Source organism: Bacillus sp. CPT56D-587-MTF, from assembly GCF_058792335.1.
In genome coordinates, this window is record NZ_JBYTEF010000001.1 from 889174 (window position 1) to 1119859 (window position 230686).

244 protein-coding genes, 1 tRNA gene, 7 pseudogenes, 1 riboswitch and 3 other annotated features (2 of these 256 running past the window's edge) are annotated in these 230686 nt (G+C 35.6%); of the genes and pseudogenes, 172 read left to right on the forward strand and 80 right to left on the reverse strand.

What is annotated here, in order from left to right; all coding sequences use genetic code 11:
• The 3 genes from AC3WVZ_RS04620 to AC3WVZ_RS04630 all read right to left on the reverse strand — a co-directional run.
• On the reverse strand, positions 1 to 469 hold the 5' portion of the coding sequence (locus AC3WVZ_RS04620; RefSeq protein ID WP_000360645.1) for a ClpXP adapter SpxH family protein. Its footprint begins 425 nt before the window's first position; 469 of the gene's 894 nt are visible here — the first part of the coding sequence; its start codon is at positions 467 to 469; its stop codon lies beyond the left edge, outside the window.
• Positions 469 to 867 carry a globin domain-containing protein gene (locus AC3WVZ_RS04625; protein WP_000043390.1) on the reverse strand — a complete coding sequence of 133 codons (399 nt, stop codon included), beginning with the start codon at positions 865 to 867 and terminating at the stop codon, positions 469 to 471. The genes AC3WVZ_RS04620 and AC3WVZ_RS04625 overlap by 1 nt, the downstream gene beginning before the upstream one ends.
• 168 nt (positions 868 to 1035) lie before the next feature.
• Positions 1036 to 1614, reverse strand: a complete 579-nt coding sequence (locus AC3WVZ_RS04630) for a CYTH domain-containing protein (protein ID WP_000191116.1) — start codon at positions 1612 to 1614, stop codon at positions 1036 to 1038.
• 144 nt (positions 1615 to 1758) lie between these two features.
• Between AC3WVZ_RS04630 and AC3WVZ_RS04635 the strand changes: the two genes are divergently transcribed.
• Positions 1759 to 2130 carry a UPF0738 family protein gene (locus tag AC3WVZ_RS04635; protein ID WP_001180003.1) on the forward strand — a complete coding sequence of 124 codons (372 nt, stop codon included), beginning with the start codon at positions 1759 to 1761 and terminating at the stop codon, positions 2128 to 2130.
• Positions 2131 to 2177: 47 nt separating this feature from the next.
• On the opposite strand, the gene AC3WVZ_RS04640 is transcribed toward AC3WVZ_RS04635, so the two are convergent.
• The 3 genes from AC3WVZ_RS04640 to AC3WVZ_RS04650 form a co-directional block, all read right to left on the reverse strand.
• On the reverse strand, positions 2178 to 3338 hold the full coding sequence (locus AC3WVZ_RS04640; protein ID WP_061656786.1) for a site-specific integrase: 1161 nt from the start codon (positions 3336 to 3338) through the stop codon (positions 2178 to 2180).
• Positions 3339 to 3405: 67 nt separating this feature from the next.
• On the reverse strand, positions 3406 to 3831 hold the full coding sequence (locus AC3WVZ_RS04645) for an ImmA/IrrE family metallo-endopeptidase (RefSeq protein ID WP_065481962.1): 426 nt from the start codon (positions 3829 to 3831) through the stop codon (positions 3406 to 3408).
• A 15-nt stretch (positions 3832 to 3846) separates the two neighbouring features.
• Positions 3847 to 4269 carry a helix-turn-helix domain-containing protein gene (locus AC3WVZ_RS04650; protein WP_061656788.1) on the reverse strand — a complete coding sequence of 141 codons (423 nt, stop codon included), beginning with the start codon at positions 4267 to 4269 and terminating at the stop codon, positions 3847 to 3849.
• Between the two features lie 273 nt (positions 4270 to 4542).
• On the opposite strand from AC3WVZ_RS04650, the gene AC3WVZ_RS04655 reads away from it, so the two are divergent.
• From AC3WVZ_RS04655 to AC3WVZ_RS04710, 12 genes are all read left to right on the forward strand, one after another.
• The gene (locus AC3WVZ_RS04655; RefSeq protein ID WP_061656789.1) at positions 4543 to 4728 is read left to right on the forward strand and encodes a helix-turn-helix domain-containing protein; all 186 of its coding nucleotides are present in this window, start codon (positions 4543 to 4545) and stop codon (positions 4726 to 4728) included.
• Entirely contained in the window at positions 4728 to 5000 is a 273-nt protein-coding gene (locus AC3WVZ_RS04660; RefSeq protein ID WP_061656790.1) for a DUF771 domain-containing protein, read from the forward strand. Before AC3WVZ_RS04655 ends, AC3WVZ_RS04660 begins: the two co-directional genes overlap by 1 nt.
• A gap of 56 nt (positions 5001 to 5056) precedes the next feature.
• On the forward strand, positions 5057 to 5224 hold the full coding sequence (locus tag AC3WVZ_RS04665; protein WP_233936095.1) for a hypothetical protein: 168 nt from the start codon (positions 5057 to 5059) through the stop codon (positions 5222 to 5224).
• Complete coding sequence (locus tag AC3WVZ_RS04670) at positions 5225 to 5575, forward strand: YqaI family protein (RefSeq protein ID WP_006919349.1); 351 nt, start codon at positions 5225 to 5227, stop codon at positions 5573 to 5575.
• Between the two features lie 297 nt (positions 5576 to 5872).
• A complete protein-coding gene (locus tag AC3WVZ_RS04675) occupies positions 5873 to 6049 on the forward strand; it encodes a hypothetical protein (protein WP_233936097.1) in 177 nt (58 codons plus the stop codon).
• Positions 6046 to 6237, forward strand: coding sequence for a hypothetical protein (locus AC3WVZ_RS04680; protein WP_098214351.1), 192 nt, complete (start codon positions 6046 to 6048; stop codon positions 6235 to 6237). Before AC3WVZ_RS04675 ends, AC3WVZ_RS04680 begins: the two co-directional genes overlap by 4 nt.
• Before the next feature lie 5 nt (positions 6238 to 6242).
• Positions 6243 to 6914 (forward strand): AAA family ATPase, encoded by a 672-nt coding sequence (locus AC3WVZ_RS04685; protein ID WP_098214350.1) that lies wholly within the window; start codon positions 6243 to 6245, stop codon positions 6912 to 6914.
• A gap of 20 nt (positions 6915 to 6934) precedes the next feature.
• A complete protein-coding gene (locus tag AC3WVZ_RS04690) occupies positions 6935 to 7411 on the forward strand; it encodes a DUF669 domain-containing protein (protein WP_023521065.1) in 477 nt (158 codons plus the stop codon).
• A gap of 72 nt (positions 7412 to 7483) precedes the next feature.
• Positions 7484 to 9712, forward strand: a complete 2229-nt coding sequence (locus tag AC3WVZ_RS04695) for a phage/plasmid primase, P4 family (protein ID WP_233936099.1) — start codon at positions 7484 to 7486, stop codon at positions 9710 to 9712.
• Positions 9713 to 9982: 270 nt separating this feature from the next.
• Positions 9983 to 10207: a primase-like DNA-binding domain-containing protein gene (locus tag AC3WVZ_RS04700; protein WP_023523441.1), complete on the forward strand. Its 225-nt coding sequence runs from the start codon at positions 9983 to 9985 to the stop codon at positions 10205 to 10207.
• Complete coding sequence (locus AC3WVZ_RS04705; RefSeq protein ID WP_098214347.1) at positions 10195 to 10629, forward strand: hypothetical protein; 435 nt, start codon at positions 10195 to 10197, stop codon at positions 10627 to 10629. The genes AC3WVZ_RS04700 and AC3WVZ_RS04705 overlap by 13 nt, the downstream gene beginning before the upstream one ends.
• Complete coding sequence (locus AC3WVZ_RS04710) at positions 10626 to 11165, forward strand: ERCC4 domain-containing protein (RefSeq protein WP_233936101.1); 540 nt, start codon at positions 10626 to 10628, stop codon at positions 11163 to 11165. The genes AC3WVZ_RS04705 and AC3WVZ_RS04710 overlap by 4 nt, the downstream gene beginning before the upstream one ends.
• 449 nt (positions 11166 to 11614) lie before the next feature.
• Here the strand turns inward: AC3WVZ_RS04710 and exsF (AC3WVZ_RS04715) are convergent, their stop codons facing one another.
• Complete coding sequence (gene exsF, locus AC3WVZ_RS04715; RefSeq protein WP_233936102.1) at positions 11615 to 12124, reverse strand: exosporium protein ExsF; 510 nt, start codon at positions 12122 to 12124, stop codon at positions 11615 to 11617.
• A gap of 484 nt (positions 12125 to 12608) precedes the next feature.
• Between exsF (AC3WVZ_RS04715) and AC3WVZ_RS04720 the strand changes: the two genes are divergently transcribed.
• The 17 genes from AC3WVZ_RS04720 (at position 12609) to AC3WVZ_RS04800 (ending at position 25447) form a co-directional block, all read left to right on the forward strand.
• Positions 12609 to 12746 (forward strand): hypothetical protein, encoded by a 138-nt coding sequence (locus tag AC3WVZ_RS04720; RefSeq protein WP_233936104.1) that lies wholly within the window; start codon positions 12609 to 12611, stop codon positions 12744 to 12746.
• Between the two features lie 159 nt (positions 12747 to 12905).
• Positions 12906 to 13292, forward strand: coding sequence for a DUF1492 domain-containing protein (locus tag AC3WVZ_RS04725; RefSeq protein WP_233936555.1), 387 nt, complete (start codon positions 12906 to 12908; stop codon positions 13290 to 13292).
• Between the two features lie 1563 nt (positions 13293 to 14855).
• Entirely contained in the window at positions 14856 to 15068 is a 213-nt protein-coding gene (locus tag AC3WVZ_RS04730) for a hypothetical protein (RefSeq protein WP_078187446.1), read from the forward strand.
• A 544-nt stretch (positions 15069 to 15612) separates the two neighbouring features.
• A complete protein-coding gene (locus tag AC3WVZ_RS04735; RefSeq protein WP_061656728.1) occupies positions 15613 to 15921 on the forward strand; it encodes a hypothetical protein in 309 nt (102 codons plus the stop codon).
• Between the two features lie 15 nt (positions 15922 to 15936).
• Positions 15937 to 16272 carry an HNH endonuclease gene (locus tag AC3WVZ_RS04740; protein WP_078187444.1) on the forward strand — a complete coding sequence of 112 codons (336 nt, stop codon included), beginning with the start codon at positions 15937 to 15939 and terminating at the stop codon, positions 16270 to 16272.
• 120 nt (positions 16273 to 16392) lie between these two features.
• Complete coding sequence (locus tag AC3WVZ_RS04745; protein WP_425594304.1) at positions 16393 to 16716, forward strand: P27 family phage terminase small subunit; 324 nt, start codon at positions 16393 to 16395, stop codon at positions 16714 to 16716.
• The gene (locus AC3WVZ_RS04750; protein WP_233936105.1) at positions 16713 to 18380 is read left to right on the forward strand and encodes a terminase TerL endonuclease subunit; all 1668 of its coding nucleotides are present in this window, start codon (positions 16713 to 16715) and stop codon (positions 18378 to 18380) included. The genes AC3WVZ_RS04745 and AC3WVZ_RS04750 overlap by 4 nt, the downstream gene beginning before the upstream one ends.
• 8 nt (positions 18381 to 18388) lie before the next feature.
• On the forward strand, positions 18389 to 19552 hold the full coding sequence (locus tag AC3WVZ_RS04755; protein WP_233936106.1) for a phage portal protein: 1164 nt from the start codon (positions 18389 to 18391) through the stop codon (positions 19550 to 19552).
• Entirely contained in the window at positions 19536 to 20318 is a 783-nt protein-coding gene (locus AC3WVZ_RS04760) for a head maturation protease, ClpP-related (RefSeq protein ID WP_233936108.1), read from the forward strand. The genes AC3WVZ_RS04755 and AC3WVZ_RS04760 overlap by 17 nt, the downstream gene beginning before the upstream one ends.
• 3 nt (positions 20319 to 20321) lie before the next feature.
• A complete protein-coding gene (locus tag AC3WVZ_RS04765) occupies positions 20322 to 21476 on the forward strand; it encodes a phage major capsid protein (protein ID WP_233936109.1) in 1155 nt (384 codons plus the stop codon).
• A 5-nt stretch (positions 21477 to 21481) separates the two neighbouring features.
• Positions 21482 to 21775, forward strand: a complete 294-nt coding sequence (locus AC3WVZ_RS04770) for a hypothetical protein (protein WP_233936110.1) — start codon at positions 21482 to 21484, stop codon at positions 21773 to 21775.
• A 1-nt stretch (position 21776) separates the two neighbouring features.
• Entirely contained in the window at positions 21777 to 22127 is a 351-nt protein-coding gene (locus AC3WVZ_RS04775; protein WP_233936112.1) for a phage head closure protein, read from the forward strand.
• Between the two features lies 1 nt (position 22128).
• The gene (locus tag AC3WVZ_RS04780) at positions 22129 to 22473 is read left to right on the forward strand and encodes an HK97 gp10 family phage protein (protein ID WP_006914602.1); all 345 of its coding nucleotides are present in this window, start codon (positions 22129 to 22131) and stop codon (positions 22471 to 22473) included.
• Entirely contained in the window at positions 22470 to 22802 is a 333-nt protein-coding gene (locus AC3WVZ_RS04785; RefSeq protein WP_233936114.1) for a hypothetical protein, read from the forward strand. The genes AC3WVZ_RS04780 and AC3WVZ_RS04785 overlap by 4 nt, the downstream gene beginning before the upstream one ends.
• Positions 22803 to 23399, forward strand: coding sequence for a major tail protein (locus AC3WVZ_RS04790; RefSeq protein ID WP_233936115.1), 597 nt, complete (start codon positions 22803 to 22805; stop codon positions 23397 to 23399).
• Positions 23400 to 23405: 6 nt separating this feature from the next.
• Positions 23406 to 23750 carry a hypothetical protein gene (locus AC3WVZ_RS04795; RefSeq protein WP_233936116.1) on the forward strand — a complete coding sequence of 115 codons (345 nt, stop codon included), beginning with the start codon at positions 23406 to 23408 and terminating at the stop codon, positions 23748 to 23750.
• 233 nt (positions 23751 to 23983) lie between these two features.
• Positions 23984 to 25447 (forward strand): hypothetical protein, encoded by a 1464-nt coding sequence (locus tag AC3WVZ_RS04800; protein WP_233936117.1) that lies wholly within the window; start codon positions 23984 to 23986, stop codon positions 25445 to 25447.
• Between the two features lie 301 nt (positions 25448 to 25748).
• Here the strand turns inward: AC3WVZ_RS04800 and AC3WVZ_RS04805 are convergent, their stop codons facing one another.
• Positions 25749 to 25967, reverse strand: a complete 219-nt coding sequence (locus AC3WVZ_RS04805) for a hypothetical protein (RefSeq protein WP_233936118.1) — start codon at positions 25965 to 25967, stop codon at positions 25749 to 25751.
• On the opposite strand from AC3WVZ_RS04805, the gene AC3WVZ_RS04810 reads away from it, so the two are divergent.
• From AC3WVZ_RS04810 to AC3WVZ_RS04835, 6 genes and pseudogenes are all read left to right on the forward strand, one after another.
• The gene (locus AC3WVZ_RS04810) at positions 25966 to 27945 is read left to right on the forward strand and encodes a phage tail protein (RefSeq protein ID WP_233936119.1); all 1980 of its coding nucleotides are present in this window, start codon (positions 25966 to 25968) and stop codon (positions 27943 to 27945) included. The two genes, AC3WVZ_RS04805 and AC3WVZ_RS04810, sit on opposite strands and share 2 nt — an antisense overlap.
• A gap of 36 nt (positions 27946 to 27981) precedes the next feature.
• Entirely contained in the window at positions 27982 to 29457 is a 1476-nt protein-coding gene (locus AC3WVZ_RS04815) for a distal tail protein Dit (protein WP_233936120.1), read from the forward strand.
• Complete coding sequence (locus AC3WVZ_RS04820; protein WP_233936121.1) at positions 29454 to 33512, forward strand: phage tail spike protein; 4059 nt, start codon at positions 29454 to 29456, stop codon at positions 33510 to 33512. Before AC3WVZ_RS04815 ends, AC3WVZ_RS04820 begins: the two co-directional genes overlap by 4 nt.
• A gap of 36 nt (positions 33513 to 33548) precedes the next feature.
• A pseudogene (locus AC3WVZ_RS04825) lies at positions 33549 to 33784 on the forward strand (hemolysin XhlA family protein).
• Complete coding sequence (locus AC3WVZ_RS04830; RefSeq protein ID WP_233936123.1) at positions 33784 to 34023, forward strand: holin; 240 nt, start codon at positions 33784 to 33786, stop codon at positions 34021 to 34023. The pseudogene AC3WVZ_RS04825 and the gene AC3WVZ_RS04830 overlap by 1 nt, the downstream one beginning before the upstream one ends.
• The gene (locus AC3WVZ_RS04835; protein WP_233936125.1) at positions 34020 to 35084 is read left to right on the forward strand and encodes an N-acetylmuramoyl-L-alanine amidase; all 1065 of its coding nucleotides are present in this window, start codon (positions 34020 to 34022) and stop codon (positions 35082 to 35084) included. The genes AC3WVZ_RS04830 and AC3WVZ_RS04835 overlap by 4 nt, the downstream gene beginning before the upstream one ends.
• 57 nt (positions 35085 to 35141) lie before the next feature.
• On the opposite strand, the gene AC3WVZ_RS04840 is transcribed toward AC3WVZ_RS04835, so the two are convergent.
• From AC3WVZ_RS04840 to AC3WVZ_RS04865, 6 genes are all read right to left on the reverse strand, one after another.
• Complete coding sequence (locus tag AC3WVZ_RS04840) at positions 35142 to 35408, reverse strand: hypothetical protein (RefSeq protein ID WP_233936127.1); 267 nt, start codon at positions 35406 to 35408, stop codon at positions 35142 to 35144.
• A gap of 296 nt (positions 35409 to 35704) precedes the next feature.
• The gene (locus AC3WVZ_RS04845) at positions 35705 to 35986 is read right to left on the reverse strand and encodes a hypothetical protein (protein WP_086387130.1); all 282 of its coding nucleotides are present in this window, start codon (positions 35984 to 35986) and stop codon (positions 35705 to 35707) included.
• 28 nt (positions 35987 to 36014) lie between these two features.
• A complete protein-coding gene (locus AC3WVZ_RS04850) occupies positions 36015 to 36659 on the reverse strand; it encodes an ATP-binding cassette domain-containing protein (protein WP_233936128.1) in 645 nt (214 codons plus the stop codon).
• A gap of 47 nt (positions 36660 to 36706) precedes the next feature.
• Entirely contained in the window at positions 36707 to 37237 is a 531-nt protein-coding gene (locus AC3WVZ_RS04855) for a stage II sporulation protein M (protein WP_233936130.1), read from the reverse strand.
• A 4-nt stretch (positions 37238 to 37241) separates the two neighbouring features.
• Positions 37242 to 38891, reverse strand: coding sequence for a hypothetical protein (locus AC3WVZ_RS04860; RefSeq protein ID WP_233936131.1), 1650 nt, complete (start codon positions 38889 to 38891; stop codon positions 37242 to 37244).
• 134 nt (positions 38892 to 39025) lie between these two features.
• Positions 39026 to 39247 carry an uberolysin/carnocyclin family circular bacteriocin gene (locus tag AC3WVZ_RS04865; protein WP_233936133.1) on the reverse strand — a complete coding sequence of 74 codons (222 nt, stop codon included), beginning with the start codon at positions 39245 to 39247 and terminating at the stop codon, positions 39026 to 39028.
• Between the two features lie 211 nt (positions 39248 to 39458).
• Here AC3WVZ_RS04865 and AC3WVZ_RS04870 point away from each other — a divergent pair, with 211 nt between their 5' ends.
• From AC3WVZ_RS04870 to yknW, 4 genes are all read left to right on the forward strand, one after another.
• Entirely contained in the window at positions 39459 to 40652 is a 1194-nt protein-coding gene (locus AC3WVZ_RS04870) for an efflux RND transporter periplasmic adaptor subunit (protein WP_233936134.1), read from the forward strand.
• Positions 40649 to 41329, forward strand: coding sequence for an ABC transporter ATP-binding protein (locus AC3WVZ_RS04875; RefSeq protein ID WP_000631619.1), 681 nt, complete (start codon positions 40649 to 40651; stop codon positions 41327 to 41329). The genes AC3WVZ_RS04870 and AC3WVZ_RS04875 overlap by 4 nt, the downstream gene beginning before the upstream one ends.
• Positions 41326 to 42525, forward strand: coding sequence for an ABC transporter permease (locus tag AC3WVZ_RS04880; RefSeq protein ID WP_233936136.1), 1200 nt, complete (start codon positions 41326 to 41328; stop codon positions 42523 to 42525). The genes AC3WVZ_RS04875 and AC3WVZ_RS04880 overlap by 4 nt, the downstream gene beginning before the upstream one ends.
• 112 nt (positions 42526 to 42637) lie before the next feature.
• On the forward strand, positions 42638 to 43336 hold the full coding sequence (gene yknW / locus AC3WVZ_RS04885; RefSeq protein ID WP_233936137.1) for a YknW family membrane protein: 699 nt from the start codon (positions 42638 to 42640) through the stop codon (positions 43334 to 43336).
• A 134-nt stretch (positions 43337 to 43470) separates the two neighbouring features.
• Here the strand turns inward: yknW and AC3WVZ_RS04890 are convergent, their stop codons facing one another.
• Positions 43471 to 44298, reverse strand: coding sequence for a helix-turn-helix domain-containing protein (locus AC3WVZ_RS04890; RefSeq protein ID WP_233936139.1), 828 nt, complete (start codon positions 44296 to 44298; stop codon positions 43471 to 43473).
• Between the two features lie 421 nt (positions 44299 to 44719).
• Here AC3WVZ_RS04890 and yjbM point away from each other — a divergent pair, with 421 nt between their 5' ends.
• Genes yjbM through AC3WVZ_RS04905 form a run of 3 tightly spaced genes read left to right on the forward strand, consistent with a single transcriptional unit; the run spans position 44720 to position 47082 of the window.
• A complete protein-coding gene (gene yjbM / locus AC3WVZ_RS04895) occupies positions 44720 to 45358 on the forward strand; it encodes a GTP diphosphokinase (protein ID WP_001081482.1) in 639 nt (212 codons plus the stop codon).
• Positions 45359 to 45376: 18 nt separating this feature from the next.
• On the forward strand, positions 45377 to 46174 hold the full coding sequence (locus AC3WVZ_RS04900) for an NAD kinase (protein ID WP_000673190.1): 798 nt from the start codon (positions 45377 to 45379) through the stop codon (positions 46172 to 46174).
• 14 nt (positions 46175 to 46188) lie between these two features.
• Positions 46189 to 47082 carry an RluA family pseudouridine synthase gene (locus tag AC3WVZ_RS04905; RefSeq protein ID WP_001079134.1) on the forward strand — a complete coding sequence of 298 codons (894 nt, stop codon included), beginning with the start codon at positions 46189 to 46191 and terminating at the stop codon, positions 47080 to 47082.
• A gap of 48 nt (positions 47083 to 47130) precedes the next feature.
• Here the strand turns inward: AC3WVZ_RS04905 and AC3WVZ_RS04910 are convergent, their stop codons facing one another.
• The 7 genes from AC3WVZ_RS04910 to AC3WVZ_RS04940 form a co-directional block, all read right to left on the reverse strand.
• Positions 47131 to 48519 carry a peptidase G2 autoproteolytic cleavage domain-containing protein gene (locus AC3WVZ_RS04910; RefSeq protein WP_000730518.1) on the reverse strand — a complete coding sequence of 463 codons (1389 nt, stop codon included), beginning with the start codon at positions 48517 to 48519 and terminating at the stop codon, positions 47131 to 47133.
• A gap of 136 nt (positions 48520 to 48655) precedes the next feature.
• A complete protein-coding gene (gene prpE / locus AC3WVZ_RS04915) occupies positions 48656 to 49396 on the reverse strand; it encodes a bis(5'-nucleosyl)-tetraphosphatase PrpE (RefSeq protein ID WP_098583311.1) in 741 nt (246 codons plus the stop codon).
• 76 nt (positions 49397 to 49472) lie between these two features.
• Entirely contained in the window at positions 49473 to 50633 is a 1161-nt protein-coding gene (locus AC3WVZ_RS04920; RefSeq protein ID WP_000654702.1) for an FtsW/RodA/SpoVE family cell cycle protein, read from the reverse strand.
• Positions 50634 to 50871: 238 nt separating this feature from the next.
• On the reverse strand, positions 50872 to 51798 hold the full coding sequence (locus AC3WVZ_RS04925) for a glycosyltransferase family 2 protein (protein WP_000980807.1): 927 nt from the start codon (positions 51796 to 51798) through the stop codon (positions 50872 to 50874).
• 13 nt (positions 51799 to 51811) lie between these two features.
• Entirely contained in the window at positions 51812 to 52564 is a 753-nt protein-coding gene (locus tag AC3WVZ_RS04930) for a class I SAM-dependent methyltransferase (RefSeq protein ID WP_001288765.1), read from the reverse strand.
• 182 nt (positions 52565 to 52746) lie between these two features.
• Positions 52747 to 53592 (reverse strand): TylF/MycF family methyltransferase, encoded by an 846-nt coding sequence (locus tag AC3WVZ_RS04935; protein WP_000444381.1) that lies wholly within the window; start codon positions 53590 to 53592, stop codon positions 52747 to 52749.
• A 122-nt stretch (positions 53593 to 53714) separates the two neighbouring features.
• The gene (locus AC3WVZ_RS04940; protein ID WP_233936141.1) at positions 53715 to 54548 is read right to left on the reverse strand and encodes a BclA C-terminal domain-containing protein; all 834 of its coding nucleotides are present in this window, start codon (positions 54546 to 54548) and stop codon (positions 53715 to 53717) included.
• 165 nt (positions 54549 to 54713) lie between these two features.
• On the opposite strand from AC3WVZ_RS04940, the gene AC3WVZ_RS04945 reads away from it, so the two are divergent.
• The 4 genes from AC3WVZ_RS04945 (at position 54714) to AC3WVZ_RS04960 (ending at position 58090) form a co-directional block, all read left to right on the forward strand.
• Positions 54714 to 55811, forward strand: coding sequence for a glycosyltransferase (locus AC3WVZ_RS04945; RefSeq protein WP_050228929.1), 1098 nt, complete (start codon positions 54714 to 54716; stop codon positions 55809 to 55811).
• A 211-nt stretch (positions 55812 to 56022) separates the two neighbouring features.
• Positions 56023 to 56712 carry a class I SAM-dependent methyltransferase gene (locus tag AC3WVZ_RS04950; RefSeq protein WP_233936143.1) on the forward strand — a complete coding sequence of 230 codons (690 nt, stop codon included), beginning with the start codon at positions 56023 to 56025 and terminating at the stop codon, positions 56710 to 56712.
• Complete coding sequence (locus AC3WVZ_RS04955) at positions 56709 to 57395, forward strand: glycosyltransferase family protein (protein ID WP_025709871.1); 687 nt, start codon at positions 56709 to 56711, stop codon at positions 57393 to 57395. The genes AC3WVZ_RS04950 and AC3WVZ_RS04955 overlap by 4 nt, the downstream gene beginning before the upstream one ends.
• A 14-nt stretch (positions 57396 to 57409) precedes the next feature.
• Entirely contained in the window at positions 57410 to 58090 is a 681-nt protein-coding gene (locus tag AC3WVZ_RS04960; protein WP_060634678.1) for a glycosyltransferase family protein, read from the forward strand.
• A gap of 147 nt (positions 58091 to 58237) precedes the next feature.
• Here AC3WVZ_RS04960 and AC3WVZ_RS04965 read toward each other — a convergent pair whose 3' ends face one another.
• Positions 58238 to 59467 (reverse strand): IS110 family RNA-guided transposase, encoded by a 1230-nt coding sequence (locus AC3WVZ_RS04965; protein WP_103655522.1) that lies wholly within the window; start codon positions 59465 to 59467, stop codon positions 58238 to 58240.
• A gap of 370 nt (positions 59468 to 59837) precedes the next feature.
• On the opposite strand from AC3WVZ_RS04965, the gene AC3WVZ_RS04970 reads away from it, so the two are divergent.
• From AC3WVZ_RS04970 to AC3WVZ_RS04995, 6 genes are all read left to right on the forward strand, one after another.
• A complete protein-coding gene (locus tag AC3WVZ_RS04970; RefSeq protein ID WP_000676156.1) occupies positions 59838 to 60575 on the forward strand; it encodes a sugar phosphate nucleotidyltransferase in 738 nt (245 codons plus the stop codon).
• A gap of 8 nt (positions 60576 to 60583) precedes the next feature.
• A complete protein-coding gene (rfbC, locus tag AC3WVZ_RS04975) occupies positions 60584 to 61129 on the forward strand; it encodes a dTDP-4-dehydrorhamnose 3,5-epimerase (protein ID WP_000869416.1) in 546 nt (181 codons plus the stop codon).
• 15 nt (positions 61130 to 61144) lie between these two features.
• On the forward strand, positions 61145 to 62113 hold the full coding sequence (rfbB, locus tag AC3WVZ_RS04980) for a dTDP-glucose 4,6-dehydratase (protein ID WP_001024160.1): 969 nt from the start codon (positions 61145 to 61147) through the stop codon (positions 62111 to 62113).
• A gap of 15 nt (positions 62114 to 62128) precedes the next feature.
• Positions 62129 to 62983 (forward strand): dTDP-4-dehydrorhamnose reductase, encoded by an 855-nt coding sequence (gene rfbD, locus AC3WVZ_RS04985; protein WP_000664653.1) that lies wholly within the window; start codon positions 62129 to 62131, stop codon positions 62981 to 62983.
• 108 nt (positions 62984 to 63091) lie between these two features.
• Complete coding sequence (gene fabI / locus AC3WVZ_RS04990) at positions 63092 to 63862, forward strand: enoyl-ACP reductase FabI (RefSeq protein ID WP_000421886.1); 771 nt, start codon at positions 63092 to 63094, stop codon at positions 63860 to 63862.
• Between the two features lie 141 nt (positions 63863 to 64003).
• Positions 64004 to 64552: a spore coat CotO family protein gene (locus tag AC3WVZ_RS04995; protein WP_072770188.1), complete on the forward strand. Its 549-nt coding sequence runs from the start codon at positions 64004 to 64006 to the stop codon at positions 64550 to 64552.
• Between the two features lie 48 nt (positions 64553 to 64600).
• On the opposite strand, the gene exsY is transcribed toward AC3WVZ_RS04995, so the two are convergent.
• The gene (gene exsY, locus AC3WVZ_RS05000) at positions 64601 to 65065 is read right to left on the reverse strand and encodes an exosporium assembly protein ExsY (RefSeq protein WP_001277744.1); all 465 of its coding nucleotides are present in this window, start codon (positions 65063 to 65065) and stop codon (positions 64601 to 64603) included.
• Positions 65066 to 65190: 125 nt separating this feature from the next.
• Here exsY and AC3WVZ_RS05005 point away from each other — a divergent pair, with 125 nt between their 5' ends.
• Positions 65191 to 65550, forward strand: a complete 360-nt coding sequence (locus tag AC3WVZ_RS05005) for a DUF1360 domain-containing protein (RefSeq protein WP_000899662.1) — start codon at positions 65191 to 65193, stop codon at positions 65548 to 65550.
• 101 nt (positions 65551 to 65651) lie between these two features.
• Complete coding sequence (locus AC3WVZ_RS05010; RefSeq protein WP_029948404.1) at positions 65652 to 65837, forward strand: hypothetical protein; 186 nt, start codon at positions 65652 to 65654, stop codon at positions 65835 to 65837.
• Between the two features lie 75 nt (positions 65838 to 65912).
• On the opposite strand, the gene exsF (AC3WVZ_RS05015) is transcribed toward AC3WVZ_RS05010, so the two are convergent.
• From exsF (AC3WVZ_RS05015) to AC3WVZ_RS05040, 6 genes are all read right to left on the reverse strand, one after another.
• A complete protein-coding gene (gene exsF, locus AC3WVZ_RS05015) occupies positions 65913 to 66416 on the reverse strand; it encodes an exosporium protein ExsF (RefSeq protein WP_000492939.1) in 504 nt (167 codons plus the stop codon).
• Between the two features lie 167 nt (positions 66417 to 66583).
• Positions 66584 to 67051 (reverse strand): spore coat protein CotY, encoded by a 468-nt coding sequence (cotY, locus tag AC3WVZ_RS05020; protein WP_001277719.1) that lies wholly within the window; start codon positions 67049 to 67051, stop codon positions 66584 to 66586.
• A 143-nt stretch (positions 67052 to 67194) separates the two neighbouring features.
• Positions 67195 to 69261 (reverse strand): ATP-dependent helicase, encoded by a 2067-nt coding sequence (locus AC3WVZ_RS05025; protein ID WP_000191199.1) that lies wholly within the window; start codon positions 69259 to 69261, stop codon positions 67195 to 67197.
• 100 nt (positions 69262 to 69361) lie between these two features.
• Positions 69362 to 69784, reverse strand: coding sequence for a GNAT family N-acetyltransferase (locus AC3WVZ_RS05030; RefSeq protein ID WP_000543297.1), 423 nt, complete (start codon positions 69782 to 69784; stop codon positions 69362 to 69364).
• A 1-nt stretch (position 69785) separates the two neighbouring features.
• The gene (locus tag AC3WVZ_RS05035; RefSeq protein WP_000765863.1) at positions 69786 to 70304 is read right to left on the reverse strand and encodes a YjcG family protein; all 519 of its coding nucleotides are present in this window, start codon (positions 70302 to 70304) and stop codon (positions 69786 to 69788) included.
• A 93-nt stretch (positions 70305 to 70397) separates the two neighbouring features.
• The gene (locus AC3WVZ_RS05040; protein WP_233936144.1) at positions 70398 to 71129 is read right to left on the reverse strand and encodes an alpha/beta hydrolase; all 732 of its coding nucleotides are present in this window, start codon (positions 71127 to 71129) and stop codon (positions 70398 to 70400) included.
• A 203-nt stretch (positions 71130 to 71332) separates the two neighbouring features.
• Between AC3WVZ_RS05040 and AC3WVZ_RS05045 the strand changes: the two genes are divergently transcribed.
• From AC3WVZ_RS05045 to AC3WVZ_RS05055, 3 genes and pseudogenes are all read left to right on the forward strand, one after another.
• Entirely contained in the window at positions 71333 to 72244 is a 912-nt protein-coding gene (locus AC3WVZ_RS05045; protein ID WP_000806939.1) for a DMT family transporter, read from the forward strand.
• 76 nt (positions 72245 to 72320) lie between these two features.
• Positions 72321 to 72717 (forward strand): annotated as a pseudogene (locus AC3WVZ_RS05050) (PH domain-containing protein).
• A gap of 127 nt (positions 72718 to 72844) precedes the next feature.
• Positions 72845 to 74214: pseudogene (locus tag AC3WVZ_RS05055) on the forward strand (IS1182-like element ISBth7 family transposase); the annotation flags it as partial.
• A gap of 92 nt (positions 74215 to 74306) precedes the next feature.
• Here the strand turns inward: AC3WVZ_RS05055 and AC3WVZ_RS05060 are convergent.
• Both AC3WVZ_RS05060 and putP read right to left on the reverse strand, forming a co-directional pair.
• The gene (locus AC3WVZ_RS05060) at positions 74307 to 74705 is read right to left on the reverse strand and encodes an Ig-like domain-containing protein (protein WP_000878731.1); all 399 of its coding nucleotides are present in this window, start codon (positions 74703 to 74705) and stop codon (positions 74307 to 74309) included.
• Positions 74706 to 74860: 155 nt separating this feature from the next.
• The gene (gene putP, locus AC3WVZ_RS05065; protein WP_000107208.1) at positions 74861 to 76339 is read right to left on the reverse strand and encodes a sodium/proline symporter PutP; all 1479 of its coding nucleotides are present in this window, start codon (positions 76337 to 76339) and stop codon (positions 74861 to 74863) included.
• Between the two features lie 306 nt (positions 76340 to 76645).
• Positions 76646 to 76883: a binding site (T-box leader), on the forward strand.
• A 42-nt stretch (positions 76884 to 76925) separates the two neighbouring features.
• Positions 76926 to 77170, forward strand: a binding site (T-box leader).
• 52 nt (positions 77171 to 77222) lie between these two features.
• On the opposite strand from putP, the gene trpE reads away from it, so the two are divergent.
• The 10 genes from trpE (at position 77223) to AC3WVZ_RS05115 (ending at position 86412) form a co-directional block, all read left to right on the forward strand.
• Positions 77223 to 78641, forward strand: a complete 1419-nt coding sequence (gene trpE, locus AC3WVZ_RS05070) for an anthranilate synthase component I (RefSeq protein ID WP_053564996.1) — start codon at positions 77223 to 77225, stop codon at positions 78639 to 78641.
• Entirely contained in the window at positions 78638 to 79225 is a 588-nt protein-coding gene (locus AC3WVZ_RS05075; RefSeq protein WP_233936145.1) for an aminodeoxychorismate/anthranilate synthase component II, read from the forward strand. The genes trpE and AC3WVZ_RS05075 overlap by 4 nt, the downstream gene beginning before the upstream one ends.
• Positions 79222 to 80247 carry an anthranilate phosphoribosyltransferase gene (gene trpD / locus AC3WVZ_RS05080; RefSeq protein ID WP_139847274.1) on the forward strand — a complete coding sequence of 342 codons (1026 nt, stop codon included), beginning with the start codon at positions 79222 to 79224 and terminating at the stop codon, positions 80245 to 80247. The genes AC3WVZ_RS05075 and trpD overlap by 4 nt, the downstream gene beginning before the upstream one ends.
• Before the next feature lies 1 nt (position 80248).
• Complete coding sequence (trpC, locus tag AC3WVZ_RS05085; protein ID WP_000536678.1) at positions 80249 to 81010, forward strand: indole-3-glycerol phosphate synthase TrpC; 762 nt, start codon at positions 80249 to 80251, stop codon at positions 81008 to 81010.
• Positions 81007 to 81621: a phosphoribosylanthranilate isomerase gene (locus AC3WVZ_RS05090; RefSeq protein ID WP_233936146.1), complete on the forward strand. Its 615-nt coding sequence runs from the start codon at positions 81007 to 81009 to the stop codon at positions 81619 to 81621. The genes trpC and AC3WVZ_RS05090 overlap by 4 nt, the downstream gene beginning before the upstream one ends.
• Positions 81618 to 82811: a tryptophan synthase subunit beta gene (gene trpB / locus AC3WVZ_RS05095; RefSeq protein WP_001105035.1), complete on the forward strand. Its 1194-nt coding sequence runs from the start codon at positions 81618 to 81620 to the stop codon at positions 82809 to 82811. The genes AC3WVZ_RS05090 and trpB overlap by 4 nt, the downstream gene beginning before the upstream one ends.
• A gap of 3 nt (positions 82812 to 82814) precedes the next feature.
• On the forward strand, positions 82815 to 83591 hold the full coding sequence (gene trpA / locus AC3WVZ_RS05100; protein WP_000537825.1) for a tryptophan synthase subunit alpha: 777 nt from the start codon (positions 82815 to 82817) through the stop codon (positions 83589 to 83591).
• A 73-nt stretch (positions 83592 to 83664) separates the two neighbouring features.
• Complete coding sequence (locus AC3WVZ_RS05105) at positions 83665 to 84024, forward strand: DUF4029 domain-containing protein (RefSeq protein ID WP_000946131.1); 360 nt, start codon at positions 83665 to 83667, stop codon at positions 84022 to 84024.
• Positions 84025 to 84138: 114 nt separating this feature from the next.
• Positions 84139 to 85638: an L-lactate permease gene (locus tag AC3WVZ_RS05110; protein ID WP_167316550.1), complete on the forward strand. Its 1500-nt coding sequence runs from the start codon at positions 84139 to 84141 to the stop codon at positions 85636 to 85638.
• 90 nt (positions 85639 to 85728) lie between these two features.
• A complete protein-coding gene (locus AC3WVZ_RS05115) occupies positions 85729 to 86412 on the forward strand; it encodes a DUF2278 family protein (RefSeq protein ID WP_017657926.1) in 684 nt (227 codons plus the stop codon).
• Positions 86413 to 86426: 14 nt separating this feature from the next.
• Here AC3WVZ_RS05115 and AC3WVZ_RS05120 read toward each other — a convergent pair whose 3' ends face one another.
• Entirely contained in the window at positions 86427 to 87260 is an 834-nt protein-coding gene (locus tag AC3WVZ_RS05120; RefSeq protein ID WP_233936147.1) for a hypothetical protein, read from the reverse strand.
• Between the two features lie 195 nt (positions 87261 to 87455).
• Between AC3WVZ_RS05120 and AC3WVZ_RS05125 the strand changes: the two genes are divergently transcribed.
• The gene (locus tag AC3WVZ_RS05125) at positions 87456 to 88241 is read left to right on the forward strand and encodes a zinc ribbon domain-containing protein (RefSeq protein ID WP_050279596.1); all 786 of its coding nucleotides are present in this window, start codon (positions 87456 to 87458) and stop codon (positions 88239 to 88241) included.
• A gap of 19 nt (positions 88242 to 88260) precedes the next feature.
• The gene (locus tag AC3WVZ_RS05130; RefSeq protein ID WP_063220253.1) at positions 88261 to 89496 is read left to right on the forward strand and encodes a TcaA 3rd/4th domain-containing protein; all 1236 of its coding nucleotides are present in this window, start codon (positions 88261 to 88263) and stop codon (positions 89494 to 89496) included.
• Positions 89497 to 89541: 45 nt separating this feature from the next.
• On the opposite strand, the gene AC3WVZ_RS05135 is transcribed toward AC3WVZ_RS05130, so the two are convergent.
• The gene (locus AC3WVZ_RS05135) at positions 89542 to 89973 is read right to left on the reverse strand and encodes a hypothetical protein (protein ID WP_000332407.1); all 432 of its coding nucleotides are present in this window, start codon (positions 89971 to 89973) and stop codon (positions 89542 to 89544) included.
• A 197-nt stretch (positions 89974 to 90170) separates the two neighbouring features.
• Between AC3WVZ_RS05135 and AC3WVZ_RS05140 the strand changes: the two genes are divergently transcribed.
• On the forward strand, positions 90171 to 91505 hold the full coding sequence (locus AC3WVZ_RS05140) for a CoA-disulfide reductase (RefSeq protein WP_233936148.1): 1335 nt from the start codon (positions 90171 to 90173) through the stop codon (positions 91503 to 91505).
• Positions 91506 to 91664: 159 nt separating this feature from the next.
• Positions 91665 to 92075 (forward strand): DUF3908 family protein, encoded by a 411-nt coding sequence (locus tag AC3WVZ_RS05145; protein ID WP_000996782.1) that lies wholly within the window; start codon positions 91665 to 91667, stop codon positions 92073 to 92075.
• A gap of 30 nt (positions 92076 to 92105) precedes the next feature.
• Here AC3WVZ_RS05145 and AC3WVZ_RS05150 read toward each other — a convergent pair whose 3' ends face one another.
• From AC3WVZ_RS05150 to odhA, 5 genes are all read right to left on the reverse strand, one after another.
• The gene (locus AC3WVZ_RS05150) at positions 92106 to 93647 is read right to left on the reverse strand and encodes a SagB family peptide dehydrogenase (RefSeq protein ID WP_065212153.1); all 1542 of its coding nucleotides are present in this window, start codon (positions 93645 to 93647) and stop codon (positions 92106 to 92108) included.
• 15 nt (positions 93648 to 93662) lie between these two features.
• Positions 93663 to 95612, reverse strand: a complete 1950-nt coding sequence (locus AC3WVZ_RS05155; RefSeq protein WP_142408542.1) for a TOMM precursor leader peptide-binding protein — start codon at positions 95610 to 95612, stop codon at positions 93663 to 93665.
• Positions 95609 to 97528 (reverse strand): putative thiazole-containing bacteriocin maturation protein, encoded by a 1920-nt coding sequence (locus AC3WVZ_RS05160; protein ID WP_142408541.1) that lies wholly within the window; start codon positions 97526 to 97528, stop codon positions 95609 to 95611. Before AC3WVZ_RS05160 ends, AC3WVZ_RS05155 begins: the two co-directional genes overlap by 4 nt.
• A gap of 124 nt (positions 97529 to 97652) precedes the next feature.
• Positions 97653 to 98915, reverse strand: coding sequence for a 2-oxoglutarate dehydrogenase complex dihydrolipoyllysine-residue succinyltransferase (gene odhB / locus AC3WVZ_RS05165; protein ID WP_000569891.1), 1263 nt, complete (start codon positions 98913 to 98915; stop codon positions 97653 to 97655).
• A gap of 133 nt (positions 98916 to 99048) precedes the next feature.
• The gene (odhA, locus tag AC3WVZ_RS05170; protein ID WP_000197120.1) at positions 99049 to 101916 is read right to left on the reverse strand and encodes a 2-oxoglutarate dehydrogenase E1 component; all 2868 of its coding nucleotides are present in this window, start codon (positions 101914 to 101916) and stop codon (positions 99049 to 99051) included.
• An 823-nt stretch (positions 101917 to 102739) separates the two neighbouring features.
• Here odhA and AC3WVZ_RS05175 point away from each other — a divergent pair.
• From AC3WVZ_RS05175 to AC3WVZ_RS05205, 7 genes and pseudogenes are all read left to right on the forward strand, one after another.
• Positions 102740 to 102949, forward strand: coding sequence for a helix-turn-helix transcriptional regulator (locus tag AC3WVZ_RS05175; RefSeq protein ID WP_000428513.1), 210 nt, complete (start codon positions 102740 to 102742; stop codon positions 102947 to 102949).
• Between the two features lie 2 nt (positions 102950 to 102951).
• Positions 102952 to 103329: a hypothetical protein gene (locus tag AC3WVZ_RS05180; protein ID WP_001109895.1), complete on the forward strand. Its 378-nt coding sequence runs from the start codon at positions 102952 to 102954 to the stop codon at positions 103327 to 103329.
• A 28-nt stretch (positions 103330 to 103357) separates the two neighbouring features.
• Positions 103358 to 103540 carry a DUF3976 domain-containing protein gene (locus AC3WVZ_RS05185; protein ID WP_001178303.1) on the forward strand — a complete coding sequence of 61 codons (183 nt, stop codon included), beginning with the start codon at positions 103358 to 103360 and terminating at the stop codon, positions 103538 to 103540.
• A 133-nt stretch (positions 103541 to 103673) separates the two neighbouring features.
• Positions 103674 to 104036, forward strand: a complete 363-nt coding sequence (locus AC3WVZ_RS05190) for a hypothetical protein (RefSeq protein ID WP_100651231.1) — start codon at positions 103674 to 103676, stop codon at positions 104034 to 104036.
• A 16-nt stretch (positions 104037 to 104052) separates the two neighbouring features.
• Positions 104053 to 104301: pseudogene (locus AC3WVZ_RS05195) on the forward strand (hypothetical protein).
• Between the two features lie 81 nt (positions 104302 to 104382).
• Positions 104383 to 104928, forward strand: a complete 546-nt coding sequence (locus tag AC3WVZ_RS05200) for a hypothetical protein (RefSeq protein WP_001267334.1) — start codon at positions 104383 to 104385, stop codon at positions 104926 to 104928.
• Positions 104929 to 105086: 158 nt separating this feature from the next.
• Positions 105087 to 105683, forward strand: a complete 597-nt coding sequence (locus tag AC3WVZ_RS05205) for a DUF5105 domain-containing protein (protein ID WP_233936149.1) — start codon at positions 105087 to 105089, stop codon at positions 105681 to 105683.
• A 64-nt stretch (positions 105684 to 105747) separates the two neighbouring features.
• On the opposite strand, the gene AC3WVZ_RS05210 is transcribed toward AC3WVZ_RS05205, so the two are convergent.
• Both AC3WVZ_RS05210 and AC3WVZ_RS05215 read right to left on the reverse strand, forming a co-directional pair.
• Positions 105748 to 105820, reverse strand: a tRNA-Val gene (locus AC3WVZ_RS05210).
• Between the two features lie 270 nt (positions 105821 to 106090).
• Complete coding sequence (locus tag AC3WVZ_RS05215) at positions 106091 to 106558, reverse strand: hypothetical protein (protein WP_000643274.1); 468 nt, start codon at positions 106556 to 106558, stop codon at positions 106091 to 106093.
• Between the two features lie 880 nt (positions 106559 to 107438).
• On the opposite strand from AC3WVZ_RS05215, the gene AC3WVZ_RS05220 reads away from it, so the two are divergent.
• On the forward strand, positions 107439 to 108146 hold the full coding sequence (locus AC3WVZ_RS05220; protein WP_233936150.1) for an IS6 family transposase: 708 nt from the start codon (positions 107439 to 107441) through the stop codon (positions 108144 to 108146).
• A 280-nt stretch (positions 108147 to 108426) separates the two neighbouring features.
• Here AC3WVZ_RS05220 and AC3WVZ_RS05225 read toward each other — a convergent pair whose 3' ends face one another.
• On the reverse strand, positions 108427 to 109182 hold the full coding sequence (locus AC3WVZ_RS05225) for a class I SAM-dependent methyltransferase (protein ID WP_000858654.1): 756 nt from the start codon (positions 109180 to 109182) through the stop codon (positions 108427 to 108429).
• A gap of 521 nt (positions 109183 to 109703) precedes the next feature.
• Here AC3WVZ_RS05225 and AC3WVZ_RS05230 point away from each other — a divergent pair.
• From AC3WVZ_RS05230 to calY, 6 genes are all read left to right on the forward strand, one after another.
• A complete protein-coding gene (locus AC3WVZ_RS05230; protein ID WP_000251856.1) occupies positions 109704 to 109931 on the forward strand; it encodes a hypothetical protein in 228 nt (75 codons plus the stop codon).
• Positions 109932 to 110082: 151 nt separating this feature from the next.
• Positions 110083 to 111369 (forward strand): D-alanyl-D-alanine carboxypeptidase family protein, encoded by a 1287-nt coding sequence (locus AC3WVZ_RS05235; protein WP_233936152.1) that lies wholly within the window; start codon positions 110083 to 110085, stop codon positions 111367 to 111369.
• Between the two features lie 190 nt (positions 111370 to 111559).
• Positions 111560 to 112129 (forward strand): signal peptidase I SipW, encoded by a 570-nt coding sequence (gene sipW, locus AC3WVZ_RS05240; RefSeq protein WP_000767792.1) that lies wholly within the window; start codon positions 111560 to 111562, stop codon positions 112127 to 112129.
• Positions 112130 to 112189: 60 nt separating this feature from the next.
• A complete protein-coding gene (locus tag AC3WVZ_RS05245; RefSeq protein WP_000172852.1) occupies positions 112190 to 112777 on the forward strand; it encodes a CalY family protein in 588 nt (195 codons plus the stop codon).
• Between the two features lie 134 nt (positions 112778 to 112911).
• Complete coding sequence (locus AC3WVZ_RS05250) at positions 112912 to 113754, forward strand: DUF4047 domain-containing protein (protein ID WP_233936154.1); 843 nt, start codon at positions 112912 to 112914, stop codon at positions 113752 to 113754.
• Positions 113755 to 114138: 384 nt separating this feature from the next.
• Complete coding sequence (gene calY / locus AC3WVZ_RS05255; RefSeq protein WP_000053713.1) at positions 114139 to 114732, forward strand: biofilm matrix protein CalY; 594 nt, start codon at positions 114139 to 114141, stop codon at positions 114730 to 114732.
• 72 nt (positions 114733 to 114804) lie between these two features.
• Here the strand turns inward: calY and AC3WVZ_RS05260 are convergent, their stop codons facing one another.
• Both AC3WVZ_RS05260 and AC3WVZ_RS05265 read right to left on the reverse strand, forming a co-directional pair.
• Positions 114805 to 115128 carry a helix-turn-helix domain-containing protein gene (locus AC3WVZ_RS05260; protein WP_000578885.1) on the reverse strand — a complete coding sequence of 108 codons (324 nt, stop codon included), beginning with the start codon at positions 115126 to 115128 and terminating at the stop codon, positions 114805 to 114807.
• Between the two features lie 79 nt (positions 115129 to 115207).
• Positions 115208 to 115342 (reverse strand): anti-repressor SinI family protein, encoded by a 135-nt coding sequence (locus tag AC3WVZ_RS05265; RefSeq protein WP_000276219.1) that lies wholly within the window; start codon positions 115340 to 115342, stop codon positions 115208 to 115210.
• A gap of 342 nt (positions 115343 to 115684) precedes the next feature.
• On the opposite strand from AC3WVZ_RS05265, the gene inhA1 reads away from it, so the two are divergent.
• From inhA1 to AC3WVZ_RS05320, 11 genes are all read left to right on the forward strand, one after another.
• Complete coding sequence (gene inhA1, locus AC3WVZ_RS05270) at positions 115685 to 118075, forward strand: M6 family metalloprotease immune inhibitor InhA1 (protein WP_233936156.1); 2391 nt, start codon at positions 115685 to 115687, stop codon at positions 118073 to 118075.
• 171 nt (positions 118076 to 118246) lie between these two features.
• Positions 118247 to 119614, forward strand: a complete 1368-nt coding sequence (locus tag AC3WVZ_RS05275; protein WP_233936158.1) for an aldehyde dehydrogenase — start codon at positions 118247 to 118249, stop codon at positions 119612 to 119614.
• A 241-nt stretch (positions 119615 to 119855) separates the two neighbouring features.
• On the forward strand, positions 119856 to 120839 hold the full coding sequence (gene potA, locus AC3WVZ_RS05280) for a spermidine/putrescine ABC transporter ATP-binding protein PotA (protein WP_000720333.1): 984 nt from the start codon (positions 119856 to 119858) through the stop codon (positions 120837 to 120839).
• A complete protein-coding gene (gene potB / locus AC3WVZ_RS05285; RefSeq protein ID WP_000715500.1) occupies positions 120836 to 121684 on the forward strand; it encodes a spermidine/putrescine ABC transporter permease PotB in 849 nt (282 codons plus the stop codon). The genes potA and potB overlap by 4 nt, the downstream gene beginning before the upstream one ends.
• 6 nt (positions 121685 to 121690) lie before the next feature.
• Positions 121691 to 122491, forward strand: coding sequence for a spermidine/putrescine ABC transporter permease PotC (gene potC / locus AC3WVZ_RS05290; protein WP_000714192.1), 801 nt, complete (start codon positions 121691 to 121693; stop codon positions 122489 to 122491).
• Between the two features lie 38 nt (positions 122492 to 122529).
• Complete coding sequence (gene potD / locus AC3WVZ_RS05295; protein WP_000772484.1) at positions 122530 to 123579, forward strand: spermidine/putrescine ABC transporter substrate-binding protein PotD; 1050 nt, start codon at positions 122530 to 122532, stop codon at positions 123577 to 123579.
• Between the two features lie 59 nt (positions 123580 to 123638).
• Positions 123639 to 124286 carry a phosphatase PAP2 family protein gene (locus AC3WVZ_RS05300; protein ID WP_000727792.1) on the forward strand — a complete coding sequence of 216 codons (648 nt, stop codon included), beginning with the start codon at positions 123639 to 123641 and terminating at the stop codon, positions 124284 to 124286.
• Between the two features lie 110 nt (positions 124287 to 124396).
• The gene (locus AC3WVZ_RS05305; protein WP_000856407.1) at positions 124397 to 126589 is read left to right on the forward strand and encodes an MMPL family transporter; all 2193 of its coding nucleotides are present in this window, start codon (positions 124397 to 124399) and stop codon (positions 126587 to 126589) included.
• A 101-nt stretch (positions 126590 to 126690) separates the two neighbouring features.
• Positions 126691 to 127107 (forward strand): YodN-related protein, encoded by a 417-nt coding sequence (locus AC3WVZ_RS05310; RefSeq protein WP_000490301.1) that lies wholly within the window; start codon positions 126691 to 126693, stop codon positions 127105 to 127107.
• A gap of 100 nt (positions 127108 to 127207) precedes the next feature.
• Entirely contained in the window at positions 127208 to 128131 is a 924-nt protein-coding gene (locus AC3WVZ_RS05315; protein WP_000448350.1) for an RluA family pseudouridine synthase, read from the forward strand.
• Positions 128132 to 128222: 91 nt separating this feature from the next.
• Positions 128223 to 128834, forward strand: coding sequence for a DUF1648 domain-containing protein (locus tag AC3WVZ_RS05320; RefSeq protein ID WP_006917704.1), 612 nt, complete (start codon positions 128223 to 128225; stop codon positions 128832 to 128834).
• 40 nt (positions 128835 to 128874) lie between these two features.
• Here the strand turns inward: AC3WVZ_RS05320 and AC3WVZ_RS05325 are convergent, their stop codons facing one another.
• From AC3WVZ_RS05325 to AC3WVZ_RS05340, 4 genes are all read right to left on the reverse strand, one after another.
• On the reverse strand, positions 128875 to 129702 hold the full coding sequence (locus AC3WVZ_RS05325) for a CAP domain-containing protein (RefSeq protein WP_227077969.1): 828 nt from the start codon (positions 129700 to 129702) through the stop codon (positions 128875 to 128877).
• 455 nt (positions 129703 to 130157) lie between these two features.
• Positions 130158 to 131486: a (Fe-S)-binding protein gene (locus tag AC3WVZ_RS05330; RefSeq protein ID WP_233936160.1), complete on the reverse strand. Its 1329-nt coding sequence runs from the start codon at positions 131484 to 131486 to the stop codon at positions 130158 to 130160.
• A complete protein-coding gene (gene glcD, locus AC3WVZ_RS05335; RefSeq protein ID WP_000890755.1) occupies positions 131483 to 132895 on the reverse strand; it encodes a glycolate oxidase subunit GlcD in 1413 nt (470 codons plus the stop codon). The genes AC3WVZ_RS05330 and glcD overlap by 4 nt, the downstream gene beginning before the upstream one ends.
• Before the next feature lie 117 nt (positions 132896 to 133012).
• A complete protein-coding gene (locus AC3WVZ_RS05340) occupies positions 133013 to 134128 on the reverse strand; it encodes a CdaR family transcriptional regulator (protein ID WP_000898641.1) in 1116 nt (371 codons plus the stop codon).
• Between the two features lie 136 nt (positions 134129 to 134264).
• On the opposite strand from AC3WVZ_RS05340, the gene AC3WVZ_RS05345 reads away from it, so the two are divergent.
• The 9 genes from AC3WVZ_RS05345 to AC3WVZ_RS05385 all read left to right on the forward strand — a co-directional run bounded on the left by AC3WVZ_RS05345 (position 134265) and on the right by AC3WVZ_RS05385 (position 142576).
• A complete protein-coding gene (locus AC3WVZ_RS05345) occupies positions 134265 to 135239 on the forward strand; it encodes a YncE family protein (RefSeq protein ID WP_233936162.1) in 975 nt (324 codons plus the stop codon).
• Positions 135232 to 135903, forward strand: a complete 672-nt coding sequence (locus AC3WVZ_RS05350) for a response regulator transcription factor (protein ID WP_001046398.1) — start codon at positions 135232 to 135234, stop codon at positions 135901 to 135903. The genes AC3WVZ_RS05345 and AC3WVZ_RS05350 overlap by 8 nt, the downstream gene beginning before the upstream one ends.
• 3 nt (positions 135904 to 135906) lie before the next feature.
• Positions 135907 to 137307: a sensor histidine kinase gene (locus AC3WVZ_RS05355; protein ID WP_000494796.1), complete on the forward strand. Its 1401-nt coding sequence runs from the start codon at positions 135907 to 135909 to the stop codon at positions 137305 to 137307.
• Positions 137308 to 137688: 381 nt separating this feature from the next.
• Entirely contained in the window at positions 137689 to 138378 is a 690-nt protein-coding gene (locus AC3WVZ_RS05360) for a FadR/GntR family transcriptional regulator (RefSeq protein WP_254904515.1), read from the forward strand.
• Between the two features lie 168 nt (positions 138379 to 138546).
• Positions 138547 to 139266 (forward strand): (Fe-S)-binding protein, encoded by a 720-nt coding sequence (locus tag AC3WVZ_RS05365; RefSeq protein ID WP_000869148.1) that lies wholly within the window; start codon positions 138547 to 138549, stop codon positions 139264 to 139266.
• Between the two features lie 16 nt (positions 139267 to 139282).
• Complete coding sequence (locus AC3WVZ_RS05370) at positions 139283 to 140704, forward strand: LutB/LldF family L-lactate oxidation iron-sulfur protein (RefSeq protein WP_233936164.1); 1422 nt, start codon at positions 139283 to 139285, stop codon at positions 140702 to 140704.
• Positions 140704 to 141414, forward strand: a complete 711-nt coding sequence (locus AC3WVZ_RS05375) for a LutC/YkgG family protein (RefSeq protein ID WP_233936165.1) — start codon at positions 140704 to 140706, stop codon at positions 141412 to 141414. The genes AC3WVZ_RS05370 and AC3WVZ_RS05375 overlap by 1 nt, the downstream gene beginning before the upstream one ends.
• A 113-nt stretch (positions 141415 to 141527) precedes the next feature.
• Positions 141528 to 142250, forward strand: coding sequence for a prepilin peptidase (locus tag AC3WVZ_RS05380; RefSeq protein WP_016124301.1), 723 nt, complete (start codon positions 141528 to 141530; stop codon positions 142248 to 142250).
• A gap of 14 nt (positions 142251 to 142264) precedes the next feature.
• The gene (locus tag AC3WVZ_RS05385; protein ID WP_001103770.1) at positions 142265 to 142576 is read left to right on the forward strand and encodes a cyclic-phosphate processing receiver domain-containing protein; all 312 of its coding nucleotides are present in this window, start codon (positions 142265 to 142267) and stop codon (positions 142574 to 142576) included.
• Between the two features lie 27 nt (positions 142577 to 142603).
• Here AC3WVZ_RS05385 and AC3WVZ_RS05390 read toward each other — a convergent pair whose 3' ends face one another.
• From AC3WVZ_RS05390 to phaQ, 7 genes are all read right to left on the reverse strand, one after another.
• Positions 142604 to 143455, reverse strand: a complete 852-nt coding sequence (locus AC3WVZ_RS05390; protein ID WP_000893025.1) for a formate/nitrite transporter family protein — start codon at positions 143453 to 143455, stop codon at positions 142604 to 142606.
• A 202-nt stretch (positions 143456 to 143657) separates the two neighbouring features.
• Complete coding sequence (locus AC3WVZ_RS05395; protein ID WP_000383314.1) at positions 143658 to 144452, reverse strand: TerC family protein; 795 nt, start codon at positions 144450 to 144452, stop codon at positions 143658 to 143660.
• Between the two features lie 295 nt (positions 144453 to 144747).
• Positions 144748 to 146067, reverse strand: a complete 1320-nt coding sequence (locus AC3WVZ_RS05400) for a TrkH family potassium uptake protein (RefSeq protein WP_233936167.1) — start codon at positions 146065 to 146067, stop codon at positions 144748 to 144750.
• Between the two features lie 109 nt (positions 146068 to 146176).
• Positions 146177 to 146362, reverse strand: a complete 186-nt coding sequence (locus tag AC3WVZ_RS05405; RefSeq protein ID WP_000241212.1) for an alpha/beta-type small acid-soluble spore protein — start codon at positions 146360 to 146362, stop codon at positions 146177 to 146179.
• 152 nt (positions 146363 to 146514) lie between these two features.
• Positions 146515 to 146958: a MaoC family dehydratase gene (locus AC3WVZ_RS05410; protein ID WP_001067916.1), complete on the reverse strand. Its 444-nt coding sequence runs from the start codon at positions 146956 to 146958 to the stop codon at positions 146515 to 146517.
• Between the two features lie 101 nt (positions 146959 to 147059).
• On the reverse strand, positions 147060 to 147584 hold the full coding sequence (phaP, locus tag AC3WVZ_RS05415) for a polyhydroxyalkanoic acid inclusion protein PhaP (protein WP_000448594.1): 525 nt from the start codon (positions 147582 to 147584) through the stop codon (positions 147060 to 147062).
• A gap of 42 nt (positions 147585 to 147626) precedes the next feature.
• The gene (phaQ, locus tag AC3WVZ_RS05420) at positions 147627 to 148079 is read right to left on the reverse strand and encodes a poly-beta-hydroxybutyrate-responsive repressor (protein WP_000939955.1); all 453 of its coding nucleotides are present in this window, start codon (positions 148077 to 148079) and stop codon (positions 147627 to 147629) included.
• A gap of 198 nt (positions 148080 to 148277) precedes the next feature.
• On the opposite strand from phaQ, the gene phaR reads away from it, so the two are divergent.
• The 5 genes from phaR to AC3WVZ_RS05445 all read left to right on the forward strand — a co-directional run bounded on the left by phaR (position 148278) and on the right by AC3WVZ_RS05445 (position 153488).
• Positions 148278 to 148760, forward strand: a complete 483-nt coding sequence (phaR, locus tag AC3WVZ_RS05425; protein WP_000566942.1) for a polyhydroxyalkanoic acid synthase subunit PhaR — start codon at positions 148278 to 148280, stop codon at positions 148758 to 148760.
• 150 nt (positions 148761 to 148910) lie between these two features.
• Positions 148911 to 149654 carry an acetoacetyl-CoA reductase gene (locus AC3WVZ_RS05430; protein ID WP_000250409.1) on the forward strand — a complete coding sequence of 248 codons (744 nt, stop codon included), beginning with the start codon at positions 148911 to 148913 and terminating at the stop codon, positions 149652 to 149654.
• Between the two features lie 84 nt (positions 149655 to 149738).
• On the forward strand, positions 149739 to 150824 hold the full coding sequence (gene phaC / locus AC3WVZ_RS05435) for a class III poly(R)-hydroxyalkanoic acid synthase subunit PhaC (RefSeq protein WP_000206336.1): 1086 nt from the start codon (positions 149739 to 149741) through the stop codon (positions 150822 to 150824).
• A gap of 94 nt (positions 150825 to 150918) precedes the next feature.
• Entirely contained in the window at positions 150919 to 152115 is a 1197-nt protein-coding gene (locus AC3WVZ_RS05440; RefSeq protein WP_000772575.1) for an NAD(P)/FAD-dependent oxidoreductase, read from the forward strand.
• A gap of 23 nt (positions 152116 to 152138) precedes the next feature.
• Positions 152139 to 153488: a TrkH family potassium uptake protein gene (locus tag AC3WVZ_RS05445; protein WP_001204705.1), complete on the forward strand. Its 1350-nt coding sequence runs from the start codon at positions 152139 to 152141 to the stop codon at positions 153486 to 153488.
• Positions 153489 to 153526: 38 nt separating this feature from the next.
• Here the strand turns inward: AC3WVZ_RS05445 and AC3WVZ_RS05450 are convergent, their stop codons facing one another.
• Positions 153527 to 153862 carry a DUF3905 domain-containing protein gene (locus AC3WVZ_RS05450; RefSeq protein ID WP_000726025.1) on the reverse strand — a complete coding sequence of 112 codons (336 nt, stop codon included), beginning with the start codon at positions 153860 to 153862 and terminating at the stop codon, positions 153527 to 153529.
• Positions 153863 to 154010: 148 nt separating this feature from the next.
• On the opposite strand from AC3WVZ_RS05450, the gene ykzP reads away from it, so the two are divergent.
• The 13 genes and pseudogenes from ykzP to cbpA all read left to right on the forward strand — a co-directional run bounded on the left by ykzP (position 154011) and on the right by cbpA (position 169828).
• Complete coding sequence (ykzP, locus tag AC3WVZ_RS05455; protein WP_000240799.1) at positions 154011 to 154163, forward strand: protein YkzP; 153 nt, start codon at positions 154011 to 154013, stop codon at positions 154161 to 154163.
• A gap of 229 nt (positions 154164 to 154392) precedes the next feature.
• Positions 154393 to 155469 carry a putative 2-aminoethylphosphonate ABC transporter substrate-binding protein gene (locus tag AC3WVZ_RS05460; RefSeq protein ID WP_000750893.1) on the forward strand — a complete coding sequence of 359 codons (1077 nt, stop codon included), beginning with the start codon at positions 154393 to 154395 and terminating at the stop codon, positions 155467 to 155469.
• Between the two features lie 19 nt (positions 155470 to 155488).
• Positions 155489 to 156490 (forward strand): putative 2-aminoethylphosphonate ABC transporter ATP-binding protein, encoded by a 1002-nt coding sequence (locus tag AC3WVZ_RS05465; protein ID WP_233936169.1) that lies wholly within the window; start codon positions 155489 to 155491, stop codon positions 156488 to 156490.
• Complete coding sequence (locus AC3WVZ_RS05470; RefSeq protein ID WP_233936171.1) at positions 156491 to 158248, forward strand: putative 2-aminoethylphosphonate ABC transporter permease subunit; 1758 nt, start codon at positions 156491 to 156493, stop codon at positions 158246 to 158248.
• A gap of 21 nt (positions 158249 to 158269) precedes the next feature.
• The gene (gene phnX, locus AC3WVZ_RS05475; protein WP_000687397.1) at positions 158270 to 159064 is read left to right on the forward strand and encodes a phosphonoacetaldehyde hydrolase; all 795 of its coding nucleotides are present in this window, start codon (positions 158270 to 158272) and stop codon (positions 159062 to 159064) included.
• Between the two features lie 15 nt (positions 159065 to 159079).
• Positions 159080 to 160177, forward strand: coding sequence for a 2-aminoethylphosphonate--pyruvate transaminase (gene phnW / locus AC3WVZ_RS05480; protein WP_065381900.1), 1098 nt, complete (start codon positions 159080 to 159082; stop codon positions 160175 to 160177).
• Positions 160174 to 161358 carry a saccharopine dehydrogenase family protein gene (locus tag AC3WVZ_RS05485; RefSeq protein WP_233936173.1) on the forward strand — a complete coding sequence of 395 codons (1185 nt, stop codon included), beginning with the start codon at positions 160174 to 160176 and terminating at the stop codon, positions 161356 to 161358. Before phnW ends, AC3WVZ_RS05485 begins: the two co-directional genes overlap by 4 nt.
• Positions 161359 to 161398: 40 nt before the next feature.
• A complete protein-coding gene (locus tag AC3WVZ_RS05490) occupies positions 161399 to 162181 on the forward strand; it encodes a DeoR/GlpR family DNA-binding transcription regulator (protein ID WP_000117666.1) in 783 nt (260 codons plus the stop codon).
• A gap of 402 nt (positions 162182 to 162583) precedes the next feature.
• Positions 162584 to 163953 (forward strand): annotated as a pseudogene (locus AC3WVZ_RS05495) (IS1182-like element ISBth7 family transposase); the annotation flags it as partial.
• 238 nt (positions 163954 to 164191) lie between these two features.
• Complete coding sequence (locus AC3WVZ_RS05500) at positions 164192 to 166492, forward strand: NEAT domain-containing leucine-rich repeat protein (protein ID WP_025921764.1); 2301 nt, start codon at positions 164192 to 164194, stop codon at positions 166490 to 166492.
• Between the two features lie 117 nt (positions 166493 to 166609).
• A complete protein-coding gene (gene tnpC, locus AC3WVZ_RS05505) occupies positions 166610 to 168013 on the forward strand; it encodes an IS66 family transposase (RefSeq protein ID WP_100910632.1) in 1404 nt (467 codons plus the stop codon).
• Between the two features lie 435 nt (positions 168014 to 168448).
• Positions 168449 to 169078: a class II aldolase/adducin family protein gene (locus AC3WVZ_RS05510; protein ID WP_000896006.1), complete on the forward strand. Its 630-nt coding sequence runs from the start codon at positions 168449 to 168451 to the stop codon at positions 169076 to 169078.
• A gap of 126 nt (positions 169079 to 169204) precedes the next feature.
• Positions 169205 to 169828 (forward strand): cyclic di-AMP binding protein CbpA, encoded by a 624-nt coding sequence (cbpA, locus tag AC3WVZ_RS05515; protein ID WP_001264208.1) that lies wholly within the window; start codon positions 169205 to 169207, stop codon positions 169826 to 169828.
• Positions 169829 to 170011: 183 nt separating this feature from the next.
• Here the strand turns inward: cbpA and AC3WVZ_RS05520 are convergent, their stop codons facing one another.
• Entirely contained in the window at positions 170012 to 170782 is a 771-nt protein-coding gene (locus AC3WVZ_RS05520) for a divergent polysaccharide deacetylase family protein (protein ID WP_001234107.1), read from the reverse strand.
• Between the two features lie 475 nt (positions 170783 to 171257).
• Between AC3WVZ_RS05520 and AC3WVZ_RS05525 the strand changes: the two genes are divergently transcribed.
• Positions 171258 to 171539, forward strand: coding sequence for an aspartyl-phosphate phosphatase Spo0E family protein (locus AC3WVZ_RS05525; protein ID WP_000495536.1), 282 nt, complete (start codon positions 171258 to 171260; stop codon positions 171537 to 171539).
• A 29-nt stretch (positions 171540 to 171568) separates the two neighbouring features.
• On the opposite strand, the gene AC3WVZ_RS05530 is transcribed toward AC3WVZ_RS05525, so the two are convergent.
• The gene (locus tag AC3WVZ_RS05530) at positions 171569 to 173065 is read right to left on the reverse strand and encodes a DUF3149 domain-containing protein (protein WP_000865068.1); all 1497 of its coding nucleotides are present in this window, start codon (positions 173063 to 173065) and stop codon (positions 171569 to 171571) included.
• 195 nt (positions 173066 to 173260) lie between these two features.
• Between AC3WVZ_RS05530 and AC3WVZ_RS05535 the strand changes: the two genes are divergently transcribed.
• From AC3WVZ_RS05535 to AC3WVZ_RS05550, 4 genes are all read left to right on the forward strand, one after another.
• Entirely contained in the window at positions 173261 to 173707 is a 447-nt protein-coding gene (locus AC3WVZ_RS05535) for a MarR family winged helix-turn-helix transcriptional regulator (RefSeq protein WP_000203336.1), read from the forward strand.
• Between the two features lie 156 nt (positions 173708 to 173863).
• Positions 173864 to 175558: a M3 family oligoendopeptidase gene (locus tag AC3WVZ_RS05540; RefSeq protein ID WP_000008577.1), complete on the forward strand. Its 1695-nt coding sequence runs from the start codon at positions 173864 to 173866 to the stop codon at positions 175556 to 175558.
• A 137-nt stretch (positions 175559 to 175695) separates the two neighbouring features.
• Entirely contained in the window at positions 175696 to 176229 is a 534-nt protein-coding gene (locus AC3WVZ_RS05545) for a DinB family protein (protein ID WP_000941961.1), read from the forward strand.
• Positions 176230 to 176337: 108 nt separating this feature from the next.
• On the forward strand, positions 176338 to 176454 hold the full coding sequence (locus AC3WVZ_RS05550) for a DUF6254 family protein (RefSeq protein WP_000038355.1): 117 nt from the start codon (positions 176338 to 176340) through the stop codon (positions 176452 to 176454).
• Between the two features lie 11 nt (positions 176455 to 176465).
• On the opposite strand, the gene kinB is transcribed toward AC3WVZ_RS05550, so the two are convergent.
• A complete protein-coding gene (kinB, locus tag AC3WVZ_RS05555; RefSeq protein WP_000964154.1) occupies positions 176466 to 177674 on the reverse strand; it encodes a sporulation sensor histidine kinase KinB in 1209 nt (402 codons plus the stop codon).
• A 206-nt stretch (positions 177675 to 177880) separates the two neighbouring features.
• Positions 177881 to 177924: riboswitch (PreQ1 riboswitch) on the forward strand.
• Between the two features lie 93 nt (positions 177925 to 178017).
• On the opposite strand from kinB, the gene queC reads away from it, so the two are divergent.
• Genes queC through queF form a run of 4 tightly spaced genes read left to right on the forward strand, consistent with a single transcriptional unit; the run spans position 178018 to position 180396 of the window.
• The gene (gene queC, locus AC3WVZ_RS05560; protein ID WP_227077966.1) at positions 178018 to 178680 is read left to right on the forward strand and encodes a 7-cyano-7-deazaguanine synthase QueC; all 663 of its coding nucleotides are present in this window, start codon (positions 178018 to 178020) and stop codon (positions 178678 to 178680) included.
• Positions 178680 to 179171 carry a 6-carboxytetrahydropterin synthase QueD gene (gene queD, locus AC3WVZ_RS05565; protein ID WP_000368414.1) on the forward strand — a complete coding sequence of 164 codons (492 nt, stop codon included), beginning with the start codon at positions 178680 to 178682 and terminating at the stop codon, positions 179169 to 179171. Before queC ends, queD begins: the two co-directional genes overlap by 1 nt.
• Positions 179164 to 179880 carry a 7-carboxy-7-deazaguanine synthase QueE gene (gene queE, locus AC3WVZ_RS05570; protein ID WP_000036294.1) on the forward strand — a complete coding sequence of 239 codons (717 nt, stop codon included), beginning with the start codon at positions 179164 to 179166 and terminating at the stop codon, positions 179878 to 179880. Before queD ends, queE begins: the two co-directional genes overlap by 8 nt.
• Positions 179881 to 179898: 18 nt before the next feature.
• Positions 179899 to 180396: a preQ(1) synthase gene (gene queF, locus AC3WVZ_RS05575; RefSeq protein WP_001986050.1), complete on the forward strand. Its 498-nt coding sequence runs from the start codon at positions 179899 to 179901 to the stop codon at positions 180394 to 180396.
• A 48-nt stretch (positions 180397 to 180444) separates the two neighbouring features.
• On the opposite strand, the gene AC3WVZ_RS05580 is transcribed toward queF, so the two are convergent.
• Positions 180445 to 180630 (reverse strand): YkvS family protein, encoded by a 186-nt coding sequence (locus tag AC3WVZ_RS05580; protein WP_233936174.1) that lies wholly within the window; start codon positions 180628 to 180630, stop codon positions 180445 to 180447.
• 257 nt (positions 180631 to 180887) lie between these two features.
• Between AC3WVZ_RS05580 and AC3WVZ_RS05585 the strand changes: the two genes are divergently transcribed.
• The 3 genes from AC3WVZ_RS05585 to AC3WVZ_RS05595 all read left to right on the forward strand — a co-directional run bounded on the left by AC3WVZ_RS05585 (position 180888) and on the right by AC3WVZ_RS05595 (position 183330).
• Positions 180888 to 181046, forward strand: coding sequence for a hypothetical protein (locus AC3WVZ_RS05585; RefSeq protein ID WP_000971063.1), 159 nt, complete (start codon positions 180888 to 180890; stop codon positions 181044 to 181046).
• Positions 181047 to 181134: 88 nt separating this feature from the next.
• Positions 181135 to 181737 carry a hypothetical protein gene (locus AC3WVZ_RS05590; protein ID WP_000703101.1) on the forward strand — a complete coding sequence of 201 codons (603 nt, stop codon included), beginning with the start codon at positions 181135 to 181137 and terminating at the stop codon, positions 181735 to 181737.
• 130 nt (positions 181738 to 181867) lie between these two features.
• Positions 181868 to 183330, forward strand: a protein-coding gene (locus tag AC3WVZ_RS05595) for an IS1182-like element ISBth7 family transposase (RefSeq protein ID WP_425594305.1) whose coding sequence is annotated in 2 segments (ribosomal slippage) — positions 181868 to 182429 and positions 182429 to 183330 — 1464 coding nt in all. Because the reading frame shifts where the segments join, the coding sequence is not laid out codon by codon here.
• A 36-nt stretch (positions 183331 to 183366) separates the two neighbouring features.
• Here the strand turns inward: AC3WVZ_RS05595 and AC3WVZ_RS05600 are convergent.
• Positions 183367 to 183945, reverse strand: coding sequence for a GNAT family N-acetyltransferase (locus tag AC3WVZ_RS05600; protein WP_000619542.1), 579 nt, complete (start codon positions 183943 to 183945; stop codon positions 183367 to 183369).
• A 334-nt stretch (positions 183946 to 184279) separates the two neighbouring features.
• Here AC3WVZ_RS05600 and ykzS point away from each other — a divergent pair, with 334 nt between their 5' ends.
• The 11 genes from ykzS to AC3WVZ_RS05655 all read left to right on the forward strand — a co-directional run bounded on the left by ykzS (position 184280) and on the right by AC3WVZ_RS05655 (position 193839).
• Positions 184280 to 184474 (forward strand): protein YkzS, encoded by a 195-nt coding sequence (gene ykzS / locus AC3WVZ_RS05605; protein WP_000356684.1) that lies wholly within the window; start codon positions 184280 to 184282, stop codon positions 184472 to 184474.
• A gap of 100 nt (positions 184475 to 184574) precedes the next feature.
• The gene (locus AC3WVZ_RS05610; RefSeq protein WP_227077965.1) at positions 184575 to 184892 is read left to right on the forward strand and encodes a hypothetical protein; all 318 of its coding nucleotides are present in this window, start codon (positions 184575 to 184577) and stop codon (positions 184890 to 184892) included.
• 477 nt (positions 184893 to 185369) lie between these two features.
• Positions 185370 to 185729 carry a class Ib ribonucleoside-diphosphate reductase assembly flavoprotein NrdI gene (gene nrdI / locus AC3WVZ_RS05615; RefSeq protein WP_000959447.1) on the forward strand — a complete coding sequence of 120 codons (360 nt, stop codon included), beginning with the start codon at positions 185370 to 185372 and terminating at the stop codon, positions 185727 to 185729.
• Positions 185716 to 187800, forward strand: coding sequence for a class 1b ribonucleoside-diphosphate reductase subunit alpha (gene nrdE / locus AC3WVZ_RS05620; RefSeq protein ID WP_001215839.1), 2085 nt, complete (start codon positions 185716 to 185718; stop codon positions 187798 to 187800). The genes nrdI and nrdE overlap by 14 nt, the downstream gene beginning before the upstream one ends.
• A gap of 81 nt (positions 187801 to 187881) precedes the next feature.
• Positions 187882 to 188850, forward strand: a complete 969-nt coding sequence (gene nrdF / locus AC3WVZ_RS05625) for a class 1b ribonucleoside-diphosphate reductase subunit beta (RefSeq protein WP_001203029.1) — start codon at positions 187882 to 187884, stop codon at positions 188848 to 188850.
• Positions 188851 to 189066: 216 nt separating this feature from the next.
• Positions 189067 to 189447, forward strand: coding sequence for a GntR family transcriptional regulator (locus tag AC3WVZ_RS05630; protein ID WP_000687512.1), 381 nt, complete (start codon positions 189067 to 189069; stop codon positions 189445 to 189447).
• Complete coding sequence (locus tag AC3WVZ_RS05635) at positions 189444 to 190142, forward strand: ABC transporter ATP-binding protein (RefSeq protein ID WP_000137738.1); 699 nt, start codon at positions 189444 to 189446, stop codon at positions 190140 to 190142. The genes AC3WVZ_RS05630 and AC3WVZ_RS05635 overlap by 4 nt, the downstream gene beginning before the upstream one ends.
• Positions 190139 to 190930: an ABC transporter permease gene (locus tag AC3WVZ_RS05640; RefSeq protein ID WP_000080432.1), complete on the forward strand. Its 792-nt coding sequence runs from the start codon at positions 190139 to 190141 to the stop codon at positions 190928 to 190930. Before AC3WVZ_RS05635 ends, AC3WVZ_RS05640 begins: the two co-directional genes overlap by 4 nt.
• 14 nt (positions 190931 to 190944) lie before the next feature.
• Positions 190945 to 191847 carry an ABC transporter ATP-binding protein gene (locus AC3WVZ_RS05645; RefSeq protein ID WP_000528788.1) on the forward strand — a complete coding sequence of 301 codons (903 nt, stop codon included), beginning with the start codon at positions 190945 to 190947 and terminating at the stop codon, positions 191845 to 191847.
• On the forward strand, positions 191847 to 192623 hold the full coding sequence (locus tag AC3WVZ_RS05650; protein ID WP_000475456.1) for an ABC transporter permease: 777 nt from the start codon (positions 191847 to 191849) through the stop codon (positions 192621 to 192623). The genes AC3WVZ_RS05645 and AC3WVZ_RS05650 overlap by 1 nt, the downstream gene beginning before the upstream one ends.
• Positions 192624 to 192825: 202 nt before the next feature.
• Positions 192826 to 193839 carry a CPBP family intramembrane glutamic endopeptidase gene (locus AC3WVZ_RS05655; RefSeq protein WP_233936175.1) on the forward strand — a complete coding sequence of 338 codons (1014 nt, stop codon included), beginning with the start codon at positions 192826 to 192828 and terminating at the stop codon, positions 193837 to 193839.
• A 28-nt stretch (positions 193840 to 193867) separates the two neighbouring features.
• Here AC3WVZ_RS05655 and AC3WVZ_RS05660 read toward each other — a convergent pair whose 3' ends face one another.
• Positions 193868 to 194050 (reverse strand): DUF3913 family protein, encoded by a 183-nt coding sequence (locus AC3WVZ_RS05660; RefSeq protein WP_000707107.1) that lies wholly within the window; start codon positions 194048 to 194050, stop codon positions 193868 to 193870.
• 100 nt (positions 194051 to 194150) lie between these two features.
• Positions 194151 to 194603, reverse strand: coding sequence for an Lrp/AsnC family transcriptional regulator (locus AC3WVZ_RS05665; protein ID WP_001175498.1), 453 nt, complete (start codon positions 194601 to 194603; stop codon positions 194151 to 194153).
• 123 nt (positions 194604 to 194726) lie between these two features.
• Here AC3WVZ_RS05665 and AC3WVZ_RS05670 point away from each other — a divergent pair, with 123 nt between their 5' ends.
• From AC3WVZ_RS05670 to AC3WVZ_RS05680, 3 genes are all read left to right on the forward strand, one after another.
• Positions 194727 to 195140 carry a carboxymuconolactone decarboxylase family protein gene (locus AC3WVZ_RS05670; protein WP_233936176.1) on the forward strand — a complete coding sequence of 138 codons (414 nt, stop codon included), beginning with the start codon at positions 194727 to 194729 and terminating at the stop codon, positions 195138 to 195140.
• 10 nt (positions 195141 to 195150) lie between these two features.
• Positions 195151 to 195705 carry a cysteine hydrolase family protein gene (locus tag AC3WVZ_RS05675; protein WP_000184430.1) on the forward strand — a complete coding sequence of 185 codons (555 nt, stop codon included), beginning with the start codon at positions 195151 to 195153 and terminating at the stop codon, positions 195703 to 195705.
• Between the two features lie 86 nt (positions 195706 to 195791).
• On the forward strand, positions 195792 to 196187 hold the full coding sequence (locus tag AC3WVZ_RS05680) for an SseB family protein (RefSeq protein WP_233936177.1): 396 nt from the start codon (positions 195792 to 195794) through the stop codon (positions 196185 to 196187).
• Positions 196188 to 196307: 120 nt separating this feature from the next.
• Here AC3WVZ_RS05680 and AC3WVZ_RS05685 read toward each other — a convergent pair.
• Positions 196308 to 197677 (reverse strand): annotated as a pseudogene (locus AC3WVZ_RS05685) (IS1182-like element ISBth7 family transposase); the annotation flags it as partial.
• A 133-nt stretch (positions 197678 to 197810) separates the two neighbouring features.
• The gene (locus AC3WVZ_RS05690; RefSeq protein WP_000640079.1) at positions 197811 to 198731 is read right to left on the reverse strand and encodes a S66 peptidase family protein; all 921 of its coding nucleotides are present in this window, start codon (positions 198729 to 198731) and stop codon (positions 197811 to 197813) included.
• Between the two features lie 115 nt (positions 198732 to 198846).
• On the opposite strand from AC3WVZ_RS05690, the gene AC3WVZ_RS05695 reads away from it, so the two are divergent.
• A complete protein-coding gene (locus AC3WVZ_RS05695) occupies positions 198847 to 199935 on the forward strand; it encodes an NAD(P)H-dependent flavin oxidoreductase (RefSeq protein WP_000495279.1) in 1089 nt (362 codons plus the stop codon).
• Between the two features lie 21 nt (positions 199936 to 199956).
• Here the strand turns inward: AC3WVZ_RS05695 and dltD are convergent, their stop codons facing one another.
• From dltD to AC3WVZ_RS05720, 5 genes are all read right to left on the reverse strand, one after another.
• Positions 199957 to 201132, reverse strand: coding sequence for a D-alanyl-lipoteichoic acid biosynthesis protein DltD (gene dltD, locus AC3WVZ_RS05700; protein ID WP_001030268.1), 1176 nt, complete (start codon positions 201130 to 201132; stop codon positions 199957 to 199959).
• On the reverse strand, positions 201129 to 201368 hold the full coding sequence (dltC, locus tag AC3WVZ_RS05705; protein ID WP_000807310.1) for a D-alanine--poly(phosphoribitol) ligase subunit DltC: 240 nt from the start codon (positions 201366 to 201368) through the stop codon (positions 201129 to 201131). Before dltC ends, dltD begins: the two co-directional genes overlap by 4 nt.
• A 68-nt stretch (positions 201369 to 201436) precedes the next feature.
• Entirely contained in the window at positions 201437 to 202612 is a 1176-nt protein-coding gene (gene dltB, locus AC3WVZ_RS05710) for a D-alanyl-lipoteichoic acid biosynthesis protein DltB (RefSeq protein WP_233936178.1), read from the reverse strand.
• The gene (dltA, locus tag AC3WVZ_RS05715) at positions 202609 to 204123 is read right to left on the reverse strand and encodes a D-alanine--poly(phosphoribitol) ligase subunit DltA (RefSeq protein ID WP_000770505.1); all 1515 of its coding nucleotides are present in this window, start codon (positions 204121 to 204123) and stop codon (positions 202609 to 202611) included. Before dltA ends, dltB begins: the two co-directional genes overlap by 4 nt.
• Before the next feature lie 12 nt (positions 204124 to 204135).
• Positions 204136 to 204282 (reverse strand): teichoic acid D-Ala incorporation-associated protein DltX, encoded by a 147-nt coding sequence (locus tag AC3WVZ_RS05720; protein ID WP_000440293.1) that lies wholly within the window; start codon positions 204280 to 204282, stop codon positions 204136 to 204138.
• 337 nt (positions 204283 to 204619) lie between these two features.
• Between AC3WVZ_RS05720 and amaA the strand changes: the two genes are divergently transcribed.
• The 5 genes from amaA (at position 204620) to AC3WVZ_RS05745 (ending at position 207774) form a co-directional block, all read left to right on the forward strand.
• Positions 204620 to 205789 carry an N-acyl-aliphatic-L-amino acid amidohydrolase gene (gene amaA, locus AC3WVZ_RS05725; protein WP_001082783.1) on the forward strand — a complete coding sequence of 390 codons (1170 nt, stop codon included), beginning with the start codon at positions 204620 to 204622 and terminating at the stop codon, positions 205787 to 205789.
• Between the two features lie 224 nt (positions 205790 to 206013).
• On the forward strand, positions 206014 to 206190 hold the full coding sequence (locus AC3WVZ_RS05730; protein ID WP_016124310.1) for a hypothetical protein: 177 nt from the start codon (positions 206014 to 206016) through the stop codon (positions 206188 to 206190).
• Positions 206183 to 206629: a flavodoxin gene (locus AC3WVZ_RS05735; RefSeq protein WP_000041153.1), complete on the forward strand. Its 447-nt coding sequence runs from the start codon at positions 206183 to 206185 to the stop codon at positions 206627 to 206629. Before AC3WVZ_RS05730 ends, AC3WVZ_RS05735 begins: the two co-directional genes overlap by 8 nt.
• A 24-nt stretch (positions 206630 to 206653) precedes the next feature.
• Complete coding sequence (locus AC3WVZ_RS05740) at positions 206654 to 207427, forward strand: hypothetical protein (protein WP_000544570.1); 774 nt, start codon at positions 206654 to 206656, stop codon at positions 207425 to 207427.
• Positions 207428 to 207612: 185 nt separating this feature from the next.
• Positions 207613 to 207774 carry a hypothetical protein gene (locus AC3WVZ_RS05745; protein ID WP_000651086.1) on the forward strand — a complete coding sequence of 54 codons (162 nt, stop codon included), beginning with the start codon at positions 207613 to 207615 and terminating at the stop codon, positions 207772 to 207774.
• A 2-nt stretch (positions 207775 to 207776) separates the two neighbouring features.
• On the opposite strand, the gene AC3WVZ_RS05750 is transcribed toward AC3WVZ_RS05745, so the two are convergent.
• A complete protein-coding gene (locus tag AC3WVZ_RS05750; RefSeq protein ID WP_000378984.1) occupies positions 207777 to 208679 on the reverse strand; it encodes an aminoglycoside phosphotransferase family protein in 903 nt (300 codons plus the stop codon).
• Between the two features lie 83 nt (positions 208680 to 208762).
• Here AC3WVZ_RS05750 and AC3WVZ_RS05755 point away from each other — a divergent pair, with 83 nt between their 5' ends.
• Positions 208763 to 209281 (forward strand): biotin transporter BioY, encoded by a 519-nt coding sequence (locus tag AC3WVZ_RS05755; protein WP_233936179.1) that lies wholly within the window; start codon positions 208763 to 208765, stop codon positions 209279 to 209281.
• A gap of 81 nt (positions 209282 to 209362) precedes the next feature.
• Here the strand turns inward: AC3WVZ_RS05755 and AC3WVZ_RS05760 are convergent, their stop codons facing one another.
• From AC3WVZ_RS05760 to AC3WVZ_RS05770, 3 genes are all read right to left on the reverse strand, one after another.
• Positions 209363 to 209512 (reverse strand): hypothetical protein, encoded by a 150-nt coding sequence (locus AC3WVZ_RS05760; protein WP_000743734.1) that lies wholly within the window; start codon positions 209510 to 209512, stop codon positions 209363 to 209365.
• Between the two features lie 18 nt (positions 209513 to 209530).
• Positions 209531 to 209704: a hypothetical protein gene (locus AC3WVZ_RS05765; protein WP_000341062.1), complete on the reverse strand. Its 174-nt coding sequence runs from the start codon at positions 209702 to 209704 to the stop codon at positions 209531 to 209533.
• 76 nt (positions 209705 to 209780) lie between these two features.
• A complete protein-coding gene (locus tag AC3WVZ_RS05770; RefSeq protein WP_000665547.1) occupies positions 209781 to 211139 on the reverse strand; it encodes an MATE family efflux transporter in 1359 nt (452 codons plus the stop codon).
• Between the two features lie 186 nt (positions 211140 to 211325).
• On the opposite strand from AC3WVZ_RS05770, the gene uppP reads away from it, so the two are divergent.
• A complete protein-coding gene (gene uppP, locus AC3WVZ_RS05775) occupies positions 211326 to 212117 on the forward strand; it encodes a bacitracin resistance undecaprenyl-diphosphatase (protein ID WP_000796253.1) in 792 nt (263 codons plus the stop codon).
• Positions 212118 to 212148: 31 nt separating this feature from the next.
• Here the strand turns inward: uppP and AC3WVZ_RS05780 are convergent, their stop codons facing one another.
• Positions 212149 to 212736 carry a thioredoxin family protein gene (locus tag AC3WVZ_RS05780; RefSeq protein ID WP_002040836.1) on the reverse strand — a complete coding sequence of 196 codons (588 nt, stop codon included), beginning with the start codon at positions 212734 to 212736 and terminating at the stop codon, positions 212149 to 212151.
• Positions 212737 to 212769: 33 nt separating this feature from the next.
• Positions 212770 to 213200 (reverse strand): annotated as a pseudogene (locus tag AC3WVZ_RS05785) (YrvL family regulatory protein).
• Between the two features lie 161 nt (positions 213201 to 213361).
• Between AC3WVZ_RS05785 and AC3WVZ_RS05790 the strand changes: the two are divergent.
• Both AC3WVZ_RS05790 and AC3WVZ_RS05795 read left to right on the forward strand, forming a co-directional pair.
• Positions 213362 to 213781, forward strand: coding sequence for a MarR family winged helix-turn-helix transcriptional regulator (locus AC3WVZ_RS05790; RefSeq protein WP_000081434.1), 420 nt, complete (start codon positions 213362 to 213364; stop codon positions 213779 to 213781).
• A 155-nt stretch (positions 213782 to 213936) separates the two neighbouring features.
• Entirely contained in the window at positions 213937 to 214092 is a 156-nt protein-coding gene (locus AC3WVZ_RS05795) for a hypothetical protein (protein WP_000184928.1), read from the forward strand.
• A 23-nt stretch (positions 214093 to 214115) separates the two neighbouring features.
• Here AC3WVZ_RS05795 and AC3WVZ_RS05800 read toward each other — a convergent pair whose 3' ends face one another.
• Complete coding sequence (locus tag AC3WVZ_RS05800) at positions 214116 to 215351, reverse strand: dicarboxylate/amino acid:cation symporter (RefSeq protein ID WP_000814802.1); 1236 nt, start codon at positions 215349 to 215351, stop codon at positions 214116 to 214118.
• Positions 215352 to 216524: 1173 nt separating this feature from the next.
• Between AC3WVZ_RS05800 and AC3WVZ_RS05805 the strand changes: the two genes are divergently transcribed.
• Complete coding sequence (locus AC3WVZ_RS05805; RefSeq protein WP_233936181.1) at positions 216525 to 217868, forward strand: TrkH family potassium uptake protein; 1344 nt, start codon at positions 216525 to 216527, stop codon at positions 217866 to 217868.
• Positions 217869 to 217903: 35 nt separating this feature from the next.
• On the opposite strand, the gene AC3WVZ_RS05810 is transcribed toward AC3WVZ_RS05805, so the two are convergent.
• Complete coding sequence (locus AC3WVZ_RS05810; RefSeq protein ID WP_000136542.1) at positions 217904 to 218278, reverse strand: hypothetical protein; 375 nt, start codon at positions 218276 to 218278, stop codon at positions 217904 to 217906.
• Positions 218279 to 218466: 188 nt separating this feature from the next.
• Here AC3WVZ_RS05810 and ytfJ point away from each other — a divergent pair, with 188 nt between their 5' ends.
• Positions 218467 to 218934 carry a GerW family sporulation protein gene (ytfJ, locus tag AC3WVZ_RS05815; RefSeq protein ID WP_233936183.1) on the forward strand — a complete coding sequence of 156 codons (468 nt, stop codon included), beginning with the start codon at positions 218467 to 218469 and terminating at the stop codon, positions 218932 to 218934.
• A 108-nt stretch (positions 218935 to 219042) separates the two neighbouring features.
• The gene (locus AC3WVZ_RS05820; protein WP_000608227.1) at positions 219043 to 219132 is read left to right on the forward strand and encodes a hypothetical protein; all 90 of its coding nucleotides are present in this window, start codon (positions 219043 to 219045) and stop codon (positions 219130 to 219132) included.
• A gap of 352 nt (positions 219133 to 219484) precedes the next feature.
• On the opposite strand, the gene AC3WVZ_RS05825 is transcribed toward AC3WVZ_RS05820, so the two are convergent.
• Together AC3WVZ_RS05825 and AC3WVZ_RS05830 are read right to left on the reverse strand one after the other, a co-directional pair.
• The gene (locus AC3WVZ_RS05825) at positions 219485 to 219724 is read right to left on the reverse strand and encodes a YkuS family protein (RefSeq protein ID WP_000101022.1); all 240 of its coding nucleotides are present in this window, start codon (positions 219722 to 219724) and stop codon (positions 219485 to 219487) included.
• Positions 219725 to 219806: 82 nt separating this feature from the next.
• Entirely contained in the window at positions 219807 to 220046 is a 240-nt protein-coding gene (locus AC3WVZ_RS05830; protein ID WP_233936185.1) for a DUF3911 family protein, read from the reverse strand.
• Between the two features lie 414 nt (positions 220047 to 220460).
• Between AC3WVZ_RS05830 and ilvE the strand changes: the two genes are divergently transcribed.
• The 9 genes from ilvE to AC3WVZ_RS05875 form a co-directional block, all read left to right on the forward strand.
• Positions 220461 to 221357, forward strand: coding sequence for a branched-chain-amino-acid transaminase (ilvE, locus tag AC3WVZ_RS05835; RefSeq protein WP_001005486.1), 897 nt, complete (start codon positions 220461 to 220463; stop codon positions 221355 to 221357).
• A 15-nt stretch (positions 221358 to 221372) separates the two neighbouring features.
• Positions 221373 to 221600: a binding site (T-box leader), on the forward strand.
• A 72-nt stretch (positions 221601 to 221672) separates the two neighbouring features.
• A complete protein-coding gene (ilvB, locus tag AC3WVZ_RS05840) occupies positions 221673 to 223373 on the forward strand; it encodes an acetolactate synthase large subunit (protein ID WP_142408228.1) in 1701 nt (566 codons plus the stop codon).
• Entirely contained in the window at positions 223370 to 223879 is a 510-nt protein-coding gene (gene ilvN, locus AC3WVZ_RS05845) for an acetolactate synthase small subunit (RefSeq protein ID WP_000822952.1), read from the forward strand. The genes ilvB and ilvN overlap by 4 nt, the downstream gene beginning before the upstream one ends.
• Positions 223880 to 223905: 26 nt before the next feature.
• Positions 223906 to 224916, forward strand: coding sequence for a ketol-acid reductoisomerase (gene ilvC, locus AC3WVZ_RS05850; protein ID WP_001151740.1), 1011 nt, complete (start codon positions 223906 to 223908; stop codon positions 224914 to 224916).
• Position 224917: 1 nt separating this feature from the next.
• On the forward strand, positions 224918 to 226438 hold the full coding sequence (gene leuA, locus AC3WVZ_RS05855) for a 2-isopropylmalate synthase (protein WP_233936186.1): 1521 nt from the start codon (positions 224918 to 224920) through the stop codon (positions 226436 to 226438).
• 77 nt (positions 226439 to 226515) lie between these two features.
• The gene (gene leuB, locus AC3WVZ_RS05860; RefSeq protein WP_233936187.1) at positions 226516 to 227580 is read left to right on the forward strand and encodes a 3-isopropylmalate dehydrogenase; all 1065 of its coding nucleotides are present in this window, start codon (positions 226516 to 226518) and stop codon (positions 227578 to 227580) included.
• Positions 227580 to 228974 (forward strand): 3-isopropylmalate dehydratase large subunit, encoded by a 1395-nt coding sequence (gene leuC, locus AC3WVZ_RS05865; protein WP_000518109.1) that lies wholly within the window; start codon positions 227580 to 227582, stop codon positions 228972 to 228974. Before leuB ends, leuC begins: the two co-directional genes overlap by 1 nt.
• Complete coding sequence (gene leuD, locus AC3WVZ_RS05870) at positions 228952 to 229533, forward strand: 3-isopropylmalate dehydratase small subunit (protein WP_000433187.1); 582 nt, start codon at positions 228952 to 228954, stop codon at positions 229531 to 229533. The genes leuC and leuD overlap by 23 nt, the downstream gene beginning before the upstream one ends.
• A 310-nt stretch (positions 229534 to 229843) precedes the next feature.
• Positions 229844 to 230686: the 5' portion of an ATP phosphoribosyltransferase regulatory subunit gene (locus AC3WVZ_RS05875; RefSeq protein WP_000170300.1), read on the forward strand. 420 nt of this gene lie beyond the right edge of the window; only the first 843 of its 1263 coding nucleotides appear in the window; the start codon lies at positions 229844 to 229846; its stop codon lies beyond the right edge, outside the window.

Genomic DNA, 230686 nt, shown 5'->3' on the forward strand with positions numbered 1-230686 from the left:
TGCTATCTTTCGCACATGCAAGTAATAGTTCGCAGTCAGGGTTTGATACATTTTCAAGGAAAATGTATTCTTGGAGTTTTCGCAAAAACTTCGAACCTGCTTTTCGGCCTTGCAACTCCGCTGCCTTAATTGCCATCGAAACTAAATATGGTGTTGACGATGCTTCTTGCATATGTACCTTTCCATCACATGAAAAACCTTGTAAACTGGTTGTCTTTTCCCACACAAATCGAATATTAGCAGGTTTATTCCATTTGTGTGAGGAAGCGTTCGTTCCATCCACTTTTCCTGTTACGATATGACGAATAGAGAAGTATTTCCCGTATTCAAGCCATAGTTTAATAATAAAAGGCTCAATTTCCCAGCAATCTTTACAAAGTGGATCAATAAATAAATATGCTTCTACAGACTTATGCTCGCATGCGGAAGGAGATGGCATATTTATATGCTTTGCTTCCTGCTTATCCATTACACTTCACCTGTTTCGTTTGGAGTATTAACCATATGCTGAGCGGTTAATGCTAAACGTTCAAAAACAAACTCTCTTATATGACCATGAACTCCAGTATCATCCATTGCTTGCTCCATACATGATAGCCAAGCCTCTGCTCGTTTTGGAGTAATCTCAAACGGAAGATGGCGTGCCCTTAACATAGGATGACCATGTTCTTCAGTGTACAAATTAGGACCACCTAAATATTGTGTTAAAAATTGCTTCTGCTTCCTAGCGGTTTCTGTTAAATCTTCCGGGAAGATGGGAGATAAGTCAGGGTGTTTACTGACATAGGAATAAAATGTATCTACTAATATTGCAATGCATTGTTCACCGCCAATTCCTTCAAATGGTGTCATCGGTTGCTTGCTCATCCTTTATAAACTCCTTTTTCCATGAAATGTATATCTATTGTAGCAATGGAATGTTCGAGAGGGCAAATAAACAGCTTTCTCAAAGATTCTTTGCTTATTCTACGGGTGTAAACTTTTTTAGTGAGATGTATCCACTAGTGAAACATATTCACTAGTGGAATTTTCACTTTAGCGTGCTTTTTTTTGTTTGGCAAGGAAAAAGCGTTTTACTTTGTTATTTGTATGGCGAACAGGTATGTTATGTTGCGTTAATAAATGAATAAATGCAGCTTTTCCTGTTTCTTCATCTTGTACTTCAAATTCAATTTCATAATCATCGTGATTGTAATAGAAACTATGATCAAAGACAAGCGTTCCGCCTTTAAATAATGTTTCTGCTCTTTCTGTTGTTAAACTACCCATATATGTTAAAGCAGAAACAGGAATTTGTAATTTGTGTAATTGATCTACTACTGCTCCTTGAATGATTGTGTTTGTTTCCATCATCATTTTTGCTTCGTCTTCTGTTACGACTTGATGCGTTTCTAATAAACCGATTTCTGCAGGTTGTTTCAACGTTAACGTATAAGTTGCTCCTTTATGACGAATACGAAGTGCAGAGCCAGCTTCTTTTAACGAGAAGTCAGGTGTTTCAAAGTAGTGATTCACTTGTTTTGTAAATGCTTCAATAGAAAACGATTTACATAATGTATCGAATTCTTCTTTTGTAACGATATTTTTGAATTCAATTTCAATTTCTTGTGTCATTGTATAATCTCCTTTTGAAAAATAATTCTTTACACATTATCGCTTTTTCATAAATTTGGTTCAATGTTTTATTTGTTTGCGCCCATGTTATGATACAATAATACTGTTAAGTAAGACAGGAAGTTGAGATGGAGGAGTTAGAGCATGCAAAATAAAATCCAAGTTAAGAGCGTAGAAAAGAGAGAGAATGCTCTTATTTTTTGTGCGGAAAATAGTGAAATAGAGGTAAAGGAGTTAAGTGCGCGTAATCACGTACTTGTAGACTCAGACAATTTATCATTTTTATATATCTTAGAAAATGAATCATCTTTCATTTATGTAAGTATTCCGCACACATGCTGGGAAGCAATGCATGAAGCGATGAATAACGATGTGGTTATGTTCGTTCGCGTGAATGACATTGAAATGGAATTAGAAGGATTAAAAGAAGAAGTAGAATATTTAGTTGAAAATATTGAAGGTAATGCAAATTACGGAGAAGAATTAGTAACTGCTGTAGAAAAAGTATTTCTATAAGCAAATGGCTAGAGCGATTGTAGGCAAGCACTTTTGTAGTTTTAAAATTATTGCTTGCCCACAATTTGCCCACGAGATTTTAAAAATTGATCGTATTGGTCTACGGATGTTTCGTCCATTGATTTTGTAACATGTAGATATACGTTGGCTGTCATGTCTATTGTGGCATGCCCCAAACGTTCAGAAACATATTTGATATTTGCTCCACTTTGAAGTAAGTGTACAGCATGAGTGTGTCTAAATCCATGTAAGGTTATATATTTTAAATTCCCTTCTTTACAGGCCCTTTGCAGGAAACATAACACGGGTGCGGGGAGCATGCAGGCGTTGTCCTCATGTGTGAAAATAAAATGGTAATCTGCATAGTAGTCTCCGTATTTTAAAATATTTTGGGCTTGCTGATTTCTTATTTGTTCTAGTAAATTTAGGGTGGTCGTATCTAATGACAAAATGCGGTTACTACTTTTGTTTTTTGGGGGCCCAAAAGCAATAGATTGACTCCTTTTCACAGATAGTAATGTTTTGTTAATAGTTAAGGTTCTTTTTTGAAAATTTACATCGGTCCATTGTAAAGCTAAACATTCGCCAATCCGTAAGCCTGTCCTTGATAAAAACATAAATAACGAATAATATTTAAATGATTTTTTTTTGTGTAAAATAAAATCTAAAAACTCTTGCAATTCGTCTATATCATAACATTTAATTTCATTTTGTACAGAGGTAATTTGAAGTGCTTTCATTTGGATTTTATCAGTAGGATTTTTATTTATGATATTGAGTTCCATCATAGCTATATTGAGCGCGCCATGAATAGTAGCATGTATCACATTCACAGTTTGTTTATGCAGTTTTATAAGCAATTTATTAATAAATTGTTGGTAGCGGACCCGAGTTAAGTCTTTGATTTTGGTACTTCCGAATTCAGGTAATATATATTTTCTAATGTTTTTATGGTATGCATAATATGTTCGTGGAGAGATGTTGCCCTTTTTATATGTGTCTAACCATTCGTACATATAATCGTGAAATGTAATATTGTTGTCTTGCATGTTTACTCCGTTTGCTATTTTTTCTTCTATTTTTGCAGCTGCTAATTGAGCTTCTTTTTTTGTTTTAAATCCTCCTTTGGAGGTTTCTTTGAATTTCCCCATTTCTTTATATCGAATGCGATATTCCCATTTATCATTACGTTTTCTAAAACTAGCCATTATGTTCACTCCATTCAAATTTTATAAAAATGCTCCTCTTGTTAGAGATAAAATTGTAGAGCTATCTTTAAATAAATCTATCCATTTGTGTAGGTATTCCATAGTGCTGTAATAATTCTTGCTTTGTTTGTATGTAGTAATCATGATGACTTCCATCGATAAGAAATCTCGTTGCAAAATAGTTTGCTTCAGCTTCTATACGAATTTCAGAACAAAGAGATACCGTGGATAGTTTAGGTGTATTTTCATCTGGATGAAATAAAGCGTGCCCCAATTCGTGAAAACAAGTGAAGATTTGATTCTGATATGAAAGTCGTTCGTTAATATGTATAAAAGGGATACGAGATATTTTGTGGTAGTATCCATAAATATCCCCCAAGGATTCTGTGATAACGACTATGCCTTTTGCTTCAGCAATAAGGAACGGATCTCTGGTGTTATATTGTCTAAGTAGCTTGTCTATTGCTAAGTTAATTTGCTGTTTGGAAACCAATTAGATCCACTCCAGTCATTCTTCGTTTCTATATTTTTTAGGTGTAAATTTCTTTTTAGCCATTTCTTTTCCTAATCTCAGAGAATTTTCTAAAGAAATAATTAAAAGCTGTTTTGTTTCTTCTGACATCGGTTCGGAGTCTTTAGAGAATGCGAGTGCATCTGCGTTGCTCATATCCGCTATTAATGCTTCTAATTGCTTTTGAATATCTTTTTCATCTTTTTCGGTAAGCTCCCAATATTGTTTTTTTGTTCTACCTAGTAAGTAATCTATCGAAACGTCAAAGTAGTCAGCCACTTTTTGTACACGTTCAACGGAAGGAGTTCTTTTTTTCCATTGGTAAATGGTGTTTTGACCAAATCCTAAATCTTCTTCTAACTTAGATACAGATATATCTTTCTTTTGGCAAAGTTGTTTTATGATTTCTGTAATTCCCATTAGATCAACCCTTTCAACTAGTACAGAGTTGTTTATCCAATAAGTTAGTTATAATTGTTGACAACTAACTTATTGGATAATATACTTTGTACATGAGCTACTTATTTAGCTGTTGAAACACTACAAAGAAAAGCAGATAAATCACGTTCCCCAACGTTTAAGTGCTACAAGTGTAGGTTTATTTAGCTATGACTTTATTTTATTCAATAAGTTAGTTCGAGTCAATAGAAAGCTAAAAATTTAGCTTATAAAATTAAAAAAGGAGTTAGCTTTATGGATAAAACATTCGGAAAAAAAGTTAAAACATGGCTGATAATTAATGATATGAAGCAAAAGGACCTAGCAGAAATGTTAGATATTTCGAATCCTTATTTATCGGACATTCTTTTAGGGAAGAGGGAGGGAAAGAAAGTAAAGGAAAAAATCATGAAAATTTTAGAAATAAAGGAGGCTTCATAATGACGGCGACGGTACAAGTCATTATTGATGATAGTTATGTGCAAAAAGAAGTTTCTCGTCAAGTAAATGAGCGTTTGGTAGACATGGGAATTGGCACTTGGTGGGATATGAAAAGACTTCAATATGAAACGAGTAGAAGTTATGACTGGTTAATGGAGTATGTGGTCTATGACTTACGGGTGCAAGGATTTGCGAAACAAAAGAATAATCGATGGTTATTTAAAGCACAAGAAATGAAAGAGTTTCTGACCAAATTTTATGATGAATTGTAAGAAAGAATCAGGAATTTAGCAAGAAATAATGAATGGAAATGAGAGAAGGGGCAAATATGAATAGGGTGTTATTCGCAAGTAAATTAATGAAAGCATCGGATGTTGTAAAAAGATGTGCAGAAATGAGAAATAATTCAGCGTTATTACTTATTACTGAATTAGAAGCAAAGTGTCAGCTAAGGGAAATGAACCGTAAGGTTTCAAATCGAAGGGAGGTGAATTAATTGAAGGAGATAACACTAGTTTTTAAATCAGGAGTTAAAACAAGTTTTACAGTAGAGCAATTTAAAACATTTAAAAATAGTTTTGGATTTTTATCAGGAATTGAATATGAAGGTGCAACTCCGACAGTACCATTCCACATTAGTTTGAGTAATATCGATGCAATATTTGTGAAAGACATTGGTGGAAAGGAATCCACTAAAGAACCTGATCATCCAATTGAAGATTTCTATGGCTGTGGAATTAAGCAAGATGATAAGTATTTTATGTTTGGCCAGGATGCTGTACTTGAAGGGAATCTAACGAATTACTTAATTGCAGAACAGAATGTTGAATGTTTTCGAGCTGTATAAAAGGAGAAACCGCCAGTTGGGGCTGACGGCCTAATAAAAACACATGTTGAGGTCATTATAGCATGAAATGAATGCATGTAAAGGAGTGAACGATCATAATTGAAAATCCAATGATTATAGGAAATCCAAATGATTCAGCGATAACGAATGTTATGGGGCATTGTGCGAGTTGCAATAAGGAAATCTACTGCGGTGAAGAGTACTTGGATTTTGAAGGTGATTGTATACACAATTCAACAGAATGCGTTAAGGAATACGTTGTTGTACATTCTACCCAAAAGATAGCAGGTGAATGAAATGAACTTACAACAAAAGATTGAAAGTGAGATATCCATTTTAAGGCGTCTAATTGATCGATACAAACTTTGTGGTGATTCGGAATCCATTTGTATGGTGATTGCCTATGAATATGGATTGCAGGCGTTGATAGAAGCAAATGAAATGAGTAAACAAAAAGAGGTGCTGCCGTTTTGAATGGTGGAATTGAAGAACTAGAAAAGTCATTAATTGTGGAACAACGAAGGTTAAGTGAACACAAAAGAGAGTTAGAAAGGCTAATAGAAAAGAAACCGATTGTGGAACAAAATATTTGGAACACGGAAAGTAAAATTTTTGATTTGGAAGCTTCTATTTTTGTTTTGAAAAGCATGGCGAAGGAGTGAATCAATTGGAAATCACAAACGGTGCTGCCATTACCAAAAGTAAAAAAGCAAAAATCATTATCTATTCAAAGCCAGGTAACGGTAAAACAACGGTTGCTGGATTGTTACCAGGTAAAACATTAGTCTTGGATATTGATGGGACAAGCCAAGTTTTAGAAGGATATGAAAATGTAGATGTAGCTAAAATTGATGGTGAAAATCCACATGATAGCATCCTACAATTTTATGCATTAGCAAAAGCAAATATCGCTAAATACGATAACATCTTTGTTGATAATTTAACGCATTACCAAAAGTTATGGTTACTTAAAAAAGGTGAAAATACGAAAAGTGGTATGCCGGAATTAAAGGATTACGCTTTACTAGATAACCATCTTTTAAAGGTAGTAGAAACGTTTAACTCATTAGATGCAAATGTTATTTTTACAGCTTGGGAAACAACAAGAAATATCATTCATGATGATGGGCAGCAATATACACAATTCATTCCAGATATTCGGGATAAAATCGTCAATCATATTATGGGAATTGTTCATGTGGTTGGTCAATTGGTTAAAAAGGCAGATGGTACAAGAGGATTTGTTTTAGAAGGTAATCAAAGTGTTTTTGCTAAGAACCATCTCGATGTGCGGAAAGGCTGTATACAAGAAGAATTAATCGTGTCATCCACAAACTAATAAACAGGGGGAAATAAATAATGAGTTTCTTTAAATTTGATGAAACAAACGTAAATACAGGTTTTGAATTAGTTGCTGAAGGTAAATATGAAGCGGTAATTGTAAATGCGGAAGCTGGCAAAACACAAGCTGGTAAAGATAAATTATCGATAGATTTTGAAATTCGAAGTGATGTAACACAACATCATCAGGGAGCAAAAGTGCTGTATAACATGTTTACGTTCGAACATGAGGTTTCGGTTAGAATCGTCAATTCTTTATTAAAAGCATGTGGCTTTGGAAATCATCATGCTTTCGCATCTGCTGAAGATATGGGGAAACAACTTCTCAATAAGAATCTACAAATCACAGTAAAACATGAAGAGTACGATAAGATTGTGGATGGTCAAAAACAAAAACGTACGGTAGCCAAGGCAAAATATTATGATGTGTCGGACGTAAATCCGATAACAAGTGGTCCAGCAGTAACAGTCGGTGATGATATGTTACCGTTTTAAATAACTACATAGAGAGGTTGGTTTGTACCGACTTCTCTTTTTTATATCTTAAAAGGCTAACCGGAGGTTGTAATGAAAAAGAATCCATACAATTTTAATGAGATATCAACAGAGCTGAAAAGCTTACCGCAGTGGGTGCTTTGGCGCAAAGAAGAGAGAAATGGAAAACCGACGAAGATACCTTATCAAGCCAACGGCGAAATGGCGCAAGCAAATAATAGGCGTACATGGTCGACATTTGCAACAGCGGTCAAGTTTTATTTAGAAGGAGATTATGACGGAATAGGGTTCGTGTTCAGCAGGCAGGATAACTATATAGGAATAGATATTGATAAGTGTGTTGTGGCCGGAAAAACAAATACTTTTGCAACAGAAATTATCGATACAGTAGACAGTTATACAGAGTTTTCACCATCAGGAAAAGGTATCCACATAATTATCAAAGGGAACCTTCCACAATTTGTTTTAGGTACTGGAAGGAAGAATACCAAGCATGGTTTAGAAATTTACTCATACGGACGATTCTTCACATTCACTGGAAATCGAGAAAATTCTAATGATGTGTATGATCGTACGGATGAATTAGCAGAAGTGTTTGAACAGTATTTCGATGATAGTGACATACAAGGTCGCGTAAATTTAGCATCATTTGAAAAAGATGAAATCAAAATTTCAAATGATGCTTTATGGGAGAAAATGTTCCGTAGTAAAAATGGCGATGAAATTCGCTCATTATACAATGGAAGCCTAATTAATGAAGATCATTCGGCAAGTGACCTTTCTCTATGTAACCATTTAGCATTTTGGACAGGGAAATCAGCAACACGAATGGATTCCATGTTTCGTGAAACGAGCTTAATACGTGATAAATGGGACGTTATCCATTTCAGAGATACAAATGAAACATATGGGGAAAGAACGATAGCAACGGCTATTTCATCTACTTCTTCCACAATTCTAGATTATAAGCAACCATTCGATGAATTTTCATTTAATTTTATAAGTGAAGATGTAGCTGAAGTTGTGGAAGACAAACCAAAAAGGAAATTTAAACTAACGGAACTTGGAAATGCGGAACGTATTGCTTACGAATACGGCCATGTAATTAAATTCGTTCATGATATCGGTTGGTATATATGGGATGGAAAACGATGGAGAGTGGATACGAAGAAAGAAATTGAAAGAATTACAGCAAAAGTTCTCCGTAGTCTTTCTAAATCAGAAGATGAATCGGAAATAAAATGGGCACGTATGTGTGAGCGTAGAAATGTAAGAATGAATAGTATCAAAGATCTTATGCCATTGGTCCCAGGAGCGCGTGAAGATTTTGATAGCCATAAATATTTATTCAATGTTGCAAATGGAATGGTAGACTTACAGACGGGGCAGCTTCGTCCGCATGATCGGGAGGTATATCTATCGAAAATCACCAATGTTACATTTGATGAGCAAGCGAAATGTCCAGAGTGGATGAAGTTTTTAGAACAAATTTTTCAGGGGAATCAAGAGTTGATGGAATATATGCAACGATTGATTGGCTATTCTCTTACTGGAGAAATTGCCGAGCAAATCATGGTCTTCTTAATCGGTGGAGGTTCTAACGGAAAATCAACTTTTATCAATATCATTAAGGACCTTATGGGTGATTATGGAAGACAAGCGAAGTCCGATACTTTTATCAAGAAGAAAGAAACAGGAGCGAATAATGATATTGCTAGGTTGGCTGGGGCCCGGTTTGTATCCGCCATCGAAAGTGAAGATGGGGAGCAACTCTCAGAGACCTTTGTCAAGCAAATAACAGGTGGTGAGCCTGTATTAGCAAGGTTCTTAAGACAAGAGTTTTTCGAGTTCATACCTGAATTTAAAGTTTTCTTCACTACAAATCATAAGCCGGTTATAAAAGGTGTGGATGAAGGGATTTGGAGACGTATTCGTTTGATTCCATTCAATCTACAGCTACCTAAAGAAAAACGTGATAAGAAATTGCCAGAAAAACTAAGTCTTGAAATGCCAGGCATACTAAATTGGGCGATTGAAGGTTGTTTGAAGTGGCAGCAGTCAGGTTTAAATGATCCGGCGATTGTTAGGAAAGCCACAGGTGATTACAAAGAAGAAATGGATATACTTGGTCCATTTATGTTTGAGTGTTGTTTTAAAAGAGAGCGTGGCAACAGAAATAAGTATTACATCAAAGGTGTTACTTTAATAGACCGAAATAATACTGATAAGCAATCAAAGTTACTGGAAAACGAAGAAAATAGTGAGAATGTTACTAAAAGTAACAAATTTAAAATCTCATAAAAAACCTTATGTATCAAGGGTTAAAGATGCTTTTTCTATTCTTTTTGTTACTTTTGTTATTAAATATTACCTTCTAAAAAAATAATATATATATTCTATTAGGAGCCTACAAGGAATTTTTAGATAACACCAATAACACGAAACACTTCAATCCCTTGTGGCTGTAAGTCTTGTGATGTGTTACTAAATGAAAAAAAGCGTGATTTATGGTGTTTTTTGAGTGGGAAAAGGTCATTTTAGTAACAGGCTGGGTAATGGAGGTGGGTTATTATGAAAAAGTTTATAGAAGAAAATACCGAACGAGATATTAAAAGTTTTGAGTTAACTGATGACTTATATAAACGTTATTTGAAATATTGTGAAACGTATGATTTGGAATCTATTAGTAGAAGAAGCTTTAGTTATCAATTGAGTAAAGAACGAATCGGAGCATACCACAAGTTTAGAAATAAACCAGCAAGGTGGGGAGTGAAACTACTGCCATGCAAGTATTGAAAATTGTATCAGATATTTGGAAAGCGGGTGCGAATATTTATTTGGATCCGAGCGATGACCGAATGGGAATAACGAGACAAAACTTAATCTCAACGGAAGTGATGCAAGCTGCAGAACAACATTTTCAGGAAATCCATACATGGTTTCAATCCTGGAAGAATGAAAGTGTCGAGGACATCACCATGTTGAAGATTTTGTATCAATTCTGTGGATGGCAGCATAATCAAAAATTACATGACTGGTTACGAGCTGATGTAGATTCCTTACAACTCTTTTATGACTGGACGATTGTACTTGCGGAGAATGGTTGGACAGACATCTATGAAGACTATCGTCCATTTAAAAATGATAAATCGGTTGTAATGTCAAGAAAGATATATGAACGTGCGGTTATACATGTGAAGAAAGGAGTATGGAATTGATCAGTTATCGTTATACAGACACGGAAATACACAACATTCTTAAAACACTCACGATTGTAATTGATACTCGTGAAAACGTAAATGGCCATATTCGCGATTATTTACATCAAAAGGGAGTCCCTATGAAAAATCAAAAATTAGATACAGGTGATTATGGTTGCATGATTCCGAAAAATGAAGAACTGGGAATACCTCGTGATATCTATTTAGATAGCCGAGTAGAACGAAAGGCCCACATGGATGAGATCACAGGGAACTTACAAAAAAATACGCAAACAGCGTTTGAAAATGAATTGATTCGTTCAAAGGACATTCCATTCACTCTAATTGTGGAGGACCTACATGGATACGAAAAGATGCTACAAGGGAAGTATCATTCCAAATATAATCCACTAGCGTTACTGGGAAGGCTAAATACATTTAAAGCAAAATACGGTTTTGAAATCGTGTATTTGGATAAGAAATTCAGTGGGAATTGGATTTATCATCATTTTTATTATCAAGCGAAACATTACTTTAAATTGGGGGCTTTTTAGGAGATAAAAAAGAGGACCCTTACATGGGTCCCAAGAGAGGAAATTAAGTGAATCGCAAATTCAAAAAATTGGCGTATGAATAGTATATCCAAAGTATAAAAATATATGCAACAAAGCAGCTAGCAAATGCTAACTGCCCAGTTGATAAGAGGAATTTCGTTAAATCAGGTCTCAGTTTTCAATAGATTCAGCTATTCACCGGCTTATGGATAGTATGAATCAAACTTAAAATTTTTATACAGAGTGATAAACCATGTAAGTATCTATAGATGTATGATTAGTACAATCTGTAAAGTTAGCAGAAGTTGCTAATCATACGGCATCTTAATTGTCTGCATATATAAGGAGATTCAAGAGGGGAAAAATAGGCAGAGTGCATAAATGACTTGTAAAGTAATCGGATTGTATAACGATGAAAGAATTTTAAGATTCGGTAGGATGGAACAAAATTAGGATGAGCCTAGTTGTATGACGGTCAATGCTGCAGCACGGATGTCTACAGTTCCAATCAATTCAACTGGTACAATTTGAATTAGGTCACCAGGATTTAAATTAATAAGAATAACACCACTGGATACGTCTACTTCACCAGTACCAATAACGTTAGAGCGAACGGCTGTACCTGATCCAGGAATAATGTTAGCTGGTGTACTTAATGATAAGAAGAAACGACCAGCTTCTGGTGCGGTAGGGACGTTATCAAGACTAACTGTTAATGTATAACTGATTTGATAAATACCAGCTCGTAGAATTTGAATGCCATCTCCGACACTTCCTGTATCATGTATTACAGGAACAGTAATACTTGGGTTTGGAGTTACGCTAGGTAATAGTAATGGTGTGAATAGTGAAGCAAGTTGAGGTGCAGAAGCATTGAAAGCAAAACCGAAGGCTGGTAGTGCGCTAGCTGCTGTCGGCTTGCAATCGATTTTAGTAAATTCACAATCAGAAGAGAACATGTTTTCACTCCTTTATTTTTCTGTTTTTAGTTAAAACAATAGATGTTTTTTGTTCTAGAAAATGAGTATATGAGTGAAATGAAAAAGAGTAACTTCTCAAAGGCTTACTTATTGGTTTATTTCACCACATTATAATGTATGCTAATTTTTTGAAATAGAAACACATGTATGATTTATCCAAAAAAAATTGAAAGGGAGAGGAAGGAATGCTTTGCACCTTATTGAAGGTATGCAAATAAAAACGAGGTCCAAATTAAGAGCTCAAAGAGGGAAATGAGTGGATTGTAAATGCAAAAAAATGGTTCCAGATTAATATTGCCACATGATAAAAAATATACAACGCAACAAAGAAACTCGCATAAGCAAGCTGCTCAGTCGAAACTTGTAAGCAAAGAAAATGGTTTCGGCGTTTCACGGATACAGGTAATACAGCCTAGAGATAGTATGAATCGAATTGAATAATTTATATCGGGAGGAAAAAGAAATGACCGTATCTACAGATTTTTTATTGACATTATCGGAGAAGTTAACAGAAATCGCAGACAATACAGCCGATTTGGAAACGGCAGCGGAACTAGAAAAGCTCACTCATCAAATCGACGAAAGAATCAGAAACACTTAAATTTTTCGCGCGACTGATCAGGGAACAAAATAAAAGCTCAATTCGAAGGAGATAGACCGATAGAAACCTAGTGAATTGAGGTTTGAAATCACTGTAGGTATATCGGGGGAATAAAGGCGCTTAGAAGGGGGGAGTTTAGTGAAGAGAGGTGAATTGTCGTTGTTCAATTGGCTGAAAGAATATCAAAGATTAGGAGAGAATATTTCATATTTAGAATATAACCTAGACAAAACAAAATCGGAATTAAAGCGTTGGATTTATGGTGATTTACAAGACGTCCGTTTAACTGCTGGATCAGAAGGTACAAAGGTAGAAGAACGTATTGCTGCAATTGAATATGAATTAGCCTATAAAATGAATGATGTATACGATTTAAAACAAATCATTGGTAAATTTAAGGGATTGGATCATCAAATATTGAAGATGAAATATGTAGATGGAATGACATTAGAACAGATTGCGTACGATTTAGATTATAGTCCCTATTATATTAAGCGTAAGCATGCTGAAATAAGAAAGGTTATCCAGTTTATGGATGCACTATAAAGGGTTACTTTTAGGTGAGGTACTTTGTGGGTAACGAAACTCTTGTAAAAATGAGTTATAGTAATAACATAGACATTTAATGAAAGAGAAGCTAACGCCTGACTATTCATTTTTTAAAGAAACAAGATAGCGTACCAATAGGCGAATAAACAGAGCCAGCTGATTGTAAGGCGATGTATTAGATTACTTTCAAGATAGGCTCCTTTCGCAGTAGTATGTTGTGTATAAGGTAAGGTGTGAAGTACGGGGGTTAGCTGTAACATATTTTGGCGTATACAATCCATGAAAAAATGAGGAGTATGAAAAGAAAAACTAGATAGTGAGTAATTTTCATGGCAGCGTCCTTTTTCAGAACAGTATAGGTGAAGGAAAGAAGAATGCAAGCATATATAAGTGTGGTGGGTTATTCTAGATGAAAGGTATTCTGTGCATTCTTCAACCTTCGGAATAGAAATGAGAGGAAGAATGACGGATATCATTTGGTACGATACACGAGTGGGTATAAGCACATGCAGTGCACCAATTTGATGGTAGGTTCTTCCTCTATTTGTATTATGGACTTTGAATTGGTTTTTAATACCAATAAAAATAAATCAATAAAAAAAGGCGAATGAAATCGCTTCTTCTTTACATGGGTACCAAGAAATGCAATAGAGCGTGTTCATATACTATATTATAACTTTGGTTATGTAAAAAAACGAGTACGTGTGCCAGCGTACCCATTTTTTTGAATTTACAGTCACTATTACTGTTATGTGTGTGAGTCATGAACAAATAATAGTTCGAAAAGTAAGGGTTCAAGATAATATATGTAAATGAGTGGGGAATGGAACTAAAGGACAAAATAAATATGGTTTTTAAAACCAAAAAATATCGATAGTCTTATCATATGACGTTAATTGCACGCTTATTTTTTCTTTATTTACCAAAAATATAGAACTTTTTAAAGGGATAAGCATATATTAAAGTGTAGGACAACACCTATTGATGGTGCTTTTTCTAGAAACCTTCCTTTCGATATAGATTATGTAAGAGCGGCCATTCTTTGGTAGCTCTCTTTTTCTTTAAATTAAATAGATCCATGCTCATTTTGGATGGAGTATGGAAAATAAAAGAACAGCCAAATTATGTTGTGATACATAATCTGGCTGTTCAGTGTGTGAATAGATAGTGAAAAACATAAATACCTTCGTAGGGGGAAGGATTATGTTTGATTGTAACTTTATACTAGCATGGATTTGTTAATAAGGTCATCTAAGAAATGGCATGTAATAAAGGTAAAATAAAGTTGGATGAAGAGCGACTGTATGATGATAAAGAGGAACCTTATGAATTGAGATACAAGCACGCTCGTCATCCACCTAAATGGAAAAGCTGAAGGGGAACATATGTATTTGATGCCATAGGGTGTTGTAAGAATGAGATATGAAAAAGAGAGTATCTTTACATATGTTCTTTATTCGTACTCTTAGTATAGGAAGTGGTTTGGGTTTTTATACCAATTGAGTATACGAGTTGAAGCATCCATTCGAGTGCTTTATTTTGGATAAGGAGTGAGAACAAATGAAACTAACTAAACAGGAACAGGCGGTTGCGATTGGTACATTCATTTCACTGTTAGGGCAAGAGCTTGTAAATGAGCGTATTGATAAACGACAACTAGAGAGTGTAATTCCCATTTTTAATGAATTGGAAGATAACACAACACCAAAGCAAAGAAGAGAAGCGATGGTTAGCTTGTTAGATAAAACTATGGATGAACTTCTGAAGGAATAATAAAAAAAGCACAGTTACCGTATCAATTGTGGATGATAAGTAACTGTGCAAATAGAGAAACAGAAAGGTTTGATATAACTTGTATGTGATATCAAATATGATTAAGAGATTATTATTATAACATGAGGAATATACAATGGAATTGACAAAAATGTCCTTGGCAAGGACAACGTGAGAGAAGATACTCCAGTGTGGATGGAAGTCTATTTCTTGTTAGGAAACCTAAATATGTAAAGAATGGAAAAGGAATAAAGAATGACTGTATAATTGTAACAAAAGAAAATATGGTTTAGTTTTAATGTGAATTACACAGTACGTTCCTTATCCTTCATGAAGTGACTGAAAGGATGAAGCGCATACATATTCATACATTTCAAAGATGTAGAATAGCTAATTGGGGTCATTCAATGTACAAAGCCGTAGTGAAAGTTCTTCATCCACTCTTATTATTTGTTAGTTTTGGTTTTGTATACCAATAAAAATGAATATAAATTAACAAATACCCAAATGGTATTGGAATGAGAACAGATAAGGAGTGGAGAAGATGGAACATATTGAAACAGAGGTACAAAAGAAAATTGATGCGCTCGGTCTAAGTCCTTTGGACGATATAATTTATCATAGATATTTTAAAAATCGAACGGTAGTAGAAATGGATGAACTTCAGTTTAAATATTATAAAATGTATGGTCAACAACCTATGTTCTATTCAATGACTCATCTTATGGATTCGACAATAGAAGAATTAGTAAAGAATGATGAAAAGAATCAAAAACAATTCAATCCTTCCTTTTTTATGAGATTAAAAAGAAGGGTTGATAGATGGTTGTTTAGAGGAGTAGTTCGAAAGTAGAGTGGTAAAGAGAGAATGAGAGAATATAAAACAAAACAACAAAAACGTAAGTTCTATGACAGTAGGGCATGGAAACAATTGCGAGAAGAAGTAAAAAAGCGAGACAATTATGAGTGTCAGGAATGTAAACGAAATGGTCGTGTACAAACTGATACCAATGAGTACAGTGAGCGTGCCAAGCGTAAGAAGATTCAACTCGTTGTCCATCATATAAAAGAACTAGGACATCATCCAGAACTTGCATTAGAAATAGATAACTTAGAAACAGTCTGTGTGGATTGCCATAATAAAGAACACGGTAGAACATTCAAAAAGAAACCGAACAAATGGGAAAACGATGAAAAGTGGTGAAAATGATTCAGGGATAAGGCCCCCGGTTCGAAGGTTGGGCTTTTTTTCGTCTAAGGGGCACCGGAGGAGGGGGTTAACTGTCAGGTTTTTTTGCTAAATTTACGCACGTAAGGGGGGGTGGTGACTGTGAAGAACAAAGCGAAAGTAAAAAGAGAACTATTAAATCGAATAGATGAAGAAAATAGCATTCAAGTTGAGAAGGTTGAGAGGTATTTAAACCTCTTAGAATTGTACTATCAATTGGATGAAGCTATTGAAGAGTTTGGAACAATGATTACTACAATTAACGGATCGCAAAAGTTCACCAAACCAAACCCAGCGATTGCGGAGAAAAATAAAATTAACAGTTCATTAATTGCATTAGGAAAGGATTTAGGATTAGATTTTAATCCTCCTAAGATTGATAATTCTAATACTGGATATAGCAAAAGTGATTTAACATGATTAAGCAAAAGTATGTGGAAGAATACATTGAGTTTTATCGATCCGGAAAGGTAAAGTTCAACAAAGAGAGAGAACTGTTAATTAATTATCTAGAAAAATACGTTTTAAACAGAGACGATTTGTATTTTGATGATGAAATGATTCAGGATTGTATCAACTTCGGTGAGAAGTGGTATTTTCCATTGCAGCCATTTCAAAAATTCTTAATAGCATTCGTCTTTTTATTTTATAAGAAAAATGGACGTGTATTTTATCGCAAATTCCTGTGGATGTTAGGACGTGGTGGCGGTAAAAACGGTCTGATTTCTGTTATTATTCACTTTTTAATTAGTGAGTTACATGGCATTCCAGAGTATAACATTTCAGTAGTTGCGAATAGTGAAGAGCAAGCGAAAACAAGTCCTGACGAATTGCATAAATGCGTAAAGAAAAATGAGGTTTTACAGAGAGCGTTTAAAACCACATTAACTCAAACTGTTTCAAAGGCTACTGAAAGTATACTAAAGTTTAGAACTTCCAACGGGGATACAAAAGACGGTTTGCGTGATGGTGCAGTTGTATTTGATGAAATACATCAATATGAAAGTAATAAAGACGTTCGCGTCCATATCAGCGGCTTAGGCAAAAAGAAAAACCCTCGTGAATTTTATATTGGTACAGATGGTTATGTACGAGATGGCTTTTTAGATAAACAAAAAGAAAAAGCTAGGAAGGTTTTAAATGGTGAAGCTCGTCCTAATGCCGTATTTCCTTTTATCTGTAAGCTTAATGATGAAAAGGAAGTTGATGATATTGATAATTGGGAATTAGCTAATCCTATGTTATCGCAGCCGCTAAGCGAATATGCTGAGGGATTACTTGAAACGATAAAGGAAGAATATGAAGATTTAGAGGATGATCCAAGTAACCGAGAAGAATTTATGACAAAGCGTATGAACTTACCAGTTACAAATCTAGAACGATCTGTTGCAAAATGGTCAGAGATTCTTGCTACAAACCGTCCATTCCCTGATTTATATGCTCAAGAATGCATAGGAGCGTTAGACTTTGCGAGTATTCGAGATTTCGCAGCATGTGGTCTTTTATTTAGACAAAATGGTGAGTACATTTTTAAAACGCATTCCTTTGTGCGTAAAGAATTTGTTGATATTTATTATGGTTATTCTAAAAAAGCTGGAGAGTATAAAAAACAAAAATTTGCTCCTATAAAAGATTGGGAAGAGCAAGGTCTACTAACAGTTGTGGATGAACCAACTATTAATCCTCAACACATTGTTGATTGGTTTGTAGAAATGCGAGAACAATATGGAATTAAAAAGATTATAGCTGATAACTTCAGAATGGAAGCAATAAGGCCATTATTAGTAGCAGAAGGGTTTGAAATAGAAGTTATACGAAACCCGAAAGCAATTCATAGTTTATTAGCTCCACGTATTGAAATGGCATTTGCAAATAAACAAATTGTTTTTGAGGATAATCCGTTAATGCGTTGGTATACGCAAAATGTGTTGGTTGTTATCAAAAGTGATGGAAATAAAATATACGAAAAGAAAGAGCCTGTTCGTAGAAAAACAGATGGGTTCCAATGTTTTGTTCATGCTCTTTATAGGGCGGATGAGATACAAGAAGCAACTGACTTTGTTATAGGTAACATTAAATTCTAATAAAGGGGGTGATAATCATTGGATGGTTAGGTTCAGTATTTAAAAGAAATAAAGAATTAGAATTCATGCTGGATCTGGACATAATAACTGATACAGCAAACAGGCTTCATATGAAACGATTGGCGATTGATACATGCGTTTCATTTTTAGGAAGGACAATTAGTCAATCTGAATTTAGAGTAAGAAATGGTAAAGCATGTAAGAAGGATGAGCTTTATTATCGATTAAATGTAAGACCAAACAAGAATATGACCGCAAGTACCTTTTGGGAAAGGTTTGTTCGCAAACTTATTTATGATAATGAGTGTTTAGTCATACAAGCAGATGATGGTGATTTACTTATTGCAGATGGATTCCAACATAATGAGTATGCTGTGTTTGAAGATACCTTTACTGATGTAAGGGTAAAAGATTATACGTTTAAGAGAAGTTTTAAGCAAAGCGAAGTTATTCATTTGAAGTATCGGAATGATAAATTAACCCCACTTATTGATGGATTATTTGCAGATTATGGGGATTTGTTCGGCAGAATATTAAACTCTCAAAAACGTAAAAATCAAGTTCGTGGAACAGTTGATATGGATATGATTGGTGCTAAAACTGAGGAACAAATAGCAAAATTACAAGAGTTTATAGACAACATGTATAAGTCAATTGGTTCGAAAGATATAGCTATTGTTCCACAGCAAAAAGGTATTCATTATAACGAGATATACAATGGTGTTGCAAATGGTCCAAGTGTGGAAGAAATCAATAAAGTAACAAATGGTTTCTTGAATCAAGTAGCTATGGCAATTGGTATTCCTATAGCTCTGATATATGGTGAAATGGCTGATGTAGAAAAGCAAACGAAAAATTATATGCTTTTCACAGTACGACCATTATTAAAAAAGCTATCTGATGAAGCGAACGTTAAATTCTTTGAAATGAGTGAATATCTTTTAGGACGAAAAATTGAGGTTAAGGCTGTTTCCTATCAAAGTATATTTGAACTTGCGACAAGTATTGATAAACTCATTTCTTCAAGTGCATTTACAGGGAATGAAATTCGTTCGGAAGTAGATTATGAAGAGTCGGATGATCCAAACCTGAATATCCATCATATTACGAAGAACTATACAAAATTAAATGAATCTGAAGGGAGTGAGAAAGAAAATGACGGTGAAAATTGACGTGAAAGGACCAATTATTTCGAATGATGAAGCTTGGATTTATGATTGGTTTGAAATGGATGCTGCAAGCCCAGGTGAAATTTCAAAAGAACTAACTAATGCCAATGGTGATGATTTAATTGTATCGATTAACAGTCCTGGTGGTTATGTACACGAAGGATCAGAAATTTATACAGCATTAAAAAATTATCCTGGTAACGTGGAAGTTCAAATTGTTGGTTTGGCTGCAAGTGCGGCTTCTGTTATTGCGATGGCTGGTGATAAAGTCCGAATTTCACCTACAGCACAAATTATGATTCACAATGCTTCTATGTGGAATGGTGGAGATCATCGTGATATGGAAAAAGCTGCTGAAATGTTGAAAACAACTGATCGAGCAATTGTAAACGCCTATGTCATTAAAAGTGGTAAATCAGAAGAGGAACTACTTCATATGATGGCTGAAGAAACTTGGATGGGTCCACAACAAGCATTAGAAAATAATTTTGTGGATGAAATCATGTTTATGGATAATCAGGTTAAAATGACAGCGTCAGCTTCTACTGCTGCCATGCTTCCACAAAAGGTAATCGATGGTTTTAGAAATGGAACAATGAACAAGAGCCAAGGGATTACAAAAAAAGATTTAAATGCAGCGTTATCAGGTTTGAAAAATGAAATTCTGAATGATTTACAAACAAATATAAATCCAAAAGAGCCTATTCAAAAGCCTGTTCATACAAAACAGAATTTGAGTACGCTCTTTTTAACTTTAGGAGGAAAATAAAATATGGTTATTAAGTTTAATAATTTTGAAGAGAAGAAACTAGCTTTCGCGAAAGCAACACAAGAAGGTACAGCGGAAGAACAATCAGCAGCGTTAAATTCCATGATTGAAGCACTTGCTACAGATGTTCGTTCAGATATTTTAAATCAAGTGAATGAATCAATGGTAGATCGTTCTATTATGCAATCTCGCGGTGCTAATGTGCTAATAAGTGAAGAAATGAAGTTCTTTAATGCTGTTGTTGAAGATGGCGGTTTTAAATCTACTGAAACTTTACCTAAGACAACACAAGAGAGAATTTTTGATGATTTAGTTCAAGGTCATCCGTTACTAGAGCATATCGGCTTAGAGAATCTAGGAGCCGTGACAGAATTTATTTATGGAGATCCAGAGGGTGCAGCTGTATGGGGACCGTTATTTGGTGATATTAAAGGACAATTAAATGCTACATTCCGAAAAGAGTCAATTACTCAACTGAAATTAACAGCATTTATTCCATTAGCAAATGATATGTTGAAGCTTGGTCCAGTATGGGTGGAACGATATGTTCGTACTATGATTACAGAAGCGATGTCAGTAGGTTTAGAGCGTGGTTTTGTAGTAGGGACAGGTAAAGAAGAACCAATTGGGTTATTAAAAGATCCTAGCGGAAGTGTAGTGAATGGAGTATATCCAGATAAAAAGCCAGCAGGAACTTTAACGTTTGAACCAGGTCGTAAAACAATTAATGAATTAAAAGGCGTGGTCAAATTATTGGCTAAAAAATTAACCCCTGATGGTAAAACAGATGCAGATCGACCAAAAAATATTGCTGGTAAAGTAGTTATGGTAACAAATCCATTTGATACTTTTGATATTCAAGCAAATGCTACGATTCAAAATGCGGCAGGTGTATATGTAACGAGCTTACCTTTTAATCCAATCCCAACAGAATCTGTATTTGTACCTCAAGGACAAGTGGTTTTCTTTGTTAAAGGGGAATACATTGCAGCGATGGGTGGAACAGAGCCGATCAAGAAGTATGAAGAAACATTAGCTTTAGAAGATGCAACTGTTTATATTGCTAAACAATATGCTACAGGTAAACCAAAGGATAAATACACTTCACAAGTTTATACATTAAAGCTTGAAGAAGTAACCCCACCAACACAAGGGTGATGTGAATGAATACAGTAATTTCGAATGAAATATTACAGCAATTCAAAGATAGGATGCACTTAGGGGATGAGGAAGACGACAACCTAAAGCGCATCCTTTCTACGTCTAACAAGGCGTTACTTAGGGTTTGTGGGAATTATGATTTAAATAAAGACGAGGAGTTCAAAGAATTAGTCTTTGAACGTTCTCGTTATGTTTATAACGATGCATTAGAGTATTTTGACAAGAATTTTTTAAGTCAGATTAATAGTTTAGGTGTCGATAAAGCTTTAGAAGAAATTAAATTGGACGGTGATTAATATGCGTCCTTTTCAGTATAAAAAACCATTGAATACAGGTGATTTCAGGAATCGAATCAGCATTGAACAACCTGTAGTAATAAAAGATGAATTAAACCAAGTAATTGAAACATCTTGGCAAGAATTAAAGAAAGCCTGGTCAATGATAAAAACGGTGAAAGGTTCTGAGTACATTGAAGCTTCAGCTTCCCAAGCTACACGGATTTATCGTTTTGTGATTCCTTTTACTTCTGATATTACAGAAGTAATGCGAATCAATATGAAAGGTCGTATCTTTGATATTATCGAACCGCCAATGAATGATGATGAAATGTATCAAACATTGACTATTATCGCAAAGGAGCATACTTAATATGAATGATTTTGCGAGTGAGATTGCTAGAGAATTACAAAGATATGCGAATGTTGTGGAAGAAACCTTAGAAAATGAAATCGATGAAGTAGGAGATATTGCTGTAGATAAATTAAAGCAAAAAAGTCCTAAAAAAACAGGTGCTTATCGTAAAGGATGGCGTAAGAAAAAAGAAGGTAAAGGTGTTGTTCTTCATAATACACAAGGGCAACTAACACACCTTTTAGAAAAAGGACATGCGAAAGTTGGCGGTGGACGTGTTCCAGCACAGGTGCATATCCGCCCAGTTGAAGAGTATGTAATTGATGAATTGCCAAGACGTATCGAAAGGGCGGTTCAACAATGACATTAGTTGAATTAACAAAAATTCTTGAAGCTACAGGTTATCCTGTGGCTTATTCGCATTTCACAGCAACGCCAGGTAATCCTGTACCAAGTCCTCCGTATATGTGTTTTCTTGCTGATGGATCAGCAAACCTAATGGCAGACAACAAAGTGTATCACAAAATAAATGATGTAATTATTGAACTTTACACAACAAGAAAAAACTTAGTTGCAGAAGCCAAACTTGAAAAAGTCCTAGACGATCATGAGATTCCTTATGACACACCAATTGAAGGGATTATTGAATCAGAAAATATGTATCAGAAAATATACGAAATGAGGTTGATATAAATGAGTAAAGAAAATAAAGTTACATTCGGTTTGAAAAATGTATATTACGTACCATTTGATATTAAAGATTTCTTAGTTACATTTGGGACACCAATTCCATTACCTGGTGGAGTTGAACTAACATTTGAGCCACGCGGTGATTTAATTGAATTCTATGCAGATGACATGCTTTATTACGCGGCAAGTAATAATCAGGGTTACGATGGAACATTAAGTATTGCTACTATCCCAGAAAAATTTGCTATTGATGCGTTAGGCGAACAATTAGATGAGACAGATGGTGTATTAAATGAAATAGCTGATGCGAAAGGGAAACCATTTGCACTACTATTTGAATTCGATGGCGATATAAACGCTACTCGACATGTTATGTATAACTGTGCAGCGAGTCGTCCAACAATTGCATCTAAAACAAAAACAAATTCAGCCGAACCAAATACAAATGAACTGAAGTTTGTTTCTAGTCCAATTGTTTTAGCTCCTGGTGGAAGACCAATGGTTAAAACAAAAACAACATCTAAAACAACTCAAGCAATTTATGATAATTGGTACAAAGAAGTATATGTTAAAAAACCAGCAGCACCAAAAGGAGCGTAATAGTAAATGGAAAAGACAATTACAGTAGATGGTCAAGATATTCGTTTGAAAAGTACAGGAGGGACACCAGTCCGATTTAAAGCGCAATTTGGAAAGGATTATTTTGCACAACTTCTTAAGTTAGCGCCACTTGGGAAAATCGATATGGAAAATCTAGATCCAAGTAAGTTAGATAGTGTGGATTTCGAAGTATTTTATAATCTTGTTTGGACTATGGCGAAAACAGCTGATCCAAAGATACCAGAGCCAATGGCATGGTTAGATTCATTTGATGAATTCCCAATCATCGAAATCTTAGAAGATATTCAAGATATGATAGCTTCCACAATTCAATCTAAAAAAAAGTTGTAGATAGCAATAATAATAGTCAACAAGGAGCGAATCAGGGTGATGTTTTCACCACTGAGACGTTCCTTGTTTTGTGTTATAAATGCAAACTTACAAAAGCGGATTTAGAAGATATGACAATTGGTATGTGCCTTGATTATATCGATGAATATTTAGAAATGCAGAAGCCACCACAAGAAAAAACACGGAAAGCAACGCAAGCAGACTTTAATAGTTTCTAAAGAAGAGGTGAGAAAATGGCGGGGAAAATTAAAGGAATTACGATAGAAATTGGTGGGAATACAGAGCCGTTACAAAATGCTTTAAAGGATGTAAATAAACGAAGTAATGATTTAACCAAAGAATTAAAAGATGTTGAACGTCTTTTGAAATTTAATCCAGGTAATGTTGAAGCATTAGCACAAAAACAACAATTACTTACACAAGCAATTGAAAATACAACACAAAAGCTAGATAAATTGAAGGCAGCAGAACAACAGGTACAAGCTCAGTTTCAAAACGGAAAGATTTTTGAAGAACAATATCGTGCGTTTAGGCGTGAAATTGAATTTACAGAAGGGTCGCTTAATGGTCTGAAAAATAAGCTTGGAAATATGAAGGCTGAACAAGACAGCGTAGCAAGTTCAACAAGGCAATTGGAAACATTATTTAGAGCTACAGGTAAAAGTGTTGATGATTTTGCAGGAGCGTTAGGAAATCGTCTTGTGAATGCAATTAAAAGTGGTACGGCTACCAGTAGGCAGTTAGATCAAGCGATTGGTCTTATTGGCCGTGAAGCATTGGGAGCGGAAGCTGATATTGAAAAGTTACAACGTGCGCTTCGTTCTGTTGATGATGGTAATTCAATACAACAAGTTCGAAATGATTTAAGGGACCTTTCGCGTGAAGCTGAAAGAGCAGGAAAAAGCTTCAAAGAATTAGATATCGGTTTAGAAAATATGTTAGGTGGAGCGATGGCCGCTGGGGGCATCTCAGGTGTAATTGAAAAGGCTCTTGATACGTCAAAATTAAAAACGAAAATTGATGTAACTTTTGAAGTACCAGCATCATCTAAGAAATCAGTTGAACAAGCTGTACGAGGAATTGAAGCGTATGGTGTAGATGTGGAAGAAGCGCTGGAAGGTACACGTAGACAATGGGCTTTAAATAAAACCGTAAGCGATACAGCTAATACGTCAATCGTAAAAGGTGCAGCAGCAATTACTACAGCTTATGCTGGTATTGATTTTACTGAGTTAATTCAAGAATCGAATGAAATTGGGAATGAATTAGGGATAACTAATGAAAGTGCACTAGCATTAACAAATTCTCTTTTAAAAATGGGATTCCCACCTGAGCAATTAGATATTATCGCTGAATATGGCGGTCAATTAACGCGAGCTGGTTATACAGCTGAAGAAGTACAAGCAATTATGGCAGCGGGTGTTGATACAGGAACTTGGAATATCGATAACTTATTAGATGGACTGAAAGAAGGGCGTATCAAAGCAGCTGAATTTGGGCAGGGTGTCGATAAGTCGATGAAAGAAGCTCTGGAAGGCACAAAAATTTCTGCTGATCAGTTAGAAAAATGGGGGCAATCTGTAGCAAAAGGTGGTAAAGAAGGCTCAACCGCTATGACAAGTATCGCTAAAGCTTTAAATGAAGTTGAAAATGAAACAAAGCGAAATGAGATTGGTGTAAAACTTTTCGGTAGATGATAAATTGTGCCGAAGTAAAATCGCGGTATGAAGCAAGAAGGGTGAGATTCCTGACTTGAACCGAAGGCTATACGAAGTATAGTCAGGGGCAGAGCATAGAGGGTGAAAAGATATAATCCCTCCACGAGACCGCGACACTTATTAGTGAAAACGTATGCCGAGCTTGCATGAATAGGAAGTGCAAGAAGTAGAGGATAAAAAACCTTTACGATAACAAAATGACAATGTTTGAAGATCAAGGACAAAACATTATAGATACATTGTTAAATGCTCAAGGTAAAGTTATAGATTTAAACGTGAGTCAAGAAGAGTTAAATGCAATGATTAAGAAAATGGATGCAAGTCCAGCTGTAAAGTTCCAAAAAGCAATGGGTGACTTAAAAATGGCACTTGAGCCACTTTTGGGTATTGTAGCTAATATTATTGGAGCTTTTGCAAGTTGGATTTCAGCGCATCCAGCATTAGCCGCAGCATTAACAACTGTTGCTGTAGCATTAGGAATATTAATTGGAGCTTGCATGGCCTTAGCCCCGGTATTTGTCACCTTATCCAGTATAGCTGGAATTGCAGGTGTAAGTATTGGGGCTGTTGCTGGTCCAGTTGCATTAGTGGTAGGTGGATTTATAGCCGCCACCGCAGCGATAGTTGGATTGGTAATCGGAATTAAAAAGTTGTGGCAAACAAATGAAGGTTTTAAAAATAGTATCACTGGCGTAATAAGTGGAATACAAAGTTTTATCGATATCTTAGTAGCGTTAGGTAAATATCTATTTTGGACAGCGGCAGATGGTGATCACTTAAATGATTGGATCACACACTTACCGAAAGGATTCCAGGATGCGGCTGAAATAATAGGACTGGCAGTAAGTAAAATACGTGAAGCATGTCTTCATCTTTTTGATGCTGTGAAAGCTGTTTTTTCAGGAGATTTTAGCCAATTAGGAGAGATTTTTAAGACAATTGGCCCTTCTATAGCGGGAGCGATTATTGGTGGGCTTCCTGGTGTTCTCATCTCGGTATCTCGTTATTTGCCAGCGATAGCAGAGTATTTGAATGCAAACTCCGGAATTATTCTTGAAACCATAACAAATATTTTTACCAATATAGCTAACTTTGTAACAACAGCATTACCGCAATTTCTTGAAGTCGGATCTCAAATGATTTCAAGTTTTGTGAATGGTTTGGTTGTAGCGGCTCCAATTATCCTTGAAGCCATTGTTGGAATCATTAATACAATTTCACAAATGATTGCAACTTATCTTCCTATGATTGTTCAAACGGGAATCCAAATTATTCAAACCTTAATTTTCGGAATTGTACAGGTTTTACCTACTCTTATCGAGACGGGACTTCAATTAATTATGACTTTAATTAATGGAATTATGCAGATGATTCCGCAATTAATACCAATAGCTGTAACGATTATAGAAACCATTATTAATGGAATTATGTCATTTTTACCACAGTTAATTGAAATAGGAATAAATTTATTAGTTTCGCTAATCACAGGTATTACACAAGCTTTACCTATGATCGGTTTAGCAATTATTACAGTCATTACAACTTTGATTGAAGCAATTACGTCAAATTTACCAATGATTATTGAAGCTGGTGTTAAAGTTTTAATTAGCTTAATAGATGGAATCATTAAAATGCTACCGCAATTAATAGATTTAGCGATAAATCTTATAACGAAAATAGCAGATACATTACTAGCAAACTTACCTAAAATAATTGAATCCGGTATAAAAATTCTAATGGCTATTATCGATGGGATTGTAAAAGCCTTACCACAGCTTATTAACGCAGCCTTAGATTTAATTGTTAAAATAGCATCCACATTAATTGCGAATTTACCAAAGATACTTGAAGCAGGTATAAAAATTTTGCTTATGTTAATTGCAGGGATTGTCCAAGTCTTACCACAGTTAATTGGGGCATTAATAAAAGGTATTGTAAGCATGGTGGGACAGTTAGGTTCTACAATTGTGACTGATATTATACCGAAGATTGTTGATACTTTAAGAAAGATCGACTTATTTAAGATAGGTAAAGATATAATAAGTGGATTGATAGACGGTTTAGGAAGTATGGCTGGAAAAGTGTTAGATAAGGTAAAATCCATCGGTAGCAGTATTTTAGATGGTTTTACTGGATTCTTTGACATTCACAGTCCATCAAGATTAATGAGAGATCAAGTTGGTAAGCATATTGGAGCTGGTCTTGCGATTGGTATGGAAAACTCAATCGGCATAATAAACCGCGCATCTCAAGCAATGAGCGAAGCAGCAGTACCGACAGTTAATGTTGGCAATATAGGATTACAAGCTAACGGATTATATCAAGGTCAAGGGGTAAATGGTGAATTTGCAGTCCCAGGTGGTGGACTAGCAATTGAAGTGCCTGTAATTTTAGAAGGAAGAGAAGTTGCGCGGGGTACTTATCGATATACAACCGAGTATCAAGATAGAGAAGTAAAAAGAAACTCAGACTTTTAGGTTTGGGTTTATTTTATAAAGAAACGGGGTGTCAAAATGAGCTCTTTTACATTCAACAATCAACGAAAAGAATATATCCAAATAGAAAAAGGATGGAGTCCACCAACATGGGCACCTCTAAAACGTAATTTCTTAAAAACACCTGGATATCCAGGCGCAAGATTATTAGGAACGGATACAGATCCTCGTCCGCTTCCTGTCCCTGTAGGAATTATCGTTCCAGATGGAACGGATTTAGAAACGTTAAAAGAAGAAATAGCAGCATGGTTAATTACAGAAGAAGCAGTTGAGCTAGTATTTGATGCAACTCCTGATCGAACATATTTAGCTATAATTGATGAAGATTTTAATCCTGATGATTTCGTTACGTTAGGTAAAGGTACTTTGAAATTTATTTGTCCAATGCCTTATAAATTAGGACCTACTCGAACAGTAGATTTTCAAACAGGTGCGCTTGGGTTAACAGCAAATGTTCAAAACAAAGGAACTGTTCATTCTAATCCTATTATCGAGGTTAACATTACGAAACCAAACACTTTTTTAGATGTATGGTTCGGCGGAGTATCCTTAAGTGATCGAGATTATTTTCGTATCGGTAGGCCACTAAAAACTGTTGAAAAGCCTGTAGAAAGGAATCAACGTATTGTATGGGATGAAATGGCTACTACGGTCGGATGGAGTAAAGTCAGCTCAATGGAAGATGGTGAGCCAGTTGGCGAAATGAAATCAGATAAATATCAATTTTATTGTTCTGATTTTGGTACTGGAACAGGTAAAGGGTGGCATGGTGCAGCTGTTAAAAAGAGTATACCTGGTGGCCCAGTTCAAGATTTTATTATGCAAGCCTACGTTACTTGTAAGAGTAAGAAAATCAATGAAATGGGAAGAGTCGAGATAGCAATACTCGATGAAAATAGTAAGGTACTTTCAAAAATTGCTATGAACGATCTCTATTGGCAAGCCGAACAAAATTTTGGAACGATGGTTATTGGATACGATAATAAGCCAGGGAAAACAGGATTGATTTATGAAAGCGGTGATTATCCGAATACATGGAATCAATATTTTGGTCGATTGTGGATAGCTAGAACAGGAAACGTATGGGAAGCGTATATTTCAAAATTCCTTCCTGGGACAGAAAAAGATGATTCAGAACGTTTCGCAAGGTGGACTGATGAAAATAACTATCACATGGAAAAAGCAGCTCAAATACAGATTAGCATTATGCAATGGCAAGATGTACCGCCAGTAGAAGCGATGTCAGTTAGTGATTTAAAGTTTTGGAAAGTAAATTTAAATACGAAAAACACACCACCTTATATAGTAGATGTTGGTGATAAAGTCGTAATTGATACAGAAAACAGTCATGTAACGATTGAGGGAAAGGATGCAATTAATATGAAGGATATTTTTAGTAATTTCCCTGTCATTAATAAAGGTATGAATACACTAGAAATTATGCCTTCTGATATCGGAACAGCAAAGGTTACATATAGGGAGCGATTTAGATGAGAACACCAAGTGGAGTCTTGCATGTTATTGATTTTAAAACGAGTCAAATCGTTTCAGCTATACAACCAAAAGATTATTGGGATGATAAACGTCATTGGGAAATCAAGAATAATATCGATACTTTAGAGTTTAAAGTATTTGCTAACACGACATATGCAGCAACACTTATGCAACAAAATTTAGTATTAAAAGAAGTAAGGGATGGGCGTATTGTTCCGTATATAATCACTGAAGTAGAAAAAGACCCTAACGATAGATCCGCAATTACTTATGCATCAGGTGCATGGATTAATCTTGCTAAAGATGACTATATTCGTCCACAGAAAATTGAAGGTAAGACAGTAAATGAATTTATGGATATTGCTCTTATAGGGACAAAATGGAAGCGCGGTAAAACGGAGTATGCTGGATTTCATTCTATGACTATTGACGAATTTATAGATCCACTGAGTTTCTTAAAAAAGATTGCTTCCCTATTTGAACTAGAAATTATATACCGTGTTGAAGTGGTTGGTTCTCAAATTGCAGGTTGGTATGTAGACATGGTGAAAAAAAGAGGAAGAGAGGCAGGAAAGGAAGTCACGCTAGGTAAAGATTTAGTTGGAATCAAACGTATTGAGAACTCACAAAACATTTGTACAGCTTTAATCGGCTTTATCAAAAAAGAAGGTGGAGAAGTTCTCACTATTGCAGATATAAACAAAGGTATGCCATATATTGTAGATAGCGATGCCTTTCAACGTTGGAACGAAAAAGGGAAACATAAATTTGGATTTTACACACCAGAAACAGAACAAGATATTACACCAGAACGTTTATTGACTCTTATGAAAACAGAGTTAGCAAAACGTGTGAATACCTCTATTTCTTATGATGTTCAAGCACAAAGTATAGGCCATGTATTTGGATTATCTCACGAGTTAATCAATGAAGGAGATACAATCCGAATTAAAGATGTTGGATTTACACCTAAGCTTTATTTAGAAGCAAGGGCAATTGCTGGTGATGAATCACATACGAATCCGTTGCAAGATAAATACTCATTTGGCGATTACCGTGAGATTACAGATTCAAGCGAAGAATTACGAAAGATTTATAATCGTATTCTTAGTTCACTAGGAAGTAAGCAAGAACTGATAAATCAGTTAGATAAATTAGTGAAAGATGCAAATGAAACAGCTAGTGATGCTAAGAAAGAATCCGAAGCAGCGAAAACATTGGCTGAAAAAGTGCAAGAGAATCTTAAAAATAACACGATAGAAATAATTGAAGCTAAGAATCCACCGACAACAGGACTTAAACCTTATAAAACACTTTGGCGTGATATTAGTAATGGGAAGCCTGGTATTTTGAAAATATGGACAGGCACAGCTTGGGAATCGGTTGTACCTGATGTAGAATTTGTTAAAAAAGAAACATTAGATCAGGTGAATAAAGATATCGAAAACACAAAAACAGAGTTGAATAAAAAAGTTCAAGAAGCACAAAATCAAGCAACAGGACAATTCAACGAAGTGCAGGAAGGTTTACAAGGTGTCAGGCGTACAATTTCTAATATCGAAAATAAACAAGGTGAAATCGATAAGAAAGTAACTAAGTTTGAACAGGATTCTAATGGATTTAAAATTTCTATTGAATCGTTAACGAAAAAAGATACTAATATCAGCAATAAATTAAATACAGTCGAACAAACTGTAGAAGGTACAAAGAAGACTATTTTTGAAGTGCAGCAAACAACTAATGATCTAAAGAAAACCACAACTGAAGTTAAAGAACAAGCAGGAAAGATTAGTGAAAAATTAACAACTGTAGAAACAAAGGTTAATAGCGATAAAGCTGGTGGACGTAATCTGTTATTAGATTCAAATTCTAAATACGAAAAAACAGATTATTTAATCAATATATTTTCTCTAACTGAAAATTTTGTTGCAGGTGAGGAATATACTTTTGTAATTAAAGGGAGTGTACCTGCAGGTCAAAAGTTTGGTATTTGGATGAATGGCGGGTCTAGTAATGTTGGATATGCAACAAGTGTTTATGCGAATGGAACTACCTATGTAACTTTTAAAGCTGTAGCAGCAACGAGTGGTAATGAAAGAAAGTTGAGTCTGTATAACTTTCCAAGTAACACTACAAAATCCGTTGTAGAATGGGTCGCTTTATATAAAGGTAATAAGCCACAGGATTGGACGCCAGCTCCAGAAAATCAAGTAACGAATGATGAATTCACTAAAAAAACAACCGAGATTGAAAAAAGTGTGGATGGTGTAAAAAATACTGTATCTAAGGTGCAGAATAGTCAAGATGGATTCGAAAAGCGCATGACTACAGTGGAACAAACAGCAACTGGATTATCTTCCACAGTAAGCAATTTAAATAATGTAGTATCAGATCAAGGGAAAAAGCTTACTGATGCAAATTCAAAACTTGAACAACAGGCAACAGCAATCGGTGCAAAAGTTGAGCTTAAACAAGTAGAAGATTATGTTGCTGGATTTAAGATACCTGAGTTGAAGCAAACAGTTGATAAAAACAAACAAGATTTATTAGGCGAATTAGCTAACAAGCTTGCGACTGATCAATTTAATCAAAAAATGACTTTAATTGATAACCGCTTTACTATCAATGAACAGGGTATTAATGCCTCGGCCAAAAAGACAGAGGTATATACAAAAGAGCAAGCAAATGGGCAATTTGCCACATCATCTTATGTAAGAGATATGGAAACCCGTCTTCAGTTAACTGAAAAGGGCGTTAGTATATCTGTAAAAGAAAATGATGTAATCGCAGCATTCAATATGAGTAAAGAGAACATTACTTTGAATGCTAATAGGATTAACTTAGTAGGTTTTATTACAGCGAATCATATCAAAGGAAAAGTTTTAGAAGGAGTAACACTTAAAACGAGTGGAAACAGATTTGTTGAAATAAATAAGCAAGACATGAAGATTTTCGATTTAGATAAGCCACGTGGTTATATAGGATTTATGGAAACAAATGATGGAAGTATTCAACCCTCATTAGTCCTTGGTTCTGATAATAGAAAATACGCTGGTACAGGATCATTTTATATTTATCAAGTCATGCCGCGAATGAATGGAGTCGATCAACCTTCTAAAGCGTATGCAAAATTTGGGGTTTCTAAAGGAGAAAATGCAGAAGGTACTAATATTTGGTCAAATTATATTCAAATGCAGAATGACGGTGGACATCTGAGCGTATATTCAGATGGACAATTTCGTTTTCAAAACTTGAATGATATTATTTTTGAATCTGAAGGATGGGCTCCAGGATATGGTTACTTCTCTGTGACTACAACTGAACCGCATATTTTTAACAATAACAAGGGACAGTTTACTTTCAAAAGAAAAGGCAGTGACTATAAAATACATTTCATAAACGGCGCCACCGATCATGATTTAATCATGGGTAATGCAATGATAAGATCAAGTTTTGTACAAGGTTATAACAACGGATTACAGATTAAAGATATGATGGGCCAAGGATGGAAAGATATAGAATTAAGAACGCTACGAGCGCAAGAAAATGTAAGTGCTAATGGTCAAATGTGGGCGAAAGCATTTAATCCTACATCAGCTAGGAATATGAAAGAAAATATAAAAGATATTCCTTTCTCAGCTCTTGATAAAATCATGAGTTTAGCTATCAAACAGTACAACTTCAAGGACGACGTGTATGATCTGTATCAAATGCGTGTGAACAAGCCGGAAGAACAAACAGAACCATATACAACAAAAGAAATTGAAACGTATTTCGGTATGATTGCAGATGATACGGAAGATATATTTACAGATAAAGAGAAACGGGCCATTAATTTATATAATACTGTTTCTATTCTTATTGCAGCCTTTCAACAGATGTATTATGAATTTATATCTTTAAATGAGCAGGTTAAGCAGAATGCTGATGAGTTAAATGTAGTTAAAGAAGAAAATAAACAACTGAAAGAACAAGTTACTACATTAACAAGTCAAGTTGCGACATTAACAGATTTAGTTCAAAAATTAATAAATGAAAAACCAGAGCAGCCATAAGCTGGTCTTTTTTATTGCCTAAAAGGGGTTGTCAAAGTGGAAGGATTACAAGATATACGAAGTGATGTTCAAGAAATAAAGCAAGATATTAAGGACATTCGCTTAGAGATTAAAAGTTTAGAAATGCGGACAACAGGTAACGAGAAAGACATTATCAATATCAACAAACAGTTAGATAAAATCAGCGCCAATACTACCTGGATTTTACGACTTATAGTTGGCGGAATTGTTGGTGGCATTCTCACTTTCTTAATGAGGGAGGTGGTATGTAATGTTTGAAATTACTGTAATGATTGGAATTGTAGTCGGTCTTTCACAGATTGGAAAAACCATTGGATTACAAACAAAATATGTTCCGTTATTAAATGTAACGCTTGGCATTATGCTAGGCGTTTTATTTATGGGCGGAGATATCAAAACAAATGTATTTCAAGGAATCATCATTGGACTGTCAGCAAGTGGATTATTTGACCACACAAAAATTATGGAAAAGGATGTTGATGCTAAATGAAAAAGACAATGAAACATATTACCTCGTTACTTATGATTCTAGTACTTGCTGTTACTTTTGCTACAAGTGCTTTTGCTGATCGAACACTGATTATTCCGGATTTACCGAAACAATCATACCGTTATGGTGTGGGTGCATATGAGGGTGTTGTAGCTCATTCGACAGCCACTCCAGAAGCTCCAGCTATTAACATTCAAAAATATGAGTCTCGTACATGGAGAAACGCATTTGTTCACTATGCAGTCGATTGGAACGAAACAATCCAAATTGCGGATACAAAGTACATTGCTTATGGTGGTGGACCTGCTGCGAATAAACGATTTGTGCATGTAGAATTATGCGAAACAGCGGACTATACAAAATTCAAACGTTCATATGAAAAATATGTAAAACTTTTAGCGGAAATTTTAAAAGATAACAAGATATCTGTAGAAAAAGGATTGTGGACACATAGCGATGTAACTCATCACCTTGGTGGTACAGATCATGAAGATCCAATTGATTACTTACAGTCTCATGGCATTTCAGAAGCTCAATTTAGAGCAGATGTAAAACGAGCATACAATAATTCTGGTGTAGATGTTTCTGTCCCTGAAAAGCAATCTAAACCAGCAGAAGTACCGACAGCAGTAACAGACGGTATCGCCTATATTGAAGGTTACTACGTTAACTTACGTAAAGGACCAGGTACAAGCTATTCTAAGATTCGTCAATTAAACAAACCAGAATCTTATATTGTATGGGCGGAAAAGGATGGTTGGTTAAATCTCGGTGGAGATCAGTGGATTAAGAACGATCCATCTTATGTGAAGTTTAATAAGAAAAGCACAGTAGATTCTTCTATTGTTGGAAAGCGTGTTGTATCTAAAGTTAACAACCTACGTTTCTATGAAGATCCATCTTGGCAGGATAAACATGTGGCTGGTTCTGTTGATGCAGAATTAGGATTTACAATTGATGCGAAAGTAAATGTAGATGGTTCTCCGCAATATAAAGTACACAATAGCAAAGGCAAAACATATTATGTAACTGTAAATGAAGCTTATGTATATGTAAAGTAAAAAAATAAAACCGGCTCTTAATTGAGTCGGTTTTTTGTATTTCTATGTAATTAGAATTTACATTCCCATAATTTTTTTATAAAAAGCTTCAGCCTGTTCTTCTCCGTCATCTAATAAATTCAAATATTCATCAAAAAAGTCAAAAATGACCGCAACTTGATGTTCGCGTAACTTCATATGATTGACAACGTACATCGTACCTCTAGCGGCAAGATCATCGGAGTATGTCTTCTTTTTACTCATCCATTCTTTCCACATTGTTAATGCACGTTCAATACATTGTTTATCTGCAGCGAAACGTTCCAATTCCCATTTCATTAACATTATGTTCAGCTCCTATGCTTTTTAAATTAAGTAAATCATACTAAAATAAGCAGCAATTTGTAAATATCACATATTCCAAAAGTCAGAGGCTAGTGTATCCAGCTTCACATGAAGAATAGCCTTTAATTGTTTTCATGACAGCTGGACGTCTCAGTTGAGTAAATGGCTTTGGTTGTTTCTATAGCTATAGTTGTCCACAACTCGATGAGAGGGGAAAAGCTGGTAATAGGAATATGGTGAATAAAAGTAACCGGATTTACTCATTATATATTTATCTGTTTAGTAGTGAACTGAGGCTAGAAAATAAAATAAGAAACAAAGGCAATAAACATTAAACCAGTAAGAATTACACGCATCCAATTTATTAATATTGATTCAGTATCTTTTAATAGTTTATTTTGAATCCAAAAGCACACAAAAAAGACGATAATAATAACGATTCTATTGTGTTGTATACTAAATTTATTTAGCAAATAGTCACCTAGATAAGAGCTCTCATTAATTTTAATGCTCATTAATATACATAAATACATAATTAATCCTGAAAATACAGCGAAAGTTAGCTTTAATTTATTCATTTTTCAATCCCCCTTTATGAAAACTATTTTATATTTTTTCCTCTTTAAGATTTCTCTCATGCAAAACTAGAACTCTAGTGGCTAATTTAGCGCTTATTTCAGAAAGATGTGAGGTGAACAGAATAATAGAACCTTCGCTTGCTTTCTGTTTAAGAATATCGATAGCTAATTTTTGAGCATCACTATCAAATGCTGAAAGTGGTTCATCAAGCAGAATAATTGATGATTTACGTGCTAATACAGCAGACCAATACAATTTATGTTTCATCCCTAGTGAATACTCCTGTACAAATTGACCTAGAGCATGATTCATTTGAAATTCATTTATCATCTTAAGGAATGAGCTTGAAAATTGCTTTTGATCTACATTAAATAGTTGTTGTAAAAAATCTGCATTTTCTGTTCCTGTTAAATAATTAAATAAATAAGGTTCTGCAGGTATATATGTTAAATTTGCTAATATTTCTTTTCTATTTTCAATCAATTTCCCTTTGAAAGAAATTGTACTTTCAGCATTAATTAGTTGTGCAATTATACGTAGTAATGTAGTTTTTCCGCATCCATTGTCTCCTTTTAGCCAAATGATGTCACCAGGGTTGGCTGAAAATGAAATGTTTTCTAGTAATTTAAGATTTTTATCATATCTAAAATTTAAATTTTGCATATAAAACATTTTTACTCTCCTTTAAATAGAATCTCATGAATAATGTAAGATAAAACTTATAATGCGAACATAGTTTCCATGCATCCTGCAATTATTAATAAAAGTGTAATTATTATTGGTACAGGTATTATTTCTCTTTTTAATAAATTGAAATCAATCCCTCTCTTTTTGATACTTTGAAATATGAATCCCCAAATCATATATGGGTATAAACATGATAATAAAATGGCAGGTATCTCAAAAACTCCATGAGGGAGAAAAGCTGTGAAAATTTCTAAAGCCATATCATTTTGAACCATTACAGCAAGTACAATACCTATTAATGAGCCATTCAGAACTAGCAAAATTAAACTACCGATTCCATAAGTGATTATCCCTAATCCAATAGAAATCATTGATTGATTCATATTATGAGAAAAATAATGAAACCATGAATAGCTAGGTGGATCCGGTGGAAAAGGATTATGATGCCGTTGAAAAATACCTCCCCAAAAACAAGCAGCTAAAAAAATCAATGTAATAAATGCAAACTTTCTAGAATATTTAGACCAAATACTTTGAAATAATTTATTTTGTTCACTCTTCATTTCATTACACACCTATCTTCTTCCTTTTCTTTTTAGAGAAAAAGAAACTAAATCCCCATACAATGATTAGCATCATAAAAATATCATAGAAGAACGTTCTTCCTAATGAATGCTCAAGAAATATTCCTATAAAGAAAACAATGAATAACAGACCATTTATGATTCGTTTCGGGATAGTAAAGAAATATTGAAGAACTTTCGTTTCATAAGTATCTAAACGAATCATAAATATATTTTCATAATCAAACCGACTGCATAATTGTAGCCAATAAGTTGATAAAATACAGCTCACGAAAGAAAGTAACCAACCACCAATAATTCCTATACATAATTCGAGAATTGAACCGTCCATAATTAAAAAGCCAATCATAAATATAACACTAATTATTAATTGTAGTGGGCACAATAATATCATTAATAATTTTTGTTTACTTTCCATATATTGTTTATCTGAAAAGAATGGAGTTAATTTCACTAAATCTATTTGTCTCAATTCACTTGATGGATGAAGGATAGGATAATTCCATAACCATAACCAAATAGTCTGAGAAATTGCAATCCAACATATAAACCAAAATCCTAATATGAAGTTTGTGAAGTTAGCTAGATTTCCGATGAAAAATATTGAAAATCCCACAATTGAACAAAAAGCGGGTGGGATAAGCAAGAATGTTTTTTGAGAAATCTTTGTATGTATGATTAATCTTTCAAGAATTATTAAATCTCTACATATCCATGGATCGTTAGAATAAACTATTTTACCTAGCCATTGATAAAACTTAAAAATATCACTTTTAGATTTTTTTAAGGCAAGTGTATTACGTTTTTCTGTAAAATTCTTCTCGTTAGAATAATAAACAAAATAAAAGACCGTCATAACCAAATAACCAATGATACCCATACCTAAGATGTAATAAACCCAATCATGGTGAACCGCCTTTAATAATGTTTGAAAATGATTAATAAACACTAATTCAATATGCTTTGAAAAGGTAGAAAATGTTTTAAATATTCCTTGGCTATAGATATTCCTTGGAATGGGTTCTTTGATTAAAGGAAGAAATAGCGATTTAATGATTAACCAAATTCCTGCTGATATTAAAATTACCCTTAATAAATAAAAACTTTCATTATACTTTGTCTTGCGAACCTCAGTATCCCAAGACTGTAATATTGCTTTCTTCAATCTTGAAAAGTAAATTGATGAAATTAACATGACCCAACAAATAATAAAGAAAACACCAATGATAAAATTAGGAGAAACTTTTATTATGATATATACTCCCATAGCTTGTAACATAAATTCATGAACCCAGAACATAATTACTTCAGCTAATAATGTTACATTTAGAAGTTGATTTTGATTATATTGAGACTGCCACAGTGTATCGATTAATGGATTATTACTAATACGATTTGAATTTTGTCTGGCCATTGAACTAGGGAGAATGAAATTAAACAAGAGCACAGCAAATATGATCCAGGTTCTAACTGTATCATTGGTAATACTTTCAAAGAAAAAGACAAAAAATAAAAAGAAAATATTTTGCGATAAAAGTATTATAATCCAATTTAATATTGTAGGTAATTTCAATCCTAGCTTTGTTCTTAACTTCTCATTCATACCTGAAAAGTCTTGCCTAAGTTGTTCCAAAATAATATTTCTCAAAATAATTTTGTAGAAAATTCAAAAAACCGCCTTTCTGTATATGAAAATATATTGGAATAGGGGAGAGATATAATTATCTCCCCCCTAAGTAATAAAAGTATGATTGCGATAATAAGAGCTTACCAAACAACTGCAGCAGCTTTCATATCTTTTTTGATGTATTCCTTAATAGTAAAGATTGCAACGTCAACTGTAGCAGCTGCAATAGATAAACCACCTGCTGAAATAATTGCAGCAATTGTTGATGCTGCGATGATGCCATAACCTACTGAATCAACTGCATTAACGATTGCCTCTCCCATTGGTTTACCTACACCAAAGAATCCCATAGCCTCAAACATTCTAAGCACCTCCTTTTAAAAAATATAATGTATGTAAGTCGCGAACTTAAAAACTATATCATACAAATCTTTAATCAAAAACAATTAAAAAGTATATTGATAAAGGTCAAAAAATATGAACATCTTGAAAAAAATTAGGATAAAATTAAGAATTGGTTTTGTTTTAACATGCATGATTTTAAAGAAACTTATCAATTAAAGGAGGCCTATTATGCAATTAACTATCATTCCCCATCCAAAACGGAAGAAAAAATGGATTATTATCGGAGTTATTGCACTAATTGTTATTGTAGCGGCAATTAATATTTTTGTTATGCAAGGTAAGAAGAAGGGGGCATCAACAAATGCTGATGCTGTAAGTTTTGAGAAAGTGACAGAGCGTAAGTTGAATAATACAAAGTTAATTTCTGGTCAGGTGAAGCCTGGTAATATCGAAAGCTTCTATGCAGATCCGGCCAAAGGAAAAGTGAAAGATATTGAGGTAAAAGAAGGGCAAGAGGTAGAAAAAGGTACGAAGTTATTCTCTTATGACAATGAAGAGATTAACCTTCAAATGAAGCAAGCTGAGCTTGATCAGAAGATGGCAGATATGCGTTATGATCAAGGAAAGAAAAAGATTGATTCGCTCAAGAAAGAAATTAAGAAGGCAAAAGATAGCGGAGCTGGGAAAGAAGTAACAGATCCGATGGAAGAGCAAGTAAACGAATTAGAGATTGCTCAAAAGACAACTGATCTTGAGAAAGAAAAAGGGAAGTTGCAGAAAGAAGAGTTAAGTAAGAAGCAGAAAGAGCTTACGATTTATAGTAATTTCGCTGGTGTTGTTCAAAAGTTAGATAAAGATGCGGCACAAAGTTCATCTCAAGCGTTAGGTGGTCAAGGAAAATCGTTTTTACAAGTAGCTTCTAAAGACCCATTCCAAGTTCAAGGTACGTTAACTGAGCTTCAGAAGTCACAAATTCAAAAGGATCAAACATTCAATGTAACAGCGAAAGCAAATAATAAGAAGAAGTGGACAGGTAAGATTACAGAGGTAAGTGAGTTCCCAACGAGTGCAGAGATGGCGCAAGCTGGCGGCATGGGTGAAGCAACTCAAAATATGTCTCAGTATACATATAAAGCAAGTCTTGATAGTCAAGACGGTTTATCTCCAGGTTACCACGTTTCTCTGCAAGTAAACTTAGAGAATAAGACGATGATTGCTGTTCCAAGTAAAAGCATTGTAGAAAAAGGCGAGGATGCATTTGTTTATGTTGAGGAAAAAGGGAAGCTTCGTAAACAAAATGTGAAAAAAGGTTCTACTGATGGAGACTGGACAGAGGTTGTAGAAGGCGTAACAGTGGGGCAAAAGGTGGTTAAAAATCCTTCCGACGATGTGTATGACGGAATGGAAGTGAAAGAGAAATGATTACGTTAAATAATATTGCTAAAACATATTATCAAGGAAAATTGGCGGTGCCGATTTTGCATGGTATTAGTTTAACGATTCAGAGCGGTGAGTTCGTTTCGATTATGGGACCGTCTGGTTCTGGTAAGTCAACGCTTATGAATATTATTGGTTGCTTAGATCGTCCAACAGAAGGCGAATATAAGCTGAATGACGTGAATATCTTAACAGCAGACGAGTCAAAGCTTGCTTTAATTCGTAATGAATATATTGGGTTTGTATTTCAGCACTTTAATTTACTGCCTCGTCTTTCCGCGGTGGAAAATGTTGAGCTTCCGCTCGTATATGGTGGTGTGAAGAAAGCGGAGCGTCGTAAGCGCGCTTTGGAGGCGTTAGGTAAAGTTGGATTGGCAGATCGCGTGCATCATTTACCGAACGAATTGTCAGGTGGACAGAAGCAACGTGTAGCGATTGCAAGAGCGATTGCAAATAATCCGACGTTCATTATGGCCGATGAACCAACTGGTGCACTTGATACGAAGTCTGGTGAGCAAGTTATGGATATTTTCACGAAGCTTAATGCAGAAGGCACAACAATTGTTATGGTTACGCATGAAGAGGAAGTAGCAGCGTATTCTTCCCGCCGCATTGTACTGCGGGACGGGAAAGTTACAGAAGATAGAAGGTGTGCGGTATGAGTTTACTAGATAGTATAAAAATTGCCCTCTCTTCTATTTTAGCTCATAAATTGCGTTCAGCTCTTACGATGCTCGGTATTATTATCGGGGTAGGTTCAATTATTACTGTCGTTGCGATTGGGCAAGGCGGGGAAGCTGCATTGAAATCGCAGTTTGTTGGGGCAGGTAATCAAACGGTTCCGATTCATTATAGTGCAGATATAAACGATCCTTTTGGTATGGGAATGGTAGAAGCACCGAAGATAACTGAAGAAGACATTTTTGAAATTAAAAAAATTCCAGAAATCGCACATGTGGTAACAACAAATTCAACCATGGAACCACTGGATATTGAAGATAAAAAAGAAATGGTGAGTATTACTGGATTAGATAGTGAGTACTTTGCAGTAAATAAAGTAAAGTTGTTAAAGGGACGTTCTTTACAAGAATCAGATGTGGATCAAGGTAATAACGTTGTCATGATTAGTAAACAAATGGAAGAAAAGGTGTTTAAGGATACCAATCCAGTCGGTAAAATTATTGAAATGAAAGGTCAACCGATGCAAATTATTGGTGTCTACAAATCAGATAATGAGTTTATGGGAATGGGACCATCAGAAGCACTAGTGCCAATTTCATTATGGCCGACACTGTATGGAAAAGATGAAATTCAAAATATTTCTGTTCAAGCAAAAAATGTAGATAATCTAGAAAAAGCAGGTAAAAAAGCTGCAGATGTTTTAAATAGTCGTAAACCGACTGATGCAACTGGTAAATACGAAGTTATGAATTTAAAAAAAATTCAAGAAGGTATTTCGAAGATGACCGGTATTATGACAATGATCATCGGTGGTATCGCTGGTATTTCATTAGTCGTTGGTGGAATTGGTGTTATGAACATCATGCTTGTATCTGTAACGGAGCGTACGCGTGAAATTGGTGTACGTAAAGCACTCGGGGCAACGCGTAGTAAAATTTTATTACAGTTTTTAATTGAAGCAGTTATGTTAACACTTCTAGGTGGTTTAATCGGAATTGGTCTTGGTTATGGCGGAGCGTATATCGTTTCTACATTCGCAAAATGGCCACCACTCGTTTCATGGGAAGTTGTCGTTGGAGGCGTACTGTTCTCGATGACACTCGGTATTATTTTCGGATTAATTCCAGCGAACAAAGCTGCGAAATTAGATCCAATTGAAGCATTGCGTTATGAATAATTAATAGTGTAGTAGAACTACACATTACCGTTCTAGTGGGCGGTTCGTAGCCTCTTGCGAGGAAGTGAACCGCCCGTTAGAACGGGTTATATAAATAGAGGGAGGCGTTATAATGGAAGCCAATATTAATACGCAAGATGTAGGTGCGAAGAAGCCATCATTATTAGGAATGATTACTTCTCCAGGTGAGCAATTTGAGAGAATGAAGGCGAGCGAGAAAGTTTGGGGTATGTTCTTTTTAGTTACATTGTTACAAGGGCTTGTAGGTGGTTTGACAACATATGTTGTGAACACGTCACCTGAAATGATTAAAATGCAGAAAGAATTAGGTGAACTTGCTGGTAAGGGTTCAATAACATCAGAAGTTATTTATGGAATTGGATCTGGTTTTGTTGGAGCGATGATTGGAGCGCTATTTGTAGTGGCTATTTATAAAGTATTTATGATGTTCTTTGGAAATGATACGTCTTATAAGAAGTTATTAACGATTGTTGTATATACTAATATTATTCTTATTATTGGTGGACTTATTAATGGTATTATAGCCCTAATTTTAGATGGTGGAGCAACCCAGTATACAAGTTTAGGACCATTATTTGACCAAGGTTCACTTGCATATGGAATAGGTAATACAATTGAATTGTTCTATTTATGGAATTTGGTTTTAATTTGGTTAGGGTTACAAATTACAGCTGGATTAAGTAAAGTGAAAGCAGCTATTCCAATTATTGTTTTATTCATTATTAAAGCGGTATTCTTAGCAGCAATTTTGGTATTAATAGCTAAGTTTTTACCAGGTATGCCAATATAAATAAATTATATGTATTATAAATAAGTTCAGTGAAAATTAGCAATATTATTAACCGGTGCTTTAATATAAAATGTGCCGGTTAATTTGTCTTCGAATGATGTTTAAATGTAGGTAATCTTGTGGAGAACAGATACTCAAATAATAAATGTATCGTCAAAATAGAACTTGTCCATTAATTTATTTACAATCCCGTTGAAATAAGCGAATTTACCCTTGTTCATTTTTGTGCCCGCTTTAATTTTCATAATAAACTCTTTAATAGCTTTTAAGCCGATAGTAAGTTCCTGGTCTTTAGTAAATGCTTTATCACCTGTTGTATGGTTAATGATTTTATTACACTGTCTTACGACCTTCCACAGTTCTTGAATGGTTTTAGATTCACTGTAAAAAGAGCCAACTAAAGAAATAAAACGTTCTGGTACCCAATGAGCAACAAAGTCAGCTTGTTCAATATTCTCTTCTGGAGTATTGCTATTCTCATTACTGTTACGTTTGTTTATATCTTTTATATTTTGTTTTAAGGAAACAGGTTTTATTTTAATGGTAGGACACTTTGGAGGACTTTTTATACCTACCTTGTCGGACACTTCTTCCACAATCGGTTGAATGATAATAGCATTTGAAGTTTGTAACATATCTTTTGTACGCTTCATTGCTACTTGATTAATCATCTTTAGATCCACAAGTTTCTTCATAAGACGTTGCACAGTTTTATAGGAAACTTTCATTTTTTCAGCTATACTATTTTTGCATAGGAAACTCACACCTACATATTTGCAGCTGTGGCGCTTTAACAGTTCAAGTAATCTAAGGAGTTTAGCTTGTACATCGGTACGCTTAATAGACATACGGATTGTGTCTCTGTATGTGCGTACCGTTTGATTTAGTTCTTCCACATCTTTGAATGAGGATAAGTTGTGGAAGGATTCTTCATTTGCGATAACATTGATTTTCTTTTTCATAGACTAAGAGCTCCTTTGTATAAACAAAAAGCAACGTCACCAATAATTTGGTAAACGTTGCTAAAGAAACCCTACATGATGTACAATAATTCATGAGAGTATGGCAAGTGTTTACCTGGTTGTGTCAGGTGGACGGTATATATAGTGTTGGTCGCACTGTACATACACGCTGTACTTTTTGTTATTAAAATTTAACCTTGTAGGAATACATCATACATAAGTGATTTTCTAATAGTGGGGCTGCCCACAATTTGCCCACATACTAATCATTTTGTAACTTTTTTAATCTGTAACAGTAAAAAACGTAAAGTAAATCATTGTTGATTTATAAGGGTTTTGATAAGTTTTTCGGTTAGTATCTTAAGGCGAAAAAGAAAAAGTATTTCTATAAGCAAATGGATTGATTTTGGTGGTGGTTGAAATGAATCGAAATTGGGAAGAATTTTTAGCACCTTACCACCAAGCGGTGGCAGAGCTAAAAGTGAAACTAAAAGGAATGCGTACTCAATTTGCAATGTTAACAGAGCATTCTCCAATTGAGTTTGTAACAGGAAGGGTAAAGTCGGTTGCAAGTATTATTGATAAAGCGGAGAAGAGAAATGTACCGCTAGACCGATTGAGAGAAGATATGCAGGATATTGCTGGGCTTAGAATGATGTGTCAATTTGTTGATGAGATTAAGCCTGTTGTAGAATATCTTCGAAAACGAAATGACTTTGAAATCGTGGAAGAACGTGATTATGTCACGCAAAAGAAAGATAGCGGTTATCGTTCTTATCATGTTGTCATTAGTTATCCTGTTCAAACGATTCAAGGTGAACAAAAAGTATTGGTAGAAATCCAAATACGCACGCTAGCAATGAACTTTTGGGCAACAATTGAGCATTCTTTAAATTATAAATATAGTGGACGTTTTCCTGAAGATATTAAAATACGATTGCAACGTGCAGCTGAAGCGGCGTTTTTATTAGATGAAGAAATGTCTTCTATTCGTCTTGAAATTCAAGAAGCGCAAAAGGCTTTTTCAAGAAAGCAAGAAACGAAAGATTCCGAATCATAAACTAAAGGGTGTTGGGCGATGAAATTTACAATTATGTCAAAGGGAGATCAATCATCAGATACACTGGCAAGCACGATGAAAGAGTACTTGCTAGATTTTGGATTTATAATGGATGAAAAGGAACCCGATATTGTAATTTCTGTTGGGGGAGATGGAACGCTTTTATATGCGTTTCATCGTTATTATAATCGATTGGATGAAACAGCATTTGTTGGTGTACATACAGGACATCTAGGTTTCTATGCAGATTGGTTACCGACAGAAGTAGAGAAATTAGTAATTGCGATTGCGAAAACACCATTCCAAGTGGTGGAATATCCGCTTTTAGAAGTTATTATTCGCTATGTGAATGGAAGTAAAGAGTCACAGTATTTAGCGATGAATGAGGCGACTGTAAAAAGTGCAGAAGGTACATTAGTAACAGAAGTAGAAATACGCGGAGAATATTTTGAAACATTCCGCGGAGATGGCCTTTGTATCTCTACTCCTTCAGGAAGTACCGCGTATAATAAAGCGCTTGGCGGAGCAATTATTCACCCATCTATTGAAGCGATTCAAATTGCAGAAATGGCGTCCATTAACAATCGTGTATTTCGTACTGTAGGATCGCCACTCGTATTGCCGAAGCATCATACATGTGTGTTAAAGCCAGCTGCAGGAATGAACTTACAAATTACAGTGGATCATTTAACGATGGTTCATCAAGATGTGAAATCAATCCAGTATCGCGTCGCAAACGAGAAAGTACGATTTGTTCGTTTCCGCCCATTCCCGTTCTGGAAACGAGTTCGTGACTCGTTTGTTGCAGATAAATAGAAAGGGTTATATATTTGAACAGATTTACATTGAAATGGGATATAGGGCCGGCTGAAGAGGGAACTTTAGTTAGGGAATTTTTGAAAACGAAAGGTATTTCTAAAGCCGCTTTAACGGATATAAAGTTTCATGGCGGAGCAATTGAAGTAAATGGTCAACATGCGAGTGTTCGTCATCAGTTGCGTGCTGGTGAAGAATTACGTGTCTTTTTTCCAGTGGAGGAAAGAAGTGAAGGGATGATGGCAGAAGATATTCCTTTATGCATTATATATGAAGATGACGCGGTTCTTATCATTAATAAAGAGGCGAATATGTCAACGATTCCGTCTAGAGAACATCCGGCAGGAAGTGTTGCCAATGCGCTGTTATCTCATTATGATAAGCAGCATCTTGCAAGTACAGTGCACATCGTAACACGTTTAGATCGTGATACTTCGGGGCTTATGCTTATTGCAAAAAATCGTTTCGTGCATCACCTTTTATCGAAGCAGCATCAACAAAAAGCTGTGAAACGAACGTATGAAGCAATTGTTCACGGAAAGATTGTAGAACGAGAAGGAATGATTGATGCACCAATTGGTCGAAAATCTGATAGCATTATTGAGCGAATGGTTTGTGAGGATGGACAAAGGGCAGTTACTCATTTTAAAGTAATTGATAGTACATATCATAAGACACATGTAGCGCTTGAGCTTGAGACAGGAAGAACGCATCAAATTCGTGTGCATATGGCTCATATAGGACATCCATTACTTGGTGATAGCTTATATGGAGGGAGAAGGGATGAAATGAAACGGCAAGCACTTCATAGTAAATCTTTGACGTTTTATCATCCTATTTTAGAGAAAGAGATGTCTTTCACTATAAAGCTTCCAAGCGATATGCAAGAAGTGTTGCGGCATACTTAAAAAGGGAACAAAATTCTTATATTATAAAGAATTTTGTTCCCTTTTTTCTTAGCGGAATAATATTAAAATTTGGTTTTCACCCGTACGCTTTATAACGAAAAATCCACTTTCGGCTTTTGTAGCAATGCCATTGTCATTTGGAAGACAAAATCCATGTGCTTCGCAAGTTCCGTCATCACGTACTAACATTTGTCCAATTAATCCGACAGGAAGCCACTCGGCGCGATCTTTTCTTGCTACATATTTGCGAGTTGGATCCCATTCTGTATTTAAAAGAGGTTGTATTTCTTCGGTTTCCGTCCATACATATTGGCGTTTTCCAAAGTTATCTGTTTTATAACGTTTTTCCCAACTTAAAGCCCCGCTATTTCCTATAAGGGCAGGGGTTGCACTAGATATTCCTAAAATGAACGAGTCGTGTGAAGTAGCTATCCGAATTTTTTCTTCGCTACTAAATGTAACGAAATAACCGACATCAATAGGTTTATGATCTTCGGTTTCAAACATTTGTGCAAAATCCGTTCCACTTGCATTGTAAGACGCACCCTCAATGTACATTTCTCCATTATGGGCAAGCCATTTAGCCCCGATATTATGGTCGGTGTCGCTTACACCATTTGCAATAAACCAAGAATAAGCTTCTTCTGCAGTGCCGAAGCGCCCCATAATATGGCTACCTGCAAAATGAGCTGTTGATGTATGATGACCTTCCGCATGAGAAGAGGATCCGTTAGCGATAGTTGCGGTTCCTTCTGCGTGTGCTGCTTCGCCTAAAGCAATCGTCTGTTTACCCTCTGCATGAGAATAAGCTCCGCCTGCTGTTGTTTCACTTCCCTCACTATGCGAACTATGTCCAGTTGCTTTTGAGTTTGATCCCTCTGCATGAGAGAAAGAACCTTTTGCGTGTGTTAATAAGCCTTCCGCATGTGCTGCCATGCCCTCCGCATGAGAGTGAAGCCCTTCCGCATATGCATATCGGCCGCCCCTTTTAACTTTTGTATTTTCAGGTGTAGGTGTCTCAATTATGAGTGGTTTTTCAGTTTGTATATCATTCGATGAAGCCAATGCCTCTTTTATTTTTTTTACTTTGTTTATAATAGCAGCTGGAATTTCTGGTTCCACTTTTTTATTTATTGCTACAGAAATATTTTCTTCCGTCTTTTCTTCTGTTTGATTAGAATGTATTACCTGTTCATCTTGATTTGAGAGCTGTTTATTTTTTTGTTGCATCTTTATTTTTCTGCGATCGATTATGCGGCTCATCACAGCATTTTCTAAAGAGACATATGTTGGTTTTACTTTGCTTTTTTTTGATGACTCTTGTTCTTCCAGTTCTTCTATCGCTGCAGCCCGAATACTACACCAGTTGTTAATTCCGTACATGGGCAGATATAAAGGGGGAAATTTTCTTTTTTGTTTAGAAGATTTTTTCTTCATTCTGTCACCTCCTGCGACATTATATGTAGTGTAATTAAAAAAAGATGCACTTTATTGCATCTTTTTTTAATTACTTTACCTAGTTTTATATGAGATCTGCCTAAATAATACGGTAATCTTTCGCTAAGTAAGGTAGTTATGAAATTGGACGGAATTTCTCAGCGACAAAAGGTAAAGAAGAAGGAACAGAGATAGTCTCCATTTCAGGATAACGTAATCCGGTTAATTTGCCACCAAATACAGCGCCAGTATCAATATTGACTGTCTGATTGACGAATCGAGGTTCTGCTACTGGTGTATGTCCATATACAATCCAAGCTTGTCCCTTGTATTCTTGTGCCCAATCGCGACGGACAGGTGAGCCATCGGCATGCTTTTCTCCTGTAATATCGCCATATAATACAAAGGTTTGTACTTTTTTATCTTGTCTACCTATGTAATCTTGCCGAATTCCAGCGTGACATACGATTACTCTTTTTTCATCTAGAATGTGGTAGAGCGGTGATTGTTCATAAAGAGTGATAAACTTTTCTTTTATAATGTTTTGCTTATGAGAAGGAAGTGCCTCATATTCAGCAACAGTTGTTTCAAGTCCGTGAGCGACTGTTACATTACGCCCAAGGAAAAATCGATATAGTTTATTACAGTGATTTCCAGGAGCGTAATAAGCTTCTTTTTTATGTATGACAAGTTCCCATACAATTTCAATCATACGTAATGAATGAGGACCACGGTCTGTAATATCGCCAACGAATGCAAGTTTACGTTGGTCAGGGTGAACCGGTAGACCGCTACTCCAGTTATATCCTAGCTTCTCCGTTAAATTTTGAAACTCTTGGAAGCATCCATGAATATCTCCTATAATGTCATATTTCATATTTAAACCTCCATCGTATTTTTCATTAGTATATCTAAAAAAGGATAGAGATAAAAATATAGCGTTTTTGTGTTGTTCATTTAAACATAAAGATTTTCGTTCTTGAGCGAACATTTAAAATGAATCCAATCGCAATCATGTATGTAAGCAGTGAACTTCCTCCGTAACTCATAAGAGGTAATGTTATCCCTGTAATGGGGAGTAATCCGATTGTCATCCCGATATTTTGGAATACTTGGAAAGTAAACATTCCGATTGTACCAGCGCAAATGTAACTACCGAAAGGGTCATTACTTTCTAAAGCAATATGAATCATTCGAAAAATGAGTAAGAAAAAAAGAGAAATAATGACACTTGCGCCTAGAAATCCAAATTGTTCAGCGACATTAGTGAAAATAAAATCTGTATGTGGTTCTGGAAAATATACTTGTCCATTTTCCCACCCTTTTCCTTGCATTTCTCCGGATCCAGTCGCTAAGAATGCTTGTCTTAATTGATAGCCTTGTGCATCATATTTGTAAGGTGCTAACCATCCGTAGAAGCGATTTAATTGATATTCTTTTAAAATGTGTGCTTTAAAGAAATCTGTGTGAGTAAAAAAAATATATATTAATGTAGATCCAGCAACGAAAGTACCTGAAACTAATCCGAAAATAAAACGCCATCGGATGCCAGAAACTAGTATCATTGCTGCAAGCATCGCTGAAATGACCATTGTGTTTCCTAAATCTGGTTCTTTTGCAATAAGTAGTAGTGGTGGCAAGCTTGTCGCAAATATTTTTCCAAGTAGTAAAAAATCATCATGTATCGTTTGGGAAAAATATTTCTCATTATGATTTGCTATAATTCGTCCAATGACGATAATTAAAAATAATTTCATAATTTCAGAAGGCTGAAAATTTCCGATGCCTGGGAGCCTGTACCAAGCGGTAGCGCCTTTAATTGTAACGGCACCTGGTACTTGAAGTTCTAGTCCAATAAGTAGTACCATTGCAAAGCTGTACAAATACCAAGCAATTTTTTGATAACGATCGAAGTCGATAATCATAATAACACCAATGGCTATAAATCCAATGAAATACCATTGGATTTGCTTTAGTACAAAATTGACGTTTTGTAAAAATGGCGGTAAAGAGGCTTGCGCACTTGCAATAGCACAACAACTAACAATCCCAATGGCAAATAAAATAAATAGTAATACGTAGTCTATTTGATATTGAGAATTTGGATCTTTCAATGTAGGTATTCCTTTCTACTGCTCTTTATAGTAATGGATTTTATCCCGCATTAATGGGCAGTAAGCCCCCCACCTCAAAATTCAGCGAAAGCGAAGAAGTTAGGTGGGGGATCAACTGGCCGTAAAAGCCCGATTGGTGAGAGCTGATTAAAGTTTCACTTTATAGTATGAGAAAGAATGTATGAACTATACGAATGATTCACATATAGTCCATACACTTTTAATTTTGCAGAGTAGTTTAATTGTTTAGCTCTTTAATAATTATATCCAAACAATGAGAGAGACGTACATGTGCGTCAGGAAAAATATCTAGTTGATGAAGATAGTATTTTAAGGAACTTTTACACCATTGGTAAGCACTAAGTAGAGCTGCTCTATAGTCCGTAGTATTTTGTAAAAAGCCATATTCTTTTGCTGTTATAACAAGGTGTGTGAAATCTTCACAACCTTGAAGGAGCTTATTGTGTATTTGTTGTCCAGCATGGTAGCGAAATTGACTTAAAGGCTCAGAAATGTATATTGCATTTCCTTTAGAAAGTAAAGAAATCCATGAGGCCATATCAACACTACAAGAATATTGTCGCTCTTTAAGGGTGCCAAAAGGTTCAGTGAGCAATTCCTTTCGGAACAAAGTAGTTGTAGGCTCACCGATAATGTTGTGTCCGCCCTTTAACATCCAATTACCTAAAAATATCCCGTTTAATGGGGTGTCTTCACTATATAACCTTTGTGTTGGATGGGAATCACCTATTAGATTTCCATGATCATCAATGCGTACTCGATAAGAAGTAACAAGAGCAAGATTTTTATTGGGATCTTGCTCAAAATAGGTCATCATTTTTTGTATTTTATGCTTATAAAACACGTCATCGTCCATTAAAAAATTTATATACTCACCATTTGATTTTTCTATGAGCATAAGGTCATTGTGAAATTGTCCTAGAGTAGGGGTATTTCGAATGTATGTTATATTTTTATAATTTGGTAAGTATTGTTCACGTATTAAAGTTGCTGTTTCATCATTTGTACTATCATCTCCGATGATGATTTCAATATTTGAATAAGTTTGTGCCAATGCACTTTCTAGAGCAATTTTGAAATAATGAGGCCGATTATAAGTAGGAATAAGGATGGAAACGAGAGGTGGATTTTTTTCATTCATCATACATAACTTCCTTTCAGAAGCTTTTTTTTGTAAGAACAATATCTTGGTAACTTGTATATTCATGTCTGCCGCACCATAAACCGTAATGCGGCTTATTGATTATTTCTAGGCCGTACTTATTCAATAGATTGCAAATATCTGTCTCAGGATAAGCAACTGCGAAATTCGGAATATCTTTATTTACAACGTAGCAATTTTCGATTCGATGATAAAAACCTAATGTACTTTGTCCTGCATTTAAATAATAGGACGATTCAGGGTTTATAAGAAAGAATGTAATGAAACATCTCCCGTCTTTTTTTAATACACGTACAATTTCAGATACGTAATGTTCTAATTCTTTTGGGAGAAGATGTGTAAATACAGAAGTTAAAAAGATAAAATCGAATGTTCCGTCTTCATAGGGAAAACGATATTGAGAGGCATCTTCTTTTCCTTCCGGATTATAGAATTGATTGTATATGTCAACATGTTCAAAGTGAAAATTATTACGCATAGTTGAAATGTTATTTTGACACCAAGTAATTCCATCTTTAAACAAATCAAATCCATAATACGCTCCATCATCATTTAAGTAATTCATTAATGGTACAGCCATTCGGCCGACACCGCAGCCTACATCTAATACTTTTTCATTTGATTTTAAAGCGCCAATTTGAATAAAATGCTTTAGGAACTCTTTTCCAACCTTTTTGAAGTCGCCACCTACATATTGGACGAGTTCAGGAGGGGGGAGTAAAGTCATTTCTTTGTTAAATTCGCTCATGAGTATACCCCTTTCTTATGTGAGAATATGCAGTAACTCTATTAATAAAATTTCAATTTGTAGTGAGAGAACACAGGAAAACAATTATTATATGTAGGGAGATTCCGAAAAAGAATACTTAATTGGATCAGAAGTAAGAGAAGAATGAGTGAAAATGGAATCTCCTATAGATTAAATCTTTTTTATTCTTTTCTCCAATAAACGCCAAATACATCAATTTTAGTAATAGGGGCTTTTAAATTCCGTTGATTTCTAAAGTCTGTCACAGCCTCAGCGCATGGTGGTAGCCCGTAGTCATCGATAATTATATAGCCACCTTTAGAAACTTTATCATATAAGTTCACGAGACCATCCATGGTGGATTCATACATATCACCATCAAGCCGTGCAATTGCTATTTTTTCAATTGGTGCTGTTGGTAAAGTATCTTTAAACCAACCTTTTAAAAATTTCACTTGATCATTTAGTAAATCATATTTTTTGAAATTCTCTTGTACTTGTTCTAAAGAGACGCGTAAGTAATCGAATGTGTGTAAATAATCACCGTAATCTTTTGGATATTGCTCTAGATTCGGTGCTGGCAAACCTTCAAATGAATCTGCAACCCACACATTACGATCCGTAATGTTGTTTGCTTGTAAAAAACCATTCATAAAAATGCATGATCCTCCGCGCCATACACCTGTTTCAATAAAATCACCTTCTATATTTTCACGAACAACGGTTTCCATCGCCTCTTGTAATTGGTTCATACGTTCTCGACCAATCATGCTATGTGCTGCTCTTGGCCAATCCATTCCATCATGACGTTCACTTTTTGAGACATTTGGTTTTACAATTTTTAAGTTATGGTTTTCGGCATATTGCTTAATGAATAAAGGGAGGGGGACTGTAACTGGTTCGAATTCTAGTTCTTTCGAAATATGTAGAGATGCGGGTAAGTATGCCTCATATTCTAACCATATTTCAAATAAAATTGTCTTCTTTAGCAATTCGAGATAAAGCTGAACAGCAGATTTACTTTCCATATTTGTGCCTCCTGCAAAATGTCATACAACAATATGATTATGTAGGTACCGAATGTTTCATGATTGAATTTGAAATTGAAAAAAGCAGTAAAACTGATATCAGTTTTACTGCTAAGTAAAAATTAAGCAACCTTTTCAATAATAATGGATGCACTCGTGCCAAGAGCTAATGATAGCCCAAGCCCTGTAACAATTACTTCAACTAATGATGGAGTTGTCGTAATTTGCGTAATTGCTTGAATAACGATAGGTGCTCCGAGTGAGATTAAACTCGATCCAGTACCTGGTACAGGTACTCCATTCACTTGGATTGTAAGACCTCCTAATAGACTTGCAGTTGCAGTGTTAGCGATAACAGTGATTTTATAGAATCCAGTTTCACTAATTACGAAAGTATCAGCATCTAATTGAGAAATTGCTGTACCAAACTGAGATCCAACAGTATTAAATGGTACTGGATCATTAATTCCTAAATCTAAAGAAATCCCACCGGAGTTAAATGCGTATAGTCCTGCTGGAAGTCCTAGTCCTGATGGTCCAGTCGGTCCAGTCGGTCCAGTAGCCCCAGTCGGTCCAGTAGCTCCAGTGTCACCAGTCGGCCCCGTAGGTCCAGTAGCCCCAGTGTCACCAGTCGGCCCCGTAGGTCCAGTAGCCCCAGTGTCACCAGTCGGCCCCGTAGGTCCAGTAGTCCCAGTGTCACCAGTCGGTCCAGTCGGTCCAGTCGGTCCAGTCGGTCCAGTCGGTCCAGTCGGCCCCGTAGGTCCAGTCGGTCCAGTTGGCCCGGTAGGTACAGTCGGCCCCGTAGGTCCAGTCGGCCCAGTCGGCCCGGTCGGCCCAGTCGGAAGGGTAAACGGTGGTATCGGTGGTAATGTAGGTCCTACAAGATTAGGGTCAAATGCACTAGCTGATAAAGATTCATCGGGATTTAATCCATTTGAATAATTATTATTTGACATAAATTCACCTCCATAAAGCGTTCATTATATAGTAGATGCAAAACCGAAAGAAAATGACACGGACATTTGAATTATTGAAAAGAAATCTTAAACTACTTGAACAATTTAAAAAAATGGAAAGTTTAGTATATGTATAACATATGATTGATTTGGAAGAGGGTGATTATGTTGAACAAGCAAGGAATTACAATTAGTTTATGTATGATTGTTCGAGATGAGGAGGAGACAATAGCCCGTTGTTTAGACACAGTTGAAAAAATTGTGGATGAAATTATAGTGGTTGATACAGGCTCCGTCGATCGAACGAAAGAAATCGTAGAGAAATACACTTCTAACATATATGATTTCCAGTGGATTGATGATTTTGCAGCAGCAAGAAATTTTTCTTTTTCAAAAGCGACGCAAGAGTATATATTGTGGCTAGATGCAGATGACGTATTATTAGAAGATGCTCAAGAAGCATTGAAACTTTTAAAAAGAGAATTAGATCCTAAAATTGATGCTGTTTCGATGCCTTATCATCTTGCAATGGATTCTAACGGGAAACCTTTATATTGTACAAAAAGAAATCGACTTGTAAAGCGTGAAAAACAATTTCAATGGTTTGGAAAGGTTCATGAGTATTTAGCTATTTCTGGTGAGGTTTTTAGTAGTAATGTTGCTATTACACATAAAAAAGAAAAAAAAGTAACAGATCGTAATTTGAAAATTTTTCAAAATACTGTAGCTGCAGGTGAAGAATTGAGTCCGAGAGATTTATTTTATTACGCAAATGAATCTACGGATAACCAAAAATATGATGATGCAGTTCTTCTATATGAAACATTTCTTAATCAAGACGAAGGATGGTATGAAGAAAAAATTTATGCATGTGGTAAACTAGGAGATTGCTATGCGAAGCTCGGAATGTGGGAGAAGGCAATCGAATCTTGTGTGAAGTCGTTTCGGTATGACGTCCCTAGAGGAGAGAATTGTACAAGAATAGGATATATATATATGGAACAAGAAAAATATAATGAAGCGATATTTTGGTTTAAACTTGCAACGGAAGTACCAATGGCAACGGAAAGTCCTTTCCATAGTCCAGCTAGCTACACATGGCTACCCTATTTGCAAATGTGTATTTGTTATAGCAGGTTAGGAGAGCAGGATAAAGCGTATTATTACAATGAATTAGCAGCTTCTTATGTTCCGAATAATGCTGCAATTGAATATAACCGTAAATATTTTCGGGGGGTTTTTGATAAACCATATAAAGTGTAATGGGTTTCGTTTTTTAGAAATGATGTATCTTTATTCTAACTCTAATAGATTGGTTATATATTAGAGTATCGGTAACGTAACCAATATAGATAAAAGATTTTATACTGCTATTTGTGGGCTAATAATCATTGGGGGATGAACAAAATCTGCACTTTATAGAATTCATATGAGATTTATATTTCTAATTCAATTTGCATAAGGAGTGTGTGAAATGAATCGCGAAAAAAGTTCTTTATATGAAGAAAAATCCGAGCATTATTATAATGCAGCGAATCCGAATTTATTAAAGCATATAAAAAAGGAATGGAAAGAAGTTCTTGATATTGGTTGCTCGAGCGGTGCATTGGGAGCGGCTATTAAAGAAAATGGTACACGTGTATCAGGAATTGAGGCATTTCCAGAGGCGGCAGAAAAAGCGAAAGAAAGACTAGATCATGTTATTTTAGGGGATATAGAAAAAATAGATCTTCCTTATGAGGAGGGACAATTTGATTGCATCCTATTTGGAGATGTATTAGAGCATTTATTTGATCCGTGGGCTGTGATAGAAAAAGTAAAGCCATATATAAAGAAAAATGGTGTGATTTTAGCAAGTATACCAAACGTTGCTCATATTTCAGTATTAGCTCCCTTACTTGCCGGAAATTGGACGTATACAGAATATGGTTTATTAGATAAAACACATATTCGTTTCTTTACATTTAATGAAATGCTAAGAATGTTTTTAAAAGCAGGATATGTTATTAGTAAAGTAGATCGTGTATATGTTGATCATAAAATGTATGAGCCGCTTATTGAGGAGTTATATGGAATTTGTAAAAAATATCGTCTTGGAAGTGGCTTCATGGCTGAGATAGTTGTATTTCAGTATATTATTGAAGCTGAAAAATCACAATTATGAGTACTGCAGACAAAACAATATTATTTGTTACATGTATAAATGATCGGAAATTGTATGCAAACTGCGTTCGACATATATTGCAATTGTTAGTACCGCCAGGGTATATTGTACAATTTATGCCGATTCGAAATGCGAAAAGTATGACGAGTGGATACAATCAAGCCATTTCGCATCCAGCGAAGTATAAAGTGTATTTACATCAAGATGTTTTTATTATAAATAGGGCTTTTTTATACGGATTACTTCAATTATTTGAGGAACATGAACACCTTGGTATGATTGGGATGGTTGGAGCGCAATATGTTCCTCCGACTGGTGTATGGAACGAAGGGCGTGGAATTGTAGGAAAGGTCATTGGTTATATGAATGATTTGTTTTATATGGCAAGTTTAGAACAACCGTATCATGAATCAAAAACATTTATTCCTGTAGAATGTATTGATGGTTTATTAATGGCCACACAATATGATGTTCCGTGGCGAGAAGACTTATTTGACGGATTTGATTTTTATGATGTATCTCAATCATTTGAATTTAGAAAAGCAGGATATACAGTTGGTGTACCTGTACAGCGTGATGCTTGGTGTATCCATTATCATTTTGATGTGAATATGACGAACTATGAAAAGTATCGGAAAATATTTGTGGAACAATATATGTCAGATGTAAATAAGGAAGAATAAAAGGGGGGACAAAAATGAAAGATCATACAATATTAGTCGTTATCTGTGTAAATAATGAGGAGCTTTTCAAACAATGTGAGAGCCAAATAAGAAACATTTTTGTTCCCCCAGGTTATGTCGTGCAAATTTTTCCGATACGAGATGCACAAAGTATGGCAAGTGCATACAACCGAGCCCTTTCATATCCAGCGAAATACAAAGTGTATATACATCAAGATACATATCTTATTAATCGAGACATGTTTTCTACACTTATATCTCTTTTTAAAGAAAATGAAAAGCTTGGTTTAATAGGAGTCGCTGGGGCTCAGTTTTTACCGAATAACGGGATATGGTGGGAAGGAAAAAATTTAGTAGGGAAAGTGATTGAGTATAGAAGACAGAATTATCAATTATTAAATTTAGATCAGGTTTTTTATGGTAATCAACCATTTTTGTCAGTTCAGGCAATTGATGGCTTATTCATGGCAACGCAGTATGATATTCCGTGGCGAGAAGATTTGTTTCAAGGGTTTCACTTTTATGATGTGTCACAGTCTTTAGAGTTTCAAAGGGCTGGTTATTTAATTGGTATCCCAAATCAAGCAAATTTATGGTGTATTCATTACAACGGGGATGAGTTTGATGCGGATACATATGAGAAGTACCGGAAAGTGTTTGTAGAACATTACAAAGATATATTATCTCCATCATAAAGACCTGCGGTAGTATGTCAACTGAAAAACAAAAGAACTTTTAGTTATCAAAGGCCTATTTGCTTAAAAAAGACATCACGAAACTAAACCAGTAATATATGTAATTTACTGGAAAATGATTGAAAGGTAGCGATGACAAGTTTTATGTCACACTTTCACGCACCTTTCTGGCGTAAAGAGTTGGTGACTGCGTAGTAGCGCATCCACCAATCGCACAAGTTTTCTTGCGGTTAGAACGAGTGCACGTTTGTGTTGATGTTTTGGTACTTCATTATATTTTTTTACGTAATATTCTTGATAATCAGATACATGCTTTCTTACAGAGTTGGCGGCTTCAACTAAGTAATACCGCAAGTAATGATTTCCATTACGGGATAATGAAGTGTTTTCTGCGGTGAATCGACCAGACTGGTGCGTACGCCAATATAATCCGGCATATTTTGCTACCTTGGTTTCATCATCAAATCTTTCGATTTGACCAATCTCAGCGATAATACCGGCGGCGAATACAGGGCCAATTCCGGGAATAGATTCGAGTGTTTGCGTTAATCCAGCCATGATTCGCTTAATGGACTTTTCTATTTCTTTGATTTGCTGTTGATAGGTACGAATCACCGCGATTGATGTTCCGAGAAGGACATCGATTGAGTCTTCTACGACCTTATCCAAACGATAGGAAGAGCGAACAGCCTTTTGAATAGTTGATGCGATACATGTCGGGTCACCAAATCGATTTTTCCCTTTTACTTGTAGGAACTCAACGAGTTCCTCTAAAGGCATATCAGCTAATTCTTCTAGACTGAATTTTTCAAGGAATAATTCCATCATGGCGTTACCAAATATAGAAGAATCCACTTCTTGTGAGAATGTATTACATTTATAACTTAGGTATTGTAAAAAATGTTGTTTTTCTTTTGTCAACATTCTAACGAGTTGATAACGAGATCTTGTTAATTGCTGGAGTGCCACATACTGACTCTCTTTTACGATGGACATTTGATTTCGGCCAAAGCGTAAGTAATCAGCGATGACAAAGGCATCAATCTCGTCCGTTTTATCCATGTCAGAATAGCTTTTCTTGAAGTTAGCAATTTGCTTAGGATTCATAAGAAATACCTTTGCTCCAAAGCTTTGTAAGTCTTCATCATAGTGAAGAAACATGGATGGATGAAAACTATAAACAGATGTGGATTCTAAGCCAATTTTAAAGATTTCTACCTTTTGATTGGCTATGTGCTTTAATAATCGCTCTTTGAGCGTTGTGGCACCTGGTAAATCATTATTGACTGAAAAGGAGTCTACCTTTTCTCCTTCACCATTTAGAATACAAACTTTTATATCAAACGAACTTACATCTAGACCAGCAAATAATCTCACGTAAGAGACCTCCTTTCGATTTAGAATCATTTCTTGGACGTCTCGAGATATCTCTAGTGTGTACGCCGACCAACAACCTCGTGTATGAGAGCTTGTCCTGAATCGAAAGCCGCCCTAGAGCTACTAACATCTAGGTTCGAAGGTCAGGCTGCTCAGCCTGCGCGTAGGGAGTCCCGCACGTTCACTGAGAAACACTCTTTTTATGTGGTACATCCACAGGAGAGGGAAGAATTGTCCCAAATGATCCTAAGATCATTATCTAGAAATATCTTGAGACGTCCAAGTGTTTTTTACTGGTCTCTCATTAATATAAGTGGCAAATCTAAGCTCGAGATAGAGCTTAAATACAATATACGAGGAGAGATGCAAAGTGAAAGGAATTATTTTAGCAGGTGGTACTGGATCGAGATTATATCCAATAACGAAAGTAACGAATAAACATTTACTTCCTGTTGGTCGGTATCCAATGATTTATCATGCGGTATATAAGCTAAAACAATGCGATATTACAGATATTATGATTATTACAGGTAAAGAGCATATGGGGGATGTTGTTAGCTTTTTAGGGAGTGGTCATGAATTTGGGGTTTCCTTTACGTATCGTGTGCAAGATAAAGCGGGCGGGATCGCACAGGCGTTAGGGCTTTGTGAAGATTTCGTCGGGAATGATCGTATGGTAGTTATATTAGGGGATAATATTTTTTCAGATGATATTCTTCCGTATGTTGAAGAGTTTGCAAATCAAGAAGAAGGTGCGAAAGTGCTATTGCAATCTGTAGAAGATCCCGAAAGATTTGGCGTAGCACATATTCAAAACCGAAAAATAGTTGAAATTGAAGAAAAGCCGAAAGAGCCGAAAAGTTCTTATGCGGTTACGGGAATTTATTTGTATGATTCGAAAGTCTTTTCTTATATTAAAGAATTAAAACCTTCTGCGCGGGGAGAACTTGAAATTACAGATATAAATAATTGGTATTTAAAACGAGGGGTACTTACTTATAATGAAATGAGCGGTTGGTGGACTGATGCGGGAACTCATGCTTCGCTTCAAAAGGCGAATACGTTAGCGCGTGATATTAATTTTGGGAAACAGTTTAACGGAGAATAGGTGAGAATATGAAAGTTGTAGAAACAAATTTTACCGATGCAAAATTGTTAGAACCGAGGTTGTTTGGAGACGAGCGTGGCTTTTTTTCAGAGAGTTATAATAAGCAGGTGCTAGAAACATTAGGGATAACGTATTCATTTGTACAGGATAACGTATCTTATTCGGCTAAGGCAGGAACGATTCGGGGACTACACTTTCAAAAAAAACCGAAAGCACAAACGAAACTCATTCAAGTTATGCAAGGGGCAATTTATGATGTTATCGTTGATTTACGAAAAAAATCACCAACATTTAAACAATGGAAAGGATATATTTTAAGTGCAGATAACCATCGGCAATTACTAGTGCCAAAAGGGTTTGCGCATGGATTTTGCACGCTTGTTCCGCATACTATCGTTATGTATAAAGTAGATGAATATTATAGCGCAGAGCATGACTCAGGATTACTTTGGAAAGATAAAGATTTAGCAATTCCTTGGCCAGTAACCGATCCTATATTGTCCGATAAGGATCAGATATTACCATTATTAGAGGAATATGAAGATAGTTTTTAAGTAGGAGCGTTGTTTATGAATATATTAGTAACAGGTGGGGCTGGATTTATTGGAAGTAATTTCGTTCATTACATGCTACAAAGTTATGAAACATATAAAATTATTAATTACGATGCATTAACATATAGCGGGAATTTAAATAACGTAAAATCTCTTCTGGATCACCCGAATTACTCTTTTGTAAAGGGAGAAATTCAAAATGGAGAGCTATTAGAACACGTTATAAAAGAGCGGGACGTACAAGTGATTGTAAATTTTGCAGCTGAATCACATGTGGACCGTAGTATTGAAAATCCGATTCCTTTTTATGATACAAATGTAATTGGGACGGTCACTTTATTAGAACTAGTTAAAAAATATTCGCATATAAAACTTGTGCAAGTATCAACGGATGAAGTGTATGGCTCTTTAGGAAAAACAGGGAAGTTCACAGAGAAAACGCCGTTAGCTCCAAATAGTCCATATTCTTCAAGTAAGGCGAGCGCGGACATGATAGCTCTATCTTACTATAAAACATATCAATTACCGGTTATAGTAACGCGTTGTTCTAACAATTATGGACCGTACCAGTATCCTGAAAAATTAATTCCATTAATGGTTACGAATGCACTAGAAGGAAAAAAACTACCGTTATATGGTGATGGTTTAAATGTAAGAGATTGGTTACATGTAACGGATCATTGCAGTGCGATTGACGTTGTTTTGCATAAGGGACGTGTCGGAGAAGTATATAATATAGGTGGAAATAATGAAAAAACAAATGTAGAAGTTGTGGAACAAATTATTACTCTTTTAGGAAAAACAAAAAAAGACATTGAATATGTTACAGATCGTTTAGGGCACGATCGTCGTTATGCGATTGATGCAGAGAAAATGAAGAATGAATTTGATTGGGAACCGAAATATACGTTTGAACAAGGATTACAAGAGACGGTGAAATGGTATGAAAAGAATAAGGAATGGTGGAAACCACTAAAAGATTAGTAAGGGGCATGTTAAATGAAAGAGAGGGTTATCATAACAGGAGCAAACGGTCAATTAGGAAAGCAACTATTTGAAGAGTTAGACTCTGAAGAATATGATATATATCCATTTGATAAAAAGTTATTAGATGTGACAAATATATCCCGAATACAACAAGTGGTACAAGAAATAAAACCACATATAATTATTCATTGTGCTGCCTATACGAAAGTAGATCATGCGGAGAAAGAACAGGATCTTGCATATAGAATAAATGCAATCGGAGCTCGAAATGTAGCGGTTGCTTCACAATTAGTAGGGGCGAAGCTAGTTTATATTAGTACTGATTATGTATTTCAAGGCGCCAGACCAGATGGATACGACGAATTTCATAGTCCAGCGCCGATAAATATATATGGGGCCTCTAAGTATGCGGGGGAGCAGTTCGTCAAAGAGTTACATAATAAATATTTTATCGTTCGCACATCGTGGCTATATGGTAAATATGGGAATAATTTCGTGAAAACGATGATGCGATTAGGAAAAGAAAGAGATGAAATATCTGTTGTAGCGGATCAAGTTGGCTCTCCTACGTATGTGGCGGATTTGAATATGGTTATTAATAAGCTCATTCATACTTCTTTATACGGTACATACCACGTATCAAACAGAGGCTCATGCTCTTGGTTTGAATTTGCACAAAAGATATTTTCGTACGCCAATATGAAAGTGAATGTATTACCTGTTTCAACGGAAGAATTCGGGGCTGCGGCTGCGAGGCCCAAATATTCTATTTTTCAACATAACATGCTAAGATTAAATGGTTTTTCACAAATGCCGTCTTGGGAAGAAGGATTAGAGCGGTTTTTTATAGAAACCAAAAGTCATTAACAAATTTCTGTTAATGACTTTTTTGTTTGCCTTTAAGCGGTTTTATGGTACTATAATTATAGTATCAGGTACTAATAACAAGTATAAGTATTTCTGGGAGGATATATCATGGAACTATTACAAGGGAAAACATTTGTTGTTATGGGCGTTGCGAACCAAAGAAGTATTGCATGGGGAATAGCTCGCTCTTTGCATAATGCAGGTGCAAAATTAATATTCACATATGCAGGAGAACGTTTAGAAAGAAACGTTCGTGAATTAGCGGACACATTAGAAGGACAAGAATCACTTGTATTACCTTGTGATGTAACGAATGATGAGGAACTTACAGCTTGCTTTGAAACAATTAAACAAGAAGTAGGTACTATTCACGGTGTAGCACATTGTATTGCTTTTGCAAATCGCGATGACTTAAAAGGTGAATTTGTAGATACTTCTCGCGATGGATTTTTACTTGCACAAAATATTAGTGCATTCTCTTTAACAGCTGTAGCAAGAGAAGCAAAAAAAGTAATGACAGAAGGCGGAAATATTTTAACGTTAACATACCTTGGCGGCGAGCGCGTTGTGAAAAATTATAACGTTATGGGTGTTGCGAAAGCTTCATTAGAAGCGAGCGTGAAATATTTAGCGAACGATTTAGGTCAACACGGTATTCGTGTTAACGCTATTTCTGCAGGACCAATTCGTACGTTATCTGCAAAAGGTGTAGGCGATTTCAACTCAATCTTAAGAGAAATTGAGGAGCGCGCACCACTTCGTCGTACAACAACGCAAGAAGAAGTTGGCGATACAGCAGTATTCCTATTCAGTGATTTAGCTCGCGGTGTAACAGGAGAAAACATTCACGTTGATTCAGGGTATCATATCCTAGGATAAATATAATATTAAATTTTAAAGGACAATCTCTAAATGATGAGATTGTCCTTTTTATTTGTTCTGAGAAAGAACGATTTTTAACGAAAGTTCTTATCAGGTGATGAATATAACTATAATAGTACACGATTTATTTAGCTACGTATGGAAGTGGGAGGGACGAGTGTGAAGAATAAAAATAAAAGTTCAACAGTTGGAAAACCGTTGTTATATATCACGCAAGTAAGTTTAGAACTTGCTGCACCGAAAATAAAAAGGATTATTCTGACAAACTTTGAAAATGAAGATCAAAAAGAGCAAAGTAATAAACAAGAAAATATTGTAAGCAGTGCTGTGGAAGAGGTAATAGAGCAAGAACAACAAGAAGAGCAGCAAGTGGAAGAAAAAGTAGAAAAAATAGAAGAAAAAGAAGAACACGCAGAACAAGAAGAGGAAGAACTAGAACCAGTAAGAACTGTCCCGTATAATAAATCATTTAAGGATATGAATAATGATGAAAAAATTCATTTTTTACTAAACCGCCCTCATTACATTCCGAAAGTAAGGTGCAGAATAAAAACAGCTACAGTCTCATATGTTGGATCGATTATATCGTATCGGAATGGCATTGTATCTATTATGCCTCAAAATAGTATGAGAGATATTAGGTTGTCTATAGATGATATCCAATCGATTAGTATGGCCGGTTTTTAAATATGTAAAGGTGGTAGAAAGCTTCTACCACCCCAATAGTTTTTTAGTTTACTTAACGATAGAAACGTCGCGTAAGCATTGAATCGCACAGAAACAGCTTAAATCAACAGTAATACAAGTAGTTGTAGATATTAATCTTGCATTTGGTACAGCTAAAAACGTACAAATTGGATCGTCACCAGGTGGTACCGGAGAACTGTCACCTAAAACTACAGTTAATACACGTAGTACAGCACAGCTATCGTCATCTACACTTTCCACACGGAAAATTGGAGAGCGGCAGCTAGTAAGGCTTGATGATGGTGCAAATGCTTCAAAAGGTTCTCCAGTTTTTGTGTATAAAATAAAAGGGCGTGTATTAGCTACTGATGCAGTATTGTGTGCACCTAAGAATGGGATTTCACAACCAGATCCACATGTTGTTGTAGAACAATCTTGTAATTCATTGATGAATTTTACAACGTCAACTACACAATGAGAAGAGCCATGGTGTTTATTTTCGTTACAACTCATTAATGTCACTCCTTATCTTCTTGTTTGTATTTACATTAATAAGATATTGGAGTCGAGGAGATTTGGTCACAATCTCAAGACCTTTTTTTTTAAATAGGCGAAAGAGGATAAGGGAAGGTGGAATCATGCTGTTTACAAGCTGGCTTTTATTTTTTATTTTTGCGTTAGCTGCTTTTAGGCTCACTCGTTTAATTGTTTATGATAAAATTACAGCCTTTTTGCGAAGACCATTTATTGATGAATTAGAGATTACGGAGCCGGATGGAAGTGTATCAACGTTTACAAAAGTGAAAGGTAAAGGATTAAGAAAGTGGATTGGCGAATTGTTAAGCTGTTATTGGTGTACAGGTGTATGGGTTAGTGCTTTTTTATTAGTCTTATATAATTGGATTCCTATCGTTGCAGAACCGTTACTTGCATTATTAGCCATTGCAGGAGCAGCAGCAATCATTGAAACGATTACAGGATATTTTATGGGAGAATAATATATTTTCATAATAAGAGAAAAAGCGGAGTTTAAAAGAATGAGGGAACGGAAATAAAGAGTTGTTCATATAGTAAATAGACAGAATTGACAGTAGAGGAGATGTTTGCTGTGAGCAATAATCCAAGGCAAAATTCATATGACCTGCAGCAGTGGTATCATATACAGCAACAACACCAAGCACAACAACAGGCATATCAAGAACAATTACAACAACAAGGATTTGTGAAGAAAAAGGGATGCAATTGTGGGAAAAAGAAGAACACAATAAAACAATATGAAGAATGAAACACTCATGCTACTGTGAGTGTTTTTTATTATATATAAAAAGCGGTATTTCTGTATTAGAAATACCGCTTTTTACTAGCTAATTTGTGCAACTGTTAATGCTGCAGCACGAATGTCTACAGTTCCAATTAACTGAACTGGCACAATTTGAATTAAGTCACCAGGATTTAAGTTAATAAGAATAACACCGCTGGATACGTCTACTTCACCAGTACCAATAACGTTAGAACGAACTGCTGTACCTGATCCAGGAATAATGTTAGCTGGTGTATTTAATGATAAGAAGAAACGACCAGCTTCTGGTGCAACAGGTGAGTTATCAAGACTAATTGTTAATGTATAACTGATTTGATAAATACCAGCTCGTAGAATTCGAATGCCATCTCCGACACTTACTGTATCATTTATTACAGGAACAGTAATATTTGGGTTTGGACTTACGCTAGGTAATAATAGTGGTGTAAATAGTGAAGCAAACTGAGGTGCAGACGCGTTGAAAGCAAAACCAAAGGCAGGTAGTGTACTAGCTGGCTTCGCCTCGCAATCGATTTTAGTAAATTCGCAATCAGAAGAGAACATGTTTTTCACTCCTTTATCTGTTTCTACTTTCAGTTAATGAAAAGGACAGGTTCTATGTTCTAGACAAGTTCCCAATTTTAAGAAATTTACATAAGAATACTCTTTAAGCATGGATTGGGTGGCAGAATTATCTGCCACCCAATCCATGCTTAACTCATTATTTAGTTTTAAATAGAAACATCGCGTAAGCATTGAATAGCGCAGAAGCAACTTAAATCAACAGTAATGCAAGTGGAGGTTGATATTAGTCTTGCATTTGGTACAGCTAAAAACGTACAGATTGGGTCGTCACCAGGTGGTACAGCGGTACCATCACCTAAAACTACAGTTAATACACGCAATACAGCACAGTCATCATCATCTATACTTTCTACGCGGAAAATGGGAGATCTGCAGCTAGTAAGGCTTGAAGATGGTGCAAATGCTTCAAAAGGTTCTCCAGTTTTTGTGTATAAAATAAAAGGACGTGTATTCGCTACTGATGCATTGTTATGTGCACCTAAAAATGGAACTTCGCAACCAGATCCACATGTTGTCGTTGCACATTCTTGTAGTTCATGTATAAAACGAACAACATTCGATACACAGTTGAAATCACACTCATGTTGATGATCTTCATTACAATTGCAGCTCATTATGTTCACTCCTTCTCGTGAGTTCTGACATACACTATTACAATATGAGTGGAATATGGCTGATATTACGTTAATTCTCACGATAAAAACAAGGAATTTATATAGGAGGGATGTACATAACGTGATATAAAAAAAAGACATCCTTATTTAGTGGATGTCTTTTCAGGTAAATCTTTTCGCACAGTATATAAAAAACGAGATATATCTAATTTCTTTCCTCTGAAAAATTGCGGAGAAGAAATATAAAGTTCTTCTTTCGCACGTGTAATGGCGACATACAGTAATCGGCGTTCTTCTTCTAACGCTTCAGAAGTTTCCGTAACACGATCATTTGCATCTTTTAAAGAAGAAGTGTGGGGCAGGATTCCATCACTCGCTCCAAGTAAAAAGACACATGGAAATTCAAGGCCTTTTGCGTTATGGATTGACATAAGTGAAACGGCATCTTTTTGCGGCATTGTTTTTAATGCTTCCATTTCTTTTTGACCTTGAATCGCCTCGTCGATAAATTGTAAATAAGCTGGAATATCGGTGAAACGAGTTGCAGACTCCATTAATTCTTCCAACATTTCTTCTTGTATGTCTTTATGCATCGTAAAGGAAGAACGATCGTTACTTTGTAAGTACTCTAAATATTTTCCTTTACCATGAATGATTTCTTTTAATGCTTTTTTCGGTTCCAATTCTTTAATAAACTTAATAAAATCGATGCGCTCATTTACCTTTTTCACTTGAAAAGGTTTTAAGCTTGGATTTAATAGTAAGAAATGAAGAAGAGAAGGGAAGCGTCCCTCACCATATTTCCATTGTTCACGTTCAATAAATGAAATACAATCATCACGTCCGATATACATTGTCGGCAATATGTTTGAAAGTGATTCTAGTCGAAACGGCTCAATCACGAGTCTTAAATGATCTAATACAGGCTTAATTAAAGAATGTTCATAAAATGATTGGCTCGCCCCGTGTTTAATAAACGGGATTTTATGAATGGTAAGCTGATCAAGTAACGAACGACTTACAGAATGTGTGCGATACAGTAAACAAAAATCTTTATAGTTTCGGTCACCGCTATCTACTTTTTCTTGAATGAGCTGCAAAATTTGATTTGCTTCATCAAGAGTGGTAGCAGGTCTTGCATAAAAAGGTTGTACACCTTCTTCACGAACGGAGTATAGCTCTTTATCAAAACGTTCTTGATTTAATTTTATAACTTCATTTCCAAGCCCGACGATAAAGGGATTGGATCGATAATTCGTATTTAGTGCAATGATTGTTGTGTTATCAAATTCTTTTGGAAAAGATAAAATAATTTGGTGACTTGCCCCTCGCCAGCCATAAATTGCTTGATCATCATCACCTGCGATGAACAAATTATTTCTTGGCGTGGCTAACAATTTTACAATTTCATATTGTGCATAGGATGTATCTTGAAACTCATCTACTTCAATGTAGTGAAAACGTTGTTGTAATTGAGTTAGTAAAGGAGCATTATTTTCTAACATGTAATATGTTTCCAATAAGATGTCATCGAAATCAATATAATTGTATCGTTGTTTTACCTCTTCAAAACGTTCATATACTTCTTTAAATTCTTGTTCCACTGGTGTTTTCGCTTTTACATCTTTCGGACGATTTAATTTGTTTTTCTCAAGTGAAATCATCGCGAGCATCGTTTCCGCATCATAATCGTCTTTTAAACGCAATTCTTTTAAGATTTTCTTTATCATAATTTGTTTATGTTTTTCATTTGCTAAAATTTGCTGATTATAACCTTGACTACGAAGTAATTTTAAGAAAACAGAGTGGAATGTACCAGCAACAACGTAGCTACTTGCTGCATGATTCATACCTGGTAACTTCGCAACACGACTTCGGATTTCTTCAGCTGCTTTTTGTGTAAATGTAAGTAATAAAATATTTCGTGGATGAACTTGTTTTACATTTACTAAATAACCAACGCGAGTTGTTAAAACCGATGTTTTCCCGCTTCCAGCACCAGCTAGTGTAAGAACAGGACCTTCTGTTGTGCGCACGGCTTCTAATTGTTTTTCGTTTAAAAAAACATTTTGTTGTTCAAGAGCGCGGAAATAAGCCGCGTCTACATCTTCTTCCATAATTAAATGGGTAGATGTTTTCGGAATATGATATGTCGCACGCGGAATATCAGCGTGTGTTAACGATTTTTGTGAAAATTTTTCTTGTGTCATATGTTCACCTTCAAAACTATAGCATCAACATTTAACTTTAGCGGAAGAAAAAGAAAATAGCAATGTAAAAAAACAGGAGGGGTCACCTCCTGTTTTCAAATTACAATTTTTTTATCATTACAACGTGCGGGATATTTGCTTCCATAAATACATCAGAACTTGTTACATATCCAAGTTTTTTATAGAAATTTTCAGCATGTGTTTGAGCGTGAAGTTTCAATTTTGGTAGCGAATTTTCTTTTGCATACGCTTCAAGAGAATCCATAACAATTTTTCCAATCCCTTTTTTGCGATGGGAATTTAGCACGCAAATGCGTTCCATTTTTCCTATACCATCAAGGATGCGAAAACGTCCAGCACCAACTGGAACATCATTGTCATATATAACAACGTGTGTTGAAGTTTCTTCAAACTCATCGTACTCTTCTTCAGCAGAGACACGTTGTTCATTTACAAACACTTGTTTACGTACAGAGAATGCATCTCTTAGTTGTTCGTCCGTTTGTACAATCTGTGCGTGCAAATTAGTTGTTCCCCTTTCCAAGACGGAATGTTTCGTGTACAGTCCATGTTCCATTTTCTAATTGATATAGAAGATGGAAACGATCAATTGGTTGTTCGTAATAGAAATCTTTCATACGTAATCGGCCCAACACATCAGCATGCTCTGCATCTGATAAGCCTTGTCCGATTGTTAAATGAGGTACGAAAGCATATTCACGTTCTTGCGTGAATAACCCGCTATGCATTTCTTCATTTAAGAAAGTAAGTTCAGGTGTTTTTTCTACTTTAAAGTAAAGGACGTTATTAACAGGTGCGAAAGAACCAACTTTCCCAACATGAAGGGTGAAAGGGTTCGTTTTACTTGCGATTGTATGTAACTCGTTTACAATCGACTCTAATTGTTCATCTTGCGCCTCAAAGGGTGTTTTCAATGTAATATGTGGCGGAACTAATGCGTAGTGCGGGTCATAACGTTTACGCAATCCGTTCGCTTTATCTTGAATCATTTTAGATGGAAAAATTACAATGCCTAATTTCATGTTCCAATTCCTCCCTTTGTAAGTCTAGTTAGATTTTGAGATAAATAAATCTCTTTATCTATTATATCAAATTATTCTGAATACTGCTCTCTATTATTTCATTGATAGAATATGAGAGAAGGCTTTCGGTAAATCAGTCTGCCAATATTTCCAAGTATGATTGCCTTCAAATTCCTCGTAATGCGTGATGAAGTTTCTATCTGTAAGAAGCGTATTTAACTCACGGTTCGGCCCTACGAAATCAGATACTTGTCCATCAGTACGCTTTACAGCCGTTTCTTCTGTACCGATGATGTGATACAGTTCTAACGCCTGTGGATCTTTGAATTCTTTTGCTAAGTTCATCACTGTCTCATCCACAAATGGTGATTGCATAACGACTTTACCGAATGTATGCGGATACATAAGTGCAGTCATAAAGGAAACTGTTCCGCCAAGAGAATCACCAATTAAAACACGACCTTTTCCCATTTGATACGTTGGATAATTTTCATCAATATATGGTGCAAGTTCATGAGCAAGGAAACGAATATATGCAGCATTTTTCACTTCATTTGGGAAATATTTTTCTTTACGATCATGTACATTTTTATATGGAATACCGACAATAATTGTACGGTCAATTTCTTCGGTTTCACGAAGGCGCTCAATTACACGGTGCGCTTTACCGAGCTGAAAATAATCTCTACCATCTTGTGCAATTACAACTGTATGTTTGTGCAGTGGTGTGTAATTTACTGGTAAATAAACGAGAAGTGTAACATCTTCTTGAAGTGATGCGCTATAAAATGAAATTTCTTCAATTCTCCCTATTGTTTGACTCATGTAGATCCCCCTAAATAAAAATTTACTGTAACGATTGTAAGAGCGACGCTTGTAGTGAAAAGGAAAGAAATATTCACTAATTGGTGCCTTAATTTCTATTTTACCATAATGGTACGAAGAATCTAAAAAATTAGTATTTAAGTTACGAAAGAAAACGGATATAATGAAGTGGGATTTTTGACAGGTGAGAGGGGAGACAGGATTTGAAACAAGAAAAATCAATCGCACTACCATTGGCTATTTCTATAATTGCTATTTCCTTTGCAGCAGTTTTTGTAAAGATGTCCTCAGCACCATCTTCAATATTAAGTATGTACCGCTTATGGATTATCGTACTTATTATGCTGCCTATCGTATGGAAAAAAAGAGAGGAATTTAATAGGATTCAAATGAAAGATTGGGGCTTTTTAATTGGATCTGGTTTCTTTTTAGCACTTCATTTTCTTTTATGGTTTGAATCTTTAAAGCATACAACAGTTGCTAGTTCAACAATTATTTTGGCGCTTCAACCAATCGTATCTTTAGTTGGAGGTTTTTTTCTATTTAAAGAAAGAACAACATATTCAGCCATTGCAACGATGGGAATCGCTATTTTGGGAGTAATGTGCATTGGTTGGGGAGATTTAGGTTTAAGTAAGCAAGCAATTTATGGTGACATATTATCCTTTCTAAGTGTAATAGCGGTTGTCGGTTATTTATTTATCGGGCAAACGACAGTGAAGAAAGTATCGCACTGGATTTATAGCTTTACAGTCTTTGCGTTCGCAGGTCTTTTTATGGGGATTTATAATGTCATATTACAAGTACCCTTTACAGGTTATACGAAGTGGGATTGGACTGTTTTTCTTTTACTTGCGGTTGTGCCGACAGTGTCACATGTAATTAATAACTGGCTATTAAATTATGTAAATGCAACGACAATTTCAATGAGTATTTTAGGAGAACCTGTTGGAGCATCTATACTTGCGTTCTTCTTACTTGGAGAAAAATTAAATGCAATGCAAATTATCGGTAGCATGCTCGTATTGTTTGGTGTATCTGTTTTCTTACTGCAGCAACAAAAACGTACAGCAAAAAATGTCGTAAACGAGCCGGTGTATACACAGGAATTATAGTGTTAGGGGAGAAAAGAGAAGTTGTGATACTTCTCTTTTTGTTTTATGGAAATACGGGTGTAGAAGGGGGAGGAAAATGGAATTTCCATCAAAAAAAGATGTATGGTTACATCCAATTTTTTTTTTTGTTGTAGGTGCCTGTTTTGCTCCTATATTTGCAGGGAGAGAATATTTTCTTTTGCTTTTTACAATTCCATTAGCAATGTTGTTTAGTTGGAGTTGATTTTTGGCAAAATATATTGCCGGGAAAGAAACAATTACGATTAGATCGGGTCTCGTTACAAAACGTATATTTATACGAGATATAAAACAAATTTCAAATACGAAAAATCCAATAGCAGCTCATGCATTATCATTTGAACGACTTGAAATTGTTTACGATACACATAAAAACAGAAATTATTTCTCCAAGAAATAAAGAACAATTTATTAACCTTGTAAAAAGTAAAAACTCAAATATTGAAACAAAGTAAAAGAGTGGCTACGAAGCCACTCTTTTACTCAGGCTGTGGAGAAAGTCTTCTCCACAGCCTGTTTTTGTGTCTGAACCTCTTTTTATGTGTCAACACTGATAAAAAAGAGGAAAAGGAGAGATTTTTTATGATGGGTGCTTTAAAAAATCATCGTGATGAGCGTGTATCTGTTTCTGTAGAAGAGTTGGTTCCACAAGATCATTTCCTTCGTGCAATTGAAGCGACAATTAGTTTTGATTTTATTGAAGAGAAGTTACGCCCTTATTACTGTGAAAACAATGGACGCCCGTCCATTCATCCTATTGTTTTATTTAAGATGATGTTTATTGGATATTTTTACGGTATTCGTTCTGAGCGTCAATTGGAAAAGGAAATTAAAACGAATATTGCCTACCGTTGGTTTTTAGGGTTTTCTCTATCGGATACTATTCCGGATCACTCTACAATCAGTTGGAATCGTCGTACTCGTTTTATTCATACAAATATTTTCGAAGAAATTTTTGATGAGATTGTGAGACAAGCGACGGAGCACCGGATGGTAGGAGGACGTGCACTGATGACAGATTCTACACATATTAAGGCCAATGCCAATAAAAATAAATTTGTACATAAATATAAAAAAGAAAAAGCAAAGTTTTATATAGACGAGCTAGAAGCTGCGGTAATCGAAGATCGTGAGGTACATGGAAAAAAGAATTAAAACCTAGAAAGGAAAGTGATACCCCTACCAAAAAAACTCGTATAAGTACAACGGATCCAGATAGTGGATTTTTAATGAGAGATGGAAAACCAAATGGTTTTCATTTCTTGGATCATCGTACGACTGATGCGAAGTACAATATTATTACAGATACCTATGTAACGGCTGGAAATATGGCAGATTCCGAGCCGTATTTAGCACGCCTCCAAGCTCAGATTGATAAATTCGACTTCAAAGTAGAAGCTGTTGCCCTTGATGCTGGCTATTTTACAGGATATATCTGTAAGAAACTATCAGAACGGAATATATTTATGGTGATGGGGTATCGCCGATTTGGAAAACGGAATAAAGAAGTACCGAAAAGCCAATTTAAATATGTAGAAGAAATGAATGTTTTCGCTTGTCCGATGGGATGTATTCTAGAATATGTAACAACTGATCGTGAAGGATACCGTCAATACAAATCGAATCCAGAAGACTGCGCTGTTTGTCCGTTACGTGAGGTGTGCTTTTCAAAGAAACAAAAACAAAAAGTTATCACTCATCATGTGTGGGAGAAATATAAGGATATTGCTAGAAAAAACAAGCTAACAGCTACAGGGAAAAGGTTGTATAAAGTACGCTGTTCCACTATAGAGCGAAGCTTTGCAGACGCCAAAGAACTACATGGCTACCGCTATGCCCGGTTTCGAGGGCTGAAGTCTGTCCAAATGCAAGCTTATCTCACCGCAGCTTGTCAAAACATGAAAAAAATAGCCCTCCACCTGACCAAAAAGGGTCAGGTGGAGGGCTATTTTTTAAAATTCTATTATTTTATGTTGTTTTTATTCGCTAAAATCAAAAAAGATTCCAGAGTGTTGGGAACCCTAAAGGGTTTCCCAACACTCTTTTACTTTGGGTTTGTCATATAAGGTTGTACGTGAATGACACATAGGTCACGGAATTTGCCTTCAGCAGTTGTAACAATTACGACTGCTTTACCTGCACTTTTTCCAGTAATCGTCACGGTGTCACCTTTTGGATATATGGTGATGATATCAGAATTCATATTTGACCAAATAAGCTCTTTATTCGTTGCTTGTATTGGCAAAGTAGAAGCTGCTAACACAATGTTTTGTCCCGTTTTTATTTTTAATTTATGTTTTTCCATATGAACACCGATGACTGAAATAACAGAAGGAGCAATTGAAATTTTAGGCGGGTTAGGTTGCATGTTTAAACAAGACGCAGAAGTATTTGTGATAGGTGAAAATTTTCGTGTTTGTTGTTGCTGGAAAGCTGCTAACATGTTGGAGTCCCCTTTCTGTATAAGTGCTGATACTCATACTATAAAGGAGTAGTGTTATGTTAAATTTAACGAAACATAAAGAATTTGTTAAATTTGATAAGAAGATTGTCGAACTGTAAAAAATCTCTGCTGTTACGATAACAGCAGAGATTTTTTTATAAATTATGACGATGTTGTTTTTCGAAATCCTCAAATTGCTCTTCAACTTCTTTTGAAGGTTGTGTTAGTAAACTAACAATTACGATGGCTAGTAAACTAATAGCGAAACCTGGAATCATTTCATATAAGAAATCTTTTAAGAATTTGAATTGAGTCCAGATAATAACAGTAGCGGCACCAGAAATCATACCAGCAAGCGCGCCCCATTTCGTCATACGTTTCCAATATAAGCTTAATAAAATAGCAGGTCCGAATGAAGAACCAAAACCAGCCCAAGCGTATCCAACAAGAGCTAAAATCGTATCATTTTGTTTAAACGCTAAAGCGCACCCAACTAATGCAATAACAAGTACAGCCATACGACCGACAAATACAAGTTCTTTATCAGATGCAGAACGTTTGAAGAATGTACGATATAAGTCTTCCGTTACGGCACTAGAAGTAACGAGTAACTGAGATGAGATTGTACTCATAATCGCTGCTAAAATTGCGGCTAATAAAAATCCAGTAATAAGTGGGTGGAATAAAATTTTCCCAAGTTCAAGGAAAATTGTTTCTGGGTTAGATAATGTTAACTCTTGTTGTGAATAGTAAGCAATACCAATAAGACCAGTAAACATAGCTCCGACAACAGAGAAAATCATCCAGCTCATACCAATTCTTCGTGCGCTTTTAAGTTCTTTTACAGAAGCGATTGCCATAAAGCGTACGATAATATGAGGTTGTCCGACATAACCAAGGCCCCATGCGAATAGAGAAATCATTCCTAAAGTAGAGGCACCTTTAAAAATATCTAGACGTGTTGGATCTACAGATCGAATTGTATCAAATGCAGGTCCAAGTCCGTTCGAATTCATAATTGTTACGATAGGAACAAGAATAAGAGCAACTACCATAATGATTCCTTGCACGAAGTCTGTCCAACTTACTGCTAAGAAACCACCAAATAATGTGTAAGCTACAACAACGCCTGCTACAATGAATAATCCAACATGATAGTTCATGCCAAATGAATTTTCAAATAATACAGCGCCTGAAACTAATCCTGAAGCTACATAGAAAGTAAAGAAAATCATAATAACAAGTCCAGATACTAAACGTAGCATATGAGATTTGTCGTGGAAACGGTGTTCCAAAAATTCTGGGATAGTAATAGAGTTATTTGCAATTTCTGAGTAGGTACGTAAGCGAGGAGCGACATAAAGCCAGTTTGCGTATGCGCCTAGTGTTAGGCCGATCGCAATCCAACTACTACTTAATCCAACGCTAAACATTGCACCGGGTAATCCCATTAAAAGCCAACCACTCATATCGGATGCTCCAGCACTTAATGCTGTTACTGCGGGGCCTAGTGTACGCCCGCCAAGCATATAATCTGTTAAGTTGGACGTTCGTTTGTAGGCGAAATAGCCAATTACTAACATCCCGAGCATGTAGATAGAGATCGAAGTTAAAGTTAACATCTGCGTACTCATGTAGTTCCCCTTCCTTTTGTCATGTCTTTTGATGCGTTATGCATATTTATAATCTATCATGATTATTCTGAAAAATCCATATAGAAATATGAATTTTCAGAAATGTAAGCGTTTTTTGATGTCATTTTACTTTTTTAATATATAATATTCATACAAAAAACCTTATTTTTAATAGAGTATTTATTATATTTACATAAAAAGAGGTTGTTTTGTCAATATAATATTGAAAGGAAAGAAAAATAAAATTTTTAAAAAAGTATTGACTTGTGAAAAAAGTCAGGTCTATAATGAGTGCAACTTAAAAAAATGCAAGCGTTGATGAAGAAGAGTACACATGATGAACATGTCAGAGAGCTGATGGTTGGTGCGAATCAGTATGGAATTGATGTGGAATGGGCTTCGGAGCTTCCAAACCGAAACGAAAGAAGTAGGCTTTGGCGACATGATCTCATCGATACAAGAGACACGTATTGTTTTTGATACGGTAAAGTGCGTTACATTTGTAACGAATTAAGGTGGCACCACGGGAGTACCCGTCCTTTCTATAGGATGAGTACTCCCTTTTTGTGTATAAAAAATTAAATAAATGAAATCGTTTAAGTAAGAAGAGTACGTATATTGGAGACGTTACAGAGAGCCGGGAATAGGTGGGAGCCCGGTACGGTGCCATATACGGAATGGGCTTACGAGAGGTATGCTGAACAATTGTTTTCAGTAGGCAACCCGGGTTCCGCCGTTACAAGGATAAGGTATAAATTTTGTACCTGAACAAAGCGGGATGCTTTTGCATCCAACACGAGGTGGTACCGCGGTATATTTATCGTCCTCTACATATTTTCGATATGTAGGGGACTTTTTTATTTTTCAGAGCGAGGTGAAGGACATGATGACGAAAGAAGAATTTATAAAACAAAAAAGAGAGAGAAAGACATTTTTAGTAATTACTGAAGAAGAAGGAGATAGCATTACGCCAATTTCTTTATATAGACGTATGAAAGGAAAGAAGAAATTTTTATTAGAAAGTTCACAGCTTCATCAAGATAAAGGGCGTTATTCTTACTTAGGATGTAATCCTTATGGAGAAGTAAAAAGCGTTGGTACGGAAGTAGAACGAACGATTTTCGGCCGGGCAGAAAAGTTACAAGGTAACGTACTACAAGTGTTAGAAGAAATAATCGCATCATCACAAGTAGACAGCCCATTTCCATTTTGCGGAGGAGCAGTTGGTTATATTGGATATGATGTCATTCGGCAGTATGAAAACATTGGAGCGGATTTACACGACCCATTAAATATTCCGGAAGTACACCTCTTACTCTATCGTGAGTTTATCGTTTACGATCATTTACGCCAAAGGTTGTCGTTTGTATATGTATGCAGGGAAGATGATTCGGCAGATTATGAGGAAGTATACGAAAGGCTACGATTATACAAAGAGGAAGTGCTACAAGGAGAAGAAACTGAAGTAAATGCAATACAATCCACATTATCATTCACTTCTTCTATAACGGAAAAAGAGTTTTGTGGGATGGTAGAAATGGCGAAAGAACATATAAGAGCCGGAGACATATTCCAAGTCGTACTGTCACAGCGTTTACAAAGTGAATGTATTGGTGATCCATTCGCGTTATATCGAAAACTTCGAATTGCAAATCCATCACCATATATGTTCTATATCGATTTTCAAGATTATGTTGTACTCGGTTCTTCGCCAGAAAGTTTGCTATCAGTAAGGGAGGATAAAGTGATGACGAATCCAATTGCTGGTACAAGACCGAGAGGGAAAACGAAGAGGGAAGATGAGGAAATCGCAAAAGAACTGTTAGACAATGAGAAAGAGCGAGCAGAGCATATGATGCTTGTAGATCTTGGGCGAAACGATATTGGTAGAGTGAGCGAAATCGGCTCGGTTACGATAGATAAATATATGAAAGTAGAAAAATACTCTCACGTTATGCACATTGTATCTGAAGTTTACGGAACATTGCGAAAACAAATGAGTGGATTTGATGCATTAGCGTATTGTCTACCAGCAGGAACAGTGTCGGGAGCTCCGAAAATTAGAGCGATGGAAATTATAAATGAGCTAGAGAATGAAAAAAGAAATGTATACGCGGGTGCAGTTGGATACGTTAGTTTTTCAGGGAATCTTGATATGGCGCTCGCTATTCGAACGATGGTCGTAAAGGGTGAAAAAGCATACGTTCAGGCAGGAGCGGGAATTGTTTATGATTCAGACCCAGTAGCTGAATATGAAGAAACGTTAAATAAAGCGAGAGCGCTTTTGGAGGTAATGAAATGATTGTACTTATCGATAATTACGATTCGTTCACATATAACTTGTACCAACTGTTAGGCGAACATGAAGAAGAAATTGTAGTTGTAAGAAATGATGAAATAACGATAGAACAGTTAGAAGAGATGAATCCAAGAGGAATTGTACTTTCACCAGGACCAGGAAAACCAGAGGATGCTGGCATTTGTATCGATGTCATCCGCCATTTTTATAAGAACGTTCCCATATTAGGGATTTGCCTTGGTCATCAGGCGATTATATCAGCATTTGGAGGAGACATTGTTAGAGCAGAACGTATTAAACATGGGAAAACATCACGTGTGAAACATAACGGAACGTCAATCTTTTCATACGCTACACAGCCGCTAACGGCGATGCGCTATCATTCCCTTGTTGCAGAGCACACGAGCTTGCCAAAGTGTTTTGACATACTAGCGACAGCGATGGACGATGGAGAAATAATGGCAGTCCGTCACAATTATTATCCGCTCTTCGGATTACAGTTTCATCCGGAATCAATCGCGACAGAAGAAGGCGGAAAGTTAATACGTGCCTTTTTAACAGAAGTGAAGGAGGAGGAAAGAGTATGAATAGCTATCTTCGTAAATTAGTGGAGGGGAAACATTTAACAGAAGAGGAAATGTATAGAGCAGGGCTTCTTTTATTAAATGAAAACATATTGGAAAGTGAAATTGCAGCTTTTTTAGTCTTACTGAAAGCGAAAGGTGAAACTGCAGAAGAAATATACGGCCTTGTTCGAGCTCTTCACGAAAAGGCACTACCATTTTCGAACCATATACAAGGAGCAATGGACAATTGCGGGACGGGTGGTGACGGTGCTCAAACGTTTAATATTAGCACAACATCAGCATTCGTACTGGCAGGAGCAGGTGTAAAGGTTGCAAAACATGGTAATCGTGCTGTTTCTAGTAAAACAGGAAGTGCAGACTTATTAGAAGAACTAGGTGTAAATATTAGTAGTACGCCAAACGAAATTGATTATTTACTAGAGCATGTGGGCATTGCATTTTTATTTGCACCAGTGATGCATCCAGCACTAAGGCGCATTATGAAAATAAGAAAAGAGTTAAACGTGCCGACGATCTTTAATTTAATTGGTCCTTTAACAAATCCAGTGAATTTAGAAACACAATTTGTCGGTATTTATAAACGAGATATGTTATTACCAGTTGCAGAAGTATTACAAAAGTTAGGCCGGAAACAAGCGCTTGTCGTAAATGGAAGTGGTTTTTTAGATGAAGCGTCATTACAAGGGGAAAATCACGTAGTCCTTTTAAAAGATAATGAAATAGTAGAAATGAGTATTGATCCAGAAAAGTATGGTTTTTCAAGAGTGAAAAATGAAGAAATTAGAGGGGGGAATTCAAAAGAAAATGCAAAGATTACGCTTGAAGTATTGAGCGGAGAAAAGAGTGTTTATCGTGATACAGTTTTATTAAATGCAGGTCTAGCTCTTTTCGCAAATGGAAAAACGGAAACGATTGAAGAAGGAATTAAACTCGCGGCACATAGCATTGACTCTGGAAAAGCATTAACCAAATTAAACTTATTAATTGCAGCAAGCAATGAAAAATTAGAAAGGGTGAACTAAGGTGGGGACGATTTTAGATGAAATTGTAGAACAGAAGCAAAGGGAAGTTGCGGAGTTGTATGAAATATATACACCAGTAAAAACAAAAAGAAAGACACATTCACTTGTAGAAGCGTTACAGCAGTTTACTGTCATTGCAGAAGTAAAGCGAGCATCACCATCAAAAGGAGATATCAATTTACACGTTGACGTACGAAAACAAGTGGGAACATATGAGAAATGTGGTGCAGGAGCAGTATCTGTTTTAACAGATGGTCAATTTTTTAAAGGGTCGTTTCACGATTTACAAACAGCAAGAGAAGAAAGTAACATTCCGCTTTTATGTAAAGATTTCATAATCGATAAGATTCAAATTGATAGAGCATATGAAGCGGGAGCAGATATTATTTTACTAATTGTAGCAGCGTTAACGAAAGAGAAGTTAAAAGAGTTGTATAGCTACGTGTTAGAAAAAGGATTGGAAGCGATTGTTGAAGTTCATGATGAACAGGAATTAGAAACTGCGATTGTATTAAATCCGCACGTTATTGGCATTAATAATCGTAATTTAAAAACGTTCGAAGTAGATTTAAGCCAAACTGAAAAGCTTGGAAAAAGATTGAATGAGGAGAAACTACTTTGGATTAGTGAAAGTGGCATTCATTCAAAAGAGGATATTATTCGTGTTAAAAGAGCTGGAGCAAAAGGTGTATTAGTTGGAGAGGCGCTTATGACATCATCTTCTATTAGTAGTTTTTTTGAAGATTGTAAGGTGAATATATGAAAGTGAAAATTTGCGGCATCACTGATGTGGAAACAGCGAAAAGTGCGTGCGAATATGGCGCAGATGCACTCGGATTTGTTTTTGCAGAAAGTAAGCGGGAAATCACTCCAAAGAGAGCGGAAGAAATCATTCAGGAGCTTCCAGCCAACGTGTTAAAAATCGGTGTTTTCGTAAATGAATCAGTAGAAGTGATCCAGAAAATTGCAGATGAGTGCGGGTTAACACATGTACAACTACATGGGGATGAAGACAATTATCAAATTAGAAGATTGAATATTTCGTCTATAAAGTCACTAGGAGTAACTTCAGAGAGTGATATGAAAAACGCCCAAGGGTATGAAGCGGATTATATATTATTTGATAGCCCGAAAGAAAAGTTTCATGGAGGAAATGGAAAGACATTTTCATGGGAACTACTTAGAGATATGCCAAAAGAATTGCGAAAGAAAATGATATTAGCTGGTGGATTAAACGCTCTTAATATAGAAGAAGCAATTCGAACTGTTCGGCCATATATGGTCGATGTGAGCAGCGGAGTAGAGACAGAAGGAAAGAAAGATGTAGAGAAAATAAAACAATTTATTATAAAAGCGAAGGAGTGTTCCAAATGAACTACGCATATCCAGATGAAAAAGGACATTACGGTATATACGGAGGACGATACGTTCCAGAAACGTTAATGCAATCTGTACTAGAACTAGAAGAAGCATATAAAGAAGCGATGCAAGATGAAGCATTTCAAAAGGAATTAAATCATTATTTAAAAACGTACGTCGGAAGAGAAACACCGCTATATTATGCTGAAAATATGACGAAGTATTGCGGTGGTGCAAAGATTTATTTAAAACGTGAAGATTTGAATCATACAGGAGCTCATAAAATTAACAATACAATCGGTCAGGCACTACTTGCAGTGCGAATGGGCAAGAAAAAAGTTGTCGCTGAAACAGGAGCTGGACAACACGGAGTTGCAACAGCTACTGTATGTGCTCTTCTCGGATTAGAATGCGTCATTTTTATGGGAGAAGAAGATGTAAGACGTCAAAAATTAAATGTGTTCCGAATGGAATTACTCGGAGCGAAAGTAGAAAGTGTAGCGGCAGGTAGCGGTACATTAAAAGATGCGGTAAACGAGGCGCTTCGTTACTGGGTTTCACATGTGCATGATACGCACTACATTATGGGATCTGTTCTCGGACCACATCCATTCCCGCAAATTGTCCGTGATTTCCAAAGTGTAATTGGAAATGAAACGAAAAAACAATATGAGGCGTTAGAAGGAAAGTTACCAGAAGCAGTCGTTGCTTGTATTGGCGGTGGTAGTAATGCGATGGGGATGTTTTATCCGTTCGTACACGATGAAGAAGTTGCTCTTTACGGCGTAGAAGCAGCTGGAAAAGGCGTTCATACAGAAAAGCATGCAGCAACTTTAACGAAAGGAAGCGTTGGCGTTCTCCACGGATCAATGATGTATCTTCTGCAAAACGAAGAAGGACAAATTCAAGAAGCACACTCTATTTCAGCAGGACTTGATTATCCAGGTGTTGGTCCAGAACATAGCTTGCTAAAAGATATTGGCCGCGTTTCTTATCATTCGATAACAGACGAAGAAGCATTAGAAGCATTTCAATTATTAACGAAAAAAGAAGGTATTATCCCGGCGTTAGAAAGCTCGCATGCTGTCGCATACGCATTAAAATTAGCTCCGAAAATGAAGGAAGATGAAGGACTTGTTATTTGTTTATCTGGCCGTGGTGATAAAGATGTAGAGAGTATAAAACGTTATATGGAAGAGGTGTAAAAAATGGGAGTAGAAAAAATTAAAGCAGCGTTTGAAAATGGCAAGAAAGCATTTATTCCGTACGTAATGGGCGGAGATGGTGGCCTTGAAAAATTAAAAGAAAGAATTCGTTTTCTAGATGAGGCTGGAGCAAGCATCGTTGAAATTGGTATTCCGTTTTCAGATCCAGTCGCAGATGGCCCAACGATTCAAAGAGCAGGGAAACGAGCGCTAGATAGCGGCGTAACATTAAAAGGCATTTTTCAAGCGTTAGCAGAGGTAAGGAAAGAAGTACAAATGCCTTTTGTTCTTATGACATATTTAAATCCGGTACTTGCATTCGGAAAAGAGAGATTCATTGAGAACTGTATAGAAGCAGGTGTAGACGGCATCATCGTTCCAGACTTACCGTATGAAGAACAAAATATTATTGCGCCGTTACTTCGAGAGGTAAACATTGCGCTCATCCCACTGGTTACCGTAACGAGTCCTATTGAAAGAATTGAAAAAATTACGAGTGAATCAGAAGGGTTCGTTTATGCTGTTACAGTAGCGGGCGTAACGGGAGTACGTCAAAACTTTAAAGAGGAGATTCATAGTTACTTAGAAAAAGTAAAATCACACGTCAACTTACCAGTAGTCGCTGGATTCGGCATCTCAACAAAAGAACATGTAGAAGAAATGGTTACAATATGCGACGGAGTTGTCGTTGGAAGTAAGGTCATTGAGCTTTTAGAAAATGAAAAGCGAGAAGAAATATGTGAATTAATATATGCAACAAAACAAAAAGAAGAGGCATAGTCTCTTCTTTTTGTTTTGCGTAATAAGTGTTAAAATATACAGAAAATACATATAATTCAGAGGGGGAGAAGGCATGCTAAGACGTAAATTACTATATCTATTTTTAACTGTACCATTATACGCTTGGCTCATTAGCATGACGAAAATAGAGTTAATGGCTCTATTTTTAGGGTATGTATTCATCTTTTCCAACTTAAATCGCATTCAAGAACAGTCTATTTTAGAAATATGTCTATTTTCGATTAGTATAGAATTATTTAGTATCGTTTCGATTGTATTATTAAACGAACTATTTCTACGGATTCATTCATTTACATTAATGAAATTTTGGAATATTATATTGCAAGCAATATGTACTTACATTGTGTTTGTTGTGTTGAAAGAAATAGTCGGAAAGCAGACAGTTTTTCAGGATAATAGAAAATGGGAGTGAATGAAAAGGAGCCGTTTGGTTCCTTTTTTGAATCTGTTTTAAAAACAATTGAAAATTATAGCATCTGTTATATAATAGTTAAAAATTGTATTTTAAACGAAATGAGATGATAACATGGCCATATTGTTGGCACTTATCCCAATTATGATGATTTTCATTTGTTTATTTTTATTTAAACAAACGTCATTAAGGTCTTCGTTAATTTCTTATGCTGTGTCTGTTGGAATCGTTTTACTCTCGCCAACGTTTCAATTAGGGATAAGTGAAACTGTACACGCAACGATTAAAGGATGGTTAATTTGTTTTATTGTCGGGTACGTTTTATTTTTCGGTATTTTTTTATTTCACCTCATGAACAAAATGGGGTACATCGATCAAGTGGCACGTTTTCTAGAAGCAGTGACGCAAGATCGCTTATTACAAATGCTGCTTATGTGTTTTGGCATTTGCCCGCTTATTGAATCAGTAAGTGGATTCGGTATCGGCTTCATGGTTGCAGCACCTATTTTTCTTTCACTAGGATATAAACCATTTCAAGCTGTACTACTCTCATTCATCGGCTTACTAGCTAGTTCATGGGGCGCAATGGCAACTGGTACGATTATCGGTTCGCAGCTAATAAATATGCCTCTTACAACACTTGGCACAAATACAGCGCTATTAAGTATTCCGATGTTTGCTTACTTCGTTATTCTTTCTTTACACGTTGTTGGCGGCTGGCGAGCGGTTATAGAAAAGTGGAAAGAAGGAGTAGGATTCTTTCTATTATTTTCTCTCGGAATCTACCTTTCTAATGCGTACGTAAGTGTTGAACTAGCAGGGATATTAAGTTCTATCGTTACGATTACATTTGGCTTTCTTATCATTAAATTAAAAGGAAAAAGTGGGCAAAATCTTATAACAGAACATGCGGCTGCAACGGAGAGAGAAGTATCCATTATAAAAATTATTAGCCCTTATATATTTCTAACAGTTTGTATTTTACTTTCTCGCCTCGTTCCTGCATTACATGACTTGTTCAGATCATATGCAGTCCTTGATTTGAAATCATACTCTTACAAATTAGAAATGCTGTATTCACCAGGATTTTGGCTCGGTATGACTTGCTTATTTACTATTATTTTCTTCCGCATCCCGTCTCATATTATTAAACAATCACTCTCACAAACGATCAAACAATGGATTCCTTTTGCGATTACGACGACAATGTTTATCGCCATTTCAGAACTCATGGGTGCATCAGGCATGCATGCATTACTCGCAAAGACAGCTGGTGATACATTTGGAACCTTTTTCGTTTTCGTTGCTCCGTTTATTGGCGCTATTGGTGGATTTTTAACAGGTAGTAACGCAGGATCAAATGCAATGTTTATAAAACTCCAAATGCAAACCGCACAAAACGTAGCACTCCCGTGGCAATATGTCACAACCCTTCAAAACACTGCATCATCAGTAGCGACAATCGCTTGTCCATCACGGATTACATTAGGTGCTTACTTATGTAATATCCCTTACCGTGAAAATGAACTATTAAAGAAGACGACGTTAATGATCTTTGGTGCGGTTTTACTTGTAGTGGTAGAGGTTATTGTTTGGTATATGTTGAGAAATTAAAAATCCTCTTAACATAGGAGGATTTTTTTTATGAATGGATAATGATTTAAATATGAATAGCTTCTACTAAATGAATAGGAGATGAAATGTATGCCCTTAAAAAATTATGGTGTGTTAAAAGGTACCGTTATACAATCTAAGATCGGAAAAGGGAAAACACCTCATTATCAAGTTCATTTACAAGGCGAAGCAGAAGTAGATTATCGTATTGCAATTAACGTAAAATCGCAAAGTTATCCGTCAGAAGTTTTATATTTTGCGAGTAACAATATTAAGTCAGAGGCGATTCATATTTTACCGACATTACCATTCGGTTTTACAGAAATAAAAAACAATGAACCGAAAGTAGCTTTAGATTATGTAAGAGGAAATCTATTTGACTCAAATCAAATGATTCCTTTGCCTCCCGAAAAAGCAGGAGCAGATAATGATTTAAATGAAAAAATAGAACGTTATATAAAACGAGCGATAGAAGAAAAAGCAATTATTTACGCATTTGGCGAAAGATGGGGACCAGAAGAAAATACACCAGATTCCTATTTTCATTTCAAACCAGGAAACGGTATACATGATATTCACATGAATCAAGGAAATGTAGAGAAATGGAAAGCTGATAATGGCATATGGCAAGACGGAGGAATACTCATTCACTTCGAGAAGGAAGAAGAATGGATTGGTATCTTTCTGGCATTCCAATCACAGTCATGGTGTACCGATGAAGAAGGGCATGCTCGTGTGCCTGTTGAGCATTGTGATTATAAGGGGAATAATTAACAAGAAGAGGGCGTTCAAAAAGAACGCCCTCTTCTTATTTTATAAAACGAAAAACTAACGAGTGTAGAAAGACAAGAGAACAGCAGTGCCACACTAGAAAACGCAATGAGATACATATTATATTTCATAACCTGTCCAATTAGCTGATTACTGTCGTATTGAAACAGTCCTGCTATTATGTTGAATAAAAATAAAACGATAAACATGACGATAACCCCGTCTATTGATCCTTTAATGTCTGGTTTACTTAAAGCGATATGTGCGGAAATGCAAATGGCGATAAATAAAAATAACCAAAAGGAAGGATTCAATAAATTACCGATTGTAAATAAGCTTTTCAATAATACAAACGTCGACAAGAGCATGTTTTGAACCATTTCTATATTAATAGAAGTAGAAGCGATTGTTTTTTCGAGAGTTGTATTAAATAAGAAATATGAATTCGGTACGAAATAGCGCATTAAAAGGATTAACGCAGTAATACCAGAAATAATAGGACCAATTCCAATGAAGAAGTTCCCAATTCGTTGATATACACTTTTTTGATTGTATTGATGTTGTACGTATCCTAAAGCACCTTGACTTGTATCTGTTGGGAAAAACTGCGTTCCTACAATTTTATGACGAAATAGCACACACATAATGGCATGTCCAAGTTCGTGAATCGGAACACCAATCCAAGCCGTTAAAAGGAATCCTTTTCTTCCGAAAGCTCTCGACCAATACATGCGTGTGAGAGATTCTAAATATCCTAATAAAAATCCAATTACAATGATAACGCCAATTAAAGATAATAATTGGATTACGCTTGTAAGGAGTATTTGAAAAATTGAGGTTACCAATTCCATTGCCAGTCATCCAATCTGTTAAAAATATTATTTATTCTGTTTCATAATAGCATTTTTTTCAAGATTACTAGCACATATATTTTCTTTCGGAAGAAGGATTTCAGAATCTTTTTCTTGTAGTCATGTTTTATGTACAAATTCATATATTGAATTTGTAACACCCTATACGGTATATCCTTAAGGAGGGATAAGAGAATGAAATGTCCGTCATGTCATACAGAAAATGCAGCGGAGGCAAAATTTTGCGGGAATTGTGGACATTCGTTAACGGAAGAAGTAGTGGCAAGTAGTGGCCAAGAAGAAGGGCCGGAACAAGTACGTGCGGCACAAGCAAAGGAAGCTCGGCCAAATGAAACGGTAGAGCAAGCGAAGCGGTTCGCGAGCGGCTATTTTCAATTTTTTAAACATGCATTACAAGCACCCACAGCGATTATGAAAAGCGGCGCTATTGAAGTGCGAAATGGAATTGTAAGTCTTGTTCTTATTTGTTTTTTAGGAGCATGTATTTTTTATAGAATGATGAGTGCAGCATCAGCAGTTACGAGAACATTTGCACCAGATATATCTACTCCCACGTTTTTTGGAGAATCTATAACGGTCTTTTTCTTTTTATTAATTTTAACTTTATTTGTCGGATTTATTATTTTTGTAAGTGGTAAGATGATGAAATCGTCTTTTTCGTTTCTTGAAGTATTTGGTATATGGGGAACGATAGCGACGCCGACTATTGTCATATTAGTCCTTTCTTTTCTTTTTAGTTTCTTATTAATCTTTTTCTTACCTATATTATTATCCGTAGCTGCAACTTATATAGGGATTAGTATAACTGTAGCCGTATTAAAGCTAGACAATGGCGGATTAGATCTCGTTTACACACTTATTATTGCAAATGTTTTAATGGGAATTGCAACGTTCATTGTACTTTGGTCTTACATTAGTACGATAATTCAAGCCTTAACAAAGGGAATAACTGGCTTCTAATGAAAAGGTGGTTGACTGAATGAATGTATGTCCAAAGTGCGGAGCTCAGTTTGAAGATGGTGTGCAATTTTGTCAAAACTGCGGGTCGAAGAGGGGACGTCCTGTAGTAAAGAAGAACATGAGCGGCGGTACAAAAGTTGGCATTACACTGTTAGCACTATTTGTTATAGTGATTATTGGCTTGTATTTGTACGGAGCATCGTATTATACGCAGGTGGCACAAGTAGACCGGATGATTACGATTTTACAAGAGAGGGATGGAGAGAAATTAGCTGAGATCGTTACGGCAGATGATCCATCGGTTATGATAACGAGAGAGAGTTTAACGCCTCTATTTTCATATATAAAAGAAAATCCATCTTACGTAAATGAATTAAAAGGATATTTGAGACAAGGTGAAAAACAACGGGACGGAATAGAAAGAGTTGATTTTTCATTAACGAAAGACGGAAAGTATTTCTTTATATTTGATCGATATAAATTGAAAGCGAAGACGTACTATACAACTTTGCTTACAAATGAAAAAGGCGTATCGTTAAAAATGAATGGAAAAGAAATTGATAAGACAGATGACAAAAAGTTTGAGAAGCAATATGGGCCATTTCTTCCGGGAAATCAAGTGTTTCAATCAGATTATAAAAATGACTATGTAAAATTATCTCGTGAGGAAAAGGTTGTACTTATGAAACAAAGCCAATATAACGTAACGATAGATTTAACGTTGCAAGGTCAATATATTACAGTTCAAACGAACGCGCCTGGTGCAACATTGTACGTAAATCAAAAACCGGTTACAGCGCTGGCAGGAGAAGAAATTACATGGGGGCCTGTAGCGACTGATGGAAGTGCGACGATTTATTTAGAACGAAATGGAGAAAGCGGACGAGAAACGACACAAGTAGAGACGATAACGACACTTTCGTCTTATAATCTTCCATTCCAAAAGAAAAGTACAGAAAAAACAGTTGTTTATAATGTTACTCCAACGCCCGCGACTGGGCATGTATATAATGGTTTCATCTTTCCTGATAGTGATATTCGAAAATTAACGAGTGCAGATTTAACATATTTATCGAAAGAGCAGTTGAAAATTGCTAGAAATGAAATATATGCAAGGCATGGACATATTTTTCAAACGAAAGATATGCAAGCGTATTTTGCAAAACAGTCTTGGTATAGAGAAAATCCTTATTTTAAAGGAACGTTAACAGATATTGAAACTTATAATATTGAACTAATCAAATCAAGAGAATAGGCACTTGAAAAAGGTACAGTGTATATTGCTGTACCTTTTCTATCGTTATTTAGCTGGACCAGGATCCCTTGAGAAAAAGATATGAAAGAGAAATGTGACTTTACTTGATCCTCCTGATGTACTAGCTTGTATATGTGATAAAGGACCAGACGTTAGAGCAGCCTCGGAATGGGGTGGTACGACTATTTTGAGCGCATGATCTGATTCTGGTGAAGCAGTAACAGTAATTGTATCATCAGAGAAGTTTATAATTTTAACAGAACCGACTGGAAAGATGGACTTGCCAGCATGTGATGCTGAAGCGAATTGGGTAGCTTTCCAAATATCTTGCGCAAACGTATCATCGTTAGATAACCAAGCACGAGCGCTATATATTGTTGCATTAATGGAAAATTCTTGGTCAAGTGAGACGGCGGGTTTCGGTTCTTTTGGTTCTTGCGGTTCATCTGGAAGCTGGGCGAGAAGGCCGGCGCACATATATTTCACCTACTTTCAATAGTAACTGTTATAGCATATTAAACATGTTGTTTATAAGACACGACAGTTACCTATTCATACATAAGTTTGTGCACCAAATTTGAAGATAAAATTCTCTTTCTTTACAATGGAGGTAGGTGTTATTTTTATAAAATATGGAAAACGTAAAGAGTATGTAAAAAAGAAGGAGTGGTAAAGTGAACTATGTCATTATTGGCGGAGATGCAGCTGGTATGAGTGCAGCTATGCAAATTGTTAGAAACGATGAAAATGCAAATGTTGTGACGCTAGAAAAAGGTGAAATTTATTCGTACGCACAGTGTGGGTTACCGTATGTCATTAGTGGTGCTATCGCTTCAACGGAAAAGTTAATCGCGCGTAATGTAAAGACGTTTCGTGATAAATACGGAATTGATGCGAAAGTACGACATGAAGTAACGAAAGTAGATACGGAAAAGAAAATGGTATACGCAGAGCATACGAAGACGAAGGATGTCTTTGAATTTCCATATGATCGATTATTAATTGCGACTGGAGTGCGTCCTGTTATGCCAGAATGGGAAGGACGGGAATTACAAGGCGTTCATCTTTTAAAAACAATTCCTGATGCTGAGCGCATATTAAAAACGCTAGAAACGAATAAAGTTGAAGATGTAACGATTATTGGCGGTGGCGCAATCGGACTGGAGATGGCAGAAACATTCGTCGAACTTGGTAAGAAAGTAAGAATGATTGAGCGAAATGATCATATCGGTACGATTTATGATGCAGATATGGCAGAGTACATACATAAAGAAGCAGATAAGCATCATATTGAAATTTTAACGAATGAAAATGTAAAAGCGTTTAAAGGGAATGAACGAGTAGAAGCAATTGAAACGGATAAAGGTACGTATAAAGCAGATCTTGTTTTAGTGTCGGTAGGAGTGAAGCCAAATACTGATTTTCTTGAAGGGACAAATATACGTAAGAATCATAAAGGGGCAATTGAAGTAAATGCATATATGCAAACGAATGTGCAAGACGTATATGCAGCTGGTGATTGCGCAACACATTACCACGTTATAAAGGAAATTCATGATCATATCCCGCTCGGAACGACTGCCAATAAACAAGGCCGACTTGCTGGACTGAATATGCTTGATAAACGAAGAGCATTTAAAGGTACGTTAGGTACAGGCATTATTAAATTTATGGATTTGACGCTTGCAAGAACAGGATTAAATGAAAAAGAAGCGAAAGGGCTACACATCCCGTATAAAACAGTCAAAGTAGATTCGACTAATATGGCGGGCTATTATCCAAATGCGAAACCACTTTACTTGAAATTACTATACCGTTCCGACACGAAACAATTATTAGGCGGACAAGTAATTGGAGAAGAAGGTGTAGATAAACGGATTGATGTAATCGCAATGGCACTCTTCAATAAAATGAGCATTCACGATTTAGAAGATGTCGACTTAAGTTATGCCCCACCATATAACAGCGTTTGGGATCCAATTCAGCAAGCGGCAAGGAGAGTGGAATAGCACTTTTTAAAGTGCTATTTTTTTTACAATGAGGGAGTAAATAAAGTTTCACTTTATTTTGAATATACCGTTTCCCCTTGAAAACATATTACGTATCGCTTATATTTTCATATAGTATTTATTTTTTAAACGAAGCAATGAACGAACCAGGGGCGCAGTATGGCAATTAACATGAAAACAATCGAAGAATGGATTGCTGAATCAAATGCAAGACATGAAGAAGACTTTGGACACGTTGTGGAAGAAATGAAAGAAGTATGTGTCGGACTTGATAACGCGACATTAATTTATACGAAAAATGTATTTTGTTTCGGTAAAAAAGTAGAAGTATTTTTCTTCTTCCAAGACCATGTCGTGATTGGACAAGAAAAAGACGAATATGTTGAGATTGAAAAATTAAAGTATGATGCCATTACAAATAGTAACTTAAAAACAAATGACAAAAATACTACGTTAGAATTAAAGTTTGCTAACGGACAATCTATCAATTTAGATAGTTTAAATGATAACTACGGTACGAAAAATTGGTTATTTGCTAGACAAATTAAGAGTATTTTTAAGTTAATCTAGTAAAAAAGCACGCCGTCTACCGGCGTGCTTCTAACAATGCAAATCCCCTTTTAACCAATTCCGCGCCCGATATGCCCCAACTGGAACTTGAATAAGAGATGTTTCATTCCCAGCATCTATTCCGTACAATTGATCACATGAATTTGTATCAAAACTAAGTAAAGGATGCCCGCCCATCCCCATCGCGGTCGCTGCAAAAACGAGTTTATGAACGAGTATACCTGCTTCCATTTGATGAATACGGTACCCTCTATAGCCTAATGCATTTGTATAGTAATCTTTCTTTCCGACTACATGTAAGCAAAGTGGTACTTGAAAAAGGTTCACGTTATCCATCGTCATACTAGACTGAAGTGAGTAGCGAAGGTCTCCATATCGAATTGGTTGTATGGAATGTGTTTTACTGTTATAAGCGTAAGCCCCGTTTTTAATATTTTTCACGTTATAAAAACATCCATATAAGGAGACGCTTGTATTTTCATTTGTATACTTACCGTCAAGATCGTTGTAATAGGGGAAGGAGAGACTCGCTTCTTGTAGTAAAGTAGCGAGCTCGGCTGCATCCCATTTCGTTAAAGTAAAGTCAGCATCAGGGGAATACCGTTTTCTGCAAAGTTGTAAGAAATCATAAGATAAACGCTCTACTTTCGGCAGTTGTACAGCATGCTCATGATATTGATAGTGCTCTTCATGAGCTAGTGTTTGGAAGTGTGCTGTCGATTCGATCATAGAAGCTTCATTTATTTTTGTTATCATCGGATATTCATCTACATGTTTTGAGCGAACGAAATGTTCATGTGCGAGCGGCGGAATTTGTTGCAACAACTCACGAGAAGTAAATGTTTTATTTTCATGGTAATCATTGTGAAACCAATTAGTTTCTGGCTCTGTACTTAAAGGAATAACGGCATACACACTTTCTTCACCTTCTGACAATCCGAGTAAATGGTTCAGTGCACGGTCTAGAAATTGAAAGTATACGCCGTTCGTATAACCGAACTGTTTGGCACATTCAAGTAATTGTCCAATGAGAACCCCGCTATCTAATCCTTGAAGGCGATATGAAAAGTTATTGTATTTAAAGAAGTTTTTCCAAAACATAGTGGATACGAATGCGGCACCGAAACAATCATGTATATTACAGCGGTTACCGAGTGCGTCTGCTAAATAAGAATCGAAATTTCCTTCGCGAAGTAAAATAAGCCGGTGATGCGCGGCGTCATAATGGTAAATGCCGTCTGGATAATCGTCAATCTTTAAATAGATATACAATTCATTAGGGTATAAGGCACCGCCTGAAGGAATGGATCTACGTAATACATTTCTCCCGCTATTTAGCTGACATAATTGTGTTACACCAAATGAATACCAAAGGTAGTGACCAATCTCATCTAAAGTAGGTGTAGTAGAAGAGTTCGATAAAGATAATGGGATTTCTAAGGAGAGCGGGATGGTAGGTACATTTCGATATAATTTATAAGGAAGCGGTGCGTCTTTCCAGTCCACCTCATGATTCGGCATAATTTCATCGATAGAGAAATGGAGATGATGTAAAAAAGTATCTAGCTGCATGAAATCCCTCCTTTACTATGGAAACGGATGTGGATGTGGATTTAATCTTTCATTCGTTAAAGGTTCGTCTGTATATCCAAGTGTCATCGGTACGGTATATACCCGGTCCAGTCCTGTAACTCGAGTAAGATGGTGACCAAACGTCATCGGTAGCATGCCTGGAATAATAACTTTTACACAATGTAATCCATTCTTTTCTATGAGGGGAACGGTTTGATCTACAACGATTATTTCAAGATTAGATTGATGCAAACGATTTAAAAGTTGGTGGAGATCGGATGTTAAATCCATATCAAATGATTGTGATACATTCATTTCTTGGAACGTTTGCACCGGTGCATCTTCCCGTAAAAGGAAGTGAAGACGTTCTTCTGTTTCTTTCAATCCATACAGCATACTATGGTCTTCCATTTTATTAACGAAATAAGGATCTTGTAAGCATTTTTCGTAGTATTCTCTTTTGTGCTCGAGCTCATCGTCTGTTATAAGTAACATGCCTGCTATTTCTTGAATGGCGCTTTTTAAGGCTCGAATAGGATCTAAATGAGCGCCTCCTGCACAAACAACGTTCATTCCATTTTCACGCGTATTTTTTGCAATTACCCATAAGCTAGGAATGCCGTGTTCCATCGTCGCGTTAAAAGCGTGTAATTCATATCCGGTAATCGTACGTAACCGCTGGATCATTAATTGTAATTCTGTATCATTTGCTGAAGTAAGATCAAGGCGGGGAAGAGGTAATTCGGCATACCAAGTGAGTAAGAAGGCATCACGCTCTACAATTTCTAAAATGCCGTGAAAAATCGCTTCTTCTAAACTACCGCCAATTGCACATCCATTTGATGTTTCATACACGAAAGCGTCTCGATGACCGAGGCTATAATAAGCAATTGATTCAGGAACTAAAAGCGGTCTGTTTTGTGATAAAGAATATCCCCATACCCAGTTTTGCTCATAATCAGGATCAAACGGTTTAAATGGAAAATTATCACGATTGTAATGTTCATTTGTATGTACACCGAGCGAGAGGGGATTTAGTGCGTGTTCTTCTAAATCATGAAAACTACCATGCACATTTGTCTTTTTCCCGCGAGGCGACATCCCGCAATATCGTTCTAAACCTTCTAAAATAGCAGTTGCTTCACTCACTGCAAATGAATGAGTTCGGCCTGCAACACCTTCATTTCCGAACATTAATGGCATGTTTATAATGACGTCAGCGAATGGTAATAATGAATGCTGCATTTTGCCGTTCAACATACCGACCCGATAATCTAAATAGTCTCTCGTTAAAAATGTGTTTAATTCATGAATGGAACGGCAGCGATACGTTTCGGTGCTTACTTTTAAACTCGGTTGTAAAGAAATTTCCGCCGCATCCGCAGTATCATTAGGTAAATTACTACATACAGGACAGAGAGGATCTGGAAGAAAAGAATGCCGCGTACATTGTAATGTTTGTAAGTTTAGTAAAATAAGTTCATTTTCTAAAGAAGAATGGTTATGAGTTAATATTTTTTCTGTTTCTGCGCAAATAAGATGGCACATTTGTAACATTCCATTTTGGGTGGCACGTACATCACGCCTCGTTACATCATCTGCTTTAAAGGCATATTTCCGCTGTAGTTCCCACATTTCTTTTTGGTCAAAGCCAGCGATAAAACGGCGTCCATCAGAACAATGGGAACATCCGGGCGTAAGAGGATGAATGTAAGGACCGATAATACCTTCGCCAAATGAAGTAAAACCACGTAGCCATGGAATATGATTTGACCGAAAAATTAGCTCAGCGTCATGATGAATAGTAGAAGGAGATCCGTCATGTAATACGAGAGCGAGATGAATATTTTCAGGAAGTACTTCTGGAAGGGTATGCTGACGAATGATGGAATATTGTTTGCATAATTGATCATGTACATAGTCTGCAAGAAGGCCATCTCCTATAAGCAATATATTTTGAGTCATAGACCGTCCTCCTTTGCAATTAATACCCCATACACACCGTCTAAGTTTTCTTTCAAAAATGGTTCGATTGCTAAATCAAACACGAAGGGATAAAAATTATGTTCTTCTAAATGCTGTAAGGCAAGCTGTAAAGATTGTGTGCTTGGAATTTCTTCTTCCGCTTGTATTTCCACTCTAAAAGAATCCGTGTCATATAAAATAATAGATGATTCAGGCAAGATATTAGCTCTGTAAGGAGTCTCTTCACTTTGAATGTGGAGCAGTGATAGTTGTAGTGCGTTCCGTAAGGCTAACGTCATATTAATATTAGATGCACCGTACCATCTATCATTTACACCAACCCAAATGACTGGAAAACTGAGAATCTCTTCACTCATTGCAATTTTAGGTGTTTCATGAATTGTAGCAAGAGCATCGTAATAAAATCTACAATGTTTATCGTGAATATCAGTTAAATCAATCGTTGTAAGTTCTTCTAGCATATGTGACTGCCGCTCATACAGTTTATTGTTTAAATGTTGTTGTAGTGCCCGGTAAAATCCTTCTGTCATCGTTTCTCCAGCACCGATACCGATATCGTTATGTTCAGGAATAAGGCGGTGAATGATTTCTGCTACATATGTTTCAATTCCTGTTAAACCGGCTTCTCGGCGTGCTTCATTATGAGTCAATCCACTGCAAGTCATAAGAGGCAGAAGGGGAGCTGGGCCATCTGATAGTGGAGTGGCTACTTGAATATAGCACTGTGATAACGGTAATTGATATGAATCTTGTTCATCCCATACATGGAATATACCGGCTTCTTTAGAAGTTAATGAGTCGAAAAAGCGGAATATATCAGTTGAAGTATGTTGGCCATACCGATGCTCAAGTTTTTCAGAAAGATTTTCTATCGTATCAATTGTAAAACTTTCATCAGTTGCAAGAGGGTGTTTTATAAAAGGATGCCACGTTCCTTCAAGGGTTTCATAGTTTAATAAAAAGAATTGTGATTCTTTTTCACGATAAGAATCATCCGCGACATGTTTAAACAATTCAAAAACGATTACATTTGCTAACATGGCAGATGTAATTTGTGAGAAGGAATCCGATGAATTTTCATTTTGCAAAGTCGTTTCATGTAGCCGATGCCATGCGGATTCCCAGCATTCATCACGGTTTTCCATTACGACAGGTCCAGCTATACCGAGTGTTGATAAACAAATAGCTGGTATAAAATTCTTTTTCGTTTCTCTACAAATAGTGTGAACTGTTTTTAAACCGTCAATGTCTCCATTTTGAGAAACATATAAAATCCAATCAAAAGGTTCGAATACTTCATGTAAGGGACGGTCAATTGTAGTATCGATTTCTTGAAGGAGTACACTGTTATCAACTTCATATGCACGTTCTATTAGCTCATGTATTCTGTCATAGTTTGTTTTATCTCGATCTGTAACGAGGTAATGAAATGTAGGTAAACCAGATTCTAATAAAGAAGAAACTAAGGAAGTGAGCATATCCCCAGAACCAAGTACAAGGACATTTGCTCCGCGGTACGTTTCAAATTTTAAAGCACCTGAATGAGAATCGGCTTCTAAAAATTCAATTTGCGAAGCATATCTGTCGAGTAATGTACTGTTTAATTCATGAGGTGCATCTTGATTTGCATCGCGAACGAAACCATTTTCATATAAAATCTCTCCAATTTCAAATACACGATTTTGATAGGGGAGAGGGAGTCCATCAGTTATTTCTGCTAAAGAATAATTTCCGTTAAACATTGGCATTAATTTTTCAATCCAGTCATAAATTCCATCACCGTCCATGCGAAATGAACTGGCGTTATTTCGAAAATAGACACCCCCGTTTGAATCGGGGAGGAAGAAAGTATCCTTATTTACTTTAAGTTTTGCATGAATTGGAAGGTTATTCATTTTAATCCTCCTTACGTTTAGGCATACATTATTACTTTATGTCATGAAATTTGTCCCGTATGAACACAATAAAAAAAGGCTGTAGAATGATTCATTCTACAGCCTTTAATAGATTTTTAATCTATCAACCTTCTAATAATAATGACTTTGGATCTTCAAGCATATCTTTAACAGCAACAAGGAAGCTAACTGCTTCTTTACCATCAACAATACGGTGATCGTAAGATAAAGCAATGTACATCATTGGGCGGTTTTCCATACGCTCGTTATCAATTGCAACTGGGCGTACTTGGATTTTATGCATTCCTAAAATACCAACTTGAGGGCTATTTAGGATCGGTGTTGACATTAGAGAACCGAATACACCACCGTTTGTAATTGTAAATGTACCACCTTGTAGTTCTTTTAATGAAAGTTTGTTATCGCGTGCTTTTTTACCTAATTCACGAATTTCGCTTTCGATTTCAGCGAAGTTTAATTGGTTAGCATCGCGTACAACTGGAACAACTAATCCATCTGGAGCTGCTACTGCAATACCGATATCATAGAATTTTTTAATGATAAGCTCGTCACCTTGAATTTCAGCATTTAATAATGGGAATTGTTTTAATGCTGCAACAACTGCTTTTGTGAAGAATGACATGAAGCCAAGACGTACATCATGTTTTTTCTCGAAAGCATCTTTGCGTTCTTTACGTAATTCCATGATCGCACTCATATCAACTTCGTTAAATGTTGTTAACATTGCAGATGTTTGTTGAACTTCTACAAGACGTTTTGCAATTGTTTGACGGCGGCGGGACATTTTCACGCGCTCAACTGGTTTTTCAAATTCCGTTTTTGCAACTGGAGCAGGAGCTGGACTCTTTGGAGCAGCTGGTGCTTCTTTTGGTGCTGCAGCATGAGCTTGTACATCATGTGGTCTCACGCGTCCAAGTGGATCTGTACTACGTACGTCGTTTAAGTCGATTCCTAATTCACGAGCCATCTTTCTAGCAGCTGGTGATGCGATAGGACGGTTTGTATTTGGTAACCCTTGTAGTGTTGCAGTTTGCTCAGCACTTGGTGCCGCAGCTTTCGGTGCTTCAGCAGCTGTTTCTTGTTTTGGTTGCTCAGCAGCCGGTGCAGGTGTACTTACTGCAACTGGTGCTCCATTAGCATCTAAAATTGCGATAGTTGCGCCAACTTCAACTGTATCCCCAGGTTCGCCTAGTAACTTCGATACAATACCTGAATCTTCTGCAATGATTTCTACATTGACTTTATCAGTTTCAAGCTCAACAACGCTGCCACCTTTCTCAACTTTGTCGCCTACGTTGATAAGCCATTGTGAAATAGTTCCTTCAGTAATAGATTCTGCAAGCTCAGGTACTTTAATTTCGATCATTTTAAATGTCCTCCCCTTATTTGCCTAACGGTGTGTTTTTTCTTCTTTTGTCTTCGGTAATCTCCATTTGTTAGCCTGGCCTTGGGCAGATATTCTGCCCAAGGAACAAGCTAGAAACCTTCATTGTTACTTTTTAGTTGCTGTAAACTTCAATTTCTTGTTTATCTTGACGGAAGTTATACTTCACATCTAAAGCATGTGCAACAATTAGCTCTTGCTCAGCTTTGTGAGCGAATGGATCGCCGCCAGATGGACTAGAGCGATCAGGACGTCCAATGTAGCCTGTTTTCACTTTATCTCCAGCAAGTTCGAACAGAATTGGAGCCATGTAATGCCATGCGCCCATATTACGAGGTTCTTCTTGAACCCAAATGATTTCTTCTAAGTTTTTAAAGCGTTTAATAATAGATTGAACTTTCTCAGCAGGGAATGGGTACAATTGCTCAATACGAACGACATGAACTTCGTCTAAGTTGTACTCATGTTTACCCGACTCGATTTCTGCTGCTAAGTCAATCGCCATTTTACCTGTGCTTAAAACAAGACGCTTTACTTTATTTGGTTTCATGCCAAGGTTTTCTTGTTCTAAAGCAGGTTGGAAACGTCCTTCGCTTAACTGACTAGCAGTTGAAAGCGTAAGTGGGTGACGTAATAAACTCTTCGGCGTCATCAATACTAATGGTCGAACAGCTTCTGTTCCTAAGATAGATGCTTGACGACGCAGGATATGGAAGTATTGAGCCGCGCTCGTTAAGTTTGCAACTGTCCAGTTATTCTCAGCAGCTAATTGTAAGAAACGCTCTGGACGTGCACTAGAGTGCTCTGGTCCTTGACCTTCATAACCGTGTGGTAATAGAAGAACTAAGCCAGATTTTTGACCCCATTTTGCTCTTCCAGCTGAAACATATTGATCAAATAATGCTTGCGCAGTATTTGAGAAGTCACCATATTGCGCTTCCCACATAACGAGAGTTTCTGGAGCGAATACGTTATAACCATATTCGTAACCAACAACAGCAGCCTCTGATAACGGACTGTTATGAACAGAGAACGATGCATTAATGTTTGGTAAGCGATGTAACGGTGAATATGTTTCATTTGTATCAGTATCGTGTAATACGATATGACGGTGTGCGAATGTACCACGCTGTGAATCTTGACCAGTTAAACGAATTGGCGTACCTTCTTGTAAAATAGAAGCGAATGCTAACGATTCAGCAAGTGCCCATTCAATTTTACCGTTCTCTTCAAGAGCATCTTTACGGCGCTCAAGAATTTTCTTCACTTTCGGATATACGTTAAATCCTTCTGGCCAAGATAGTAGACCTTCATTAATTGCACGAAGTGAGTCAATCTCAACACCAGTATCAATTGGTTGAATACCTTTTGCAACAACATCTGGTACTTTAACGTGAATTGTTGCATCGCTCGTATCAGCTGGTGGTACTTGTGCATAGTCGGATTTTAATTGCTCTTGTGTAAACTGTGTAATTGTTTCAACCTCATCTGCATTTAGAACACCAGCAGCTTGTAATTGATCTGCATAAATTGCCCTTACAGTTGGATGGTTTTTAATTTTTTTGTACACTTGTGGTTGCGTAACTGCTGGATCATCCATTTCGTTATGACCGTAGCGGCGGTAACCAATTAAATCGATTAAGAAATCTTTTTTGAACAACATGCGATATTGAATCGCAAGGTTAGCAGCTGCAAGACAAGCTTCCGGATCATCAGCGTTCACGTGAACAATCGGAATATCGAAACCTTTTGCAAGGTCACTAGAATATTTCGTAGAACGAGAATCATAGCTATCAGTTGTAAAACCAACTGCATTGTTTGCTATAACATGAATCGTTCCGCCTGTTTGATACGCGTTCAATCTGCTTAAGTTGAGTGTCTCAGATACAATACCTTGACCAGGGAATGCAGCATCACCATGAACTAAAATTACGAATGATTTTGAAGTATCTTGATCTGGAAGACCAGATTTTTTACGATTCTCTTGAGCAGCACGTGCGAAACCTTCTACTACAGGATTCACGAACTCAAGATGACTCGGGTTATTTGCTAATGTCACGCGAGTGCTAACTTCTTCGTTACTAACGACTTGTTCTCTACCTAGGTGGTATTTCACATCGCCAGTCCAGCCAGAATTAGCCACTGCGCCTTCTATTTTTGCATGTTTGAACTCAGCAAACATGTGGCTATATGGTTTTTCTAATACGTGAGCAAGTACGCTTAGGCGACCGCGGTGAGCCATACCAATCATGACATCCTCTACGCCGTTCTTAGCACCTTCTAGAACAATTTCATCTAAAACAGGTACAAGCATATCAACGCCCTCGATAGAGAAACGTTTTTGCCCAACGAATGTTTTATGCAAGAATTGCTCGAAACCTTCAACAGCTGTTAAACGTTTTAAAAGAGCAGTTCGTTTTTTATTTGATAGTGGTTGACGCAATGAATTTGATTCCACCATTTGATGCAACCACGCGCGTTCTTCACTATCTTGTATATGAGAAAATTCATAAGCTAAAGATTTTGTATAAACGTCTTTTAATCTATGAATTACATCAAGTGCAGTGTGAATACCTTCTGGTGCATCTGGCCATACTGTTTTCGCTGGAATCGCTTTCAAGTCAGCATCGCTCAGTTCGTTCAATGCTTTCTCAAGAAGAGATTGTCCATTTGCAGCATCTTCCATCGGGTTGATGTGAGCCAACGTGTGCCCGAAAGAACGAATCTGCTCAACAAGTTGAACGACTTTAAGAATTTTTTCAATGTTACCTGTGTTTTGAGGAGAAAAATGTGTTGCTGTGTTGTCCCCTGTTACGACATCATCTTGAAACGAAGGAGCTCCAAAAATTTCAAAAAGCTCTTGTAATTCCGGATCAACAGAACCTGCTCCAGTTACGTAAAGATCATACTGCTCAATAACATAACCAAGGTTCGGACCGTGGAACTTGGCCCAAGGGTTTGTCGTTGTATTCTTCCTCGTCATTTGTTTAAACCTCCCAATGCATATAATCCTTTTCCATACAAAGGTGCATTTTGCTCTTTTTCAATAAGTAATGAATCAATAATCAATGTAAATGTTTTCTTTACTCTTATGTTATTACAATAATTTACATAATACCAAACACTATTACTTATCTGTTTTGTAAAAAAACATTCACAATAACTTATCACCCAAGTTAATCTTTCATGTTATAAAGTAATTTTACAGAAAAATGGGGTGGATATATTTGGTATGCCTATACTAATAGCTATAATTGTTGCATTTAAATATAGGTATAATAGTTAGAATGTTTCGATAAAATTAGTTTGAATTATGTATATTGAAATAATAAGCGCTTTCATAGATATTATACAACAATATAACGGAATATAGTATAAAAAATAAAAAATTATGAATTTATCGTAAACTTTATTTAGATAGTGTTAAATATTGAAAGGAAAGTGAAGGATTTCTACAAAAAAAGTTGCTAAACATAAAAAATGCTCCATAAACAGTTAGTTTCTATAAATATGACGAAAAACACCGTAAAACAAATAACGTATTTCGTGAAATAAAGAAATAAATGAAATGTTTTAAAAGGATAAAACAAATATGGAGATATTAAATTTTAAAAAAAGAAGTGAGGAGATATAGTAACAGTTATTTACAGTGTTCCGTGTTTCGCTTCAAAATAGACGTGCTGAAATTGAAAAAAGTTTCTTCTATATAAATAGCGTGAATAATAATCAAAATATATGTAAAGGGAACTTGACGTAAAGTTTCCTTTACATATATACTCGGTATATGGAAGGAGGGAGAAATTTCCTTGGAAAATAAAATGGTCGAATACCGAAAAAAATTTGGACTATCTCAAGAAAAGTTGGCTGAGAAACTTGGAGTTTCCAGACAAACCATTATCTCAATTGAAAAAGGGAAATACGATCCATCACTTCCGCTAGCATTTGAAATAGCGAAAACATTTCAGACAACAATAGAACATGTATTTATTTATAAAGGAAAAGAAGAGGGGGAATAGGGATGAATTATTCACAAAAGTACTTTGTAATTATGGGGATTATTTTTCTATTTATGAGTGGATTTATGATATTAACAGGTATAATGACGCATTCTGCACCGCCAGCCATAACGTATCCATTGCTTGGGATGATGATTATGTGTTTCTGTCTAAGCTACTTGCATCCGCAATTTAAAGAAAAAGACGAGCGAATGAAACTTATTCGTTATAAAGGAATGTTTGTAACCTTTTTTGCATTAACGGCATATTATCTTCTTTTCTCTATCGGCTTAAACTTAAAAATACTTACACTATCTGCTACTGAATTATTGAATATACTTATGGCACTTACGATGAGTACCGTCTTTATCTCATTTGTTGTTTTGGCAAAAAGATATTAAGATGGAAGAGAGAAAGGAAGATTAACATATGCAAATGATGTATGCTTTTGGCATTGGGCTTGTATTATTTTTAGCAGTATTCTTATTTATTCGTAAAGACGTTCAAGGCGGGACGTTAACGAAACGAGGATTTTATAAAATGATCGGCTGTTTAGTTGTTATGTTTATAGCGATTATTGTAATGATTGTTTTAATAAGTCGGTCACTATAGAATGTAAAAACGAAACCTTACTTCGGTAAGGTTTTTTCTTTATTATTCAACCTAAAAATTACCACTAAATCCATTTACTATAAATAACTTATATTATATAATCCAATGAAATGATAGATAAGGAGTGTAGTATATGAATAAAAAAACTATCTTCTATTTATTAACTTGTCTACTACTTGTAGCTAGTACTACTTATATAATATGTAACAAACGAGAACAAGTGCCACCTATGTTAGTATGGGACGAACAAGAATACTATGTTACGAATGAATCTGCCAAAATAGAAGAAGTTGGGCAAAAACTTGGCGAAGTAACAAAGGAAATCAAACGAAGTAAAAGACCTACTAAAAATAAAGAATCTAATACATTACAAGAGAAAACAGAAGTATTCACAATGATTGAGGAAGAAAAAAGTGATTACCCGCCTTTAATCATAAAGGAAGCTTATAGTGATAAATATAGGGTAGTGAGGCCGATTTTGAAGCAAGTATTATGATGAAAAGGAGATTCATATGCAGACAGTAATTTCGTATCCGTGGGTGTTAAGAAAAATATTTGTCTTTTTCCTCCTATCGGTGCTGTTTACATTTTGATGAATAGAGGAGTGATACAAAAGAGAGATTTTATATTTATTATTTGCTGCTATGAATATATCACTTTGGTTATTGCTTATGATTTTTGATTGGAGTATGTGGATGGTAGTAGGGCATTATTTGTTTGGAACAGTTGTTATTGTTTTTTCGAATATGAATAAGAGCTAAGCCAGCAACCTTAAAGTTGCTGGTTTTTATTTTGCTATTTATAATGAAGAAACAAATTTTTAATAGAGAGTAGTGGGCGTTATGAGATGGAAAGAAGGAACGTTTGAAAAAATAGACACGAATAACTCATCTGTTGAGCAACTTATAAACACGTTTAAGGAACAAAACTTAATTGGTGGAGCAATAATAAGCTGTTTTAAAGTGCATAACGAAAATTTTTTTAAAGAAATACCACATTCGAAAGATGGACATGAGCACTTCTTTAGAAGAATCTTCAACTCTTTAGATATAATCAATAACTTAGAAGAGTTAAAAATACATACATCAGACAAATATAAGTTTCGTTTTAAAGAGCAGCTGGCAGTTATGCTTGATGGTAGCATTGCTGCGCAAATTTTGTGGGGCGGAGCATATGAAGGGTTTAAGGAACGACCAGTTATCGCAAAACAATTAGCAGTCAATGTATGTCAATATATGTTCCAAGATCGATACGAAGATATTAAAGTGTTCGAAAGCTATCGCCCTTGGACAGATTGGTTTTACGATGTTGCGTGGGATGTTACTTGGATGGTGTTAGATAGTAGGGAACAGAAAATGTGGTTCATTTGTGCTACGGATACAGATTGATAGAAGAGGGACCTTGTAGGAATGCTGCAAGGCCCTTTATCTTTTGGGAATTAATAGAAAACGAATCATATAAATGCTATACTAAAAAATGTTTGTAATGTCAGTTTCATAATATTGTATGATGCTGACTTACTAGAAAAGATAAGAGGAGAATGAGCGTGCAAAAGATAAAGAGATTATTGCTATTAATGATGGTAGTAGGATTAACAGCAGGTGTTTTAGCAGGGTGTGCAAATCCGAAAGATACTACAGAAGAATTTTTAACAGCGATACAAAAAGGTGATGTAGAAAAGGCTCGTACATTTGTTGAGAGTGACAAAGAATTTAATAAACTAAATGAAAAAACAGATGATGCTGAGGCAAAAGCAATGCTAAGTGCAATTACAAAGAACTTTAAATTTGAAAAGGTAGAAGAAGTATCGAAAAAGGATGACAAAGCAGAAGTGAAAGTGAAAATTACATCTGCTGATCTATCCGTTGCTGTAACAAAAGCAGTGGGAGAAGTTATGCCAATGGCGTTCGCTAGTGCCTTTAGTGAAGACAAAGAACAATCTGAAAAAGCTATCGAAAAAACAATGACCTCAACTATCGTCAAAAACTTAGCAGATAAAGATGCAGCAATGGCAACTCGCGAAGTTACCTTGAACTTAAAGAAAGACAAAGATGGCGACTATAAAATTGTTGCTGACGATAACTTGAAAGAAGTATTGTTTGCAAATGCGAAGTCTTTGGAGAAGATGTTTGGTGGGAAGTAATTGAATTAGATAAAAAAGAGACACTATATCACGTAGAAGGTTGATATGGTGTCTCTTTTTTATATGACCCCGGAGAGGCTCGAACTCACGACCTCCACCCTGTCAAGGTGGCGCTCTCCCTGCTGAGCTACGGGATCCCAACTATAAATGTTACCATCAGCAATGTATTTTCATTTCATCCGTGTAATCGGAGAATTTGTACAATTTGTTGAGTATTGTAACACTTGATGTATTCCTATAATAGCAACGAACTTTAATAGTGTAAAGATGTAATTTTCTGAATATTTATATTCTAATTTTTGTATAAAAAAATAAGCCCCGAAGAGCTTATTTTAATAATAATATCAACGCAATTATCAATCATATTTTCAAAAATACAATCATAAATAATGGAGCTTGTTCATAAGCTATCGTCCTGTAACTGTCATTCCTGCTGTGTAAATTGTATCAATAGAACCGTCAGCGCCTTTTATTTCGACTTTATAACGATATGTTCCATCCTCATAAATATCATCGCCATATCCTGTGAAAGTTGCAATTTCATCATTGCTTCCAGCTGGGACCCATTGATTTTGCCAACGGAAGTTGGTTTCAAATTCTCCCCATCTATCGCCATATTTTTTCTCGATGCTGACATTGTAATGAATATCTTCAGCTCGTTCATTTGTAATTCTTGCAATTACGTTTTGACCAAAGTTATATTCTGTAGCGTGTACTTGAACTGTAACACCGTTCAACGTTTCGCTAGGACCACAAATATAACGACAGAACTCGCTTACTCCGTCAGCATGTGCTTTTGGTGTTTCAATGTTCATAACCGTTAAACCGCCTAAAGCTAATGCGCCAGTTAATAATACTTTACTAAATGCCTTCACTTGAAATTCCCCCTAAGTATATTCTCAATTCGTTCGATAGGCGTCACATTAAATAGTTTAATAAGATTAATCTAATCGAACACTTTTTTCCTCGAGTGCATTCGCTATGGATCTTTCATCTTGTAGTAATCTAATCCCTACATAAAATTTCATAGTTTTGATTCCATATATGTATCATGATTTACATAGAACAAATCTGTTAATACGCTTTGGTTATTTACTTATTCCACTACTTCTTATTACCTTTTATTGGTAAAACGTTGGTTTTATTATATACCATTATTATCTATTTACAAGAGAAAACAATACTGTATGCAAAAATGCATAATAAAAAACACTACTTGTATTCTGAATTACAGAATACAAGTAGTGTTGGGTTTCAATTAATATTTAATTGGAACCTAATGCTAATTTTTTATGTTTAACAGTATACATATATCACTGTTTTTTTAGTCATAATTGATAAAATTTGTTCAGGGGACACTCTTCCTGTTGAGCTATGGGATCTTTAAAAGGGAAAGTATAAGCGATTATGAGAGTAATGTATGAAGGGATAATGATGAGAAGCGAATTTAGTAGAAAGTAGTCTTTGGATGTAGAGGTTATATTATTTCCGATACCAATCCAAAGGACCTTCATCACTCAAATCAACAAGAAAAGGGAACAAGAAGTGTAAAGGTAAGCTTATAAGTTCTGGCATAGCGTTCACTGTTTTCTTTGATAGATATTGCCTCCCAAAACAATACGGACAATCTTTTTCAAATGTCACGAGTATTGACCATACATCTGGTTCTGGTGCAAAAAAATTAGGTTAATTGTAAGTAATCTTCTAATTTTGGACATACTGATACGATTACTCTGCAAAAGGGATGTGATCAGTATGAAAAAGGACAATTTGTTTAAATGGAAGCATTACCAACCAGATATAATTTTATTAACTGTACGTTGGTACCTACGGTACAATCTAAGTTTTCGAGATTTGGTGGAAATGATGGAAGAAAGAGGATTATCCTTAGCACATACAACGATTATGCGCTGGGTCCATCAATACGGACCGGAACTGGATAAACGGATCCGATGTCATCTTAAACAAACAAATGATTCATGGCGAGTGGATGAAACGTATATAAAAGTAAAAGGGCAATGGATGTATTTATACCGTGCGGTTGATTCTGAGGGAAATACGATTGACTTCAATCTTAGTAAAACTAGAAATCATAAGGCTGCAAAGCGATTCTTTAAGAAAGCTTTGCAATCTTTTCATGCCTCAAAACCTCGTACAATTACAATTGATAAAAATCCTGCTTATCCAGTTGCTATCACCAAATTAAAGAACGAGAAAAAAGTGCCGTTAGGCACTCAAATTCGGCAGATAAAATATCTAAATAACGTAGTGGAGCAAGACCATCGATTCATTAAAAAACGTGTACGCTCTATGTTAGGATTTAAATCTTTTGGCACCGCTACATGTATACTTGCAGGAGTAGAAGCCATGCATATGATAAAAAAAGAACAGGTTGATTTACGGGATCAGTCTGTTCAAAATCAAAAAGAATTTATTCATCAATTATTTGGATTAACAGCGTAAAGAATGATTCCAATAGGAATCCTCATTATTTCTTGGGAACGTATCCTTTCTTTGCACCAGAACCATACATCTTTTACTTTCCACTTCGTTTTACAATACGTACAACGCGCCATTGAGTTCCTCCTCAGTTTAAGGTGTTTTCTAATATATTCTACTTTATTGTACGAAAGTCATTTGAATTTGATGTGGTAAAATGCAAAACAAGCCTAACCTCGTTCTACATTCAGGGAGGGGTTAAGCTTGTTTTAATTCCGTTCAATGTCTCTTTGTATCAGGCTGTTTATACATTGCCTAGATAGCTTCGTGTTAAATTCGGGAGAATAATTTTTCCATCTTTACTGTATTTTTCGAATAGCTCTGATAGGAGAAAAATAAAGTTTTTATACTGTTCGTCATTTTCTTTCGGAGCATAAGATGCTGATAAATTCCTTCCCAAAAACCCTTCATAATCAAAAAGTAAATCATTTTGATATTCTTTAAAATCATACTTTCCATCTTTAAAAAAGTTGTTAAATACTTCTGGAGTTTCATCTATTCCACCGCTAAAGCCTTTAAAGTTTGGACAGGTTTTCTGGCAAATTTCTGCATTCTCTTTAATAAGTGGACTAGTTAAATCTCTACTATTCCAAACAAGTGCAACATTTGCTTTTTGTTTTAAAATTCGTTGGCATTCGATTTTGAAAGCCTCTTTATCAAACCAATGAAATGCTTGGGCAACAGTTACTAAATCTACACTATTTTCTTTTAAAGTGGTATTTTCAGCAGTTGCTTTTATGGATTGAAAACGAGAATATAGTTTTAATGATTGCTCAGCCATCTTTCTCATATCATCATTTGGCTCAACTCCAATAACATGTAAACCACTTTCAAGCAGCTGGTGGCTAAATATCCCCGTACCTGAACCAATATCAGCCACAATCTGATTCCCTTTCAGTTGGTTAGCTGAAAGCAAGTAATCAATATATTCATTAGGATAACTAGGGCGATATTTTGCATATATATCGGCCCTGTCAGTAAAATTTTCTGTTGTTTTCACAGTACTACCTTCTTTCTTACGATATGATGTACAGAAATAGAAATTAAATATGAATTCAGGCATCAGTCTTTAAGTCTACAACTTAAGAATCCAGCTAAATAGAGGGCCTCAGTTTCTTTATTCAAATATCCTTTATCCGTTTAGTATACTATTTTAGATAATATCTTCCAAAAGACTAGAATGGCTTACTCAATTATGTTTTAAAGTGTATATTTTTATGGATTTATTTAATAATTTATGAGCGATTGTATGTCGTATTACGTTTACGTAGGTAAGAGATTTTTATTTTTGCTATTTAAATTGGCCAATATATCCTTTTTACAATTTACTGAAAATCATGTATAACAGAGATACATGATTATTTTATCTCGCTATTTGCGGGCAGTAAGATCCCTTACCTCGAAATTCAGCAAAAGTAAAGAAGTTAGGTTCGGGTCGGAATGCCCGTAAAAGTCCGATTCGTGAGGGTTGATGAAAGTTTCACTTTATAAATATTCAGAAGTAGAGGGAGAAAAGTTGTAATGGTAAGAAAAACGTTCAAGATGCGCGTGTCTAAAAATAGAACGATTTCGATTAATGGATCGATTCTTGATGTGGATGTTACACATGATGAATTTTTACAAGAGTTTGTTGAGTGGGTTGATTCTAAAGGTTGGTCGTTTATGGGAATAACAGATGAGATTACGCCCGAGGAAGCTAGTCAAAAGTTAATAGATTCGTTGATTGATGAGAAGGATAAGAAAGAGTAATTCCTTCTTATTTTTATTGTATATTTATGTTCTTTATCGTAAAAGTATGATATAGTAAAAAATAGTGAAATTTCTTCCAATATAATACAAATTACATATGATTGGTAGATTTATTATTTTGTTAAGGAGTAAATGGAAAAGGGAGAGTCATATGGTAAATTTTAAGAAAATTTTGGTTTTTATTACAGTTATTTGTTCGTTTTTTTTGACGCCCATAACATTGTGTGCTGAGACGAATATTGGAGTAAATCCAGAACAAGCTGCACCACCACCTGCGGAAGGACCGAATGTTTTTAGTCAGTTTGCAACGACAATTGATGCGAAAACAGGAGATGTTTTGTATGATAAAAACGCATATCACCGAGCATATCCTGCTAGTACGACGAAGGTGTTAACAGCGATTTTACTCATGGAGCATACAAAGCCAGAGGATCAATTTACATTTTCACAATTAGCATTAGATCAAGAGAAGAGTAATTATCAAATTGAGTTTCAACCTGGAGAGACAATTAATAGAAATACTGCGCTTATGATTTTAATGGTGCTGAGTGCGAATGATGTGTCGTATGCGATTGCGGAGCGGATTGGCGGGAGTGTTGAGAATTTCGCTAATATGATGAATGAGAAAGCGAAGCAATTAGGGGCGAAAGATAGCCACTTTGTAACACCGAATGGATTGCATGATCCGAACCATTATACGACGCCGTATGATATGGCTATGATTACGAAGGGTGTGCAAAAGTATCCTGAAATTTTACAAGCGATGAATACGAAAAGAACGACAGTTACGACGTCTAGGCAGACGGTGTCTATTTTTAATAAATCTAATTTTTTTGAAAATCCATATAGCATTGGCGGTAAGACAGGGTTTACGAATGAAGCACGTAATACACTTGTTTTATTAAATGAGAAAGATGGAAATCGTATTATAAGCGTAGTAATGGCTTCTCAAAGACCTGAAATTTATGAAGATTTGAAGCAGATGGCGGAATATTCTTTCGGTCAATTTACGAAGCAAATGGTGCTTGATAAACATAATTGGCATCAAAAAACAACATATTTAAATAAAGATGTTAATTCTGAGTTGGAACAAAGTGCGGAGCTTATGCTTAAGAAAGATGAAGGGAAAAATGTGAAAACTATTTTCCGGGCGGCTTCATTAGATAAAGAATCTTTATATCATAAAGGAATACATCGTGGTGAGGTAGTTGGTGCAGTTGATATTACGAAAAATAATCAAACAATTGCGACGGTAAATGTTCTTTCAACAGAAGATGTCACTTTTACGATGCCTAAAAAAGATACAACTATGCCTGAAGTAAAAGACTCAAATGTGAAAGTAATAAGTGTTGGGATAGGTGCGATTATATTATTTGGAGCAATTTTATATGTAGTGTTGCGCCGAAATACAAAAGGAATGAAATCAGAAGATAAATAAATTACTAATAAAAAGACTGTGTAAAATTTTGGCACAGTCTTTTTTCTATATTTTAAATAACTAATAATTGTAAATTTTCTTATTGCAATAACTTAAAGTTCGTTATATCATTTACTTGTGTTCTTGTTAAAGAACAAAGTGGATGTTGCATACTTCAAATAATATAAAACAACGGAGAGGGAGAGAGACGATGAAATTAATATGGAAGATAATTAGCAACGCGATCTCATTTGTTTTATTTGCATTGATGGTTTTTTTAGCTTTTGTAGTTATTTCTTCAAAAGCAAGCGGTGGTGATCCGACAGTGATGGGATATCAATTTAAGAGCGTTCTTTCAGGATCAATGGAGCCGACGTTTTTAACAGGATCAATCATTGCAATAGAACCAAACAAAGATGGTTCTAAATATCAAAAAGGTGATGTTATTACCTTTAAAGAGAAAGATCAAAAAATTATCACTCACCGTATTATCGGTGTGAAAGATACAAATGGAAAAGTAATGTATGAAACAAAAGGGGATAACAACAACGGACCAGATTTAGAGCCAGTACTTGCAGAAAATGTAGTTGGAAAGTATGCAGATATTACAGTTCCGTATGTTGGTTATTTACTGAATTATGCGAATTCAAAAGCGGGAGCAGCATTGCTTCTTATTATTCCAGGAGTCTTTTTGCTTGGTTATTCCGCTATTTCTATTTTTGGTGCTATTCGTAGCATTGACGGAGAAAAGAAAGATAAAAAAGTAGAACAATCCGTCTAGTTCGTTTGGTTATACTTTCCGTTTAGGAAGTTAACAAATATATATTAAGGGGATATGGACATGACTTTAAAGAAAAAATTAGGAATGGGTATTACATCAGCAGTATTAGGAGCAGCTTTAGTTGGTGGAGGAACATTTGCATTTTTCAGTGATAAAGAAGTGTCAAACAATACATTTGCGGCTGGAACACTGGATTTAGCATTAAATCCATCAACAGTTGTTAACGTATCGAATTTAAAACCTGGGGATACAATTGAAAAAGAATTTAAACTAGAAAATAAAGGTTCTTTAGATATTAAAAAGGTTCTACTGAAAACAGATTATAATGTAGAAGATGTAAAGAAAGATAATAAAGATGATTTTGGTAAACATATTAAAGTAACATTCTTAAAAAATGTAGATAAGCATGAGACAATTGTGAAACAAACTACTTTAGATAAATTAAAAGGTGACACACTTACAGCTGTAGATAATGATTTATCGGCTTGGTTCTGGGATGAAAAAGGTATTTCAGCAGGTAAATCTGATAAATTCAAAGTGAAATTTGAGTTCGTTGATAATGGAAAAGATCAAAATCAATTCCAAGGCGATAAGTTACAATTAAATTGGACGTTTGATGCACAACAAACAGCAGGTGAAGAAAGATAATAATAAAAAGGGCTATCACATGGATAGCCCTTTTTCTATTTTTCTAGTATTTGTCTATCAATTTTAATAGTTCTTTACTATAATATAGATAATGTTCTGTATAAAGAACGTAATGTTCGATGGGAGAGATTAAGATGCTGAAAAGACCGCGTAATTTTAAAAAGATGCTTATATTGCCGTGTATGTGTTCTATTACGTTTTATTTAGGATCTCAAATTATGACGCATACAGAAGCGGCGTTCATTCATGAAACGAAAGTAGAAGCGACGCTTTCTACAGCAATTATATTTCCGAAAACAGTTGATACGTTAAAAGAGCAATCTGAGAAACATAAACAGTTTATTGAGTGTGAGTATGGAACGATGAAGGGGAAATCGAAAGCAACTTCTATTGAAGAAATAAAACAGGCGATTTCTGTATGGCAACAAGGGCGTGAGAAAATTGTTGCTGAAAAGGAAGCTCTGCAAAATGTATATACTGAAATAGAAGCTCCTTACAATCAAATACAAGAAGAATTAAAGGTAAATAAAGATGAGTCGATGCAGCAAGTGTCCATATATGTAAATGAAGGCTTTCGCAGTATCAAAGAGAAGCGTGACTATATTGAGAAAGAAATTAGCTTGAAAGCTATTGATGAGCAAATTCAGGCTCTTCAGCAACAATTAAACGTTGCAATTGAAGCGGAAGGACAAAAGAAAGTAGAAGAACAAAAGAAAGCAGAGGAACAGAAGAAAGTAGAAGAACAAAAGAAAGCAGAGGAACAAAAGAAAGCAGAGGAACAAAAGAAAGCCGAAGAACAAAAGAAAGCCGAAGAACAAAAGAAAGCCGAAGAACAAAAGAAAGTAGAAGAACAGAAGAAAGCCGAAGAACAAAAGAAAGTAGAAGAACAGAAGAAAGTAGAAGAACAGAAAAAAGTAGAAGAGCAAAAGAAAGTGGAAGAACAGAAAAAGCTAGAAGAGCAGAAGAAAGCGGAGTAACTGCTTTAGTGAAACAGCCAGAAAACAAGAATGTGGTGTAAGAGAGAGTGAACGAATAAGCAAGACTAGTAATATTTATACGAGTGTGAGGGAACGTTAGCCCTCACCTCTTTGTTTTTCTTTTTTCTTATAGTATTAAATGATTTGAGTGTGAAAAAAGTTATAAATTATCATTATTTTTCTGAAAAGTCTAAAAAATATTGAGAAATAAAAATAACTGAAAATATTAATAAATATGTGTTGTGTTTATATAGAGTTGTTCGTTATAATGAACATAAGGTTTTTAAAAAAGAACACATATTAGCTAAGCTAATATAGTTTTCTTTACATCTCTTATTGAAAAATAAGTGATAAAAATATAAAAAAAGCTAGGGGGAATTGATTGTGAGTCTGAAAAAGAAATTAGGTATGGGAGTTGCATCAGCAGCATTGGGGTTAGCTTTAATTGGTGGAGGAACATTTGCATTCTTTAGCGATAAAGAAGTATCAAACAATACATTTGCAGCTGGGACGTTAGACCTTACATTAAACCCTAAGACGCTTGTAGATATTAAAGATTTAAAACCAGGGGATTCTGTTAAGAAAGAGTTCTTATTACAAAACAGCGGTTCGTTAACTATTAAAGACGTTAAATTAGCAACAAAGTATACTGTTAAAGATGCAAAAGGTGATAATGCTGGTGAAGACTTTGGTAAGCACGTTAAAGTAAAATTCCTTTGGAACTGGGATAAACAAAGTGAGCCTGTATATGAAACAACTTTAGCAGACTTACAAAAAGTTGATCCAGATCTTTTAGCTAAAGATATCTTTGCTCCTGAGTGGGGAGAAAAGGGTGGATTAGCAGCTGGTACAGAGGATTATCTATGGGTACAATTTGAATTCGTAGATGATGGAAAAGACCAAAATATCTTCCAAGGTGATACATTGAATTTAGAATGGACATTCAATGCCAACCAAGAAGCTGGGGAAGAAAAATAATAAAAAAGCGGGTATTCCCGCTTTTTTTTATAAAGAAAAAGAAGTGCTGGTTGTAAGCACTTCTTTCTATTATTATTTTTGATTTTGCTTCCACTTTGTAAATTCAAGAAATTCACGAAATTGTTCTTTGGAGACACCAGAGTTCATTGCATCTTTAACGAGTTGTGTCCATTCGGAGTCTAGGTTAGTTTCCTTTGTTGTTTCATCATGAAGTAAAGTATCAACTGGAATTTGTAGAACTGCTGCGATCTTTTCAAGAAACTGAATGGAAGGGTTTTTTTGTAAATTTCGTTCTATAGAACTAATGTAAGATTTAGCAACGCCAGCTTTTTCGGCAAGTTCAGTTAATGAAATCCCTTTTTGTAAACGAAGGCGTTTTATACGTTCTCCAATCATATTTGCGCACCTTTCTATCAATATGTAGTTGTCTTATGATGTCATTATTATAACATAAACTTCGTTAAAAAGAACAAACCTATTGAGCCTGACTGGATGGCTTCATACGTTGGAAAAATTGCTCGATGTCTTGCATGGCGATACCAGCATCTAGAGCTTCAAGTATTAAATCAATCCATTCTTGATCCAGTGCGTCTGTCTTATCTTTGTACAAATGTAATTCCTCCCTAATTATCGGTCATAATTGCTGCTACAGAATACATGATAATGCAATCGGATTTTGTGTTTTATATAGTGAATTATCAAATATTGTGTAGATGAAACAAAGATAAAATCCCCATTAAACTCCCTCTATGGAAATTATAAATTGTTCGATAAAAACTTTCAATATTTTCAGAAAACATTGTTGAATTGTGATATATTCGTATGCTAACTATGAAATTTTTACAAATATATTAAAAATATTACATAATATGACTAAATATTGAAAAAATATTGAATTTTTAATAAAATTCAATTTGTAATACATATTATTTATTAGGGGAGGAAATAAGGGATGAACAAGAAACCGTTCAAAGCTTTGTCATCAATCGCTTTAACAGCTGTATTAGGCCTTTCATTCGGAGCTGGTACTCAATCTGCATATGCTGAAACGCCTGCGAATAAAACAGCTACGAGCCCAGTTGATGATCACTTAATTCCGGAAGAACGTTTAGCAGATGCGCTAAAAAAACGTGGGGTAATTGATTCGTCAGCTTCAGAGAAAGAAACAAAGAAAGCTGTCGAAAAGTATGTAGAGAACAAAAAGGGTGAAAATCCTGGGAAAGAAGTACCAAATGGGGATCAACTTACGAAAGAAGCATCTGATTTTTTAAAGAAAGTGAAAGATGCGAAAGCAGACACGAAAGAAAAATTAGATAACCCTGCAACAGGAACACCTGCAGCGACAGGCCCAGTTAAAGGCGGTCTAAATGGTAAAGTACCAACTTCTCCAGCGAAACAAAAAGACTATAACGGTGATGTACGTAAAGATAAAGTACTCGTTTTACTTGTAGAGTACGCTGACTTTAAACATAATAATATCGACAAAGAGCCTGGATACATGTATTCTAACGATTTTAATAAAGAACATTATGAAAAAATGTTATTCGGCAACGAGCCGTTTACATTAGATGATGGAAGTAAAATTGAAACGTTTAAACAATATTACGAAGAGCAATCTGGTGGTAGTTACACAGTGGACGGAACAGTTACAAAATGGTTAACAGTTCCTGGTAAAGCTGCTGATTACGGTGCAGATGCTGCTAGCGGCGGTCATGATAATAAAGGACCAAAAGGCCCACGTGATTTAGTAAAAGATGCATTAAAAGCAGCTGTAGATAGCGGTCTTGATCTATCAGAGTTTGATCAATTTGATCAATATGATGTAAATGGTGATGGAAATAAAAATCAACCGGATGGTTTAATTGATCACTTAATGATTATTCATGCAGGTGTTGGACAAGAAGCAGGTGGTGGTAAATTAGGTGATGATGCAATTTGGTCACATCGCTGGACAGTTGGACCAAAACCATTCGCAATTGAAGGTACACAAGCGAAAGTTCCATATTGGGGTGGAAAGATGGCAGCGTTCGACTACACAATTGAACCAGAAGATGGAGCAGTTGGTGTATTCGCGCATGAATATGGTCATGATTTAGGTTTACCAGATGAGTATGATACACAATATAGCGGTGCTGGTGAGCCAATTCAAGCTTGGTCTATCATGAGTGGCGGAAGCTGGGCTGGTAAAATTGCAGGTACAACACCAACGAGCTTATCACCACAAAATAAAGAGTTTTTCCAAAAAACAATCGGTGGTAACTGGGCAAATATCGTAGAAGTAGATTACGAGAAATTAAATAAAGGTATCGGCCTAGCAACATATTTAGACCAAAGTGTTACGAAATCTAACCGTCCAGGTATGATTCGTGTTAACTTACCAGACAAAGATATAAAAACAATTGAGCCGGCATTCGGAAAACAGTATTACTACAGCACAAAAGGTGATGATCTTCATACGAAGATGGAAACACCACTGTTCGATTTAACAAATGCAACGACTGCAAAATTTGACTTCAAATCATTATATGAAATTGAAGCAGAGTATGATTTCCTTGAAGTACACGCTGTAACGGAAGATGGTCAACAAACGTTAATTGAAAGACTTGGTGAGAAAGCAAATAGTGGAAATGCAGATTCGACAAATGGAAAATGGATTGACAAATCATATGATTTAAGCCAGTTCAAAGGTAAGAAAGTAAAATTAACATTTGATTACATTACTGATGGTGGTTTAGCATTAAATGGTTTCTTACTTGATAATGCTTCATTAACAGTAGATGATAAAGTAGTATTCTCTGATGACGCAGAAGGTACGCCACAATTCAAATTAGATGGTTTTGCTGTTTCTAACGGAACAGAGAAGAAAAGCCATAACTACTATGTTGAGTGGAGAAACTATGCTGGTTCAGATAACGCGTTAAAATTTGCACGTGGTCCAGTATATAACGCTGGTATGGTTGTATGGTATGCAGATTCAGCTTACACAGATAACTGGGTAGGTGTACATCCAGGACACGGTTTCCTAGGTGTAGTTGATTCTCATCCAGAAGCAATTGTAGGAACTTTAAATGGTAAACCGACAGTGGAAAGTAGTACGCGATTCCAAATCGCAGATGCGGCGTTCTCATTCGATAAAACGCCAGCTTGGAAAGTTGTATCTCCAACGCGTGGAACGTATACGTATGATGGTTTAGCAGGTGTACCGAAGTTTGATGATTCTAAAACGTATATTAATCAACAGATTCCAGATGCAGGACGTATTTTACCGAAGCTTGGTCTGAAGTTTGAAGTAGTAGGACAAGCTGATGATAATTCTGCAGGTGCTGTTCGTTTATATCGTTAATACTGTAAAACTACCGAGAGATTTTCTTTCGGTAGTTTTTTTGTGAGCAATGAATTTTATATAGCTGAAAAAGTCATATATAATGTAACCTTAAGAATAGAAATTTGTTATATATGAAGTCTATATAAATAATGAAAGAATTGGATAAAAATAGTGGGAGAAGGTGAGTGAATGAGTATTTCCTCTATTGTAAGTAGGCAAAAGGCATATTTTTTAAAAGGGCATACGAGAAGCATCGAAATGCGAAAGAATAATTTGAAGAAGCTTTATGAAGGCATTCAGCATTTTGAAGAAGAAATATTTCAGGCATTGAAATTAGATTTAAATAAGTCAGTTCACGAGTCGTTTACAACGGAAGTTGGATATGTATTAAAAGAAATTTCCTTTCAATTGAAACATATGTCATCGTGGAGTAAACCGAAACGAGTTCGAACAGCACTTACTCATTTTGGATCAAAAGGAAAAGTAGTGCCAGAACCGTATGGTGTGACACTTATTATTGCACCGTGGAACTATCCTTTTCAATTAGCAATTGCACCACTTGTAGGAGCACTGGCAGCTGGAAATACAATCGTTTTAAAGCCGTCAGAGTTAACACCAAGCGTTTCAAAAGTGCTTAAGAGAATGTTAGATGAATTATTCCCAGAAGAGCTTGTAGCGGTAGTAGAAGGTGGCGTTGAAGAGAGTACATCTTTGCTGAGGGAACCATTTGATTATATTTTCTTTACTGGTAGTGTTGGTGTTGGAAAAGTTGTAATGGAAGCAGCAGCGAAACAGTTGACGCCGCTCACTTTAGAACTTGGCGGGAAAAGTCCTTGTATTGTACATAAAGATGCAAAGATAGAGATGACAGCAAGAAGAATTGTTTGGGGTAAGTTTTTAAATGCAGGGCAGACGTGTGTAGCGCCTGATTATATGTATGTGCATTCTTCCGTGAAAGAAAAGCTAATTGAGGCACTGCGACATGAAATTATAGAGCAGTATAGTAAAGAACCTTTGCAAAATGAAAATTATGTGCGTATTGTAAGTGAGCGTCATTTCGAAAGATTATGTGGATTTTTACAAGATGGTCAAGTCGTAATTGGTGGAAACTATAAGAAAGATACATTACATATTGAACCGACAGTACTAGCGGATATTACATGGAAAGATACTGTTATGGAAGACGAAATTTTTGGTCCGATTTTACCAATCATAGAGTACGACAACATAGAAGATGTAATTGGCACAATCCAGCAACATCCGAAGCCGTTAGCGTTATATGTATTTTCTGAAGATAAAGAAGTACAAAAGAAAGTGACGAGTAATATTTCATATGGTGGAGGCTGTATTAATGATGTTGTCTATCATCTTGCCACGCCATATTTACCTTTTGGGGGTGTTGGAAGTAGTGGATTAGGGGGTTATCATGGGAAAGAAAGTTTTCGGACTTTTTCACATTATAAAAGCATTTTAGCCCAATCTACAGCATTCGACATGAAAATTCGTTACTCTTCTACAAAAAGTGCTTTAAAATTCATACGAAAGTTGTTAAAATGATGATGGTGTTTATCAGTAGGCGTAGCCGTATGATAATAGCCCCTTCGCAATGGAAGGGGTTTTTCTGTTCGACGTTATGTGTATCATGCGAAAATGAATCAAACATACTACATAAAGAATAGAAACGAACGCTTGTTAAATAACCATTTTTGTTTGGATCGAAACAAAAAATAGTCTATAGAACATAAATATTTATTCATGAATATAAAAATTTAAAATTTAAGGTAGATAGGACGGGAAAATGAAAAAGATTATTAAAGTTGAAGCAGTTGAAAAACATTTTGGAAATCAAGTGATTATCCCACCTCTTTCTTTAGATATTAAAGAGGGAGAGTTTTTAACAATTTTAGGGCCGAGTGGCTGCGGGAAAACGACTTTACTTCGTATGATCGCAGGATTTGAAACTCCAACTAAAGGGAATCTTTTATTAGATGATGAAAGAATTAACGATTTGCCGCCATATAAGCGTCATATGAACCTAGTGTTCCAACATTACGCACTATTCCCACATATGACAGTAGAGAAGAATATTTGTTTTGGTATGAAAATGCAGAAAGTATCAGCAGCAGAGCAGAAAGAGCGTGCTGAAGAGGCAATGCGTTTAACGCAGTTACTTGAGTTCCGTAATCGTAAACCTGCGAAGCTTTCTGGTGGGCAACAGCAGCGTGTTGCAATTGCAAGAGCGATTGTAAATAATCCGCGTGTATTACTATTAGATGAGCCACTTGGAGCGCTTGACTTTAAGTTACGAAAAGACTTGCAACGTGAATTGAAAAACTTACAACGTAATTTAGGAATTACGTTCATATACGTAACGCACGATCAAGAAGAAGCAATGAGCATGAGCGATCGTATTGTCGTTATGAATAAAGGACATATCGAACAAATCGGAACGCCGAAAGAAATTTATAATAAGCCGAAAACATTGTTCGTTGCGACATTCATCGGTGAAAATAATATTGTGAAGAACGGGGAAGGCTATGTAGCAATTCGCCCTGAAAATGTAAAAGTACGTTCGGTTGAAGAACCAATTTTAAAAGAATACCATCTTGGACATATTGAAGATATTGAGTTTGTCGGAAATATGGAGAAGCTTTATGTACGTGATGAGAAAACATCAGAATTACTAATGGCATATCAAACTGCTGAAGAGGCAGCGCAGTGGAGCATTGGAGATAATGTATATGTAGGCTGGGAGCAAGAGGACGAGGTGACCTTAAATTGAAAAAAGGGAAATTACTCGCACTACCTACAGTCGCGTGGCTGCTAATTTTCTTCCTAATCCCGCTCGTATTCGTATTAGGATTCGCCTTCATGCAGCGCGGAGCTTACGGGACAGTAGAAATGCAATTTACGCTGGAGAATATATCCCGTGTATTTGATCCATTGTACTTAGGAACGTTATGGGAAACTGTTAAGATCGCAGTTATTACAACAGTAATATGTTTATTAATTGGTTATCCGTTTGCGTATACAATTACAATTGTTGACCGCAAATACCGCTCTATTCTTTTATTATTGGCAACGATTCCGTTTTGGATTAACTTTCTTGTTCGTTCATACGCATGGATTGTTATTTTACGTTCACAAGGTCTTGTGAATACGTTGTTATTAAAGCTTGGCATTATTAGTGAACCGTTAAATTTATTATATAATACTCCTTCTGTAATACTCGGAATGGTCTATTCTTTATTACCATTTATGATTTTACCAGTGTATGCAGCAATTGAGCAGCTGGATAAGCGTAAGCTAGAAGCGGCTTATGATTTAGGAGCAACACCAATAAAGGCATTTTGGAATATAACAGTGCCGATGACGATGTCAGGAATTGCGACTGGTTCTATTTTAGTATTCGTTTCTTCTATCGGAATGTTTGTTGTATCAGACGTGATGGGCGGATCGAAAGTAGCATTAATCGGAAACGTTATTCAAAATCAATTCTTAGGTGCACGTGACTGGCCGTTTGGATCTGCGTTATCGATTATCGTTGTTCTATTCTCTGTTCTGTTAATTTACTTATATTATCGTGCAACGAAAGTATATAAATATAATGAGAACGGAGGGGAATAGGCAAAGATGAAGAAGTTTTTAGTTTCTTATTCTTGGTTAATTTTGTTATTCTTGTATTTTCCAATGATGGTTTTAATGGTCTATTCTTTCAACGACTCTCGCATTAATGCGGAGTGGGAAGGTTTTACATTCCATTGGTATACAGATTTATTTCAAAAACAAGATGTTATTGATGCATTTGTAAATAGTATTACGATTGCAGTTATAACAACGATTGTGACAACGGTACTTGGTGTATTCTTTGCAATTGCTTTACATCGTTATAAATATCGTTTCGAAGGGGCTATTAATGGCCTTGTATATTTACCAATTTTAATTCCTGATATTTTAATGGGATTATCTTTACTAATTCTTTTCAGTCAGTTAGGAATGGAACTTGGACAAACAACGATTATTATTGCACATATTACATTTAGCATTTCGTTTGTTGTTGTTATTTTAGCTGCGCGTCTTTCAAGTATGGGACGTGACTTAGAAGAAGCTGCAAATGATCTAGGAGCAACGCCTTGGCAAACGTTTCGTTATGTAACGTTCCCAGCAATTGCACCGGGAGTTATTTCGGCAGCATTATTAACATTCACATTATCAATTGATGATTTTGTAATTAGTTTCTTCGTATCAGGACCAGGATCAACAACATTGCCACTATACATTTACAGTATGGTTAAGCGAGGAGTATCACCAGAAATTAATGCTCTTTCTACAATTTTAATTGTTGCTATCGTAGGATTAATGGTTCTATCTGAAATCTTCCGAAACAAAGGTGCAGATGGTGAAGAAAACTCTGGAGGACACCTTCCTTTATAATACGAACGATATAGAAAGTACAAGGGGGTAATAAACCGATGAAATTAATGAAAAGAATAGCTGGCGCAGCAATTAGCTTTAGCCTTGTTGCTGGTGTGCTTGCTGGTTGTGGTGAAAAGAAAGAAGAATTAAATATTTATAGTTGGGCTGACAATTTTGATGAGCAAGTGCTAAAAGATTTTGAAAAGAAGTATAATGTGAAAATTAACTATGACAAGTACGCAAGTAATGAAGAAATGCTTGCGAAATTACAAGCTGGTGGCGCAAAGTATGACTTAATCCAGCCGTCTGATTACATGGTTAAAACAATGGCGAAAATGGACTTATTAGCACCGTTAGATAAAAAGAATATCCCGAATATCGAAAACATGGTTTCTAATTTTAAAACACCTGCGTTTGATCCAGAGAATAAATATTCTTTAGTGTACACTTGGGGTGTAACAGGGATTGCATACAATAAAAAGTATGTGAAAGAAGCACCTACAAGCTGGGCTGACTTATGGAATGAGAAATATAAAGGACATGTAACGTTACTAAACGATTCTCGTGAAGTATTAGGAATGGGTCTTAAGAAGCACGGGTTCTCAAACAGTACGAAAGACGATGCACAATTAAAGACAGCAGCAGATGATTTAAAGAAGCTGCTTCCAAACTTATTAGCGTTTGATACAGATAACATTAAACAAAAATTCATTACAGAAGATGCTTGGATCGGAACAGTTTGGTCTGGAGATGCAGCATTTATCGCAAAAGATAATAAAGATGTAGAATATGTTGTACCAAAAGAAGGCGGCACAATTTGGGCTGATACGTTAGCAATTCCAAAAGGTGCAAAACATAAAGAGCTTGCTGAGAAATTTATGAACTACTTACTAGATGAAAAAGTAAGTGTGAAAAACTACGAGTCAATTGGTTACAGTAATCCAAATGAAAAAGCTCATCCTCTTCATAGTAAAGAATACCGTGATAATCACATGATTTTCTTAACGAAAGAAGAGTTAGATCGTACAGAATGGCTTGTTGATGTAGACGATAAGTTAAAAGACTATGATCGTTACTGGACAGAGCTAAAAACAAAAGGTAAATAAGCAAGGAAATGCGGTTTCTAAAGTAGAAATCGCATTTTTTCATAGTAGGAGGAAATCGTTTGAAGAAGAAGTTACATCAGTATGAGGTAATGTGTATCGGTTTGTTATTTGCTGTATTTGGTATTGTTGCTTGGCGCGTACATGCAGGTGGCGTTACAGTGATGGATACATATGTCCGTGGATTAGTAAGAGGGCTACAAACGGAAAGTTCTCTTACATTTTTCTCGTACTTTACAAAATTGGGATCAGCAATTGGGATAGTCGCTACGCTCGTTATAAGTTTGCTTGTTTTTTGGAAGAAGCGTTATTATGCTGCGATGATTGTATATCCAATGGGAATTTTAATAACACATCTTGTGAATAAAGGGATAAAAGAGATTGTAAAGAGAGAACGTCCGTCATTAAATGAAGCGCTAGATGCACTTGGATATAGTTTTCCTAGTGGACATGCAATGCTATCAATTATGACATTTGGATTTCTTACTTATATCATTGCTGCTAATTTGAAAAGCGTAGCTGGGAAATGTGTCACAACGATTTTGATGGGTATAGTAATTCTATCGATTGGATTAAGTAGAGTCATTTTAAATGTACATTACCCAACTGATATTTTAGCTGGTTACTGCGTAGGTGGTATTTTGTTAATTATCGCGATTTACTACCATCGTTTACTTACTGAGAGATTAGGGCTTAATAAAGAGAGATAGAAAAACGTCTGGAAAAACTATTATTATAGTTTTTCCAGACGTTTTTTGTTTATATCAAGATGTGATACAGTATAAGTGACAATTGAATTATGTAAAGTAGGTGAAAATGTGTGAAGACAAATGTACATAAAGTTGATAAGTGGGGGAAGTTAGGAGCCTTTTTGTATCAGTTTCGTTATACAGTAATTGTAGCGTTACTGTTGCTCGCAATCGCACTTGGGATTTTTGCTCCAAAGCTACCGGGAGTATTAGGTGGTGACGGTTTCCAAACGGAAGGCGACTATCAAAAAACGAAAGAAATTTTAGATAAAGATTTTAAGAAGTCTCAAGATACGCTGCTGCTCGTTTTTGAGAAAAATAAAGATGCTTCGCATGAGGAATTTAAAAAGCGAATAAATGAAATTGTAAAGAATGTTCAAGAGAAAGAGAACTATGAATCTTTCCATCACCCAATCCAAAATAAAGAAATGCTACAAGATGACATCGGCTATGCGACAATTTTATTTTCCGGGAAAACAAATAAGGAACGAATGGAAAAGACATTACAATTTGCTGATGAGATTGAGAAAGAAAGTAATATAGCATTAAAAGTAACACCTACAGGGTTTCCGAAAATTAATAAAGAGATTAATGAAAGAACGCAAAATGATTTAAAAGTAGCAGAGATGATTGGATTACCAATTGCGTTTCTTGTATTACTATTTTCGTTTGGTAGCCTTTTGGCATCAATTTTACCGATTTTGAATGGGGCGCTTAGTGTTATTAGTACGATGGGTATATTGTATTTCATCGGTGTTGATAAAGAACTATCTATTTTCGTGTTAAACGTTGCACCGATGATTGGACTTGCATTATCTATTGATTTTGCGCTATTATTTGTGAACCGTTTTCGAGAGGAAGTTGCTAAACGAACGGTAAAAGAAGCGATAGCAATTACATATCAAACGGCAGGACGTGCGATTGTATTTTCAGGATTATGCGTATTTGTTGGGTTATCCGGTTTGTTTTTCTTTAAGATAGATTATATTCAATCTGTCGCGATTAGCGGAATGATTGTTGTCATTATGAGTATTTTATTCTCACTCACACTTCTTCCAGCACTATTATCGTTAATCGGTAAAAGAATATTAAAAAAGAATCAAGTAGCACATACGCCGGCAAAAGCATGGCGTAAATTTGCAAAATTTGTGATGAAACATCCAATTGCAATGATTATTGTTGTTACAACATTTATTGTTATTTGCTTATTACCGTTACGTACAGCTAATTTGCAGTTCCCTGGTGTTGAAGCTTTACCTGAAAAGAGTGATACAAGGATTGCATATGAAAAGTATGAAGAAGCATTTAATGAAACTGTCAAAACACACGCTGATGTTACGTTAGTTGTAGAGACGAAAAAAGATATGAAAGAAAAAGAAAGTCTACAAAAGATAGAAGAAGTCGTTCAAAAGTTAAAAGGTGATAAGAAAGTACATGAAGTAAGAAGTTTATACGACGGGTTAACTGGAATGAAAGCAGATCAAGTTGTTGGAATGTTGCAGTCGCCAGAATCAGCGAAACTAACTCCTGTATTTGAAGCATACACGCAAGGGAATAAGACGACGATAGAAATATTTTTGAAAACAAAACCACGTACAGAGACTGCAAAACAGTGGGTACGTGACTTTAAAAAGAACTATAAAGAAACGGATGTTACGTATTATCTAGGCGGAATGACGACGTTTCAACAAGAATTAGAAGATGAAATTAAAGATAAAGTTGTAATTGGTATGTCTGTTATATTTGGATCGACCTTTGTTATATTATTATTTGCATTCCGATCTATACTCATTCCAATTAAGGCAATTGTTATGAATATACTTAGTTTAAGTGCAACCATTGGAATTGTTGTTTGGTTATTTGAAGGTGGTCATTTCGGTTTAGAAGCAAGTCCGGTTCTGTTTGTCTTACCAATCTTCATTTTTGGCCTCGTATTTGGGCTTAGTATGGATTATGAAGTATTTCTTATTTCACGTATTCATGAGCTCTATGAAGAAACAGGAGATAACGATCAAGCAACATTAGAAGGGCTCGTTTCAACAAGTAGAATCATTACATCAGCTGCTTTAATAATGATTGTTGTAACTGGTGCATTCGCATTTACTGATATTTTACCAGTAAAGCAGATGGGTCTTGGCGTTGCATTAGCAATATTTCTTGATGCAACAATTATTCGTCTTATGCTCGTACCAAGCTTAATGAAGTTATTTGGAGACTGGAACTGGTGGTTACCATTTCGAAAAAAACGAGAAAAATCATCGTAAAAAATGCTCATCAATATGATGAGCATTTTTTATGAATAGCAAAGCCTACATTTTGCAAATAGTATGTGATAAGAACATTACATAATAAGTAGGTGAAGGCAATGTTTCGTTATTTTAAGTTTAAGTTAAATGATACAGTACAGTTTGCCGAGAACGATGGGCATATGTATCGCATTGTCGGTTATCGGTTAGAAAAAGGATTTTATCCAAAAGATGAATGGACTCATATCATTTATGAACTACTTAGAGAATTTGACGGGTATACGATGGATGCAGAAGAGGAAGAACTTGTAAAGGTCGTTCAAGTAGAGGATGAGTATTACAAAATACAAGAAGTATCAGGTTATCGCTATCCAGTAAAAATGAAACAAAAACAACAAGTGATGAAAATAGAAAAGATGGACGATTTATTAGATGCTTACAATGATTATAAAAGGTTGGCGGATTTCTTTAAGGATTTATCGTATGAACAAAAAGCTGAAGAAGTATTGTTAGAAATGAAAAGACTTAGAGCTTGAGGGGCAGTCTATTATAAGACTGTCCTCTATTTTTGACGGTGCATCAAAGTGTGTTTTCCGTTACAATGAGAGAATCAATAGAAATAAGGTGATAAACAGTATGGAAACAAAGAAAAAGGGTGAATGGTGTGAAATTACCGTTCCAGCTAAATGGAATGGTATAAGTATTGAATCGGTATTAAAAGTAGAATGGGAAATACCGAAAAAGCTATTACATCAGCTTCGTATGGAAAAAGGTGTTACGGTTAACGGGGAACAAAGAAGATGGAATGAGCTTTTAAAAGAGAACGATAAGTTACAAGTCCATATGTTTGCGGAGGAAGAGTACGGTGTAGATCCAGAATATGGTGAATTACATGTAGTATACGAAGATGATCACGTACTTATCGTAAATAAACCAGAGCAAATGGACACACACCCTGCTGAAAAAGGTGGAACCGGGACGCTTGCAAATCTTGTTGCTTTTCATTTTCAAATGCAAGGTTTAGAGACGAAGGTGCGTCATATTCATCGTTTAGATAAAGATACGACAGGTGGTGTCGTGTTTGCTAAGCATAGAATTGCTGGTTCAATTATGGATCGCTTATTAATGGAAAGAAAAATTAAAAGAACGTACGCAGCGCTCGTTGAAGGGAAAGTAAAGAAGAAACAAGGAAAGATTGATGCTGCTATCGGAAGGGATCGCCATCATGCTACAAGGCGTCGTATTTCTCCAAAAGGTGACCAAGCTATCACATATTATAAAGTAGAAAAGTATTTTAAGAAGCAAAACACGACTTTCGTAACGTTACAATTAGAAACGGGTAGAACACATCAAATTCGTGTTCATATGAGTCATAATGGTAATCCATTAGTTGGGGATGTATTATATGGTGGACAAACAAAATATATGTCCAGTCAAGCATTGCATGCGATGAAGATACATTTCTTGCATCCAATTACGAAAGAAGCGATTGAAGTTGATGTGCCGTTTCCTACAAAGTTAAATAATAAAATAAAAGAATTTCAAAAAGAAAATGCGTAAAGTATAAGTTTTAACTTGAAAAAAGTAGATTTTTGCAGGGATTTCTCTAAAAGAAGCGAAGCCGTTAAGAGAAAAGAGAGGTGAGAATCACTTGATTAAATATAAGTATGTACTGGGAATATTTTTCGCTTGTCTTTTACTTACTCTATTTCTCTATCCCTATTTACCAAATCGTATGGCAGTACATTGGAATGTAAATGGTCAGCCAAACGAGTTTATGAGTAAACAAGTCGTTGTAGCATTTATTCCCTGTTTTATTATTTTTTCATATGGATTTTTGTATATTATTTCACATAATATATTTAAGTTTAATGAAAGAGAGCATGGTATTATAGGCGGATTTATAAAGAAAATTACGTTATTTATGTTGTTTATTCATACGCTTATCCTCTTTATTAATTTTGGGGATTTGATATCCTTTCAAACAGGATTAACGATTGGGATTAGTATGTTTCTTTTTATGCTGAGTAAAGAATTTAAGAAAATAAAAGGCAAAGAAAAAGAAAAAGATCCAATTAAATTACAAAAAATTTGTTTAGTGAGTAGACGGATTTTTCAAGTGATGGCATGTGGCATATTGTTTTCATTGTTTTTGAACTTAGAGTGGGGATTTTATGTATTGCTTAGTGTAATAAGCTGTGGATCTATGTTGTTTATGTTATATATTTTCTATTCATACATAATAGAAAGCTATGAAACTTAAAAAAGAGTCTTCTCATTATGAGAAGACTCTTTTAATCTATTTACTTCGTAATAAATTGTTGTGTCCAGTAGTTGCCGCTTTCTACATAACCAACACCGATGTGAGTGAAGCTGTTATTTAAGATGTTTGCACGGTGTCCAGCGCTGTTCATCCAAGCTTGTACTACTTCTTCAGGTGTACGTTGACCTTGAGCGATGTTTTCGCCTGCAGATGTATAAGAAATACCAAATTTCTTCATCATGTCAAACGGAGACCCGTATGTAGGGCTGTTATGATCAAAGTAGTTGTTTTTTTGCATATCTTCAGACTTAATACGTGCTACTTTGCTTAATTCAGTATCGATTTTTAGTGCTGGTAAGCCTTGTTTTGCACGCTCAGCGTTTGTTAATTCAACAACACGTTGTTCAAACTCGCTTAAAGATTTTGCTTCTTCAGCAGGCTTTTGCTCAGCTGGTTTTTGTTCAGCAGGTTTTTGAGTATTGTTGTTTTCAGCAGGCTTTTGAGCTTCTGGTTTTTGAACTTCTTCAGCAGGCTTTTGCTCGGCAGGTTTTTGCTCAACTGGCTTTTGAGTTTCTGGCTTAGCTGTTGGTTGCTCAGTTACAACATTTCCAGTAGGTTGTTGACCAGGAATGAAGCAGTTTGGTTGGAAGTTTCCTTGTTGCCATTGTGCTAATGATTCAACTCCCATAGATTGTAAGAATGCTTGTAATTCTTGTTGGCTCATTTGTTTCATCATTACTTTTGAATGCTGAATATTTTGAACCTTTACGTTAGATGGTTGTACTGTTGCAGCTTGTGCATCTAGAGAAGATACTCCTAAAGTAAGAGCTGTTGCAGCAGCTACAGATAATAAAACACGCTTTTTCATGATGTGTGTCCCCCTATATAAAGTTTTAATTTGTTTTCACACGATTTGTTTTTGACAGCCTGTCTGACTGACAAATTCATCGTAGCATACAATTTGCGAGAAAAAAGATGGAAAAAAATTCATAGACTTTAAAATTACCTAATTTATCCTAAGAGAAGAAGGGAGCAAAAATAAGAGAAATATAGAGTATAAAAGGAATTTATAGTGTTTTTATACTTGGTTTTAAGAGGGGGTTTTTGGATAAAGTTACCTAAATAGAAAATGAAGAATCCTATTGTATCAATGGTTTGAACGTTTTTTTGAGGAATATAATGGATTGATTTTTACAAAACTGTAATGTTTCTGTTGTTCTTTTTTATAATAAAGTAACATATTTTTAATGTTGTAGCAGACAAAAAAGCGGCTATCTCTTTACATAGACGAAGGAGATAGCCGTTTTCCTATTATTACGTATGTTACGAGTTAGTTTCAATTGCTTCTAATAATAAATCCACAATGTGAATTCCTCTCATTTTATGAGAAAGCCCTTCTCGCTCAATACCCAATTTCATTTGTAATAAACAACCTGGATTTGCAGTAACAATGGTTGCTGCTTCTGTTTCATGCACACGGTCCATTTTGTAATCTAGAAATTCCATTGATAACTCTGAATGAACAATATTGTAAATACCAGCAGAGCCACAGCAGCGGTCGGCATCTTTCATTTCTCGATATGTTGCACCTTGGATAGCCTCTAGTAACATACGAGGTTCAGAAGATGTGCGCATAACATTGCGTAAATGACAAGAGTCTTGATACGTAATAACTTGCGGCGTGAGTCGTAAGTCAGTTCGCTTATGGAAGTCTAGTTCTACTAGTATAGCAGTAATATCTTTAATTTTAGAAACAAACTGCTTAGCACGTTCAGCCCAATCCGGATCATCTTTTAAAAGATAATCATAGTCTATGAGATAAGCCCCGCAACCACCTGCATTCGTAATAATATAGTCGATGTTTAAATCTTCGAATGCTTTTATATTTCGCTTTGCTAATTCTTTTGCTCCACTCTTTTCACCAGCATGTCCATGCAATGCACCGCAGCAACTTTGTGTTTTTGGAATAACGATATCACAACCAGCTAATTGAAGAAGTTTCATCGTTGCGTTATTTGTTTCTAAAAACATCGTATCCATTAAGCAGCCTGTGAAGAATGCAACTTGTTTTTTCTTTGTACTTTCTGCAGGTAAAAATGAAGGACGATCTTTCATGGCTTTCATTTTAGGGACTTTTGGTAAAACGAGATCCATCGTTGCAAGTGTTTCAGGGAATAACTTCATAATCCCTGTTTTATGTGTTAGCGTTTGTAAACCAGAACGTTGATAAAATCCGATTAGTCCAGTTAATGTTCTCATTCGATTTTGATGGGGGAATAATCCTTCAAAAACGACTTTTCGAACAGCTTTCACTGGCACTGAGAATTTTTTATTTTGATTAATAATATCACGAGCTTCTTCTAATAAATGTCCATAATTTACACCAGATGGACAAACAGGTTCACAAGCACGGCAACCAAGACAAACGTTTAATGTATGTTCAACATCTTCATCTGGTTCGATTAAACCATCAACGACTGCTTTCATCAATGCGATACGTCCGCGTGGTGAATGTGACTCTTTATATCCGGATTGAATGTAGGTAGGACAAGTAGGTAAACAAAAACCGCATCGCATACAGTTTAGTAATTCATCTTCACTTAATCGTTCTTTAAATTCTTTTTGAATATTTTCTTTATTTAATGTGGTCATTGCTCAACCACCACTCTTTTTCGAGTGTCTTTCGCGAACATTTTTCCAGGATTCATAATGTTATTTGGATCGAAAGCTTGCTTTATTCCTTGCATAGCTGCAATACCTTCTTTACCTAATTTCATTTCTAAATATGGAGCTTTCATTGCACCAACACCATGTTCACCAGTAATTGTGCCACCAAGTTCAATTGCTTTCGCAAATATTTCAGCAAAAGCTTGTTCAGCTCGGTGCATTTCTTCTGCATTACGAGCGTCTGTCATACAAGTTGGATGTAAATTACCATCACCAGCGTGTCCAAACGTACAAATAGGAATATTATATTTTTTTGCAATGGCATTAATAGCTTCAACCATCGGAGCGATTTGTGAACGTGGTACAGTCGCATCTTCTAATATTGTAGTAGGTTTTAATCGTGCGAGCGCTGATAGAGCACTACGGCGAGCGGTACGAAGCGCATCTGCTTCTGTTTCGTCTTTTGCAATACGAACATCAACTGCATTCATAGAGCGGCAAACATTAGCCATGTTTTCAATATCTCGATTGACTACTTCGGGAGGGCCGTCTTGTTCAATTAATAAAATTGCTTTTACATCTGTAGGTAAACCGATTTGCGCAAACTCTTCTACTACTTCAATTGTCGGTTGGTCTAAGAACTCCAGTGTTGCTGGAATGATTTTATTTGCAATAATAGAAGAAACAGCACGTGCAGCTTCATTAATATCTTCATATAGTGCAAGCATTGTTTTCTTTGTTTCAGGCATAGGAACGAGTTTTAATATAGCTTCTGTTACCACGCCAAGTGTTCCTTCAGAACCGATAAATAAACGAGTTAAATCGTAACCAGCTACATCTTTTGCTAATTTACCACCAGTGCGAATAATATCGCCATTTGGTAAGACAAGTTCAAGCCCCATTACATAATCACGTGTTACGCCGTATTTCAAACCGCGTAATCCACCTGAGTTTTCATTAATATTACCGCCGATTGTAGAAATTTTCATCGAGCTTGGATCTGGTGGATAAAATAAACCTTTTTCTTCTACCGCTTTAATAATATCAAGTGTAATGACACCTGCTTGTACAGTAATTGTTAAGTTTTCTTCATCAATTTCTAAAATATTGTTCATATGGCGGAAAATAAGGACGATACCGCCTTCAAGTGGACATGTTCCTGCGCAAAGATTTGTTCCAGACCCGCGCACATACACAGGAATTTTGTGAGTGTTACATACTTTTAACACTTCAGCTACTTCATTTGTATTACGAGGAGCAATGACTGCATCAGGCATTGCTTGGAAGTTTGGAGTGGCATCATAACTATAAGTTAAACGCCCCATATTGGATGTATCTACATTATCTTCGCCAACAATAGATACGAATGAATGAATAATTTGTTTTTCTAACATTGGAAATCCCCCTCAAACTGTTAACGTGTTTAGTTATAATAAACAACGTGGTAACAGTGCTTTCATTATAATGATAAAAAAGTCGAGGGATTCTTTCTATATATAATCATCTAAAGATTAATCTGTTTTATCGTTCTTTTTTGTATGATCATCTAATAGGAGGAGTGCGAAGTATAAAACGTTTAAGTCTTTGAATTGTTTTGGATCAAGTCCTGTATGTTCTTCAATCTTTTTTAGCCTGTAATGTAATGTGTTAATGTGTATATGTAATTGTTTAGCCGTCTGTTTATAAGATTGGTTATAATCGATAAATAAGCGCAAAGTATGTATAAGCTCAGGAAATGATAATAAGTTTTCGATGGTACGCTCTAGAAATTGTTCACGCGTTTCGGCAGAAATATCTTGTAAACACATTTCTAAACGTAAATCTTCATTAAATACAATTTTTTTCGTTTCCAATGATACAGAAAGAGCGCGTAATGCTTGTTCGTAACATATGTTCATATTGTTTGAGGTAACTGTTTGTCCAATCCCGATATATAAAGAAATAGAAAATAAAGTTTCGCAGTCTTGTTTTAACCGTTTTAAAAATTGATAAGTTTGCTCTTTTGAGCTCGTTGCTGTAAATAAAATAAAACGATCATTTCCCCAACGAACAAATAGATGCTCTTTTGTTAAAATATTACGTATGTGTTGCCATATTTTACGCTGGAGCATCGTGTCATTTTTGCCAATAGAAAACAAAATAAGTTGTTTTTTCTTATATAAATCAATGCCAAGTGTTTTGGCGCGATCAAGAAAACTCGGGGACCACTCTGTATTTTGAAGCCAATCAAAGACAAAAGCTTCATAAGAACGGTGCTCAAGTTCTAGTTGCTCTAAAAAGTAGTTTTCATGAATTAATAATTCGGTCATCTTACGCAATATTTCTCCGTAGCGTGAAATATTTTCAGGTTCTCCTGTAATCCCAATGACACCAATTACTTCATCATGAAATAATAAAGGAAGATTCATCCCAGCCTTTACACCTTGCAATCGCCTTTCATCTTCTTTTGTAATGATGACGGTTTTCTTTTGTTTGGCGCAGCGGAGTGCACCTTCATGAAATTGACCAATTCTTTCTGTATCTGTACTTGCGATAATAACGCCTTCTATATTAATGATAATAATATTTTCTGTAATTAGTCTGCGTACTTCTCGTACAATTTTATTCGCTAAATCAGGAAATAGCATAATTGACACACCTCAAATTCTATTTGTTGTACATTATATATGTAAATTGAGTAAGAAAGGGAAATTTCACACTTTCCACACATTTATTTGTTATTTTACAATTATAACGAAATCATCCGAAGATGGAGGGAATCTTTTGAGAAAGTATGTTTTTCTTCTCTGTTTTTTATTTCTACTAGTAGGGTGTCAAGGAAGTTCATATACACCAATTGCTAAAGATAAAAATGTTATTATAACTACGAATATAAAAGAAGGCAGCATTAGTTTTATTGATAAAAAAGATAAAAAGTTAATTACGACATGGGAACTAAATGAGCCAATGGCCGGAATCACACTGCTTCCAAATGGCGATGAAATACTTGTATACGGTAAGCAATTAGAATATATGTATGTATATTCACTAGCGGAAGGAAGGCAAGTGGGAAAATATAAAACTGGAAAGGGCATTGTAAATGTGGTCGTATCAGCAGATAAAAAACAATTATTTGCTGCTGATCAAAATGTTCAAAAGGTAAGGTTCTTTACGATAAATGGGAAAGAGACAGGAAATGTTTCAACAGGAAAAGGGCCTATAACGATGGTAGAGTATCAGAATCGGTTATCTGTACTAAACTTTTATGATACGAAACTAACGACAATTGATACGAAGAAAAAAGAAGTTATTCAATCCTTTATGATTCCGCCAGCATCAACAGGAACGACGATTAGTCCTGATGGGAAAGAAATATGGATTGGCGGACATGGTGATGGAAATCAAGTAAATGAGAAAGTGTTAGTGTATTCTTTACAGAGTGGAGAAATGGTGCGTTCTTTACACGCTCCATTCATGCCTGTGAATATAACGAAGGATAGTAAGTACGTATATGCACTCAGTCATGGGTCGAATACACTTAGAAAGTTTGATATTAGCACATATAAAGAAATAGCTTCTGTAGAAGTAGGGTCGAATCCATTTGCATTTTTTGAGAGCGGAGCAGAAGGGTATGTAGCCAGTTATGATAGTGATGAAGTGTGCGTTATAGATATGAAGAATTTGAAAATAAAACAAACAATTAAAGTCGGAAAAGGACCGTTTCAACTCATAGAGAGGGAAGGGAAGGACAATGAATAAATATAGAGTGCTAGTTGTAGATGATGAAAGTGATATGAGACAGCTTGTTGGAATGTATTTGGATAACTTTGGATATGAGTGGGGAGAAGCTGAGAATGGAAAAGAGGCTCTTAAAAAACTAGAAACGGATCATTATGATTTCGTTGTATTAGATATAATGATGCCAGAAATGGATGGACTTTCAGTTTGTAAAGAAATTAGAAAAACGTCAGATGTGCCGATTATATTTTTAACGGCAAAAGGTGAAGAGTGGAATAGGGTGAACGGCTTACGTATGGGAGCAGATGACTATATTGTAAAACCGTTTAGTCCTGGTGAATTGGTTGCCCGTATGGAAGCTGTGCTAAGAAGATATACAAAGCAAGAACAGCAAGAAGAGATTCAATTTGGACCAATTCTTATCAATGAAAAAAGTAGACGAATAGAGGCGGGTGGTGAGCCGATTTCTCTTACTGTAAAAGAGTTTGATTTATTATATTTTCTTTGCCAACATACAGGACAAGTATTTAGCCGGGAGCAATTACTTGAAAAGGTATGGGGATATGATTATGCCGGAAGTACAAGAACGGTAGATACGCATGTGAAAACGATGCGCTTGAAGCTTGGAGAAAGTGGAAACTACATTCAAACTGTTTGGGGTGTAGGCTATAAATTTGAGGTGTAACGTATGTTTACGATGGTACAAAAACTTTGGCTTACAGTAGTATGTGCAGTATGTGTAACAGTGTCCTTTCTTTATTTCGTATCTTTATACTCGTATGAAAAATTATACGTTGATAATTTAAAAGCTTCGTTAGTAATGGAAGGAAAAAGTCTTGCTGCTCAATATGATAAGCGTGAAGGAATATCAACTTTTGAAGAGAAAGTAAGATCGTTTGATCAAATATCTAGTTCAGACGTTATTTTCGTGTCTAATCCGCGTGATTTAAGCGCATGTTTGCCTTTTGATGTGCATCATCATTCTCTTATAAGTGAAGGAGATAGGCAAACGCTATTAGACGGGAAAACTGTGACAAAAATAGGATATGAAGAACATTTTGACCGTAATATTATGGGGGTTGTCATCCCTGTATTGGAAAATAAAAAATTAGTCGGAATTGTCTATTCGTATATTCCTTTAAAAAGTATAAAAGATTTAATCTATGATATGGGTCTTATTTTAGCACCGTTAGCAATTGCTATGATTTTAATTACGATATGGGTTGGAAGGAAAATTATAATTGCAATTACGAAGCCACTTTCGCAAATGGAGCGGGTTGCAAATCATTTGGCTACGGGAGATTTTTCGGAGCGGATTACAGTTTCTTCAGAGGATGAAATTGGACGATTAGGAAAAGCATTTAATAAAATGGCAAATTCATTAGAAACAGAAGATGTAAAGCGTAAGGAATTTTTAGCAAATGTTTCGCATGAACTTAGAACACCACTTAGTTATATAAAAGGGTATAGCGAGGCTATTTTAGATGGTGTTGCAAAGGGACCGCAGCAGGAAAAAGTAACGCAGCTAATTCATAAAGAAGCAGGTCGTATGCAGCGTCTCGTTCATGACTTGTTAGACTTAGCACAATTAGAAGGTGAGCACTTTCCGTTAAAGAAGCAACCTATCGTTTTTTCACAGCTGATTGAAGACGTATTAGATACGTATGAGATTAAGTTTATAGAAAAGGAAATTCATATTTCAACCAATTTAAATCCAGAGGTCATTGTCATGATTGATGAGGATCGTATGCAACAAGTGCTTCATAATGTGTTAGATAATGCGATACGGTATACAAATCAAAAAGGAAATATCGTTATAACTTTAGAGCAAATCGATGATTACTGTGAATTAAAAATAAAAGATACAGGAATTGGTATTGATATAGAACATTTGGAGAATCTTGGAGAACGCTTTTACCGAGTTGATAAAGCGAGAAGTCGTCAACACGGTGGAACAGGTTTAGGCCTTGCTATTGTGAAACAAATTGTTCATATACATGGTGGACAGTGGAAAATTGAAAGTGAAAAAGATAAGGGAACAACGGTTATTATTAAACTGAATGTACAGGATGAGGGGAGCATGTTCTAATTTTTAGGACATGTTCTTTATATTGAAGAAAATATTTATCCCGCTATTCGCCGGGCAGTAAGACCCTCACCTCAAAATTCAACGGAAGCAAAGAAGTTAGGTGGAGGCCCTGCTGCCCGTAAAAGCCCGATTGGTGAGAGCTAATAATCAGTGGGCGATGAACAAAACCCCACTGATTAAAGTTTCACTTTATACGTAAAAATATAAATTAATATGTAATAAATATCGAAAATTTGACTATTTTATGAACAAAACATTTGTACTTCTTATCAATTCGGTCTAAAATAGTTATGATGCAAAGTTCTTATAAATCGTTTCAATTGTTGTTTGGAAGATACTGAGGTGATTTAACTGGAGTACAAATCTATTAAACCGAAAAAAATTTACGAAGAAGTATCTGAAGCTATTTTAACAATGATTAAAAATGGTACGTTAAAACCTGGTGACAAACTACTCCCTGTGCATCAATTAGCTGAGCAGTTTCAAGTTGGCAGATCTGCTGTTCGTGAAGCGCTAAGTGCGCTAAGAGCGATGGGCTTAATTGAGATGAAACAAGGAGAAGGTACATATGTGAAGAACTTCGATTCTTCTTCATTAACGAAATCATTAAACAATAGATTATTAATGAAGAAAGAAGATATTTTGAATTTATTAGAAGTACGAAAGGTGCTTGAAGTGGGGGCAGTTCGAGTAGCGGCGGCAAAACGTACGGAAGATAACTTACAAAATATGAAACATTGGTTAGATGAAATGGCAAAGAGCATTGGAGATGAAAAGGCTGGCGAAAAAGCCGATTTTCAATTTCATATGGGAATTGCAGAGTCTTCGCATAATAACATTTTGCTTGAACTCATGAATCATGTTTCAGAGATGATTGCTGAAACAATTGGTGAATCAAGACGCATTATTTTATATGGTGAACAAACGACATCAGAACGACTTATAGAAGAGCATCAAGTTATATATGATGCGGTGTTAAAACAAGATGTAGAATTAGCGCAGCAAGCAATGCTAGATCATTTAACAAATGTAGAACATATTGTCACAGGTAAAAACGATATAAATTCGTAATTTAATCTTTTAAAAATTTAATTTTCTGATAAAATAGAGAAAGATTAAGTAAGCGTTTTCTTTAGAAGAGGGAGAGGATAGGCCATGGTTGAGCCTATTTCTTCTCTACTAAGTCATCTGATGACCATATGTTTGTTGATGAAGTTGTAAAAAGGGGGAGTAATAGTTATGAAAGTTACTTTATTTGTTACTTGTTTAGTCGATATGTTTGAAACAAATGTCGGCAAAGCAACAGTTGAAGTGTTGGAGCGTTTAGGTTGTGAAATTGAATTTCCAGAAGCACAAGTTTGTTGTGGGCAGCCTGCTTATAATAGCGGCCATGTAGAAGCAGCAAAAGAAGCGATGAAACATATGATTGAAACTTTCGAAGATGCAGAATATATTGTTACGCCATCTGGTTCTTGTGCGACAATGTTTCATGAGTATCCGCATGTTTTCAAAGATGATCCAAAGTGGGCTAAACGTGCACAAAAAGTTGCTGATAAAACTTATGAATTTACACAGTTTATTGTAGATGTTTTAAAAGTTACAGATGTTGGTGCAAGTTTACCAGGGATAGCTACTATTCATAAATCATGTCATATGACGCGTATGCTTGGAGTAAAAGAAGCACCAGGAATTTTATTATCAAATGTAAAAGGATTAACTGTGAGAGATTTGCCAAACGTGCAAAATTGTTGCGGGTTTGGGGGAACGTTTTCAGTTAAGATGACTCCAATTTCTGAGCAAATGGTAGACGAAAAAGTAGATAGTGTCATGGAAACAGGTGCAGATTATTTAATCGGTGCAGATTGTGGGTGTTTGTTAAACATTGGCGGACGTATTGAGCGTTTAGGAAAAGAAGTAAAAGTAATGCATATTGCTGAGGTACTGAATAGTCGCTCATGAAGGGGGAACATAAGCTATGTCTATGAAAATCAGTGAGAAAAAATTTAATGATCGCGTTGGTGATGGAATTCAAGATTCGTTTATGCGCGGAGCAGTATCTTCTGCACAAACGCGTTTATATACGAATCGCTTAAAAGCTGCAGATGAATTAGGAAACTGGGAAGAGTGGCGTGAACTAGGTGAACAAATTCGTCAACATACGTTAGAAAATCTGGATTATTACTTAATGCAGTTAAGTGAAAATGTATCAAAAAGAGGCGGACACGTGTACTTTGCGAAGACGAAAGAGGAAGCTGCAAAGTATATTCAAGACGTTGCCAAAAAGAAACAAGCGAAAAAAGTAGTAAAATCAAAGTCGATGGTAACAGAAGAAATTAGTATGAACCATGCGCTTGAAGAGATTGGCTGTGAAGTATTAGAGAGTGACTTAGGAGAGTATATCTTGCAAGTAGATAATGATCCACCTTCACATATTATTGCACCTGCACTTCATAAAAATAGAACGCAAATTCGCGATGTATTTAAAGAAAAGCTAGGCTATGAAAATTCTGATGACCCATATGAAATGACAAAGTTTGTTCGTAAACAACTTCGTGAGAAATTTATGGATGCAGAAATTGGTGTAACTGGTTGTAACTTTGCTGTTGCCAATACTGGATCTCTTTGTTTAGTAACGAATGAAGGTAATGCAGATCTTGTTATGTCAATTCCTAAAACACAAATTGCGGTAATGGGTATGGAACGTATGGTTCCGACAATGGAAGAATTAGATGTTTTAGTTGGTTTACTATGTCGTAGTGCAGTAGGTCAAAAATTAACAAGTTATGTAACAGTAGCAGGACCAATTCAAGAAGAGGAAGTTGATGGACCTGAAGAATTCCATTTAGTGGTTGTTGATAATGGTCGCTCTCAAATTCTTGGATCTGAATTCCGTTCCGTATTACAATGTATTCGTTGCGCTGCTTGTGTTAACGTATGTCCTGTATATCGTCACGTTGGTGGACATTCATATGGATCGATTTACTCAGGACCAATCGGTGCGGTATTAACACCGCTTCTAGGTGGATATGATGATTACAAAAAGCTTCCTTATGCATCTAGTTTATGCGGAGCATGTACAGAAGCTTGTCCAGTAAAAATTCCATTGCATGATTTATTATTAAAACATCGTCAAGTCATCGTTGAGCAAGAAGGTCGTGCACCACTTGCAGAAAAACTAGCGATGAAAATGTTTAGTATGGGTGCTTCTTCAGCTGCTTTATATAAAATGGGTTCAAAAATGGCACCAGCGGCAATGAGTCCATTTACATCTGGTAATCGTGTATCAAAAGGTGTTGGACCACTTAAAAACTGGACGGATATTCGTGAATTCCCAGCTCCAAGTAAAGAACGATTCCGTGATTGGTATAAAGATCATAAGAAAGGCGGGGATAAATAATGACAGGATTAATTCAAAACCGTGATGCCTTTCTAGATAACATTGCAAAAGAACTTGGGCGCGCACGTAAAACAGAAGGTGTAGAGCGTCCAGTATGGAAAAGTAATGTGAATATAGAAACGTTAAAAGATTATTCACAAGAAGAATTACTAGAAGTGTTTAAAAAGCAATGTACAAACATTCATACAACTGTAGTAGAAACGACAAATGACCGTTTAGGTGAAGACCTTCAAAAAGTAATCATGAAAAACGGCGGGGGACCTATTTTATTATCAGCAGATGATCGTTTTGATGCATATGGTTTAACATCTTTATTTAAAGAAGAACTTCCAAAGCGAGACGTTGAAGTAAACGTATGGGATCCAGAGAGAAAAGACGAAAATATGCGTTTAGCTGAAAAAGCGAATATTGGTATTGCATTTAGTGATTATACATTAGCCGAATCCGGTACAATTGTTGTACAAAGTCATAAAGGGCAGGGACGTTCTTTACACTTTTTACCGACTGTATATTTTGCTATTATTCCACGTGAAACACTTGTGCCTCGTATTACACAAGCAGTTCAGGATATGAACTCACGCGTAGAAAATGGGGAGACAGCGGCATCTTGTATTAACTTTATTACAGGGCCAAGTAACTCGGCTGACATTGAGATGAATCTTGTTGTCGGAGTACATGGACCATTAAAAGCAGTATATTTCATCGTATAAAAGAGGGGAAAGCAGGCCGGAAAATGGCCTGCTTTTTTAGTAGAATAAAGGATAATATGAAGTAGAAGTTCTCTCCTTTTTTTGCTATGTTTTTTGGGAAAGGAGAGGAAGGGATGTTCACTTATTTATATGCACTGTTAGCAGGGATGGTGTTTGGTTCTTTTTTTATGTTAGTTGCGGTGAGGGTTCCATTAGGTGCGTCTATTATTACCCCGCGTTCACATTGTTATTATTGCAAATATGTGCTAAGGCCAAAAGAACTAATCCCCATCATTTCATTTTATATACAAAGAGGCTGTTGTACGAATTGTAAGAGGAAAATTCCAATTATATATGTAGCATTTGAATGTATAACAGGAAGTATATTTCTTCTTACCGTGTATATGATTGGAATAGAACGAGAACTTATTATCATTTTATCCCTTTTTTCGCTACTTCTTATTATTTCAGTTACAGATTACTTATATATGTTAATTCCTGATTGTATTTTAATTTCGTTTGCGGTTTTACTCATTCTCGAAAGTGTTTTTGTACAATTAGTTACTTGGACAGATAGTATAGTTGGTAGTGGTGTTATATTCCTTTTGTTATATTGCATGCAAAAGATATATCCAGAAGGGCTTGGCGGAGGAGATATAAAACTACTTTCGTTACTTGGTTTTATAGTAGGAGTGAAGGGAGTTTTTATCGTTTTATTTTTAGCATCTTGTTTTAGTCTTTGTTTTTTCGGGATTGGTATCGGATTAAAACGTATAGAAGTACGAAAGCCAATTCCATTTGGTCCTTTTATTAGTTTTGGGGCAATGTGCTATGTATTAGCTGTTTATTCAAATTAGAGAGGGAATCGAAAATGAACGTATATATGGATGATCAAAGAAGTTGCCCGTTCGGGTATGTGTCCGCAACTACAGTAGAATGTGCCTTGCAAATGGTTCGGGATTATGATGTGAATATTCTTTCCCTTGATTATAATATGGGCTGGGGAGCAAAAAATGGACTAGATTTTGTAGAAGCTTTTTGTACAGAGGGATTATATGTAAATGAAATTCACCTTCATACGAATGATGTCATCGGTATGCACAAGATGAAACAGAGAATGGATAAGGGAAAGGAAGAAGGAGAAATTAATCCTCACCTTGTTGTTAAATACGTGGGAAGCTAAAAACTCCAAAGTAAAACTTTGGAGTTTTTAGTGTTTCATATGTGCTTGTAAAGGAATAATCTCTTCTTGTTGAGCTACTGCGATTTCAGTTTCTTCCTGTTGAACTTCAGGTGTTTTCTTTGTTAAGTAGTGGTATACCATACCGACAAATACTGATCCGCCAATAATGTTACCGATTGTAACAGGAATTAAGTTATGAATAGCACCTGAAAAAGAAATTGTCTCAGGATGCGGTGAAACTAAAGATAAAGCAAAGAGTGATAAGTTTGCAATACTATGTTCGTAACCAGATAAGAAGAATGTGAAAACAAGTAGCATCATGACTATTATTTTTGCTGTGTCACCTTTAACCTGAGAAGGTAAGAAACAAGCAAGACATACGAGCCAGTTACATAAAATGGCTTTAAAGAATAACTGCATTGTAGGTGTGTTCATCTTTCCTTCAACGACTTTATTCATTAAGTGACCGTGATCAATTGCTTCAAAAATTCCAGTTGCGTAAAATAGTAAGGCAAAGAATAACGCGCCGGCTAAGTTACCTGCATAACAAGCAACCCAGTTACGTAGTGTATCAGAAATCGTTGTTTCTTTTCTTAAAGTTGCTACAGTAAAGTACATTGTGTTCCCAGTAAACAATTCAGCACCGCCATATATAATAAGTACGAGAGCAATCCCGAAAAACATAGAAGCAGCTAAATAAGTTGCTGGTGAATCTGCAATGTGAAAAAAGTTACCTAATTTAAAACATAGTACAATAATAAAACCGATATAAATACCCGCAAGTGCAGCACGAATGAAATATTGCATTGGGTTTGTATCTAGTATTTTCTTTTTGCTTTTAGCCAGTTTGACAACATAATCTAGTCCTTGTTCTAGCATGAGTAATACGCTCCTTTAGTAAATCTTCTATAAATACTCCTTATATGAATAAAGTACATGGAATTGTTCTCACTTTCAATAAGTTTGTGCAATGTTTCACAAAAAGGACATACATACATTAAGAAAACGTTTACAAAAGGTAGTATAATGGAATTTTTTCTGGACATTGAGAGGAAGAAAGAAAAAAGAAAAAGCGCTGTAATTACAGCGCTTTTTCGTCTAAATTCTTTTCTACTTTTACTTCTACTTCTTTTGAGAAGAACCAACCACCAACTGCGATTCCGACTAATACAATCCAGAATGTAAGCTTCCACGGAGTGGATTCTGGGAATGAATGTGGAATTACATTTAATGCAGGGTGTGCTAATGTATAAACTGCTAGCTTCACACCAACCCAACCTACAATTAAGAATGCTGCGGTTTCAAGTCCTGGTTTACGTTTTAAGATTTGTACGAAAGCAGTTGCTGCAAATCGCATAATGATTAATCCGATAAGTCCACCTACAAAGATAACAGCGAATTGCCCAGTATCAAGACTACCAATTGTACCTAATCCTGTTTTTGGTAAAGTCATTGCTAGTGCAACAGCAGCTAAAATTGAATCAACTGCGAAGGCGATATCAGCAACCTCAACTTTAAATACAGTCCACCAAAAGTTCTCTTGTTTTTTCTTTGCTTCTTTTTCTTCTGTTTCTTCATCTGTATTCTTTTTAACATATGTTTTAAATAAGTGATTACCAGCGATAAACATAAGGTAGATGGCACCGATTGCTTGCACTTGCCATACATCGACTAAGAACGAAATCATAAATAACGATCCAAATCGGAAAACAAATGCCCCCGCTAATCCATAAAATAGTGCTTTCTTTCGTTTTTCTTCTGGTAAATGTTTTACCATAATTGCAAGAACAAGAGCGTTATCAGCCGCTAAAATCCCTTCAAGTGCAATTAGGATGAGTAATACCCAACCATACTCCAATAATAATGATACATCCATGTACATTCTCCTCTCATTTCTATAAGTTCTAAATAAGTGAAGAATTTCCCCACTATTTAGTTTCCCCATACTCCTGCCTATTAACTTTGGAAAAATCTGGAAGTGAATGCAAAAAAGACCTCTGCCGTTAATAGGCAAAGGTCTTGCTAGACATATGTAATAAAAAATGCCAACAAAGCCGGAAGAACTAAGTTCTACGTAATGACGACTTTGTTTCCAAGAAATATTCTTGGACGCTACTCCCCTTTGGAGATATGTTATTGTATTCTCATTATATGGATAATTTATACGGTTGTCAACCTGTTAAAATATCTTCATTCGGATATTTTATTTTCAGGTTCTTTTTACGAGCAAATGAAAAAGCCAATGTTAAAGGACCCATTTTCCCGAAAAACATCATAAAGATAATAATAGCTTTTCCGATTATAGTTAAGTGGGGTGTTAAATTCATACTGAGGCCAACAGTCCCAAATGCTGAAAATACTTCGAAAGCACTCATCAATAGAGGAACTCGCTCAGTAATACTCAAAATTAAAATAGCAAAAAAGATAAATGAAATGGAAATAATAGTAATGGTTAATGATTTGACAATGAGAGTATCTTTAATGGATTTTTTAAATACGACAATATCCTCTTGTTGTTGTAAAAATTTAAATACGCCAAAAAATATGATTAAAAATGTTGTTAACTTAATTCCACCACCAGTTGAAGCGCTACCAGCACCAATAAACATAAGGAGCATCATTAATAGGAGAGAAGGTTTTGACAATGTAGAAATATCAACAGTATTAAACCCGGCAGTTCGCGTTGAAATTGCTTGAAAATAAGAGGCCAATTCTTCTTCAAATGGGGTAAAACCTCTCATAGAAAGGGAGTTATGGAACTCGAATATAAAAATAAAAAGGGTAGCAATAATGTTGACGATTAGAGTAGAAGAGAGCATAAGTTTTGAATGTAGTGTAAGGTTTTTAAAGTTTTTCTTTCTTTTTATGTCTACGATTACTGTAAAACCAATTCCACCTAAAATGATGAGAGAGGAAATGACGAGATTGACAAGAATGCTATGAGAATGGGACATTAAATTATCGCTCCACACAGAAAAGCCAGCATTGTTAAAGGCTGAGATTGAATGGAAAAAACTATAATAGATCCCTTTCATAACCCCATATTTTGGTACCCATTCAAAAGAAAGAATTATAGTAGCGATACATTCGACTGTAAAAGAGAATAAAAATAATGCTTTGGCAAGACGGATGATGCCGCCGATATTCGTTTGATTTAATGCTTGTTGCAGTAAAATCCGATTTTGAAGACCGATTTTTCTTCCGAGCATAATCGCAATTAAGACAGCAAAGCTCATAATGCCAAGCCCGCCAACTTGTATAAGCGTTAAAATGACACATTGTCCAAACAAAGTAAATACTTTTCCAGTATCTACAACACCAAGCCCAGTAACAGTACAAGCGGAAACGGTTGTAAATAAGGCATCGAGCCATGAAATGGACGTTGTCGTAGCAATGGGTAGTTTTAATAAACATGTGCCGACAACTGATAATACAAGAAAAGACAAAGTAAGAACGCGGGGAGGGCTCATGCTAATATTAATCCGTTTCATTTTACAGATCGCTCCTTTCGTTTTGATTAGTATGTGAAAAAGCACCATTATGTATGTTGAAAATAGAAAGAGGCAGAGAATATCTGCCTCTAAGCCATATGTTATATTATTATCCACGTAATTGTTGTTGAGCTAAAGCAACAAGACGTTTTGTTACTTCACCGCCAACTGAACCGTTAGAACGAGATGCTGTATTAGATCCTAAGCTTACACCAAATTCTTGTGCAATTTCATATTTAAATTGTTCAAGTGCTTGTTCTGCACCTGGAACTAATAATTTGTTTGTTTTTACCATGTTGATACACATCCTTATGAGTAGTCCAGTTCAGCTAAGTTAAGTTCTTATCTAAACTGGTAACGTTATTTTATGTGGAAACGACGTACTCATACGCGGAAGTAATCGGTGCGATTAGAAGTTCTTGGATAGAAAAAAGAGTAGCAAATTTGCTACTCTTTTTTTAGTATTGTCGCTGTTCCTTCCACGACAATATCATCTGATTGATTATATATGTTTGTTTGCAGCGTAATGATTTTTTTATCATCACGCTTCTTAATAACCTCTGCCACAACGCGAAGTGTATCACCGATTTTGACAGGGGCACGGAATGAAACATTTTGGGATAAATAAATCGTATTTTTGCCTGGGAGTTTCGTTCCAAGGATGGTAGAAATAAAACTCGAAACGAGCATACCGTGAGCAATACGTTCTTTAAACATTGTCGTTTTTGCAAAAGAATCTAAAATGTGAATAGGATTCACATCCCCAGTCAATTTTGCAAAATTGATAACATCTTCATCTGTAATTGTTTTTGTAAGGGATGCTTGATCACCGACTTGAATCTCATCATAGCGAAGCTCCGGAACAGTTTGTGCTTCTTGAAATGGATTCATTTTGTCCTCCTTCTTTTCCATATCGAAAAATGTTAGCCATCTTGATGTAGTAGGAGGAAGAAAGAGTTTTGTTTGTGCTGCGGTTAGCTCCCACATTTTTCTTACTTGATGGAAGTAAATAGATTTTTTGAGTTTTCCTCGAACTTTTTTGCGAGTTCCAACTGTTTTGACTTGAACTCTTCCAAAAAACCCTCTAACTGTTTTTGAGCCTCTTCACGTTGTAATTGTTGTTGCTCAATAAATTGTTTTGTTGTTTCTTCAAATTGGCCGCTTGTTTGGGTAAGAATTGACAATGATGTTTTTGTAGGAGAAACAGTAAGCTGATGCATATGAGCAGAAAGTTCCTTCCATTTGTCCTGCCACTCGTTAATTTGATCATTTAAGGAGTTTCCAGTTAATTGTTTCACGTAATCTGTATATTGGTTATTGAACTGAGCAGTGAGTTGTTGTAGTTCTTTTTCTAGTTCATCTACTCCTGATGTTAATTTATGCAAAGCGTCTTGTTGTTGTTTTAATGTTTCTAAAGTAAGTTGCTCTAATTGCTTCCCAGCTGAAGAGAAAAGGGAAAGTGATTGAGACCAGTTTTTCCAAAATGCATCGACTAATTCGTATGGTTTAGTTTCCATTGTTTGACCCCCAAATGTTTTTTTGCATATTGTGAACGCAGATTACTCTGCTGTACCACCAGGTGAAGATGAAGAATCCTTTTCATCCTTTTCTGGAGAAGTAGAAAATGGAAAGAATGCATTGGTGTATAACGTGAAAAACGTTCGCAACATATTTTGATAATGTTCAAAAGAAGTCGCACATGTTGTTAAATATTGCTCTCCATATTCAGTTAAAGAATAAATTCTTTTTGCCGGCCCTCCATCGCTTGTATCCCAAGTAGAAGAAATAAGGTTTTCTTTTTCTAATTTGCGTAGTGTTCTATAAACATTACCTTGGTCAACAGAAGAAAAGCCGATATCCATTAGCATTTGAATAAGTTTGTAACCATGAAGACTCCAGTCTTTTAGACAGAGAAGTAAGAAGGGAACTAAGAAGTTTTTTGGCATGGAGTTTGGTTGTTTCGCTTGGTTGCTCTCCAAACTTTCGCGTTGTTCTGGTTCATTTTGTAGCATGATTGTGCATCACCTCATGAATCAGTTAGATGGAATTTTTTGCTTATAAGTGCAATTTACACCTATCTGTTTTTAAAGTCAACACATTTGTTAGAAAATAGAAAAAAATAAAATATAGACTTGAAGTTTTATTCAGAATATTAGAAAATAGTGAATAGGTTGAATTGTTTCAAAAACGAAAAAGGGAGTGTAGGTAAAGTGATTGATCAAAAATTCGATCCACTACAAGCATGGAAAAATGCTTATGAACAAACCGAAACATTTTGGGGAAAAGCGCTCAATGAAACAATTAAAACAGAAGAATATTCTGCTTGGATGGGCAGCGTTCTAGATTTGAATTTGTTTTATCAAAAAGCATTAAATGATACGACAAAAAACTATTTAGAACAAGTAAATGTGCCGACGAAAGAGGATATCGCAAGAGTGGCTACGCTTGTTATTAACTTAGAAAATAAAGTAGATAACATTGAGGAGTTTCTAGAGGAGAAAGTAGATTCTTTAGGGCAAGCTCCTACATTAAAGCGTGATGTAACGAAAGTAAAACAAGATATTCGTACGCTTGAAACAAAAGTAGATCAAATTTTAGAATTGCTAGAAAAGCAAAATGCAGTACTAGCTAAACTACAAGTACCTGTAAAAGAAGAGGTAAAGCCTGCGAATAAACCAGAAAATAAAAAATGATAAAAGCGCTTGTTTATAACAGATAAAAGAGAGAGGGAGAATCTCTTTTCACGTATAAACAGCGAAACATAATTATATATGGACTCTATAGTATGAGTACCAAAATGATTCATAACAATCGTTCACAAATTCATTTAAGGGGGAAAAGAAATGGTTCAATTAAATGGAAAAGTAGCAATCGTAACAGGTGGAGCAAAAGGAATTGGAAAAGCAATTACAGTAGCATTAGCACAAGAGGGAGCGAAAGTAGTTATTAACTATAATAGCAGTAAAGAAGCAGCTGAAAATTTAGTAAATGAATTAGGAAAAGACGGACATGACGTTTATGCAGTGCAAGCGGATGTTTCTAAAGTAGAAGATGCAAACCGACTTGTAGAAGAAACTGTGAATCATTTTGGTAAAGTTGATATTCTTGTTAATAATGCTGGTATTACAAGAGACCGTACATTCAAAAAGTTAAATCGTGAAGATTGGGAGCGCGTAATTGACGTGAATTTAAGCAGCGTATTTAATACGACAAGTGCGGTTCTTCCATACATAACGGAAGCAGAAGAAGGAAGAATTATTAGCATTTCTTCTATTATTGGTCAAGCAGGTGGATTTGGCCAAACAAACTACTCAGCAGCAAAAGCGGGTATGTTAGGATTTACAAAATCATTAGCGTTAGAACTTGCAAAAACAAATGTCACTGTAAATGCTATTTGCCCAGGATTTATTGATACTGAAATGGTAGCAGAAGTACCAGAAGAAGTACGTCAAAAAATCGTTGCAAAAATCCCGAAAAAACGTTTTGGTCAAGCTGATGAAATTGCAAAAGGTGTAGTATACCTATGCCGTGACGGTGCGTATATCACAGGTCAACAATTAAACATTAACGGCGGATTATATATGTAATGAAGTAAGAAAAAAGTGCATATCCATAGCAGGAATGCACTTCTTTTTTTTAAGAAGGAAATCGACCAAAAAGGAGATAGAAAAATGACTACATTCGCAACAGAATGGGAAAAGCAATTAGAGCTATACCCAGAAGAGTACCGAAAAGCATACCGCCGAGTGAAAAGGGCGAGTGAAATTTTATTACGTGAACCAGAGCCGCAAGTCGGATTAACGCCGAAAGAGGTTATTTGGACGAAGAATAAGACGAAGCTTTATCGTTACATTCCAAAACAAGAAAAAACACAAAGAGTTCCAATTCTGTTAATATATGCTCTTATTAATAAACCATATATTATGGATTTAACTCCTGGAAATAGTTTAGTGGAATATCTAGTGGATCGTGGTTTTGATGTATATATGCTTGATTGGGGCACATTTGGTTTAGAAGATAGTCATTTGAAATTTGATGATTTCGTGTTTGATTATATTGCAAAAGCAGTAAAAAAAGTAATGCGAACTGCAAAATCGGACGAGATTTCTTTACTTGGTTATTGCATGGGTGGAACGCTAACTTCTATTTATGCAGCGCTTCATCCGCACATGCCAATTCGTAATTTAATTTTCATGACAAGTCCTTTTGATTTCTCTGAAACAGGATTGTATGGTCCTTTATTAGATGAGAAATACTTCAATTTAGATAAAGCGGTTGATACATTTGGAAATATTCCGCCAGAAATGATTGATTTCGGAAACAAAATGTTAAAGCCAATTACGAACTTTGTTGGTCCATATGTTGCTCTAGTAGATCGTTCAGAGAATGAACGCTTCGTCGAAAGCTGGAGATTGGTTCAAAAGTGGGTTGGTGATGGTATTCCGTTCCCAGGTGAATCATACAGACAGTGGATTCGTGATTTTTATCAAAATAATAAATTGGTTAAGGGTGAACTCGTTATTCGCGGACAAAAGGTAGATCTTGCAAATATTAAGGCGAATGTCTTAAATATTTCCGGGAAACGTGATCATATCGCTTTGCCATGTCAAGTAGAAGCATTACTAGACCATATTTCTAGCACAGATAAACAATATGTATGTTTACCAACAGGGCATATGTCTATCGTTTACGGTGGAACAGCTGTAAAACAAACATATCCGACGATTGGAAATTGGCTTGAAGAGCGTTCTAATTAAAAATAAAAAATCCAACTAGCCTATGTTAGTTGGATTTTTTTATGAAAAATAACAAAACATAGAAAGGAGAAATTTATATTTTAGGAGTATAATTATGAAACTTATGACAGGTAAGTTGTTTTGGAATACAGGAGTTTCAGTACCTTGTTATCCACCGTTAGGAAATGATATGATATGTGATGTGCTTGTAGTCGGAAGTGGCGAAGCAGGTGCCCATATAGCGTATTCTTTAGCGAAAATAGGTATGAGTGTAATGCTTATTGAAAAAAGAGAAATTGCATGTGGTAGTACATTTGCAAATGTAGGTGTATTACAGTTTCTTCATGATAAATCGTTAACCTCACTTATCCATACATTTGGTGAAGAAAAAGGGGTACGAGCATATAAACTGTGTTACGAAGCGTTACGGACAATGGAGAAAGTGGTACCTACTCTCGATATTGATCCCTATTTTATTCCGAGAAGTAGTTTATATTATGCAAGTAAAAGTGAGGATGTCTCATTTTTACAAGAGGAGTACAATACGTTACAGAATTATGGATTTCCTGTTGAGTATTTTACAGAATCTGATATTAAGAAACGTTATCCTTTCATAAAACAAGCGGCATTATATACACACGGTGATGCCGAGGTGAATCCGTATTTATTAGCGCACAGTCTTTTGCATAAAGCAAATCAAATGGGAGCTAATATATATGAACATACAGAGGCAATACATATAAAAAAACGTAAAAATGATTTAATTTGTTACACGAAAACAGGAAATCAAATTGTAGCAAAGAATATTATTATGGCGACAGGTTATGAAGCGCTTTTTGGAAAGAAAGAAAGAAAAAATACAACAGTAGACACCTCTTATGCAATTGTAACAAATGAAATAGATCAGTTTGAAGGCTGGCATGAGCGATCGTTAATTTGGGAAACGGCACGGCCCTACTTATATTTTCGAACGTATCGAAACCGCATTATTGTAGGCGGATTAGATGAAGCGCTGCAAATTCAAACAATTGGTGATACGAAATTATTGCATAAGCGTGATATCCTTATTAATATTGTAAAAGAGATGTTCCCGCAGTATAAAAATATACAGGCAGACTACTATTGGGCAGCCGCGTTTGGTGGTACTCATGATGGTCTCCCCATTTTAAAAGAAGACGAAAAGATACATAATTTGTTTTACGCATTGCCGTATGGAGGTAATGGAACTGTATATGGAATGGTCTTTGCCAAATTATTTGAGCAGTTATTTACAAATAAAGAAAGTAAAGATTTTTCTTTATTTAATCGATAGAAAAAAGGTAGCGAAGTGATGGAATGAGAGATATAAAAAAGTTTTTACAAAAATTACGTCCTGTACAACTCATCGTTTTGTTTTATTTGTTAGCAGTAGTTGTATCGGTGATATTGCTTAGTTTACCGTTTGTTACGAAGCCTGGTGTGAAATGGACATTTATAGATGCGCTTTTTACATCGGTTAGTGCGGTAAGCGTTACGGGACTGTCTGTTATTACGATTTCAGATACGTTTACTACAGCAGGAATTATTGTTTTAGCCCTTATTCTACAATTAGGCGGCTTAGGAATTATGGCGCTTGGTACATTTGTTTGGATCATTACGGGGAAAAAGATTGGTTTGCAAAGAAGAAGATTAATTATGGCAGACCATAATCAAGGGAATTTATCGGGTCTTGTAGAATTGATGCGTTCTATTTTGATTGTAATTATTTCAATAGAACTTATTGGAGCAATCCTATTAGGTACAAGATTTTTACTTTACTTTCCGACTTGGAAAGAAGCTTATTTTCACGGTTTCTTTGCAGCTGTTAGTGCGACTACGAACGGCGGATTTGATTTAACAGGACAATCATTAATTCCTTATAAAAAAGATTATATTGTTCAAATGATTCATATGTTACTAATTATTTTAGGAGCGATTGGTTTCCCTGTGCTAATGGAAGTGAAACAATTCCTTAGTAAAAGGAGACAACAATTATTCCGTTTTTCATTATTTACAAAATTGACGACAACAACATTTTTTGCACTCGTTGTTGTTGGTACAATTATGATTTTTTTACTGGAGAGAAATCATTTTTTAGTAGGAAAGTCATGGCATGAAACTGTATTTTATACATTATTCCAATCTGTGACGACGCGAAGTGGTGGACTTGCTACGATGGATATACGTGAATTGTCACAACCGACGCTTTTATTTATGAGTATATTAATGTTTATAGGGGCATCTCCAAGTTCGGTTGGGGGCGGAATACGTACAACAACATTTGCTGTTAGTATATTGTCACTATATACCTTTGCAAGGGGTGGTAGAACAGTTAGAGTCTTCAAACGTCAGCTACATGAAGAGGATGTACTGAAAGCATCTGTCGTTATGACGATGGGGATTTTGTTATGTGCTACTGCGCTATTCATTTTATCTATTACGGAAAATGTACCGCTTATGAGCTTAATTGTTGAAGTTTGTTCTGCTTTCGGAACGACGGGACTATCAACAGGTGTTACGCCTGATTTAACAACTGTTGGGAAACTTGTACTTATTGTGCTTATGTTTATCGGACGCGTTGGTATTTTAACATTTATTTTAGCTAGTGGTGGAAGGGAACAACCACCTCGCTATAAATACCCGAAAGAGCGGATTATTATTGGATAGTATGAAACCATTCTACCTACGTTAGGTAGAATGGTTTTTTAGTCGTTAATTCCAAATTGTGGATGCATAAAAGCTTCATTTTTATTATCCGCTTCGTTTTTTAGCAACTCTTGATTTTCTTCTGAAATCCACCCAATATCATTTGTAGGATGGATCCACTCATCGCCAGCCATAATGGCAGGATCTATTTTATCACTCCAATTGTTAAGTGGACTGTTCTCGGAATTATATTTACTGTCTCCAATTACAACATCATATTGATTCACAAAAGGTTGTTGCATCGTTTTTCCTGTTCCTTTAAAAGATGGAAAATTCATTTGATGCGGGAGCGTTTCGTCTAAAATTGGTGATTGAATCTTTTCTTTTTTCTTCAAAATTATCGCTCCTTTTTATAATGATTTCTTCATACGTAGTATTTCCATCTAACGCCTCTTATGTACTTGTTAACACTTGCCAGTAATAATTATTTTAAGTTGTTTCAAACTAGAGTAGAAAGTGATTTCTTGAGAGCAGGTGAATGTATTGGTAAAAAGAAAAGTGAAACAAAATGCGGCAATCAATAATAATAAAACTCCGAAAGAAAGCTTACCAGATGCAGAATTTGCATTAGAGTATGAAGGAGAAAATAGCGCAAAGTATGCTAATCGTAATTCAAAAAAAGGGAAACAAAAATGAGGCGTTTTTTACAAACGCCTCATTTTTTTGTGGGATTATAAAGGTTTTTTTAATTATTTGTAAATTTAGTGTTTTCTATTAGCAGAAAAATGCGAAAAAACATAGAAGTAGCAACGTATTACACAAAAACAAACAACAAACAAAAGATTAATGTTGGTTTAATACTGCTTTTACACTAGTTGTTTATATTTGAGTTGTACATAAGATTTGTAAAAAGGAGAGAGAAACAGTGAAAAAAACAATCTTTAAAGCTGTAGCGACTGGAATGGTATTTTCGTTATTAATGGGGTGTGGTGCAAAGAAGGAAGAAAGTGCTGGAGCGAAAGTGAAAGATGACAAATTATCTGGATCATTAACTGTTTACACAGCAATTGAAGAAGAGCTTGTACCAATTTATCTTGATTCCTTTAAAAAGAAATATCCTGATGTGAAATTGAACATTGTACGTGATTCAACAGGAGTTATTACTGCGAAATTGCTAGCTGAAGGGAAAAATACACAAGCAGATGTTGTATGGGGAACTGCGGCATCAAGTCTATTAGCTTTAGATAAAAAAGATATGTTAAAAGGATACTCTCCAAAAGGAGCAGATCGTGTTCTTCCGCAATTTAAAGATGATAAGCAACCTGAAAAATGGGTAGGAAATACTGCATTTATGACGGGGATTGCTGTAAATAAAGAAGAGTTAAAGAAGAAAAATTTACCGATGCCAGAATCATATGAAGATTTAACGAAACCAGAGTATAAAGGAACACTTGTTATGCCACATCCAGCATCATCTGGAACAGGATTTTTAACAGTTTCTGCATGGCTACAAATCATGGGTGAAGATAAAGGCTGGGATTACATGAAGAAACTTCATGATAATATGGCAAGTTATACGCATTCAGGATCAAAACCAGCGAAATTAGCAGGAGCAGGTGAATATCCAGTCGGTGTATCAATGGTTTATAGTGCTTTAAAAGAGAAACAAAAAGGTGCACCAGTTGAAGTTGTACTGCCGAAAGAAGGATTAGGGTGGGAAGTAGAAGCGAACGCACTTATTAAGAAAGATAATGCGAAAAATGATAAATTAGCACAAGCATTTTTAGATTGGGCAATTACTGATGATGTAATGAAGTTATACTTTGAGAAAAATGGATTTGCGACAATTAAAAATGATTATAAACTTCCAGAGGGATTCCCGAAAGATGTTACTGAAAAATTATATAAAAAGAATGACTTTAAATGGGCAGCAGAAAATCGTGACAAAATTTTAGAAAAATGGGAAAAAGAGTTTGGCCAAAAAGCAGAACCGAAAAAGTAAGTGAGTGGGAGAGAGAAAAATGAGCGAATATTTATCAATTCAACACATTCAAAAACAGTTTGATGCATTTACAGCGTTAAAAGATATTTCTTTTACTGTGAACAAAAATGAGTTTGTTTGTTTATTAGGCCCGAGTGGCTGTGGGAAAACGACGTTGCTTCGCATTTTAGCGGGACTAGAGGAACCAACGACTGGCAGTATAGCTGTGAATGGAAAAGATATTACAGCATTGCCTCCTGGAAAGAGAAACTTCGGAATGGTTTTCCAATCGTATGCTTTATTTCCGAATTTAACAGCACTTGAAAATATTGAATACGGCTTAAAGACAAAAAAATATGGGAAAGCAGAAGTGAAAGAGAAAGCGCTAGATGCGTTAAAACTTGTAGATTTGCTGAATGTAAAAGATAAATATCCTGCTCAAATGTCTGGTGGACAACAGCAGCGAGTAGCACTTGCACGTGCGCTCGCTCTGTCTCCAGATATTTTGTTACTCGATGAGCCGTTATCAGCTTTAGATGCAAAAGTGCGTGAAAAATTACGTAGGGAAATGCGTGATTTGCAAGAGAAAATAGGAGTAACGACGATTATGGTAACGCATGATCAAGAAGAGGCATTAACGATGGCTGATAAAATTGTTGTAATGAATCATGCGGAAATTATGCAGATTGGAACACCAGAGGAGATTTATCAAAGACCAGCCAATCCGTTTGTGGCAGATTTTATTGGTTCTATTAATTTCTTTTCGAAAAATAACGAAGAACATGCAATTCGTCCTGAACATGTAACAATTGTACAAAAGGATGGTATTAAAACAGTTGTGGAAAGTATGGAATTTCGCGGATCTGTATATCGGACGGAAGTGCGAGTCTTAGAAGAAAACACACACCTTTATAATGAGAAAATTGTAGTGGATATATTAGCATCAGAAGTAGAAGCAACGGCTATTAGAAAAGGAAAGCCGATTCAAATCTCTTTCTCAGAAAATCATATGTTGTTATATGGAAAGAAGGTCATTGTATAGATGGAGATGTTAGAAAACTATAAGGTAGAAAGTACGAAAAAAAAGATTAAGAGAAGTATAGGGAAAGAGGAATGGATCCAACGGCTCGTAATTATCGGTATGATTTTTTCTTTCCTTATCATACTTGTATTACCGCTATTACAACTATTTACACAGGCTTTTTATAATAAAGATGGAGTTTTCGTTGGTTTAGCGAATTTCAGTAAATATTTCACAACACCAACTTTAGTTCAGTCTTTACAAAATACAGTATGGATTTCGGGCGCAACAACAATTATTTCAGTTGCAATCGCATTCGTTTACGCATATGCAATTGCCCGTACGAATGTTTTTGGAAAGCGTGTATTTCAGTATGTAGCGTTATTACCATTGTTCGCACCAACGATGATGCACGGTATAGCACTTACATATTTATTTGGTAATCAAGGGCTAGTAACGAAAGGAATGTTTGGTTTATTTGAAGGTATACAAATCCCTTTATATGGACCAATAGGAATTGTAATAGCTGAAGTTATGTATACATTTCCACAAGCCTTTCTTATATTGCTAATTGCCTTCCAAGGATCTGATTATCGTTTATATGAAGCTTCTAATATGTTAGGGGCGAGTAAAACAAAGCAATTTTTCACGGTTACTTTACCTAGTGTAAAGTACGGATTAATTAGTGCAATGTTTGTTGTGTTTACACTTAGTTTTACTGATTTTGGGGCACCAAAAATTGTTGGTGGTCAATATAATGTGCTTGCTACTGACGTATACAAACAAGTAATTGGACAGCAAAATATGCCGATGGGTGCAACTGTCGGAATGATTTTATTAATCCCAGCTATATTCGCATTTGTAGTTGATCGTATTACGCAAAGAAAGCAGGCGAATTTCTTATCTTCAAAAGCAGTACCATACAGAATAGTAGCTAATAAGAAAAGAGATGTAATCTCATTCATATATTGTAGTGTGATTACACTTATGATCATTCTATTATTTGTTGCAGTTGGTATTGCTGCAAGTGTGAAAGTATGGCCATATAATATGAGTTTTACATTTGAGCATTTTAATTTTTCAAGTTTAACAGGAGATGGACTTGAAGCATTTAAAAATAGCGTAATTGTTTCAGCAGTTACAGCAGTTATTGGGGCGATTTTAACATTTGTATTCGCATATGCAATTGAGAAAATAGACCAGCTACAATTTTTCAGAAAAACAGGTTACTTTTTCTCTATAGTGCCGTTAGCGATACCAGGTTTAGTACTCGGATTAGGATATGTCTTTTTCTTTAGTCAACCAACGATTCAAATTCTTGGACTATCAGTAACGAATCCGTTTCATTCTTTATACGGAACAATTGCTGTATTAGTACTAGTAAGTATCATTCATTTTTATTCTGTAACATTTGTCACGGCAACGACTGCCTTAAAGAAATTAGACCGAGAGTTTGAGCTTGTTTCGCAGTCGATGGGTATTCCGTTTTATAAAACATTCTTCCGAGTAACAGTACCAATGTGTTTACCAGCAATTTTAGAAATGGTCATGTACTATTTCGTAAATTCGATGGTAACTGTGTCAGCGGTTGTATTCTTATACGCAGCTGACTTTAAACTAGCGGCCGTATCAATCGTAAATATGGATGATGCAGGAAATGTAGCGCCAGCAGCTGCAATGAGTGTACTTATTGTTGTTACAAATATTGTAGTAAGAGTTGTATATGAATGGGGAACGAAAGCACTTCGTAACCGAACGTCACAATGGCAAAAAAGATAAGTGAGAAGGGTGATGGATTGAATGAAAATAGAAGCAGTTATTTTTGATTGGGCAGGTACGACAGTTGATTACGGATGTTTTGCACCGCTAGAAGTATTCATGAAGATTTTTCAAAAACGTGGCGTTGAAATTACAGCAGCAGAAGCACGTAAGCCAATGGGATTATTAAAAATAGATCATGTAAGGGCACTAACAGAAATGCCTCGTATTGCGGATGAGTGGAAGCGTGTCTTCGGTCAATTACCAACAGAAGCAGACATCCATGAGATGTATGAAGAGTTTGAAGAAATTCTCTTTTCTATTTTACCAAGTTATGCTACGCCGATTGATGAGGTAAAAGAAGTAATCGCTTCTTTACGTGAGAGAGGCATTAAAATCGGTTCAACAACGGGCTATACGAGAGAAATGATGGAAATTGTAGCAAAGGAAGCAGCGTTACAAGGATATAAACCTGATTTTCTTGTTACGCCAGATGATGTTCCAGCAGGCCGCCCATACCCATGGATGTGCTATAAAAATGCAATGGAACTTGGTGTGTATCCGATGAACCATATGATAAAGGTAGGGGACACAGTATCAGATATGAAAGAAGGTAGAAATGCTGGAATGTGGACAGTTGGTGTAATTCTTGGAAGTAGTGAGCTCGGTTTAACGGAAGAGGAAGTGGAGAGTATGGATTCGGTAGAGCTTCGTGAAAAAATAGAAATAGTTCGTAATCGGTTTGTTGAAAATGGGGCTCATTTTACGATTGAAACGATGCAGGAGCTCGAAAACGTAATGGAACATATCGAGAAACAAGAACTTATTATTTCATAAAAGGGGTACGGGATCATGAATGAAAATCACTACTTATTATTAACACCAGGACCATTAACGACAACAAAATCAGTAAAAGAAGTTATGCTATACGATTGGTGTACGTGGGATGTTGAATATAATACGATGGTGCAAGAAGTAAGAGCTAAACTTGTATCGTTAGCGACGAAGGAAGAAGAGAAATATACAACAGTGTTAATGCAAGGAAGCGGTACGTTTTCAGTTGAAGCAGTAATTGGCTCTGTTATTCAGGGAAATGGGAAGCTTCTCGTTTGTACAAATGGTGCGTACGGTAAGCGCATTGTACAAATGGCAGAGATGTTACAGATTGATGTAGTGGTCAGCCAAACAGAAGAGTGGGAACCTACTAATATTGTAGAAGTAGAAAAGTTATTGGAAGAAGATAAAGAGATTACGCATATTGCAGTTGTTCATTGTGAAACAACGACAGGCATTATAAATCCAATTGTAGATGTATGTAAATTAGGAAAGCAGTATGGAAAGGTTACAATTGTTGATGCGATGAGTAGTTTCGGCGGGATTGAAATAGACATTGCTGATTTACAAATTGATTTTTTAATTAGTAGTGCGAATAAGTGTATTCAAGGGGTTCCTGGATTCGGATTTGTAATCGCAAAACGTGATGAATTATTGAAGTGTAAAGGGCAAGGACGCTCTTTATCTCTTGATTTATATGATCAGTGGGAAACGATGGAAAAACAAAATGGGAAATGGCGTTTTACTTCACCTACACATGTTGTACATGCTTTTTATCAAGCGCTACTTGAGTTAGAAAAAGAAGGTGGAGTAAGAGCACGTTACAATCGATATTACAACAATCAAAAACTACTAGTGAATAGAATGGGAGAAATCGGATTTAAGCCACTAGTAGATGAGAAATATCAATCTCCTATTATTACATCTTTCATTTATCCAAAAGGGGAGTTCGAGTTTCAACAGTTATATAACGAATTAAAATGCTATGGATTTGTTATTTACCCTGGGAAAATTTCGAAAGTAGATACGTTCCGCATTGGAAATATAGGTGATGTACATGAAGAAGATATTAATCGCTTAGTTGATAGTATTGCTAAAGGAGCTGTTATTGGGTGAAAGTATTTTGTTTAGGTGGAGCAGGTAAAATTTGTCGTGAAGCTATTTTGGATTTAATTCAATTTTCATCTTTTGAGACGATTACTGTAGCCGATTTTAACGAGGAAGAAGGCCGTAAAGTAGTAGAATGGCTCAACGATCCTCGTGTTGATTTTGTAAAAGTAGATGTAACGAATCACGAGGATACGGTTGCAAAAATGAAAGGTTATGACATTGTATTGGATGGTACGACGATAAAGCTAAACGGATTGTCGACTCGCTGTATTGCAGAAGCAGGCTGCCACGGTGTGAACTTAAATGGATTTGGTGAAGAAAATGAATCGCATGCTATATTTGTTCAAAATGAAAAAACATGTTTGCCTGAGTTTGGCATGACGCCAGGTGTAACGCAAATGATGGCAATGCATGCAGCAAATCAACTGGATACTGTAGAGTCTGTCCGCGTAAGTCACGGTTCGTATCGTCCGATTGCTTTTTCTGCTTCAATTACAGAGACAACGACATATGAATATGATCCACATTTACCATCGCGTACAGTGTATGAAGATGGTGAATTTAAACAAGTACTTCCGTTTGCGCGTCCGAGAGAAATAGAATTGCCAGCGCCTTATGGTAAGGAAACGCAGTATATCATTCCGCATTCTGAAACGATTACGTTAGCAAAGGCACTAGAAAATAAAGGTGTCAAACTGATAGAGACGAGAGGAACTTGGCCGAAGCAAAATATGCAACTTGTACGTGCTTTATATGATTACGGCATATTGCGTAATGATCAGATTGAAATAAACGGGAAAGAAATAGGCATTATGGATTGTATTTCGCAGTATTTATTGCAATCGAAAGAAGGACAAGAAACAGAGCTTTATGGTTATGCACTTCATGTAGAAGTAATAGGTATGAAAAATAATGAGAAGCAAAGACATGTGTTATATCATACACATCCGTTATCTGATGGTTCTGTTGTAGGATGGGAAAAATTAAGGGCGTATACGAGAAACGTCGGTATTCCATTTGGGATTGCTGCAGAGTTAATTGCAACTGGAAATGTAAGTAGGGTGGGTGTTGTTACGCCTGAAGAAGCTTTTGAAAATCCACAATTAATTTTTGATGAACTAGCAAAGCGCGGTATTCATATTCATGAAGAAGTTTCTACTTATAAAGAAAATTATAACTTTGTATAAGCAAGGAAGCTTATGAGGGAGATATAAATGAGGTGAATCTATGTCTGTAGTAGGAGAAGAAAGAAAGCGAACCATTCTTGAAAAGGTAGAATTTAAAGGAAAAGTAAAGGTTTCAGAATTAGCGAGAGAATTTGCTGTATCAACAGAAACGATTCGTCGATATTTAGAAGAATTAGATCGTGAAAAGAAGCTGAAAAAAGTGTATGGTGGAGCTGTTCAACTTCCAGGCGCTGGGGTAGAGGCGCCAATGTTAGAAAGAGAAATGCTACATATAGAAGAGAAGAAAAGAATTGGTTATAAAGCAGCGACATTTGTAGAAGATGGTGATGTCATTGCAATTGATGATGGAAGTACACCGCTTCAAATGGTTCCATACCTTGTTCATCGTAAAAACTTAACGATTGTAACAAGTTCATTTCCAGTCGCAACACAATTAATTTCTTCTATTAATAAAAAGATGTTTCACGGTGAAGTTTTATTTATAGGTGGAAAAGTATCTCCAAAGCATTCGCGTGTATCAGGGTCTATTTCTCAGCAAGTAATACAGCAATTCCATTTTCATAAAGCGTTCGTTTCGATTGATGGGTTATTACCTAGTTTTGGAGTTTCCAGCTTTGAATTAGAGAAAGCGAAATTGTCAGAGGCGATGATGAAATTAGCTGAGAAGACATATATTTTATGTGATCATACGAAGGTAGGCGTGAAAGGGAATTATCGTATAGCAGCATTTTCACGTATTCAACATGTAATTTGTGATAAAAAAATGCCATATAGTTTTGAAGAAGAACTTATGAAGCATAATATTCAGTGGACAGTTTGTTAAATAAAGTGAAAGTGCCTAAACTCCCGCCTAATTTTTAGGAGGGAGTTTTATTGTCTGCAAATCGTAAAATAAAAGATTTGCATTTATGCAAAAAGTGGACACATTTTCTCATCTCTTTCATATAATTTACCAATACAAAAAAAGTTGGTCGAAGGAAAGAAGGGAGAACATGTCAGAACGAATATATAATAAACTTGTATTGTACGCGAATATTTTGCAAAAAATTGGTGTCATCAATGAGAAGGAAAAAAGTGAAATTCTTCATACGATAGGTAAAAAAGCCCTTTGAATAAAGGGCTTTTTACAGGCTGTGGAGAAAGTCTTCTCCACAGCCTGTTTTTGTGTCTGAACCTCTTTTTATGTGTCAACACTGATAAAAAAGAGGAAAAGGAGAGATTTTTTATGATGGGTGCTTTAAAAAATCATCGTGATGAGCGTGTATCTGTTTCTGTAGAAGAGTTGGTTCCACAAGATCATTTCCTTCGTGCAATTGAAGCGACAATTAGTTTTGATTTTATTGAAGAGAAGTTACGCCCTTATTACTGTGAAAACAATGGACGCCCGTCCATTCATCCTATTGTTTTATTTAAGATGATGTTTATTGGATATTTTTACGGTATTCGTTCTGAGCGTCAATTGGAAAAGGAAATTAAAACGAATATTGCCTACCGTTGGTTTTTAGGGTTTTCTCTATCGGATACTATTCCGGATCACTCTACAATCAGTTGGAATCGTCGTACTCGTTTTATTCATACAAATATTTTCGAAGAAATTTTTGATGAGATTGTGAGACAAGCGACGGAGCACCGGATGGTAGGAGGACGTGCACTGATGACAGATTCTACACATATTAAGGCCAATGCCAATAAAAATAAATTTGTACATAAATATAAAAAAGAAAAAGCAAAGTTTTATATAGACGAGCTAGAAGCTGCGGTAATCGAAGATCGTGAGGTACATGGAAAAAAGAATTAAAACCTAGAAAGGAAAGTGATACCCCTACCAAAAAAACTCGTATAAGTACAACGGATCCAGATAGTGGATTTTTAATGAGAGATGGAAAACCAAATGGTTTTCATTTCTTGGATCATCGTACGACTGATGCGAAGTACAATATTATTACAGATACCTATGTAACGGCTGGAAATATGGCAGATTCCGAGCCGTATTTAGCACGCCTCCAAGCTCAGATTGATAAATTCGACTTCAAAGTAGAAGCTGTTGCCCTTGATGCTGGCTATTTTACAGGATATATCTGTAAGAAACTATCAGAACGGAATATATTTATGGTGATGGGGTATCGCCGATTTGGAAAACGGAATAAAGAAGTACCGAAAAGCCAATTTAAATATGTAGAAGAAATGAATGTTTTCGCTTGTCCGATGGGATGTATTCTAGAATATGTAACAACTGATCGTGAAGGATACCGTCAATACAAATCGAATCCAGAAGACTGCGCTGTTTGTCCGTTACGTGAGGTGTGCTTTTCAAAGAAACAAAAACAAAAAGTTATCACTCATCATGTGTGGGAGAAATATAAGGATATTGCTAGAAAAAACAAGCTAACAGCTACAGGGAAAAGGTTGTATAAAGTACGCTGTTCCACTATAGAGCGAAGCTTTGCAGACGCCAAAGAACTACATGGCTACCGCTATGCCCGGTTTCGAGGGCTGAAGTCTGTCCAAATGCAAGCTTATCTCACCGCAGCTTGTCAAAACATGAAAAAAATAGCCCTCCACCTGACCAAAAAGGGTCAGGTGGAGGGCTATTTTTTAAAATTCTATTATTTTATGTTGTTTTTATTCGCTAAAATCAAAAAAGATTCCAGAGTGTTGGGAACCCTAAAGGGTTTCCCAACACTCTGAAAAAAGCCCTTTGAATAAAGGGCTTTTTATTTTTTATCTTTAAAAATATAAATTTAATGTAATATTCTCATTGACAATGATAATGATATTCATTATCATTTATTTGTGGGTAATTGATAATGGTTATCAATTATAAAAATTGTATATGATAGGGGATATTATTTTGAAAAAAAATTATATGAAGGCGCTAGTAGTAGCGACAACATTAGCAATTCCATTTGCTACGTATTCTACTCCAGCATTAGCGGCATTAAAAGTTGAAGCAAATCAATCGGTAGCAGCAGCGAGTGATCGCACGTATGATACTGAAATTAAAATATATAAGGACCAAAAAGACGAGCCATCTATGGTTTCTCAATATATAAAAGATCCTAAAGTAACGATTGCAGCTGGCAAAAAAATTGTCACTGTAACAATGCAAGATAGCGATTATTTTCAATATCTTAGAATAGAAGATAAAAACCAGCCTGGTGTATTTCATGATGTGAAGGTTTTGTCAGAAGATAAGAGGAAGAATGGAACGAAAGTAGTTCAATTTGAAATTGGCGAGTTTGAGAAGAAGCACAATATGCAAATGCATATACTTATTCCAGCTATTGGATATGATCACAAATATCAAGTTCAATTTGAAATTAAAGATCCAACTGTAGGTAACAAAGAAACAGAGAAACCAGATGATAACTCTAATTCAGGAAATACGGAAACGGATAATCCAGTTGATAATCAAAATATGATAACAGATAACAAATTAAGAGAGCTTGTTAATAAAAAAGTATTTAATAGAAAAGATTTAAATACACCAATTACGAAAGAAGATTTATTACAAGTAAAGGATTTGTTTTTAAATACAAATGAGATACTTGATTATAGTGCATTAAAATATATGCCAAATTTAAAATCTTTAACAGTTGCGAATGCGAAGATAAAAGACCCGTCGTTCTTTGCGAACTTAAAGCAATTAAATCATTTAGCTTTGCGTGGTAATGAATTTGCAGATGTAACGCCACTTGTTAAGATGGATAATTTAGAATCTCTTGATTTAAGTAATAATAAAATTACAAACGTTGCACCACTAACTGAAATGAAAAATGTAAAAAGTTTATATCTATCAGGCAACCAAATAGAAGATGTAACAGCATTAGCGAAAATGGAACAACTAGATTACTTGAATTTAGCAAATAATAAAATTAAGAACGTTGCTCCATTAAGCGCTTTAAAAAATGTAACATACTTAACTTTAGCAGGTAATCAAATTGAAGATATTAAAGCGTTATATTCATTACCTTTAACAGACTTAGTATTAACACGTAATAAAGTTAAAGATTTATCTGGCATTGAGCAAATGAAGCAATTAGAAGAATTGTGGATCGGGAAAAATGAAATAAAAGATGTTACTCCTCTAAGTAAGATGACACAGTTAAAACAATTACACTTACCTAACAATGAGTTAAAGGATATTACTCCATTATCAAGTTTAGTAAACTTACAAAAGCTTGATTTAGAAGCGAATTATATTTCAGACTTATCACCAGTTAGTAATTTAAAAAAATTAGTATTTCTAAGTTTTGTTGCAAATGAAATCCGTGATGTCCGACCAGTTATAGAACTAAGTAAGACGGCTTATATTAATGTCCAAAATCAAAAAGTATTTTTAGAGGAAACAGAAGTAAATAAAGAAGTAAAAGTACCTATATATGAAAAAGATGGTGAGATTTCTACGAAAATCCGTCTGAAGAGCGATAATGGTACGTATAGTAATGGTGTAGTGAAATGGAGTACACCAGGTGAGAAAGTATATGAATTTGGTGTGAAAGATCCATTCGCGGATACAGGAATCTTCTTTACAGGATCTGTTATTCAAAATGTAGTAGAAAGTAAAGACGGTAATACATCTAAAGAAGATGAGAAAACAGAAGTGGTAGAATTTAAAGATGTACCAAAGGGACATTGGTCAGAAGAAGCAATTAATTACTTAGCGAAAGAAAAATTATTTATAGGCTATGGAAATGGTGAATTTGGATTTGGTGATAACATTACTCGTGGACAAGTAGCACTTCTAATACAAAGGTATTTAAAATTAGAAAATAATCTAGAACAAAAAACGGCATTTACAGATACGAAAGGAAATATGTATGAAACGGCTATTGATGCAGTGGTTCAAGCTGGAATTATGACAGGCTATGGAAATGGTATGTTCCGTCCAGATGGAGTATTAACTCGATATGAAATGTCAGTAGTACTACAAAGAGTATTTCAGTTAAAAGAAAATGAAAATAGTGCAGAGAATTTTAAAGATGTACCAAATGGCCATTGGGCGAAAGGATATGTGAAAGCTTTAGTGGATAATAAAATATCAAAAGGCGACGGGGAAGGGAATTTTTTAGGAGATAATTTCGTAACACGTGAACAATACGCACAGTTTTTGTATAATGCAATAAAGAAATAAAGTGAAACTTTATTCGTAACTACTCAGCCACCTTTCGGTGTCTTTTTTAAATTTTACTAGTTTCATATGCCTCCCATTTGTAAATACTGAGTATATCAAACAGGGGAGGTGAATCTTATGGTCGATCGAAAAATTATTTTAGATACATATAAAAAAGGACCTGAAGCTGTTATTTCTTTATTTGAAGAAACATTTTCTAAGTTAGAAAAACGTATACAAGAACTAGAAAATGCTTCAAAAAAAAACTCCAAAAATAGTCATAAGCCACCTTCTACAGATGGTTTGGGTAAGCCCGTTACAAAAAGTTTGCGCAAACCGTCTCATCGTCAAACGGGTGGCCAGTTGGGCCACAAGGGACATACTCTTGGTTTGACAGCGACTCCAGATCATACGATTACACATTCTCCTACATATTGTACTTGTTGTCATACTTCCTTGAACCACGAGCCTGTAAAAGGGTATCGCATTCGCCAAGTGTATGACTTACCACCTATTCAGATCGAAGTGACAGAACATAAAGTAGAACAGAAAGAATGCCCACATTGCCATTCTATCCAAGAAGCCCAATTTCCTTCGACAGTATCTCGTCCTGTTCAATATGGTCCAAATATAAAAAGACTGATTCCCTATTTAACGCATTATCAATGCATTTCTTTGAAGCGAACAAAAGAATTCTTTCAGGATTGTTTTGGACATTCTATAAGCGAAGGAACCCTGGTAAATCATACACAGGCTTTCGCTTCTCAATTGCAGCCATTCATAAAAGAAGTAAAGGAAAAGATTCTGCAGTCTCCTGTTGTCCATTTTGATGAAACTGGTATGCGTGTAGAAAACAAAACACAATGGTTACATACTGCCAGTACACCGGAGGTGACATTGCAACATATTCATCAAAAACGTGGAAAAGAAGCAATGGATGCTGGAGAAATCTTGCCATCTTTTTCTGGAATTGCGATGCATGATGGTTGGAAATCGTATGATGCGTATACAGATTGTCGTCACGTTTTATGTAATGCCCATCTCTTACGAGATTTACAAGGAATTATAGATAGTACTGGAGAACAATGGGCACAACAGATGCAGAAATTTCTAACGCAAGCGTTGACGATGAAAAAGCAATCCGAAGGTACCATGCCAAAAGCGACGCAAAAGAATCTGTTTATTATGTATCAATCCATATTGAAAGAACAACAGATTCTTTCCACGAAACAAAAGAAGAAAGGAAAGCAGACGCCTTCTCAAAATTTATGGAATCGCTTCGTCAAGTATTCTGACAGAATTCTAGCGTTTTTAGAACATCCAGCCATTCCATTTGATAACAATCAAGCAGAACGGGATATTCGGATGACGAAAGTAAAACAGAAAGTGTCTGGGACTTTCCGAAGTAAGAAAGGCGCAGAATCTTTTTGTCAGATACGAAGCTTTATGAGTACCATGAAAAAACAAAAACAATCGGTCTTACAAGCGATAAACCAAGTCATAGAAACTAGAACGGTTCCTTGGAATAACACGACTTCATAAGAGAATTTCTCTATTTGGCATAGATTCTTTCTCTGATTGGAGTATTTTCTTTTCATGTTTTCGAATCGGAAACATGTATTTGGCCTGTTTTTTTATTTGAAGAAGCTGAGTAGTTACCTTTATTCAGTGGGGGTTTTGTTCATTCCCTACTGATTAGTAGCCCTCACCAATCGGGCTGCCCGTTAATGCGGAATAAAAAATGAGGAAAATACGCTATTCTTTAATTAAAGAATAGCGTATTTTTTATGTGCAAAATGAAATAGATAGGAGTATAGACATATGAATAGCCTATTTTAAAGAAGAACCACGAAACTATATTGACAAAAAAGCGTTCTCATGTGATAATTCAATTAAATTTTTAGAATAATCAAAAAATATTCCTTTTACATAGAAAGGATTCGAACCTTATATGAATATTATGTCGGGGGTGACGAAATGTTATTTTTTCTGAAGAAATGGAATGAATTAAAAGATGTGAAATCTGAATTGGCACTTCGTGATTGGTTTTATGGTACCAAAATTAGCTTATCGCTATGTACGTCAAAAGAGCCGTTAACATTTTTAGTAAATGTTGAGGGAAGAGATAAAGGGCTATTTTCGGAAGAAGATTTTATTGTCGTAAATTGCATGTGCGAGTCAGTATTTGAAAATGAAGAAAAACCAGCTGCAGAGTCATTTATGCATGCGGATATTTATAAAAAAAGTAGTGCAGGATGTATTTTACAAGTGCAGACTGTAGATAGTCATTTAATATCAGAGTTATATGGGGAAGAAGGAGAAGTAACGTTCGATAAACGCAGTGTGGAGCGTGTTTTCGGAAAAGAAGGTATAACAGAAATGACAATTCCAATTGTAGAAGATGAAAAAAAATTCGCTGATTTATTAGAAAGCAATGTTCCGAATTTCATTGAAGGTGGAGGAGTAGTTCTTGTTCATAATTACGGCATGATTGTGTGGGGAAAAACGCCAGAAGAAGCGAAAAAATGGCTAGAGGGTATAGAATATTTAATGAACTATCATGTAAAGTTATTAATGATTAAGGGTGCAAGGAGCTCTGTTATATAAAAATGGATGTGATATGGCTACAAGTTAATAAACAAATGAAAGCGTTTTAAAAATAATTTCACTCATAAAATATAGGTCTCCTTATTATATATAGATTACATGTTGACATGTAAGGAGGAACATATTTTGCGAGTTAAATATCATTTTCTGCCAAAGCAGCAAGTAACATTTTGCAAGATAAATGATTCTGGTGAAGAGGCACTGCAAATGATGAACGAAACGGGATTTCGAGCCATCCCGGTATTAGCAGAAGATGAGAAGAAATTCACGGGGATTATTTATAAAGTAGATTTATTAGAAAAAAAATGCAATAGCGGATTAGAGCATGTAAGTGCAGGGGATATGCTTGATGATTCCAATGCATTTATTTTTGAAAAGGATTCATTCTTCAGAGCTTTTTATGTAATTCGTCGGCTTCCGTTTTTAGCCGTGCTAAATGATTATAATGAATTTGTCGGTATGTTAACGCATTCGAATATATTTGATGTTATTGAAGATTCATTTGGTATGCGAACAGGTGGTTATATATTAACAATTGCAACACAAGATTGTAAGGGAACGATTAAAGAGCTTGGGACATTGTTAAAAGCATATAATATCGGTGGCCTATTTACGTTAGATAACGGTGATCAATATATCCGCCGCGTTATTGTAAATATATCAGATGAGTTAGATGAAACAAGATTAAAGCAATTAATCGGAAAAATAGAGAAAAAAGGATTCAGAGTGAGTCATGTAGATTATATTTAAGTTAAAAAAAGTACCTATCTGTTATATATAGATAGGTACTTTTTTGTCCCGCCATTTGTGGGCAGTAAAATCCGAGCCTCAAAATTCAGCGCAAGTAAAGAAGTTAAGTGGGGGGACGGATTGCCCATAAAAGTCCAATTGGTGAGGGCTGATTAAAGTTTCACTTTATGTGAGTAATGAACTTTATTTTGAAACAGGGGGCGGGGATAATGCTAGATCAGATAAGAAAATAAAGTCTGCATGCTCACGAATTTTAGGGATAGAAGTTTCAATAACGCGTGATGTAATTTCACCTGGAGGGCCCACATGCCCGATAGCTACCATAATAGGTTTTTCTTGAATTTTTTTGATGAGTAATTGGGCTTGTTTTGAAATATGTCCTGCTGTATACACATCATCAAAAAATAGTTGGTTTTCAATAATAGGAACTCCTAATTCTTTTCCGATTTTTGGGACGACACTATTAGGATTCGTTTTACTATCTAAGTAAAATAAACCGTGTTTTTTACAAGCAGCAAGTATAAGGCGAACAATTCTTTCATCCGCTGTTACTTTTGACCCCATATGATTGTTCATTCCAATTGCATGCGGTACTTCTTGAATCGCTTGTTCAAGTCGGTTGTTTATTTCTTCATCGCTTAAATCAGTTGTAATTGCTTTCGGCCCAAGCCATTCTTTTTTACCTTTTATAGGTTCCATTGGCATATGTATAATAACTTCATGGCCTTTCTTATGGGCAGCTATTGCATCTTCTTTTGTGGAAGGAAGAAAAGGCATAACAGCAACAGTGAGTGGAATGGGAAGTGATAACATTTGATTAGTCCCCTTCATATTATTTCCGAAATCATCAATGACAATAGCAACTTTATTCGTATGAGCATTTGCTTGAATAGGAAATAAGAAGGACGGTAAAAACAAAACAATGATGAATAATGCAATCGTATATTTTCGCATATAAATATTTCCTTTCTATTGTTATCCCGCTATTTGTGGGGAGTAAGACTCCCACCTCAACATTGGGCTGGATAGGTGGGAGATTCACTGCCTACCCGATTGGTGAATGCTAATAATCAGTGGGGGCTGAACAAAAAACACTGATTAAAGTTTCACTTTATCAATCATCATTATGTTTTGCTTTTTTATATAAATTAAACAAAAAATGTCGAAGAAAAGTAGGTGGAAAATTAAGAATCCACGGTTTACGTAGCATTTATAAAAAAACAAGATGAAAAAAATGTCTATTATTGCGAATGTATTTACAAAGATAGAATAATTTGTAATAATTCTCAAAGTGAGGGTAAAGATTTGTAAATTACAGGGAGAAAATGTTAAAATTTCTGATTCTTCAAATTTGCATATGATTAAGTAGTTAAAAAAGTCAATGGAGAAGTGAAGTTAAGAGCATGGAAGTATAATAAGGGGGATATGGATGTTTACTGTAAAAAGGAAGTACACATTAGAAAAGCTTTCACGTGATATTCATATGAAACGTGAAGAAATGATTCAACTAGGATTAACAAGTGGGCTAAATAGCAGGGAGACAATTCAAGTTAGTCAAGAATTGGACAAGCTTATTTTACAATATCAATGTTATAAAGAAAAACAAACACCGAAATGGTTTTCAATTATAAAAATACCTATTTTCCAAATCGGGTATGAAGGAAAATCAAATAATTTTTGGCGAATGCTTGTGGCTGGTTTTATGAAATAAGTATAATTACCCTTATAGGATAAGGATAATTATACTATGTGTAACGGAATTTCGATATGAACTGTTGTTCCTTCGTTTTCTGTACTGTCAATAAAAATATGCCCATTATACATCTCTACAATTCGTTTACATATGACAAGTCCAAGACCTGTTCCAGTATCTTTATTAGTAAAGAACGGATGAAAGAGGTGTTTTTGAATATGTTGCGGAATCCCTTTTCCAGTATCTATAATCTGCAATTGTGCGTGTGTTTCATTGTTTTTTACTACAATGGTTAGTGTATCACTAGAAGTCATGGCCTCAATTGCATTTTTTGTAATGTTTAAAACCACTTGTTTCATATGGTCTTTCGAACAACGGATATGAACAGGATGGTCTGGCAAATGTAAATGGAATACAATGTTATGTAAATTCGCCTCAGATTGAATAATTAATGCTACCTCATTTAGAATTTTTCTTACATCATACGTTTGTTCGATGATGGCGGTTGGCTTTCCGAGAATAAGAAATTCACTTACAATTTCATTGATTCGCTCTATTTCTTGTTCAATTACGGAAAAGTAGAACTGATCTTGCTCATCTTTATATTTCTCTTTTAATAGAGCGACGAGTCCTTTAATTCCAGTAAGAGGATTACGGATTTCGTGTGCTGTACTCGCTGCAAAAGTTCCAACTAATTCAATTTTTTGTAGTTCATTTTGTTGCCTTTCAATTTTTGTTTGACGTTTTAACAACATATATTGAGCAAGTAAAAATAAAATAGACATTAAAAATAAAGTAGCTATACACTCTATTGCAACCCACTGGTATAAGGTTTTTTGATGAATAGGTAATGGAGAAACAGAGACCTTCCAATTTAATCTTTGGAGTGGGGTAGTAAGCATATTAGAATGCGTATCACTTGTGTCGTTATTATCATCGGTTAGAAAAACTACATCATGTTTATCAGTTACCTCAAAATGGTATTGTGGTTTAATGGCATTTAAAGAAGATGAAATGTAATCAAAGCGTAAACTAGCTAATAATAATCCTGAGAGCTCCTTCTGTTTATTAAATATGGGGGCAGCAATCATAATAGCTTTATGTCCAAGAACGCGATCAGTAATGACTGATGATACAGTGGTTTTTTTAGTTTGGAGCGCGTCTTGAATATATTTACGGTCTGAAACATCTATAGGCTTTGATTCATCTTCAGATGCGATTGTAATGACTCCTTCTGGTGTAGCGTAATATAGACCAGAAAAGCGTGCATCGTTTCCATCTGTATCATGTACAATTTGTTTAATACCATTTATATTACCAGTCTCGGTGCCTACAACTTTTGCAAGCATGTCTAAAGCAGAAATTGCTTCACCAAGATGATGATCCAAATAATCTCTATATAAAAAGAGAACTGTATGAGCAGATAATTTGTTTTCCTGTTTCATTTTATATGTATGATACGAATAAAATGTAGCACCAATCCCTATTGTCGGTAGGATAACAAGCAATATATATACAATTATGCTTTGGAATTTGACTTTCAAATGTGGTACTCCTTCTTTTTTTATTATCATTATATATAAACTATGTTAAAATTGTCATGTTTTTATTCAAGAATGATTCTTAATATATTAGGGGAGAGGAAATGGATGAGTGAATGCTCATTCGGAATCCACAGGAAGTATGAACTGGCATTTTCTTTTTATTGCTGAGAATTTAAGTGAAGGGTTGAAAGTTGTATGACATCAAATAATGAACGAGAAGATATTTCTCAATCTTTAAAAGTATTTATTGCATTATCTCGTGTACATCGTTCTGTTATGGATACTACAAATAAATCTATACAAAGTAACGGGTTAAATCCAACTGAATTTGCTGTATTAGAACTGCTATATCATAAAGGCGGTCAACCACTTCAGCAAATTGGTGAGCGTATTTTAATAGCTAGTGGCAGCATTACATATGTTGTAGATAAGCTGGAGAAAAAGGGATTAGTAAAGAGAATTCCATGTCCGAATGACAGACGTGTTATTTACGCGCAATTAACTGAGTCTGGCGAGAACTTTATTGCTTCTATTTTTCCGGGGCATGAGAAAGTTATACATCAGTCTTTTGAAATGTTAACGAAAGATGAAAAAGATGAATTACTTGATTTATTAAAAAAAATTGGGAAGTATGAAAAATAATATGTTCCAAAGGAGCTTTGGATAAATAAATCCAAGGCTTTTTTATTTGTAATGAGCTCAGGGCAATCACTGCCGAAATTTGTTGAAAATTAAGAGGGAATTCAAGAATACGTATTGAATTATAATAAAGGTATGTAATGGAGAGGAGGCTCGTTCATGTCATTTAAAGACTATGAATATAAACGCCCAAATATTGAAGAGTTAAAAGAGAAATTTACTGTTGCTTTAGAGAAGTTTGATAACGCAAAAACTGTAGAAGAACAAAAACAAGTCATTCATTCAATTAATGAGATTCGCAACGATTTTGGTACAATGGGAAACCTTTGTTACATTCGCCATTCTGTTGATACGACGGATACTTTTTATAAGGAGGAGCAGGATTTCTTTGATGAATTCTCTCCAGTTGTACAAGGATATGGTACAAAATATTATAAGGCACTCATTAATTCTCCATTTCGTGAAGAATTAGAGGCGTATTATGGAAAACAATTATTTGCTCTAGCAGAATGTGATTTAAAAACATATTCAGATGAAGTCGTGAAAGATTTACAATTAGAAAATAAATTATCATCGCAATATACACAGTTATTAGCATCTGCAAAAATTGACTTTGCTGGAGAAGAAAGAACGTTATCGCAACTGATTCCGTTTATGCAAGGAAAAGAAAGAAGCGAACGTAAAGCAGCAAGTGAAGCATACTACGGATTTTTAGCTGGAAATGAGGAAGAACTAGATCGTATTTATGATGAGCTTGTTAAAGTGAGAACGAAAATCGCAAAATCTTTAGGTTTCAAAAACTTTGTTGAACTTGGATATGCAAGAATGTACCGTACAGATTATAATGCGGAGATGGTGGCTAATTACCGTCAGCAAGTGCTAGATTATATCGTTCCCGTTACAACGGAATTAAGAAAGCGACAACAAGCACGTATCGGTGTAGAGAAGTTAGCTTATTACGACGAAAACTTTGAGTTTGCTACAGGTAACCCAACTCCAAAAGGAGATGCGGATTGGATTGTTGATCATGGAAAGACAATGTATAAAGAGTTATCGGCTGAAACAGATGAATTTTTCAATTTCATGCTAGATAATGATTTATTAGATTTAGTTGCGAAAAAAGGAAAAGCTGGTGGCGGATATTGTACATATATTGAGAATTATAAAGCGCCATTTATTTTCTCAAACTTCAATGGAACATCTGGTGACATTGATGTATTAACACATGAAGCAGGTCATGCTTTCCAAGTATATGAAAGTCGTAAATTTGAAATTCCAGAATATAATTGGCCAACATATGAGGCGTGTGAAATCCACTCTATGAGTATGGAATTCTTTACATGGCCATGGATGAAGCTATTCTTTGAAGAAGATGCAGATAAATATTACTTCTCTCACTTAAGTTCAGCACTTCTGTTTTTACCTTATGGTGTATCTGTTGATGAATATCAACATTATGTATATGAAAATCCTGAAGCATCACCTGAAGAGCGTAAGACAGCATGGCGTAACATAGAGAAGAAATATTTACCACATCGTGATTATGAGGAGAATGATTATTTAGAGCGCGGTGGTTTTTGGCAACGTCAAGGGCATATTTATAGCTCACCGTTCTATTATATTGATTACACGCTTGCTCAAATTTGTGCGCTACAATTTTGGAAACGTGCAAGAGATAATAGACAAGAGGCGTGGGAAGATTATGTGAATCTGTGCCAACAAGGTGGAAGTAAATCGTTCTTAGAATTAGTAGAGGTTGCAAATTTAACATCACCATTTGCTGAAGGCTGTGTGAAAAGTGTTATTACAGAAATTGAAGCATGGTTACATGCGATTGACGACACAAAATTGTAAAAAACATGCGCTTTTTTTCACATGTTTAACATCGACATAATGGGAAAATGATGAGATAATAAAAGAAAATTCAGAATACTAAAGGGGTGTTTCTAATAAGGAGCACCTCTTTTCACCAACAAAAGGGGGGAACAAGTATGCTTCAATCTAATATGGATGTAAGTTTAGAAAGTTTAGTAAACTCATTACAGGCTACTCGAAGCACGCTATTATCAGAAATTGAAATGTTAAATGACACAGAAGTGAATGTAAAGCCACGCCGTGATAAATGGAGTATTATTCAAATTTTACACCACTTGCATTTAGTTGAACAATCTGTCACGTCTGCCCTTGTATATGCTTTACAAAAAAATGAAAGAAACATGACTCCATTTAAAGACCTTCAACTTACGCTTGATCGCACACATAAACGAGAAGCTCCTCAGCAAATGCAACCAACAGAAACTTTAATGAAAAAACAGCAAGGAATTCAATTGCTAGAACATTCACGCCAAGAACTATTACACGCGCTTCATAGTGTTATAGATGAAAAAGATCTATTTGAAAATGGATTAAAGCATCCTGTTTTTAATGATCTGAATTTGTATCAATGGGTTCAATTTCTTGATTTGCATGAACAAAGACATCTTACGCAGTTAAAAGAGGCGAAACATGCAATTTTGCAACGCTAAAGTGGAAGAAGTGGGAAACCACTTCTTTTTTGATACGTGCATAGTTTTCTTTCTTATTTTGGAATACTACATGGAGAAATAAGAAAGAAAAGAAGGAGTTGAAAAAACATGTCTAAGAAGAAGCGAGAAGAAGAGCGCGCCTGGAAAGCACGTAAAGAAAATCAACAACCGCACGGAAAAGTGAAAGCTTTTGCTGAATTAGTTGAAGGAACAGAAAAAACGTGATGAGTATTTCATCACGTTTTTTGTATGAGTGGAAAAGTTAATAAAAAGGTTGTACCGATTCCTTTTTCACTTATAATATCAATTTTTCCATTCATAGCTTGAACAACACTGAATACGACCATCATTCCAAGTCCAGTACCTTTTTCTTTCGTTGAATAAAAGGGCGAACCAAGACGTTTTACTTGTTCTGAATCCATACCGACTCCTGTATCTTTTATATATAACTGAATATGCTTATGATCAGGAACTAATGTGAAATAAAGATCACCGCCTTTTGGCATAGCCTCAATGCAATTTTTTAAAATATTTAATAAACATTGATTTAGTTTTTGCTTTTCTCCAGCGATAAAAAAAGAAGTGCTTTGCTTTATATAATGAGTACGTACATTTGTTAAATTAGCAAGCGGTGTAATTAGCGACAATGCATGTAGTAATTCTTCTTCTAACTGTAATATTTGTTCTTTTTCAATGCTTGGTTTAGCAAAGGTTAAATAATCTGTAAGAACATGATTTGCTTGTTCGATGCCATTAATGGCAATGTCGATATATAATTTTCGTTCCTGCTCAGTGCATGTATCTGATTGTAACAGTTGTAAAAAACCTTTCGTTGAAGTTAATGGATTGCGAATTTCATGAGAGATAGACGCTGCCATTTCACCAATTAAATGAAACTTTTCAGCATTTATAAGTTCATTTTGGAGACGAACCTGAGTTTGTAATATGTGTAGTAAATATAAAATTAGAATCGTACCAAGCATTGAACATAATTCATACACAATAATATGCGGTATATAATCAGTCTTATTTGTAACCTTTGAAAGGAAGAAGGGTATCCAACTAAATCCGTATGTGAGACTGTAGATAATAGCAAGTGTTATTTTTATACGATTAGAAGTTCGATTGAAAAATTTATATGTTAATAATAGAACAATAAATAGAAGAACAGAACCGATAAGAGATGGGAAAACACCTACCCCACCTAATAATAAGCGATATATGTTTAATACAACTAAGATAGAACCACCAGCAATAGGCCCTCCCGTTAATGTACCGACAATTAATACAATATGGCGCATATCAAATTGAAAACCATTATTTGTTTTTGCTGCAAATGTAATACAGAGTACGGTAGCGAGGCAACAGAGTACAATGAATATAGCTGAATTTAATTTAGGAGAGCGTTTCCCTTTTTGATTCCAAAATAAATGATATACGAGCATTGTAATCAGGATGAATAATATATTTAAAAAGAGATAAATAATAAAGGATTTCAGTGGGATGCCTCCTCTCTTCTTATATTAAATTAATCATACTATAAAATGAAAGAAATGAAATAATAAATAGCGGAAAAATCAGAAATTTTTACGCTAGTATACAATATGTTACAATAAGCTATGTCAATGAAAGAAGAAATTCCGTGCACCGCGCGGGAGAGGTTCGCGAACTCCCTCTATAAAAAACTATGGAAACAACAATATCCTTAGGTATTGTTTTGTTTTTTTATTGTGACAGTTCAAGAACGTTCTTTCTTCTTATTTATAGTAGAGAAGGAGAATGAGTGAAATGAAAAAAGAAAAAGCAGTTGTTGTTTTTAGTGGAGGACAAGATAGTACGACATGTTTATTTTGGGCAATAGAGCAGTTTGCAGAGGTAGAAGCTGTAACGTTTAATTACAATCAACGTCATAAGCTAGAAATTGATTGTGCAGTGGAAATTGCAAAAGAACTAGGAATAAAGCATACGGTACTAGATATGAGTCTATTAAATCAACTTGCTCCAAATGCGTTAACGAGAACGGATATGGAGATTACACATGAAGAAGGTGAATTGCCATCGACATTTGTAGATGGACGAAATTTACTCTTCTTATCATTTGCTGCTGTATTAGCAAAACAAGTTGGAGCACGTCATATTGTAACGGGTGTATGTGAAACTGATTTCAGTGGTTATCCAGACTGCCGTGACGTGTTTGTGAAATCGTTAAATGTTACTTTAAATTTATCTATGGATTACCCGTTTGTCATTCACACGCCACTTATGTGGATTGATAAGGCTGAAACATGGAAATTATCAGATGAACTTGGAGCATTTGAGTTTGTTCGAGAAAAAACATTAACATGTTATAACGGAATCATTGGTGATGGTTGCGGTGAATGTCCAGCATGTCAACTTCGTAAAGCAGGATTAGATACGTACCTACAAGAACGCGAAGGAGCGAACAACTAATGGATAACTTTTTTGGATTTCGCATCGTAGAGAATTTGCAAAAAATGGACAAGGATATTCAGCGTAAACAACTCAAATACCATAATAAAAGAGTAATGGTCAGCAAGGAATTTACATTTGATGCAGCACACCATTTACACTGTTATGAAGGGAAATGTAAAAACTTACATGGTCACACATATAAAGTTGTATTTGGAATTAGTGGATATGTAAATGAAATAGGTCTTGCAATTGACTTTGGAGATATAAAAGAAATTTGGAAGAATGAAATAGAAATTTATCTAGATCATCGTTATTTAAACGAAACGTTACCTGCAATGAATACGACTGCTGAAAATATGGTCGTTTGGATTTATGAAAAGATGGCAGAAGCACTAACAAAAGAGAATCGAGTGAACGAATATAAAGGAGCTCGCGTTGAATTTGTTCGTTTATTTGAGACGCCGACTAGTTATGCGGAAGTAAGACGGGAGTGGATGCTTGATGAGTAAAATCCCTGTCTTAGAAATATTCGGTCCGACTATTCAAGGTGAAGGAATGGTTGTAGGGCAAAAGACAATGTTTATTCGTACAGCTGGTTGTGATTATAGCTGTGCTTGGTGTGATTCTGCTTTTACGTGGGATGGATCAGCTAAAGATCAAATTAGACAGATGACACCAGAAGATATTTGGGATGAGCTTGTTGCAATTGGAGGAGAAAATTTTTCTCATGTTACGATTTCAGGTGGAAATCCGGCATTATTGAAAAATATTGAGTTTCTTCTTTCTATATTAAAAGAAAATGGAATGCGAACGGCAATTGAAACGCAAGGGAGTAAATGGCAAGATTGGTTACTTCAAATTGATGAGATAACAATTTCTCCAAAACCACCAAGTTCAACGATGAAAACAGATTTTCAGAGGTTAGATGCTATTATTCAGAAACTAGCAGGAAAAGATATTAGTTTAAAAGTAGTAGTATTCGATGATCATGATTTTGAATATGCAGTTAAGATGCACGAACGTTATCCAAAGGTACCATTTTTCTTACAAGTAGGAAACGATGATACAAAAACAGTGGATGATGCGATGCTTATAAAAAAATTATTAGATAAGTATGAATGGCTGATTGATAAAGCTGTAAATTGTAAAGAGATGAATGATGCAAAAGTATTGCCTCAGCTTCATGCGTTAGTATGGGGAAATAAGCGCGGCGTATAACGAGAAGGGATGTTTAAAATGACAGGAAGATTAGATGAAGATTTAAAAGATGTAACATTACTAGGGAATCAAAATACAAAATATTTATTTGAATATAGCCCAGAAATATTAGAGGTATTTGATAATAATCATCCAAACCGTGATTATTTTGTAAAATTCAATTGTCCTGAATTTACAAGTTTATGCCCGAAAACAGGACAACCAGATTTTGCAACAATTTATATTAGCTATATTCCAGAGCAAAAAATGGTAGAGAGTAAATCTTTAAAGTTGTATTTATTTAGTTTCCGCAATCATGGTGATTTCCATGAAGATTGCATGAACGTTATTATGAACGATTTAATTAAATTAATGGATCCACGTTATATTGAAGTATGGGGGAAATTCACACCACGTGGTGGCATTTCAATTGATCCATACTGCAACTACGGGCGCCCAGGGACGAAGTATGAACAAATGGCTGATTACCGCATGATGAACCACGATCTATATCCGGAAACAATTGATAATCGTTAATAGAAAGAAAGGGCCTGTATACTATACAGGCCCTTTCTTTCTATTATATTATGCATTTTGATTAATGACAGTATAGTTTTTATGACTTACAACTGTAAGAGGTTCCATATCTAGTTCTCTAAAATTCTTCATAATTGTTATATCAACAATAACAGAGTTTTGATTTACTTTTTGAACACGGCCGTGCATTCCACCTTTAAATTCGATGATATCTCCAGTTTCTGCGATCTGCATAAGCAACTCTCCTTGTTACAGTTTTCCCAAAAAAAGAATAAATTTGGGTTTTTTTATTTCCTCCTATTTTGAACCATATTTCCTACTTTGTAAATGTTTCCAAAGTAAAAATTCGAAAAATATTCACTTTTTGTAAGAAAATATGTAGAAAATCCATGTTTTTTGAAAAAAATAGCAAAAATGCGAGAATCTTTATATCGAGGTATAATGAAAAAGTAGAATAACCTGCTGAAGTGGGAGAAATTAGAGGCGGTAAAATGATGTTTGAATTTGTGGGGAGTGTTATAGCTTTAATTTTATTTTTATTTTCTTATATGCATTTAAAAAAGATTCGTCAATATGATACGAGTACATATTTTGATGGGATGGATGGTATCCATGCTTCGATAACACATGATAGTGGTGGGGAGATGTAAAGGTATATAACTTTATTTTCTTGCGTGGTATGATGTTTAGAACTAGTGCATAATAGAGTTCATAAGTGATGAATGGAGAGTGAAAAGAATGAAGATTTCTTTTATTCGTCATGGTCGCTTAGATTGTACTATAGAACCAATGACGGTTACATCCTTTCATGAATGGATAAAAGGATATGACTTACATACTATAACAGAAAAACAACCTATACCATTGGAAACAAGAGAAGCGGTTGAAGTAGCGAAATTGATTGTAACGAGTGATCAAAAGTGTGCTGTACAGTCAGCAGCTGAATTAATGGATTCTTTATGTTTTATACAAAATTCTCTTTTTAGGGAAGCGGCAGTTCCGGCGAGCTTTTATGCGCCAAAATGGTTGAAGTGTAAACTTAACGTATGGATGTGTATTGGACGAGCATTATGGATACTTGGTTACCATAAAAATGTTGAATCTTATAAGGAAGTAAGAGAGAGGGCAAGGCAAGCAGCTTACGTATTACATCGTTATGCTCTCGTACATGGAAGTATTGCTCTTGTAGGTCATAATTATTTTAATTCGATGATTGGAACGGAGCTGAGGGCAATGGGATGGTCTGGTTCGCCTATTTTGCATAGAAAGCCATGGGGATGTACAACATATACGTTTCACGAGGCGATGGATGGAAATATATTAAATACGAATTTAACATAAAAGCACACGATTTATATAAATCGTGTGCTTTCCAGGCTGTGGAGAAAGTCTTCTCCACAGCCTGTTTTTGTGTCTGAACCTCTTTTTATGTGTCAACACTGATAAAAAAGAGGAAAAGGAGAGATTTTTTATGATGGGTGCTTTAAAAAATCATCGTGATGAGCGTGTATCTGTTTCTGTAGAAGAGTTGGTTCCACAAGATCATTTCCTTCGTGCAATTGAAGCGACAATTAGTTTTGATTTTATTGAAGAGAAGTTACGCCCTTATTACTGTGAAAACAATGGACGCCCGTCCATTCATCCTATTGTTTTATTTAAGATGATGTTTATTGGATATTTTTACGGTATTCGTTCTGAGCGTCAATTGGAAAAGGAAATTAAAACGAATATTGCCTACCGTTGGTTTTTAGGGTTTTCTCTATCGGATACTATTCCGGATCACTCTACAATCAGTTGGAATCGTCGTACTCGTTTTATTCATACAAATATTTTCGAAGAAATTTTTGATGAGATTGTGAGACAAGCGACGGAGCACCGGATGGTAGGAGGACGTGCACTGATGACAGATTCTACACATATTAAGGCCAATGCCAATAAAAATAAATTTGTACATAAATATAAAAAAGAAAAAGCAAAGTTTTATATAGACGAGCTAGAAGCTGCGGTAATCGAAGATCGTGAGGTACATGGAAAAAAGAATTAAAACCTAGAAAGGAAAGTGATACCCCTACCAAAAAAACTCGTATAAGTACAACGGATCCAGATAGTGGATTTTTAATGAGAGATGGAAAACCAAATGGTTTTCATTTCTTGGATCATCGTACGACTGATGCGAAGTACAATATTATTACAGATACCTATGTAACGGCTGGAAATATGGCAGATTCCGAGCCGTATTTAGCACGCCTCCAAGCTCAGATTGATAAATTCGACTTCAAAGTAGAAGCTGTTGCCCTTGATGCTGGCTATTTTACAGGATATATCTGTAAGAAACTATCAGAACGGAATATATTTATGGTGATGGGGTATCGCCGATTTGGAAAACGGAATAAAGAAGTACCGAAAAGCCAATTTAAATATGTAGAAGAAATGAATGTTTTCGCTTGTCCGATGGGATGTATTCTAGAATATGTAACAACTGATCGTGAAGGATACCGTCAATACAAATCGAATCCAGAAGACTGCGCTGTTTGTCCGTTACGTGAGGTGTGCTTTTCAAAGAAACAAAAACAAAAAGTTATCACTCATCATGTGTGGGAGAAATATAAGGATATTGCTAGAAAAAACAAGCTAACAGCTACAGGGAAAAGGTTGTATAAAGTACGCTGTTCCACTATAGAGCGAAGCTTTGCAGACGCCAAAGAACTACATGGCTACCGCTATGCCCGGTTTCGAGGGCTGAAGTCTGTCCAAATGCAAGCTTATCTCACCGCAGCTTGTCAAAACATGAAAAAAATAGCCCTCCACCTGACCAAAAAGGGTCAGGTGGAGGGCTATTTTTTAAAATTCTATTATTTTATGTTGTTTTTATTCGCTAAAATCAAAAAAGATTCCAGAGTGTTGGGAACCCTAAAGGGTTTCCCAACACTCTGAAAAGCACACGATTTATATAAATCGTGTGCTTTCTTTTTAAGATACAGAAATTTTGACGTTTAATGGTTTTACGAGATGAGCATAAGGTTCGCCTACTAGCATAACAATTTCATCTTTTTTATAACCTAACTTTTCGTATAGTGAATAGGCGCGTGTGTTTTCTAAATTAACAAGTAAAGCGATTTTTTCATGCCCTTTTTCAGTTGCATAGATTTCGGCAGCTTCAATTAATTTAGAACCGATACCTTTTCCGCCGTGTGCACTTGAAACTGATAGTGTATCAATGTAATACTCATCAAGCTCAGCTTCTTTTTCTAACGTAATTGATTCATCTTTATGTAATTCTCTTAAGTGATGTACAATTGGTGCGTCAAGCTGTGTTGCTTCACTACCATGATAAGCGACAATAACTCCAACTGCACTCTCGTCTTGTTCATAGACAAAACAGTTTTCGTAGCTCAGACGGTTATTTTCTTTTGAGAACCATGTCTCAAGTCCTAGTAATACTTCTGCTTCATCTGTGCTACCTGTGATTTTTTCAGCAATTTCATGCAGAGCATTATACAATAAAGGAGCTATTGCCATTGCATCTGTCTTTTTTGCTTTCCGAATCATAGTATCCCTCCTAGTTCTATTTGTATATTGTAGCATAGTGGTATGGAACTTTGCATAATTGAATGCCGAAATGTTTGATATAGAGAAGTAGCTATGTTAGTATATGATATTTAGTGGACATATAGTAAAACGATATTGTTTGCGAAATAACGAAAATAAAATCATGGCATAACAACGAGATAAAGTGAAACGTTAATCAGTAAGATTTTTTGTTCATTCCACGACTGATTAGTAGTCAACACCAATCGCACTACCTGCAAATAGCGGGATAAATTTACAGTTGTTGACCTATAGAATATACGATAAAATAAAATATTGCAGAGAGGTGAAATACATGGATAAAGAATTAGCAAATACAATTTTAGATCAGCTAAAAAATGGTGAAATAAAGGAGTATGTTGTTACGAAAGATGTATTTTATACGTTCAGAGAAGTTGTTGTAAATAGAGAAGACTTTAAGCATTTCATTGGTAACGCACAGCGAGGCGGGCAAGTGATTTATACATATTCAGAAACGCCACGTTCATAAAGAGGAATTTTGATCAGCAGGGCATCTCTCACTGATTAGTAGCCTTTCACCAATCGGACGTTTAATGCGGGATAAATAAAAGATAAAGGAGAGGGGAATTATGGGCGATTTTAAACAAGGCATTTTACCACATTGGGATTATATGTGGAAAGATAGAGCCGGCAATCGATTTATGGGAATGGTTATGTATCCAGAGAAACGAAAATGTTCAGCAAAAATGCTTCGGAAAATAAAAAGAGCATATGAAGAAGCAGTAGAAATTAAAGTAACTGTACAAGTTCGACATACATATCAGTACGTAGAAGGAATGATTGTATACTTTGATGAAGAGGCTCCGGTATGTACAATGATTGATAAAGATGAAAATCCGCATCATATATTTGTAAAAGATATTTTGCGCATTGAGCACTCTGAATAAACTTTTCATAAATAAATTGAAGTTCCATAATAATAATCTTTTTCTATAATAGTTATCTTTTAGTATGTAACGAGAAACGAAAGTATATGTATAATATATTTAATAAGGTAAATTTGATAAATGTAATCGTTTTTTAGAGCAGATTATAGTTTCATATCTGTTCTTTTTTGCGTGATGCTGGAGAAATATATTTCTTCAGCATCTACCGTTTTATGACAAAATATATTGTTAACTTTTTTAAAAATAAGGTTAAATTCGTTGACAACTTTTTTGAAAAGCACTTTATTGACATGAGTTTTAGAATGTTGTTTCATAGTCATTGTATTGAAAAAAAACGGCTATCATGTCGAAAAGTAAAAGTTAAAAAAAGAAAGAATTTATACATATATCTTGTGTCTTATTTTGAAACGTAATACAATATATAGAGAAATCAAGAACAACATATAGAGAATATAGATTTGAGAGGGAGGGTCGGAAATGTTAGTTGCATATGATTCTATGACAGGAAACGTGAAGCGTTTCATTCACAAATTAAATATGCCGGCCGTTCAAATTGATGAAGATCTAGTAATAGATGAAGACTTTATTCTTATTACGTATACAACAGGTTTTGGCAATGTACCAGAACGTGTTTTAGACTTTTTAGAGCGCAATAATGAAAAATTAAAAGGCGTATCTGCAAGCGGCAATCGTAACTGGGGAGACATGTTCGGTGCAAGTGCTGACAAGATTTCTACTAAATATGAAGTGCCTATTGTATCAAAATTTGAGTTATCTGGAACAAATAACGATGTAGAATATTTTAAGGAAAGGGTGCGGGAGATTGCGACACATTGAACTGAATAATGAAATCACGCAAATGCAGGACGGTTTTTATCAGCTTCATAAAGATAAAGAGGCATTAGAAGTCTTTATGGAAGAAGCTAGAGAGAATACCGTTCCTTTTAATAGCGTGGCAGAGCGAATGGAGTATATGAAAGAACATGATTACTATTACAACGTTCTGGACGAGTATAGCTTGGAGGAAGTAGAGGAAGTATATAACATCGCTTATGGTGAAAACTTCGAGTTCCAATCTTATATGGCAGCATCTAAGTTCTACAAAGATTATGCGTTAAAAACGAATGATCAAAAACAATACTTAGAAAGCTATGAAGATCGTGTAGCAATTGTTTCATTATACTTAGGACGCGGTGATGTTTCGAAGGCAAGACAATTCGCAAGCATGATTGTAAAACAAAACTACCAACCAGCGACACCAACCTTTTTAAATGCGGGAAGAAGCAGAAGAGGAGAAATGGTGTCTTGTTTCTTGTTAGAGATGGACGATAGCTTAAATTCGATCGGCTTTAACATTAATACTGCGATGCAATTATCGAAAATCGGCGGGGGAGTAGCTTTAAACTTATCTAAGCTACGCGCACGCGGTGAGCAAATTAAAGGTATCGACAACGCTGCAAGTGGCGTAGTACCTGTTATGAAATTGCTTGAAGATTCGTTTTCATATGCGAATCAGCTTGGCCAACGAAAAGGTGCCGGTGCAGTATATTTAAACATTTTCCATTGGGATATTATTGAATTCCTTGATACAAAAAAAATAAATGCCGATGAGAAGAGCCGTATTCAGTCTCTATCAATCGGAATTATCGTTCCAAGTAAGTTCTTTGAGCTTGCTGAGAAAAACGAACCTTTCCATGTTTTCGCGCCTTACACGGTGTATAAAGAATACGGAAAGCATTTAGATGACATTGATATCGATGAAATGTACGATGAATTAATGAGCAATCCGAAAGTGAAGAAGAAGCCACTAGATATTAGTGCACGTGATATGCTTATTAAAATCGCTATGATTCAGCTTGAGTCTGGTTACCCATACTTAATGTTTAAATCAAATGCAAATAATCAACATCCATTGAAGGATATTGGAACTGTGAAGATGTCGAACTTATGTACAGAAATCTTCCAGCTTCAAGAAACTTCAGAAATAAATGATTACGGTACAGATGACATTATCCGTCGTGATATTAACTGTAACTTAGGATCGTTAAATATCGTAAACGTAATGGAAAATAAAGAAATTCGTGAAGCAGTTCATGCGGGAATGGAAGCTTTAACAGCTGTTTCTGATATGACGATTATTCCGAATGCACCAACTGTGAAAAAAGCAAATGACGAGCTTCATTCAGTTGGACTTGGAGCAATGAACTTACACGGATATTTAGCAAAAAATAAAATCGCTTATGAAAGTGCAGAAGCGAAAGAATTCGCTCGTACATTCTTTATGATGTTAAATTACTACTCTATTGAGAAAAGTATGGAAATCGCTACAGAAAAAGGCGAGACATTTAAGGACTTCGATAAATCTGATTATGCGAATGGCACATACTTCGAAAAGTATGAAACGACAGATTACAGCCCAGTAACTGAAAAAGTTCAGCAACTATTTGAAGGAATTCATATTCCAACAAAAGAAGATTGGACAAGTTTAAAAGAGCAAGTGCAGAAGAATGGTTTATACAACTCATATCGTCTTGCCATTGCTCCAACACAATCAATCAGTTACGTTCAAAATGCAACTTCAAGCGTAATGCCGATCGTAAGTCAAATCGAATCAAGAACATATGCGAATGCGACAACATATTATCCAATGCCGTATTTATCAAAAGATACGTTCTGGTACTATAAATCTTCTTACGATATGAATCAGTTTAAATTAATTGATTTAATCGCAGAAATTCAAGAACATATTGACCAAGGAATTAGTACAATTCTTTACGTTAATAGTGATATTTCAACACGTGAATTAGCACGTTACTACATCTATGCACATAAAAAAGGCTTAAAGAGTCTGTATTATACGAGAACACGTAAATTAAGCGTGGAAGAGTGTGTGGCTTGTACCGTTTAATATAAAAAGTGAGACATGATGAGCAGGGTTTTCTGAACCCTGCTCATGCTTAGTTATCATATTTAGAGAAGGGGCGATTTAATGCGTGCGGTAAACTGGAACAAAAAAGAAGATGATTTTAGTTTAATGTTTTGGAAGCAAAACATCGCTCAGTTTTGGACAGAAGAAGAAATTGCGGTTTCGTCTGACAAAAATACTTGGGTGCAATTATCGAAAGAAGAGCAAATTGCTTATAAGCGTGTATTAGGTGGTTTAACACTTTTAGATACGAAACAAGGTGGCGAAGGAATGCCACTTGTACTGGTTCATCTTGAAAATTTACAAGCGAAAAGTGTATTAGCTTTCATGGGAGCTATGGAAGAAGTACATGCGAAAAGTTATAGTCACATTTTCACAACATTAGCTACAGAAGAAGAGATTGATGATATTTTTGACTGGGTAGACAATCATCCGTTACTTGAGAAAAAAGCTGGTATTATTACTAGTTACTATCGTCGTTTATTAAAGCCTGAAGTAACAAAAAAAGAGTTATACATGGCAATGGTAGCAAGTGTGTTCTTAGAAAGTTACTTATTCTATAGCGGATTCTTCTATCCACTTTACTTAGCTGGTCAAGGAAAACTAACAGCAAGTGGTGAGATTATCAACTTGATAATTCGTGATGAGTCAATTCACGGCGTATTCGTCGGTATTTTAGCACAACAAATCTTCGCAGAACTTTCTGCAGAAGAGCAACAAGAAGTGCAAAAAGAAACACAAGAGTTATTAATGGAACTATATGAAATTGAAATGGCCTATACAGAAGAAATTTACACTTCTATCGGTCTTGTAGAAGATGTAAATCGTTTCGTTCGTTACAATGCGAATAAAGGGCTTATGAACTTAGGACTTGAGCCGAAGTTTGAAGAAGAAGAAATTAACCCAATCGTTTTAAATGGTTTACGTACAGATACGAAAAACCATGATTTCTTCTCTGTAAAAGGAAATGGTTACGTAAAAGCAACGAACGTTGAAAAGTTAGCTGACGATGACTTCGTGTTTAACTTTTAATATAGGATTATAAAGAAAAACTGTCTTATTCATTGATAAGACAGTTTTTCTTTATAATTTTGTTTACATAACACTATTATTTTTGTATAGCGATTTATATTTGGGAAGTTCTATTCGTTTAACGGATAGAACTTTTTTGTAATTAAATGGGTATTTACAAACTTTTTGTATCGGTGTATTATTTAACTAGTACACTGATACAAAAGGAGGGAAGAAATGAAAATAGAGTTTTCTCCAAATACACCAATTTACATTCAGGTAATGGAATACATAAAAAAAGAGATCGTAACAGGACATTTATTACCTGGTGATAAAATTCCCTCTGTCCGTGAATTAGCGAGTGAATTACAAGTGAATCCAAATACGATTCAGCGTACATTTCAAGAGCTAGAACGGGATGGAGTTGTTGTCACACGTAGAGGAATGGGACGGTATGTAACGAATGAAGGGGAGAAAATTATGGAGCTGCGAAAAGAGATGGCGAAAGAATTACTTCATTCTTTTATAGATGGAATGGACAATTTAGGTTTTTCAGAAGAAGAAATTCTTACAATTCTTCGTTCTTCATTACATGATAAGAGGGAGGAGAGCCAATGACAGAGCTATTGAAAATAGAAAACTTATGGAAGAGATACGGATTAAAAGCAGTGATCCGTGAATTAAACATAGAGATTACGGAAGGGAAAATCGTTGGGCTTGTTGGAGATAACGGGAGCGGGAAAACGACGTTATTGAAAATGATTGCAGGCTTGCAACACCCTTCTGAAGGTAGTATTACAATAGACGGTAAAAAGGTAGGGTTACAGACGAAAGAAATTGTTTCATTTATGTCCGATAAGCCAATCTTTGATGATTGGATGACTGTAAAAGACGCTTTATTTTTCTACCGAGATTTTTATAAAGACTTCGATATTCAAAAAGCGGTAGATACGATTGCAGAATTTAAAATACCGTTAGAAGAAAAAATTACAGCATTGTCAAAAGGTATGGTTGAGAAGCTGCAGATTATTTTAACGTTTTCTCGAAAAGCGAAGCTATATGTACTGGATGAGCCATTGGGCGGGATTGATCTTGTTTCTAGAGAACATGTACTTGAGTTAATACTTAAATTTTATCGTGAAGATTGTACGCTACTTATATCGACTCATTTAATAAGAGAAATCGAAAATATATTCGATGAAGTAATCTTTTTGAAAGATGGAGAAATAATATTGCATGAAAATGTGGAAGAACTACGATTTCAAAAGGGTAAAGCAGTACATGAGCTGTTTAAGGAGGCCTATGAGAAATGAGTCAGCTTTTTCTTTATCTATATAATTGTAATAAGAGAAAGATAGCCATTATTTACTTTGGTTTTATTACAGTTTCATTAATTCTTTTATTTAATATGAAAGGAGTTTCAGGAGTTAGAATTTCAGGTAGGCAAGATATAATTATTATTATATTCTTTATCGTACTAGGTATAAATGGATTTGCAATTCTTTTAACAGGTATATCGTCTTTTCGGAAAATGTTAAAAAACTCTATGCTACGTTATACTTCTATTTCAGCAAAAAAGTATATATGTGCAAATAGTTTATTCTGTGTACTACTCTTTATGATTTTGCTAGGAATAGGAATCATTTTTCTATACTATTTTTCTTTAAATATTTACAATGGAAAAACTAATTTAGGTATTCAGCAAGCAATACACAGTTTATATAATTATGGAATATTACATCATATGTTATCTATTTTCTTATGGGGACTAGATTTTCTTAATATGCTAGTTTCTATTTATTTCATTATAGTAATTGTAAAACTATTAAATGTGAAATCATCTATGAATAAAGTTGCTTGTTTAGTTTTATTCGTCATTTTTACCGCATTTAATGGAGGAATAACGTATATTTTTCAGCAAATAGAAAAGTATGTGTTTGCTATAAATAATATTGGATTTATAGATCAAAATGGTTTTTTAAATACATCATTTTATTCTGGTACAGAGGTTACAATTTTAAATCTATTTTTTAATTGTTTATTAACAATTATATTACTAGTAGTTACAGGTCACATAGTCGATAAAAAACTAGAAGTCTAAAGGAGGAATCAGCATTGGGAAACGTAGTAGTAAAGTTAGAGAATGTTCGAAAAAAGATTGGTGGAACGGAAATTATTCGTGGTTTATCATTTGAGGTTCGTGAAGGAGAAGTATACGGATTCCTTGGACCGAACGGTAGCGGTAAGACGACGACGATCCGTATGATGACAGGTCTTATTTCAATGACAGAGGGCGATATTACAATTTGTGGACATAGTATTCGCTCGGAGCGTGAAAAGGCACTAGAGCAAATTGGAGCGATTGTAGAAAATCCTGAACTATATGATTATATGACAGGAATGCAAAACTTAAAGCATTTTGCGAACATGGCCATTACACCAATTAGTAAAGAGCGCATTGCTGAGATTGTAAAGCTTGTTGAGTTAGAGCATGCGATTCATAAAAAGGTGAAAACATATTCACTTGGTATGAAACAACGTTTAGGAATTGCACAGGCATTACTGCATCAGCCGAAAATCTTAATTTTAGATGAACCGACAAATGGATTAGATCCAGCTGGTATTCGCCAAATTCGTGATTATTTACAACGTTTAGCGAAAGAAGAGAATATTGCTGTAATCGTATCAAGTCACTTATTGAGTGAAATTGAATTAATGTGTGATCGCGTCGTTATTATTAAACAAGGTGAGTTTGTACAAGAGTACAACTTACATGAAAAAGTGAAACATGATGAGGCAGTCGTTGTAGCGTTTGAAGTAGATGAAGTTCAGAAAGCAAATGAAATCATTAAAGGTAAAGCAAAAGGGAATGTAATTGTAGCATCTGTAACAAAAGACAACATTCCGCAACTTGTAAAAAAACTTGTTCATGCTGATGTGCTTGTATACGGAGTTACTGTTCAAAATAAAACGTTAGAGGATGAGTTCTTAGCGATTACTGGGGGAGTGAAAGCGTAATGTTTAAATTAATTCAAAATGAATTTTTAAAGTTGCATGCGAAAAAAGGTATGTATATTTTAATGGGTGTCATTGCGGCACTCGAAATTTTAGGTACTTTAGCAATGTTGAAGTGGGGAAAAGGTGATGAGTTTAAGGGATCATATTTAGATTATGCAAACTCAGAGATTGGCTTAATTGTTTTATTTACAACGATTTTTGGGATTACACTTGCTGCCCGTACTCTTACTGATGAGTTCCAAAAAGGTACAATTAAACAATTGTTAATCCGTCCAAGAAAAAGACTTGCAGTTTTATTTTCTAAATATATTACAGTGTTATTAGCAATGTTATTTATCGTATTAGCTGGTATGCTAATTGCAATGATTATTGGCGGTATTGTAATGGATGGTAGTAAAACAGAATTAACATTAGGAATCGTTATGAAGTCCACTTTATATCAACTACTTTCACCGTTCTTTTTTGCAACACTTGCATTTTTCCTAGCAAATGTCTTTAGAAAATCTGTATTACCATTAATTATTACGATGTTCCTATTCTTCTTACAAGGTGCAATTAATATGGTATTAATAATGTTTGCAAAAGGTGTAGCGAAGTTTGTAGTATTCAACCATTTGGATTTAAGAGCTTACGATAGTAATAAATTAATCAATGGTGGAATGGAACCAACATTTACAGAATTTACGTTTACAACTTCATTATTACTTGTAGCTGCATACTTTGTTGTGTTACTTGTAGCATCAAGTGCATTATTCCAAAAACGTGACGTATTATAATAAAAGAAATCCCCGCTTGTAAAAACGGGGATTTTTATTACATAAATTTCACTTGGATTGCAACTTGAAGAACAGCGATATGGTATTTTAAGAGCTATGTTGTTTGAAAGTAATTGAGAAAAATAGGAAGAGTTTCAACTATATTCATATTATAATGTAGTTATCCGACCATTTACTTTTACTATCTTTGGAGGTGTTCTATATGCACTATGCATTTTCACGTATAAGGCTACGTAGCTTTTTTGGATGGATGATTATAGGGGTGTTCCTTATAATGATACCATTAGGTCTAGCAAATGTTTCTGAGAATACGATGGAGGTTATTTCACAAATAACTGTATTTTTTGTATTTCCGTTACTTTGGCTATACGTAAAAACAAATAAAAATAATATTGTATTTAACAATTTTTTTGATAAGCCAGGACGTTTATCTTGGGGATTAATTGTATTAGCAACGATAATGGGGATGATTTTTTCAGTTGGCATATCTCAGATTCAATTTTACATATTAGCACATACGTTACCGAATTTCTTAGTTACTATGCTAGAAGACGGAAATGTTATTAATACGAGTAACGTATATATGACGATATTTACTTTCATTTCAGCATGTGTGTTAGCACCTATTATGGAAGAGGTTATTTTTAGGGGATTTTTCTTACAGCGAATGGCTCATAAATGGGGAATTAAAAAAGCTGTAATTATATCTTCAATTATTTTTGGCCTAGGACATTTTGATGTTATTGGTGCGTTCATGTTTGGTGTCGTTATGTGTCTTTTATACATAAAGACAAAAAATATATGGACGAATATAGCTGTGCACGCTCTAAATAATTTGATTGCAACAAGTATGCAATTTTTCGGTGGAGAAGAAAGTGGTACAATCTCAATTACTGAATTACAAGCGCAAAGTAATTTATGGATTGGTATCGGTCTTACAGTTGTTGGATTACTATGGTTAATTCCGTATGTTTGGAAACAATGGCGTACAGTAAAAGAAGTTGGCGTGCCACCAGTACGTTTTATAAATGAGCAAAAAGTAGTGAATTCATCACAAGAAAATGAAGTGTATAGTCAAGTGATCGTAACCGATAGATTGATGGCCATAGAGTTACCAGATGAGGCTGTAAATAAGCTTCGGTTAGAAGAAAATGATTATGTAACAGTAGCTGTAGAAGAAGATAAAATCGTTATAAAGAAAGCACATAATAGATAATTAAAAAGTAGCTCTTAGGAGCTACTTTTTAATTTGTAATAATTTCTACACGAAAATTATTACCGTTCTTTACATATTTAATATCTGTAACAGTGCGGACTGTCTTTAAAATCTCCACTTTTTCACCAATTCGCGGGATGGTCGGAACATTGTCCCAAATACCAAGCAAGTCATCTAATTGTGCCGTTTTTTCATAAAACCAGATTTTCAATGTAAAGCCCCTTTCTCGAATATTATGTATTTTAATACATAATATATTATTTTTATTCTTATTGTAAGGGGTTTTTTTATAATTTATGAATAAAAATAAATTAATCTTCTGGGAAGATATGTTCAATATCAGGAGTAAGAGATACTTCTGATAATACGATATGAGAAACTGTCGTTGCATATGAAGAAACATCATTGATAAATTCTTCAAGTTCAACGAGTGAAGGAACAGAAATTTTTACAATGTAGCATAAGCTTCCTGTTACTCGGTAACAAAAACTTGCAGATGGATAAGACTGAATAAACTGTTGCATACGTGTTGTATCACCATTTTTTAAAGTGATTTCTAAAATACAATCTAAAACTAGTCCTGCTTTTTTATAGTCGATATCGATTGTATATTTTTGAATAACGCCTTCACTTTCAAGTTTACGAACACGTTCTGCAGTAGACGGAGCAGATAAGTTTACTCGTTTCGCCAATTCACGCATAGAAAGGCGACTATCATTATATAATTCATTTAAAATTTTTCGATCAACACGGTCTAGTTGCATTTGTAAATATATCTCCAGTAAAATAATAATTTTTGTAAAGGGAAAATATAAATTAAGATTCATATGAAATGTAAAGTGAACGTTATTTATTTTACAATAAAACAGAAGGAAATAGGAGGGGAAATGATGGAGAGAATTTCATTATCAAATGTAGGAGATACAAAGTTTCAAAAGTTATTAGGGCATAATTCGGATATATTAAACTCGTGGAGTAAGTTAGAAGATACACTGTACAATAAAGGAACTCTTTCAGCAGAGTTGAAGGAGCAAGTGAGAAGAACATTAGCGTATGGGAATGAATGTCCGTACTGTATGGCAAAGGGAAGACCTGATGATGTGCAAAAGGCAGAGGAGATTGGTGTAGCTGTTACTTTTGCGCATACATTTGTTCATGACCGAAAAGCAATAGATGATAATATGTTTCACGTATTAAAACAATATTGGACAGAAAAAGAAATTGTAGAGCTTTGCGCCTATGTTTGCTTTATTACTGCGTCACAACAACTTGGTTTTCTATTTCAATTACAGCCAAATTAAGGGGGAAATGATGACAAATCAAATAGCACTTATCATAATCGATGTACAAAAGGCATTTCAATTACCAGATTGGGGCGAGAGAAATAATATTTTTGCTGAAGAAAACATGAGAATTTTGTTAGAAGAATGGAGAAAAAGGGAACGACCAGTTTTTCATATTCAACATGTAAATAAAGAAAATGCTCAGTCAATGTTTTATGAGAGAGCGGAAACGGTAAACTTTAAAGAAGAAGTGCAACCACTACTTGGTGAAGTGGTTATTCAGAAATTCGTTAACAGCGCGTTCATTGGGACAAATTTAGAAGAGCAATTAAGAAAGAACAAATGTAATGCAGTAGTGGTTGTAGGATTAACGACAAATCATTGCGTGGAAACTACGACACGAATGGCAGGGAATTTAGGATTTACAACATATTTAGTGAGTGATGCAACGGCTACTTTTAACCGTAAAGGTTTAGATGGTAAGGAGTATAGTGCAGAGGATATTCACAATATGACACTTGTAAATTTACATGAAGAGTTTGCTACGATTGTGACGACAAAAGAAGTGTTAAAATTATTTTAAGAAAATAATTGCGAATTATGTAGAAAAAAATAAGAATATTTCGTATAATCTAAGTGCAATCATTTTGAAAATAGGGGTGGCATCATATGGAGCAAATTTCAGTAAAGAAATTAGAAGAGGTACTTGTTGTAGCAGGGGATGATAAACAGAAGCAAAAGGAATTTTATGAATTGCTCTTATCTACTGAGTTTTATGTTGCTGGTTCACTAGAAGCAGAGGACGGGGCAACAGAAGGAATACTTCGTTTGCGTCATTTCCAAGAAGGTAGATGGATCGTTCCGTTCTTTACACAAATGGAATTTGTAAAAGATGTGTTGCCAGAAGGAACGCCCCTTATTACGATACGTGGGAAAGAGTTATTTGGTAGCATTGAGAAAGATGCTACAGCTGTATTAAATGTTGGCACTGATATAAGTAAAACATTTATTCCAGAAGAAATTGCAGATATCGCATCTGGACGAATTTTTAATTATTATAAGTAAAAGGAAAAGCGTAATCGCTTTTCCTTTTCAGAGTGTTGGGAAACCCTTTAGGGTTCCCAACACTCTGGAATCTTTTTTGATTTTAGCGAATAAAAACAACATAAAATAATAGAATTTTAAAAAATAGCCCTCCACCTGACCCTTTTTGGTCAGGTGGAGGGCTATTTTTTTCATGTTTTGACAAGCTGCGGTGAGATAAGCTTGCATTTGGACAGACTTCAGCCCTCGAAACCGGGCATAGCGGTAGCCATGTAGTTCTTTGGCGTCTGCAAAGCTTCGCTCTATAGTGGAACAGCGTACTTTATACAACCTTTTCCCTGTAGCTGTTAGCTTGTTTTTTCTAGCAATATCCTTATATTTCTCCCACACATGATGAGTGATAACTTTTTGTTTTTGTTTCTTTGAAAAGCACACCTCACGTAACGGACAAACAGCGCAGTCTTCTGGATTCGATTTGTATTGACGGTATCCTTCACGATCAGTTGTTACATATTCTAGAATACATCCCATCGGACAAGCGAAAACATTCATTTCTTCTACATATTTAAATTGGCTTTTCGGTACTTCTTTATTCCGTTTTCCAAATCGGCGATACCCCATCACCATAAATATATTCCGTTCTGATAGTTTCTTACAGATATATCCTGTAAAATAGCCAGCATCAAGGGCAACAGCTTCTACTTTGAAGTCGAATTTATCAATCTGAGCTTGGAGGCGTGCTAAATACGGCTCGGAATCTGCCATATTTCCAGCCGTTACATAGGTATCTGTAATAATATTGTACTTCGCATCAGTCGTACGATGATCCAAGAAATGAAAACCATTTGGTTTTCCATCTCTCATTAAAAATCCACTATCTGGATCCGTTGTACTTATACGAGTTTTTTTGGTAGGGGTATCACTTTCCTTTCTAGGTTTTAATTCTTTTTTCCATGTACCTCACGATCTTCGATTACCGCAGCTTCTAGCTCGTCTATATAAAACTTTGCTTTTTCTTTTTTATATTTATGTACAAATTTATTTTTATTGGCATTGGCCTTAATATGTGTAGAATCTGTCATCAGTGCACGTCCTCCTACCATCCGGTGCTCCGTCGCTTGTCTCACAATCTCATCAAAAATTTCTTCGAAAATATTTGTATGAATAAAACGAGTACGACGATTCCAACTGATTGTAGAGTGATCCGGAATAGTATCCGATAGAGAAAACCCTAAAAACCAACGGTAGGCAATATTCGTTTTAATTTCCTTTTCCAATTGACGCTCAGAACGAATACCGTAAAAATATCCAATAAACATCATCTTAAATAAAACAATAGGATGAATGGACGGGCGTCCATTGTTTTCACAGTAATAAGGGCGTAACTTCTCTTCAATAAAATCAAAACTAATTGTCGCTTCAATTGCACGAAGGAAATGATCTTGTGGAACCAACTCTTCTACAGAAACAGATACACGCTCATCACGATGATTTTTTAAAGCACCCATCATAAAAAATCTCTCCTTTTCCTCTTTTTTATCAGTGTTGACACATAAAAAGAGGTTCAGACACAAAAACAGGCTGTGGAGAAGACTTTCTCCACAGCCTGAAAAGGAAAAGCGTAATCGCTTTTCCTTTTACTTTTTAATTTGAATATGAAGTGGCTATACCAGAAGAAATAGAGACTGTTTTATTATTCGTGTTTATTGTCGCTGTAGCTCCAAGCGGAATACCGATGTTTGGACTTATATGTCCAATTGGTAAATCGAATAGGACAGGTATATGATATGGCGCGAAATATTCATATAATATTGTTTGCAATGATTGAGAGGGCTTTGAAGGAGTGCAGTCGTGACAACTTGTGAAAATAACGCCCCTGCATTCATTGAACTTTCCAGATAAAAGTAGCTGATTTAACATACGGTCAATGCGGTACGGTTCTTCACCAATGTCTTCAAGTAATAAAAGTGTATTGTTCGTAATTATCTCGTAGGGCGAGCCAATTATACTTGTTAACACAGCTAAATTTCCTCCAACTAACGTACTTGTAACTGTACTGTGAGAGCTAGGTACGATACATTCTGATGCAGATAAAATGGTTGAATACGGATGGAATAGCTGATTAAAAGAGGATAAAGATAGGGAATCAATACCTTTTCCTAGTTCTTCAATCATCGGACCATGAAATGTTATAAGCTTTGCATAACGTGAAACAGCAGTATGTAAAGCTGTAATATCGCTATATCCCCAAAAGATTTTTGGATTTTGCCTAATAACTTCATATTGAATGTGAGGAAGAAGACGAGCACTTCCATAACCACCTCGTGCACAAAAAATTGCCTTCACTTCATTATTTGTAAATGCTTCATGTATATCGTCAAGCCGAACTTGATCACTTCCGGCTAAAAATCCATATTTCTCGTAAACACTCTTCCCGATTATTACGGATAACCCCATCTCTTGTAATACATTCACACCTTTTAATACACTTTCGATTGTAGGTGGACCAGATGGTGCAATAATCATTACTGTATCACCTTGTTTTAATGCATTTGGATAAATCATTAAGCTCAGCCTCCTTCTCTTTCAATATATTCGCTTCATATGAAGTTCAACCCTTGCAAAAGCAGGGGAAAGCTTATCAAATAAAGAAGATATAAAGGAAATAGGAGGGGAAATGATGTTTACAAGTCGAGTAACAGACATATTAAAAATTGAGTATCCCGTTGTTCAAGCCGGTATGGCAGGCGCGATTACGACGCCAGAACTTGTTGCAGCAGTAAGTAATAGTGGAGGATTAGGGACGCTTGGAGCCGGCTATATGAGCCCAGAACAAATTCGTGAAGCGATTTATAGAATAAGAGAACTAACAGATAAGCCTTTCGGTGTTAATTTACTTGTAACGAAAGAGATAGAAATAGAAGAAGAGAAGGTAAATGAGGCGAAAGTATTACTAAGCGGAGTGAATAGAGAATTAGGTATAGAAGTAGAAGGAACGTTAAAGCTTCCAAAAAGCTATAAGGAACAATTACAAGTGCTATTAGATGAAAAAGTACCGGTCGTTAGCTTTGCATTTCAAACGTTAGAAAAAGAAGAAATAAATGATTTAAAAAGAAGTGGAATAAAAGTTATCGGAACAGCTACCCATGTGAAGGAAGCGAAAGTACTTGCTGAACTAGGAGTAGATATTATTATTGGGCAAGGTAGCGAAGCAGGAGGGCATAGAGGAACGTTTATTGGGAAAGAACGAGATGCTATGATTGGTACTTTTGCGTTAATACCTCAGTTAGTAGGGGTTATTCCGCATATCCCAATTGTCGCAGCAGGTGGTGTAATGAACGGACAAGGGCTTGTTGCGGCATTGGCACTAGGAGCAGAAGGTGTTCAAATGGGATCAGCCTTTTTAACAAGTGAAGAGAGTATTACGCACGATGTGTATAAAGAAGCGGTTTTGCATAGTACAGATACGAGCACAACTGTAACTCGTGCGTTTTCCGGGAAATATGCACGCGGTATTCGGAATGAATTTATAGAAAGACATGAAGGAAAAGAAGAAGGGCTTCCGGTATATCCAGTGCAAAACGTATTAACTTCTAAAATACGCCAAGAGGCAGCGAAGCAAAATAAGGAAGAATATATGTCACTTTGGGCAGGACAGGCAGCATCATTGGCACGAATCGAATCAGCTCAGCATGTAGTGGAGCGAGTTATGAAAGAGGCGGCGAATGCAATCGAGCAATTACAAAATATATACAAAAAGACCACTTGAGTAATTCAAGCGGTCTTTTCGTTAGTTTGCTTTATAAAATTGTTGGATGGCTTCGTCGATGTAAACCCAGCCTTTCCAACCTAAGTGCATATGATCTTTTAAGAAGTATTTATCGTATTCATGATTTGAGAAGTCGGCAATTGGATAACCAGCTTTTTCAATTTGCTCATGAACTTTCTTATAGTATGCTTCGCGGCGTTCTTTCGGGAAGCCAGCGTAGTCGTACCAAGGACCTTTGACAGGAACAGAAATGAAGAGTGGTTTTGCACCAGATTGTTTTAATAAATCAAGTACAATTTGTAAATCTTCATATTCTGGCGATTGGTCATAAGCATCATTTTTTAAGTAACCTTCACGTTGCTTTAATTTTTTCTTAATTTTGCTATTGAAGTAACCATCTTCGATACCATATTCATTAGATCCAGATTCTGCTGCACCTGTTTGATCCGCATGTTTACGAGCCTCTTCCCAGTTCATTTGTTTTAATGAAGGATCGAGCTTCTCTTTGTGCGGTTTAATATTAAACATAGCTGTAAATAAATCTTTACGATCTAAAATGTTACGATAAATATAAGCGAAAGGTTTAGCAGCAAGTGCTTTTACTTTATACTTCGTATCATCATAAGCGATACCTTCAAGCGAAATTTTTAATAAAGTTTCTTTTTTTACAATCTCAAAGTTTAATAAACGCTTTGCAATTTGTTTTTTCATTTCAGGTTTTAAATCATTGTTGAAAATGAAGTGGTAACCTTGTTGTTTTGAAAAGTTAGGTGCAAAGTGCGTTTCGTCAATACCTTGTGGTACAAACCATTGCGGAGAAAGAACGAATACCATTTTCTTATCTTTCAATTGATCCATTGTAGATGCGAAGTTTAATACATGTACAAGGTCTTGTGTTCCGCCGCGTCCAAGAAGGAATGGCGTAAATCCTTCAGGCTTTACTTTAAAATAATTAGATGGATGGAAAGCATCCATACGTGCGAATTCCGATGAACCGTACATCGGAAGATATTTTGGATCTGCTAACATCTTTTGCTGTAAAATCATACTTTGAATTTTTTCTTCTTTTAAAGAAGTAGCAGCTTGTTCTACTTTTTCATCACTTAAAAGTGGAAGTAGGAAGCGCGTTGGAATAAGTAAGAATACAGCAAAAAGGGCCAATGCTAAAAGCATCGGACCAAATTTTGCTTTGTTCATCGGATTTCTTCCAACTTTTTAATAACCATGTTTGGTGTAGCCCACTCGTCACGGTCAAAATCAGAAATAGAAACTTCAATATCTAAACGCTCTTGGAATTCAACTAATAAAGATACTACAGCGAAAGAATCAAGGATACCTTCTTCAAATAATTGAACATCTAAGTTTTCTTTCACAATATCGTTTTCACATACTTCTTCTAAAATATCTAATACTTGCTCTTTGAATTCTGCCATTTTTAAAATCTCCTTTATATCCGAAATATATTATATGTGCAACTTCTTAATGGAATAAGAAGGGTGCATTAAAAGTATCTGTTAAGGTGTCCAGAGAAGATTAGGAAACCGAAACATACAACGTGGAACGTAATTACAATCGCAAGGATGTGTGTAAATTTATTGTTTGGCCAAAACTTATGCTTTTTGTTTTTTCGTTCAAAAATATCGAATAAAATAAACAGTGCGGCATGGTATAGACCATAAATAACATACTGCGCAACAGCGCTTCCTTGGATGTGCCAAATTCCCATAATGAAGAAGTTTAAAAATGCACCGATATACGAAATAGTGTAACGGTTCTTAATTAACTTTTTCTTCGTTGCAAAAAAGACGAAACGCATGTAAATAAAATCACGGAACCAGAATGATAAACTCATGTGCCAGCGGTTCCAGAAGTCTTTAAGATTACGACTAAGGAATGGCTTATTGAAGTTTTCTGGCGTTTTAATTCCCATCATATAACTTACACCAATTACAAAAGAGCTATAACCAGCAAAATCAAAGAATAGATATAAGCTATAGCTATACATGTAAATCATATTTGAAAATATTGTATCGTGTTGAGCGAATGCTGGATCCATACAATATTGCTTTATTAAGTAAGCAATAATAAATTTATACAAGAAACCTTGGAAAATACGATTTAGTCCTGTATATAGTAAATTTTGATATTCTTCAGCGCTAGGTGGCTTTTGAATATCTTTTTGGAATCTTCGGTAACGATCGATAGGTCCTGTTGAAATCGCAGGGAAGAATAAAACGAATTCCCAGAAGTTAAAGAAAGAAAGCTCTTTAATTAAACCATTACGAACTTCAAATACCATTTGAACTGCTCTGAATGTTACGTAAGATATACCTAGGAAAACAACAAGTTTTAACTCAGGTAAAAACGATGCAAACGGCGCGATTTTTGCCAAAATAAGAGGCAAAATCGATAAAATAACAGCTATGCAAAATGTGAATGTACTATTATTTTGTTTTCTTAAAATTAAATAGCCTTTAATAAGGACATATTGCCAAATAATAAATGCAGCTAGCATCATTGCTTGCTTTGGTTTATCTGAGAAGATAATAGCAATCATGACTAATGTTAAAACGGCATTATATTTGCGCAACATTTTACCTTTTAATCCAGCTATGATAGTAGGTATTAATAAAATGCCCACTATAGCGAAAAAATAAAATGATCCATATGCGGTCATGCTGTAACCTCACTCAATAATTTTTTGCGATCTACCTTTCCATTTGGTGTCATTGGAATAGAAGATTGATACATGAATTTACGTGGAATCATGTAGTTTGGTAATCGCTCATTGAGTTCTTTTTTGATTGCAGATGTTAATTTGAATTCTTTTTCAAATGAATGTTCTCCAGGAACAACAACCGCTAATAAATAATCGTATTTCTCACCTTTTTTAATTGGAACGATAACTGCTCCTTCTACGTAAGAACACGCACGAAGGTGATGCTCAATTTCTTCTAATTCCATTCGATAACCATGCAGCTTAATTTGGAAATCAAGACGACCATTATAGAATAGAAGACCATTTTCAACATAGCCAGCATCGCCTGTTTTATAGGCGCGCTCACCGTCAATCATAGTAAATGCTTTTTCTGTTAATTCAGGGCTTCCTAAATATCCAACGCTTACGCTTGGACCGACAATTACGATTTCACCTTTTTCACCATCAGGTGCGATCGTGCCATCTTCTTTCATAATAAGAAGGCGACAGTCTGATTTACAATAGCCAACTGGAAGTGATTTGTATTGATCAAGCACTTCTTCTGTAACGTGAATACCTGTTACAGCGACAGTAGCTTCTGTTGGACCATACGTATTCATAATTGTTGCTTTAGGGAAACGTTCAATTAATTTTCTAGCCACTTCATTTGGTAACACTTCGCCGCAGAATAAGAATGTTTTCATGTTCGGTAGCATACTCTCAGAGAAAGATGCTTCCATTAAACACATTTCAGCGAAAGAAGGTGTGGAAGTCCATACTTGAATATCCGATTGCTCTAAAGAAGCAAACAAGTCTTTTGGACGCGCAATCATATCTTTATCGATTGCCCAAAGTGTACCACCTGTTACTAATGATGGGTAAATATCCATTACAGATAAATCGAATGAGAAAGGTGCTTGGTTTAAGAATACTTGCCCTGTTTGTAAGTTGAAATCTTCTACAGCCCATTTTGTAAAGCTAACAAGGCAGTTATAAGTAATCTGAACCCCCTTCGGATTACCTGTGCTTCCTGATGTGTAAATAATGTAGAAATTCTCATCACCTTTTACCGCATGTTCAGGATTTGGAGTGTTCCCTTTATGAGTAAAGAAAATATCTTTTAAGTTGTCTTCACTTACGATGCGAACTGGTAAATCAGTTACAGTTACTGCTGTTGCCGATAAAAGTAATTTCGCACCAGAATTTTCAGCAATACGTTGTACACGATCAGCTGGGATAGATAAATCTACAGGAATGTAAGCATGTCCAGCTTTTACACATCCTAAAAAGTTAATAATCATTTCAGGTTGCATATGGCCATACACCATAATTGGTGAACGATCGTCTGGATACTCAGAAGAAATCCAATGTGCTAACGCATCAGAATCTTCCTTTAATTGTTTGTACGTAATTTTCGCATCTCGCCAAACAAAAGCGGTTTGATCAGGCGTTTCTGCAGCCCACTTTTCAATTTGTTCTAATAACTTCATAACGTTCCCACCCTAGAATTCATTGTAAATAAATGTACTTGTGTTTGTATCATGGAATCCATACAACCAAAGTAATGCAAATAAAATTGCAAGATAATAAACCGTCTTTGCAACCCATTGTGTGAGTGGTCGAGACCATATCTCTTTTAATCTTTCCATGTCTTTCCCTCTCTTAATGAAATAATAGCTCTTTGTAGGTATCATGTCCTACATTATTGTGAAAAAAACAAAATCCCACATTTTAGGTAAAAATAAGTCAAAAGGCTCTTTTCTGATATTAGCACTAAATACTAAAAAAGAAAATCCCTAACTTAGCAATTATATTACATTCAGCATGAATTTGTAATGGGTTTGACATGTAAATAGAAAGTGGATTGTGTGAATACATAAAAGTGGACTATAAGAATACGTAAAAATACAGTGTTTGTTTTTATTAATCATTTAAGACGGAGTAAACTTTTAAATTTCTAGTTCTTTTGAAAAGGAGGAAATTATCATGAATAGAGTGTGGAAGAATCTAATTTCGGAAGAAAATATCGTGAAATGGAGAAGGCATTTCCATAAGTATCCGGAATTATCATTTCATGAAAAAGAAACTTCGCAATTTATATATGATACATTATGCTCATTTTCTTCTTTTGAAGTAACGAGACCGACGAAATATAGTGTACTAGCAATTAAAAGAGGTGTGAAGCAAGGGAAAGTAATTGCGATTCGAGCTGATATAGACGCTTTGCCAATTCAAGAGGAGACAAGTAAATCTTATACATCTGTGAATAAAGGAATGATGCATGCATGTGGGCACGATGCTCACGCAGCTATTTTATTAAGCACAGCAGAGGTGTTATCAAATATAAAGGAAGATTTTGCAGGTGAGATTCGTCTATTCTTTCAGCACGCAGAAGAGGTGTATCCAGGCGGGGGACAAGAAATGGTTGAGGCAGGTGTAATGGACGGTGTTGATTATGTAATAGGTTTACATGTTATGTCAGGACTTGAGAGTGGAAAGATAGGAATTGCATATGGACCGATGATGGCAGCTCCAGACGTATTTACAGTTGAGATTCAAGGCAAAGGAGGACATGCGGCGCGACCAGAAGAAACGATAGATCCTATTGCTATCGGAGCACAGATTATTACAAATCTACAACATATCGTATCAAGAAATACAAGTGCTTTTATGCAAAGGGTTGTTTCAGTTACACAATTTCATGGGGGAACGGCTGACAATATTATTCCTAGTACAGCAACTTTAATGGGAACTGTTCGTTCATTTAATCAAGCATTGAGGGTGGAAGCAGAAGGGAAAATCGAGAAAATTGTGAAAGGAATTACAGAAGCACATGGAGGATCGTATACATATACGTATCGATATGGATATGATCCGGTTATTAATGATGAATATATTACGAAAATAGTAGAAGAAAGTGCACTACATTTGTTTGGGAATGAGCGTGTTGTGAAGCTTGAACCTTCTATGGGTGGAGAAGATTTTTCAGCATATTTAAGAAAAGCACCTGGTTGTTTCATTAAATTAGGAACAGGTAATGAAAATATATATACTTGTTATCCACATCATCATCCGAAATTTGACTTGGATGAATCAGCATTAATTTGTGGAGTGGAGCTATTTTTAGAGACGACTATAAGATTACTAAAATCATAGAAAAACAAAAAAAGGCAACTGCACTCTATTGCAGTTGCTTTTATTTCTTTCCGTCAGAGAGGGCTGAGAAAGAACTATGCTCATTCATAGTATATGAATAGCTAACGGACAAGCTTGTACATTTTAATCATTTTTTTAAAAATAGTTATTGACATTGATAATCAATGTCAATTAATCTAAATATAGTTGGAATTGATAATTATTATCAATAGGATGGATGCGACATGTTAATGAGAAAGAATTTTCACCTTCTGCGGAGGGGATTAAAAGATAAAAATAAAGATGTTGATCAGCATATGAAATGGCAAAGAAATGTAATTCGGTCTGAATATGTAGATGAGAAGAAGAGCATTCAAACAGAAAAAGAGATACAAAGTAAAGGGAGAGGTTCAGTTGAGTAAGTTAGTAATGATTTTTGCAAGTATGAGTGGAAATACAGAGGAAATGGCTGACCATATTGCCGGCGTAATTCGTGAAACAGAAAATGAAATTGAAGTTATTGATATTATGGATTCACCAGAAGCTTCTATATTAGAACAGTATGATGGAATTATTTTAGGTGCATACACTTGGGGAGATGGCGATCTTCCTGATGATTTCTTAGATTTTTATGATGCAATGGATTCTATTGATTTAACTGGGAAAAAAGCGGCAGTATTCGGATCATGTGATTCGGCTTATCCGAAATACGGAGTGGCAGTTGACATTTTAATAGAAAAGCTACAAGAGCGCGGGGCAGCAGTTGTGTTAGAAGGACTAAAAGTAGAATTAACGCCAGAAGATGAAGATGTAGAAAAATGTTTACAGTTTGGAGCTGAATTTGTAAAACACCTTTCTTAATGGCAGAAGGGAGATGAAGAGCAAGTGCATGAGAAAATCTCAATCAAAACGATGACAGATTATCATTTGTATGATTTTATGCGTTGTCCGCATAAATTTTATTTTCGTCACATAAAAAGAAGAGAACCTTCTTCATTTGAATGGCAACAAATAGCACAAATGATTGTCAATCAAATTATTAACGAGTATTACACGCTACCTGCGGGTCAACAAACGAAAATTGTACTTTTAATATTAATAGAAAAGTATTGGAAAAAAGTAAGGATTGATATGTTTGCTTCGAAGACGGAGTACTATATTGTATTAGCGAAGCTAACGGATCACTTATTACAGTTCGTTGAAAAGGATGATAGTCAGACACCACCATTGTTTTTATACGAGAAGTTTCAAACATATATGGAAGAGTTAGGTGTCCACATGTCATTGACATTTGAAGTTGGTGAGTGGAGTGCTGAGTCGTTTGTAATTAAAAAGTATGTTGTCGATGCAGATGAGGAAATGCTTGCTCTTTGTCAGAAGCTAATGACAGTATTCAGTTATAAAGCTTTCGGAGTTCTTCCAGGAAAAATTGAAGTTATTAATTTAATAGAAGGAACTAAGTATGAGTACATTCCGAAACAGGAAGATATTATAACTGGAATGGCTGATTTATCTAGAATGAAAGAAATGTTAGAGCAACCTGAGCATTATACAGAGCGTCATTTTCGTTCTGAGTGTATAAGTTGTGCGTTTCGTAGTGAATGCCAAGGGGAAGAAGTAAAGACAGAAGCGAAACAGAAGAAAAATATAGTTCATTAAAGGATGCAACTTTGCATCCTTTTTTGTTATTGACATGAAAAGCTTTTCATCATTTACGGTATATTTGTAGCAGATTTTAATAAAGTGAAACTTTAATCAGTGGGGGTTTTGTCAATCACCCACTGATTATCAGCCCTCATTAATCGGGCTACCCACAAATAGCAGAATAAAGGGAGGAATAATCAATGAAAGATGAAACAAAAGTATTTCAATGGTTAAAAGAACAAAATGCTCCTTTTGAAATTCAACTGCAAATTTTACAGGCGTTTCAATTATATAAAGTTATTGTTGAAATGGATAAAAAGTTAATGATGTATGAGGAGAGAGTATATAGGGAGAGAATGTAATCTCATCCCTGTAATATCGTTTTTAGCTGTTCTGTGCCTGTAATGAATTCGAGTTCATTCTCTGACTCAAAGTTATAAATAATATTATGTAGTAAAGGACTGTATTGATAAAAGGTAGTAATACGATGAATGAGTAATGGATCATGATGAGAAATAAGTGTACTGTACTGTTCATATACAGATGTAGTAAACTCATCTCCGAAATCATAATATAGTCCTGCAAAATCAAAAGCAGGATCGCCAATTTGCGCATCACCAAAATCGATAACACCTGAAATGCGTTTGTTCTGCTTGTTAAATAAAATGTGATGATGTGTAAAATCAGCGTGAATGATTGTATTTTGAAATTTAGATGTAGCTAGACAGGCAAAGAAATTCTCGAATAAACGATTTAAGGCTGATTTCTGGAACGAAGTAAGATTGTTAGTAACATACTGATTTAATTTAGTTTGTAGCTCTTTCCAGTAGGTAAGTGTTTTTTCAATAGGGAATCCTAACGCTGTAACACTTTTTAGAGGAATACTATGTAGAGCAGCAAGGAAAGTAGCTAATTGTGTAATAATTGCTTTCAGCTCTGTATCCTCCAGCGTGGCAACTGTTTCTGTTTTTAATGGTTCACCATGAATGAGAGTATAGTAACTACAAAGAGGAACCTCATCAGATTCATTTTTATAAATTAGGTGATATTGTGGAACTTCGATTTCTTGTAGTGATTGAGTGAGAATTGCGCATAGTTCTTTTTCTAACGGAATTCGCATCGCATATTCCTGTTTTCGCGGGAAACGAAACAGTAGCTCATCATTTACTATAACTGCTACATTATCCCATCCTTCTTCATTTTGTTTATATGAATGTATAGAAAGATTAGGCAAAGCTTCTTTTATATAATGTTTGTAAGAGTCCATAATTGTTCCTCGTTTCTGAGTTAAGTTATTCTATTTTATGATATCAGAATTTTCTTTCTATATGTTAAAATATATCTATTATTATGAAGAAGGGCGGGAGTATTACGAAAAAAAGACTGTTAATCATTTCTCTATGTATCGCTTTTGTATTGTTTTGGTCATATAAAGAGGAGGTTTTTGCTACCTTTAAACCGATTAATCAGTACGAGTTAAATAAGGAGTTAAAGAACAAAAGTATAGAAAATTTAACTCATAATGAAATGAAAAAGGTAGGAGAGCATTTTGTGACTGAACAACTATCAGTGTTTGAGTTTAATAATAAAGAAGATGTGAAACGAAAAGGTGAAGAAATATTTTTAAATAGAGGGTATGAACAATTAATGGAAAATTATTATCCAAATCGTTTTCAAGATTTAGAGTATAAATTTACAAGCGAGGAGATACGTGAAGAGACCGATGAGAGTTTTCTTTATCAAGCTGTAGCGTACGTTGCGGGTACTGAAAATGGTAAGAGAAGCGAAATGAAATTGAATTATGAAGTGAAAATTGTAAAGGTTAATAATATTTTTATGGTGCTAGAACAAAAGCAGCGCGTACAATAAAGGAAATTCATTGCTCAATAGAACATTTGAGGGTGTATTACTTAATGCGGAATAAAAAGGCCCTCAAGGAATAAAGGGCCTTTAAAGATTTTCATTTTGTTGACCAAGTTCTTTTTGAGCAATATATAAATTCCCTTGCTCGACTTGTTTAAGAGTATGAACAGAATCTCCTGCATATCCTTTTTGTGTTTTAATAGTTCTTTTTGAACGATTGGAATCTTGTTTCTTCATATAATAGGCCACCTTTCATTAAAAATAAACGAAAATGATAAGTATGAGTAATACAGCAGCGAAAATGGTAATGCCCATTAAAAACGAAGTGTTTTTATATTTAGGTGGCTTATGTACATCTTGCCGATATCCAGGTGAAATTTCAGGGGCAAATTCTTCATCGAATGATTGCTTTTTTTCTTTGTCGTCCATATGTACCCACCTTTCTTTTTCATTATATTATACGTTACAAGAAAAAATATGCATAAAGAAAACAGCCGCTTTATTATTAGCGGCTGTTTTGTGTTGTATATTTTCGTTGTACTTGAAAAAGACGGATAAGTAGGAAGGCAGCGCCAAATGCTAGACCGATAATAAGACCGATCCAATAGCCTTTCGCGGCCCATTCTGTATACGTCGCTAATATGTAACCTAGTGGTAGACCTATTATCCAATAAGCAATTAAAGTCATAATTAGAGCAACATTTACATCTTTATAACCACGCAAAGCTCCTTGTACAGGGGTTGCAATTGCATCTGAAATTTGAAATAAAATTGCAAAGATAAGAAATTCTTTTGCTAAATGATGAACTTTTGCATCTGTCGTATAAATAGAAGCAATTTGATCATCAAAGAAGTAGAGAAGAATCGAATATAATAAAGCAAAGGCAAGGGCTAATCCAATTCCAATCAATCCGTATTGTTTTGCATTATCGCAACGTTTTGCTCCAACTTCGAATCCGACCGCAATAGTCATTGCCATTGCTAAACTTAGCGGAGTCATATATAACAAGGAAGCAAAGTTCATAGCTGCTTGGTGAGCTGCAATAGTTGTCGTACTAAAATTACTCATCATGAGCGTTACCGCAGCGAAAATACTCGTTTCAAAAAAGATAGCAAATCCGATAGGGACGCCAAGTTTTAAGAATGCTTTCCAACTCGAAAGAGAAGGTCGGTATAATTGTTTGAAAATGTTGAAAGAGGCAAAAGGCTCTTTCGTCTGAATAATAATGACTGTAATAATTAAAATGCACCAATATGTTGCAGTGGAAGCAATTGCTGCTCCGACACCACCAAGCTTTGGGAAACCGAAGTTACCAAAAATTAATAGGTAATTTAATATTACGTTAATTGGTAATGATAATAATGTAATAATCATCGTTGTTCGAGTTTTTCCTAATGCATCAATAAATCCACGTAAAACAGTGTAAGTGAATAAAGGTATAATTCCTATTGCGATAATACTTAAAAATTGAGCTGCAATACGTTCCACAGGTTCTTCTAAGCGCATGCCATTTAAAATAGGTGAAACGACGAAAAAACCGATGAGGATAACAACGAAGCTAGCACAAATTGCTAAATAAACTGCTTGTATGACAACGTGGGGAACGTCCTCTTTTTTCTTGGATCCAACGAGCTGTGCAACAATGGGAGTAGTAGCCATTAAAATTCCTGTTAACCCCGTACTAACTGGAATCCATATACTTGTTCCAATTGCAACACCTGCTAAATCAGTTGGACTTGCATGTCCTGACATCGTTGTATCAAAAAAACTCATCGCAAATAATGACATTTGCGTTACGAAAATCGGAAAAAATAGTAATACAAATTGCTTTAACTTTTGTGAGAATGAAGTAGTTTCTTTCATAAAATCCCCTTTCCATATAAAAAAACAAACTCTTACTATCATACAATTTAATCAAAGATTAGAAAAGAAATACGCGCCTACAACATATAAAACCAATAAAAAAAGGATGCACTTTGAAAAGGGATAAGGTATTATGATAAGGTGTGAAAAAATTACATATTATTTGTTATTAAGGAGGCACTACTTGTGGCTGATTGGTTAATTGGTTTAATCATGGGTGCTGTTGAAGGGTTAACAGAGTTTCTACCAGTATCATCAACAGGACATATGATTTTAACAGGACATTTAATTGGATTTGACGATGAGAGAGCGAAAGTTTTTGAAGTTGTTATCCAATTGGGATCGATTTTAGCAGTTGTTGTTATATTTTGGAAGCGTCTATGGTCGTTAGTTGGAATAGGTAAAGTAACAGACGGACCATCGTTAAATTTATTACATATTATTATCGGGATGATTCCTGCTGGGATACTTGGCGTGTTATTCCATAGCACTATTAAAGAGGTTTTATTTGGCCCAGGACCAGTTGTTATTAGCTTAGTAGCCGGTGGTATTTTAATGATTGTTGCTGAGAAGTTTTCGAAACCAAGTACAGCAAGAACGTTAGATGAAATCACATATAAACAGGCATTTACAATTGGAATGTTTCAATGTTTAGCTCTTTGGCCAGGATTTTCTCGTTCTGGTTCTACAATCAGTGGTGGTTTATTAGCTCGCGTGTCGCATACAGCGGCAGCTGAATATACGTTCATTTTAGCGGTACCGATGATGGTAGCTGCAAGTGGATTAGATTTAATTAAAAGCTGGGATGTATTAAGCTCAGCAGATATAACGCTATTTGTAACAGGATTTGTAACTGCATTCGTTGTTGCGATGCTTGCAATTGTTTCATTCTTGAAATTATTATCTCGTGTGAAACTAACACCGTTCGCTTATTATCGTTTTATTTTAGCTGCGGTATTCTATTTCTTCATTATGTAATAAAAAAACCTGCCGAGCTCGGCAGGTTTTTTTATTTTACTATTTTTTCCACCATATTTTCCATTACATGCTCCCAAAGAGAAGTATCATCAGCTAATGTAGCACGGAAATTAGCATACATTTCTTTTTGTTTTTCTTCGAATGTTGGATCTTCTTTTTCGGGTAATGTAGCGCGCATTGAAGTTACTAATTCTTGTACTTTTGGAGCGCGTGGTCCAAAGACGGCTTGTTCATTTCCATCTTTATCAATGAAAATAAAGATTGGAATCGCACGTGCTGTTCCATTTGTTAAATATTGATCCATTAATTCTAAGTTTTCGTCGCGAATTAATAAACTCATTTCAATATTTGCAACTTCAGAAATTCGTTTCATAACAGGTACGCATAAAAGAGCATCGCCACACCAATCAGCAGTTAATACGATAACACGCCAGCCGTCATTTTGACGTTCTTCTAATACAGGAAGTAATTCATTTGGAATTAAAAAGTTATTGTAAATGTGTAGTAGCTCGTATTGGTTTACTTGCATTTCATTCACATATGTATCAAAGGACATACCTTTATCAGCCCATTGTTGTAAGTTCATAATTAACACCTCTTTAGTAAGATTTGCTTTCATTGTACCAATTTTTATATAGAAAAGCTTGTATTCTTACTCTTTCTCGTCACTTAATAACTTATTTAAGAGGAAAAAGAATAGTACGACACATAATTCAGCTATGTTGGACATTTGTACGCTTTCTATCCAATCATCAGCAGTATGAATGACGAACCAATCTAGTGTAATTTCAATGAATGAGAAAAGAGTAATAGAAATCCAATTTGGCATGTTTTGTGTCAGTGGATATAGCAGCGCTTTGAAGAAACTGAAGATGAAAAATGTAATACTGTCTAAGAAAGTGATTAATAAAAAAAGAGAAGTAACGCAATACGTGAACTATACTCTATACCTGTAATTTGAAAGATTCCTACATATACAAAAAATATAAATGCAAAAATTATAATGAGAAAAAGAGCAATAATACTAATGATAATCGTTTTATCTTTTAGGCTGAGATTTGAGAATTTCTCCTCCTCATGCATTAAGATACCCCCTTTTTCTGGAAGTTAACTTCATTTTATCATGAAATACATATTAAAAAACTACGAATTATGGGAAAATAAGGTGACAAAAAGTAAGATTTCATGTAAAATTATTAATAAGGTTTTTATTTAACTAAATGAAATAAAAGGAGCTGTCAAAGTTGTCTCAAAATCGAGAGCAATTAATGGAAGAACTATCGACAAATGTGTTTGCTATGTTTCGCACATTGCGTAATGATATCGGAAAAATATTCGGTGGTTACATACCGTGGAATGAATTCATCGTCCTGAGAATATTAAATCGTACGAATAAAGAAATGGTATCGCGTGTAGCAAATGAATTAAATGTGTCGAATAGTCATATTACAGCTGTTACAGAAAAATTAATTAATAAAGGTTTTGTAACTCGTTCACGTTCTACATCAGATCGCCGAGTTGTGTATTTAGAGATTACAGAACAAGGGAAAGATTTAGTTGCGAAAATGGAAGATGCGAAAAAACAATATTTACAAGAAAGATTCTCTACACTTTCAGAAGATGAAATGAATGTAATGATTTCGATTTCCAAAAAACTTATTTAAGTGATTATAAACAAGAAAACGCTTACGTGATGAAAGAGAAGATCTTCCTTATATATGGAAGGTCTTCTTTCATGTGTAATAGGTGTTAAAAAATAAAATGTGTATGAAAAAAGATAGAGCGCCATACTACTAATACAAGGAAGGGAGGGAGAAATATGACGAATCGTAACGGTAGTAAAGGGAGCGGTAATCAAGGATCACCAAAGTCCGGCCAGTTTAATCAGGAATTTAGCACTGAATTTGAAACTGGTAATGATAATAAAGGGAAAGAATATCGTTCTAAAAAAGGGAGTAAATCAAAAAAGGAGTGAAATTCATCACTCCTTTTTTTGATTTAAGATGCTGCCGATTGATCCGTATTATATTTTTCTTCTGATTTTGCGACAATCATTGCGCAAATTGCATCACCAGAAATGTTTACAGCTGTTCTAGACATATCTAAAATACGGTCAATACCGATAATTAAAGCGATACCTTCTACTGGTAGATTTACTTGATTTAAAACCATTGTAAGCATTACAAGTCCAACACCAGGTACACCAGCAGTACCGATACTAGCTAGTACAGCAGTTAATACGACCATAGCTAATTGCGGTAATGTAAGTTCAACTCCGTATACTTGAGCGATAAATACAGTGGCTACCCCTTGCATAATGGCAGTACCATCCATATTAATAGTTGCCCCTAGTGGTTGTACAAATGAGCTTATCGCTTTTGGAACGCCAAGTTTATCTTGTGCTGTTTTCATTGCAAATGGAAGCGATGCATTAGAGCTAGATGTACTAAATCCAATTGCCATTACTGGTCCGAAATGTTTAAAGAAACGAACAATACTTTCTTTTGCTAATACCTTTAATAAGCCGCCATATACAAAGACCCCGTGAATAATGAGTACTAACATAACGACAATCATATACTTGAACATCGCAGCGACGCCTGCAAGCCCCATTTTACCAACGGATGAAGCGAGCAAACCGAATGTTCCAATTGGGGCTAATTTCATAACGAGATTAACAAGATACATCATTAATTCGTTGCCCTGTTCAAGTAATGAATGGATACCTTGAACTCGTTTTCCTAAAATAGCTATACCGAGTCCAATCAATACGGCAAAGGCAATGATTTGTAACATGTTTCCGTCAGCCATCGCTTTTGCTGGGTTATCTGGTACGATATTTAGCAATGTGTCGACGAAAGATGTTTCAGTTTTTGCACCTTCATACTTAAGACCTTCTGTTTTAAAATTACCGCCAGCTCCTGGTTTTATAATAAGTGCAAATGTAACCGCTATAGAGATGGCAACCGCAGTTGTTACGAGAAAGAATGAAATTGATTTTAAACCGATTCTTCCAAGTTGTTTCGGATCTCCAAGGCCGGCAGCACCAAGTACGATAGAAATGAACACAACAGGAACAACTAGCATTTTAATAAGTCGAATAAACAATTGACCAATTGGGTTGAACACAAATTGATTTAGTGGCTCAAAGATAGATGGAGCAGCTAAATTTAGAGTGAGTCCAACAACTAGACCTAGAAATAATGCGATTAAGATTGCTTTTGTTTGTTTCAATAAAATCCCCCCTTTTGTTTTTGCGAAATTTCTTTCTAAAGTAATTATACCGAAAAAATACCTAATTTGACAATATTTTCTGAATTTTTCGTTTTTGTTTAAGTGTAGATAGACTGATTTTGTGTTTGGAAAATAAAATAGACCATCACATAGGATGGTCAAGGGAAGGGGACAATTTATGTCAATTTAATTAGGGATGGAAGTTGCTTTAAGACACTGGGGAATGTCTTATAAATTAGGGAGGAACAACTTCGATACATATACTATAAAAGGTAGGTGTGACTCTCATGTGAACATAGGGTGAAAGAGAGGGGGAGTTTTAAATAAAAGATAGAAAGACAAAAAATAAGACCATCATATATAAGATGGTCAAGGAAGGGGACAATTTATGTCAATTTAATTAGGGATGGAAGCTGTTCAAAGACACTGGGGAATGTCTTTGAACAGCTTCGATACATATACTATAAAAGGTAGATGTGACCTCTGTGTGAACATAGAGTGAAAGAGAGAGGGAGTTTTAAATAAAAGATAGAAAGACAAAAAAATAAGACCATCATATATAAGATGGTCAAGGAAGGGGACAATTTATGTCAATTTAATTAGGGATGGAAGCTGCTTTAAGACACTGGGGAATGTCTTATAAATTAGGGAGGAACAGCTTCGATACATATACTATAAAAGGTAGATGTGACCTCTGTGTGAATATAGAGTGAAAGAGAGAGGGAGTTTTAAATAAAAGATAGAAAGACAAAAAAATAAGACCATCATATATAAGATGGTCAAGGAAGGGGACAATTTATGTCAATTTAATTAGGGATGGAAGCTGCTTTAAGACACTGGGGAATGTCTTATAAATTAGGGAGGAACAGCTTCGATACATATACTATAAAAGGTGGATGTGACCTCTATGTGAACATAGAGTGAAAGATATGGGGATTTGAAAAATAGTACATATGAAATTGTTATTGCTAGCAATATTGAGTTAGGATATAGAGTTTTCCGGCATAAAACGAAAAGGAATCTGAATATAAATAAAAGTTGTAATCTATGAAAAAAAGGATTATGCTCAACTATATTATGAGAATATAAGGTTTGTCCTAATTATTTAAGGGCTTTTAAAAAGCTTTTTATTGTATGAGGGGAAAGCTTCACTTTAATAAGGGAGTTAGTGATATGGACGTAACAAAAAAACAAGGGCTGTATAATCGTCTTATACGATTAAACCCACCACAAATATTAGCATTAGGCTTTTTCTGCTTAATTGTGGTTGGCGGTTTGTTATTAAAATTACCATTCGCAACGAAAGTACATATTAGTTGGGTAGATGCTTTCTTTACAGCAACGTCAGCAGCGACCGTAACTGGTTTGGGAGTAGTGGATACAGCAAGTACATTTACGATGTTTGGCGAAATTGTTATTATGTTTTTAATTCAAACAGGTGGTCTAGGCCTTATGACAATTGCCATTTTAATTGTTTGGGTGCTAGGTAAAAAAATCGGATTACGCCATCGTTTATTAATTGGAGAAGCATTTAATCAAACAAATATAGGTGGTCTTGTAAAATTAGTAAAGCATGTCTTTATATTTTCGATTTGTATTGAACTTATTGGGGTCATCTTTTTATCGTTTCGCTTTATTCCAGAGTTTGGTTTTGGAAAAGGTTTATACTATAGTATTTTTCATGTAATTGCATCTTATAATAATGCAGGATTTGCTTTATGGCCAGATAATTTAACAAGATATGTAGGGGATCCCATTATTAATATTGGGATTTGCTCTTTAATTGTAATTGGGGGACTCGGTTTTACCGTATTAATTGATATATGGTATAGCCGCAGTTTTCGAAAATTATCACTTCACTCAAAAATAATGATTATTGGAACAGTAGTGCTAAATATTATAGCAATGATTGTGATTTTTGTATTGGAATATAATAATGTGAAGACGTTAGGGAATTTATCTTTAAATGAAAAAATATGGGCTTCCTTCTTTCAAGGTATTACTCCGCGGACAGCTGGATTTAATACGGTTGACTATGGAGGTATGGAAGAATCATCTATATTATTTACGATGATTTTAATGTTTATTGGTGCAGGAAGTGTATCGACAGGTGGAGGAATTAAATTAACGACGTTTGTTATCTTAATTACATCTGTCCTTTCTTTCTTTAGAAAAAAGGAGGAAATTGTTTTATTTCAGCGTACAATTAAAATGTCGACAGTAACGAGGGCCTTAGCGATTGCTGTTGCCAGTCAAATACTTATTTTAGCAGCGGTATTCATATTAATGCTTACAGAAAACTTCAGCTTTATTCAATTATTATTTGAGACAATATCAGCGTTTGGCACAGTCGGATTAACGATGGGAATTACTGCAAAGCTATCGGCATTCGGAAAATGTATTATTATGTTTGTTATGTTCTGCGGATTAATTGGACCATTAACACTTGTGTTCTCTTTAGCGCGACCAGCAAAACAAAAAATAAAATATCCATCGGAAGATGTGTTTACAGGATAAGGTATCCCGCGTTAAGCGAGATACCTTTTTCTTTTTTAGAACAGGGAGAACAATAGACCAATAAGTGCTACTCGGAATAAAATTGCGATAAGTGCAGCAATTCCACCGACAACTGCAGCGATACCGCCAGTTACAGTAGCTCCGCGATTATAAGCGTAAATACCGAGTAAAACAGAAACAAGACCAAATAGTGTTGGAAATGTAAATAGCGATAAGATAGATAGCGCAAGAGCAATAAAACCAGCAGTTGATCCAGCAGCGGACGATTTTACAACATCTTTATCGTCTTTATCATTGTAATCATAATCAATGCGTTGTGGTGCAACCTCAGCGGCGTACTCTTCTTTATAGTCACTATAATCACTATCTATTCTATCTTTTCTTTTATAATCATCAAATTTCTCAGTCAAAGTCATGACTCCTTTCATAACAAGGTTCAATAGTAGTATGTATCTCTTTTTCTTTTTTATCCCGCTATTTGTGAGAGTCGAGCTACGTACACATCCCACTGATTAAAGTTTCACTATACCGGAGCATGTACAGGGAGTAGTATCTTTTAAAAGGAGGAAAATGTTTTCTTGAAATAGGAAAAGTTAGTATGACTTCCTCTATTTTGGAAAATATAAAAAGGAATAATGAGGAAAGGGTGCAATACATAATGGAACATCCAATTGAAAATTTAATGAAAACGGCAATGACAAATTTAAAAGAAATGGTAGATGTAAATACAATTGTTGGGAGCCCGGTTTCAACAGCTGACGGAAATGTAGTATTAACAGTATCTCAAGTGGCTTTTGGTTTTGGAGCTGGTGGAAGTGATTTTAAAGGGGATTTCATTACTGAAAAACATAACGGTGGGCAAAATCAGCATAAAGAGAACAAACAAGGGCATCCATTTGGAGGAGGAAGCGGGGCTGGGGTTTCCATTAGTCTAGTAGCTTTTTTAGTAGTTGGTTCTAATGGGGTGCAAGTATTACATCTCAACAGCAGTACACATTTAATTGAAAAGGCTTTAAATACTGTACCAAGCACTGTAGATAAATTTGTGAATGGTCGTCGAAAGTGAACTTGCATTTTTTAGGAATTATGATATATTAGAAAAAGTGCGCTTTAGGATGATCGGAATAATTGAAATGTAAATATATATGATGTGTGGAATAAGGGAGAGGAATTTATGATTAATATCAAAAACTTAGTAGTTGGCTTATTTATGTTAGTAAGCGGCTTTGTTGTATATGTAATAAAAGAAAAAGCTCCATTCTAAAACAGACAAACCGTTAATGTCTGTTTTTAATTTGCGGAAAAATATTGACAAGTTATTGTATTGGTGTTAGAATTTTAATTCGTGTCTCGGTTACAGCTAGTGTAAAGTAAATATCTCTTATGAATGCAATACGAAAAGTTTGCGAAAGATCGGGTAATTTTATCAACAACTTTTGTGAACAAACCCTATAAATTGTATTTGTAAGCTATATATGTATACTAGTGAATCAAGGAGCGGTCAGTGGAACCGTAATGATGAGAGAGAGGTAGGGCTTTCATCCAGTATATGTTACTTTCCCGTTAGGTGAATATAAAAAAGAGGACTCCTTTTAAAAGGAGTCCTCTTTCATTTTTTAAGTGCGACTTTCAACTTGTTGACAAATTTCATCCGTTGTTAAACCGTGAGCTGTAATGACTGATCCTTTAATTGATGTATCTGCAATGCCCATCACATTAGAATCTTGCCCAGTTACAACGCAACAATCACAACCTTGTGCATCCTGTTCTGAGTTAAGTGTAACAACTTCATGACCTTGTTGCTGAAGAGCTTGTTGAACGTCTGTTAATGAGTTTTCAACGCCAATTCTAGCCATAATTCTCACCTCCTACCATCTAATTGCTAGTATGCTCAAGTTCACTGCATTTATGAAAAGACGGTAGGAAGTAAATCTTTGTTTAGTCGTTATATACGCCAGTAAGCATTTGACTAACGAATTGATCGTTTAATGTATCTTGGGTAGAAGAAGTATTTGAATGGATGTCGATTGAAGCAATAAAATGATTATGTTCTTGCGTATTTGGTTCTACCTCTACGTAATTATCGAATTTACAAAAACCTTTCGTATCCATTAGATCAAATAATTGCAGCATTTCTACTACCTCTTGTCTAGTTCCTTTAATTTGTACACACGCCATATTTATTTCCTCCTTCATTTTGACAAATTGTTTTTTAAAAATAGGATTATGATTACGAAATGAAAAATATGAATGTTATTTTTAGACAGCGCTATTTTTGTTATTTTCCCCCTTTTTCAGCAAAAGTCGTTATATATTCCCGGATTTATAAAATTGGACGTCCGTTTATTGAATACAATAGATTCGCATCAATTGATGAAAATCCTTCTTTTAAACAAATATTTTTTTAGTGGAAATTGGCGAAAAAAATTTTTTGACTTTTTGTAAACGTTAACAATGTTGTTAAATCAATATAAGTAAAGAAGTACGTACGATTAAAAATTATACATTTTCTAAAAATTCACTTGATTTATTTAGAAAGGAGAGTAAACTAGGAAACAATAAAAAATTCATAGAACATAGGAGGCGCTTCTAGTGAATGAGCAATGGATTTTCTTAAATGGAGAATTTGTTCCAAAAGATGAGGCAAAAGTTTCAGTATATGATCATGGCTATTTATATGGCGATGGAGTGTTTGAAGGAATTAGAGTTTATAGCGGTAATGTTTTCCGTTTGAGAGAGCACCTTGTCCGGTTGTATGAATCAGCAAAATCAATCCTTTTAGAAATTCCATATTCATTAGATGAAGTAACAAATATTGTTGTTGAGACGATTCGACAAAATAAATTATCTAATGGATACATTCGCCTTGTTGTATCAAGAGGAGCAGGAAATCTTGGATTGGATCCCGATTCATGTAAGAAGCCGAATGTAGTAGTAATTGCAGAACAATTATCTTTATTCCCACAAGAATATTATGAGAAAGGGATTCCAGTTGTAACAGTTGCAACGCGCCGAAATCGTCCCGATGTTTTATCCCCTCAAGTAAAATCTTTAAATTACTTAAACAATATTTTAGTTCGTATTGAAGCGAAATTAGCTGGAGTACAAGAAGCACTTATGTTAAATGATCAAGGATATGTAGCTGAAGGCTCAGGAGATAACGTGTTTATTGTTAAAGGAAATAAATTAATTACACCACCAAGTTCTGCTGGAGCGTTAGAAGGTATTACACGAAACGCCATTTTAGAAATCGGCGAAAAACTTGGATATGACGTAAGAGAAGAGTTATTTACAAGACATGATGTATATGTAGCTGATGAAGTGTTTTTAACAGGAACAGCTGCTGAAGTTATTGCTGTTACGACAGTAGATGGTAGAACGATTGGCTTAGGGCAAACAGGTCCACATACGAACCGTTTATTAGAAGAGTTTCGTAAGTTAGTTGTAGAAGATGGAGAGAAAATTTACGAAGAAAATAAAGTTGGATAACAACTTTTTTAACATAAGAAAGCGTTGATAGGGAGGAGTAGTTGATTGTGAAGCCTCACAGAGAGTCGGTGGTTGCTGAAAACCGATGGTTCACGTCGACGAACATCGCCCTTGAGTGCTAAGCTAAAGCATTTGTCTAGGCTTAGACGGTAGCTCCGTTATTAGCTAGATCCATTTATGGATCACTGAGGCAAGAGTATTCTTGCAAAGAAGGGTGGTACCGCGAAATCTTTCGTCCCTTCAGCACATAGCTGGAGTGTGGACGTAGGATTTTTTTATTGTATAAAAGTTTGAAAAAGGGGGCTTATAAGAACAATGTCTTCAAAAACGGAAGAGAAACTGGCAACTGGTGCACAGCTATTGTTAGAAGCGCTAGAAAAGGAAGGCGTAAAAGTGATTTTCGGTTATCCGGGTGGTGCCGTTTTACCTCTCTATGATGCACTGTATGATTGTGAAATTCCGCATATTTTAACAAGGCATGAGCAAGGGGCAATTCACGCTGCTGAAGGGTATGCCAGAATTACAGGGAACCCAGGGGTTGTAATTGCAACGAGTGGACCAGGTGCTACAAATGTAATTACGGGTCTAGCGGATGCGATGATTGATTCATTGCCACTTGTTGTATTTACAGGCCAAGTAGCAACAACGTTAATTGGGAGCGATGCTTTTCAAGAGGCGGATATTATGGGACTTACGATGCCAGTGACAAAACATAACTATCAAGTGCGAAAGGCCTCAGATTTACCTCGAATTATTAAAGAAGCATTTCATATTGCTAAAACAGGAAGACCAGGACCAGTCGTTATTGACCTTCCGAAAGATATGGTAGTCGAGAAAGGTGAGCGATGTAGCAATGTACAAATGGATTTACCAGGATATAACCCTAATTATGAACCGAATCTACTTCAAATAAACAAATTACTACAAGCAATTGAAACCGCAAAAAAACCGTTAATTTTAGCTGGAGCAGGTATACTGCATGCGAAAACTTCGAAAGAATTGACAAGTTTTGCCCGTAAATATGAAATCCCTGTTGTGCATACGTTACTTGGACTTGGTGGTTTTCCGCCAGATGATGGGCTATTTCTAGGGATGGGGGGAATGCACGGTTCTTACACAGCCAATATGGCGTTATATGAATGCGACTTACTCATTAATATAGGTGCGAGATTTGACGATCGTCTTACTGGGAATTTAGCTTTTTTTGCTAAAGGGGCGACTGTTGCACATATCGATATTGATCCAGCAGAAATCGGGAAAAATGTGCCAACAGAGATTCCTATTGTTGCAAGTGCTAAGCGGGCGTTAGAAGTATTGCTTCAATCAGAAGGAAAGAAAGAAAATCATCATGAATGGCTCTCTTTATTAAAGAGTAGAAAAGAAAAGTATCCATTCTCTTATAAACGAAATTCTGAAAGTATTAAACCTCAATATGCGATTGATATGCTATATGAAATTACGAAGGGAGAAGCGATTGTAACAACAGACGTTGGGCAACATCAAATGTGGGCAGCACAATACTATCCGTTGAAAAATCCAGATAAATGGGTAACTTCTGGCGGATTAGGAACGATGGGGTTCGGATTTCCAGCAGCAATCGGTGCGCAAATTGCAAAGAGAGATGAACTAGTTATTGCAATTGTTGGTGATGCTGGGTTTCAAATGACTCTGCAAGAATTAAGTGTATTAAAAGAACACGCTTTACCCGTTAAAGTATTTATTTTAAATAATGAAGCTTTAGGAATGGTAAGACAATGGCAAGATGAATTTTACAATCAAAGATATTCACATTCTTTATTGCCATGCCAACCAGATTTCGTCGCTCTTGCGAATGCGTATGGTATAAAAGGTGTTCGTATTGACGATCCACTTCTTGCAAAGAAGCAAATCCAGCATGCGATCGAATTACAAGAGCCAGTCGTAATCGATTGTCGTGTACTTCAATCAGAGAAGGTTATGCCGATGGTTGCACCAGGAAAAGGTGTTCACCAAATGGAGGGAGTGGAAAAAGGGTGAAGAGAATTGTTACAGCGACAGTTCGAAATCAAAGTGGTGTGTTAAACCGAATTACAGGGGTTATGACACGAAGACATTTTAATATTGAAAGTATTTCAGTAGGTCATACAGAATCATCAGATATATCGCGAATGACGATTGTTGTACACGTTGAAAGTGAACAGCAAGTTGAGCAGTTAATTAAACAACTTCATAAGCAAATCGATGTTCTGAAAGTATCAGATATTACAGAAGAAGCAATGATTGCTAGAGAGCTTGCTCTTATTAAAGTAGCAACTTCTGTAGCGAGGGCAGAATTATATAGTTTAATTGAACCATTTCGAGCCGCTGTAATAGATGTTGGGAAGGATTCCATAGTTGTGCAAGTAACAGGTACGCAAGATAAAGTAGAAGCGTTAATTGAATTACTTCGTCCATACGGTTTGAAAGAAATTGCTAGAACAGGTGTAACAGCATTTACACGTAGTATGAAAAAACAAGATAAGCAAGTTATGTTAATTCAATAATCATTTAAATATAGGGGGAAATGAAAATGGCAAAAGTTTATTATGAGAAAGATGTAACAGTAAATGTATTAAAGGAAAAGAAAGTAGCAATCATCGGATATGGCTCGCAAGGTCATGCGCATGCGCAAAATTTACGTGATAACGGATTTGATGTAGTAGTAGGTTTAAGAAAAGGTAAGTCTTGGGATAAAGCGAATGAAGATGGGTTTTCTGTATATACAGTAGCAGAAGCAGCGGAAAAAGCTGATGTAGTAATGATTCTATTACCTGATGAATTACAACCAGAAGTATATGAAGCTGAAATTGCACCAAATTTACAGGCTGGAAACTCTCTCGTGTTCGCACATGGATTTAATGTTCACTTTGATCAAGTAAAACCACCAGCGAATGTAGATGTATTTCTAGTAGCGCCAAAAGGACCGGGGCATCTCGTACGCCGTACGTTCGCCGAGGGAGGGGCTGTTCCTGCATTATTTGCAGTATATCAAGATGCAACAGGAGTTGCGACTGAAAAAGCACTTTCTTATGCTGACGGAATTGGAGCAACGAGAGCTGGTGTATTAGAAACGACGTTTAAAGAAGAAACAGAAACAGATTTATTTGGAGAGCAAGCTGTACTCTGCGGCGGAGTGACTGCACTTGTAAAAGCAGGATTTGAAACGTTAGTTGATGCGGGATACCAGCCTGAACTTGCATATTTTGAATGTTTACATGAACTGAAGCTAATCGTTGATCTTATGTATGAAGGTGGACTTGAAAATATGAGATATTCAGTTTCAGATACAGCGCAGTGGGGAGACTTCGTATCAGGACCACGCGTTGTTACTGAAGATACGAAGAAAGCGATGGGGGCAGTATTAGCAGAAATTCAAGATGGTACATTTGCAAGAGGCTGGATTGCAGAGCATAAAGCAGGAAGACCAAATTTCCACGCGACAAATGAGAAAGAGAATGAACATGAAATCGAAGTAGTAGGACGTAAATTACGTGAAATGATGCCTTTCGTACAGCCGCGAGTAAAGGTAGGGATTAAATAATATGAAGCAGATTTTGTTCATGGATACAACGCTTCGTGATGGCGAACAATCACCGGGAGTAAATTTAAATGAACAAGAGAAGTTACAAATTGCTAGGCAATTAGAGAGGCTTGGTATTCATGTAATGGAAGCTGGATTCGCGGCAGCTTCCGAAGGTGACTTCCAATCGGTAAAACGCATCGCGAATACAATTCAAAACGCTACGGTTATGAGTTTAGCTAGAGCGAAAGAAAGTGACATTCGAAGAGCATATGAAGCTGTGAGAGGCGCTGTATCTCCTCGTCTACACGTATTTCTAGCTACGAGTGATATTCATATGAAATATAAACTTTGTATGTCAAAAGAAGATGTGTTAAATAGTATTCATCGCGCGGTTACGCTCGGAAAATCATTATTTCCGACAGTACAATTTTCTGCAGAAGATGCGACAAGAACATCGAGAGCATTTTTAGCTGAAGCAGTAGAAATTGCGATTCGAGCAGGAGCGAATGTAATTAATATTCCGGATACAGTTGGATATACAAATCCGGAAGAGTATTATTCTCTTTTTAAATACTTACAAGAATCCGTTCCATCATATGAAAAAGCGATTTTTTCTTGTCATTGTCACGATGATCTTGGTATGGCAGTAGCAAATTCGTTAGCTGCGGTTGAAGGGGGAGCAGTGCAAGTAGAAGGAACGATTAATGGCATTGGAGAAAGAGCAGGGAATGCAGCGTTAGAAGAAGTTGCAGTAGCTCTTCATATTAGAAAAGATTTTTATAAAGCAGAACCTTCGATGACTTTAAAAGAAATTAAGGCGACGAGTACATTAGTAAGCAGGTTAACGGGTATGGTTGTACCGAAAAATAAAGCAATCGTTGGAGCGAATGCATTTGCTCATGAATCAGGCATCCACCAAGATGGGGTTTTAAAAGAAGTAACAACTTATGAAATTATCGAACCAGCGCTTATAGGAGAATCTCAAAATCTCTTTGTACTTGGGAAACATTCTGGCCGTCATGCGTTTACGGAAAAAATGAAAGAGCTTGGTTATGAATTTACAAATGAAGAGCGAGATGCGGCATTCGAAGCATTTAAAAAATTGGCGGATCGTAAAAAGGAAATTACTGAGGAAGATTTACGCGCAATTATGCTTGGTGAAGCAGCATTTGCAGCCCAGCAATATAACATTACGCAATTACAAGTGCATTTCGTATCAAATAGTACACAATGCGCAACAGTTGTGCTGAAGGATGAGGAAGGAAATGTATATGAAGATGCAGCCACGGGTTCTGGTAGTATTGAAGCGATATACAATGCGATTCAAAGAATTTTAGGATTAGAATGTGAATTGGCAGATTATCGCATACAATCTATTACACAAGGTCAAGATGCACTTGCTCACGTTCATGTTGAATTAAAAGAAGGTAGTCACCAAATATCAGGTTTCGGAGTTGCGCAAGACGTATTGGAAGCGTCGGCGAGGGCTTATGTCCATGCAGCAGGGAAATTAAAATCTCTTATAGCGCTTGTGAAATAAATAATTGATAGGTGAGAGAAGCTTTCCTCACCTATCAAATTAAAGTTCTGAAAATTCAGTTAAAAGGAGTGTTAAAAATGGAAAAACGTATCGTTTGTTTAGCTGGTGATGGTGTCGGTCCAGAAGTAATGGAGAGTGCGAAGGAAGTATTGCATATGGTAGAAAGGCTATATGGACATCATTTTCATTTGCAAGATGAGTACTTTGGTGGTATTGCTATCGATTTAACTGGGCAACCATTACCACAGCGAACACTTGCCGCCTGTTTAGCGAGTGATGCGGTTTTACTTGGCGCAGTAGGTGGACCAAGGTGGGATAGTGCGAAAGAAAGGCCTGAGAAAGGATTATTAGCATTAAGAAAAGGACTCGGTGTATTTGCGAATGTTCGCCCTGTAACGGTAGAAAGTGCAACTGCACATTTATCACCATTAAAAAACGCTGATGAAATTGATTTCGTTGTCGTTCGTGAATTAACAGGCGGAATTTATTTTTCTTATCCGAAAGAGCGAACGGAAGAAGTGGCGACAGATACACTTACGTATCATCGCTATGAAATTGAACGTATCGTTTCGTATGCTTTTCAATTAGCAAATAAGCGGAAGAAAAAAGTAACATCTATTGATAAAGCGAATGTTTTAGAGTCTAGTAAATTATGGAGAACTGTGACAGAAGAAGTAGCACTTCGCTACCCAAATGTGGAAGTAGAACACATTTTAGTAGATGCAGCAGCTATGGAATTAATTCGGAATCCAGGAAGATTTGACGTTATTGTAACGGAAAATTTATTTGGTGATATTTTAAGTGATGAGGCTTCAGTATTAGCTGGATCATTAGGAATGCTTCCATCAGCAAGTCACGCTGAAAAGGGACCTTCATTATATGAGCCTATTCACGGATCAGCACCGGATATTGCGGGGAAAAATAAGGCGAATCCAATTGCGATGATGCGTTCTGTTGCAATGATGCTTGGGCAATCGTTCGGATTAACGAGAGAAGGAGATGCAATTGAAGAAGCAGTTTCTGCAGTCCTTAAATCAGGGAAATGTACAGCAGATATCGGGGGGACTGAAACGACAACTTCATTTACAAAGGCAGTTATTCAAGAAATGGAAGAGCAAGCGTTAGTAGGGAGAGGAAGATAATGGGAAAAAGGTTACTAGATAAGCTTTGGGAAAGACATGTAGTTGCGACTAATGAAAATGGATTGGATTTATTATATATCGATCTACATCTTGTTCATGAAGTAACGTCACCGCAAGCCTTTGAAGGCTTGCGGCTTACAAATCGAACAGTCCGCAGACCAGATTTAACATTTGCAACGATGGATCATAATATTCCAACGAAAGATGTTTGGAATATTACCGACCGCATTGCGAAGCAGCAACTAGATACACTTCGGCAAAACTGTAAACAATTTCAGGTGCCATTAGCGGATATCGGAGATGAAGAGCAAGGGATCGTTCATGTAATAGGACCAGAACTTGGACTCACACAGCCAGGAAAAACGATTGTTTGTGGTGATAGTCATACAGCAACACACGGTGCTTTTGGCGCACTAGCGTTTGGTATTGGTACGAGTGAAGTGGAACATGTATTGGCAACGCAAACGTTATGGCAACGAAAGCCGAAAGCGATGGGCATTGAGTTAAAAGGAAAGTTACCGCAAGGTGTCTATGCGAAAGATATTATTTTACACCTTCTTTCAAAGTACGGAGTAGCAGTTGGAACAGGTTACGTAATGGAATTTTACGGAGAGGCCATTCATGCTATGGATATGGAAGAGAGGATGACGCTTTGCAATATGGCAATTGAAGGGGGAGCAAAGGCTGGCATTATTGCACCAGATGAAAAAACGTTTGCTTACGTAAAAGGGCGTAAATATGCACCGAAAGACTATGAATCTATTAAGGAAAAATGGTCAGAACTTTATACAGATTTAGATGCAGTTTATGATTTACATATTCTAGTAGATGTTACGGATTTAGCGCCGTACGTTACGTGGGGAACAAATCCTAGTATGGGTGTTCGGATCGATGAGAAATTGCCAGAAAAGCATGATGCAAATGATGAAAGAGCGTTTTCTTATATGGGATTGAGTCCCGGACAAAGTACGTATGACATTCCAGTTCAACATGTTTTCATTGGATCTTGTACAAATTCCAGGCTTTCTGACTTAGAAATTGCTGCATCTGTCGTGAAAGGTAAAAAAGTAAAAGAAGGTGTGCGAGCACTTGTTGTACCTGGATCTCAAAGGGTAAGAGAAGCAGCGATGCATAAAGGATTACATCGCATATTTGAAGAAGCTGGATTTGAATGGAGAGAGCCCGGATGCTCAATGTGTCTAGGTATGAATCCAGATCAAGTGCCTGAAGGAGAACATTGTGCCTCTACGTCCAATCGCAATTTTGAAGGAAGACAAGGAAAGGGAGCACGAACGCATTTAGTTAGCCCGGCAATGGCGGCAGCGGCTGCGTTATATGGTCATTTTGTTGATATTAGAAAGGAGAGTTATGATGGAGCCATTTCGTATTCATAAAGGTACTGCCGCAGTACTGATGAATGATAACATTGATACAGATCAAATTATTCCGAAGCAATATTTAAAGAGAATTGAAAGAACTGGGTTTGGGAAGTTTTTATTTGATGAGTGGCGATATGATAATAATCGCCAAGAAAACCCTAATTTCCCGCTTAATGCACAAGAAAGAAAAGGAGCCAGCATATTAATCACAGGTGATAATTTTGGATGTGGCTCGTCTAGAGAACATGCTCCATGGGCACTTGCTGATTATGGTTTCCGCGTTATTATCGCTGGAGGATTTGCCGATATCTTTTATATGAATTGTATGAAGAATGGCATGTTACCGATTGTAATGGATAAAGATATGCGTGAACAACTTGCAAAAACAGATGCGAGGGAACAAATTACAGTTGATTTAGAAAATGAAATAATTATAACGAATATGCATAGATTCCATTTTACAATCGAGAAAATGTGGAAAGAGAAGTTATTGAATGGTTTAGATGAAATTAGTATTACAATGCAATATGAACAAGAAATAAAAGAGTATGAAAGAAAAGTGGCTTTACATTAAAAAAAGTGACGGAATATTAAAAATGTATTTACATTCAAAATTAACTGTTATATACTATGTGAAAATCAGAGGAGAAAGGGAGTAAGTATTATGAATACAATAAAATCTATTACAATGCTTACACAACTACATCATCATACATGAAACCCTTGAACCTAGCGTGAAAACGTGTAGGTACAAGGGTTATTCCCGTTGTACCTACACTCTACTGAAGAGCCTTGTAGGTATTTTGTCTACAAGGCTCTTTTTATTTTCGGCTTAGGGGAATGAAATAGGCATACATTAGAAGGGGAAAGGTGTGAAAATTTAGATGACAAAATGGAAACGAGCAAACCCGAATGGAACGAGAGATTATTTATTCGAAGAATGTACGTTAATTGAAGAAGTGGAGCAAAAATTAAGGCTTACTTTTTTAGAGAGAGGTTATGAGGAAATAAGAACACCTACAATTGAATTTTATGATGTTTTTGCATTTCAAAATAGACCGATAGATGAAGAGAAGATGTATAAATTTTTTGATGAAAAGGGAAGGATTATCGTTTTACGTCCAGATATGACAATTCCTTTAGCAAGAGTGATTGGAACACAGAGATGGGATACGCCACTTAAAGTGACGTATAGCGGGAATGTATTTCGAGCGAATGAATCCCATTCTGGAAAATATAATGAAATCGTACAAAGTGGTATTGAAGTTATCGGGATTGATAATGTAAGAGCTGAAATTGAATGTGTAATAAGTGTCATTCAAGCACTTCAAAAGTTGAATGTGCAATCTTTTACAATTGAGATTGGGCAAGTACAGTTATATAAATGTATTGTAAAAAAGCTCTCCATCCATGATGAAGAAGAAAGAGTACTTAGAACGTATATAGAAAGTAAAAATTATGCTGCCCTCTCAAATTTTATCGGAGAAAAGAAATTAGATCGATGCGATGAGACAGTAAGATTACTTGAGAAATTACCAAGGCTATTTGGAAATTTAGAAGTTATTGAGGAGGCAGAAAAGCTTGCTTCAAGTAATGAAATGAAAATGGCAATTGCAAGAGTAAAAGAAATGTATGAAACAATTGAAACGTTAGGATATGGTTCTTACATATCAATTGATTTGGGCATGATTCAACACTTAGATTACTATACGGGTGTTATTTTCAAA

Bases quoted from the DNA above. Each gene is read 5' to 3' on its own strand.
- AC3WVZ_RS05470 (WP_233936171.1), top strand. From the start codon at position 156,491: ATGGAGATGTTAGAAAACTATAAGGTAGAAAGTACGAAAAAAAAGATT.
- AC3WVZ_RS05180 (WP_001109895.1), top strand. From the start codon at position 102,952: ATGAATTATTCACAAAAGTACTTTGTAATTATGGGGATTATTTTTCTA.
- AC3WVZ_RS05110 (WP_167316550.1), top strand. From the start codon at position 84,139: ATGGCCATATTGTTGGCACTTATCCCAATTATGATGATTTTCATTTGT.
- AC3WVZ_RS05385 (WP_001103770.1), top strand. From the start codon at position 142,265: ATGAACGTATATATGGATGATCAAAGAAGTTGCCCGTTCGGGTATGTG.
- putP (WP_000107208.1), bottom strand. From the start codon at position 76,339: ATGAGTACGCAGATGTTAACTTTAACTTCGATCTCTATCTACATGCTC.
- AC3WVZ_RS05090 (WP_233936146.1), top strand. From the start codon at position 81,007: ATGAAAGTGAAAATTTGCGGCATCACTGATGTGGAAACAGCGAAAAGT.
- AC3WVZ_RS04995 (WP_072770188.1), top strand. From the start codon at position 64,004: ATGGAAGTGGGAGGGACGAGTGTGAAGAATAAAAATAAAAGTTCAACA.
- AC3WVZ_RS04810 (WP_233936119.1), top strand. From the start codon at position 25,966: ATGGCCTTAGCCCCGGTATTTGTCACCTTATCCAGTATAGCTGGAATT.
- AC3WVZ_RS05130 (WP_063220253.1), top strand. From the start codon at position 88,261: ATGAATGTATGTCCAAAGTGCGGAGCTCAGTTTGAAGATGGTGTGCAA.
- AC3WVZ_RS04700 (WP_023523441.1), top strand. From the start codon at position 9,983: ATGAAAAAGTTTATAGAAGAAAATACCGAACGAGATATTAAAAGTTTT.
- leuC (WP_000518109.1), top strand. From the start codon at position 227,580: ATGGGAAAAAGGTTACTAGATAAGCTTTGGGAAAGACATGTAGTTGCG.
- AC3WVZ_RS05025 (WP_000191199.1), bottom strand. From the start codon at position 69,261: ATGACACAAGAAAAATTTTCACAAAAATCGTTAACACACGCTGATATT.
- AC3WVZ_RS04730 (WP_078187446.1), top strand. From the start codon at position 14,856: ATGAAACTAACTAAACAGGAACAGGCGGTTGCGATTGGTACATTCATT.
- AC3WVZ_RS05675 (WP_000184430.1), top strand. From the start codon at position 195,151: ATGACAAATCAAATAGCACTTATCATAATCGATGTACAAAAGGCATTT.
- AC3WVZ_RS05315 (WP_000448350.1), top strand. From the start codon at position 127,208: ATGGAAACAAAGAAAAAGGGTGAATGGTGTGAAATTACCGTTCCAGCT.
- phnW (WP_065381900.1), top strand. From the start codon at position 159,080: ATGAATGAAAATCACTACTTATTATTAACACCAGGACCATTAACGACA.
- queF (WP_001986050.1), top strand. From the start codon at position 179,899: ATGACAGGAAGATTAGATGAAGATTTAAAAGATGTAACATTACTAGGG.
- AC3WVZ_RS05200 (WP_001267334.1), top strand. From the start codon at position 104,383: ATGAGATGGAAAGAAGGAACGTTTGAAAAAATAGACACGAATAACTCA.
- AC3WVZ_RS04630 (WP_000191116.1), bottom strand. From the start codon at position 1,614: ATGACACAAGAAATTGAAATTGAATTCAAAAATATCGTTACAAAAGAA.
- potD (WP_000772484.1), top strand. From the start codon at position 122,530: ATGAAATTAATGAAAAGAATAGCTGGCGCAGCAATTAGCTTTAGCCTT.
- AC3WVZ_RS05375 (WP_233936165.1), top strand. From the start codon at position 140,704: ATGACAGGATTAATTCAAAACCGTGATGCCTTTCTAGATAACATTGCA.
- AC3WVZ_RS05755 (WP_233936179.1), top strand. From the start codon at position 208,763: ATGAAGAAGGGCGGGAGTATTACGAAAAAAAGACTGTTAATCATTTCT.
- AC3WVZ_RS05665 (WP_001175498.1), bottom strand. From the start codon at position 194,603: ATGCAACTAGACCGTGTTGATCGAAAAATTTTAAATGAATTATATAAT.
- queC (WP_227077966.1), top strand. From the start codon at position 178,018: ATGAAAAAAGAAAAAGCAGTTGTTGTTTTTAGTGGAGGACAAGATAGT.
- rfbB (WP_001024160.1), top strand. From the start codon at position 61,145: ATGAATATATTAGTAACAGGTGGGGCTGGATTTATTGGAAGTAATTTC.
- AC3WVZ_RS05310 (WP_000490301.1), top strand. From the start codon at position 126,691: ATGTTTCGTTATTTTAAGTTTAAGTTAAATGATACAGTACAGTTTGCC.
- AC3WVZ_RS04690 (WP_023521065.1), top strand. From the start codon at position 6,935: ATGAGTTTCTTTAAATTTGATGAAACAAACGTAAATACAGGTTTTGAA.
- AC3WVZ_RS04845 (WP_086387130.1), bottom strand. From the start codon at position 35,986: ATGAATAAATTAAAGCTAACTTTCGCTGTATTTTCAGGATTAATTATG.
- leuB (WP_233936187.1), top strand. From the start codon at position 226,516: ATGGAAAAACGTATCGTTTGTTTAGCTGGTGATGGTGTCGGTCCAGAA.
- AC3WVZ_RS05795 (WP_000184928.1), top strand. From the start codon at position 213,937: ATGACGAATCGTAACGGTAGTAAAGGGAGCGGTAATCAAGGATCACCA.
- AC3WVZ_RS05260 (WP_000578885.1), bottom strand. From the start codon at position 115,128: ATGATTGGAGAACGTATAAAACGCCTTCGTTTACAAAAAGGGATTTCA.
- AC3WVZ_RS05155 (WP_142408542.1), bottom strand. From the start codon at position 95,612: ATGACTCAAAATATATTGCTTATAGGAGATGGCCTTCTTGCAGACTAT.
- AC3WVZ_RS05465 (WP_233936169.1), top strand. From the start codon at position 155,489: ATGAGCGAATATTTATCAATTCAACACATTCAAAAACAGTTTGATGCA.
- AC3WVZ_RS05400 (WP_233936167.1), bottom strand. From the start codon at position 146,067: ATGAAACGGATTAATATTAGCATGAGCCCTCCCCGCGTTCTTACTTTG.
- queD (WP_000368414.1), top strand. From the start codon at position 178,680: ATGGATAACTTTTTTGGATTTCGCATCGTAGAGAATTTGCAAAAAATG.
- AC3WVZ_RS04800 (WP_233936117.1), top strand. From the start codon at position 23,984: ATGGCGGGGAAAATTAAAGGAATTACGATAGAAATTGGTGGGAATACA.
- AC3WVZ_RS05525 (WP_000495536.1), top strand. From the start codon at position 171,258: ATGTTTACTGTAAAAAGGAAGTACACATTAGAAAAGCTTTCACGTGAT.
- AC3WVZ_RS04955 (WP_025709871.1), top strand. From the start codon at position 56,709: ATGAGTACTGCAGACAAAACAATATTATTTGTTACATGTATAAATGAT.
- AC3WVZ_RS05520 (WP_001234107.1), bottom strand. From the start codon at position 170,782: ATGCGAAAATATACGATTGCATTATTCATCATTGTTTTGTTTTTACCG.
- AC3WVZ_RS05355 (WP_000494796.1), top strand. From the start codon at position 135,907: ATGTTTACGATGGTACAAAAACTTTGGCTTACAGTAGTATGTGCAGTA.
- AC3WVZ_RS05230 (WP_000251856.1), top strand. From the start codon at position 109,704: ATGGTAAGAAAAACGTTCAAGATGCGCGTGTCTAAAAATAGAACGATT.
- AC3WVZ_RS05500 (WP_025921764.1), top strand. From the start codon at position 164,192: ATGATAGGGGATATTATTTTGAAAAAAAATTATATGAAGGCGCTAGTA.
- AC3WVZ_RS05585 (WP_000971063.1), top strand. From the start codon at position 180,888: ATGATGTTTGAATTTGTGGGGAGTGTTATAGCTTTAATTTTATTTTTA.
- AC3WVZ_RS05825 (WP_000101022.1), bottom strand. From the start codon at position 219,724: ATGGCTAGAATTGGCGTTGAAAACTCATTAACAGACGTTCAACAAGCT.
- AC3WVZ_RS05390 (WP_000893025.1), bottom strand. From the start codon at position 143,455: ATGCTAGAACAAGGACTAGATTATGTTGTCAAACTGGCTAAAAGCAAA.
- leuA (WP_233936186.1), top strand. From the start codon at position 224,918: ATGAAGCAGATTTTGTTCATGGATACAACGCTTCGTGATGGCGAACAA.
- AC3WVZ_RS05350 (WP_001046398.1), top strand. From the start codon at position 135,232: ATGAATAAATATAGAGTGCTAGTTGTAGATGATGAAAGTGATATGAGA.
- AC3WVZ_RS04655 (WP_061656789.1), top strand. From the start codon at position 4,543: ATGGATAAAACATTCGGAAAAAAAGTTAAAACATGGCTGATAATTAAT.
- AC3WVZ_RS05005 (WP_000899662.1), top strand. From the start codon at position 65,191: ATGCTGTTTACAAGCTGGCTTTTATTTTTTATTTTTGCGTTAGCTGCT.
- AC3WVZ_RS05750 (WP_000378984.1), bottom strand. From the start codon at position 208,679: ATGGACTCTTACAAACATTATATAAAAGAAGCTTTGCCTAATCTTTCT.
- AC3WVZ_RS04940 (WP_233936141.1), bottom strand. From the start codon at position 54,548: ATGTCAAATAATAATTATTCAAATGGATTAAATCCCGATGAATCTTTA.
- ilvC (WP_001151740.1), top strand. From the start codon at position 223,906: ATGGCAAAAGTTTATTATGAGAAAGATGTAACAGTAAATGTATTAAAG.
- nrdF (WP_001203029.1), top strand. From the start codon at position 187,882: ATGCGTGCGGTAAACTGGAACAAAAAAGAAGATGATTTTAGTTTAATG.
- AC3WVZ_RS04735 (WP_061656728.1), top strand. From the start codon at position 15,613: ATGGAACATATTGAAACAGAGGTACAAAAGAAAATTGATGCGCTCGGT.
- AC3WVZ_RS04960 (WP_060634678.1), top strand. From the start codon at position 57,410: ATGAAAGATCATACAATATTAGTCGTTATCTGTGTAAATAATGAGGAG.
- AC3WVZ_RS05325 (WP_227077969.1), bottom strand. From the start codon at position 129,702: ATGAAAAAGCGTGTTTTATTATCTGTAGCTGCTGCAACAGCTCTTACT.
- AC3WVZ_RS04635 (WP_001180003.1), top strand. From the start codon at position 1,759: ATGCAAAATAAAATCCAAGTTAAGAGCGTAGAAAAGAGAGAGAATGCT.
- AC3WVZ_RS04945 (WP_050228929.1), top strand. From the start codon at position 54,714: ATGTTGAACAAGCAAGGAATTACAATTAGTTTATGTATGATTGTTCGA.
- phaQ (WP_000939955.1), bottom strand. From the start codon at position 148,079: ATGCTACAAAATGAACCAGAACAACGCGAAAGTTTGGAGAGCAACCAA.
- AC3WVZ_RS04675 (WP_233936097.1), top strand. From the start codon at position 5,873: ATGAACTTACAACAAAAGATTGAAAGTGAGATATCCATTTTAAGGCGT.
- dltA (WP_000770505.1), bottom strand. From the start codon at position 204,123: ATGAAGTTATTAGAACAAATTGAAAAGTGGGCTGCAGAAACGCCTGAT.
- AC3WVZ_RS05160 (WP_142408541.1), bottom strand. From the start codon at position 97,528: ATGAATAACCTTCCAATTCATGCAAAACTTAAAGTAAATAAGGATACT.
- AC3WVZ_RS05670 (WP_233936176.1), top strand. From the start codon at position 194,727: ATGATGGAGAGAATTTCATTATCAAATGTAGGAGATACAAAGTTTCAA.
- AC3WVZ_RS04775 (WP_233936112.1), top strand. From the start codon at position 21,777: ATGCGTCCTTTTCAGTATAAAAAACCATTGAATACAGGTGATTTCAGG.
- AC3WVZ_RS05410 (WP_001067916.1), bottom strand. From the start codon at position 146,958: ATGAATCCATTTCAAGAAGCACAAACTGTTCCGGAGCTTCGCTATGAT.
- yknW (WP_233936137.1), top strand. From the start codon at position 42,638: ATGGAAGCCAATATTAATACGCAAGATGTAGGTGCGAAGAAGCCATCA.
- AC3WVZ_RS05590 (WP_000703101.1), top strand. From the start codon at position 181,135: ATGAAGATTTCTTTTATTCGTCATGGTCGCTTAGATTGTACTATAGAA.
- AC3WVZ_RS05765 (WP_000341062.1), bottom strand. From the start codon at position 209,704: ATGGACGACAAAGAAAAAAAGCAATCATTCGATGAAGAATTTGCCCCT.
- AC3WVZ_RS04625 (WP_000043390.1), bottom strand. From the start codon at position 867: ATGAGCAAGCAACCGATGACACCATTTGAAGGAATTGGCGGTGAACAA.
- AC3WVZ_RS04870 (WP_233936134.1), top strand. From the start codon at position 39,459: ATGCAATTAACTATCATTCCCCATCCAAAACGGAAGAAAAAATGGATT.
- AC3WVZ_RS05060 (WP_000878731.1), bottom strand. From the start codon at position 74,705: ATGTTAGCAGCTTTCCAGCAACAACAAACACGAAAATTTTCACCTATC.
- AC3WVZ_RS05275 (WP_233936158.1), top strand. From the start codon at position 118,247: ATGAGTATTTCCTCTATTGTAAGTAGGCAAAAGGCATATTTTTTAAAA.
- AC3WVZ_RS04805 (WP_233936118.1), bottom strand. From the start codon at position 25,967: ATGCAAGCTCCAATTAATATTCCTAATGCTACAGCAACAGTTGTTAAT.
- cotY (WP_001277719.1), bottom strand. From the start codon at position 67,051: ATGAGCTGCAATTGTAATGAAGATCATCAACATGAGTGTGATTTCAAC.
- AC3WVZ_RS05370 (WP_233936164.1), top strand. From the start codon at position 139,283: ATGTCTATGAAAATCAGTGAGAAAAAATTTAATGATCGCGTTGGTGAT.
- AC3WVZ_RS05145 (WP_000996782.1), top strand. From the start codon at position 91,665: ATGGCAATTAACATGAAAACAATCGAAGAATGGATTGCTGAATCAAAT.
- AC3WVZ_RS05115 (WP_017657926.1), top strand. From the start codon at position 85,729: ATGCCCTTAAAAAATTATGGTGTGTTAAAAGGTACCGTTATACAATCT.
- ykzS (WP_000356684.1), top strand. From the start codon at position 184,280: ATGGATAAAGAATTAGCAAATACAATTTTAGATCAGCTAAAAAATGGT.
- AC3WVZ_RS05820 (WP_000608227.1), top strand. From the start codon at position 219,043: ATGATTAATATCAAAAACTTAGTAGTTGGCTTATTTATGTTAGTAAGC.
- odhB (WP_000569891.1), bottom strand. From the start codon at position 98,915: ATGATCGAAATTAAAGTACCTGAGCTTGCAGAATCTATTACTGAAGGA.
- phaP (WP_000448594.1), bottom strand. From the start codon at position 147,584: ATGGAAACTAAACCATACGAATTAGTCGATGCATTTTGGAAAAACTGG.
- yjbM (WP_001081482.1), top strand. From the start codon at position 44,720: ATGAATCGAAATTGGGAAGAATTTTTAGCACCTTACCACCAAGCGGTG.
- AC3WVZ_RS05105 (WP_000946131.1), top strand. From the start codon at position 83,665: ATGCTAAGACGTAAATTACTATATCTATTTTTAACTGTACCATTATAC.
- exsF (WP_233936102.1), bottom strand. From the start codon at position 12,124: ATGTTCTCTTCTGATTGTGAATTTACTAAAATCGATTGCAAGCCGACA.
- AC3WVZ_RS05550 (WP_000038355.1), top strand. From the start codon at position 176,338: ATGTCTAAGAAGAAGCGAGAAGAAGAGCGCGCCTGGAAAGCACGTAAA.
- AC3WVZ_RS05760 (WP_000743734.1), bottom strand. From the start codon at position 209,512: ATGAAGAAACAAGATTCCAATCGTTCAAAAAGAACTATTAAAACACAA.
- AC3WVZ_RS04785 (WP_233936114.1), top strand. From the start codon at position 22,470: ATGACATTAGTTGAATTAACAAAAATTCTTGAAGCTACAGGTTATCCT.
- AC3WVZ_RS05190 (WP_100651231.1), top strand. From the start codon at position 103,674: ATGAATAAAAAAACTATCTTCTATTTATTAACTTGTCTACTACTTGTA.
- AC3WVZ_RS05135 (WP_000332407.1), bottom strand. From the start codon at position 89,973: ATGTGCGCCGGCCTTCTCGCCCAGCTTCCAGATGAACCGCAAGAACCA.
- AC3WVZ_RS05245 (WP_000172852.1), top strand. From the start codon at position 112,190: ATGACTTTAAAGAAAAAATTAGGAATGGGTATTACATCAGCAGTATTA.
- AC3WVZ_RS05535 (WP_000203336.1), top strand. From the start codon at position 173,261: ATGACATCAAATAATGAACGAGAAGATATTTCTCAATCTTTAAAAGTA.
- AC3WVZ_RS05695 (WP_000495279.1), top strand. From the start codon at position 198,847: ATGTTTACAAGTCGAGTAACAGACATATTAAAAATTGAGTATCCCGTT.
- AC3WVZ_RS05185 (WP_001178303.1), top strand. From the start codon at position 103,358: ATGCAAATGATGTATGCTTTTGGCATTGGGCTTGTATTATTTTTAGCA.
- AC3WVZ_RS05120 (WP_233936147.1), bottom strand. From the start codon at position 87,260: ATGGAATTGGTAACCTCAATTTTTCAAATACTCCTTACAAGCGTAATC.
- AC3WVZ_RS04925 (WP_000980807.1), bottom strand. From the start codon at position 51,798: ATGATGAATGAAAAAAATCCACCTCTCGTTTCCATCCTTATTCCTACT.
- AC3WVZ_RS05445 (WP_001204705.1), top strand. From the start codon at position 152,139: ATGAGAGATATAAAAAAGTTTTTACAAAAATTACGTCCTGTACAACTC.
- rfbC (WP_000869416.1), top strand. From the start codon at position 60,584: ATGAAAGTTGTAGAAACAAATTTTACCGATGCAAAATTGTTAGAACCG.
- AC3WVZ_RS05510 (WP_000896006.1), top strand. From the start codon at position 168,449: ATGTTATTTTTTCTGAAGAAATGGAATGAATTAAAAGATGTGAAATCT.
- AC3WVZ_RS04760 (WP_233936108.1), top strand. From the start codon at position 19,536: ATGACGGTGAAAATTGACGTGAAAGGACCAATTATTTCGAATGATGAA.
- AC3WVZ_RS04830 (WP_233936123.1), top strand. From the start codon at position 33,784: ATGTTTGAAATTACTGTAATGATTGGAATTGTAGTCGGTCTTTCACAG.
- AC3WVZ_RS05250 (WP_233936154.1), top strand. From the start codon at position 112,912: ATGCTGAAAAGACCGCGTAATTTTAAAAAGATGCTTATATTGCCGTGT.
- AC3WVZ_RS05635 (WP_000137738.1), top strand. From the start codon at position 189,444: ATGACAGAGCTATTGAAAATAGAAAACTTATGGAAGAGATACGGATTA.
- prpE (WP_098583311.1), bottom strand. From the start codon at position 49,396: ATGAAATATGACATTATAGGAGATATTCATGGATGCTTCCAAGAGTTT.
- AC3WVZ_RS04795 (WP_233936116.1), top strand. From the start codon at position 23,406: ATGGAAAAGACAATTACAGTAGATGGTCAAGATATTCGTTTGAAAAGT.
- AC3WVZ_RS04790 (WP_233936115.1), top strand. From the start codon at position 22,803: ATGAGTAAAGAAAATAAAGTTACATTCGGTTTGAAAAATGTATATTAC.
- AC3WVZ_RS04665 (WP_233936095.1), top strand. From the start codon at position 5,057: ATGAATAGGGTGTTATTCGCAAGTAAATTAATGAAAGCATCGGATGTT.
- AC3WVZ_RS05490 (WP_000117666.1), top strand. From the start codon at position 161,399: ATGTCTGTAGTAGGAGAAGAAAGAAAGCGAACCATTCTTGAAAAGGTA.
- AC3WVZ_RS04950 (WP_233936143.1), top strand. From the start codon at position 56,023: ATGAATCGCGAAAAAAGTTCTTTATATGAAGAAAAATCCGAGCATTAT.
- AC3WVZ_RS04900 (WP_000673190.1), top strand. From the start codon at position 45,377: ATGAAATTTACAATTATGTCAAAGGGAGATCAATCATCAGATACACTG.
- potC (WP_000714192.1), top strand. From the start codon at position 121,691: ATGAAGAAGTTTTTAGTTTCTTATTCTTGGTTAATTTTGTTATTCTTG.
- AC3WVZ_RS05340 (WP_000898641.1), bottom strand. From the start codon at position 134,128: ATGCTATTTCCTGATTTAGCGAATAAAATTGTACGAGAAGTACGCAGA.
- AC3WVZ_RS04695 (WP_233936099.1), top strand. From the start codon at position 7,484: ATGAAAAAGAATCCATACAATTTTAATGAGATATCAACAGAGCTGAAA.
- trpD (WP_139847274.1), top strand. From the start codon at position 79,222: ATGAATAGCTATCTTCGTAAATTAGTGGAGGGGAAACATTTAACAGAA.
- ilvB (WP_142408228.1), top strand. From the start codon at position 221,673: ATGTCTTCAAAAACGGAAGAGAAACTGGCAACTGGTGCACAGCTATTG.
- ytfJ (WP_233936183.1), top strand. From the start codon at position 218,467: ATGACTTCCTCTATTTTGGAAAATATAAAAAGGAATAATGAGGAAAGG.
- AC3WVZ_RS04890 (WP_233936139.1), bottom strand. From the start codon at position 44,298: ATGAAAAAGAAAATCAATGTTATCGCAAATGAAGAATCCTTCCACAAC.
- AC3WVZ_RS05580 (WP_233936174.1), bottom strand. From the start codon at position 180,630: ATGCAGATCGCAGAAACTGGAGATATCATCGAATTTAAAGGTGGAATG.
- rfbD (WP_000664653.1), top strand. From the start codon at position 62,129: ATGAAAGAGAGGGTTATCATAACAGGAGCAAACGGTCAATTAGGAAAG.
- AC3WVZ_RS04705 (WP_098214347.1), top strand. From the start codon at position 10,195: ATGCAAGTATTGAAAATTGTATCAGATATTTGGAAAGCGGGTGCGAAT.
- AC3WVZ_RS05010 (WP_029948404.1), top strand. From the start codon at position 65,652: ATGTTTGCTGTGAGCAATAATCCAAGGCAAAATTCATATGACCTGCAG.
- nrdI (WP_000959447.1), top strand. From the start codon at position 185,370: ATGTTAGTTGCATATGATTCTATGACAGGAAACGTGAAGCGTTTCATT.
- AC3WVZ_RS05220 (WP_233936150.1), top strand. From the start codon at position 107,439: ATGAAAAAGGACAATTTGTTTAAATGGAAGCATTACCAACCAGATATA.
- AC3WVZ_RS05380 (WP_016124301.1), top strand. From the start codon at position 141,528: ATGTTCACTTATTTATATGCACTGTTAGCAGGGATGGTGTTTGGTTCT.
- AC3WVZ_RS05330 (WP_233936160.1), bottom strand. From the start codon at position 131,486: ATGACCACATTAAATAAAGAAAATATTCAAAAAGAATTTAAAGAACGA.
- exsF (WP_000492939.1), bottom strand. From the start codon at position 66,416: ATGTTCTCTTCTGATTGCGAATTTACTAAAATCGATTGCGAGGCGAAG.
- AC3WVZ_RS05745 (WP_000651086.1), top strand. From the start codon at position 207,613: ATGAAAGATGAAACAAAAGTATTTCAATGGTTAAAAGAACAAAATGCT.
- inhA1 (WP_233936156.1), top strand. From the start codon at position 115,685: ATGAACAAGAAACCGTTCAAAGCTTTGTCATCAATCGCTTTAACAGCT.
- leuD (WP_000433187.1), top strand. From the start codon at position 228,952: ATGGAGCCATTTCGTATTCATAAAGGTACTGCCGCAGTACTGATGAAT.
- AC3WVZ_RS04835 (WP_233936125.1), top strand. From the start codon at position 34,020: ATGAAAAAGACAATGAAACATATTACCTCGTTACTTATGATTCTAGTA.
- AC3WVZ_RS05630 (WP_000687512.1), top strand. From the start codon at position 189,067: ATGAAAATAGAGTTTTCTCCAAATACACCAATTTACATTCAGGTAATG.
- AC3WVZ_RS05040 (WP_233936144.1), bottom strand. From the start codon at position 71,129: ATGAGTCAAACAATAGGGAGAATTGAAGAAATTTCATTTTATAGCGCA.
- AC3WVZ_RS05395 (WP_000383314.1), bottom strand. From the start codon at position 144,452: ATGGATGTATCATTATTATTGGAGTATGGTTGGGTATTACTCATCCTA.
- AC3WVZ_RS05730 (WP_016124310.1), top strand. From the start codon at position 206,014: ATGTTAATGAGAAAGAATTTTCACCTTCTGCGGAGGGGATTAAAAGAT.
- AC3WVZ_RS05780 (WP_002040836.1), bottom strand. From the start codon at position 212,736: ATGAAAGCAAATCTTACTAAAGAGGTGTTAATTATGAACTTACAACAA.
- dltB (WP_233936178.1), bottom strand. From the start codon at position 202,612: ATGACCGCATATGGATCATTTTATTTTTTCGCTATAGTGGGCATTTTA.
- AC3WVZ_RS05720 (WP_000440293.1), bottom strand. From the start codon at position 204,282: ATGGAAAGATTAAAAGAGATATGGTCTCGACCACTCACACAATGGGTT.
- AC3WVZ_RS04865 (WP_233936133.1), bottom strand. From the start codon at position 39,247: ATGTTTGAGGCTATGGGATTCTTTGGTGTAGGTAAACCAATGGGAGAG.
- AC3WVZ_RS04650 (WP_061656788.1), bottom strand. From the start codon at position 4,269: ATGGGAATTACAGAAATCATAAAACAACTTTGCCAAAAGAAAGATATA.
- AC3WVZ_RS04765 (WP_233936109.1), top strand. From the start codon at position 20,322: ATGGTTATTAAGTTTAATAATTTTGAAGAGAAGAAACTAGCTTTCGCG.
- AC3WVZ_RS05680 (WP_233936177.1), top strand. From the start codon at position 195,792: ATGGAGCAAATTTCAGTAAAGAAATTAGAAGAGGTACTTGTTGTAGCA.
- AC3WVZ_RS05035 (WP_000765863.1), bottom strand. From the start codon at position 70,304: ATGAAATTAGGCATTGTAATTTTTCCATCTAAAATGATTCAAGATAAA.
- AC3WVZ_RS05690 (WP_000640079.1), bottom strand. From the start codon at position 198,731: ATGATTTATCCAAATGCATTAAAACAAGGTGATACAGTAATGATTATT.
- exsY (WP_001277744.1), bottom strand. From the start codon at position 65,065: ATGAGTTGTAACGAAAATAAACACCATGGCTCTTCTCATTGTGTAGTT.
- odhA (WP_000197120.1), bottom strand. From the start codon at position 101,916: ATGACGAGGAAGAATACAACGACAAACCCTTGGGCCAAGTTCCACGGT.
- AC3WVZ_RS05805 (WP_233936181.1), top strand. From the start codon at position 216,525: ATGGACGTAACAAAAAAACAAGGGCTGTATAATCGTCTTATACGATTA.
- AC3WVZ_RS05235 (WP_233936152.1), top strand. From the start codon at position 110,083: ATGGTAAATTTTAAGAAAATTTTGGTTTTTATTACAGTTATTTGTTCG.
- AC3WVZ_RS04935 (WP_000444381.1), bottom strand. From the start codon at position 53,592: ATGGAAAGTAAATCTGCTGTTCAGCTTTATCTCGAATTGCTAAAGAAG.
- AC3WVZ_RS05125 (WP_050279596.1), top strand. From the start codon at position 87,456: ATGAAATGTCCGTCATGTCATACAGAAAATGCAGCGGAGGCAAAATTT.
- glcD (WP_000890755.1), bottom strand. From the start codon at position 132,895: ATGTTAGAAAAACAAATTATTCATTCATTCGTATCTATTGTTGGCGAA.
- AC3WVZ_RS04780 (WP_006914602.1), top strand. From the start codon at position 22,129: ATGAATGATTTTGCGAGTGAGATTGCTAGAGAATTACAAAGATATGCG.
- amaA (WP_001082783.1), top strand. From the start codon at position 204,620: ATGAATAGAGTGTGGAAGAATCTAATTTCGGAAGAAAATATCGTGAAA.
- AC3WVZ_RS05650 (WP_000475456.1), top strand. From the start codon at position 191,847: ATGTTTAAATTAATTCAAAATGAATTTTTAAAGTTGCATGCGAAAAAA.
- trpE (WP_053564996.1), top strand. From the start codon at position 77,223: ATGATGACGAAAGAAGAATTTATAAAACAAAAAAGAGAGAGAAAGACA.
- AC3WVZ_RS05640 (WP_000080432.1), top strand. From the start codon at position 190,139: ATGAGTCAGCTTTTTCTTTATCTATATAATTGTAATAAGAGAAAGATA.
- AC3WVZ_RS04930 (WP_001288765.1), bottom strand. From the start codon at position 52,564: ATGAGCGAATTTAACAAAGAAATGACTTTACTCCCCCCTCCTGAACTC.
- phaC (WP_000206336.1), top strand. From the start codon at position 149,739: ATGACTACATTCGCAACAGAATGGGAAAAGCAATTAGAGCTATACCCA.
- AC3WVZ_RS05440 (WP_000772575.1), top strand. From the start codon at position 150,919: ATGAAACTTATGACAGGTAAGTTGTTTTGGAATACAGGAGTTTCAGTA.
- fabI (WP_000421886.1), top strand. From the start codon at position 63,092: ATGGAACTATTACAAGGGAAAACATTTGTTGTTATGGGCGTTGCGAAC.
- AC3WVZ_RS05610 (WP_227077965.1), top strand. From the start codon at position 184,575: ATGGGCGATTTTAAACAAGGCATTTTACCACATTGGGATTATATGTGG.
- potA (WP_000720333.1), top strand. From the start codon at position 119,856: ATGAAAAAGATTATTAAAGTTGAAGCAGTTGAAAAACATTTTGGAAAT.
- AC3WVZ_RS05655 (WP_233936175.1), top strand. From the start codon at position 192,826: ATGCACTATGCATTTTCACGTATAAGGCTACGTAGCTTTTTTGGATGG.
- AC3WVZ_RS04910 (WP_000730518.1), bottom strand. From the start codon at position 48,519: ATGAAGAAAAAATCTTCTAAACAAAAAAGAAAATTTCCCCCTTTATAT.
- AC3WVZ_RS04660 (WP_061656790.1), top strand. From the start codon at position 4,728: ATGACGGCGACGGTACAAGTCATTATTGATGATAGTTATGTGCAAAAA.
- AC3WVZ_RS04720 (WP_233936104.1), top strand. From the start codon at position 12,609: ATGACCGTATCTACAGATTTTTTATTGACATTATCGGAGAAGTTAACA.
- AC3WVZ_RS04875 (WP_000631619.1), top strand. From the start codon at position 40,649: ATGATTACGTTAAATAATATTGCTAAAACATATTATCAAGGAAAATTG.
- sipW (WP_000767792.1), top strand. From the start codon at position 111,560: ATGAAATTAATATGGAAGATAATTAGCAACGCGATCTCATTTGTTTTA.
- AC3WVZ_RS05830 (WP_233936185.1), bottom strand. From the start codon at position 220,046: ATGGCGTGTGTACAAATTAAAGGAACTAGACAAGAGGTAGTAGAAATG.
- AC3WVZ_RS05150 (WP_065212153.1), bottom strand. From the start codon at position 93,647: ATGCAGCTAGATACTTTTTTACATCATCTCCATTTCTCTATCGATGAA.
- AC3WVZ_RS05365 (WP_000869148.1), top strand. From the start codon at position 138,547: ATGAAAGTTACTTTATTTGTTACTTGTTTAGTCGATATGTTTGAAACA.
- AC3WVZ_RS05545 (WP_000941961.1), top strand. From the start codon at position 175,696: ATGCTTCAATCTAATATGGATGTAAGTTTAGAAAGTTTAGTAAACTCA.
- phnX (WP_000687397.1), top strand. From the start codon at position 158,270: ATGAAAATAGAAGCAGTTATTTTTGATTGGGCAGGTACGACAGTTGAT.
- AC3WVZ_RS04855 (WP_233936130.1), bottom strand. From the start codon at position 37,237: ATGAAGAGTGAACAAAATAAATTATTTCAAAGTATTTGGTCTAAATAT.
- AC3WVZ_RS04750 (WP_233936105.1), top strand. From the start codon at position 16,713: ATGATTAAGCAAAAGTATGTGGAAGAATACATTGAGTTTTATCGATCC.
- trpA (WP_000537825.1), top strand. From the start codon at position 82,815: ATGGGAGTAGAAAAAATTAAAGCAGCGTTTGAAAATGGCAAGAAAGCA.
- trpB (WP_001105035.1), top strand. From the start codon at position 81,618: ATGAACTACGCATATCCAGATGAAAAAGGACATTACGGTATATACGGA.
- AC3WVZ_RS04740 (WP_078187444.1), top strand. From the start codon at position 15,937: ATGAGAGAATATAAAACAAAACAACAAAAACGTAAGTTCTATGACAGT.
- AC3WVZ_RS05770 (WP_000665547.1), bottom strand. From the start codon at position 211,139: ATGAAAGAAACTACTTCATTCTCACAAAAGTTAAAGCAATTTGTATTA.
- tnpC (WP_100910632.1), top strand. From the start codon at position 166,610: ATGGTCGATCGAAAAATTATTTTAGATACATATAAAAAAGGACCTGAA.
- dltC (WP_000807310.1), bottom strand. From the start codon at position 201,368: ATGGCAGAATTCAAAGAGCAAGTATTAGATATTTTAGAAGAAGTATGT.
- AC3WVZ_RS05540 (WP_000008577.1), top strand. From the start codon at position 173,864: ATGTCATTTAAAGACTATGAATATAAACGCCCAAATATTGAAGAGTTA.
- AC3WVZ_RS05600 (WP_000619542.1), bottom strand. From the start codon at position 183,945: ATGATTCGGAAAGCAAAAAAGACAGATGCAATGGCAATAGCTCCTTTA.
- dltD (WP_001030268.1), bottom strand. From the start codon at position 201,132: ATGAACAAAGCAAAATTTGGTCCGATGCTTTTAGCATTGGCCCTTTTT.
- kinB (WP_000964154.1), bottom strand. From the start codon at position 177,674: ATGCTCGTATATCATTTATTTTGGAATCAAAAAGGGAAACGCTCTCCT.
- AC3WVZ_RS04850 (WP_233936128.1), bottom strand. From the start codon at position 36,659: ATGTTTTATATGCAAAATTTAAATTTTAGATATGATAAAAATCTTAAA.
- queE (WP_000036294.1), top strand. From the start codon at position 179,164: ATGAGTAAAATCCCTGTCTTAGAAATATTCGGTCCGACTATTCAAGGT.
- AC3WVZ_RS05430 (WP_000250409.1), top strand. From the start codon at position 148,911: ATGGTTCAATTAAATGGAAAAGTAGCAATCGTAACAGGTGGAGCAAAA.
- AC3WVZ_RS04640 (WP_061656786.1), bottom strand. From the start codon at position 3,338: ATGGCTAGTTTTAGAAAACGTAATGATAAATGGGAATATCGCATTCGA.
- AC3WVZ_RS04820 (WP_233936121.1), top strand. From the start codon at position 29,454: ATGAGAACACCAAGTGGAGTCTTGCATGTTATTGATTTTAAAACGAGT.
- AC3WVZ_RS05405 (WP_000241212.1), bottom strand. From the start codon at position 146,362: ATGGTAAAAACAAACAAATTATTAGTTCCAGGTGCAGAACAAGCACTT.
- AC3WVZ_RS04840 (WP_233936127.1), bottom strand. From the start codon at position 35,408: ATGTTAATGAAATGGGAATTGGAACGTTTCGCTGCAGATAAACAATGT.
- AC3WVZ_RS04770 (WP_233936110.1), top strand. From the start codon at position 21,482: ATGAATACAGTAATTTCGAATGAAATATTACAGCAATTCAAAGATAGG.
- AC3WVZ_RS04815 (WP_233936120.1), top strand. From the start codon at position 27,982: ATGAGCTCTTTTACATTCAACAATCAACGAAAAGAATATATCCAAATA.
- AC3WVZ_RS05075 (WP_233936145.1), top strand. From the start codon at position 78,638: ATGATTGTACTTATCGATAATTACGATTCGTTCACATATAACTTGTAC.
- AC3WVZ_RS04880 (WP_233936136.1), top strand. From the start codon at position 41,326: ATGAGTTTACTAGATAGTATAAAAATTGCCCTCTCTTCTATTTTAGCT.